This window comes from Pseudomonas sp. XS1P51 (assembly GCF_054897845.1).
On sequence record NZ_CM142707.1, the window covers coordinates 4,501,672 to 4,732,357 of the forward strand.

General features: G+C 59.9%; 183 protein-coding genes, 2 tRNA genes, 4 pseudogenes and 1 riboswitch (2 of these 190 running past the window's edge). Of the genes and pseudogenes, 80 read left to right on the plus strand and 109 right to left on the minus strand.

The window, feature by feature from the left end:
- Positions 1 to 903, minus strand: partial view of an L-pipecolate oxidase gene (amaA, locus tag ACYZUD_RS21000; RefSeq protein ID WP_462019962.1) — the 5' portion only. The gene continues 381 nt to the left of window position 1, outside the view; only the first 903 of its 1,284 coding nucleotides appear in the window; the start codon lies at positions 901 to 903; its stop codon lies beyond the left edge, outside the window.
- Between the two features lie 153 nt (positions 904 to 1,056).
- Positions 1,057 to 2,547 carry an L-piperidine-6-carboxylate dehydrogenase gene (gene amaB / locus ACYZUD_RS21005; RefSeq protein ID WP_462019963.1) on the minus strand — a complete coding sequence of 497 codons (1,491 nt, stop codon included), beginning with the start codon at positions 2,545 to 2,547 and terminating at the stop codon, positions 1,057 to 1,059.
- 175 nt (positions 2,548 to 2,722) lie between these two features.
- Between amaB and ACYZUD_RS21010 the strand changes: the two genes are divergently transcribed.
- The 3 genes from ACYZUD_RS21010 to nadE all read left to right on the plus strand — a co-directional run bounded on the left by ACYZUD_RS21010 (position 2,723) and on the right by nadE (position 5,926).
- The gene (locus tag ACYZUD_RS21010; protein ID WP_462019964.1) at positions 2,723 to 3,631 is read left to right on the plus strand and encodes a LysR family transcriptional regulator; all 909 of its coding nucleotides are present in this window, start codon (positions 2,723 to 2,725) and stop codon (positions 3,629 to 3,631) included.
- Positions 3,632 to 3,858: 227 nt separating this feature from the next.
- Entirely contained in the window at positions 3,859 to 5,094 is a 1,236-nt protein-coding gene (pncB, locus tag ACYZUD_RS21015; protein ID WP_462019965.1) for a nicotinate phosphoribosyltransferase, read from the plus strand.
- Positions 5,095 to 5,098: 4 nt separating this feature from the next.
- Positions 5,099 to 5,926 (plus strand): ammonia-dependent NAD(+) synthetase, encoded by an 828-nt coding sequence (gene nadE, locus ACYZUD_RS21020; RefSeq protein WP_462019966.1) that lies wholly within the window; start codon positions 5,099 to 5,101, stop codon positions 5,924 to 5,926.
- 194 nt (positions 5,927 to 6,120) lie between these two features.
- Here nadE and azu read toward each other — a convergent pair whose 3' ends face one another.
- Positions 6,121 to 6,567: an azurin gene (gene azu, locus ACYZUD_RS21025; protein WP_462019967.1), complete on the minus strand. Its 447-nt coding sequence runs from the start codon at positions 6,565 to 6,567 to the stop codon at positions 6,121 to 6,123.
- 343 nt (positions 6,568 to 6,910) lie between these two features.
- On the opposite strand from azu, the gene ACYZUD_RS21030 reads away from it, so the two are divergent.
- Both ACYZUD_RS21030 and ACYZUD_RS21035 read left to right on the plus strand, forming a co-directional pair.
- Positions 6,911 to 7,498, plus strand: coding sequence for an LOG family protein (locus ACYZUD_RS21030; RefSeq protein ID WP_462019968.1), 588 nt, complete (start codon positions 6,911 to 6,913; stop codon positions 7,496 to 7,498).
- A 68-nt stretch (positions 7,499 to 7,566) separates the two neighbouring features.
- Positions 7,567 to 7,758: a hypothetical protein gene (locus ACYZUD_RS21035; RefSeq protein WP_462019969.1), complete on the plus strand. Its 192-nt coding sequence runs from the start codon at positions 7,567 to 7,569 to the stop codon at positions 7,756 to 7,758.
- 73 nt (positions 7,759 to 7,831) lie between these two features.
- Here ACYZUD_RS21035 and ACYZUD_RS21040 read toward each other — a convergent pair whose 3' ends face one another.
- The 12 genes from ACYZUD_RS21040 to rnr form a co-directional block, all read right to left on the minus strand.
- Positions 7,832 to 8,209, minus strand: a complete 378-nt coding sequence (locus tag ACYZUD_RS21040; protein WP_462019970.1) for an NUDIX hydrolase — start codon at positions 8,207 to 8,209, stop codon at positions 7,832 to 7,834.
- A 144-nt stretch (positions 8,210 to 8,353) separates the two neighbouring features.
- Entirely contained in the window at positions 8,354 to 9,244 is an 891-nt protein-coding gene (locus ACYZUD_RS21045) for a transglutaminase family protein (RefSeq protein WP_462019971.1), read from the minus strand.
- Complete coding sequence (locus ACYZUD_RS21050; RefSeq protein WP_462019972.1) at positions 9,244 to 11,730, minus strand: circularly permuted type 2 ATP-grasp protein; 2,487 nt, start codon at positions 11,728 to 11,730, stop codon at positions 9,244 to 9,246. Before ACYZUD_RS21050 ends, ACYZUD_RS21045 begins: the two co-directional genes overlap by 1 nt.
- 88 nt (positions 11,731 to 11,818) lie before the next feature.
- Positions 11,819 to 15,094, minus strand: coding sequence for a transglutaminase family protein (locus ACYZUD_RS21055; protein ID WP_462019973.1), 3,276 nt, complete (start codon positions 15,092 to 15,094; stop codon positions 11,819 to 11,821).
- Positions 15,095 to 15,397: 303 nt separating this feature from the next.
- Complete coding sequence (locus ACYZUD_RS21060; RefSeq protein WP_462019974.1) at positions 15,398 to 17,701, minus strand: YgiQ family radical SAM protein; 2,304 nt, start codon at positions 17,699 to 17,701, stop codon at positions 15,398 to 15,400.
- A gap of 187 nt (positions 17,702 to 17,888) precedes the next feature.
- On the minus strand, positions 17,889 to 19,286 hold the full coding sequence (gene dnaB, locus ACYZUD_RS21065; protein ID WP_019691515.1) for a replicative DNA helicase: 1,398 nt from the start codon (positions 19,284 to 19,286) through the stop codon (positions 17,889 to 17,891).
- Between the two features lie 123 nt (positions 19,287 to 19,409).
- On the minus strand, positions 19,410 to 19,856 hold the full coding sequence (rplI, locus tag ACYZUD_RS21070) for a 50S ribosomal protein L9 (protein ID WP_462019975.1): 447 nt from the start codon (positions 19,854 to 19,856) through the stop codon (positions 19,410 to 19,412).
- 19 nt (positions 19,857 to 19,875) lie between these two features.
- Positions 19,876 to 20,769, minus strand: a complete 894-nt coding sequence (locus ACYZUD_RS21075; RefSeq protein ID WP_462019976.1) for a hypothetical protein — start codon at positions 20,767 to 20,769, stop codon at positions 19,876 to 19,878.
- Between the two features lie 36 nt (positions 20,770 to 20,805).
- Positions 20,806 to 21,036 (minus strand): 30S ribosomal protein S18, encoded by a 231-nt coding sequence (rpsR, locus tag ACYZUD_RS21080; protein WP_002551829.1) that lies wholly within the window; start codon positions 21,034 to 21,036, stop codon positions 20,806 to 20,808.
- 28 nt (positions 21,037 to 21,064) lie between these two features.
- A complete protein-coding gene (gene rpsF / locus ACYZUD_RS21085) occupies positions 21,065 to 21,487 on the minus strand; it encodes a 30S ribosomal protein S6 (protein ID WP_054595362.1) in 423 nt (140 codons plus the stop codon).
- Between the two features lie 306 nt (positions 21,488 to 21,793).
- The gene (gene rlmB, locus ACYZUD_RS21090; RefSeq protein WP_462019977.1) at positions 21,794 to 22,555 is read right to left on the minus strand and encodes a 23S rRNA (guanosine(2251)-2'-O)-methyltransferase RlmB; all 762 of its coding nucleotides are present in this window, start codon (positions 22,553 to 22,555) and stop codon (positions 21,794 to 21,796) included.
- Positions 22,552 to 25,191 carry a ribonuclease R gene (gene rnr, locus ACYZUD_RS21095; RefSeq protein WP_462019978.1) on the minus strand — a complete coding sequence of 880 codons (2,640 nt, stop codon included), beginning with the start codon at positions 25,189 to 25,191 and terminating at the stop codon, positions 22,552 to 22,554. The genes rlmB and rnr overlap by 4 nt, the downstream gene beginning before the upstream one ends.
- A 226-nt stretch (positions 25,192 to 25,417) precedes the next feature.
- Between rnr and ACYZUD_RS21100 the strand changes: the two genes are divergently transcribed.
- From ACYZUD_RS21100 to ACYZUD_RS21115, 4 genes are all read left to right on the plus strand, one after another.
- Positions 25,418 to 25,504, plus strand: a tRNA-Leu gene (locus ACYZUD_RS21100).
- A gap of 166 nt (positions 25,505 to 25,670) precedes the next feature.
- Positions 25,671 to 25,757 (plus strand) — tRNA-Leu (locus tag ACYZUD_RS21105).
- 219 nt (positions 25,758 to 25,976) lie between these two features.
- Entirely contained in the window at positions 25,977 to 26,987 is a 1,011-nt protein-coding gene (locus tag ACYZUD_RS21110) for an iron ABC transporter substrate-binding protein (protein WP_462019979.1), read from the plus strand.
- Complete coding sequence (locus ACYZUD_RS21115) at positions 26,987 to 28,552, plus strand: ABC transporter permease (RefSeq protein WP_462019980.1); 1,566 nt, start codon at positions 26,987 to 26,989, stop codon at positions 28,550 to 28,552. Before ACYZUD_RS21110 ends, ACYZUD_RS21115 begins: the two co-directional genes overlap by 1 nt.
- A gap of 100 nt (positions 28,553 to 28,652) precedes the next feature.
- Here the strand turns inward: ACYZUD_RS21115 and ACYZUD_RS21120 are convergent.
- The 13 genes and pseudogenes from ACYZUD_RS21120 to ACYZUD_RS21180 form a co-directional block, all read right to left on the minus strand.
- Positions 28,653 to 29,168, minus strand: a pseudogene (locus ACYZUD_RS21120) (methyl-accepting chemotaxis protein); the annotation flags it as partial.
- A gap of 390 nt (positions 29,169 to 29,558) precedes the next feature.
- Positions 29,559 to 30,674 (minus strand): annotated as a pseudogene (locus tag ACYZUD_RS21125) (methyl-accepting chemotaxis protein); the annotation flags it as partial.
- Positions 30,675 to 30,726: 52 nt separating this feature from the next.
- Positions 30,727 to 32,019 (minus strand): adenylosuccinate synthase, encoded by a 1,293-nt coding sequence (locus ACYZUD_RS21130; RefSeq protein ID WP_010464193.1) that lies wholly within the window; start codon positions 32,017 to 32,019, stop codon positions 30,727 to 30,729.
- Positions 32,020 to 32,073: 54 nt separating this feature from the next.
- Positions 32,074 to 33,261 (minus strand): ATP phosphoribosyltransferase regulatory subunit, encoded by a 1,188-nt coding sequence (locus tag ACYZUD_RS21135; RefSeq protein WP_462019981.1) that lies wholly within the window; start codon positions 33,259 to 33,261, stop codon positions 32,074 to 32,076.
- A gap of 314 nt (positions 33,262 to 33,575) precedes the next feature.
- Positions 33,576 to 34,445: a protease modulator HflC gene (hflC, locus tag ACYZUD_RS21140; protein WP_157713931.1), complete on the minus strand. Its 870-nt coding sequence runs from the start codon at positions 34,443 to 34,445 to the stop codon at positions 33,576 to 33,578.
- Positions 34,445 to 35,617, minus strand: coding sequence for an FtsH protease activity modulator HflK (hflK, locus tag ACYZUD_RS21145; protein WP_462019982.1), 1,173 nt, complete (start codon positions 35,615 to 35,617; stop codon positions 34,445 to 34,447). The genes hflC and hflK overlap by 1 nt, the downstream gene beginning before the upstream one ends.
- Before the next feature lie 96 nt (positions 35,618 to 35,713).
- Positions 35,714 to 37,015 (minus strand): ribosome rescue GTPase HflX, encoded by a 1,302-nt coding sequence (hflX, locus tag ACYZUD_RS21150; RefSeq protein WP_462019983.1) that lies wholly within the window; start codon positions 37,013 to 37,015, stop codon positions 35,714 to 35,716.
- A gap of 12 nt (positions 37,016 to 37,027) precedes the next feature.
- Positions 37,028 to 37,288: an RNA chaperone Hfq gene (gene hfq / locus ACYZUD_RS21155; RefSeq protein ID WP_007902656.1), complete on the minus strand. Its 261-nt coding sequence runs from the start codon at positions 37,286 to 37,288 to the stop codon at positions 37,028 to 37,030.
- 95 nt (positions 37,289 to 37,383) lie between these two features.
- Positions 37,384 to 38,355 carry a tRNA (adenosine(37)-N6)-dimethylallyltransferase MiaA gene (gene miaA / locus ACYZUD_RS21160; protein ID WP_462019984.1) on the minus strand — a complete coding sequence of 324 codons (972 nt, stop codon included), beginning with the start codon at positions 38,353 to 38,355 and terminating at the stop codon, positions 37,384 to 37,386.
- Complete coding sequence (gene mutL / locus ACYZUD_RS21165; RefSeq protein ID WP_462019985.1) at positions 38,355 to 40,265, minus strand: DNA mismatch repair endonuclease MutL; 1,911 nt, start codon at positions 40,263 to 40,265, stop codon at positions 38,355 to 38,357. Before mutL ends, miaA begins: the two co-directional genes overlap by 1 nt.
- On the minus strand, positions 40,262 to 41,689 hold the full coding sequence (locus tag ACYZUD_RS21170; protein ID WP_462019986.1) for an N-acetylmuramoyl-L-alanine amidase: 1,428 nt from the start codon (positions 41,687 to 41,689) through the stop codon (positions 40,262 to 40,264). The genes mutL and ACYZUD_RS21170 overlap by 4 nt, the downstream gene beginning before the upstream one ends.
- Positions 41,690 to 42,160: a tRNA (adenosine(37)-N6)-threonylcarbamoyltransferase complex ATPase subunit type 1 TsaE gene (gene tsaE / locus ACYZUD_RS21175; protein ID WP_462019987.1), complete on the minus strand. Its 471-nt coding sequence runs from the start codon at positions 42,158 to 42,160 to the stop codon at positions 41,690 to 41,692.
- On the minus strand, positions 42,148 to 43,647 hold the full coding sequence (locus ACYZUD_RS21180; RefSeq protein WP_462019988.1) for an NAD(P)H-hydrate dehydratase: 1,500 nt from the start codon (positions 43,645 to 43,647) through the stop codon (positions 42,148 to 42,150). Before ACYZUD_RS21180 ends, tsaE begins: the two co-directional genes overlap by 13 nt.
- Positions 43,648 to 43,710: 63 nt before the next feature.
- On the opposite strand from ACYZUD_RS21180, the gene queG reads away from it, so the two are divergent.
- Complete coding sequence (queG, locus tag ACYZUD_RS21185) at positions 43,711 to 44,781, plus strand: tRNA epoxyqueuosine(34) reductase QueG (RefSeq protein ID WP_462019989.1); 1,071 nt, start codon at positions 43,711 to 43,713, stop codon at positions 44,779 to 44,781.
- Positions 44,782 to 44,819: 38 nt separating this feature from the next.
- Here the strand turns inward: queG and ACYZUD_RS21190 are convergent, their stop codons facing one another.
- The 5 genes from ACYZUD_RS21190 to orn all read right to left on the minus strand — a co-directional run bounded on the left by ACYZUD_RS21190 (position 44,820) and on the right by orn (position 56,333).
- Entirely contained in the window at positions 44,820 to 49,601 is a 4,782-nt protein-coding gene (locus ACYZUD_RS21190) for an RHS repeat domain-containing protein (RefSeq protein ID WP_462019990.1), read from the minus strand.
- Between the two features lie 94 nt (positions 49,602 to 49,695).
- A complete protein-coding gene (locus tag ACYZUD_RS21195) occupies positions 49,696 to 50,694 on the minus strand; it encodes a hypothetical protein (protein WP_462019991.1) in 999 nt (332 codons plus the stop codon).
- Positions 50,695 to 50,849: 155 nt separating this feature from the next.
- The gene (locus tag ACYZUD_RS21200) at positions 50,850 to 54,782 is read right to left on the minus strand and encodes a dermonecrotic toxin domain-containing protein (protein WP_462019992.1); all 3,933 of its coding nucleotides are present in this window, start codon (positions 54,780 to 54,782) and stop codon (positions 50,850 to 50,852) included.
- Between the two features lie 214 nt (positions 54,783 to 54,996).
- A complete protein-coding gene (locus ACYZUD_RS21205) occupies positions 54,997 to 55,608 on the minus strand; it encodes a trimeric intracellular cation channel family protein (protein ID WP_462019993.1) in 612 nt (203 codons plus the stop codon).
- A 182-nt stretch (positions 55,609 to 55,790) separates the two neighbouring features.
- Positions 55,791 to 56,333 (minus strand): oligoribonuclease, encoded by a 543-nt coding sequence (orn, locus tag ACYZUD_RS21210; protein WP_008035288.1) that lies wholly within the window; start codon positions 56,331 to 56,333, stop codon positions 55,791 to 55,793.
- Between the two features lie 107 nt (positions 56,334 to 56,440).
- On the opposite strand from orn, the gene rsgA reads away from it, so the two are divergent.
- The 4 genes from rsgA (at position 56,441) to ACYZUD_RS21230 (ending at position 59,539) form a co-directional block, all read left to right on the plus strand.
- Complete coding sequence (gene rsgA, locus ACYZUD_RS21215) at positions 56,441 to 57,472, plus strand: small ribosomal subunit biogenesis GTPase RsgA (protein WP_046028394.1); 1,032 nt, start codon at positions 56,441 to 56,443, stop codon at positions 57,470 to 57,472.
- A gap of 211 nt (positions 57,473 to 57,683) precedes the next feature.
- On the plus strand, positions 57,684 to 58,091 hold the full coding sequence (locus ACYZUD_RS21220; protein WP_462019994.1) for a TIR domain-containing protein: 408 nt from the start codon (positions 57,684 to 57,686) through the stop codon (positions 58,089 to 58,091).
- A 3-nt stretch (positions 58,092 to 58,094) separates the two neighbouring features.
- Positions 58,095 to 59,054 carry a caspase family protein gene (locus ACYZUD_RS21225; protein WP_462003745.1) on the plus strand — a complete coding sequence of 320 codons (960 nt, stop codon included), beginning with the start codon at positions 58,095 to 58,097 and terminating at the stop codon, positions 59,052 to 59,054.
- On the plus strand, positions 59,054 to 59,539 hold the full coding sequence (locus tag ACYZUD_RS21230) for a toll/interleukin-1 receptor domain-containing protein (RefSeq protein ID WP_462019995.1): 486 nt from the start codon (positions 59,054 to 59,056) through the stop codon (positions 59,537 to 59,539). Before ACYZUD_RS21225 ends, ACYZUD_RS21230 begins: the two co-directional genes overlap by 1 nt.
- 118 nt (positions 59,540 to 59,657) lie before the next feature.
- On the opposite strand, the gene ACYZUD_RS21235 is transcribed toward ACYZUD_RS21230, so the two are convergent.
- The 5 genes from ACYZUD_RS21235 to motA form a co-directional block, all read right to left on the minus strand.
- A complete protein-coding gene (locus ACYZUD_RS21235) occupies positions 59,658 to 59,981 on the minus strand; it encodes a hypothetical protein (RefSeq protein ID WP_462019996.1) in 324 nt (107 codons plus the stop codon).
- Entirely contained in the window at positions 59,978 to 60,523 is a 546-nt protein-coding gene (locus ACYZUD_RS21240) for a BRO family protein (protein WP_462019997.1), read from the minus strand. Before ACYZUD_RS21240 ends, ACYZUD_RS21235 begins: the two co-directional genes overlap by 4 nt.
- Positions 60,524 to 60,666: 143 nt before the next feature.
- Positions 60,667 to 60,936: a hypothetical protein gene (locus ACYZUD_RS21245; RefSeq protein ID WP_462019998.1), complete on the minus strand. Its 270-nt coding sequence runs from the start codon at positions 60,934 to 60,936 to the stop codon at positions 60,667 to 60,669.
- Positions 60,937 to 61,403: 467 nt separating this feature from the next.
- Positions 61,404 to 62,429 carry a flagellar motor protein MotB gene (motB, locus tag ACYZUD_RS21250; protein WP_462019999.1) on the minus strand — a complete coding sequence of 342 codons (1,026 nt, stop codon included), beginning with the start codon at positions 62,427 to 62,429 and terminating at the stop codon, positions 61,404 to 61,406.
- Between the two features lie 3 nt (positions 62,430 to 62,432).
- Positions 62,433 to 63,284, minus strand: a complete 852-nt coding sequence (motA, locus tag ACYZUD_RS21255) for a flagellar motor stator protein MotA (protein ID WP_462020000.1) — start codon at positions 63,282 to 63,284, stop codon at positions 62,433 to 62,435.
- Positions 63,285 to 63,450: 166 nt separating this feature from the next.
- Here motA and ACYZUD_RS21260 point away from each other — a divergent pair, with 166 nt between their 5' ends.
- The 3 genes from ACYZUD_RS21260 to asd are packed head-to-tail and all read left to right on the plus strand — an operon-like array spanning position 63,451 to position 66,726.
- Complete coding sequence (locus tag ACYZUD_RS21260; protein ID WP_462020001.1) at positions 63,451 to 64,989, plus strand: HDOD domain-containing protein; 1,539 nt, start codon at positions 63,451 to 63,453, stop codon at positions 64,987 to 64,989.
- Positions 64,990 to 65,031: 42 nt separating this feature from the next.
- Positions 65,032 to 65,847 (plus strand): rhodanese-like domain-containing protein, encoded by an 816-nt coding sequence (locus tag ACYZUD_RS21265; protein ID WP_462020002.1) that lies wholly within the window; start codon positions 65,032 to 65,034, stop codon positions 65,845 to 65,847.
- Between the two features lie 18 nt (positions 65,848 to 65,865).
- A complete protein-coding gene (gene asd / locus ACYZUD_RS21270) occupies positions 65,866 to 66,726 on the plus strand; it encodes an archaetidylserine decarboxylase (RefSeq protein ID WP_027922000.1) in 861 nt (286 codons plus the stop codon).
- A 57-nt stretch (positions 66,727 to 66,783) separates the two neighbouring features.
- Here asd and ACYZUD_RS21275 read toward each other — a convergent pair whose 3' ends face one another.
- Together ACYZUD_RS21275 and serB are read right to left on the minus strand one after the other, a co-directional pair.
- A complete protein-coding gene (locus ACYZUD_RS21275) occupies positions 66,784 to 67,185 on the minus strand; it encodes a lectin OAA family protein (protein ID WP_042932429.1) in 402 nt (133 codons plus the stop codon).
- Positions 67,186 to 67,473: 288 nt separating this feature from the next.
- Positions 67,474 to 68,688 (minus strand): phosphoserine phosphatase SerB, encoded by a 1,215-nt coding sequence (gene serB / locus ACYZUD_RS21280; RefSeq protein ID WP_462020003.1) that lies wholly within the window; start codon positions 68,686 to 68,688, stop codon positions 67,474 to 67,476.
- Positions 68,689 to 68,823: 135 nt separating this feature from the next.
- On the opposite strand from serB, the gene ACYZUD_RS21285 reads away from it, so the two are divergent.
- Entirely contained in the window at positions 68,824 to 70,350 is a 1,527-nt protein-coding gene (locus tag ACYZUD_RS21285) for an AhpA/YtjB family protein (protein WP_462020004.1), read from the plus strand.
- Positions 70,351 to 70,585: 235 nt separating this feature from the next.
- On the opposite strand, the gene ACYZUD_RS21290 is transcribed toward ACYZUD_RS21285, so the two are convergent.
- From ACYZUD_RS21290 to ACYZUD_RS21330, 9 genes are all read right to left on the minus strand, one after another.
- Entirely contained in the window at positions 70,586 to 71,299 is a 714-nt protein-coding gene (locus tag ACYZUD_RS21290) for a PqiC family protein (RefSeq protein WP_462020005.1), read from the minus strand.
- A gap of 176 nt (positions 71,300 to 71,475) precedes the next feature.
- Complete coding sequence (gene parC, locus ACYZUD_RS21295) at positions 71,476 to 73,743, minus strand: DNA topoisomerase IV subunit A (RefSeq protein ID WP_462020006.1); 2,268 nt, start codon at positions 73,741 to 73,743, stop codon at positions 71,476 to 71,478.
- Positions 73,744 to 73,750: 7 nt separating this feature from the next.
- On the minus strand, positions 73,751 to 74,275 hold the full coding sequence (locus ACYZUD_RS21300; protein WP_462020007.1) for a retropepsin-like aspartic protease family protein: 525 nt from the start codon (positions 74,273 to 74,275) through the stop codon (positions 73,751 to 73,753).
- The gene (locus ACYZUD_RS21305; protein ID WP_462020008.1) at positions 74,272 to 75,261 is read right to left on the minus strand and encodes an esterase-like activity of phytase family protein; all 990 of its coding nucleotides are present in this window, start codon (positions 75,259 to 75,261) and stop codon (positions 74,272 to 74,274) included. Before ACYZUD_RS21305 ends, ACYZUD_RS21300 begins: the two co-directional genes overlap by 4 nt.
- Complete coding sequence (gene parE / locus ACYZUD_RS21310) at positions 75,261 to 77,165, minus strand: DNA topoisomerase IV subunit B (RefSeq protein WP_462020009.1); 1,905 nt, start codon at positions 77,163 to 77,165, stop codon at positions 75,261 to 75,263. Before parE ends, ACYZUD_RS21305 begins: the two co-directional genes overlap by 1 nt.
- 54 nt (positions 77,166 to 77,219) lie before the next feature.
- Positions 77,220 to 77,828, minus strand: a complete 609-nt coding sequence (locus tag ACYZUD_RS21315; protein ID WP_462020010.1) for a YqiA/YcfP family alpha/beta fold hydrolase — start codon at positions 77,826 to 77,828, stop codon at positions 77,220 to 77,222.
- Between the two features lie 164 nt (positions 77,829 to 77,992).
- A complete protein-coding gene (gene cpdA, locus ACYZUD_RS21320) occupies positions 77,993 to 78,808 on the minus strand; it encodes a 3',5'-cyclic-AMP phosphodiesterase (protein ID WP_462020011.1) in 816 nt (271 codons plus the stop codon).
- Positions 78,809 to 78,913: 105 nt separating this feature from the next.
- Positions 78,914 to 79,366 (minus strand): DUF1249 domain-containing protein, encoded by a 453-nt coding sequence (locus tag ACYZUD_RS21325; protein WP_462020012.1) that lies wholly within the window; start codon positions 79,364 to 79,366, stop codon positions 78,914 to 78,916.
- Entirely contained in the window at positions 79,357 to 79,974 is a 618-nt protein-coding gene (locus ACYZUD_RS21330; RefSeq protein ID WP_462020013.1) for an NUDIX domain-containing protein, read from the minus strand. Before ACYZUD_RS21330 ends, ACYZUD_RS21325 begins: the two co-directional genes overlap by 10 nt.
- Positions 79,975 to 80,189: 215 nt before the next feature.
- On the opposite strand from ACYZUD_RS21330, the gene ACYZUD_RS21335 reads away from it, so the two are divergent.
- Entirely contained in the window at positions 80,190 to 80,936 is a 747-nt protein-coding gene (locus tag ACYZUD_RS21335; RefSeq protein ID WP_462020014.1) for a DUF3298 domain-containing protein, read from the plus strand.
- On the opposite strand, the gene cytX is transcribed toward ACYZUD_RS21335, so the two are convergent.
- Entirely contained in the window at positions 80,905 to 82,197 is a 1,293-nt protein-coding gene (cytX, locus tag ACYZUD_RS21340) for a putative hydroxymethylpyrimidine transporter CytX (RefSeq protein ID WP_462020015.1), read from the minus strand. The genes ACYZUD_RS21335 and cytX overlap by 32 nt on opposite strands.
- Positions 82,198 to 82,349: 152 nt before the next feature.
- Positions 82,350 to 84,239: a phosphomethylpyrimidine synthase ThiC gene (gene thiC, locus ACYZUD_RS21345; protein ID WP_462020016.1), complete on the minus strand. Its 1,890-nt coding sequence runs from the start codon at positions 84,237 to 84,239 to the stop codon at positions 82,350 to 82,352.
- Between the two features lie 164 nt (positions 84,240 to 84,403).
- A riboswitch (TPP riboswitch) is annotated at positions 84,404 to 84,509 on the minus strand.
- A gap of 192 nt (positions 84,510 to 84,701) precedes the next feature.
- Here thiC and ACYZUD_RS21350 point away from each other — a divergent pair.
- Positions 84,702 to 86,141 carry a TolC family outer membrane protein gene (locus ACYZUD_RS21350; protein WP_462020017.1) on the plus strand — a complete coding sequence of 480 codons (1,440 nt, stop codon included), beginning with the start codon at positions 84,702 to 84,704 and terminating at the stop codon, positions 86,139 to 86,141.
- A gap of 99 nt (positions 86,142 to 86,240) precedes the next feature.
- On the opposite strand, the gene waaA is transcribed toward ACYZUD_RS21350, so the two are convergent.
- Positions 86,241 to 87,518 carry a lipid IV(A) 3-deoxy-D-manno-octulosonic acid transferase gene (gene waaA / locus ACYZUD_RS21355; protein WP_462020018.1) on the minus strand — a complete coding sequence of 426 codons (1,278 nt, stop codon included), beginning with the start codon at positions 87,516 to 87,518 and terminating at the stop codon, positions 86,241 to 86,243.
- An 11-nt stretch (positions 87,519 to 87,529) separates the two neighbouring features.
- Entirely contained in the window at positions 87,530 to 88,432 is a 903-nt protein-coding gene (locus ACYZUD_RS21360; protein WP_462020019.1) for a LysR family transcriptional regulator, read from the minus strand.
- Between the two features lie 102 nt (positions 88,433 to 88,534).
- Between ACYZUD_RS21360 and ACYZUD_RS21365 the strand changes: the two genes are divergently transcribed.
- The 4 genes from ACYZUD_RS21365 to ACYZUD_RS21380 all read left to right on the plus strand — a co-directional run bounded on the left by ACYZUD_RS21365 (position 88,535) and on the right by ACYZUD_RS21380 (position 92,001).
- Positions 88,535 to 88,867: a DMT family transporter gene (locus ACYZUD_RS21365; protein ID WP_008004867.1), complete on the plus strand. Its 333-nt coding sequence runs from the start codon at positions 88,535 to 88,537 to the stop codon at positions 88,865 to 88,867.
- Between the two features lie 148 nt (positions 88,868 to 89,015).
- Positions 89,016 to 90,191, plus strand: a complete 1,176-nt coding sequence (locus ACYZUD_RS21370) for an NAD(P)/FAD-dependent oxidoreductase (protein ID WP_462020020.1) — start codon at positions 89,016 to 89,018, stop codon at positions 90,189 to 90,191.
- Positions 90,188 to 91,000 carry an aldo/keto reductase gene (locus ACYZUD_RS21375; RefSeq protein WP_462020021.1) on the plus strand — a complete coding sequence of 271 codons (813 nt, stop codon included), beginning with the start codon at positions 90,188 to 90,190 and terminating at the stop codon, positions 90,998 to 91,000. Before ACYZUD_RS21370 ends, ACYZUD_RS21375 begins: the two co-directional genes overlap by 4 nt.
- 32 nt (positions 91,001 to 91,032) lie before the next feature.
- Complete coding sequence (locus tag ACYZUD_RS21380) at positions 91,033 to 92,001, plus strand: metal ABC transporter ATPase (RefSeq protein ID WP_462020022.1); 969 nt, start codon at positions 91,033 to 91,035, stop codon at positions 91,999 to 92,001.
- A gap of 101 nt (positions 92,002 to 92,102) precedes the next feature.
- Here the strand turns inward: ACYZUD_RS21380 and hldE are convergent, their stop codons facing one another.
- The 4 genes from hldE to msbA form a co-directional block, all read right to left on the minus strand.
- Positions 92,103 to 93,527 carry a bifunctional D-glycero-beta-D-manno-heptose-7-phosphate kinase/D-glycero-beta-D-manno-heptose 1-phosphate adenylyltransferase HldE gene (gene hldE / locus ACYZUD_RS21385; protein WP_462020023.1) on the minus strand — a complete coding sequence of 475 codons (1,425 nt, stop codon included), beginning with the start codon at positions 93,525 to 93,527 and terminating at the stop codon, positions 92,103 to 92,105.
- 102 nt (positions 93,528 to 93,629) lie between these two features.
- Positions 93,630 to 94,235, minus strand: a complete 606-nt coding sequence (gene cysC, locus ACYZUD_RS21390; RefSeq protein WP_462020024.1) for an adenylyl-sulfate kinase — start codon at positions 94,233 to 94,235, stop codon at positions 93,630 to 93,632.
- Positions 94,228 to 94,932: a sulfotransferase family 2 domain-containing protein gene (locus tag ACYZUD_RS21395; protein ID WP_462020025.1), complete on the minus strand. Its 705-nt coding sequence runs from the start codon at positions 94,930 to 94,932 to the stop codon at positions 94,228 to 94,230. The genes cysC and ACYZUD_RS21395 overlap by 8 nt, the downstream gene beginning before the upstream one ends.
- A gap of 158 nt (positions 94,933 to 95,090) precedes the next feature.
- Positions 95,091 to 96,893 (minus strand): lipid A export permease/ATP-binding protein MsbA, encoded by a 1,803-nt coding sequence (msbA, locus tag ACYZUD_RS21400; RefSeq protein ID WP_462020026.1) that lies wholly within the window; start codon positions 96,891 to 96,893, stop codon positions 95,091 to 95,093.
- Between the two features lie 156 nt (positions 96,894 to 97,049).
- On the opposite strand from msbA, the gene ACYZUD_RS21405 reads away from it, so the two are divergent.
- A complete protein-coding gene (locus ACYZUD_RS21405; protein WP_462020027.1) occupies positions 97,050 to 98,912 on the plus strand; it encodes an O-antigen ligase family protein in 1,863 nt (620 codons plus the stop codon).
- 42 nt (positions 98,913 to 98,954) lie between these two features.
- On the opposite strand, the gene ACYZUD_RS21410 is transcribed toward ACYZUD_RS21405, so the two are convergent.
- The 17 genes from ACYZUD_RS21410 to glnE form a co-directional block, all read right to left on the minus strand.
- Entirely contained in the window at positions 98,955 to 99,578 is a 624-nt protein-coding gene (locus ACYZUD_RS21410; RefSeq protein ID WP_462020028.1) for a CatB-related O-acetyltransferase, read from the minus strand.
- Positions 99,579 to 99,581: 3 nt separating this feature from the next.
- On the minus strand, positions 99,582 to 100,466 hold the full coding sequence (locus ACYZUD_RS21415) for a glycosyltransferase (RefSeq protein ID WP_462020029.1): 885 nt from the start codon (positions 100,464 to 100,466) through the stop codon (positions 99,582 to 99,584).
- Positions 100,463 to 101,617 (minus strand): glycosyltransferase family 4 protein, encoded by a 1,155-nt coding sequence (locus tag ACYZUD_RS21420; protein WP_462020030.1) that lies wholly within the window; start codon positions 101,615 to 101,617, stop codon positions 100,463 to 100,465. The genes ACYZUD_RS21415 and ACYZUD_RS21420 overlap by 4 nt, the downstream gene beginning before the upstream one ends.
- Positions 101,614 to 102,498 (minus strand): DUF6625 family protein, encoded by an 885-nt coding sequence (locus tag ACYZUD_RS21425; RefSeq protein ID WP_462020031.1) that lies wholly within the window; start codon positions 102,496 to 102,498, stop codon positions 101,614 to 101,616. Before ACYZUD_RS21425 ends, ACYZUD_RS21420 begins: the two co-directional genes overlap by 4 nt.
- 52 nt (positions 102,499 to 102,550) lie before the next feature.
- Positions 102,551 to 103,984 carry a PIG-L deacetylase family protein gene (locus ACYZUD_RS21430; RefSeq protein WP_462020032.1) on the minus strand — a complete coding sequence of 478 codons (1,434 nt, stop codon included), beginning with the start codon at positions 103,982 to 103,984 and terminating at the stop codon, positions 102,551 to 102,553.
- An 8-nt stretch (positions 103,985 to 103,992) separates the two neighbouring features.
- A complete protein-coding gene (locus tag ACYZUD_RS21435; RefSeq protein ID WP_462020033.1) occupies positions 103,993 to 104,889 on the minus strand; it encodes an antimicrobial resistance protein Mig-14 in 897 nt (298 codons plus the stop codon).
- A complete protein-coding gene (locus ACYZUD_RS21440) occupies positions 104,889 to 106,019 on the minus strand; it encodes a glycosyltransferase (RefSeq protein WP_462020034.1) in 1,131 nt (376 codons plus the stop codon). The genes ACYZUD_RS21435 and ACYZUD_RS21440 overlap by 1 nt, the downstream gene beginning before the upstream one ends.
- A complete protein-coding gene (locus tag ACYZUD_RS21445) occupies positions 106,003 to 107,760 on the minus strand; it encodes a carbamoyltransferase family protein (RefSeq protein WP_462020035.1) in 1,758 nt (585 codons plus the stop codon). Before ACYZUD_RS21445 ends, ACYZUD_RS21440 begins: the two co-directional genes overlap by 17 nt.
- 173 nt (positions 107,761 to 107,933) lie before the next feature.
- Positions 107,934 to 108,269: a YceK/YidQ family lipoprotein gene (locus ACYZUD_RS21450; protein ID WP_462020036.1), complete on the minus strand. Its 336-nt coding sequence runs from the start codon at positions 108,267 to 108,269 to the stop codon at positions 107,934 to 107,936.
- Positions 108,270 to 108,496: 227 nt separating this feature from the next.
- Positions 108,497 to 109,948, minus strand: a complete 1,452-nt coding sequence (locus tag ACYZUD_RS21455; protein ID WP_462020037.1) for a lipopolysaccharide kinase InaA family protein — start codon at positions 109,946 to 109,948, stop codon at positions 108,497 to 108,499.
- Positions 109,948 to 110,700: a lipopolysaccharide kinase InaA family protein gene (locus ACYZUD_RS21460; protein WP_462020038.1), complete on the minus strand. Its 753-nt coding sequence runs from the start codon at positions 110,698 to 110,700 to the stop codon at positions 109,948 to 109,950. Before ACYZUD_RS21460 ends, ACYZUD_RS21455 begins: the two co-directional genes overlap by 1 nt.
- Positions 110,697 to 111,431 (minus strand): lipopolysaccharide kinase InaA family protein, encoded by a 735-nt coding sequence (locus tag ACYZUD_RS21465; RefSeq protein WP_462020039.1) that lies wholly within the window; start codon positions 111,429 to 111,431, stop codon positions 110,697 to 110,699. Before ACYZUD_RS21465 ends, ACYZUD_RS21460 begins: the two co-directional genes overlap by 4 nt.
- Positions 111,431 to 112,237 carry a lipopolysaccharide core heptose(I) kinase RfaP gene (gene rfaP / locus ACYZUD_RS21470; protein WP_462020040.1) on the minus strand — a complete coding sequence of 269 codons (807 nt, stop codon included), beginning with the start codon at positions 112,235 to 112,237 and terminating at the stop codon, positions 111,431 to 111,433. The genes ACYZUD_RS21465 and rfaP overlap by 1 nt, the downstream gene beginning before the upstream one ends.
- On the minus strand, positions 112,237 to 113,358 hold the full coding sequence (locus ACYZUD_RS21475) for a glycosyltransferase family 4 protein (RefSeq protein WP_462020041.1): 1,122 nt from the start codon (positions 113,356 to 113,358) through the stop codon (positions 112,237 to 112,239). The genes rfaP and ACYZUD_RS21475 overlap by 1 nt, the downstream gene beginning before the upstream one ends.
- The gene (rfaC, locus tag ACYZUD_RS21480; RefSeq protein WP_462020042.1) at positions 113,358 to 114,419 is read right to left on the minus strand and encodes a lipopolysaccharide heptosyltransferase RfaC; all 1,062 of its coding nucleotides are present in this window, start codon (positions 114,417 to 114,419) and stop codon (positions 113,358 to 113,360) included. The genes ACYZUD_RS21475 and rfaC overlap by 1 nt, the downstream gene beginning before the upstream one ends.
- A 1-nt stretch (position 114,420) precedes the next feature.
- On the minus strand, positions 114,421 to 115,455 hold the full coding sequence (gene waaF / locus ACYZUD_RS21485) for a lipopolysaccharide heptosyltransferase II (RefSeq protein ID WP_462020043.1): 1,035 nt from the start codon (positions 115,453 to 115,455) through the stop codon (positions 114,421 to 114,423).
- Positions 115,456 to 115,762: 307 nt separating this feature from the next.
- The gene (gene glnE, locus ACYZUD_RS21490; RefSeq protein WP_462020044.1) at positions 115,763 to 118,699 is read right to left on the minus strand and encodes a bifunctional [glutamate--ammonia ligase]-adenylyl-L-tyrosine phosphorylase/[glutamate--ammonia-ligase] adenylyltransferase; all 2,937 of its coding nucleotides are present in this window, start codon (positions 118,697 to 118,699) and stop codon (positions 115,763 to 115,765) included.
- A 384-nt stretch (positions 118,700 to 119,083) separates the two neighbouring features.
- Between glnE and aceE the strand changes: the two genes are divergently transcribed.
- From aceE to msrA, 5 genes are all read left to right on the plus strand, one after another.
- Entirely contained in the window at positions 119,084 to 121,729 is a 2,646-nt protein-coding gene (gene aceE / locus ACYZUD_RS21495; RefSeq protein ID WP_462020045.1) for a pyruvate dehydrogenase (acetyl-transferring), homodimeric type, read from the plus strand.
- An 11-nt stretch (positions 121,730 to 121,740) separates the two neighbouring features.
- Positions 121,741 to 123,702 carry a dihydrolipoyllysine-residue acetyltransferase gene (gene aceF, locus ACYZUD_RS21500; protein ID WP_462020046.1) on the plus strand — a complete coding sequence of 654 codons (1,962 nt, stop codon included), beginning with the start codon at positions 121,741 to 121,743 and terminating at the stop codon, positions 123,700 to 123,702.
- A gap of 269 nt (positions 123,703 to 123,971) precedes the next feature.
- Positions 123,972 to 125,366 carry an alkaline phosphatase D family protein gene (locus ACYZUD_RS21505; protein ID WP_462020047.1) on the plus strand — a complete coding sequence of 465 codons (1,395 nt, stop codon included), beginning with the start codon at positions 123,972 to 123,974 and terminating at the stop codon, positions 125,364 to 125,366.
- 266 nt (positions 125,367 to 125,632) lie between these two features.
- Positions 125,633 to 128,326, plus strand: a complete 2,694-nt coding sequence (locus ACYZUD_RS21510) for a putative bifunctional diguanylate cyclase/phosphodiesterase (protein WP_462020048.1) — start codon at positions 125,633 to 125,635, stop codon at positions 128,324 to 128,326.
- Positions 128,327 to 128,511: 185 nt separating this feature from the next.
- A complete protein-coding gene (msrA, locus tag ACYZUD_RS21515; RefSeq protein ID WP_462025084.1) occupies positions 128,512 to 129,159 on the plus strand; it encodes a peptide-methionine (S)-S-oxide reductase MsrA in 648 nt (215 codons plus the stop codon).
- Positions 129,160 to 129,284: 125 nt separating this feature from the next.
- Here msrA and ACYZUD_RS21520 read toward each other — a convergent pair whose 3' ends face one another.
- From ACYZUD_RS21520 to putP, 7 genes are all read right to left on the minus strand, one after another.
- Positions 129,285 to 130,121, minus strand: a complete 837-nt coding sequence (locus tag ACYZUD_RS21520) for a 23S rRNA (adenine(2030)-N(6))-methyltransferase RlmJ (protein WP_462020049.1) — start codon at positions 130,119 to 130,121, stop codon at positions 129,285 to 129,287.
- A 205-nt stretch (positions 130,122 to 130,326) separates the two neighbouring features.
- Positions 130,327 to 130,677, minus strand: coding sequence for a hypothetical protein (locus tag ACYZUD_RS21525; RefSeq protein WP_462020050.1), 351 nt, complete (start codon positions 130,675 to 130,677; stop codon positions 130,327 to 130,329).
- Positions 130,678 to 131,037: 360 nt separating this feature from the next.
- Positions 131,038 to 131,388, minus strand: a complete 351-nt coding sequence (locus tag ACYZUD_RS21530; RefSeq protein ID WP_462020051.1) for a hypothetical protein — start codon at positions 131,386 to 131,388, stop codon at positions 131,038 to 131,040.
- A complete protein-coding gene (locus ACYZUD_RS21535) occupies positions 131,388 to 136,169 on the minus strand; it encodes an RHS repeat-associated core domain-containing protein (RefSeq protein ID WP_462020052.1) in 4,782 nt (1,593 codons plus the stop codon). The genes ACYZUD_RS21530 and ACYZUD_RS21535 overlap by 1 nt, the downstream gene beginning before the upstream one ends.
- Complete coding sequence (locus ACYZUD_RS21540) at positions 136,169 to 136,906, minus strand: DUF4123 domain-containing protein (RefSeq protein ID WP_462020053.1); 738 nt, start codon at positions 136,904 to 136,906, stop codon at positions 136,169 to 136,171. The genes ACYZUD_RS21535 and ACYZUD_RS21540 overlap by 1 nt, the downstream gene beginning before the upstream one ends.
- Complete coding sequence (locus ACYZUD_RS21545) at positions 136,896 to 138,809, minus strand: type VI secretion system Vgr family protein (RefSeq protein WP_462020054.1); 1,914 nt, start codon at positions 138,807 to 138,809, stop codon at positions 136,896 to 136,898. Before ACYZUD_RS21545 ends, ACYZUD_RS21540 begins: the two co-directional genes overlap by 11 nt.
- 366 nt (positions 138,810 to 139,175) lie before the next feature.
- Positions 139,176 to 140,660 (minus strand): sodium/proline symporter PutP, encoded by a 1,485-nt coding sequence (putP, locus tag ACYZUD_RS21550; protein WP_462020055.1) that lies wholly within the window; start codon positions 140,658 to 140,660, stop codon positions 139,176 to 139,178.
- Positions 140,661 to 141,124: 464 nt separating this feature from the next.
- Between putP and putA the strand changes: the two genes are divergently transcribed.
- On the plus strand, positions 141,125 to 145,078 hold the full coding sequence (gene putA, locus ACYZUD_RS21555) for a trifunctional transcriptional regulator/proline dehydrogenase/L-glutamate gamma-semialdehyde dehydrogenase (RefSeq protein WP_462020056.1): 3,954 nt from the start codon (positions 141,125 to 141,127) through the stop codon (positions 145,076 to 145,078).
- Between the two features lie 259 nt (positions 145,079 to 145,337).
- Positions 145,338 to 147,140, plus strand: coding sequence for an acyl-CoA dehydrogenase (locus ACYZUD_RS21560; RefSeq protein ID WP_462020057.1), 1,803 nt, complete (start codon positions 145,338 to 145,340; stop codon positions 147,138 to 147,140).
- 130 nt (positions 147,141 to 147,270) lie between these two features.
- On the opposite strand, the gene ACYZUD_RS21565 is transcribed toward ACYZUD_RS21560, so the two are convergent.
- From ACYZUD_RS21565 to ACYZUD_RS21580, 4 genes and pseudogenes are all read right to left on the minus strand, one after another.
- Positions 147,271 to 148,116, minus strand: coding sequence for a methyl-accepting chemotaxis protein (locus ACYZUD_RS21565; RefSeq protein WP_462025085.1), 846 nt, complete (start codon positions 148,114 to 148,116; stop codon positions 147,271 to 147,273).
- A gap of 21 nt (positions 148,117 to 148,137) precedes the next feature.
- Positions 148,138 to 149,208: pseudogene (locus ACYZUD_RS21570) on the minus strand (HAMP domain-containing protein); the annotation flags it as partial.
- 100 nt (positions 149,209 to 149,308) lie between these two features.
- Complete coding sequence (locus ACYZUD_RS21575; protein ID WP_462020058.1) at positions 149,309 to 149,611, minus strand: cell division protein ZapA; 303 nt, start codon at positions 149,609 to 149,611, stop codon at positions 149,309 to 149,311.
- Positions 149,608 to 149,838 (minus strand): hypothetical protein, encoded by a 231-nt coding sequence (locus ACYZUD_RS21580; RefSeq protein ID WP_008149645.1) that lies wholly within the window; start codon positions 149,836 to 149,838, stop codon positions 149,608 to 149,610. The genes ACYZUD_RS21575 and ACYZUD_RS21580 overlap by 4 nt, the downstream gene beginning before the upstream one ends.
- 275 nt (positions 149,839 to 150,113) lie before the next feature.
- Here ACYZUD_RS21580 and ACYZUD_RS21585 point away from each other — a divergent pair, with 275 nt between their 5' ends.
- The 5 genes from ACYZUD_RS21585 to trxC all read left to right on the plus strand — a co-directional run bounded on the left by ACYZUD_RS21585 (position 150,114) and on the right by trxC (position 159,118).
- Entirely contained in the window at positions 150,114 to 151,739 is a 1,626-nt protein-coding gene (locus tag ACYZUD_RS21585; RefSeq protein ID WP_462020059.1) for a methyl-accepting chemotaxis protein, read from the plus strand.
- A 207-nt stretch (positions 151,740 to 151,946) separates the two neighbouring features.
- Positions 151,947 to 153,689 carry a potassium/proton antiporter gene (locus ACYZUD_RS21590; protein WP_462020060.1) on the plus strand — a complete coding sequence of 581 codons (1,743 nt, stop codon included), beginning with the start codon at positions 151,947 to 151,949 and terminating at the stop codon, positions 153,687 to 153,689.
- A gap of 34 nt (positions 153,690 to 153,723) precedes the next feature.
- Positions 153,724 to 157,074: a mechanosensitive channel MscK gene (gene mscK, locus ACYZUD_RS21595; RefSeq protein WP_462020061.1), complete on the plus strand. Its 3,351-nt coding sequence runs from the start codon at positions 153,724 to 153,726 to the stop codon at positions 157,072 to 157,074.
- A 48-nt stretch (positions 157,075 to 157,122) separates the two neighbouring features.
- Positions 157,123 to 158,586: a protein adenylyltransferase SelO gene (gene selO, locus ACYZUD_RS21600; RefSeq protein ID WP_462020062.1), complete on the plus strand. Its 1,464-nt coding sequence runs from the start codon at positions 157,123 to 157,125 to the stop codon at positions 158,584 to 158,586.
- 97 nt (positions 158,587 to 158,683) lie between these two features.
- Positions 158,684 to 159,118, plus strand: coding sequence for a thioredoxin TrxC (gene trxC, locus ACYZUD_RS21605; RefSeq protein WP_462020063.1), 435 nt, complete (start codon positions 158,684 to 158,686; stop codon positions 159,116 to 159,118).
- A gap of 98 nt (positions 159,119 to 159,216) precedes the next feature.
- Here the strand turns inward: trxC and ACYZUD_RS21610 are convergent, their stop codons facing one another.
- Positions 159,217 to 159,987, minus strand: coding sequence for a ParA family protein (locus ACYZUD_RS21610; protein ID WP_462020064.1), 771 nt, complete (start codon positions 159,985 to 159,987; stop codon positions 159,217 to 159,219).
- 355 nt (positions 159,988 to 160,342) lie between these two features.
- Here ACYZUD_RS21610 and ACYZUD_RS21615 point away from each other — a divergent pair, with 355 nt between their 5' ends.
- From ACYZUD_RS21615 to ACYZUD_RS21710, 20 genes are all read left to right on the plus strand, one after another.
- A complete protein-coding gene (locus ACYZUD_RS21615) occupies positions 160,343 to 161,068 on the plus strand; it encodes a beta-ketoacyl synthase chain length factor (RefSeq protein ID WP_462020065.1) in 726 nt (241 codons plus the stop codon).
- Positions 161,044 to 161,856, plus strand: coding sequence for a lysophospholipid acyltransferase family protein (locus tag ACYZUD_RS21620; protein ID WP_462020066.1), 813 nt, complete (start codon positions 161,044 to 161,046; stop codon positions 161,854 to 161,856). The genes ACYZUD_RS21615 and ACYZUD_RS21620 overlap by 25 nt, the downstream gene beginning before the upstream one ends.
- Positions 161,834 to 162,109: a phosphopantetheine-binding protein gene (locus tag ACYZUD_RS21625; protein WP_462020067.1), complete on the plus strand. Its 276-nt coding sequence runs from the start codon at positions 161,834 to 161,836 to the stop codon at positions 162,107 to 162,109. The genes ACYZUD_RS21620 and ACYZUD_RS21625 overlap by 23 nt, the downstream gene beginning before the upstream one ends.
- A 9-nt stretch (positions 162,110 to 162,118) precedes the next feature.
- The gene (locus ACYZUD_RS21630) at positions 162,119 to 162,373 is read left to right on the plus strand and encodes an acyl carrier protein (protein ID WP_007992314.1); all 255 of its coding nucleotides are present in this window, start codon (positions 162,119 to 162,121) and stop codon (positions 162,371 to 162,373) included.
- On the plus strand, positions 162,370 to 162,915 hold the full coding sequence (locus ACYZUD_RS21635; RefSeq protein WP_462020068.1) for a COG4648 family protein: 546 nt from the start codon (positions 162,370 to 162,372) through the stop codon (positions 162,913 to 162,915). The genes ACYZUD_RS21630 and ACYZUD_RS21635 overlap by 4 nt, the downstream gene beginning before the upstream one ends.
- On the plus strand, positions 162,912 to 164,591 hold the full coding sequence (locus tag ACYZUD_RS21640) for an AMP-binding protein (RefSeq protein ID WP_462020069.1): 1,680 nt from the start codon (positions 162,912 to 162,914) through the stop codon (positions 164,589 to 164,591). Before ACYZUD_RS21635 ends, ACYZUD_RS21640 begins: the two co-directional genes overlap by 4 nt.
- Before the next feature lie 149 nt (positions 164,592 to 164,740).
- Positions 164,741 to 165,475 carry a glycosyltransferase family 2 protein gene (locus tag ACYZUD_RS21645; protein ID WP_462020070.1) on the plus strand — a complete coding sequence of 245 codons (735 nt, stop codon included), beginning with the start codon at positions 164,741 to 164,743 and terminating at the stop codon, positions 165,473 to 165,475.
- The gene (locus ACYZUD_RS21650) at positions 165,472 to 166,419 is read left to right on the plus strand and encodes an LpxL/LpxP family acyltransferase (RefSeq protein ID WP_462020071.1); all 948 of its coding nucleotides are present in this window, start codon (positions 165,472 to 165,474) and stop codon (positions 166,417 to 166,419) included. Before ACYZUD_RS21645 ends, ACYZUD_RS21650 begins: the two co-directional genes overlap by 4 nt.
- Positions 166,400 to 167,944 (plus strand): HAL/PAL/TAL family ammonia-lyase, encoded by a 1,545-nt coding sequence (locus ACYZUD_RS21655; protein WP_462020072.1) that lies wholly within the window; start codon positions 166,400 to 166,402, stop codon positions 167,942 to 167,944. Before ACYZUD_RS21650 ends, ACYZUD_RS21655 begins: the two co-directional genes overlap by 20 nt.
- A complete protein-coding gene (locus ACYZUD_RS21660) occupies positions 167,937 to 168,362 on the plus strand; it encodes an acyl-CoA thioesterase (RefSeq protein WP_462020073.1) in 426 nt (141 codons plus the stop codon). The genes ACYZUD_RS21655 and ACYZUD_RS21660 overlap by 8 nt, the downstream gene beginning before the upstream one ends.
- Positions 168,363 to 168,517: 155 nt before the next feature.
- Complete coding sequence (locus ACYZUD_RS21665; RefSeq protein WP_462025086.1) at positions 168,518 to 169,087, plus strand: outer membrane lipoprotein carrier protein LolA; 570 nt, start codon at positions 168,518 to 168,520, stop codon at positions 169,085 to 169,087.
- Entirely contained in the window at positions 169,071 to 171,410 is a 2,340-nt protein-coding gene (locus tag ACYZUD_RS21670; RefSeq protein ID WP_462020074.1) for an MMPL family transporter, read from the plus strand. Before ACYZUD_RS21665 ends, ACYZUD_RS21670 begins: the two co-directional genes overlap by 17 nt.
- On the plus strand, positions 171,407 to 172,567 hold the full coding sequence (locus ACYZUD_RS21675; RefSeq protein ID WP_462020075.1) for a cation:proton antiporter: 1,161 nt from the start codon (positions 171,407 to 171,409) through the stop codon (positions 172,565 to 172,567). The genes ACYZUD_RS21670 and ACYZUD_RS21675 overlap by 4 nt, the downstream gene beginning before the upstream one ends.
- Entirely contained in the window at positions 172,554 to 173,801 is a 1,248-nt protein-coding gene (locus ACYZUD_RS21680; RefSeq protein WP_462020076.1) for an NAD(P)/FAD-dependent oxidoreductase, read from the plus strand. The genes ACYZUD_RS21675 and ACYZUD_RS21680 overlap by 14 nt, the downstream gene beginning before the upstream one ends.
- Positions 173,798 to 174,523, plus strand: coding sequence for a class I SAM-dependent methyltransferase (locus ACYZUD_RS21685; protein ID WP_462020077.1), 726 nt, complete (start codon positions 173,798 to 173,800; stop codon positions 174,521 to 174,523). Before ACYZUD_RS21680 ends, ACYZUD_RS21685 begins: the two co-directional genes overlap by 4 nt.
- Entirely contained in the window at positions 174,523 to 175,140 is a 618-nt protein-coding gene (locus ACYZUD_RS21690; protein WP_462020078.1) for a hypothetical protein, read from the plus strand. The genes ACYZUD_RS21685 and ACYZUD_RS21690 overlap by 1 nt, the downstream gene beginning before the upstream one ends.
- Complete coding sequence (locus tag ACYZUD_RS21695; protein ID WP_462020079.1) at positions 175,137 to 176,333, plus strand: beta-ketoacyl-[acyl-carrier-protein] synthase family protein; 1,197 nt, start codon at positions 175,137 to 175,139, stop codon at positions 176,331 to 176,333. Before ACYZUD_RS21690 ends, ACYZUD_RS21695 begins: the two co-directional genes overlap by 4 nt.
- Complete coding sequence (locus ACYZUD_RS21700) at positions 176,330 to 176,791, plus strand: ApeP family dehydratase (RefSeq protein WP_462020080.1); 462 nt, start codon at positions 176,330 to 176,332, stop codon at positions 176,789 to 176,791. Before ACYZUD_RS21695 ends, ACYZUD_RS21700 begins: the two co-directional genes overlap by 4 nt.
- Positions 176,788 to 177,516 carry a 3-oxoacyl-ACP reductase FabG gene (gene fabG / locus ACYZUD_RS21705; protein WP_462020081.1) on the plus strand — a complete coding sequence of 243 codons (729 nt, stop codon included), beginning with the start codon at positions 176,788 to 176,790 and terminating at the stop codon, positions 177,514 to 177,516. Before ACYZUD_RS21700 ends, fabG begins: the two co-directional genes overlap by 4 nt.
- Positions 177,516 to 178,742, plus strand: coding sequence for a beta-ketoacyl-ACP synthase (locus tag ACYZUD_RS21710; protein WP_462020082.1), 1,227 nt, complete (start codon positions 177,516 to 177,518; stop codon positions 178,740 to 178,742). The genes fabG and ACYZUD_RS21710 overlap by 1 nt, the downstream gene beginning before the upstream one ends.
- Positions 178,743 to 178,848: 106 nt before the next feature.
- On the opposite strand, the gene ACYZUD_RS21715 is transcribed toward ACYZUD_RS21710, so the two are convergent.
- Both ACYZUD_RS21715 and ACYZUD_RS21720 read right to left on the minus strand, forming a co-directional pair.
- Complete coding sequence (locus tag ACYZUD_RS21715) at positions 178,849 to 179,121, minus strand: DUF6124 family protein (protein ID WP_462020083.1); 273 nt, start codon at positions 179,119 to 179,121, stop codon at positions 178,849 to 178,851.
- 513 nt (positions 179,122 to 179,634) lie between these two features.
- Positions 179,635 to 180,537 (minus strand): LysR family transcriptional regulator, encoded by a 903-nt coding sequence (locus ACYZUD_RS21720; RefSeq protein WP_462020084.1) that lies wholly within the window; start codon positions 180,535 to 180,537, stop codon positions 179,635 to 179,637.
- Positions 180,538 to 180,656: 119 nt separating this feature from the next.
- On the opposite strand from ACYZUD_RS21720, the gene ACYZUD_RS21725 reads away from it, so the two are divergent.
- Positions 180,657 to 181,931 carry an MFS transporter gene (locus ACYZUD_RS21725; RefSeq protein ID WP_462020085.1) on the plus strand — a complete coding sequence of 425 codons (1,275 nt, stop codon included), beginning with the start codon at positions 180,657 to 180,659 and terminating at the stop codon, positions 181,929 to 181,931.
- A gap of 172 nt (positions 181,932 to 182,103) precedes the next feature.
- Here ACYZUD_RS21725 and hemE read toward each other — a convergent pair whose 3' ends face one another.
- The 11 genes from hemE to ACYZUD_RS21780 form a co-directional block, all read right to left on the minus strand.
- Positions 182,104 to 183,171 carry a uroporphyrinogen decarboxylase gene (gene hemE / locus ACYZUD_RS21730; RefSeq protein WP_462020086.1) on the minus strand — a complete coding sequence of 356 codons (1,068 nt, stop codon included), beginning with the start codon at positions 183,169 to 183,171 and terminating at the stop codon, positions 182,104 to 182,106.
- A gap of 273 nt (positions 183,172 to 183,444) precedes the next feature.
- Positions 183,445 to 184,863 (minus strand): FAD-dependent oxidoreductase, encoded by a 1,419-nt coding sequence (locus ACYZUD_RS21735; RefSeq protein ID WP_462020087.1) that lies wholly within the window; start codon positions 184,861 to 184,863, stop codon positions 183,445 to 183,447.
- A gap of 33 nt (positions 184,864 to 184,896) precedes the next feature.
- Positions 184,897 to 189,342, minus strand: a complete 4,446-nt coding sequence (gene gltB / locus ACYZUD_RS21740) for a glutamate synthase large subunit (protein ID WP_462025087.1) — start codon at positions 189,340 to 189,342, stop codon at positions 184,897 to 184,899.
- Positions 189,343 to 189,692: 350 nt separating this feature from the next.
- On the minus strand, positions 189,693 to 191,279 hold the full coding sequence (locus ACYZUD_RS21745) for an AAA family ATPase (protein WP_462020088.1): 1,587 nt from the start codon (positions 191,277 to 191,279) through the stop codon (positions 189,693 to 189,695).
- 10 nt (positions 191,280 to 191,289) lie between these two features.
- Positions 191,290 to 192,390 carry a 3-dehydroquinate synthase gene (gene aroB, locus ACYZUD_RS21750; RefSeq protein WP_462020089.1) on the minus strand — a complete coding sequence of 367 codons (1,101 nt, stop codon included), beginning with the start codon at positions 192,388 to 192,390 and terminating at the stop codon, positions 191,290 to 191,292.
- Positions 192,391 to 192,541: 151 nt separating this feature from the next.
- On the minus strand, positions 192,542 to 193,060 hold the full coding sequence (gene aroK / locus ACYZUD_RS21755) for a shikimate kinase AroK (RefSeq protein WP_010464421.1): 519 nt from the start codon (positions 193,058 to 193,060) through the stop codon (positions 192,542 to 192,544).
- A gap of 4 nt (positions 193,061 to 193,064) precedes the next feature.
- A complete protein-coding gene (pilQ, locus tag ACYZUD_RS21760; RefSeq protein ID WP_462020090.1) occupies positions 193,065 to 195,152 on the minus strand; it encodes a type IV pilus secretin PilQ in 2,088 nt (695 codons plus the stop codon).
- Positions 195,153 to 195,165: 13 nt separating this feature from the next.
- Positions 195,166 to 195,693 (minus strand): pilus assembly protein PilP, encoded by a 528-nt coding sequence (locus ACYZUD_RS21765; protein WP_462020091.1) that lies wholly within the window; start codon positions 195,691 to 195,693, stop codon positions 195,166 to 195,168.
- Positions 195,690 to 196,313: a type 4a pilus biogenesis protein PilO gene (gene pilO / locus ACYZUD_RS21770; RefSeq protein WP_462020092.1), complete on the minus strand. Its 624-nt coding sequence runs from the start codon at positions 196,311 to 196,313 to the stop codon at positions 195,690 to 195,692. The genes ACYZUD_RS21765 and pilO overlap by 4 nt, the downstream gene beginning before the upstream one ends.
- Entirely contained in the window at positions 196,310 to 196,876 is a 567-nt protein-coding gene (locus ACYZUD_RS21775) for a PilN domain-containing protein (RefSeq protein WP_462020093.1), read from the minus strand. The genes pilO and ACYZUD_RS21775 overlap by 4 nt, the downstream gene beginning before the upstream one ends.
- Entirely contained in the window at positions 196,876 to 197,940 is a 1,065-nt protein-coding gene (locus tag ACYZUD_RS21780) for a pilus assembly protein PilM (RefSeq protein ID WP_462020094.1), read from the minus strand. The genes ACYZUD_RS21775 and ACYZUD_RS21780 overlap by 1 nt, the downstream gene beginning before the upstream one ends.
- A gap of 219 nt (positions 197,941 to 198,159) precedes the next feature.
- Here ACYZUD_RS21780 and ACYZUD_RS21785 point away from each other — a divergent pair, with 219 nt between their 5' ends.
- Positions 198,160 to 200,595 carry a penicillin-binding protein 1A gene (locus ACYZUD_RS21785; RefSeq protein WP_462025088.1) on the plus strand — a complete coding sequence of 812 codons (2,436 nt, stop codon included), beginning with the start codon at positions 198,160 to 198,162 and terminating at the stop codon, positions 200,593 to 200,595.
- A 238-nt stretch (positions 200,596 to 200,833) separates the two neighbouring features.
- On the opposite strand, the gene ACYZUD_RS21790 is transcribed toward ACYZUD_RS21785, so the two are convergent.
- The 3 genes from ACYZUD_RS21790 to rpmE all read right to left on the minus strand — a co-directional run bounded on the left by ACYZUD_RS21790 (position 200,834) and on the right by rpmE (position 203,330).
- Complete coding sequence (locus ACYZUD_RS21790) at positions 200,834 to 202,102, minus strand: malic enzyme-like NAD(P)-binding protein (protein WP_090176589.1); 1,269 nt, start codon at positions 202,100 to 202,102, stop codon at positions 200,834 to 200,836.
- A gap of 179 nt (positions 202,103 to 202,281) precedes the next feature.
- Positions 202,282 to 203,085, minus strand: a complete 804-nt coding sequence (locus tag ACYZUD_RS21795; protein ID WP_462020095.1) for a thermonuclease family protein — start codon at positions 203,083 to 203,085, stop codon at positions 202,282 to 202,284.
- 14 nt (positions 203,086 to 203,099) lie between these two features.
- Positions 203,100 to 203,330 (minus strand): 50S ribosomal protein L31, encoded by a 231-nt coding sequence (gene rpmE, locus ACYZUD_RS21800; protein ID WP_007899231.1) that lies wholly within the window; start codon positions 203,328 to 203,330, stop codon positions 203,100 to 203,102.
- A gap of 233 nt (positions 203,331 to 203,563) precedes the next feature.
- On the opposite strand from rpmE, the gene ACYZUD_RS21805 reads away from it, so the two are divergent.
- From ACYZUD_RS21805 to ACYZUD_RS21850, 10 genes are all read left to right on the plus strand, one after another.
- Complete coding sequence (locus tag ACYZUD_RS21805; RefSeq protein WP_462020096.1) at positions 203,564 to 205,783, plus strand: primosomal protein N'; 2,220 nt, start codon at positions 203,564 to 203,566, stop codon at positions 205,781 to 205,783.
- Positions 205,784 to 205,994: 211 nt separating this feature from the next.
- Entirely contained in the window at positions 205,995 to 207,731 is a 1,737-nt protein-coding gene (gene argS, locus ACYZUD_RS21810) for an arginine--tRNA ligase (RefSeq protein ID WP_462020097.1), read from the plus strand.
- Between the two features lies 1 nt (position 207,732).
- Positions 207,733 to 208,431, plus strand: a complete 699-nt coding sequence (locus tag ACYZUD_RS21815; RefSeq protein WP_462020098.1) for an SPOR domain-containing protein — start codon at positions 207,733 to 207,735, stop codon at positions 208,429 to 208,431.
- A 229-nt stretch (positions 208,432 to 208,660) separates the two neighbouring features.
- Positions 208,661 to 209,191: an ATP-dependent protease subunit HslV gene (hslV, locus tag ACYZUD_RS21820; RefSeq protein WP_007899242.1), complete on the plus strand. Its 531-nt coding sequence runs from the start codon at positions 208,661 to 208,663 to the stop codon at positions 209,189 to 209,191.
- Between the two features lie 55 nt (positions 209,192 to 209,246).
- Positions 209,247 to 210,587, plus strand: coding sequence for an ATP-dependent protease ATPase subunit HslU (gene hslU / locus ACYZUD_RS21825; RefSeq protein WP_462020099.1), 1,341 nt, complete (start codon positions 209,247 to 209,249; stop codon positions 210,585 to 210,587).
- 128 nt (positions 210,588 to 210,715) lie between these two features.
- Positions 210,716 to 211,093: a gamma-butyrobetaine hydroxylase family protein gene (locus tag ACYZUD_RS21830; RefSeq protein ID WP_008025216.1), complete on the plus strand. Its 378-nt coding sequence runs from the start codon at positions 210,716 to 210,718 to the stop codon at positions 211,091 to 211,093.
- A gap of 257 nt (positions 211,094 to 211,350) precedes the next feature.
- Positions 211,351 to 213,030, plus strand: a complete 1,680-nt coding sequence (gene phaC / locus ACYZUD_RS21835) for a class II poly(R)-hydroxyalkanoic acid synthase (protein WP_462020100.1) — start codon at positions 211,351 to 211,353, stop codon at positions 213,028 to 213,030.
- A gap of 156 nt (positions 213,031 to 213,186) precedes the next feature.
- Positions 213,187 to 214,041 carry a poly(3-hydroxyalkanoate) depolymerase gene (phaZ, locus tag ACYZUD_RS21840; RefSeq protein ID WP_462020101.1) on the plus strand — a complete coding sequence of 285 codons (855 nt, stop codon included), beginning with the start codon at positions 213,187 to 213,189 and terminating at the stop codon, positions 214,039 to 214,041.
- A 114-nt stretch (positions 214,042 to 214,155) separates the two neighbouring features.
- On the plus strand, positions 214,156 to 215,838 hold the full coding sequence (gene phaC, locus ACYZUD_RS21845) for a class II poly(R)-hydroxyalkanoic acid synthase (protein WP_462020102.1): 1,683 nt from the start codon (positions 214,156 to 214,158) through the stop codon (positions 215,836 to 215,838).
- Between the two features lie 58 nt (positions 215,839 to 215,896).
- Positions 215,897 to 216,517 carry a TetR/AcrR family transcriptional regulator gene (locus ACYZUD_RS21850; protein ID WP_462020103.1) on the plus strand — a complete coding sequence of 207 codons (621 nt, stop codon included), beginning with the start codon at positions 215,897 to 215,899 and terminating at the stop codon, positions 216,515 to 216,517.
- A gap of 214 nt (positions 216,518 to 216,731) precedes the next feature.
- On the opposite strand, the gene ACYZUD_RS21855 is transcribed toward ACYZUD_RS21850, so the two are convergent.
- From ACYZUD_RS21855 to ACYZUD_RS21865, 3 genes are all read right to left on the minus strand, one after another.
- On the minus strand, positions 216,732 to 217,607 hold the full coding sequence (locus ACYZUD_RS21855; RefSeq protein ID WP_462020104.1) for a phasin family protein: 876 nt from the start codon (positions 217,605 to 217,607) through the stop codon (positions 216,732 to 216,734).
- Between the two features lie 10 nt (positions 217,608 to 217,617).
- Positions 217,618 to 218,040 carry a phasin family protein gene (locus ACYZUD_RS21860; protein ID WP_462020105.1) on the minus strand — a complete coding sequence of 141 codons (423 nt, stop codon included), beginning with the start codon at positions 218,038 to 218,040 and terminating at the stop codon, positions 217,618 to 217,620.
- A gap of 223 nt (positions 218,041 to 218,263) precedes the next feature.
- Positions 218,264 to 218,539 carry a polyhydroxyalkanoic acid system family protein gene (locus ACYZUD_RS21865; RefSeq protein WP_462020106.1) on the minus strand — a complete coding sequence of 92 codons (276 nt, stop codon included), beginning with the start codon at positions 218,537 to 218,539 and terminating at the stop codon, positions 218,264 to 218,266.
- 155 nt (positions 218,540 to 218,694) lie between these two features.
- Between ACYZUD_RS21865 and ubiE the strand changes: the two genes are divergently transcribed.
- The 11 genes and pseudogenes from ubiE (at position 218,695) to ACYZUD_RS21920 (ending at position 226,897) form a co-directional block, all read left to right on the plus strand.
- Positions 218,695 to 219,465 (plus strand): bifunctional demethylmenaquinone methyltransferase/2-methoxy-6-polyprenyl-1,4-benzoquinol methylase UbiE, encoded by a 771-nt coding sequence (gene ubiE / locus ACYZUD_RS21870; RefSeq protein ID WP_007948968.1) that lies wholly within the window; start codon positions 218,695 to 218,697, stop codon positions 219,463 to 219,465.
- Positions 219,465 to 220,088, plus strand: coding sequence for a ubiquinone biosynthesis accessory factor UbiJ (locus ACYZUD_RS21875; protein ID WP_462020107.1), 624 nt, complete (start codon positions 219,465 to 219,467; stop codon positions 220,086 to 220,088). The genes ubiE and ACYZUD_RS21875 overlap by 1 nt, the downstream gene beginning before the upstream one ends.
- Positions 220,085 to 221,689 carry a ubiquinone biosynthesis regulatory protein kinase UbiB gene (gene ubiB, locus ACYZUD_RS21880; protein ID WP_462020108.1) on the plus strand — a complete coding sequence of 535 codons (1,605 nt, stop codon included), beginning with the start codon at positions 220,085 to 220,087 and terminating at the stop codon, positions 221,687 to 221,689. Before ACYZUD_RS21875 ends, ubiB begins: the two co-directional genes overlap by 4 nt.
- Before the next feature lie 81 nt (positions 221,690 to 221,770).
- A complete protein-coding gene (hisI, locus tag ACYZUD_RS21885; protein WP_462020109.1) occupies positions 221,771 to 222,172 on the plus strand; it encodes a phosphoribosyl-AMP cyclohydrolase in 402 nt (133 codons plus the stop codon).
- Positions 222,165 to 222,497, plus strand: a complete 333-nt coding sequence (locus ACYZUD_RS21890; protein ID WP_003220849.1) for a phosphoribosyl-ATP diphosphatase — start codon at positions 222,165 to 222,167, stop codon at positions 222,495 to 222,497. The genes hisI and ACYZUD_RS21890 overlap by 8 nt, the downstream gene beginning before the upstream one ends.
- Before the next feature lie 25 nt (positions 222,498 to 222,522).
- Positions 222,523 to 222,801 carry a twin-arginine translocase TatA/TatE family subunit gene (locus tag ACYZUD_RS21895; RefSeq protein ID WP_462020110.1) on the plus strand — a complete coding sequence of 93 codons (279 nt, stop codon included), beginning with the start codon at positions 222,523 to 222,525 and terminating at the stop codon, positions 222,799 to 222,801.
- A gap of 10 nt (positions 222,802 to 222,811) precedes the next feature.
- Positions 222,812 to 223,264, plus strand: a complete 453-nt coding sequence (tatB, locus tag ACYZUD_RS21900; RefSeq protein WP_462020111.1) for a Sec-independent protein translocase protein TatB — start codon at positions 222,812 to 222,814, stop codon at positions 223,262 to 223,264.
- The gene (gene tatC / locus ACYZUD_RS21905) at positions 223,261 to 224,055 is read left to right on the plus strand and encodes a twin-arginine translocase subunit TatC (RefSeq protein ID WP_462020112.1); all 795 of its coding nucleotides are present in this window, start codon (positions 223,261 to 223,263) and stop codon (positions 224,053 to 224,055) included. Before tatB ends, tatC begins: the two co-directional genes overlap by 4 nt.
- Positions 224,052 to 224,759, plus strand: coding sequence for a 16S rRNA (uracil(1498)-N(3))-methyltransferase (locus tag ACYZUD_RS21910; protein ID WP_462020113.1), 708 nt, complete (start codon positions 224,052 to 224,054; stop codon positions 224,757 to 224,759). The genes tatC and ACYZUD_RS21910 overlap by 4 nt, the downstream gene beginning before the upstream one ends.
- A gap of 221 nt (positions 224,760 to 224,980) precedes the next feature.
- Positions 224,981 to 225,991, plus strand: a pseudogene (locus tag ACYZUD_RS21915) (methyl-accepting chemotaxis protein); the annotation flags it as partial.
- 201 nt (positions 225,992 to 226,192) lie between these two features.
- Positions 226,193 to 226,897 (plus strand): methyl-accepting chemotaxis protein, encoded by a 705-nt coding sequence (locus ACYZUD_RS21920; RefSeq protein WP_462025089.1) that lies wholly within the window; start codon positions 226,193 to 226,195, stop codon positions 226,895 to 226,897.
- A 157-nt stretch (positions 226,898 to 227,054) separates the two neighbouring features.
- On the opposite strand, the gene ACYZUD_RS21925 is transcribed toward ACYZUD_RS21920, so the two are convergent.
- The 4 genes from ACYZUD_RS21925 to mdoH form a co-directional block, all read right to left on the minus strand.
- Positions 227,055 to 227,789: an amino acid ABC transporter ATP-binding protein gene (locus ACYZUD_RS21925; protein WP_046045596.1), complete on the minus strand. Its 735-nt coding sequence runs from the start codon at positions 227,787 to 227,789 to the stop codon at positions 227,055 to 227,057.
- Positions 227,782 to 228,741, minus strand: a complete 960-nt coding sequence (locus tag ACYZUD_RS21930; RefSeq protein ID WP_462020114.1) for an amino acid ABC transporter permease — start codon at positions 228,739 to 228,741, stop codon at positions 227,782 to 227,784. The genes ACYZUD_RS21925 and ACYZUD_RS21930 overlap by 8 nt, the downstream gene beginning before the upstream one ends.
- A gap of 135 nt (positions 228,742 to 228,876) precedes the next feature.
- Complete coding sequence (locus ACYZUD_RS21935) at positions 228,877 to 229,674, minus strand: transporter substrate-binding domain-containing protein (protein WP_462020115.1); 798 nt, start codon at positions 229,672 to 229,674, stop codon at positions 228,877 to 228,879.
- Positions 229,675 to 229,989: 315 nt separating this feature from the next.
- Positions 229,990 to 230,686 carry the end of a glucans biosynthesis glucosyltransferase MdoH gene (mdoH, locus tag ACYZUD_RS21940; protein ID WP_462020116.1) on the minus strand. The gene runs 1,874 nt beyond the window's last position, so 697 of the gene's 2,571 nt are visible here — the last part of the coding sequence; its start codon lies beyond the right edge, outside the window; its stop codon occupies positions 229,990 to 229,992.

Here is a 230,686-nt window from a genome sequence, read left to right on the forward strand (position 1 = left end):
GAGACTGCCGAGCAGCAGACGACCGTCTTTATCTCGACGAATGCTGCTGAGTACCTGACGGGTGTCCCAGGAGCCCTGGCCGCCGGGCAGGATTTGCTGCGCGGCGTCTTCGGTCAGCGGGACCGACGCGACTTGATAGTAGTAACCGGGGAAGAAGTTGCGCCGCAACTCCGTCCAATCACCTTCGGTATAAGCATTGGAGGCGATGACCACTTGTTCGGCCAGCACCGAACCCTGGGCGGTCTGCACCGACCAGCGCTGACCCTGACGTTCGAGTCGAGTCACCGGGGAATGATCGAACAACTGACCGCCGAGGCCGATGGCCGCTTTGGCCAGCCCCGTGGTGTAGGCCATCGGGTTGATCGTGCCAGCACGCCGGTCAAGCAACGCCGCGGCAATTTTCCTGGTGCCCGTTGCTTGTTCGCAGGCCTGACCAGTCAGCAGTTCCACCGGCGCGCCGCGACGCTTCCATTGTTCTTCACGACTGCGCAAATCGGCTTCGCCACGGGCGTTGTGCGCCATGTGCAGCGTGCCTTCGCGGCGCAACTGGCAATCAATGTTGTATTTGTCGACCAGGCTGAACACCAGGGCCGGCGCCGCGCCCAGCATGCGGTTGAGTTGACTGCCAACCGCTTCGCCAAAACCGGCTTCGATGTCGTCCGGTGGAATCCACATCCCGGCGTTGACCAGCCCGACGTTGCGTCCCGAACCACCATGACCGGCACGATGCGCTTCCAGCACACAGACCGTTTTGCCCTGTTCCAGCAGATGCACCGCCGCCGACAGACCGGTGAAACCGGCGCCGATGACGCAGACATCCACCGCTACCTCGCCTTTGAGCGCCGCGTTATCGGGCCTTTGCGGCGTCAGTTTTTCCCACAGACACTCTTCGCGTAACGGCATTGCCAGACTCCAACAGAAACCTAACCAACACACAGTTCAATTGTAGGAGCGAGCCTGCTCACGATGAACGTTAACGATAACGCGGGTTCGCTGCTTGAACGCGTTGTCCTGACGTTTTTCGCGAGCAAGCTCGCTCCTACAGGGGATCACCGTTTAGTCGAACGTAATACCCTGCGCCAACGGCAACTCCAGCGAATAGTTCACGGTGTTGGTCTGGCGGCGCATGTACCCGCGCCATGCATCGGAACCCGATTCACGACCACCGCCGGTCTCTTTCTCGCCGCCGAACGCGCCACCGATTTCCGCGCCGCTCGGGCCGATGTTGACGTTGGCGATGCCGCAGTCGCTGCCAACCGCCGACATGAACTGCTCGGCTTCACGCACGTCGGTGGTGAAGATGCACGAGGACAGGCCTTGAGGCACCGAGTTGTTCAGGCGCAGGGCTTCGTCGAAATCCTTGTAACCGACCACGTAAAGAATCGGCGCGAACGTTTCGTTGCAGACCACATCGCTCTGCTCCGGCATTTCAACGATGGCCGGTGAGACGTAGTAAGCGTTCGGGTATTTGTCTTCCAGCTGACGCTTGCCGCCGAATACCCGGCCGCCTTCGCTCAAGGCTTGCTCCAGAGCGTCCTGCATGTTTTCGAAGCTGTGTTTGTCGATCAGCGGGCCGATCAGGTTGCCCTCAAGCGGGTTGCCGATGCGGACCTTGGAGTAGGCAGCCTTGAGGCGGGTGACGATTTCGTCCTTCACCGACTCATGGGCAATCAGACGGCGCAGGGTGGTGCAACGCTGACCGGCGGTGCCGACGGCGCTGAACAGGATCGCCCGTACGGCCATGTCCAGGTCGGCGCTTGGGCCGAGGATCATCGCGTTGTTGCCGCCCAGTTCCAGTATGCTGCGAGCGAAACGTGCGGCGATTTTCGGCGCCACTTCGCGACCCATGCGGGTGCTGCCGGTGGCGCTGATCAACGCGACACGCGGGTCATCGACCAACGCTTCGCCGGCATCGCGACCACCAATGATCACCTGGCTCAGGTGCGGTGGAGCGTCGCTGAAGTTCTTCAGTACGCGATCGAACAGCGCCTGGCAGGCCAGTGCGGTCAGCGGGGTTTTTTCCGACGGTTTCCAGATCACCGGGTTACCGCAGACCAGCGCCAGCGCGGTGTTCCAGGCCCAGACAGCGACCGGGAAGTTGAAGGCGCTGATGACGCCGACGACGCCCAGCGGGTGCCAGGTTTCGCGCATGTGGTGACCAGGACGCTCGGAGGCGATGGTCAAACCGTACAGCTGACGGGACAGACCGACGGCGAAGTCGCAGATGTCGATCATTTCCTGAACTTCACCCAGGCCTTCCTGAGTAATCTTGCCGGCTTCCCAGGAAACCAGCTCACCGAGGTCGGCCTTGTATTCACGCAGGATGTCGCCCAGTTGGCGTACCAGTTCGCCACGACGCGGTGCCGGAACCTTGCGCCACAATTCGAACGCATGATCCGCACGACTGATGTGCTGCTCGACTTCAGCAGCGCCTTCCCAGTTCACGGCAGCGATCCGGCTGCCGTCGATCGGCGAATGCACCGGCACTTTGCCGTTCTGGTACAGGGCCGGGTTCACACCAAGACGATCAAGCAATGCGGCAACCATGGGTCACTCCTCAAGCAAAAAACGGAAAACGTGCAGCCGGATTATTTCGACTGATCAGACCTGTAGTTGTAGCGCCCCCGAGACGAGCCAACAAACGACCTTTAAGAGAGATATCATTCCGTTTATTCATGCTTCGCATCGCTGGCAACAAAGTAAAGAAGAAAAAGGACCACCCATGCTTAATAAACGCTACTTGCCGTCGATCACAGCGCTGCAGTGTTTCGAGGCCGTGACCCGGCATTTGAGTTTCACCCGGGCCGCCGAAGAGCTGAACCTGACCCAGAGCGCCGTCAGTAAACAGGTCGCGCAACTCGAGGAGTTGTTGCAGCACTTGCTGTTCCGCCGGGTGCGCCGACGCCTGCAAATGACCCCGGCTGGCGATTTGTACCTGGTGGAAGTACGAAAAATCCTCACGCAGGTCGAGATGTCGACCCATTACCTGCGTTCCTACGGCGGTGAAACTGAAGTCTTGCGCGTCTCGACGCCTCCGACCTTCGGTGCTCGCTGGCTGGTGCCTCGCTTGAAAGGCTGGCGCCTGCGCCATCCGTCGATCCATCTGGACCTGTGCAGCGAACAGGAAGCCGACGACCTGTTGCAGGGCCGCAGCGACCTGGCGTTCTATTTCGGCCAGGGCTCAAGGCCCGGCACTGAATGCCTGAAGCTGTTCGGCGAGGAACTGGTGCCGGTCTGCGCACCGGGTAGCCTGCCGCAGACGCCATTCACCGATCCGACGCAACTCACCGACCTGGTCCTGCTGCAAAACGCCTCCCGTCCCCAGGCCTGGCATGACTGGTTTGACAGTCAGGGCTATCACACCGAGCACAGCTACCACGGCCCGCGCTTCGAAACCTTTTATATGTGCATCCGCGCAGCGCAAGTCGGCTGCGGCGTAGCGCTGTTGCCACGCTTTCTGGTGGAAGAGGAATTGGCCGACGGCAAACTGGTCATACCCTGGCAGCACGCGATGCCCAGTAGCGATGCCTACTACCTGGCGTACCCGGAGCATTCCGCCGAAGTACCCAAGGTGCGGGATTTTGTGAAGTGGATGCTAGAGCAGATTGATACCCCCACATCCACCAACTAACCCCTGTAGGAGCTGTCGAGTGAAACGAGGCTGCGATCTTTTGATCTTGTTTTTAAAAAGCAAAATCAAAAGATCACAGCCTCGTTTCACTCGACAGCTCCTACAAGTAGATTCGCCGGTGCAAAAAACGCTGGCATTTCTCACCACTGATATGCGCCACTAGCCCCATTCATTGAACAGCTGAAACGTCGCTGCCAAGGGCCGCGACCAGCCTGGAGAACCCCGTTATGAGCGAGAGTGTGTTTGCCGATCGCATCGTGCAGAACCTGCTCGACACCGACTTCTACAAACTGACGATGATGCAGGCGGTGCTGCACAACTACCCGAACGTGGAAGTCGAATGGGAGTTTCGTTGCCGTAACAGTGAGGATCTGCGCCCGTATCTGGCGGAAATCCGCTTCCAGATCGAACGTCTGGCCGAGCTGAGCCTGAGCGCCGACCAGCTGAGTTTCATGGAGCGCATCAGTTTCATGAAGCCGGACTTCCTGCGTTTTCTCGGGTTGTTCCGCTTCAACCTGCGCTACGTTCACACCGGTATTGAAAACGGCGAATTGTTCATCCGCCTGCGCGGGCCGTGGCTGCATGTCATTTTGTTCGAAGTGCCGTTGCTGTCCATCGTCAGCGAAGTGCGCAATCGCTATCGCTACCGGGAAGTCGTCCTGGAACAGGCCCGCGAGCAGCTCTATCGCAAGTTCGACTGGCTGACCGCCAACGCCGGCAGCGACGAATTGTCCGAATTGCAGGTAGCCGATTTCGGCACTCGCCGTCGCTTTTCATACCGGGTGCAGGAAGAAGTGGTGAACGTGCTCAAGCACGACTTCCCCGGACGTTTCGTCGGCACCAGCAACGTGCATTTGTCTCGGGAACTGGACATGAAACCGTTGGGCACCATGGCCCACGAATGGATCATGGCCCATCAGCAACTCGGCCCGCGACTCATCGACAGCCAGATTGCCGCCCTCGATTGCTGGGTCCGCGAGTACCGTGGCTTGCTGGGGATCGCCCTGACGGACTGCATCACTACCGATGCCTTCCTCAGCGATTTCGATCTGTATTTCGCCAAGCTCTTCGACGGCTTGCGTCATGATTCCGGTGATCCCGTGTTGTGGGCAGAAAAGGCCATCGCTCACTATCACAAGCTTGGCATCGACCCGATGAGCAAGACCCTGGTGTTTTCCGACAGCCTGACGCTGCCCAAATCCCTGGAGATTTTTCGCGCGCTGCGTGGTCGGATCAATGTCAGCTTCGGCATCGGCACCAACCTGACATGCGATATTCCGGGTGTCGAACCGATGAGCATCGTGCTTAAAATGACGGCCTGCAACGGTCAGCCGGTGGCAAAGATCTCCGATGAGCCTGGCAAGACTCACTGCAAAGACCCGAATTTCGTCGCTTATTTGCGACACGTTTTCAAAGTACCTGCCTCCCTTTCCAGCACATCTGGCATTTCAAGCAAGGAGTGAATTCATGCAAGCCGTACAGCGTGAGATTGCTGAGCAGCTCAAGGTTCAACCACCATTCGCCAACGACGATGCCCTCGAGGCGGAAGTGGCCCGGCGGATCGTCTTCATTCAGGATTGCCTGGTCAATTCCGGACTCAAGACCCTGGTGCTGGGCATCAGCGGCGGCGTCGATTCCCTGACCGCCGGCCTGTTGGCCCAGCGCGCCATGCGCGAACTGCGCACACGTACCGGCGACGATAGTTACAAGTTCGTCGCCGTGCGCCTGCCGTACGAAACTCAGTTCGATGAACACGACGCCCAGGCCTCGGTTGACTTCATCGCCCCGGACGAGCGTCACACGGTCAACATCGGCCCGGCGGTCAAATCCCTGGCCAATGAAGTCGCGGCTTTCGAAGGCAAGCACGCGGTCTCGGTGGATTTCGTGCTCGGCAACACCAAGGCGCGGATGCGCATGGTCGCGCAGTACACCATCGCTGGCGCGGCGCATGGGCTGGTGATCGGCACCGATCATGCGGCGGAAGCGGTCATGGGCTTTTTCACCAAGTTCGGTGACGGTGCCTGCGACCTCGCTCCGTTGAGCGGTCTGGTGAAAAACCAGGTCCGAGCCATCGCCCGCAGCTTCGGCGCACCGGAATCATTGGTGGAAAAAATCCCGACGGCCGACCTTGAAGACCTGTCGCCCGGCAAGCCGGACGAAGCGTCCCACGGCGTGACCTACGCCGAGATCGACGCGTTCCTGCACGGCGAGCCGGTGCGTGATGAGGCCTTCAAGATCATCTGCGAGACGTACAAAAAGACTCATCACAAGCGCGTGATGCCGTTCGCGCCTTGAATCGCCCCCTATAGAAACGTGTAGGAGCTGTCGAGTGAAACGAGGCTGCGATCTTTTGATCTTGCTTTCAGGATTAAAATCAAAAGATCGCAGCCTCGTTTCACTCGACAGCTCCTACAAGGATTCGGGCTGGCCTACGAACGAGCACAAAAAAAGCGTCCCAAGTGGACGCTTTTTTTGTGCGCTCGATTCGATTACTTCAGGGTAACCGTGCCTTTCATCATCGAGATGTGGCCCGGGAACGAGCAGAAGAAGCCGTACGCTTCGCCAGCGGCCAGCTTCGACACGTCGAAGGTCACCGAGTCTTTTTCGCCAGCACCGATGATTTTGGTGTGAGCGATGATGCGCGCGTCACCTGCCGGCAGATAGTCCTTGTCGATACCCGCGGCCAGGCCAGCGGTGGCGATCGGCTGCATGTCAGCCTCTTTGCTCAGCACCCAGTTATGGCCCATGACGTTTTTTGGCAGGCTGCCGGAGTGGGTCAGCTCAACGGTGAACGTCTTGCAGCTTTTGTCGATTTCGATGGCCTTGGTGTTGAAGGACATCTGATCGGTGGAGTCGATCGTGGTTTTGCACTCGGCAGCCATCAATTGGCTGCTGGCCAGTGTCAGCAGGGATACCGCAACAAGTTTGGCAAACATGGTGAATCTCCAAGGCAGGGTTAATAAAAGTGCGAATGGACAGAAGACTGCCTGAAATCTTCGCAAGTTCCTATGACCTGAATCAAAAATTGTATACAACTTTCGAGCTATGACACCTATCGAAACAATCTACCAGCCAGACGTCTAGGGCGGCCCTATCATCTGGTCGTCATCCCTCATCTGGAGCGTCTGTCATGTCCTTCAACAGTCTTTTGCGCAGCTTGCTCGCCGCCTATGCCTGCGGCGCCAGCGGCACTTACGAAACACCTGAACGCGAAGTTTAGACCTTGGAGCGCCGCTTGCCTGCCTTTACTCTGTGGCCATCCCGTCCATGGAGTAAGGCATGTCTTTAGCATCCGTTTGTGTATTTTGCGGTGCCAGCACCGGCACCAACCCGGCTTATCGTGAAGCGGCTATCGCCCTGGGGCGAGCGTTGGCCGAGCGTAAGCTGACCCTGGTCTATGGCGGCGGCGCTGTCGGCCTGATGGGGATCGTCGCCGATGCCGCACTGGCGGCCGGTGGCGAAGTGATCGGGATCATCCCGCAAAGCCTCAAAGACAAGGAAATCGGCCACAGCGGCCTGACCCGCCTGGAAGTCGTCGACGGCATGCATGCGCGCAAGGCACGGATGGCCGAGCTCAGCGATGCATTCATCGCGCTGCCCGGCGGCCTGGGGACACTGGAAGAACTGTTCGAAGTCTGGACCTGGGGCCAGCTCGGCTACCACGGCAAACCGCTGGGACTGCTGGAAGTGAACGGTTTCTACAGCAAATTGACCGGTTTTCTTGATCATATCGTCGGCGAAGGCTTCGTTCGCGAAGCGCACCGTGACATGCTGCAAGTGAGCGAATCGCCGCAAACCCTGCTCGATGCTCTGGACGCCTGGCGGCCGACAGTGGTGCCGAAGTGGACAGAGCAAAAACCCAGCTAACGGCTCGGCACCGATACAGGGCAGAATATGCGCCGCTCAACCTCACCTTCGACCCCAGAGGATCGCCCATGGCTAAACCTAATTATTCCTTCGCCAAACGTCAGAGAGACTTGGCCAAGGAGCAGAAGAAAGAGGAAAAGCTTCAGCGCAAGAAAGCTACAGCTGAAGAAGAAGCAGCAGCACTGAACCCGGATGCAGAAGGCGAAGTGGCGGCAGAAGCTGATGTTGAAGCACCGAAAGATCAGGCGCCCGACGCCTGAGACCCTCAGGGCCCAATGATCTGATCAGGCCCACCGGATCTGTGTCCAGGGTCAGCAGCGATGTTGCTGACCCTCACAGGCCCAACGCTTTGCCAATCGAATCGCGATAACCCTGGGGCAAGTTGGCCGGCAAACGCTGCGGATCAAACAGCCCGATCTCCTTGTGCTCATGACTGATCGTCGGCACGAAACCGCCCAGCAACTGGCAGCGGTAGGTCGAGATGAACACGTATTTGCCGGGGATCACCTCGAACAGATAGGAGTCCAGCGGCTCTCCCACAACGACCTCAACATCCAGTTCCTCTGCGATTTCCCGTGCCAGACAGACGGGTGCTGTCTCGCCCAACTCGATTCGTCCGCCCGGTAGCTCCCATTCGTCACGCTCATTGAGCATCAGCACGATCAGGCCATCGGGGGATTGCAGCACGCCTTTGATTGAAACCGGGAACATCAGAAATCCTCGTTCGATAGCTCAACACTGCCCCCTGTAGGAGCGAGCTTGCTCGCGATGTCGTTAACGATAACGCTGCAAGCCTGCCCCCCCCGGCGCTCTCAGGTTCATCGCGAGCAAGCTCGCGCCTACAGGGGTCCTTCGTTACTCCAGTGGCATCACGGTGACACTGACTTCCGGGTCATGGTTGCCGCCCCCAAGAATCACCCCGCGCAACGGCGAAACATCGGAAAAGTCCCGGCCCCAGGCCAGGGTGATGTGTTCCAGTGCCGGTTGTACGTTGTTGGTCGGGTCGAAATCCACCCAGCCCAGTACCGGGCAGAACACCGAGATCCAGGCATGGGACGCGTCGGCGCCGATCAGTCGCGGCTGGCCCGGTGGTGGCTGGGTCAGCAGATAGCCGCTGATATACCGCGCCGCCAATCCACGGGATCGCACGCAGGCGAGCATCAGGTGAGCGAAGTCCTGGCAAACCCCGCGTCGGCGCTCCAGCACTTCCACCAGTGGCGTCGCCACCTGGGTTGCTTCGGCATCGAAGGTGAATTCGTTGAAGATTTTTTCCATCAATGCCTGGACGCCCAAAAGCAATGGTCGACCCGCCGGAAAGCAGCTTTCTGAAAACTCGACAAAGTTGCGTTTCAAATGCACGTAGGGCGATTCGAACCGGTAACGGCAAGCTTCCAACAATTCAGGAGAAAGCGGCTGACTGCTGTAAGTCAGCGCGTTGCGGGTCTCTTCCCAGGCCGGGGACTGATTGAAGTCGAGCGTTGGCCGGGCCAGCACTTCGACGGTGAGCCGGGCGTTGACCAGCAGTTCATCGTGCGGCCGCTCGAATGCCAACCGGGTCAGCGGATTGCCGAACACGTCCAGCTCATCCCGGCGTGAAGTCGGCTCCGGACTGATCTGTAATTGCTGCTCGGTACAGCGCTGCCAAGGACACGCCCGCGGCCACAGGTGCGCCAGTTGCTGGGCCAGGGACACCGGGCTGTCGTAGTGATAATGGGTGTCGTGAAAAATCTGGTAGTGGGCGCTCATCAGACGGACACCGTGCGCTGGCTGACATCATCGACATGGGCAAAATGGCGCAAGGCCAGGCGATCCGACACTTGTCCGCTGGCATCGGCGATCTCTTGCAGCAGATCGGCCAGCCCCTCGACAGCAGCACGAACACTGGCTTCACCGAACAGCGGGTTTTCCAGGCAGCCCAGATCGAAGCGCGCCAGGCGCTCCACCAGTTGCGGCAGACCGGCTTCGCGGGGCGCGCCAAAATCATCGTTCAAGCGTTTAAGGGTACGGGTCACCAGCTTCAACTGGAACAGCACGGCGTGGGGGTTCTGCTCGTCGAGCAGCAAAAGGTCCAGCACCGGAATCAATTGCGCCACCGCCAGATAACGCGAACGGTAGGTGATGCTGCTGTTGCCCAGTTCCAGTAGCCATTCCAGCCCGGCCTGATCGAACGCCCCGGCGCCGCGCAGAAACGCCGCCAGACTGCCGCTGAGAAACTGCAGGCGCTCGATCCGCCGACCGATCATCAGGAAGCGCCAGCCCTCGTCCCGGGTCATGTCGTCCAGGGCAAAGCCGGATAACGCCGCCAGGGACATCACCAGCCGATTGAGGAAATCCAGCAGCTCGCCGAAGTCCGGCTCCTCGGTTTCCAGTTCCATGGCTTCGCGTTGCAGCTCCACCAGCGCCTGCCAGTTTTCCCGCGAAAGCTTGCCGCGCACTTGCGAAGCCGCCCACTGCAGGCGCTGCAGGTTGGAGCGCAAGCTGAACGGCCAGTCATCGCCGAGCAACGCCGCCAGCAACCGCTCCGGCAACTCGCCTTCATCGGGCAACAACATCAGCCGCTCGCCGAGATCGACCGCCGCTTCCAGGGCTTGTGGGTCATCGCCATCGACGTACCGCGCCAACATGATCCGCAGCAACCGCGCGCTGTCATCGCAGCGTTCGCAATAGCGGCCGAACCAGAACAGGTTTTCCACCACCCGCGACGGCAGATAGGGATCACGCCGCACCAGATCGTGAACGCCAATATTGCGCTGGGCCTTCCATTGTTCGCCGCTCGGCGGACGATCCCCCAGCACCCAGGTGTCCTTGCTCGCGCCGCCGCGCTGCATCGATACCACTTCAGCGTCAGCTTCGGCGGCAACCCGGGTCAGGCCGCCGGGCAGGACGCGATAACCGTCCCGACTCGCCACCGCATACACGCGCATGCCGATGGCTCGGGGTTGCAGTTGACCGTCCTCGGCCTGCCAGATTGGCGCCTGGGACAGTTGCGCAAGTTCTTGCGCCACATAGGCATAAGGCCGCGCCTGCATGCGCTCAGCCAGGGCCTGACGCTGTTTTTCACTCAAATCCCGACCAAATACCGGAGCAAAGCTCTGGGACGGGAACGCCGGTTTGATCAGTAACTCCGGCAGTTTTTCCAGGGCCTGGGCCAGTACCGGCGCTTCACCGCACCACCAGGTGGCGATGGAGGGCAGGATCAGTTCCTCGCCAAACAGGAACTGATTGATCCTGGGCAGAAAGCCCAGCAATCCCGGCGACTCCAGCACACCGCTGCCGAGGGCGTTGGCCACCAGCACTCGCCCTTGGCGTACCGCTTCCAGCAACCCCGGCACGCCAAGGGCCGAGTCGGTGCGCAGCTCAAGCGGATCGCAGAAATCATCGTCGAGCCGCCGCATGATCGCGTGGACCCTACGCAGGCCGCTCAAGGTTTTCAGGTAGACCGTGGCATCGCGCACCGTCAGGTCGCCACCCTCCACCAGCGGATAACCGAGCTGCCGCGCCAGATACAGGTGTTCGAAGTAGCTTTCGTTGAAACGTCCCGGCGTCAGCAACACCACCAACGGCACATCGTTGTCGCTCGGTGCCTGACGGGCCAGGGTTTCCTGAAGCGTGCGAAAGAACCCGGCCAGATGCTGCACTTTCAGATCGCGGTACAACTCGGGAAAGGCCCGGGACACGATAGTGCGGTTTTCCAGGGCGTATCCAGCACCGGACGGCGCTTGAGTCCGATCCGCCGTCACCCACCAGCGACCATCGGGCGTGCGCGCCAGATCCACGGCGTACAGATGCAGAAAGGCCCCGTCGGGCGGCGTGATGCCCTGACAGGGCCAGAGGAAATTGTTGTGACCGAACACCAGCTCGGCAGGCAACAGGCCTTCGGCGATCAACCGTTGCGGCCCGTAAAGATCCGCCAGCACGGCGTTGAGCAATCGAGCCCGCTGGGCGATGCCCGCCGACAACTGCGCCCACTCATCGGCGGCAATCACATGCGGAAGCAGATCGAGTTCCCACGGCCGATCGGCACCCTTGGGATCGGCGTAGACGTTATAGGTCACACCGTTTTCCTGGATCTGCCGGGTCAGCAGCGCCTGACGCTGCACCAACTGCGCTGGCGTGCTGCGTTGCAATTGGTCGAACAGCCGACGCCAGTGCGGGCGCACGGCGCCGCTGTCGTCGAGCAGTTCGTGATAAGTGCCCGCCGTCAGCGGGTAGCGGTCAAGCAGGTCAGGCATGGAAAGCTCGGCAGACAACAAAGAACGGTCAGACTAACGCAGGCTCATGACGCCCGGATATACGAAAAATCCGAGCGTCGTGTACGGTTTAGAAACGTCGTAAATCGAGAGTCATCGGCAGCTCGTCATTAATTTCCAGAATCGGTATAGGAAGTTTCCCAGGGCTGTGTCCGATGCGGAAGAATCGCGCCATCCGCCGGCTCTCGGCCTCATTGGCGTTCACCGGCAGGCTGTCGTAGTTGCGCCCGCCGGGATGGGCGACGTGGTACTGACAGCCACCCAGCGAGCGCTGCATCCAGGTGTCGAGCAGGTCGAACACCAGCGGCGCGTGGACGGGGATGGTCGGCTGCAGGCAGTTGGCCGGTTGCCAGGCGCGGAAACGCACGCCGGCGACGAACTCGCCAACCCGCCCGGTCGGCTGCAACGGCACCGGAATGCCATTGCAGGTCAACAGATAGCGTTGCGGCGGCAGGCCGGTGAGCTTGACCTGCAAACGCTCCAGGGACGAATCCACATAACGCACCGTGCCGCCGACCGCACCCTCCTCGCCCAGCACATGCCATGGCTCAAGCGCCTGACGCACTTCCAGTTCGATACCGCTGACCGCGTAATCGCCAACCTTGGGAAAACGGAACTCCAGATGCGCCGCGAACCACTCGGCCCGCACCGGATAACCGGCAGCGTTGAGATCGACGATGACGTCGGCAAAATCTTGCTCGATAAAGTGTGGCAACAGGAACCGGTCGTGCAGCTCAGTGCCCCAGCGCGCCAGTTTCGGCGGCGCATAAGGCTCGCGCCAGAACCGCGCAACCAGTGCCCGCAGCAACAACTGCTGAGCCAGGCTCATGCGCGCATGGGGCGGCATTTCGAAGGCGCGCAACTCAAGTAATCCCAGACGACCGGTGGCGCCGTCCGGCGAATAGAGTTTGTCGATGCAGAACTCGGCGCGATGGGTGTTGCCGGTGACGTCGATCAGCAAGTTGCGCAGCAGACGATCCACCAGCCACGGCGCGCATTCCTCGCCCGGTTCAGGCATTTGGGCGAAGGCAATTTCCAACTCGTACAAGGCATCGTTGCGCGCTTCATCCACTCGCGGCGCCTGAGACGTCGGGCCGATGAATAGTCCGGAAAACAGGTAGGACAACGACGGGTGGTTATGCCAGTAGCTGATCAGACTGCGCAGCAAATCGGGACGGCGCAGAAAAGGTGAGTCAGCCGGGGTCGCGCCCCCCAGTACGAAATGGTTACCGCCGCCGGTGCCGGTGTGCCGGCCGTCGATCATGAATTTCTCGGTGGTCAGGCGGGTCTGACGGGCTTCTTCGTACAGGAATTCGGTGCGTTCGACCAACTCATCCCAAGTGGCGGACGGCTGCACGTTGACCTCGATCACGCCCGGATCCGGGGTGATGCGGAAGTTGCTCAGGCGTGGATCACTCGGCGGTTCGTAGCCTTCCAGTAACACCGGGCAATGCAGTTCTTCTGCGGTGGCTTCGATGGCAGCGACCAGTTCCAGATAGTCCTCGACCCGCTCCAGCGGTGGCATGAACAGGTACAACCGCCCTTCCCGCGCTTCAGCGCAAAACGCGGTGCGAGTGAGCCAGTCGGCGGATTCGTCGATCTTCGGCTCTCGATCAACCGCCTCGGCAGGTGCACGCGGGCTATTCAACTGCGTGGTGTCTGGAAGCGGCGGGAAGTCCTGGTTCGGATCGTTGGGATGGATGAACGGATATTCCGCCGCCTTCACCCAAGGCTGCGAGCCGAGCGGCAAGCGATAACCCAGCGGCGAATCCCCCGGCACTAACCGGCAGTGTTCATCGCGTAGATACCAGCGACCGCTTTGCCACTGATCTCCCTTGGCGGTGCGCGCGAGCGGCAGCACCTGACCGATGACCTTGTCCAGGCCCTGGCTGAAGACTTTGCGCAGTCGCGCACGCTCCAGCGGCTCCTCCAGACGTGAGTCTTCGGCGCTGACGTTCTGCGGCAAAGCGCCTTCGCGCCAGAGGTAATAGAAATTATCTTCGTAGGCTGGAAACACAAACCGTGTCGGAATTTTCAGGCGTTCGGCGACACTCGCCAGAAAACGCCCAGCCAGTTCGCCATCGGCACCGTAGTCTTCGTGCTCATCGGCGATCAGCGCGCTGTTGTGCCAGATCGGCACGCCGTCGCGGCGCCAGTAACAGTTGAGCGACCAGCGTGGCAGTTGTTCACCGGGGTACCACTTGCCCTGACCGAAATGCACCAGGCCTTTGGGCGCGTAGTGCTTGCGCATGCGCTGGAACAGCTCGGCAGATAAGCGCCGTTTGTCCGGCCCCAGTGCTGCAGTGTTCCACTCGGCGCCGTCCGGGTCATCGATAGAGACGAACGTTGGCTCGCCGCCCATGGTCAGGCGTACGTCACCCTCCAGCAAGTCGGCATCGATCTGCCGACCCAAGGCCTGGATCGCCAGCCACTGATCTTCGGTGTAGGGCTTTGTAACCCGAGGAGCCTCCCAAATTCGCTCCACGGACATTTCGTGGGTGAATTCGCATTCGCACGGTTCCACCAAGCCACTGATCGGTGCCGCAGAGCCCGGATCGGGACTACACGCCAACGGAATGTGTCCTTCACCGGCAAACAGCCCTGAGGTCGCGTCCAGGCCGATCCAGCCGGCACCGGGCAAATAGACCTCGCACCAGGCGTGCAGGTCGGTGAAGTCCACCTCGGTGCCCGATGGACCGTCGAGGCTTTTCACGTCGGCGGTGAGCTGAATCAGATAGCCGGAGACGAAACGCGCCGCCAGACCGAGGTTGCGCAGCAGTTGCACCAGCAACCATGCCGAATCGCGACAGGAACCGGAAGCATGTTCGAGGGTGTGCTCCGGCGTCTGCACGCCGGGTTCCATGCGAATCAGGTAGCCGATGTCGTCGCTCAGGCGCTGATTCAGTGCAACGAGGAAATCCACGCTGGGCAAAGGCGTGCGGTCGATGCCGTCCAGATAGGCCTTGAATTTCGGCGTCAGGGGCAAGGTTTCCAGGTACGGCGCCAGTTCCTTGCGCTCGTCCGCGGCGTAGATGAAAGGAATCTTTTCCGCGTAGGGCTCAAGGAAGAAGTCGAACGGATTGAACACCGCCATTTCCGCCAGCAGGTCGACTTCGATCCGCAGCTCATCGGTTTTCTCCGGGAACACCAACCGCGCCAGGTAGTTGCCCTGAGGGTCCTGCTGCCAGTTGATAAAGTGCTGCTCGGGCGAGACTTTCAGCGCATAGGACAGTATCCGCGTGCGACTGTGGGCGGCCGGGCGCAGGCGAACGATCTGCGGACCGAGCTCGACGGCGCGGTCGTAGCGGTAATGCGTGACATGGTGCAATGCGACATGGATCGACACGGCGTGCCTCCTGCGAGCCTTAAGCGTATTGGAAAGCGCGCAAGACTTATGCCATCCAGCGGCGCTGGCGCTTTCTCCGGTTGCTTGAGGCAGTACAGCACCAAAATCGGGCGATGCGGGAAATTGGTTTGGAAGAGTTGCACGCAAATGTGGCGAAGATCAAAAGATCGCAGCCTTCGGCAGCTCCTACAAGGTGTACGCCATACCAATGTAGGAGCTGCCGAAGGCTGCGATCTTTTGCTTTGAGGCACAACGCAAAAACGCCAACCCGAAGGTTGGCGTTCTGTTGTCAACGGTCAGCGTTTAGCGCGGCACAACCGGCTTGCGCGCAGGCTTCGGTCCTTTGCCTTTGGCCGCGTCCTTGCGCTCCTTGGCCGCCTGCTGATTGCGGGCGAACGCCGCAGCCTTGGCCTGTTCACGCTTGTCCCACGGGTTGCCGCCATCGCTGCCACGCGGTGGCAGGCCAGTGTGCTGGGTCAGGATCTTGGTAGTCTTTTCCTGAGCCACTTTATGGCTGCCGGCCGGCGTCGAGTTCTTGCGACGGGCGCTCTGGTAGCTATCGGTCGCGGGCTGATGCAGCGGGATCAACTGGTTCTTGCCCGGCCCGATCAGGTCGGCGCGGCCCATGCGGGTCAGCGCTTCACGCAACATTGGCCAGCCTTTCGGATCGTGATAACGCAAGAACGCCTTGTGCAGACGACGCTGCTCTTCGCTCTTGACGATGGTCACGGTGTCGCTCTTGTAAGTCACCTTACGCAGCGGGTTCTTGCCCGAGTGGTACATCGCGGTGGCGGTGGCCATCGGCGACGGGTAGAACGCCTGCACCTGGTCGGCGCGGAAGCCGTTGCCCTTGAGCCACAGGGCCAGGTTCATCATGTCTTCGTCGGTGGTGCCCGGGTGGGCGGCGATGAAGTACGGAATCAGGTACTGCTCTTTCCCGGCTTCCTTGGAGTACTTCTCGAACATGCGCTTGAACTTGTCATAGCTGCCGATGCCCGGTTTCATCATCTGATTGAGCGGACCTTCCTCGGTGTGTTCCGGGGCGATCTTCAGGTAACCACCCACGTGGTGGGTCACCAGCTCTTTGACGTATTCCGGCGATTCGACCGCGAGGTCATAGCGCAGGCCGGAAGCGATCAGGATCTTCTTCACACCCGGCAAGGCACGGGCGCTGCGGTACAGCTGGATCAGCGACGAGTGGTCGGTGTTCAGGTTCGGGCAGATGCCGGGGAACACGCACGATGGCTTGCGGCACGCGGATTCGATTTCCGGGCTCTTGCAGGCGATGCGGTACATGTTCGCGGTCGGGCCGCCGAGGTCGGAAATGACGCCGGTGAAGCCTGGCACCTTGTCGCGGATCTCTTCGATTTCGCGAATGATCGACTCTTCTGAACGGTTCTGGATGATCCGGCCTTCGTGCTCGGTGATCGAGCAGAAGGTGCAGCCACCGAAGCAGCCACGCATGATGTTCACCGAGAAACGGATCATGTCGTAGGCGGGGATCTTTTCCTTGCCGTACGCCGGGTGCGGAATGCGCGCATAGGGCATGCCGAACACGTAGTCCATTTCTTCAGTAGTCATCGGAATCGGCGGTGGGTTGAACCAGACGTCGACTTCACCGTGCTTCTGTACCAGCGCACGGGCGTTGCCCGGGTTGGTTTCCAGGTGAAGCACGCGGTTGGCGTGAGCATAAAGCACTGCGTCGCCACGGACTTTCTCGACCGATGGCAAACGGATTACCGTCTTGTCGCGCGTCATTTTCGGGCTCGCCAGGATCTGCACGACCTTGGCTTCGCTCGGGTCTTCAACCGGCCCCTTTTCCTGCTCGATGGCGCAGGCCTGGGTGTCCTGGGTGTTGACATACGGGTTGATGATCTTGTCGATCTTGCCCGGACGGTCGATACGCGTGGAGTCCACTTCGTACCAGTCTTTCGGCGTATCACGACGGATGAACGCGGTGCCGCGCACGTCGGTGATGTCTTCGATCTTGTGACCGTAGGACAGACGCTGGGCAACTTCGACGATCGCACGCTCGGCGTTGCCGTAGAGCAGGATGTCAGCGCAGGCGTCGATCAGGATCGAGTTGCGCACCCGGTCCTGCCAGTAATCGTAGTGGGCGATGCGGCGCAGGGAGGCTTCGATGCCACCGAGCACGATCGGCACGTTCTTGTAGGCTTCCTTGCAGCGCTGGCTGTAAACCAGGCTCGCGCGGTCCGGCCGTTTGCCCGCCATGCCACCGGGGGTGTAGGCGTCGTCGGAGCGGATTTTCTTGTCGGCGGTGTAGCGGTTGATCATCGAGTCCATGTTGCCGGCCGCGACGCCGAAGAACAGGTTCGGCTCGCCGAGCTTCATGAAGTCGTCTTTGGACTGCCAGTTGGGCTGGGCGATGATCCCGACGCGGAAGCCCTGGGACTCCAGCAGCCGGCCGATGATCGCCATGCCGAACGACGGATGGTCAACGTACGCATCACCGGTGACGATGATGATGTCGCAGGAATCCCAGCCAAGCTGATCCATCTCCTCCCTGCTCATCGGCAGGAATGGCGCGGGACCGAAACATTCGGCCCAGTACTTGGGATAGTCAAATAACGGCTTGGCTGCTTGCATGACGATGACCGGTGTTGAGATGAAAAATCGCGGGCGCGGAATATAGCACAAAAAATAACCAATTCCGACGGCTATGGTAGGAAATTGGTGGTGCCCCTTTCGCGAGCAGGCTCGCTCCCACAGAGGACCGCATTCCAAGGTGGGAGCGAGCCTGCTCGCGATGAGGTCGCTTCAGACGCTAAATAACTTACTCGTCGTCGTCGAAGTTGTAACTGCCCGGCGCCAGGTTTTCGAAGCGGGTGTATTTGCCGATGAAGGCCAGGCGGATAAAGCCGATCGGGCCGTTCCGCTGCTTGCCGATGATGATTTCGGCGATGCCTTTGTGCTCGGTTTCCGGGTGATACACCTCGTCCCGGTAAACGAACATGATCACGTCAGCATCCTGCTCGATCGCTCCGGATTCCCGCAAGTCGGAGTTCACCGGGCGCTTGTTCGGCCGTTGCTCCAGGGAACGGTTGAGCTGGGACAGTGCCACCACCGGGCAGTTGAATTCCTTGGCCAGGGCTTTCAGGGACCGGGAGATTTCGGAAATCTCGTTGGTCCGGTTGTCACCGCTGGAGCCCGGGATCTGCATGAGCTGCAAGTAGTCGATCATGATCAGACCGATCTCGCCGTGCTCACGCACCAGACGACGGGTCCGAGCGCGCATTTCCGACGGGCTGATACCGGCGGTGTCGTCGATGAACAGCTTGCGATCGTTGAGCAGGTTGACCGCCGAGGTCAGGCGTGGCCAATCGTCATCTTCCAGGCGACCGGCCCGGACTTTGGTCTGGTCGATCCGGCCCAGGGACGACAGCATACGCATGATCAGCGACTCGCCTGGCATCTCCAGCGAGTAAACCAGTACGGCTTTCTCGCTGCGCAATACGGCGTTTTCCACCAGGTTCATCGCAAAGGTGGTTTTACCCATGGACGGACGGCCGGCGACGATGATCAGGTCGGACGGCTGCAGGCCGCTGGTCTTCTCGTCGAGGTCGGTGTAGCCGGTGGACAGGCCGGTGATGGCGTTGTCGGTGTTGAACAAGGTGTCGATGCGATCGATGGCCTTGGTCAACAGGTCGTTGACGCTGACCGGGCCACCGGTTTTCGGGCGGGCTTCGGCGATCTGGAAGATCTGCCGTTCAGCTTCGTCGAGGATCTCGGCGGCGGTGCGGCCTTCGGGGTTGAAGGCACTGTCGGCGATTTCGGTGCTGATGCCGATCAACTGGCGCAGGGTTGCCCGCTCGCGAACGATCTGGGCATAGGCCTTGATGTTGGCGACGGACGGCGTGTTTTTTGCCAGCTCACCGAGGTAACCGAGGCCACCGACTTGCGAGGTCTGACCTTCCTTGTCCAACTGCTCGGCCAGGGTCACGACGTCGATCGGGGAGTTCTGGTCGGCGAGCTTGGCAATCGCGCGGAAGATCAGACGGTGGTCATGCCGATAGAAATCGCCGTCGGAGACTTGATCGAGCACGCGTTCCCAGGCGTTGTTGTCCAGCATCAGACCACCGAGCACGGCCTGTTCGGCCTCGATGGAATGCGGCGGCACCTTCAGGGCTGCGGTTTGCAGATCGTATTGCTCGGGAGCGGAGATATCGTTCATGGCCACTTGAGTTTGGGTTATGAAAAGCAGGGATTACAGAAAGACAAAGGGCACGACCTGTAAACAGGATCGTGCCCGATGTTAACCGCCTGACGGGCAAGCCGCCAGCCGATCAAGTGCTGCTTAAGCTGCTACCACGACAACGCGTACGGTGGCTTCAACTTCGGCGTGCAGGTGCACGGCTACGTCGAATTCGCCTACGTTGCGGATGGTGCCGTTCGGCAGACGAACTTCGCTTTTTGCAACTTCAACGCCAGAGGCGGTCAGTGCATCAGCGATGTCGTGGGTGCCGATCGAACCGAACAGCTTGCCTTCGTCACCGGCGGTGGCAGTGATAGTCACTTCCAGCTCAGCCAGTTGGGCGGCACGGCTTTCAGCCGACGATTTACGGTCTGCTGCGGCTTTTTCCAGCTCAGCGCGACGCTCTTCGAACGCAGCCAGGTTGGCAGCGGTCGCAGCGGTAGCTTTGCCGTAAGGCAGCAGGTAGTTACGACCGTAACCAGCCTTAACGTTCACTTTGTCACCCAGGTTGCCCAGGTTGGTGACTTTTTCCAGAAGGATCAGTTGCATGTGAAAATCCTCTTAACTTTTAACCTTCACCGTTCGCGCTATCGACGTCTTTCGGCGTCGAACGACCGCGAAAATCAATCAGGCTGTCGACGATGGCCAAGACCACCAGCAACGGATAGATCAGCTGCATGAACAGCAACAGCGTGACGTACAACCCCACCAGCCAGAACCTGGCCAGTCGCTTTTGCGCCACCAGCCCGTGAATCAGGGCCAGCCCGGCGAATACCAGCGGTACGCTGCACAACGGCGTCAACATGGCCATCTGCGGACCGATATTCGGTCCCAGAAGCATGAACGCCAGCAGCAACATCGCCGGCAAAAGCGGGAATCGGATGGCGCGAAACTCGCGACCAAAACCACCCGGGTTGTACAACAACGCCTGCCAGTAGCGCCCGACAATCAGGCTCAGCACACTGACGATTTGCAACAAGGCCGCAATCAGGCCGGTCAGGACCGGTGCAATCAGGGACGCAAAATGCGCTTGTTCGTCTACCGACAACTTCTGGTAGACATCACCGAGTAGCGACGGCATGACTTTTATCAAAGCCTGCGCCAGCATCTCGATCTGGGGACCAAAAGCTGTCCCCAACACCACTGAAAACACCACTCCCATCGCTATGCTGACCAGCAGCACGCGGTTCCAGGATTCGCTTGCGCGCAAAACCAACGCAAGGCTCCAAGACCCCAGCAGCACCAGAAGTGCCCGTGGGTCGTCGGAGTAAAGCCACCAGACCAACGCCGGCAGCAATCCCAGAGCAAGAACGCCCAGGGCGTCCTTCAATCCGCGCCGCAGGAGCACAAGGCATCCAGCGGCAGCACCCAACCAATACAACAGCGGCAATGTTACGCATCCAGCCACTACCAGAGTGGCCTGCATACGGCCGCGCATGATGAACTCAGCTAAGGCGCGCATGCATTCAATCCTTTGCTACGTGTCGACTGCCCGGTCTCAGCGGCCGTGGCTGTCGGTGTAGGCCAGCAGGGCCAGGAAGCGGGCGCGCTTGATAGCGGTGGCCAGCTGACGCTGATAACGTGCTTTGGTACCGGTGATACGGCTTGGAACGATTTTGCCGGTCTCGGATACGTAAGCTTTCAGAGTGTTGAGATCTTTGTAATCGATCTCTTTCACGTCTTCAGCGGTGAAGCGGCAGAATTTACGACGACGGAAGAAACGTGCCATGTAATAGGCTCCTCAAAAGGTCCGTGGATTACTCGTCAGCGTTATCGCTGTTGTCGCTGTCATCACTGTCAACGCTTTCAGCGCCTTCGTGCTCAGGACGGTCGCGACGCTCACGGCGCTCACTGCGGTTTTCTTCAGCCTTGAGCATCTCGGATTGGCCGGTAACGGCTTCTTCGCGACGGATGACCAGGTTACGGATCACTGCATCGTTGTAGCGGAAGTTGTCTTCCAGCTCGGCCAGGGCCTTGCCAGTGCACTCAACGTTCAGCATCACGTAGTGAGCCTTGTGAACATTGTTGATTGCGTAGGCCAGTTGACGACGGCCCCAATCTTCCAGACGGTGGATTTTGCCGCCGTCTTCTTCGATCAGCTTGGTGTAACGCTCAACCATGCCGCCGACTTGCTCGCTTTGATCCGGGTGGACCAAAAAGATGATTTCGTAATGACGCATGAATGCTCCTTACGGGTTGTAGCCTGCCGCTCAAAAGCGGTCAGACAAGGAGTGAATGACACTTATGGACTTGCTTGCGATAGACACATGCGTGCCTGCCGTCACAGCAAGGGGCGCAATTGTAGAGAAGGGATAGAAGAGGTGCAAGGCAATTGGTGATTATTTGAACAATCACCCGAACTCAAATCCGAACACCCTGTAGGAGCTGTCGAGTGAAACGAGGCTGCGATCTTTTGATTTTGCTTTTAAGGAACAAGATCAAAAGATCGCAGCCTCGTTTCACTCGACAGCTCCTACAGGGGAGTGTCAGGACTTTTTGGTGGCGGCTTTGACGCCACGCTGACGCAACGCCTCAAACAGGCAAACGCCAGTCGCTACGGACACGTTGAGACTGCTGACACTGCCAGCCATCGGCAGGCGCACCAGGTAGTCGCAAAGGTCGCGGGTCAGACGGCGCATCCCGCTGCCCTCAGCCCCCATGATCAGGATGGTCGGACCGGTCAGGTCTTGCTGATACAGATCCTGCTCAGCCTCGCCCGCCGTACCGACGACCCACAAGCCACGCTGCTTGAGTTTTTCCAGGGTGCGCGCCAGGTTGGTTACAGCAACCAACGGAATCACTTCCGCCGCGCCACAGGCGACTTTTCGTACCGTCGGAGTCAGGGTGGCTGACTTGTCCTTCGGAACGATCACCGCCAATGCGCCGGCCGCATCGGCCGAACGCAGGCAAGCGCCGAGGTTATGCGGATCGGTCACACCGTCGAGCACCAACAGCAGCGGCGCGCCTTCGGTGCGGTCGAGCAGTTCGTCGAGCATCGCCTCGCCCCAGACCTGGCTCGGACTCACTTCCGCCACCACACCCTGGTGCACGCCTTCGACCCAGGCATCCAATTCACGACGCTCGGCGTTGCCGACGGCCACGCGATTTTCGTTCGCCAGCTGGATCAGCGTCTGAACCCGCGGATCGCTACGGCCTTCGGCCAGCCAGATCTGCTTGACGCGTTTCGGGTGGTGACGCAGCAATGCTTCTACAGCGTGCACGCCATAGATTTTTTCCAACTGACTCATGACTTGGCCTTAGGTTTACGCGCCCCGCCGCTTCTGGCGGCTGGAGCGGAACCCGCTTTTGGCGGGCCTTTACGATGCTTGCTCGGTTTGGCTGGCTTGCCGCCGGGAGCCTTTTCAGGCGCCGACCGTCCGGTCTTTCCCCCAGACGCCGCTTTACCACCGCTTTTCGCTTCAGACAGCAACGCCTGTTTCAGTTCGCGGCTTTTGCGCAGCTCGGCATTTTTTGCCGCCGCATCGCTCGGGCGATAGGCTTCGACAGCCTTTTCCTTGGCAGGACGACGACCGGTTTTTGCCGGCGCCGGTTCTGCAGCTGTTTTTGTAGAAGGGGCGGCAGGTGCAGCTGTTTCAGTCCCGCGCTTTTTGCGACCGATTGGCGCACTGATGGTTTTTTCAGCCATCTCGAAGTCGATCTTGCGTTCGTCGAGGTCGACGCGCATCACGCGCACTTCAACGGTGTCGCCAAGACGGAAGCTGCGACCGGTACGCTCACCGGCCAGGCGGTGGTGCACAGGATCGAAGTGGTAATAATCGCCCGGCAGCGCAGTGACGTGCACCAAGCCTTCGACGTAAATATCGGTCAGCTCGACGAACAGGCCAAAACCGGTCACGGCGGTGATCACACCCGGGAACGACTCGCCCACACGATCTTTCATGAACTCGCACTTGAGCCAGTTCACTACGTCGCGGGTCGCTTCGTCGGCACGGCGCTCGCTCATCGAGCATTGCTCGCCGAGCTGCTCCAGGATCGCTTCGTCGTACGGATAGATACGCGCTTTCGGAATGGTCATCGCGCCGGCACGGCGAACGTGCGGGGTGTCCATTTTCGAATGGATGACGCTGCGAATCGCCCGGTGCGTGAGCAGATCCGGGTAGCGACGGATCGGCGAAGTGAAGTGGGTATAGGCTTCGTAATTCAGGCCGAAGTGGCCCTGGTTATCAGCGCTATACACCGCCTGACTCAACGAACGCAGCATGACGGTCTGGATCAGATGGAAATCCGGACGGTCCTTGATGCTGGCCAGCAATGCCTGGTAGTCCTTCGGCGACGGGCCGTCCTTGCCTTTGTGCAGGGACAGGCCGAGTTCACCCAGGAAGGCGCGCAGTTTTTCCAGACGCTCCGGCGGCGGACCATCGTGAACGCGATACAGCGCAGGGATTTCGTGCTTTTTCAGGAACTCGGCTGTGGCAACGTTGGCCGCCAGCATGCATTCCTCGATCAGCTTGTGGGCGTCGTTGCGAACAGTCGGACGGATTTCGGCAATCTTGCGCTCGGTACCGAAGATGATCCGGGTTTCCTGCGTTTCGAAATCGATCGCGCCACGCACGTGACGAGCGGCCAGCAAAACCTTGTACAGCGCGTAGAGCTGCTTGAGGTGCGGCAGAACGTCGGTGTATTCGCCACGAAGCTGACGCGCTTCGGTCGCTTTTGGCGTCTCCAGCATAGCGGCGACCTTGTTGTAGGTCAGGCGGGCGTGGGAGTGAATCACCGCTTCGTAGAAGCAGTAGTCGGTCATTTCGCCGGATTTGGAGATGGTCATCTCGCAAACCATGGCCAGGCGATCGACGTGCGGATTCAGCGAGCACAGGCCGTTGGACAACTGCTCAGGCAGCATTGGCACTACGCGCTCGGGGAAGTACACCGAGTTGCCGCGAACCTGGGACTCGTTATCCAGCGCCGAGCCGATCTTCACGTAGCTGGAGACGTCGGCAATTGCCACGTACAACTTCCAGCCGCCGGAGAACAGGCGCAGTTTGCCCGGTTTGGCTTCGCAGTAGACCGCGTCATCGAAGTCGCGCGCATCTTCACCGTCGATGGTCACGAACGGCAGATGACGCAGGTCGATGCGCTTCTCTTTGTCTTTCTCTTCGACTTCAGGCTTGAGCTTGGCAGCTTCTTTGAGCACCGCTTCAGGCCAGACGTGAGGAATGTCGTAGGTGCGCAGGGCGACATCGATTTCCATGCCCGGCGCCATGTAGTTGCCCACTACTTCAACTACGTCGCCTTGCGGCTGGAAGCGTGGCGTCGGCCAGTGAGTGATCTTCACTTCGACGAACTGACCGATCTGGGCATTGGCGTTGCGGCCCGGAGTGACCAGCACTTCTTGCTGGATCTTCGGATTATCGGCAACCACGAAGCCGATACCGCCCTCTTCGAAGTAGCGACCGACGATGGTCTCGTGAGCACGGGATACCACTTCGACGATCATGCCTTCGCGGCGACCGCGACGATCCAGGCCGGAAACACGCGCCAGGGCACGGTCGCCGTCGAACACCAGGCGCATTTGCGCCGGGCTCATGAACAGGTCGTCACTGCCGTCGTCCGGGACCAGGAAGCCGAAGCCGTCACGGTGACCGCTGATGCGGCCCAGGATCAGGTCGAGCTTGTCCACCGGCGCATACGTGCCGCGACGGGTATAGATGAGTTGAGCATCGCGCTCCATGGCGCGCAGGCGGCGGCGCAGGGCTTCGATCTGGTCTTCTGTGGTCAGACCAAACTCTTCGACCAGCTGCTCGCGGTTAGCAGGCGAACCCCGATCAGCAAGGTGCTGAAGGATCAGTTCGCGGCTAGGAATAGGGTTTTCATATTTTTCCGCTTCACGAGCGGCCTCGGGATCGAGGGACTGCCAATCGGCCATTAGAGAGTTTTCACCTTGTCTATATGCGGGTTAGTTTGGCATAGGCGTAATGAAACGGGAAATTTCAGGCTATGACAGCCCATCTAAAGCCCTTTATCGACACCGCAAAGCTTACTTGAATGCCACTGGTAATATTTTTCAGGTTTTTTTAATGCCAGGGGTTTACAGTTAAAAAGACGCTCCGTATAGTGCGCGCCATCGACGACGCACTAGCGCTGTCGATACTGCCCAGATGGTGAAATTGGTAGACACGCCAGCTTCAGGTGCTGGTGACCGCAAGGTCGTGGAAGTTCGAGTCTTCTTCTGGGCACCAATTTCGAGCTTGAGATTAGATCAATTTCAAGGCTCACACAAAAACCCGCGAAAGCGGGTTTTTGCATTCTAAGCATCTGATTTATTAAAACTAAATCAGGGGTTTACAGATCAAAATGCTCTCCGTATAGTGCGCCACATCAACAGCGGCAACGCTTGCGATGAATGCCCAGATGGTGAAATTGGTAGACACGCCAGCTTCAGGTGCTGGTGACCGCAAGGTCGTGGAAGTTCGAGTCTTCTTCTGGGCACCAATTCAAATTCAAGGTCACGATCTTGAATTTCACAGAAACCCGCGAAAGCGGGTTTTTGCGTTTCTGGCTTTCAAAAATTTCATCAACGGCCTGTAGGGATCAGCGTTGGTCCCAGACCGCTATAGCAAAACCTCGCCAGCCCCGCAAGGCGCACTTGAGAAACAATATCGTTTATCATTGTTGCAAGATTTTGCAATGCGACAGTGAGGAACCCTGCGAATGATGTTTCGAAATACCCTGCGCCGAGGCCTGACCTTCACCCTCCTCGGCCTGGCACTCGCCACCCCCCTCACCCAGGCCGCCGATCCGGTTTCCCTGACACTCTACAACGGTCAACACAAGGAAGTCGGCGACGCCGTCGCCAAAGCCTTCGAAGCCAAGACCGGCATTCACGTCAATGTACGCAAAGGCAGCAGCAACCAGCTCGCCAGCCAGATCGTCGAAGAGGGTGATCGCTCCCCCGCCGACGTGATCTACACCGAAGAGTCGCCACCACTGAACAAACTCGGCGAACAAGGCCTGCTGGCCCGGACCGATGCCGACACCCTGGCCGTCCTGCCAAAAGACTACGTTGCCGGCAATGGCACCTGGATCGGCATCACCGCGCGAGTCCGCGTTGTTGCTTTCAACCCCAAGCTGATCGATGAAAAAGACCTGCCCAAGTCGGTGATGGAATTCTCCGATCCGAAATGGCAAGGCAAGGTCGGCTTCGTGCCTACCAGCGGTGCATTCCAGGAACAGGCCGTGGCAATCATCAAGGTACACGGCATGGATGCCGCCGAAGAATGGCTGACCGGTTTGCGTGCGTTTGGCAAGACCTACAGCAACAACATGGTCGCGCTGAAGGCGGTGGAAAACGGCGAAGTCGCCACCGTGCTGGTGAACAACTACTACTGGTTCGCCCTGCAGCGCGAGAAAGGCCAGCTCGATTCGAAACTGCATTACTTCACCGGCGGCGACGTCGGTGGCTTGATCACCGTTTCCAGTGCTGCCGTTCTGAAATCCAGCAAGCATCCAAAAGAAGCCCAGCAATTCCTCGCCTACATGGCCAGCGAAGAAGGTCAGCGCGTGATCACCCAGACCACCGCTGAATATCCGCTGCACAAAGGTATGGAGTCCGATCGCGGCCTCAAGCCGTTCAGCGAACTGCAAGCCCCGAAAGTCACGCCAGCCGACCTCGGCAATGCCGAAGAAGCCCTGGACCTGGAACGTGACGTTGGCCTGAACTGATGAGCGCATCGTTATCCGCCACCGCCTCGCTCGGGAGGTATGTGCCACGGCGCAAGCGGCCGTCGATCTGGCTGCTGCTGCCGGTTTTGCTGTTGGTAGTACTCAGCGTGTTGCCGCTGGCGTATGTCGGGCTTAAAACCTGGCAGGCCGGCTGGGCCGAAGCATTGCATTTGTTGTGGCGGCCGTATGTGTTCGGCCTGCTGCGCAACACGCTGGCACTGATGATCGGCGTGACGCTGGCCTGTAGCGTGATCGGCCTGTCGCTGGCCTGGCTGCTGGAGCGCAGCAATCTGCCAGGGCGGCGGTTGTGGGGCGTGATTCTTTGTTTGCCGTTCGCCGTACCAGCGTTTGTCAGCAGTTTCACCTGGGTATCCCTGAGCGCTCATTTTGAAGGCCTGGGCGGGGCGATTCTGGTGATGACCCTGTCCAAATATCCGCTGATATTTCTGCCGGTGGCGGCAACCCTGCGCAATCTCGATCCGTCTCTGGAGGAGTCAGCACGCACGCTGGGGCAGAATCGCTGGGGCGTGTTCTTCCGGATCACCTTGCCGCTGCTCTGGCCATCTCTGCTCGCCGGTTCGCTGCTGATCGCCCTGCACATGCTGGTGGAATTCGGCGCCTTGTCGATCATTGGCCTGCAAACGTTCACCACCGCGATCTATCAGCAGTTCGAGCTGGAATTCAGCAACACCAACGCAGCGATGCTCTCGGCGGTGCTGCTTGCACTGTGCCTGGTGCTGCTATGGCTGGAGTTGCGAGTGCGCGGCAAGGGCAGACACGTACGCACCGGCCAGGGTGCGGCGCGACGTGCGGAGCAGGTTCGTCTGGGGCCATGGGCGGCTGCCGGCCAGCTCTACTGCCTGGCGCTGGCGATCATCGGCAGCGGGATTCCGCTGGGCATGCTGGCGTACTGGCTGGCCGTCGGTTCGTCGGCAGCGTTTCCGGTGGCGGCGATCAGCGAAGCATTGCTGTCGTCCCTGGCACTGTCACTGGGTGGCGCAGCGTTATGCCTGGTGCTGGCAGTCCCGGTGGGCTTGCTGGTGGTTCGCTACAAAGGCCGACTGGCAATCTGGGCCGAGCGCTTGCCGTATCTGCTGCATGCACTGCCTGGGCTGGTGATTGCACTGACGCTGGTGTATTTCGCACTGCATTATGTACCGGCGCTGTACCAGACTTCCGTGCTGCTGCTGATCGCTTATGCGTTGCTGTTTTTGCCGCTGGCTCAGGCGCCGATTCGTACAGCGCTGAACAAGGCTGCGCCGCAACTGGAAGAGGCGGCTCGCACGCTGGGCGCATCGTCGTTCAGTGCGTTTTGCCGGGTGACGCTGCCGATCATTTTCCCGGCATTGGGCGCGGCGTTTGCGCTAGTGTTTCTGGATGCGATGAAGGAGCTGACAGCGACGCTGCTGCTGAGTCCGACCGGGCTCAATACGCTGGCAACGGAGGTCTGGGCGCATACCGCGAATGTGGAGTTTGCGGCGGCGGCGCCTTATGCGGCGTTGTTGATTTTGGTGTCGGGGTTGCCGGTGTACTTGCTGACAACCCGGATGTATTTGAGCCGCTGATAACGCAAAAAGATCGCAGCCTGCGGCAGCTCCTACAGGGAAACGCATATTCCTGTGTAGGAGCTGCCGCAAGCTGCGATCTTTTGATCTGCAGGATTTATCAGGCCCTGAACTGCCCCAGGCTTGCCTTCAACTGCGCCGCCAAGCCATCCAGCACCTTGCCGCTGGCCGTGGTTTCCACCACTGCCTGAGCGGCCTTCTCAGCCTGCGCATGGATGGTCTCAACCCGCCCACGCACAGCCTGCGCGCCTTGCGCCTGATGCGCCGCTGCCTGGGTCGCCAGGCCAATCGCGGTATGCACCTGCTCGACCGACGCCTGTACCGACTGCTGCAACCGCGCACTGTCACGCAATACCAGCAAGCCTTCGCTCGCCTGACGCCCGGCCTGACCAATCGCCGCCACCGCCTCACGCGCCCCTTGCTGCAAGGCAACGATGTGCGCCTGGATGTCGCCGGTGGAACTCTGAGTCTTGCTCGCCAGCGCCCGCACTTCGTCAGCCACCACGGCAAAACCACGACCGGTCTCACCGGCACGCGCCGCTTCGATGGCCGCGTTCAGCGCCAACAGGTTGGTTTGCTCGGCGATCCCGTGAATCACCGTCAGCACCACCTCGATCTGCTCACTCTGCTGCGCCAGTCGCTCAATAACCTTCGCCCCGGTATCAACCTGTCCGGCCAACGCCTCGATCAGGCTGCCGACCTTCGCTGAGGTCCGGGTGTTTTCATCGGTGGCCGAACGAATATCCACCACCTGCCGCAACGCCGCTTGCATGGCGTGACTTTCAGACTGGGCTTCATCCGCCATCTGCGACAACGCACGCAGGCTCTCGGCCACTTCATCGCGCTGCATACCCGCCGCTGCATCTGCGCCGGCATTGCGCAGGGTCATGGCGCCGATTTCAACGCCAGTACGCTGGGCCACATCGCCCGCTTCACGCACGATTGGCTGCAACTTATCCACAAAGCGATTGACCGCCGAGGCCATGTCGCCGATTTCGTCCTTGCTGTTGATCTGCACGCGCTTGGTCAAATCGCCCTCACCCGCCGCCAGGTCATCCATCGCTGCGATCAGCATTTTCAGGCGATTGACTACTCGACGGCCCAGCACCACGGCAAGCAACAGCAGCACGCCGCAACCGACCACGGCCAGGCCCATGCCGATGCGCCAGCGCAAGGTCCCCGCGGCTTCCTGCACAGTGCTGGTGGTGTTGGCTTTCATTTCAGATGCCGTGGACTGAGCGGACGTCAGACGCGCTCGCATCGCGGTGGCGCTGTCAGCCGCCGCGCCCTTGAGGCTATCGCCCACCAGTTGATCGCTGCTGTCGATCAACGCCGAGAAGCGCTTGTCCAGCGCCGCCAGATCGGTTTCCACCGAAGCGGTCGAGACCCCCATCAAGACCTTGCCGATTTCCACGCCATTGGGGTTGATCGAGGCTTCGAGGTAGTAGACCGATGGATCGTTCTTCGCCGCATCCAGCACCTTGTCCAGCGCACGCTCGCCCTGGCCTTTTTCCAGCAGGGCTTTGTTGATCGGGTTTTCGCGGTTGAGGTAGCGCGTCAGGTGCTGCCCCGTCGCATCGTCATAGACCACGAACAGCACATTGGGATTGCGCTGGGCCCGGCGGGCGAATTCGGACAGGGTTGGAACGTCGCTGTCCCACATGGCGCGGGGTGCGACGGAAGCCAGAAGCTGCGCCATATCATTGGCGGAATCCTTCAGGTCCTTCTCCAGCGTCGCACGCAGTTGTGCCTGTTCGTCCTTCAATCGCGAGGACAAACCGGCCGCGAGGCGCTGTCGAGTGCTGGTGGAGAGGTTGTCGAGACTCGACGTGACTTCACGCCCCGCCTGTTCAAGCTCGCCAGAGAGTTTTTGACTGTCAGCCCCCAGGCGCACACCCAGATCGGCTTCCAGTGCAGTCACTGTGCTCCGAGTCAGGGCGACAGCGACCAGCACCTGCACCAAAAGGGCGATACCAAGAGTAACGAACACGGGCCGCAATAGACGGCTTTGTAACAACGAGAGAACGGCCGACACAGGATAATCCCTCTGCTTTGACGCCATTAAATTGATGGCACGCCAGAAGAGATAATCACAGCAAAGGTCATGCCGTCCAACAGGCATAAACGACAAAGGGTCCAATTAAGGACCCTTTGTGTTTTACATCAACGACTTATTAAGCGAACGGGTGACGCAGAACGATGGTTTCGTTGCGGTCCGGGCCTGTCGAAATAATGTCGATCGGCGCACCGACCAACTCTTCGACGCGCTTGATGTAGTTGCGAGCGGCTTGAGGCAGCTCCTCCAGGGTCTTGGCACCGACGGTGGATTCGGTCCAGCCTGGCATCTCTTCGTACACCGGCTCCAGGCCGATGTAGCTGTCGGCGTCAGTCGGTGCGTCGATCACTGCACCATCCTGGTTCTTGTAGCCAACACAGATGTTGATGGTTTCCAGACCGTCCAGCACGTCCAGCTTGGTCAGGCACAGGCCCGAGATGCTGTTGACGTCGATGGCGCGACGCAGGATGACGGCGTCGAACCAGCCACAACGACGGGCACGACCGGTGGTCGCACCGAACTCGTGGCCACGCTTGGCCAGGAACGCGCCAACGTCGTCGAACAGCTCAGTCGGGAACGGACCCGAACCAACGCGAGTGGTGTAGGCCTTGGTGATGCCGAGGATGTAATCCAGGTACATCGGACCAAAACCCGAACCGGTGGCGATGCCGCCCGCAGTGGTGTTGGAGCTGGTGACGTACGGGTAGGTACCGTGGTCGATGTCCAGCAGGGAGCCTTGGGCGCCTTCGAACATGATGTCTTTGCCAGCGCGACGCAGCTCGTGCAGCTCAGCGGTGACGTCGAGCATCATCGGCTTCAGCAGCTCGGCGTATTCCATGCACTCGTCGAGTGTCTTCTGGAAGTCGATGGCTGGTTCTTTGTAGTAATTGACCAGGACGAAGTTGTGGTAATCCAGCAACTCGCCCAGCTTGGCGGCGAAACGCTCGCGGTGGAACAGGTCACCGATACGCAGACCGCGACGTGCAACCTTGTCTTCGTAAGCCGGGCCGATGCCGCGACCGGTGGTGCCGATCTTCAGCTCGCCACGGGCCTTTTCACGAGCCTGGTCCAGCGCTACGTGGTAGGACAGGATCAGCGGGCAGGACGGGCTGATACGCAGACGCTCGCGCACCGGTACGCCTTTCTCTTCCAGCTTGATGATTTCCCGCAGCAGAGCGTCGGGTGCAACCACCACGCCGTTACCGATCAGGCACTGCACGCCTTCGCGCAGCACGCCCGACGGGATCAGGTGCAAGACGGTTTTTTCGCCATCGATCACCAGGGTGTGACCAGCGTTGTGGCCACCCTGGTAGCGCACTACGGCGGCAGCATGTTCGGTCAGCAGATCAACGATCTTGCCTTTGCCCTCATCACCCCATTGGGTGCCCAGGACTACGACATTCTTACCCATAACACTTGTCCTCATTCGCGCAAACTTGGTGCCGGCGGCGGCCGGCAGGAAAACTCAAGAAGCCAGTGGCGATACTTGCCAAAGCCCGTTCTGCTGAATCAATTGCCGGTCGCAGTCCGCTTCACGGGCGGCGGCCAAAGGTTGCCCAGGCAAAGCCTGAACGACACGCTGACCCTCACTGCGCAACTGGCAAACCTGCTGCCAGAGTGCCGCATCCGTACTGTCAGGCATCCAGATACCGCCAGACGGTAACTCGATCTCAGCACGCCCCAGGGTCACCAGGGTTTTCAAATCGGTAGAGAAGCCGGTTGCCGGACGAGCGCGACCGAAGTCGGCGCCGATGTCGTCGTAACGACCGCCCTGAGCAATGGACTGGCCAACACCCGGTACGAACACCGCGAACACCACACCGGTGTGGTAGTGGTAGCCGCGCAACTCGCCCAGATCGAAGTAAAGCGGTAATTCCGGGAAACGCGTGGACAGACGCTCGGCAATTGCCAGCAAGTCATCCAGCGCCGCCAGAACAGGTGCCGGCGCATTGGCCAGACGCTCGCGGGCAGCGCTCAACACTTCACGGCCGCCACACAGGTCAACCAACGCCCGCAGCATGCCCGACAGATCGGCAGGCAAATCTTCGGTCAAGGTAATGACCTCGTCGATGGCCTTACGTTGCAACGCATCGAACAACTGTTGCTCGACTTCACCGGACAAACCGGCGGCGCGGGCCAGGCCGCGGTAGATGCCGACGTGACCGAGATCCATGTGCACATCCGGCACATCGGCCAGTTGCAGCATGGCCAGCATCAGGCTGATGACTTCCACGTCGCTGCTCGGACTGGCATCGCCGTACAACTCGGCGCCCAGCTGAATCGGGCTACGCGAGGACGACAAGGCACGTGGCTGAGCATGCAGCACACTACCGGCATAGCACAGACGGCTCGGGCCTTCGCGACGCAGGGTGTGCGCATCGATGCGCGCCACTTGCGGCGTGATGTCGGCACGGAAACCCATCTGCCGACCCGATTGCGGGTCGATGACCTTGAAGGTACGCAGATCGAGGTCCTGGCCCGCGCCGGTCAGCAGGGATTCCAGGTACTCGATATGGGGAGTCACGACAAACTCGTAACCCCAGCTCTGGAACAGATCCAACACCTGACGACGCGCGACTTCAATGCGCGCCGCTTCTGGTGGCAGTACTTCTTCGATGCCATCTGGCAGCAGCCAGCGGTCTACCGTTGCCATTACGCCATTCCCCTATGATCCGGGCGGCAAGCCTGTGGGCGAGCCTTGAGTGAAGCAGAAAATGATCGGCGCATGTGCAAACCACGCGCATGAACAACGTGGCGAAAAGCCTGAATCGGCTTCGCCAACCACTTTCCTCGAAAAACCTGTCGAGTCATTCAACTCGGTCGCCTGCATAAAAACAGCAATCAAACGTGCAGACGCAAAAAAGCCGGGAATTTCCCGGCTGCCGCATCATACACACGTTTTCCCAAAGGATCACCCCGCCCGAGGCTTTAGCCGCCAGGCGGGGGATGATTCAGGTCAACGTCGTATCAAGGCTTGGCTTTTTCCAGGTAACGGAAGAAGTCGCTGCTTGGGTCCAGGACCATGACGTCGGATTTGTTCGCGAAGCTTTCACGGTAGGCACGCAGGCTACGATAGAAACCGTAGAACTCCTGATCCTGACCGTAGGCCTTGGAGTAGATCGCAGCGGCCTGGGCATCACCATCACCGCGAACCTCTTCGGATTCACGATAGGCTTCAGCCAGCAGCACGCGGCGTTGACGATCGGCGTCGGCACGGATGCCTTCGGCCAGCTCGTTACCCTTGGCGCGGTGCTCGCGAGCTTCACGCTCACGCTCGGAACTCATGCGCTCGAACACGCTGCGGTTCACTTCTTTCGGCAGATCGATGGCCTTGACCCGAACATCGACAACTTCGATGCCCAGCTCTTTTTCCGCCATTTTGTTCAGCGACGCGGTGATATCGGTCATCAGCGCATCGCGCTCACCGGACACCACTTCGTGCAGCGTGCGCTTACCGAACTGGTCACGCAGGCCCGATTCCAGACGACGGGAAAGACGCTCGTCAGCAATCTGCTTGAGGCCGGAAGTCGCGGTGTAGAAGCGTTCTGCATCTTTCACGCGCCACTTGGCGTAGGCATCGACCATGACGGCTTTCTTTTCCAGCGTCAGGAAGCGTTGTGTCGGTGCATCCAGCGTCATCAGGCGCGCGTCGAATTTGCGCACCTGGTTAACGTAAGGCACTTTCACATGCAGGCCTGGCTGAACATCGGTCTGAACCACGCGACCGAACTGCAGCAGCACCGCACGCTCGGTCTGAGCGACGATGTAGAAGCAGTTCCAGGCTGCGATCGCCACGACAACGCCGACAATAAGGGCGATCAGCGATTTATTGCTCATCAGCGACTCTCCCTGGTACGAGATGGCTGTTGCTGCAGATCAGCTGCCGCACGCGCATTCGCTTCATTGCTGGTGGCTGCCGCGCCGGTCACCTGAGTGCTGGTGCTGCGACCACTTTCGACCATTTTGTCCAGCGGCAAGTAGAGCAGATTGCTCTGGCCATTCTTGTTGCCGGTCACGAGAACCTTGCTGGTATTGCTGAAGACTTCCTGCATGGTGTCCAGGTACAGACGCTCGCGGGTAACTTCAGGTGCCTTGCGATACTCGCTCACCAGCTTGGTGAAGCGATCGGCCTCACCCTTGGCGCGCGAGACGGTTTCGTCACGGTAACCATTGGCATCTTCGATGATGCGCTGGGCCTGACCACGGGCTTCCGGCACGACGCCGTTGGCGTAGGTTTCAGCCTGGTTGCGCGAACGCTGCTCGTCTTCACGGGCGCGGATCACGTCATCGAAGGCTTCCTGCACCTCACGCGGTGCCGCTGCACTCTGTACGTTGACCTGAGTAACGGTGATACCGGTGCGATAGGTGTCCATGAAGCGTTGCAGACGCTCCTTGATTTCGCTGGCCATCAATTCACGACCTTCGGTCAGCACCTGGTCCATCGCGGTGGAACCCACCACATGGCGCAAGGCACTTTCGGTCGCGTGCTGCAGGCTGATTTCCGGCTGATCGACGCTCAGCACGAAGTCCTGCAGGTTGCTGATCTTGTACTGCACGGTCAGCGGCACTTCGACGATGTTCTCGTCTTCAGTCAGCATTTGACCCTGCTTGGTATAGGCACGCTCACGCGTGACGTTTTCCAGGTACTTGCGATCGATCGGCGGGAAATAGATGTTCAAACCCGGGCCGACGGTTTCGTAGTACTTGCCGAAGCGCAGCACCACGGCTTGCTCCTGCTCGTCGACGACATAGACCGCGCTGTACAGCCACACGGCCGCCAACACGACCAGGCCGATGCCGAGCAGGCCGCCGAAGCCGCCACTCTTGCCCGAACCACCGCCGTCATCACCACGTTTCTTACCACCACCGAACAACCCGTTCAGGCTTTCCTGCAGCTTTCGGAAGGCCTCGTCGAGATCCGGTGGTCCCTTGCGGTCGCCGTTATTGCGGCGCTTGCCACCCCAAGGATCCTGATTATTCGAGTTGCCACCCGGCTCATTCCAAGCCATAGCGCTCTCCATCTGATAAAGCAAAGACGCACCCACGGCGCGCCGACCAATGCTACAGAATGCCTGTCACCGCGGCACAACCGCTTTCTCAGGCTTTTATTGCAAAGTGTGTTGCTCGATGAATTCAGTCGGCTGCAAACCTTCGCGGCTCACCAATCGATTCAACTCGATCCGTGGCAAGCGAACGGCCAGCAAGCTGATGCCTTCTTCGTCGTGTTCTTCTTTCTGTACCGCACCGACTTCGAAAAACTGCGCACGCAGTCGAGCAAAACGTTGCGGCAAGCGCAAGGTGCCAACAAACAAATCATCGCCGAGCAGTTCGGCCACGGCCTGCTTGAGCAGGTCCAGACCGGTCCCATCCTTGGCCGACAACCAGACCCGCAGCGGCTTGCCATCGGCATCGCGCTGGATCTGCGGCTCTACACCCTCGAGCAAATCGAGTTTGTTGTATACCTCAAGGATCGGCAAGTCTTGAGCCCCGATCTCCCCAAGCACCACCATGACCTGTTCAATCTGGGCCATGCGCTCGGGTTCGTGGGCGTCGATCACGTGCAGCAGGAGGTCGGAGTTGCTCGACTCTTCGAGCGTAGCCCGAAATGCCTCGACCAGTTTGTGCGGCAGGTGGCGAATGAAGCCCACGGTGTCGGCCAGCACGATCGGCCCGAGGTCATCGAGTTCGAGTCGGCGCAAGGTCGGGTCGAGGGTGGCGAACAGTTGGTCAGCCGCGAAGACATCGGAATCGGTCACCGAGTTGAACAGCGTCGATTTGCCGGCGTTGGTATAACCCACCAGTGAAACCGTCGGTATGTCAGCTCGTTTGCGCCCGCGTCGGGATTGCTCGCGTTGGCTGCGGACCTTTTCCAGGCGCCCCTTGATCTGCCGCAGGCGAACCCGCAACAGGCGCCGGTCGGTTTCCAGCTGGGTTTCACCCGGACCACGCAGACCGATGCCGCCCTTCTGCCGCTCAAGGTGAGTCCAGCCACGAACCAGCCGCGTACTCATGTGTTCAAGCTGGGCCAGTTCGACCTGGAGCTTGCCTTCATGGGTGCGGGCGCGTTGGGCGAAGATATCGAGAATCAGACCCGTGCGGTCGATCACACGACACTCGAAAACACGTTCGAGGTTACGTTCCTGACTGGGCGTGAGGATGTGATTGAAAATCACCAGATCTACCTGTTCGGCTTTGACCAGGTCGCGTAACTCTTCGACCTTGCCGCTGCCAATCAGGTATTTGGCGGTTGGCCGATGACGCGGCACGTTGAAAAACGCGACGGTCTCGGCGCCAGCCGAAATTGCCAACTCCTGAAACTCCTGCGGATCTTCGCGCGCCTCAGGGTCCTGACCATCCAAGTGAACGAGAATTGCCCGCTCACCACCACCGTGGCGCTCAAAGAACAAAGGAGACTCCTATCAGGCGTTACCTGGCTCAGCGTCACCTGCTTCGGATTCGGTTGCGCTAGGCAGACGAATTGGACGAACCGGCACCACTGTAGAGATAGCGTGTTTGTAAACCATCTGGCTGACGGTGTTTTTCAGCAGGATAACGAACTGGTCGAAAGACTCGATCGTGCCTTGCAGTTTGATCCCGTTGACCAGGTAGATGGAAACCCCCACTTTCTCTTTACGTAAAGTATTCAAGTAAGGGTCTTGTAGCGAATGCCCTTTTGACATGTGCCGCACTCCTTTAAGGATTCAATATAAAAAATTAGGTAAACAGATGGCTTGTGGCCGTCACACCCCCAAGGATAGACGGCAATTGCAAGGACTCAGCTCAATATGGAGATGGTCCCGAGGTATTTCAAGGCGCGCGGCAGATTGTCGCAATCCAGGCTGTCCAACCAGTGTAAATCAGCCCAACTGCGCAGCCAGGTGAACTGGCGCTTTGCCAATTGGCGCGTGGCAATGATTCCACGCTCCTGCATCTCGGCTTGCGTCAGCTTGCCATCCAGGTAGTCCCAGACTTGTCGGTAGCCTACCGCGCGTATAGACGGCAACCCGGAATGCAGGTCACTTCGCTTACGCAGGGCTACGACCTCGTCAATGAATCCCTGTTCCAACATCAACGTGAATCTTTGTTTAATTCGTTCATGCAGTACCTGGCGATTTGCCGGAGCAATGGCCAAGTTCGCGACAGTATAGGGCAATTGTTGCAGTCCCGAAGCGGCTGCTTCAGTACTTTGCGCACTTTGTCGCAAGCGTAGCGCAGTCATGCTCTGACCGCTGACGCGATAAACTTCCAGTGCTCGACTGAGCCGCTGGGGATCGTTCGGATGAATACGCGCCGCAGATTCCGGGTCGATGATCGCCAATTGTTCGTGCAGGGCTTGCCAGCCAAGGCGTGCAGCTTCTTCTTCGATCTGCGCGCGGACTTCCGGATCAGCGGCCGGCATGTCCGCCAGGCCTTCGACCAAAGCCTTGTAATAGAGCATTGTGCCGCCCACCAGCAGCGGAATTTTTCCGCGCGCGGTGATGTCAGCCATGGCTTCGAGGGCGTCACGGCGGAAATCTGCGGCGGAATAGCTCTCTGCCGGGTCGAGAATATCGATCAGACGGTGTGGGAATTCGGCCAGAATCTCTTTCGAAGGCTTGGCAGTGCCGATGTCCATGCCACGGTAGACCAGCGCCGAATCGACGCTGATCAGCTCGCAAGGCAAAACTTTGGTGAGTTCGATAGCCAGGTCGGTCTTGCCGGCGGCGGTCGGCCCCATCAGGAAAATCGCGGGTGGGATCGGGCTCATCAACGACCGCGCAAGAACAGTTTGTCCAGATCGTCCAGGCCCAACTGGGTCCAGGTCGGTCGGCCATGGTTGCATTGACCGCTGCGCTCGGTGTTTTCCATATCGCGCAGCAGACCGTTCATTTCCGGCAGCGCCAGACGCCGATTCGCACGAATCGCGCCGTGGCAGGCCATGGTACCGAGCAGTTCGTTCAGGTGCGCCTGAATGCGGTCGCTGGTGCCGTATTCCATCAGGTCTGCCAACACGTCGCTGACCAGACGATTGGCTTCAGCCTGCTTGAGCAAGGCCGGAATTTGCCGGATGGCCAGGGTTTCCGGGCCGAGGCGCTGCAATTCAAAGCCCAGGCGCTGGAACCACGCGACGTTTTCCTCGGCACAATCGGCTTCGCGTTGACTGACCGCCAGGGATTCCGGCACCAACAGCGGCTGGCCGCTCAGGCCTTCGCTGGCCATGGCGATCTTCAGGCGTTCGTACATGATCCGCTCGTGAGCGGCATGCATGTCGACCAGCACCAGGCCCTGGGCGTTTTCCGAAAGGATGTAGATACCCTTGAGCTGCGCCAACGCATAGCCCAACGGCGGGATGTCGTCCTGCCCGGCCGGCAGCGCGACCGCATTGGCTTCTGGCAATGGCGCAAAGAACTCACGGTAGGCCGCCTGGGCTTCCGCCACAGGCACACCCGACTGAGGTCGCGGCGTGTATTGATACTGATAACCGGCACCCGCGCCCGAACCAGCCGGAGTATTGAACGACGGCTGTGCCTGGGGCTGCTCCAGCAGCGCATTGGCCGCCAGGCGCATTTCGCCCTGCGGACCGAACTCGCCCGCCTCGATACCGGTCGGTCGAACGATGGCCGTCGCCACAGGCGCGGCCAGATGGTCTTCCGGCCGCACATCGCCCAAGGCGCGGTGCAAGGTGCCGTAGAGGAAGTCGTGCACCATGCGCCCGTCACGGAAGCGCACTTCGTGTTTGGTCGGGTGCACGTTGACGTCGACGCCGGCCGGATCGACTTCGAAAAACAGCACGAACGTCGGGTGCCGGCCGTTGAACAGCACGTCGCGATAAGCCTGGCGCACCGCGTGAGCCACCAGTTTGTCGCGCACGGCACGCCCGTTCACAAAGAAATACTGCAAGTCCGCCTGGCTGCGATTGAAGGTCGGCAAACCGACCCAGCCCCACAGATGCAGGCCATTGCGCTCGATTTCGATCGGCAGCGCCTGCTCCAGAAACCCCGCACCGCAGATCGCCGCCACACGCCGGGCGCGGGCCGCATCATCGTGGGCCTCATGCAGGCTGAGGATGGTCTTGCCGTTGTGGCGCAGGTGGAACGCCACATCGAAACGCGCCAGGGCCAGACGCTTGATCACTTCTTGCAGGTGATCGAATTCGGTTTTTTCGGTTTTGAGAAACTTGCGCCGTGCCGGGGTGTTGAAAAACAGGTCACGGACTTCCACCGAGGTGCCCACCGGATGGGCCGCCGGCTGCACCCGCGGCGCCATGTCCCGGCCTTCCGTTTCGACCTGCCAGGCCTGATCGGCATCACGGGTGCGGGAAGTCAGGGTCAGGCGTGCCACGGAGCTGATCGACGCCAGTGCCTCACCGCGAAAGCCAAGGCTCATCACCTGTTCGAGGTCTTCCAGGTTGCGGATCTTGCTGGTGGCGTGACGGGCCAGGGCCAGCGGCAGGTCATCGGCAGAGATGCCGCTGCCATCGTCGCGCACGCGCAACAGTTTGACGCCGCCCTGCTCCACATCGACATCGATGCGTTTGGCGCCGGAGTCGAGGCTGTTTTCCAGCAGCTCCTTGATCACCGAAGCCGGGCGCTCGACCACCTCACCAGCGGCAATCTGGTTCGCCAGTCGCGGGCTGAGCAGTTCGATGCGAGCAGTATGGGTCAGCACCTGGTTCATTCTTTGGACGCCAGTTCATTACCGGGAATGGTCAGGGTCTGACCGATTTTCAGCTCGTCGCTCTTCAGGTTATTGGCGCTGCGCAACGTGGCCGGGGACACCTGATAACGCACGGCGATCATCGCCAGGGTTTCGCCCGGGCTCACCCGGTGGTCCCGAGGGCCTTGAGCGATCTTGCCGGAATCACGCAGCCAGGCAACGTAAGTGCCCGGCGGTGGATTCTGCTGGAAGAACTGGCGCACGCCGCTGCTGATCGAACGCGCCAGCGCCTGCTGGTGGCTGGATGCGGCGAGTTTCGAGGCTTCGTTGGCGTTGGAGATAAACCCGGTTTCCACCAGGATCGACGGGATGTCCGGCGACTTCAGCACCATGAACCCGGCCTGCTCCACCCGTTGTTTGTGCAGTGGCGTGACGCGACCGATGTTGCTCAGTACCTTCTGGCCAACGTTCAGGCTGGAAGTCAGGGAAGCGGTCATCGACAGGTCGAGCAGCACGCCCGCGAGCATGCGGTCCTTGTCGTCGAGGCTGACGTTGCCGGCACCACCGATCAAGTCGGAACGGTTTTCGCTGTCGGCCAGCCAACGGGCTGTCTCCGAAGTAGCGCCGCGATCAGACAGGGCGAACACCGATGCACCGAAAGCAGCGGCCGAAGGCGCGGCGTCGGCGTGGATCGAGACGAACAGGTCGGCGCCCTTCTTGCGGGCGATTTCGGTACGACCGCGCAATGGAATGAAGTAATCGCCGGTGCGGGTCAGTTCGGCGCGGAAGCCCTTCATGCCGTTGACCTGGCGCTGCAATTCACGGGCGATGGCCAGCACCACGTCTTTTTCACGCTGACCGCGAGAGCCCGAAGCACCCGGGTCTTCGCCACCGTGGCCGGCATCGATCACGACAATAATGTCGCGTTTGCCGGCCGGGGCAGGCGGCAGCTTGACGGCAGGCTCAACCGGGGTGACCGGCACCGGGGCCACTGTCGCGACGTTGGTCGGCGGCGGGATCGGCGCGGCGTCGGCGGCGTTATCGAACAAGTCGACCACCAGGCGATTGCCGTACTGGGCGTTCGGCGCCAGGGTAAAACTTTTTGGTGTAACGGCTTTTTTCAGGTCGATGACCACCCGCAGGTCGGTCGGCGTGCGCTGGGCCGAGCGCATTGCAGTGATCGGAGTGTTCGAGGTATTGACGTTCAACGGCGCCCCGAGGGATGCGCCGTTAATGTCGATTACCAGCCGATCCGGGGCGGTCAGGGTAAAGACGCTGTGCTGGACGGGACCTGTCAGGTCGAACACCAGTCGTGTGTTGTCCGGAGCCCGCCACAGGCGAACGCTGTTGACCTTTGTCTCGGCCACAGCGTCGACGGTCACCGCCAAAAACAACAACCCTACGGCAGCAACCAACGCGCGAAAGCGCATACCTAACCCCATCATTTATTTGGATTCCAATGCCAAAGCGGCACACCACGACTCGCCACGCGAGCCCTGGGACAAAATTTTCAGCGAACGTCCGCTGTCTTGCGGGCTAATGGTAATGGTCAGGTCCGGCTTTGGCAAAAAGCCTGCACCCTTGTCGGGCCATTCGATCAGGCACAAAGCGTCGTCTTCGAAGTAGTCGCGGATGCCGAGGTACTCCAGCTCTTCCGGATCGACCAGCCGATACAGGTCGAAATGGAAGGCGCGAATGTCACCGATCTCGTAGGGTTCGACCAGGGTAAAGGTCGGACTTTTTACCGCACCAACATGCCCCAAACCTCGGATGATGCCCCGGGACAGCGTGGTTTTCCCCGCGCCAAGATCGCCCTCGAGAAAAATCAGACCGTGCCCTTTAGTGGTTTGGGCAATGCGTGCGCCAAACGCGGTCATCGCCTTTTCATCAGCCAGGTACAGGGTTACTTCAGACACGGTGTTTGCTCCTCCAACAACTGACGAATGGCTGGAATCAGATCACTGGCCGCCAGCCCACGGCCCGATTTACCTTCGTGTGCGCCGGCATTGGCGTGCAACCAGACTCCGAGGCAGGCCGCATCGAACGCGTCCATGCCCTGGGCCAGCAACGCACCGACCAGACCAGCCAACACATCGCCCAAACCAGCGGTGGCCATGGCCGGATGACCCTGATGACACACCGCCAGACGCCCATCGGGGCTGGCAATCAGGCTGCCGGCGCCTTTCAGAATCACTACAGCTGTATATTTTTTGCTCAACGCATGAGCGGCAGCCGGGCGATCGGCCTGAACCTCAGCCGTTGATATCCCCAGCAAACGCGCCGCCTCACCGGGATGCGGCGTGATCACACAGTCTTTGGGCAAGCTCGCCTGCTTTGAGGCCAGCATATTCAACGCATCGGCATCCCAGACTTGAGGCAGTGGCGCATTGGCAGCCGCCGACAACAGGCTGCGCCCCCAGGCAGCCTGACCCAAGCCTGGACCAACAACCAGCACGGAAACCTTTTGAAGCAATCCCATCAACTGATTGGCCGACGAAGTGCCCAGCACCATGGCTTCGGGAATTCTGGCCAGAGCGGCGGGCACATGTTCGCTGCGAGTGGCCACGGACACCATGCCCGCGCCACTGCGCAGGGCACTTTGCGCGCTCAGAAGGATTGCCCCGCCGAAACCGCGATCACCACCGATCAGCAAGACGTGGCCGAATTTGCCTTTGTGGGACGTTGGAGAGCGACCCGCCAGACGCGGCAGGTTACCGGCCGCCAGACGACGCGCACTGACGGAGATCCCGTTATACGACTCGGGGGAGGCTTGCAGGTCATTGAAGACCAGCTCGCCGACCACGTCCGCTGCGTCGCCCGTGAACAGACCCAGTTTCAAGCCAATGAAGGTCACGGTCAGGTCTGCCCGAACGGCCGCGCCGAGCACACGCCCCGTATCAGCACAAAGACCCGAAGGAATATCCACCGCCGCAACCGGCAGGCCACTGGCATTGATCGCCGCGATGACGCTGGCGTAGGGCTCTCGCACTTCTCCCGTCAGGCCGGTGCCGAGCAAGGCGTCCAACACGACACCACGCAACTCGGACTGCGCGCTCCAGGCTTGAACGGCAACGCCTGCGGAGACCGCCTCGGCATGGGCCAATCCTGCATCGCCTTGCAAGCGCTGAGGGTCACCGGCCGCCAGGACCCGCACATGCCAGCCGGCACGCCGGGCCAACACCGCGACTAAATAGCCGTCCCCGGCGTTGTTGCCGTGACCGGCCACCACGGTCAGTTCGTTTGCCATCGGCCACTGGCGGACCAGCGCGCGCCAGGTCGCCCGAGCCGCACGCTGCATCAATTCGAAGCCCGGTGTGCCGGCCGCGATCAGGCTCGCATCGAGCGCCCGGACCTGCGCGGCGCTGTACAGCGCGTCGGGTAAATCATCTTTAGTGTGCGGCATGCGTCTTCAGGCTCCGATGTCTGGCAGAATTATACGCACCTCAGCTCCGGTTTCTCTCGCCTCATGCCCGCTATTACCACAGACCTGCCCGCCCTCGCCCAATCCATCAAGGACTGGGGCCGCGAGCTGGGCTTTCAGCAAGTCGGCATCAGCGGCCTCGACCTGGCCGAGCATGAGCAGCACCTGGAGCGCTGGCTGGAAGCCGGCTACCACGGCGAAATGGACTACATGGGCGCCCACGGCAGCAAACGCTCCCATCCGGAAGAGTTGGTGCCGGGCACCCTTCGGGTCGTTTCCTTGCGCATGGATTACCTGCCGGGCGACACCGAAATGGCCAAACGCCTGGCCCAACCGGAAAAAGCCTACGTTTCGCGTTATGCCTTGGGCCGCGATTACCACAAATTGATCCGTAAACGCGTGCAACAACTGGCAGAAAAAATTCAGGCCGTCATCGGGCCGTTCGGCTACCGCGCGTTCGTCGACAGCGCCCCGGTGCTGGAAAAGGCCATTGCGGAAAAGGCTGGCCTTGGATGGATCGGCAAAAATACCCTGGTCTTGAATCGCAAGGCCGGCAGTTACTTCTTTCTCAGTGAGCTTTTTGTTGATCTGCCGCTGCCGGTCGACCCGCCACACAGCACCGAACACTGCGGCCGTTGCACCGCGTGCCTCGACATCTGCCCGACCAACGCTTTCGTCGGCCCCTATGTACTGGACGCCCGACGCTGCATCTCCTACTTGACCATCGAACTGAAAAGCGCGATTCCCGAAGAGTTGCGACCATTGATTGGCAATCGGGTGTTCGGCTGCGATGACTGCCAGATCGTCTGCCCGTGGAACCGCTTCGCCCGTCCATCCGGGGAAAGCGACTTCAAGCCGCGGCACAATCTGGACAACGCGGAGTTGGCAGAGCTGTTCATGTGGGATGAAGATAAATTTTTGAGCAGCACCGAAGGCTCGCCCTTGCGGCGCGCCGGCTATGAGCGCTGGTTGAGGAATCTGGCGGTGGGATTGGGCAATGCGCCTTCAACGATTCCGGTGCTGGAAGCGTTGAAGGCGCGACGGGAGTATCCGTCAGAGTTGGTGAGGGAGCATGTGGAGTGGGCGTTGCTTCAGCATGCTCAGCGCAATGCCTGATATCGCAATCCACTCACGAAGCTATCCCTCTATAGGTGTCAACCACCTCTTACCGTATGACCAAACTTAAACATTGTCGCCGTTCGAGTGTCATTGTTCACATAAAAAAACAGACGCATACCCTGGTTAAGCCTGATCTCGGTATAGCCGGTGTCATTGAAGTATCTCGGTTCGAGAAGCTGCCTGGGGTTGGGGGATTTGAACGGCACCATTTCGTTATAGTAGGTTTTTCCGCCTAACTGCTCAGCTGCCTGGCTCGGCGTCAGCCCCTCATCCTTGATAGCGTTCTTGAACCGAAAATACTTTGCCTTGCTCACATCATCCAGCGAATCAAAACCAGGAACGCCGCGCTGCGAGTTGTAAAACTTCACAGTCCATCTTGCAGACGATGCCTCTGCGGACCGGGTGGATGAGCCGGCCATAGCCGTTGTGCGGGATGATCCCGCCCTTGTTGCTCCGCCGCTCATCCCTCTGGCCATCGCCCTGCCTGCCTCTCGGGAATCGCCGCTCAAACCCGACCGAAACGCTCCTGCGACCTTGCTTGCACCCTGAGCTGCTGCCCCCGCGCCGGCCGCAAAAGAGGCCAACCCCAACCCCATGCTCACATAGCCGAGGACGTCACCCAGCTCCGATTGCGGCATAACTTCGTGGGCAACCTCACTTGCTATCCCGGTAATCCCGGATGCCAACGCCAACGTCAGGCTGGCAATCGCCAGCGGGGTGGTTGCGCCAAAGGTCAGGATACTCGCCGCAATACTGAACAACGAAAGACCAACGCCCAAAGCCGTCTGCCAGGAAACATGCCCGGTCGGATCAACCCGATTGATCGGATCGCCCAGGCAGTAAGCGTAAGGATTCAACCCGCCGGCACCAAATGGGCTCAGGCTGTCCGGACTGAGAAAGCGCATCAACGTCGGACTGTACGCCCGGTAGCCATTGCCGAGCAGATACAGGCCGGTCAACGGATCAAGCTGCTCACCGCTAAAACCTGTCAGGCTGAACATCCCGCCCTCGGCAGGACAATAGCCGTAGGGGCTATAGGCAATATCGCTTCGCTGCGTATCCGACACGATGGTCAATACACTCTGCTGCTGGTCAGTACCGAACAGCTTTACTGCGGCGCCCGCTTGATGCTCACCCAACAACATGCCGGACTGGCGCCAGCAAGTGCGCCGGTCGTCACCACGAACCTCATTGATGACTCGTCCGTCCTGGTAAAAGCGCCGGGCAAGCGCTGCTGCCGGTTGCGACAGTTCAATCAGCCGATCACGTGCATCGTAGCGATAACCACGGATCACAGTCCCCGCCGCGGAGGCGATTTGCGTCAACCGCCCTAACGGGTCATAGCTGAGCGTACGTGCCTGATCGTCCTGGATCATCTGCCCGTTGGCGTCGTAGTGCAGAGTGACCGGAGGCGGATAATCGGCGCGAGAGTGCCGGACCTCGATCAATTGAGTGGGGTCATTGGCGCTGTAGATAAAAGTCGTGGTGTTGCTGGCGCCGGGAAATTCGGTTTGCAGACTGACAATGTTGTCCAGCGCGTCGAATACGTAGGTTTGCTCGATGATTTCTTTGCCATAGGGATCGCGTGGCCGCTGGGTACCCTGACAGGTGTAGCCGGTCAACCGGCCGCGCGGATCGTAACTGAAGCGCTCGTCCCGAATGACCTCGTCACCACTGCTGAGCACCTTCTGGGCCAGCTTGCCGGACAGGGTGTAACTTGAGGCCAGGATTTGAGTGGCGGCCTTTCCGATCTGAAAACTGCGCGATGTCTCTCGTCCCAGATCGTCGTAGGTCAGGCGGGTAATGACGGACTGCCTGGCCTGCTTGTCCTGCGACTTGACCTGCTCCAACAGGCCCAATGCGTTGTAGACGAAGTCCGCCTTGAGCGCGCCTTGCTCGAATGATGTTGGACGTCCCCATTCGTCATAGTCCGTTTTGTGTTCATTCCCGAGAACATCAACACAGGTCAGCGGCCGGCCACTGAATGAGTACGTATAAGATGCCGTCTGCTCCAGGGTTTCGCCGACGGTGATTTCATTCTTGAGGCGTCCGGAAGGGTAATACTCAAAACGGGTTTCATGCCCTTGCTCTACGCAGCTCGTCGGTTGTCCATGCACAGCGCTGTAGGTGAAAGTGGCGAGTAGCCCGGTCGCCGTGCGCTGCATCAATCGCCCACCGAAGTCTCGATCGTAAACAAACTCGATTTTTTCCCCGCGGGTACTTTTCTGCCAGGCCGGCTGCCCGAATCCCGCCTCGTAGCCGGCAATGACCTTGCGCCCACCCACGGTGCTTTCGCTCAAGCGGCCCAATCCATCGAAGGCCTGCCGGCCAAGGCTTTGGCCCGAAACTTTCACCTCGGTAGGTAACGGTTCATGACTATGAGGCGCGTATTCGGCCTCTACGGCGCTACCGTCTGGCAAGACGCTGCGACACAGCCGATTGAACACGTCGTACTCATACTCTGTCTTGTTGCCGACAGGGTCAGTCTGACTGATTGCCCGGCCAAGGCCGTCATATTCATGAACGATTTTGCCCAGGCTTTCTTCGTTGACGTTGAACGACTGTATTCGGTCCGGTTTACCGAAATCATTAAGACTCGTGATCGTCTTACCCATGCCTTCAAGCCACAGGGTCTCGGTCCGAGCCACCGGGTCGATCTCGCGGTGCTCCTTGCGTCCATCGCCATGGAGTGTGGTTTTGACCTGGCCCCAGTCATCGTAGATAAATCCGGTTTTTACGGGCCGGATAACTCCTCCCCACCAATCAGAGTGCGTTTGCTCTACCAATCGGCCGAGCGCATCGTGGCGCGCTGCATAGATAACGCGCCATTGCGTCCTCGCCGCTTCGTCCGGGTTATCGCAATCCTGCTCCTCGATGGCGACCACGCGGCCAAGGCCGTCATAGGCGACTTTCTGCTGAACGCCGACCACATCTGTCGTGAGCATCGTCGCAGGTGCCTTACTACTGGCCACCTGATAGACCGTGCGACGAGTGGCGGCGCTGGCCGTGCCAGGCGAAAAGGTTTGGCTCAGGGGCCGCCCAATGGCATCGAACTCGAAGGCCACGGCACCGATGTCTTCACTTTGCTCGCCCAGACTCATTCCGTTGAGCGCCGACAGCGTTCGAGCCGCTGTTTTGACAGTGCCATCGAAGCCCTGGACGGTGGTCCGGACCTCCAACCGATTGCTTTGGAGCACATACGAAAACGCGGTAACCGTCGCCATGGCGTTCTGCGTAACGGTTTGTTTTTGCAGCAAGCCATGGCGCAACGGGTCATCGGGTTGGTTGAAATAAACCCGCTCGGTTTTCGAGCGCAGGATTTCACCACTTGCGGCCAAGTCATAAAAACTTTCCTCGACTGGCAACACGGCAGGCAACAGCGAACCTTGTAACCCGGGCTGTAAGGCATGGCGATAGCGCGTCAAGGTAGAGGCCGCAGCACGTGCACCCGATGCAGGGATGATGGTTCTCTGCTTCTCGAACCGGATAAATCCCAGTGGGTCAGCAGGACATCCATCTGCTCCGGTGGCGGGATAAAACTCGGACAGGGTCGTCACGCCATCCGACCCGACATGTTTGAGCAGATTGCCTGCCGCATCGAATTCGGTGCGAGTGACTTCCTCACGTGACTTTCCGGTTTTACGGTTTTCGTAGCGCAGAGTCTGGACTTTTGGCAGGCGAAATTGCGCAGGCTGATCGAGAAAATTCTTTCGCGGCTCGATGTGATATTCCGTCGACCGGTTGGTGATCATCCGGTTACAGGCTGTCACCTGCGATACCAGCAAATGGTATTTGTTGTAGGTGCGCACAGTAGAACTGTGGACCCTGTCGCCGGACATCAGCATTTCGGTCGAAGAGTATTCATAATCCGACGAACTCTGATAGAGCGTGTCACCCTCCGGCGACCACCTGATGTCATCCTCGTCGAAGCCCAGAAAATTCTTCTGAGAAAACTCATAACTCTTTGTAATCGCAGGCTGGTTCTGCCGTGGGAATACCGTATGGGATATCACATAGGGCATGGAGCGAATGGGTGAACCGGGCGGAAATTGATGCCCGATATCCTGATAGCCGATGATTTCACGAGCGCCCAACGGCGAATCAACCTGCGTCAGGCAACGGATACTGCCAACAGGCTCATAGGTCAGATACCACGACCCGCCCACAGGCAAATCAATGGATGTCACAGCATCGTTTGCCAGCGACAGCACAAAACTGGCCTCACACTCGGTACCGGGGTATTGCGTCAGCGTAACCTTCCCTTCGGTGCGGGAAACTTTCAACAAGGTACGCTGTGAATCCCTCACGGCCACCAGCACTGGCTGCTCGTTGATGGCGGTGTAATCGAGCATGATCGCGGCGCCATTGGCAGCAACGATCCTCATCGGCACCGCCACATCACGGGCATCGAAAACCTTCAACTCTTCACGAAGACCACTTTTATGAACGACGTCAAAACGCCCTTGCGCAGGCCTGTTGACCTTGATCGTTTCAAGTTTCAACTCATCGAAAACCAGGCGGGTTGCAGTCTGCTTCGCTTTAAAACTTCCCCCACCGGACAGCGTGAGCAGCTCATTGGTCACGTCATAGCGGGTCATTGCCATTGACCAGCCTGCTCCGAAACCGGTATCAGCACTATTGAGTGGATTGAACGACAAGTTTATGGGCAAAGAGGGACCGTTCAAATCCCCGGACTTTATTTCACCCAAGGTCAACGAACAGGTGTAAATACCCGTACGAGGGTCGACCCCACCGGCAAGAAACTCATCAAAATTAAACGCATTGGAGTAGACACTCGAAACTTCAGTGACCGCCATTGTTAGACACCCCTAATTCCATAGATATTGAATCATCTCGCGAGCATTCAAGCCACGTCATAAACCAGAACCAAAAGTCTTGGCCCAATCAATTTCAGCCTCTTCGCAAAATAAATTCATCATTTGAAATATCGATTTCCAGCGACAGGTCGTGTGTATTGCCGAACTCATCGATTGCAGTGAAAAAATAAGGCGAAACCCTCACATCCTCACTGCGAACATATTTTGGGGGAGTTCCCTTTATGACTGTGAGTTCTCCAGAACGCTGATTAACTTCAAGTCTGTGCCACCCGGAAACATAAACATCTACTTCTGTTGCCCGAGAAGGAACAATCACACCCATGAAGGATCTTGGTGCGTCCCTGCCCAGAATCAGCCCTGTATCACAGAATGTAACAGGGAAAGTACCACTGGATCCGTATTGATCACTTTTCCAGTCGAGCAGCTTTACCTGCCTACCCCCGGGATATAGCCCCAAGTCATATCGAAACAACAGATCACTATTAAACGATCCGCGAATTTCATGGGACTCCCACGTGAATTGTTCCCTGCTGTAATCAGTGCTTTTTTCAGCCTGTATCACGACACTTTTATTAATCTTCCTACCGTCCGGATTGATGGTGTTGTTACTTCTGTAAACCTTGCCTTGCACGGTCACTTCAGCCGCGATTTGTGCTTGTCCTTCGACCGAGGACGATACCCAGCGCTCGACTGGCGTTCCGTTGCTGCCACCCCCTGTGCCACCCGACGGAATACCTCCGGGCATTTCATGGGCGTACCTGTTTTCGAAATGACTGGCGTTCCAGCCAGCCACGGGGTTGCCTTCATACAAGGCATGCCCCAACGGTTCGCTGTTGTGATAGTGAATCAGCCTTGCGCTGATCAGATCAGGGTAGAAATCAAGTTGCACGGTATCGCCGTCTTCATCTACTGCTTCGACGAATATCCAGACACGCACTTGCATCCTGCCATTGGCATAGACTCTTTTTGACTCTATACCGGAAGCCTCAAAGCGAACTTCCAGCCTGGACACTCTCGAGATAGTTGTTTTATTACGCCCAACAGCGGCTGTCAGATCTTGTAAATCACTCATAAAGCATTCCTTGCTACACATTAAGATCGACCTGCTGGCCGGATTCAAGACTGTCCTCCACACCAAAGTGTGCGGAGAACAACCTCACACCCAATCAATAACAAGAAAAAATCAGCGCTTCAACTCAGTAATTACCACAAGTCTAAACATCTAAATCAAAACTCTTCCTCCGACAACCCATCACCCTCCACCCCACTATCTTCCGGTTCACTACCCACCTGCGAATCGCTGTCCTCTTCCAGCACATCATCAAATTGAATCATCATTTTTCTATCAAGCCCTGCACTCTCAAAATACGCGTAAATCCGCAGTCGACTGATATCGCTCAATGGGTTATTTAGAAAGTTGTAATTAACCTCTCGCGCGTCGGAAACCTCAAACAACTCATCCGGCAACATAGTTATTTCATTGAATCTAAGATCAGCAAAAGCCAGGTTTTCAAGCCCGAACAAGCCGATTGGAACTTCGATCAAACCGGTATGTTTCAAATAGAGGCTGTCCAGCTTTTTCATGTAGCGAATATCCGGTGTCATCCCCAACGGATTATTGTCGAGGTGCAACAGCGTCAAGCCTTCCATATGCGCCAAGCCTTCAACGGTTGCCTGCGTAAGCAGAACCTCACATCCATCGAGGGTCAAAGTAATGAGTTCCCTCATCTGATAGATCTCGACGGGAAAAGCTTCCAGCGCGAAACCCGACAAGGTCAGGTAACGAACTTCGGGAAAACTGGCCAGAAAGGCATGACCTTTCAGATGCAGGGAACCGTTACTCAGCGACAATTCGCGAACATGACTGAAGTCCGCCGACAACTCAGGTAACTCACCCAGTATGTCCAGATCGAACTCGAACGTTGTCGGGGTGTAGCGATTAGTCGTCGTGAGCCTGCGACTCCAATTGGCCTGCAACTCCTGCGCGAACAATTTTCTGCCTTGGCGCTGAATGGAAATCTCGTCATCGGTGAGTGCCGCGCCTGTGGCCGGATGACGGGACGGCACATCAACACGCCAAATCTCCAGATCATTGACCAGCGAGAGGTATTCGTTTTCCAGACGGGCGACGGCCAGCAAGGGGTCCCCGATCAATCGCTCACTGCGCAAGGTCGCCATATCTTCTTCAGAAAGCGTCGGATAAAGCGCTTGAAGCCGCTGCTCGACGGAACGCGTCTGCTCCGGGACGAAATCGCCACCGCCCAATAGATATCCGGAACGTCCTGCAGCAAGCCCCATGGGTGAGCGGATACCGGGCTCCAAAGGTGGCTGGCCGAACAACGCCCTGAGCTGCGAACGAGGCAACAGCGCTTGTTGCTTGACCGCCTGCTTGAGCCCGGCACCCTGCCCTGCATGAGGCAACCCCAATGCCTGGCGCTGGGCATCTGGAAGAGCATGCTGGACAGCGCTATACAGATCGTCGAGCCCATGCAGCTCCTCACCGGAGCCATCGTATGCCCGGTATTGGCCGCGTTGCCTGACGAGGACTTTTCTGATGGGAGCGTCGGGGCGACCGATGCTGTCCAGCAACTCGCCATCAAATTGACCGTCGCGCACTTCGATACGAATCCCGGGCGACCAGCCGTTCAGCGTTTCGAGCATGTGCAGCGCCAACGTGTCGATGTCCGGATTGGATATCGCCTCCAGGTAAAGCCCCTCGCAAGCCCTGCTGAGGCGGACCTCTCGTAAATAGAACAGTGCTTCGTGCGCCATCTGTCTGGTCATCCCGGGCTTGTTTTGCATGTGCAGGCGATCGGAGGTGCTTGCGTTGCGCCATAGCTCTTGAGCGATCGTTTTAGGCAGATCAGGGAAAATCCGGCGCATCTGCCGCGTGTTTTTATCACGGCTCAGCTCAAACATGTCTTCACGAGCCTTGAACAAGGCGGCGCGATGTTCCTGTGCCCAACCGGCGATCCTGCTGCGCAACCGGACCGCTCGAACGTCGATGCCTGGCAATGAATCGCCAAATGCCGTGCTTTCACCCAGAAGTTTTTTGAGCGCTGCATCCTCAAGCGAATCAATGACGCTTTGAACCAGATTGCCGCTGCGCCACAAGCCCTCGTGCACGCTCACACCCTGAGCCTGCAGCAGTTGCGCCTGCATCTGCGGATCAGCCTTCGCATAGACCGCTGGATCGGTGCTTCGCATCTGCGCGATGAACGTTTGGATCTGCTGATCGACCCTGAATCGCCTGATGGTGTCTTCGAGCAACGCCGGCGGGCGTCGGGCGTTAACGTGCAGGTCGCGCAGTACCGCCTCGTCGGTGCCGCTCACCGCCAGGATGCGTGCTGCCGTGACATCGGAGAACTCGGCAACCGAATGCCCCAGACGGCGAAACAGCCGTGCGCCCTGCCATTCCATGGGGCGTTCGACCTCGTGGGCCCACGCACCTGCACCGTTGTGAGTGAGCTGTGGCTTGTAGGCATCAGGCCTGTTCGGGTGGCGGATACGATAAACATCCACCCCTGCTGCGGGCTCTACTTCATAAACTTTTCCATCCAATGGCAGCAGCGACGCGCCCTGATGTCGGTGTAAACCCAGTCCGTCAGGCCGAGAATCGGCAGGCAATCTGACTCTGCGCTCGTAAACTCTCAGATCGGGGTTCCACAGGCGTTTCTCGCCAGCGCCGACATCGACGATTTTCAGGGTCTCGACAAAGGCGGAGGGCTTGACAGAGAGCAGCTTGCCAACGGCCAGGCCTCCGACTGCAAATGCTCCCAGCTGCGCAATATTTTCAGCAATTGATAGCAGGTGAGCCGATGCCTCGATCAACTGCCCTTCGGACCAATCCAGGATTCCGGTAAAGGTGTCGTCAAGCAATTGATAGACGGTATAGGCCAGCATGATCTCGCCCAGAAACGGCACAAATGGAATCGCCGCCAGAGCCGCCACCTCCAGCACAACGGTGGCGACTTTCTGCAGACTGTCCCACTGCTCCCAACGGGATTGGCGGTCCTCGTCCGCGGTAGGCACTGCCATGACACGCGCATCATTGAGGATTTTGTCGAGTCTGGACTGATACGACCATGTCCACAGATCACCTCGAAAGCTCTGCACTTGCAGCCCGAGACTGGGGCGTGCAACCGGTGCTTCGCGCCAGGATGGACGCGGATCGCCGGGCTGATGGGGGTGCCATTTCACCGTGTTCAGCACATTGTGCAGCGTGGCGAAAAAAGCGCCTCGTTGCTCGTGAGCAACGAACTGCGCAAAAAAGCGCTGATAACCGGTAGAACGAAGCTGACGAGCCAGCTCGGCGGCAAATTCGGTCGTGGAGGAATACGCTTTAAGCGGGTGCTCAGGGTCTTCGGGGACATAGGCTATTAACGGTTCAACGTCGCCAGAACGCTCCAGATCCGCTGAAAGCAACACGATACCGGTCAACCTCGCGCCCATGATGCTCAACTGGTAATAGCGCAGCACTTTTCCGGCAAACATCGGTGCCTGCGTGGCGGTGAGCAGCCCCAGCAGCATCGTCTGGGCATCTTCCCTAATGTCTCCCTTCATTCGCGCAAGGAGTGTCGCAATCCTGAATCGATCCTGCTGACTGGCAATGACCTTGTGCGCCAACATCGCCTTGGCCGCTGCGTCTTTTGGCAGTAGCAGCGCTTCAAGTCGCTGCTTGTAACGACCACCGATATCAAGTCGACGACACAGCGAGGCAAATGCCGCGACACTCAGTCGATGTGATATAGAAAGAATATCGAACTGCCCGGAGACTGTCAGGCCGGTGATAAAACATGAAGCACTATCAAAGTAACGTTCAGCTGTCTCCTTTCGTTCAAAGTTATGCAGGGCGGCATCAAGAAGAGAAATCGTTTTAACGTCATAACCGACAAGCAGTCCTTTGGGGATATAGAGCCGCAGGTATGTTTTCCTGACATCCAGCTCAAGCCCGAACTGATCTTTCAAGGCTTGGTGCAGCAACGGTTCGGCAAATTTTTGAACGTCCGCGAGTTCCTCAAACAGGCGGTCCACACGGGTTTGCGACACCCAGCCACGTTGAACAGCCTGCTTCAAGACCTCGTGACTGGCGGTGGACGCCGAGCGATACCAATCAGGAATAAACGCACGGACGTTATTTAACGCCAGACGTCTATCCACGGGAGCACGGGACAACCAATCCGGAATCGAACTTTTTATCATGTTTTGATGTGGAGATGGACGCGTGCTTTCAGTAAATAACCCAGACATATAAATGACCTATAAGCGGTAATGAAACCACAGCTTATTGAATTATTTACTTAACATGAGCTACATATATACCGCACCTTTATAAGCCATCGCACCAGCATTTAACTTGCGCCATAAGCGAAACTTACTGCTCATCGTTATAAACGAACTTTGGCATTTCCCAATGAAAACGGATCGCCAGCAACCGCAGCAGGAAGCCGCCAAACAGGGTGATCAAAATCGCCTGTTCGCTGGGTAGTTGCAGATAAAGGCAGAGCATGTAACACCACGCCGCAGCGAACGAAACACTGGCATAGAGCTCGCGACGGAATATCAGCGGGATGTCGTTGCAGAAGATATCGCGCAGGATGCCGCCGAACACCCCGGTGATCACGCCGCTGACCGAGGCCACCAGCATGCCGTGGCCCATTTCCAGCGCGGTCATGCAGCCGATCAGGGTAAACGCCACCAGACCCACCGCGTCGAGCACCAGAAACAATGAGCGCAGGTGGCGCATCCAGCGTGCCGCGAACACGGTGAACATCGCCGCAATCGACGTCAGCACCAGGTATTCCGGGTGTTTGACCCACGTCAGTGGGTAGTGGCCGAGCAACACGTCGCGCACCGAGCCGCCGCCCAATGCGGTGATGCAGGCAATCAGCACCACGCCAAACCAGTCCATGCCACGACGGCCGGCAGACAGGGCACCGGTCATGGCTTCGGCGGTAATGGCGATGAGGTAGAGCATCAGCAACATGGTGGCGGTCCTTGCAGGAAGGCGCGCAGTCTAGCCATTTCGGTGCGGCACCAAAAGAGGGCAGGCGCAACGCAATCCCCTGTAGGAGCTGCCGCAGGCTGCGATTTTTTGATTTTGCTTTAGAAACAAGATCAAAAGATCGCAGCCTGCGGCAGCTCCTACATAGGGACCGAGGCGCGCAATCAGAACTTGATGAAATGCTTGCGGTAGTGCTGCAGCTCGGCGATGGATTCGCGGATGTCGTCCAGCGCCAGGTGGGTGCTGCCCTTTTTGAAGCTGTCGCGCACGTCCGGCGCCCAGCGTGCGGCCAACTCTTTCAGAGTCGAGACGTCGAGGTTGCGGTAGTGGAAGAAGCTTTCCAGGGATTTCATGTGGGTATAGAGGAAGCGACGGTCCTGGCAGATGCTGTTGCCACAGATCGGCGACTTGCCCTTCGGCACCCATTTTTCCAGGAAAGCGATGGTCTCGGCTTCGGCTTCGGCCATGCTGATGCGACTGTCGCGAACGCGCTGGGTCAGCCCGGAACCACCGTGTTGACGGGTATTCCACTCATCCATGCCGGCAAGGATTTCGTCGCTGTGGTGGATGGCGATCACCGGACCTTCGGCCAAGGTGTTCAGATCACTGTCGGTGACAATGGTCGCCATCTCGATGATGACGTCGGTATCAGGGTTCAGACCGGTCATTTCCAGGTCGATCCAGATCAGATTCTGCGGGTTTTGCATGTGTCGGCTCCTAGGCAATGCTGCGCAGTTTAGCCTAGGGAAGTGACCGGGCGTGCTAAACTCGCGGCCGTTTTACCTAATCGCTGCATTCTTGATACGGAACACCCATGGCCAAACGCCAACTCAATCGTCGTCAAAACTGGCGCATCGAAAAGATTCAGGGCGAACGCGCTGCCCGCGCCGCCAAACGCGAGTCCTCGGCTGTCGAGGCACTTGAGGGTGGCGATCTGGGTCCGGAACAAACGGGCCTGGTGATCGCGCACTTCGGGGTGCAGGTCGAAGTCGAAGCCCTCGATGGCGAGTTGGCCGGCCAGGTGTTCCGCTGCCACTTGCGCGCCAACCTGCCTGCGCTGGTCACCGGCGATCAAGTGGTCTGGCGTGCCGGCAACCAGGGCATCGGCGTCATCGTGGCGCAACTGCCGCGCAAAACCGAACTCTGCCGCCCGGACAGCCGTGGCCAGCTCAAGCCGGTGGCGGCCAACGTCGACATGATCGTCATTGTCTTCGCGCCACTGCCCGAGCCCCACGCCAACCTGATCGACCGCTATCTGGTCGCCGCTGAGCACGCCGGGATTCGTCCGCTGTTGCTGCTCAACAAATTCGACCTGATCGACGAGCAGAACGCCCCGGCGCTGAATGCCTTGCTGGCGGTTTACCGCACACTGGGTTACCCGGTGCTGGAAGTTTCGGCGCACCACGGCAATGGCATGGAGCAATTGCAGGAACAACTGGACGGGCGCATCAGCGTGTTCGTCGGCCAGTCCGGTGTCGGCAAGTCGTCGTTGGTCAACAGCCTGCTGCCAGAAGTCGAAGCCCGTGTCGGCCCGCTGTCCGAGTTGTCCGGCCAGGGCACTCACACCACCACGACCGCACGACTGTTCCACTTCCCCGGTGGCGGTGAGTTGATCGACTCCCCGGGTATCCGTGAATTCGGCCTGGGCCACGTCAGCCGCGCCGACGTCGAAGCCGGCTTCATCGAGTTCAACGACTTGATCGGCACCTGCCGCTTCCGCGACTGCAAGCACGACCGCGAACCGGGTTGCGCCCTGCTCAAGGCCCTGGAAGAGGGCCGCGTGCAACAGCAACGGATGAACAGCTACCGCTCGATCATCGCCAGCCTGCCGGAAACCAGCTATTAAACAGACGTGCCAGCCGCCCCGACATTGATGGGACGGCTGGCCGCTGTAACAATCTACAAAACAACCCACCAATTTAAACATCAGACATCTCTGTAAGGCGCCCGCACGCCTGCTTGAAGGGCATTTCTCTTTAACCGTGAAGCCCTTGTTTCAGCCCTTCAACTGCATACATTCAAGCCCTCTTCGCACATTGCGATACCGAGGGACATCCATGCAAACCTATCATTTGTTCATCAGCCACTCGTGGAACTACTCAGACGCCCACGACAATCTGGTCCGCCTGCTCAACGCGAAGCCCGACTTCACGTTCAAGAATTTTTCGGTGCCACCGGACAACCCGATCATCGGCGCGAAAACGGATATACAACTTGTAGAAGCCATCGAAAACAAGATTCGGCTCTGCTCGGCAGTGCTGATCATGGCGGGGATGTATTCGACCTACAGCAAGTGGATCAACAAGGAAATCGAGATCGCCAAGTGCATGAACAAGGTGATTATTGCGGTCAAGCCGTTTGGTGCGGAGCGGATTTCCACGGTGGTACGCCGGGCGGCGCACGCGGAGTGTGCGTGGAACACCAACAGCATCATCAGCGCCATTCGCACTCACGCGACGGGTTGAACCATGCGCAAGGGACTGTTCATCGGTATTAATAACTACAGCCATGTTTCGCAATTGAGTGGTTGCAACAACGACGCGATGGCCATGGCTTCGGTGCTGAAAACCGACGCCAATGGCGATCCGAATTTCAAGAACCTGGTCCTGACCTCCGCCGAAGATTATCTGAGCCGCGAAAAGCTCGAAGGGCATATCCAGGACTTATTTTCAGGCGATTGCAGCGTTGCTCTGCTGTACTTCGCTGGTCACGGCAACTTCGACGTCGATACGGACGAAGGCATGCTGATCCCTCAGGACTACAAATCCGCCAAGGATGGAATTCGCATCAGCGACATCCTGAATTGGGCGACCAAAGCCGTGAAGATCAAAAACAAGGTGATCATTCTTGACTGCTGCCAGGCGGGCTCGGCGGGCGAAGTGCGGGCGCTACGCAGCGAAAGCAGCATGGTGTGCGAGGGCATGACCATCCTCACCGCGTGCAAAAAGGAAGAGCCGGCGATGGAAGGCGCCAACCACGGCGTCTTCACTGGGCTGTTGCTGCAAGCTTTGCACGGCGGCGCCGCGAACATATTGGGAAAGATTACCCCCGGCAGCCTCTATTCATTTGTCGACAACGCTCTCGACGCGTGGGAACAGCGCCCGGTGTTCAAGACCAATGTGTCGCAGTTCATTTCATTGCGAGAAGTCTCGCCGCTGATCCCTAAAGAGATTCTGCGCAAACTGCCCGACTGGTTCGCCGAAGCCGAATCAATGTTCGCGCTCGACCCCAGCTACGAACCTACCGAAGCCACGTTCGACCCGGAGCACGGCGAAGTCTTCTCCCAACTGCAAAAGTGCAACCGCCACAGCCTGATCGAACCGGTGGACGCCGAACACATGTACTACGCCGCCATCAACTCGACCGGTTGCCGCCTCACAGCACTCGGCGCCTATTACCGCGAGCTCGCCCTCAAAGGACATTTCTGATGCCCGTATTCATCAGCTACCGCCATAGCGATCGGCCCCACGCCATCGCCATCAACACCCGTCTGATTCAGGCCAACATCAAGACTTACTTCGATGTGCTGGACCCGGAATCACAGACCACTGACGACATCACCGGGGTCATCACCCGCAACATCACCGCGTGCACGCACTTGCTCGCCGTGATTTCGGAGAACACCGCACAGTCCTGGTGGGTGCCGTTCGAAATCGGAGAAGCGACCATCAGCAATCGCCGCATCTGCTCGTACCAGGTTGGCCCCAGCGCTTTACCGTTGTACCTCGACAAATGGCCGAAACTGAGCGGCGATATGGACATCAATTTTTTCATTGATGCTTATCGTGAGGAGGTGATAACCAAACGCTCGATGGGGCTGGAATCAATCAGTGAGTCGGTTCGTGGCATCTACAAAGGAAATGCAGACCTGTTCCACGACCAACTCAAGAACCGCATCCGGCGCGGTTTCTGACAGGCGCAAAAAAGCCGCGATGATCGCGGCTTTTTTGTATTTCAATGCTGACCAATCAATGGACGCCGATGGAATCGATTCACGACTGCCAACTCAGTAAGCCTGGTGAGATTTAAGTTCAAACATCAGCTGAATCATCAGCAGGCAGCTTGGTCGCCTGTTTGGCAATATTCTTCTCTTCAGATTTCACGCGACGCTCAAGTTTACGTATGTCCTCTTCAGCAGGAAGCTCCTCGGGCTTGATGCCGCGCTGTTCCAACATATCTCGGACGCTCAAGTTATTCTGGACATGCTCCTTGGCAATGGCTGGTTCGCCTTGCAAATCCACCTGTAGCACATTGTGATTAGTTATTTCATTAGCCAGATTTTTGGCAGCAATAGTCAGCGTCGGTAAAAAATCAGCCAGAGGACGGCTCTTAACGACACCATACCTGTCCTTCATCGCCTGAGTAGTCTTGCCACCGAACAGAGCTGCATCACCTCGAGGCGAATACGGGCAAATCCTTCATCATCCACACCGCGCTCGTAAATGTTCTGCGATAGCTCTTTCTCCGATTCACGCAAACGATCTCGGGCATCGAAGCGGGCTTGCAAGCGCATCCGGTCCTCGATCAACTCCTGCTTGCGCGTTTGCAGCGCGAAGTAGCTCTGAGCAAAAGCGATTGCTTGTTTACGCGGGTCACCATTCTGGGCAATCAAGTAGCAGGCATAACGAGTGAGCATGAAGTCTTCGACTGGACGCTGACCACCTTTGCCGACCTCGATCATTTTCGTGACGTCACGAAAATGATCGGTCGGCTCCACTCCCGTGGCTCCACATGAAGCTATGGCACGTCTGATGGCGGTAAGAAAATTGTCCCAGCGCGCGTAACCCAAGGGTTCTTGCAACTCGCGAGCGAACCAGAATTCAATGCCCTCATCAGGCACCCGATGTACCAGTACGTCGAAACGCTGTTGCAGCAGTGGCAGTGATTGATTGTCCATAGCGAATTCCGGGTCAGTCAGAGGGCGTCGATCTTGAAAGCCTTGCAACAATAAATATCCGACTGATAGTGAAGGGCAGATGCCCGACCGTATAGCCCCAAATGTGTGACAAAAAAGCCGCGACTATCGCGGCTTTTTCATTTTCAGCGTACGGCTTTCTCCAACTTCCACCCCAGCACATCCAAGGCATCACAGCCGTCCTGGATCAACATGTGTGCAGCATTGGCGAAATGCTCCAGGTCGTGACCTTCGGCTTCTTTGACGCACAGGCAGGTGACGCTGTTGAGCAGATTACGCGCGGCTTTGAGTCGGTGGACGGCGGTTTCAAGAAAATCGGAAGCGCGGGCTTCGGTGTCGATGTACAGCGTCGGGCCGACGCTGAAGTTGCCTTGGAGCGGGTGGTATCTGGACATGGTATGAATTCCTTCTGAAAGATGAAACTCCCACCCTTTTCGCGGCTAATCGAATGGAGTGGCAGCTGTACGTGGGTTAGCCGACCGGTCAGAGGAACCCGGCACACCCGAAGGTGTCCCACGCACAGCCACCATAGACAGATATGTCAGGCAGCAAATAGCGCCGCGATTATACGGGCGCTCGTGCATTCCTCTCAAACGACCGGCTAAGGTCCGTCACCGATTCGTCGGCGACGGACAAACTATAGGCGAGCCTTAAGCGAAGAAAAACCCGGTTTATACGTCTCGGAGACTTCCTACACCTTTCTCGGACATGCCTTCATTTCTTGGTTTTTACCGTGATCAGGCAGATGTAAATTCATTCTTGCAGCTCCCACAGGGTCCGTGCCCACGCTGAAAATGAAGTGGCTTCCAAACCAGTGAAAACTGCAAAAAAAAGCCGACATCGCTGTCGGCTTTTTTGTGGGTCACTGCTTGGGTAGTTCAGCCGGTTTAGGCGCCGGGTTATCAAAGAGATTCAAACGCTCCCGAAGCTCATGCGCCGGCAACGGCTCTTTATCCGCCGGCAACGCATTCGGATCGGCGGGCACTTCACCCGGGCCGCCCTGCCCTTGCGTCGGCGCCGGCTCCGGAGCCGGTTCCGCACCTTGCGAACCTTCGATGGCACGCTGGGCTTTCTTAGTCAGCACCACGATGTCGATACGACGGTTGACCGGATTGAACGGATTATCGCGGTCGAACAAGGCTGACGAGGCATAACCGACTACTCGCGCTACCTGTGCATCCGGATAGCTGCCGGCGATCAGCGCACGGCGCGCGGCGTTGGCACGGTTGGCCGAAAGCTCCCAGTTACCGAAATCACCGGTGCCCGAGTACGGCTTGGCATCCGTGTGACCGCTGATGCTGATCTTGTTCGGCACAGCTTTGATGGTGTCGGCCATGGCCAGCAGAATGTCTTCGAAATACGGCTTCAGGCGCGCACTGCCGGAGTCGAACATCGGCCGGTTTTCGGCATCGACGATCTGGATGCGCAAACCATTGGGTGTGATTTCGAACAGGATCTGATCTTTGAATTTCTGCAGTTGCGGGTTCTCTTCAACCTTGTTCTGCAGTTCTTGCAGCAACAGTTCGAGGCGTTCCTTCTCCACCGTCTCGGCCATGCCTTCGACCTGCTCGGTGTCGACGATGACTTTGTCTGGCTGCGGTTCGGACTTCACCTCCGGGTTGATGGTGTTCTCCGGCGACAGGGTCGGCGTGCCGCCCAAATCGATGATGAATGGCGTACCGCTTTCGGTGAAGCCGATCGGGTCCTTGAAGTATCCGGCGATGGCGAGCTTCTGTTCCGGGGTGGCGGTGGACAGCAGCCACAGCACCAGGAAGAACGCCATCATCGCCGTCGCGAAGTCCGCGAAGGCGATTTTCCAGGAGCCTCCGTGATGCCCGCCCGCGTACTTCTTGACGCGCTTGATGATTATCGGCTGGTTATTTTCCATGACTTAACGACCGCGAACCGCTTGTTCCAGCTCAGCGAAGCTAGGACGGTGGGCCGGGTACAGAACCTTGCGGCCGAACTCCACCGCCAGCGATGGCGGCATGCCGGAAGCGGAAGCAACCAGCGAGGCCTTGATGGCTTCGTAGACGTTAAGTTCTTCCTTGGCATCGTGGGCCAGGGAGTGGGCCAGCGGACCGAAGAAACCGTAAGCCGCGAGAATACCGAAGAAGGTACCGACCAGTGCCGCACCTACGTGCAGGCCGATGGACTTCTGGTCACCCTCACCCAGGGAGGCCATGGTCACCACGATACCCAATACCGCCGCGACGATACCGAAACCAGGCATGGCATCAGCGACGCCATTCACGGCGTGGGAGGGGTGGTCCAGGTCTTCCTTGAGGCTGGTCAGTTCCATGTCGAACAGGCCTTCAAGTTCATGGGGAGCCATGTTGCCGGAGGACATGATGCGCAGGTAATCACAGATGAACGCGGTCATGCGTTCGTCTTTGAGCACAGCCGGGTACTTGGCGAAGATCGGGCTCGCAGCGGCGTCTTCGATGTCGCCTTCGATCGCCATCATGCCTTCACGGCGGCTCTTGTTGAGAATCTCGTAAATCAGGCCCAGCACTTCAAGATAGAACGTGTGGTTAAAACGCGAACTGAACATGCTCAAGGATTTCTTGAGCACGTGCATCGTCATGTAACCAGGGTTGGCCTGCAGGAATGCACCGAGCGCCGCGCCACCGATAATCAACACTTCGAAGGGCTGGACCAGGGCGGCAATCTTGCCGTGGGAGAGCACGTATCCGCCGAGCACGCTCGCGAATACGACGATGATGCCGATTAATTTAGCCATAGGTAGGAGAGCACTTACTGAGTCGGGTTCAAGGTCATATTCGGAAGTTAAAAAATCTCTTCTTCTACTTATCGGCAAAACTGCGCCAGACTATAGCCAGTTCAGGCGAAAAGCCAATTTGGCCCGCTCCGGGCATAGGTAATGCAGACGGTGATCGCGTCCAACCATGGCTAACGAAACGAACGTTCCAACTCCAAAACCGACCACTCTCGAAGGCTGGGTCAAGCTTCTCGATGGCGTGCGCCTGCCGGTTCCTCAGGGCAGTCATGACCGCGTCTGCAAGGCCATTCGCGATAGCCGCAGCTCACTGCGCGACATCGCCGAACTGATGCAGGACAGCCCGGCCCTAGCCTTGAGCGTGATTCGCGAAGCCAACCGCCACACCCACGGCAGCATGGCCGAGCCTGCGGAAAACCTTGAGGTAGCGATCAATCGACTCGGCCTGAAGCGCACCGAAGAACTGCTCGCCCGGCTGCCCGCCGAGCCGCCATCCGACATCCCGATCGCCCTGCGTCAGCTGCAACTGATCAGTCAGCACGCCACCCAACAGGCCAACGGTTTTTTCGCCAGTCGCCTGGCGCGGCTGTGGCAGGACATCCACTGGGGCAGCCTGCTGTTTCTTTCGCCGCTGTGGCCCATGGCATTGACCCATCCGCAACTGCTCGAAGAATGGGAGCTGCGGGTCATCCATAAAGGCGAGTCGGCGCGCAAGGTCGAAAAGCAATTGTTCGGCGTGCGCCTGCTGGACATCTGCCGAGCCCTGGTGGACGTCTGGCACCTGCCGATCTGGGTGCAGCAGGGTTATCGGCTGCTGCTCAACGAGCAACGGGAGCTGGTGAAAGTCCTGCGCATCGCCCGCGACAGCGATCATCCGCTGCGTCAGCAGAACCGTCTCGATGACGATCCGACCCTGCGCCGCTGGCTCAATCAACCGGCCAACACGGTGCTGCTGGCCAACGGTCTGGCGCTGTCGGCGCAACAGGCCTGGGACAGCCCTCACAGTCAGCGCTGGCAATACCTGACCAGTCTTTACCTGCAAATGCCGATGGACGACGTGCAGCAGCAATTGCACCAACAGGCCGTCAACAGCGCCCACCATCACGCCATACCGGACCTCTGGCACCCCGCCGTTTCACTGCTCTGGCCGTGGGGCATGAACCGCGTCCACGCGGGTTTGCTGCCGGCACCGGCGCCGACCGCCGAAGACCTGGCGAAATGGCGCCGGCAGTGCGCCGAGTTACTGGTGGAGCCGAGTCGCTTCACCAATGCCATGCACTTGACCACCTCTGCCCGGGACGCGTTGGTCGCGTGCGGCATGCGTCGAGTAATGATCCTGATGGCCGATCGTACCCACGCCAATCTGCGTGTGCACCAGACCACCGGGCTGCCCAAAGAGGCGGCTGGCCTGAATGTCCTGGTAAGCCAGAGCACCGTGCTGCAACGCCTGCTTTCGCAGCAGGCGCAGGTGCGCCTGACGCCGGCCAACAACGCGCAATTTTCCGCCCTGTTACCCGCCGGCCTGCGCTCACAGTTCGGTGGCGAACACCTGCTGCTGCGCTCACTGGTCAACAACGGCCGGGTGATCATGATCGTGGTGGCGGATCAGGGCGGCGGGCCGTTCTCTGAAATCACCGTGCAAGCCTTCGGCAAAACCGCGCAGTGCATCGAGAAAGCCCTGCACAGCTTTAGCCTGCGCGGCCAATGACGCTGCGCTACAATCGTCCCTTTTGTGCTCTGGAGACCTCACATGTCTGACTTCTCTGGCTTGCCGCTGGTGATTGAACCGAGCGACTTGCTCCCTCGCCTCGACGCCCGCGATCTGATTCTGGTGGACCTGACCAGCAGCGCCCGCTACGCCGAAGGGCATATCCCCGGCGCACGTTTTGTCGATCCGAAACGCACGCAACTCGGGCAGCCACCTGCGCCGGGGCTGATGCCGCCGCAAGCGGCACTCGAAGCGTTGTTCGGCGAACTGGGGCACAACCTCGATGCAGTCTACGTCGTCTATGACGACGAAGGTGGCGGTTGGGCCGGGCGCTTTATCTGGCTGCTGGATGTCATCGGCCACAGCAACTACCACTATGTCGACGGCGGTCTGACGGCCTGGCTGGCAGAAGGCTTGCCGATGTCGATCCAGATCCCGCCTCCGGTCGGCGGCCCGGTTGCGCTGACCCTGCACGACGAACCCACCGCCACCCGCGAGTACCTGCAAAGCCGTCTCGGCGCCGCCGACCTGGCGATCTGGGACGCGCGCGGGCCGCTGGAGTACTCCGGTGAGAAAGTGCTGGCAGCCAAGGGCGGGCACATTCCCGGCGCGGTCAATTTCGAATGGACCGCGGGCATGGATCAGGCGCGCAACCTGCGCATCCGCACCGACATGCCGCAGATCCTGGAACAACTCGGAATCAGCAAAGACAAAGAAGTGATTACCCACTGCCAGACTCACCATCGCTCTGGCTTCACCTATCTGGTGGCCAAGTCTCTCGGTTATCCGCGGGTCAAAGGCTACGCCGGCTCTTGGGGCGAATGGGGCAACCATCCCGATACGCCCGTAGAGATTTAAGGTTTTTAAGGACAGTTAATGAATAAGCGTTTGTTTATCCTCAGCCAATACCTGCTGCCCCATCACTTGCTCTCGCGACTGGCCGGCTGTATCGCCGAATGCCGCGTGCGCTGGTTCAAGAATGCCTTCACGGCCTGGTTCGCCAAGCGTTATCAGGTGGATATGTCCCAGGCGCTGGTCGAAGACCTGACCGCCTACGAGCACTTCAATGCGTTCTTCACTCGCGCCTTGAAAGACGGCGCTCGTCCGCTGGACGAAACACCAGGCGCGATCCTCAGCCCGGCCGACGGCGCCGTCAGCCAGCTCGGCCCGATCGAACACGGCCGCGTGTTCCAGGCCAAGGGCCACAGTTTCAGCGTGCTGGAATTGCTCGGCGGTGATGCGGCCAACGCCGCGCCATTCATGGGCGGTGACTTCGCAACGATCTACCTGTCGCCGAAGGACTACCATCGCGTGCACATGCCGCTGGCCGGCACCCTGCGCGAGATGGTCTACATTCCGGGTCGGATTTTCTCGGTCAACCAGACCACCGCTGAAAACGTTCCGGAGCTGTTTGCCCGCAACGAGCGTGTGGCGTGCATTTTCGACACCGAGCGCGGGCCGATGGCCGTGGTGCTGGTGGGCGCAATGATCGTGGCATCGATCGAAACCGTCTGGGCCGGGCTGGTGACACCACCGAAGCGCGAGCTGAAAACCTTCCGCTACGACGAAGCTGCGCGCGCGCCGATCCATCTGGAAAAAGGTGCGGAACTGGGTCGCTTCAAGCTGGGTTCGACCGCTGTCGTGCTGTTCGGGCCGGATCAAGTGAAGTGGGCTGAAGAACTGGCGGCGGGTTCGCCGGTGCAGATGGGTCAGGGCATGGGCCTGCCGAAAGCCTGATCCACTGATCCGAACCCCACGAACGTCTTCGTGGGGTCGGACATTTCGGTGGTGCCGTTACTCTATCTGTCCACGGAAGCCGATCGGCCCTTCGTTGGCGTAGGTATTGGTACCACTGAGGTTTTTACCTCCATCGCTGGAGGTGACGCTCAACGCCACAACGTTCTGATTATCCCGACCTCCGATGACCCATTTGCCACCCGGATGCCAGGGGGCATCGTTACCGCCCCACTGATTTTCAACGTTGTACTGGTTCTGGCCCGTGCGCTGAGCCTTGAAGCCAATGGGACCTTCGCCAGCGTAGGTCATGGTGCCGGTGAAGCTCTTCCCGCCATCGCCCGATTTGATCTCGATCGCGACGACGTTCTGGTTGTCCCGTGCACCTAACGTCCAGTCTCCGCCCGGATGCCAGGGTGCCGAACTACCGCCCCATTGATTTGCCACTACATATCTAGACATAAACTTCATCTCCTTGAAGTTACAAGAGACCTGCCCGGCGTAGGCAGCAGGCCGTACGACTGTGCGTATCCAGTCGCACGACAGTGAGATTAGTAGTACGCCCGAACCTCACCCATCTGACAGACAAACGGTAGATTTCCGTAGGAGCTGCCGAAGGCTGGGGGAATCTGTAAGACCGCGGCGTGGCCATCGCGAGCAGGCTCGCTCCCACATTTGATCTCTGCTTTACGCAAAACCAGTGTGGGAGCGAGCCTGCTCGCGAAGAGGCCCTATCAGTCAATACAAGACTCAGAGCTGCCCGTCACGATCCCGGAAGCCCAGCAGATACAGCACGCCATCCAGCCCCAGCGTGGAAATCGCCTGCTTCGCCGACTGCTTGACCAGCGGCTTGGCACGGAACGCCACGCCCAATCCGGCAATCGCCAGCATCGGCAAATCATTGGCGCCGTCGCCGACAGCGATGGTCTGCTCCAGACGCAAACCTTCCTTGTGCGCCAGCTCCTTCAGCAGATCCGCCTTGCGCTGCGCATCGACAATCGGCTCGACCGCCACGCCGGTGACCTTGCCGTCGACCACTTCCAGTTCGTTGGCGAATACGTAGTCAATGCCAAGTTTGGCCTGCAATTGCTTGGCAAAGTAAGTGAAGCCGCCCGACAGAATGGCCGTCTTGTAGCCCAGACGCTTGAGTTCGGCGAACAGGGTTTCGGCGCCTTCGGTCAGCCGCAGTGATGCGCCGATGGAGTCCAGGACGCTGACGTCCAGCCCTTTGAGCAAGGCCAGGCGTTCCTTGAAGCTGGCACGGAAATCCAGCTCGCCGGCCATTGCCCGCTCGGTGATCGCAGAAACCTGGTCGCCCACCCCAGCCGCCTTGGCCAGTTCGTCGATGACTTCGGCTTCGATCAGCGTCGAATCCATGTCGAACACCGCCAGACGACGGTTGCGGCGGAACAGGGAATCTTCCTGGAAGGCGATGTCGACGTTCAGCTCCTGTGCCACGCTGAGGAATTCGGCCCGCAGCGCTTGCGGATCAGCCGCTTCGCCACGCACGGAAAACTCGATGCAGCCCTTGCCCTTGTCAGCCGGGGTGTCCAGCGGCATGCGCCCGGACAGACGATCAATGTGATCGATGTTCAGACCGTATTTGGCGGTGATCGAGCTCACAGCCTGCAATTGCCCGGCAGTCACTTTGCGCGTCAACAGGGTCACGATGTGGCGTTTTTTGCCCTGGTTGCCGACCCACTGCTGGTAATCCTCTTCGGATACCGGCGTGAAACGCACCTGCTGATCGAGCTTGTAAGCCGTGAACAGGATGTCCTTGAGCACCGACTTGCCTTGCTCGGTGTCAGGAATTTCAACCAGGATGCCGAACGACAGGGTGTCGTGGATCACCGCCTGACCGATGTCGAGAATGTTCACACCACCCTGGGCCAGAACGCCGGTAATGGCCGCAGTCAGACCCGGACGGTCGACTCCCGTGATGTTTATCAGGACGATTTCGCGCAAGGCGCACCCCCGCAGGTGGAAAAAAACCGCATTCTACCCACTTTCAGTGACCATCGGGCACCGTGAGCGCTTTGCCGGTCTAGGGCCTGTCGCTATACTGCGCGTCAACTTCACGGACAAAAGAGCCGAGCTCAAGTGAACCGGCCCACGCCAGTAAAAACCGATAACTTCTTTCTGCTGATCTTCCGTGCACTGCGCCACCGCCGTGTACCGATTGCATTGCGCATTGCCAGCCATAACGTGATCCTGGTCGCTCTGGCCCTGGTGATCTATGCCTGTGTGATGGGTTTGCAGTTCAAGCAGGCCATGCACGAGCAGGCGGATGCGCTGGGCGAAAGCCTGACCACGCAGACCGCCACGTCGGCCACGGAGTTGTTGGTGTCCAACGACATCCTCAGCCTCAACGTACTGCTCAACAACCTGACCAAAAACAAGCTGGTGGCCCACGCTGCCATCTACAGCGTGGACAACCGCATCCTCGCCGAAGCCGGTCAGCGCCCCAAGCACAGCCTGCTGGGCGAAGCCGAAGGCATGTACCAGAGCAAGATCACCTTCCAGGACGTGACCGCCGGGCAGCTGCGCATCAGCCTGGATATGGATCAGTTCCAGCAGCCGATGACCATCAGCCTGCAAAGCATGGGCATTTTGAGTGCGATTCTGCTGGCCCTGTCCCTGGCCTTGAGCCTGCGACTGGGTCGCCACATCTCCACGCCGCTGATGCAATTGCGGGTGTGGCTGCGCAATATCGACGAATACACCCCGGCCACCGATCGTCAGGACGAGATCGGCGACCTGGCTCGCCAGTTGCACGCCAACTTCGCGCCGGAGCCGGCCGAACCTGAGCCCGCACCCGAACCTGAATACGACGAAAGCGATTACGAAGACGCCGACGAGCCATCCTTCGAAGTGCGCAATCTGCGAGACCCGAGCTTCGATGAAACCAAGCCTGTCGCGGGACTCAAACCTGCGCCACGGCATATCGTCAGCACCGTTGAAGACGATGATGACGATGATGCGTTTGCCGATTTGCGTGACGAATCGGCTTCGAGCGCACCGAAACCGGTAGCAATACCGCAGGTCTCGAACGTGCCGCAACACAGCGCCGTACTGGCCGTGCAACTGGGCGCCCAGGATCAGCTGCGTCGCCTGCCCCGTGCGCGCCTGGAAGAACTGCTCAAGCGCTATCGCGATTGCCTTGATCAGGCCGCCTCGCTCTACCAGAGCGAACTGCACACCCTGAACGATGGCAGCACGCTGATGCTGTTCCATACCGAAGACAGTGGCGACGACTACCTGACCAATGCCATCTGCTGCGGTGAACTGCTGCGGGCTCTGGGTCATCAGTTGCAGATCGAAGTGGCCGACAGCGGCATCACCCTGCAATTGCAGCTGGGCCTGACCCTGGGTGATGAGCTGTTCGGCCTGAGCCAGATCGATCTGCTCCTGACCGAAACCGCTCAAGACGCCCTGGCCCTGTCGCAACACAGCCGCAACCTGCTGCTGGTGGAGCGCAAGATCAGTGACGACGCGCTGATCCGTCAGCGTGCGCGAATCCGGCCGATCGCCAGCCCTGAAGGCGCGTGCTGCGTAGAGCGACTGATGGAGCCTTATCCGTCGATGCTTGAGCGGCAACTGGCGCGGATGCATGAGCGCCGGGCGTAACAGCCCGCCCTGATGTGAAGAAGCCCGCAGACAAGTGATTGTCTGCGGGCTTTTTTGTTGCCTGCTCTGGCCTCATCGCGAGCAGGCTCGCTCCCACAGGTGATCTCAGCTACGCACAATCCACTGTGGGAGCGAGCCTGCTCGCGATAGGGCCATCAGCATCACTAGCGCTCTCCAACCTGCAGAAACAACAAAGCCCGCATCACTGCGGGCTTTGTGTTGAATCAATCCAGGCTTAGAACCTGAACACTTCCATATCGGTCCGGATTGGCGACGCCATCGGAATCTTCGGCTGTTTCTCTTGCTCTGCCGCCGGTGCCGCAGGCTTGGCAGCCGGCTTTTTTGGGGCTTCGGCAATCGGTGGCTGATTGGCCAGCGGCTTGAGCGCCGTCGACAATTGCTCGGCCAGACGCTGCAGCAACACACCCTGAGCCTGAACCTGAGCCGCCGTACCGCCGGCGTGCTGTTCCTGCAGATGAATGATGCGGTTATCGCGAACCTGACCACGACGGTCGATCAAGCGCCATTGTGCATCGAGGATCGCCGGTTGCGATTCACCCGAGTCCAGGCGTGTGATGGTCAGCAGAACCTGAACATCCGGCGTGAAACCCAGTGTTGCAGGCGCCAGCACCACGCGCTGGCTGTCCAGATGACCCGCTACCTGACGCAGCAACAGCTGATCGATGTCGGAAGACAGGCTGCCCGCCCAACGACCATCGACCGACGCTTGCAGGCTGCCATCCGGCTGACGCTGCAGCAGCGTTTCGCGCTGCAGGTAGTCGGCAACCGTTACCGGGCCCAGCAATACAGCCATGCCGGCGCTTTGCGCAGGCTGAGCCGGACTTCCGCTGTCCAGCTGATACAGCGACACCGGTTGGTGAACGCTGCAACCCGCCAGGCCAAGAACGCCAGCGAGCATCAAAATAAAAGGAAGGCGCAGAGCAGTCATCGTCCCATCCAGGTGGTTGCCACAAGGCTAGCCACAGTGAAAATACTCAAAAAATATGAAGAACACTCGGCCACGCCGGCGCTTGAAAGGCCATATCATCCGTGAATATGCGTTCCGACTCCAGCGGCAAAGCGTCGATCTACGCGTTAAATCGTAGATCGAGCGCTCTAGGACGCTTAATTGAGGTTTTCGACGAGCAGCGCATCCACCCGTTGGAAGCCACGAGGCAGCTTGTTACCCCGACGCCCACGCTCACCCTTGTAGTGTTCGAGGTCGTCTGCTTTCAGTGACAAAGTACGTTTTCCGGCCTGCAACACCAATGTGGCGCCTTCCGGCAGAACGGCGATGTCCGTGACATATTCTTCGCGACTGGCAACACGCTCACCGGAGATTCCGATGATCTTATTGCCTTTACCTTTACCTAATTGTGGCAGATCGCTGATTTTGAAGATCAGCAGGCGACCTTCGGTGGTCACCGAGGCCAGCCAGTTCTGTTCACGATCGGCCACCGGACGCGGCAGAATCACCTTGGCGTTGTTCGGCAGGCTCAACAGTGCCTTGCCCGCCTTGTTCTTGGCTTGCAGGTCTTCACCCTTGACCACGAACCCGTAACCGGCGTCGGACGCGATCACGTACAGCGAATCGTCTTCCGGCATCAGCACGCATTCGAAGCTCGCCCCTGGCGGCGGCGTCAGACGACCGGTCAACGGTTCGCCCTGGCCACGGGCCGATGGCAGCGTATGCGCGGCCACCGAATAGCTGCGACCGGTGGAGTCGATAAACACCGCAAACTGGTTGGAACGACCGGCCGCCAGAGCCTTGAAGCCATCCCCGGCCTTGTAGGAAAGCCCGGTGGCATCAATCTCGTGCCCCTTGGCAGAGCGAACCCAACCTTTTTCCGACAGCACCACCGTGACTTTCTCGTTCGGCAGCAGGTCGTGCTCGGTCAGGGCCTTGGCCTCGGTGCGCTCGACGATTGGCGAGCGACGGTCGTCGCCATAGGTTTCGGCGTCCTTGATCAGCTCGGTGCGTACCAGTTTCTTCAGTTTGGCTTCGCTGCCCAGCAGGGCTTGCAGCTTGGCCTGTTCCTTGAGCAATTCATCCTGCTCGGCACGCAACTTCATTTCTTCCAGTCGCGCCAACTGACGCAAACGGGTGTCGAGAATGTAGTCGGCCTGGATTTCGCTGAGGGCAAAACGCTCGATCAGCGCGGCTTTCGGGTGCTCCTCGGTACGGATGATGTGGATCACTTCATCCAGGTTGAGGTAAGCGATCAACAAACCATCCAACAGGTGCAGGCGACGCTCGACCTTGTCCAGACGGAATTGCAGACGACGACGCACGGTGTTGACGCGGAACTCCAGCCACTCGACCAGCAAGGCCCGCAGGTTTTTCAACTGCGGCTTGCCGTCCAGGCCGATGATGTTGATGTTGACCCGGTAGCTCGACTCCAGCTCGGTGCTGGCGAACAGGTGTTGCATCAGCGCGTCGTGGTCAAAGTTCTTGCGTGCGCCCGGAATAATCACGATCCGGCACGGGTTTTCGTGGTCGGACTCGTCTCGCAGGTCAGCGATCTGCGGAGCCTTGGACGGCTTGGCCTGCATCATGGCCGCGATCTGCTCCAGCACCTTGGCGCCCGAGACTTGATGCGGCAGCGCGGTGACGATGATGTCGCCGTCTTCGATGTGGTACACGGCACGCATGCGCACCGAACCGCGACCGGTTTCGTAGATTTTCAGCAGATCGGCGCGCGGTGTGATGATTTCCGCTTCGGTCGGGTAATCCGGGCCCTGGATGTGTTCGCAGAGCTGTTCGACCGTGGCTTTGGGCTCATCGAGCAAACGCACGCACGCTGTCGCGACTTCGCGCAAGTTATGCGGCGGTACGTCGGTGGCCATGCCCACGGCGATGCCGGTGGTGCCGTTGAGCAGGATGTTCGGCAACCGCGCCGGCAACACCAGCGGCTCGTCGAGCGTGCCGTCGAAGTTCGGGCCCCAGTCCGCGGTGCCCTGGCCCAGTTCGCTGAGCAGCACTTCGGAATAACGCGACAACCGCGCTTCGGTGTAACGCATGGCGGCGAAGGATTTTGGATCGTCCGGCGCACCCCAGTTGCCCTGGCCGTCGACCAGCGTGTAGCGGTAACTGAACGGCTGGGCCATCAGGACCATGGCTTCATAGCAGGCCGAGTCGCCGTGGGGGTGGAATTTACCCAACACGTCACCGACGGTACGCGCCGATTTCTTGTGCTTGGAATCGGCGTCCAGCCCCAACTCGCTCATCGCATAGATGATGCGCCGCTGTACCGGTTTCAGGCCGTCGCCGATATGCGGCAAGGCACGGTCCATGATCACGTACATGGAGTAGTTGAGGTAGGCATTTTCGGTGAAGTCAGCCAGTGACCGGCGCTCTACACCGTCCAGGCTGAGATCAAGGGAGTCGCTCATGCGGGCCTCATCGGTTCGTTGTCTGGCGCAGCAGCATGGTGCCACCGCGCTGGGTAAATTCAAGTTTGTTCAGTGCGCTCATACCGAGCAGCACTTGATTGCCATCCAGGCCTGGCACGACGATAGCGCGCACATCACGCAACACAATGTCGCCCAGTTGCAACCGGTCGACGCGGGTTCGGTAACCCTCGGTGCGACCGTTGGCCGTGCTCAGGGTCACCCCGAAGCCTTTTTCCAGTTTCAGCCGTTCGGCCATTTCTGCCGGGATCGCCACATCGGTCGCCCCGGTATCCAGCATGAAATTCACCGGCTGGCCGTTGATCTGACCGCTGGCGACGAAGTGTCCCTGACTGTTACCCACCAGTTTCACTTCGATAAACCCGTCGCCCTGTTCCGAGCTGATCACCACGTTGGGATTCTCCTGCCGCTCCTCCCACTGGCCGAAAAACCGCGTCGCCAGAAACAGCGCGGCGCACCAGGCCAGCACCATCAACACCCGACCGGCGCGTTTGCCCGGTGGCTGCTGGCTCATGGTTTGGCACTCCAGCCACCTTCCGGCGCGGCAAAGTGGTAGACCATCGGACGGCTTTCGCCGTCGGCGCGGGAACGGTTATTGTTGTCGATACCGATCCAGGCACCCTCCGCGTCCACTACCAGGGCCTCGGTCAGACCATATGGATCCTTATAAAGACGCTGCGGCTGCAACGCTTCTTCGGCAAATGACCAGCATCGCTCGACCTTGGCCGTCACCGTGTCCCGCCGGCAAATCTCGAAGGCGTTGCGCTCAAGGGTAAACAGTTTGCCGTTGAACCAGGACAGGTCGGCAAAATCCCGGGAGGCCGCCCTGGCGTTGGGAAATTGCGTTGGCTGCATTTCCAGCCCGGCCTCGCTCAGCAGCACGCAACCGCCCTCGCAATCCCAGACCGTTTGCTGGCGCTTGATCAGCAGCAAGCCACGGCGCTCGCGCTCGGCGGCCAGCCACAACGTGTCGCCGGCCGGATTGATCGCCAGGCCTTCGAAGAGCGAGTTGAAGTGCAACAGCAGGCCGCTGGCCCGCGCTTCGCGAACCAGCAGCGGCGAGATTTTCAGCCAGGACGTCGGCCCGACTGGCGGCACTTGCAGCACGGCAGCATGGGCTTCGCTCACCAGATAACGATTGCCCGCGCTATCGCAAGTGATGCCTTCGAAATCCAGATCCCCGCCACGCACGAACGACGCCACCCAGGTCCGCGAACGCAAGCCCCAGGGCAAACCGCTGTCCGGCACCGGAGGTACACCGATGCGCACGGTCTCGGCCTGCCAGACGGTGTCGCGGGTATCGAGGCGGTAGATCTGATCATCGTCGCGATCGGAAACGGTCCACAGGTCCTTACCGCACAGGGCCAGCCCTGACAGGTTACCGCCGCGCATGCCGTCAACGGGATGCTCGGATAGCAGGCGCAACTCCGGCACCGGTTCGGCAAACGCCGTCACCGAGGTCAGGAATAACGCACACGCCAGGGCAAAGCCAACCCGCATCAGCCAAGAACCTCGGCCAGGTTGCCTTTGGATTCCAGCCAGGATTTGCGATCACCGGCGCGTTTCTTCGCCAGCAGCATGTCCATCATTTCCGAGGTCGCTTCGAAATCATCCAGCGTCAGCTGCACCAGGCGCCGCGTGTTCGGGTCCATGGTGGTTTCGCGCAGCTGTGGCGGGTTCATTTCACCCAGACCTTTGAATCGGGTGACCTGTGGCTTGCCGCGTTTCTTCTCGGCCACCAGACGATCGAGGATGCCGTCGCGCTCGGCCTCGTCCAGGGCGTAGTAAATCTCTTTGCCCAAGTCGATGCGGTACAGCGGCGGCATCGCGACGTAGACGTGACCGGCATCCACCAACGGGCGGAAATGCTGGACGAACAACGCGCAGAGCAACGTGGCAATGTGCAGACCGTCGGAGTCGGCGTCGGCGAGAATGCAGATCTTGCCATAACGCAGCTGGCTCATGTCCGCGGCGCCCGGATCGACACCGATGGCCACGGCAATGTTGTGCACTTCCTGGCTGGCCAGTACTTCGCTGCCGTCGACTTCCCAGGTGTTCAGGATCTTGCCGCGCAACGGCAGGATCGCTTGAAACTCTTTATCCCGCGCCTGCTTGGCCGAACCGCCGGCGGAATCACCTTCCACCAGGAACAGCTCGGAGCGCATCGGGTCCTGCCCGGCGCAGTCGGCAAGCTTGCCCGGTAGTGCCGGGCCCGCAGTGATGCGTTTGCGCTCGACCTTCTTGCTGGCCTTCAGACGACGGCCGGCGTTGTTGATCGCCAGCTCTGCCAGCAGCATGCCGGTTTCCGGGTGGGCGTTGAGCCACAGGCTGAACGCGTCCTTGACCACACCGGAAACGAATGCCGCCGCTTCACGGGACGACAGACGCTCTTTGGTCTGGCCGGAGAATTGCGGCTCTTGCATCTTCATCGACAGAACGAAAGCAATGCGCTCCCAGACGTCTTCCGGCGCCAGCTTCACGCCGCGCGGCAGCAGGCTGCGGAATTCGCAGAACTCGCGCATGGCATCGAGCAAGCCCTGACGCAACCCGTTGACGTGAGTACCGCCCTGCGCCGTCGGGATCAGGTTGACGTAACTTTCCTGAACGCTGTCGCCGCCTTCCGGCAACCACAGCAGCGCCCAATCCACCGCCTCTTTGTTACCGGCCAGGCTGCCGCAGAACGGCTCGTCCGGCAGGCGTTCGAATTCGCTGACCGCGTCCACCAGGTAGGAGCGCAAACCGTCTTCGTAATGCCATTCGACTTTCTCGCCGGTGGCCTTGTCTTCAAAACTGACCAGCAGCCCCGGGCACAGAACGGCCTTGGCCTTGAGCACGTGCTTGAGACGGCTGATGGAGAATTTCGGCGAATCGAAGTATTTCGGGTCCGGCGCGAAGAACACGCTGGTGCCAGTATTGCGCTTGCCGACGGTGCCAATGACTTCCAGCTCGGTTTTCTTGTAACCGTCAGCGAAGGTCATCTGGTATTCGTTGCCGTCACGCTTTACGCGTACGCGAACTTCGTTCGACAGGGCGTTGACCACGGAAATACCCACCCCGTGCAGACCGCCGGAGAACTGGTAGTTCTTGTTGGAAAACTTGCCGCCCGCATGGAGCTTGGTGAGGATCAGCTCGACGCCCGACACACCTTCTTCGGGGTGAATGTCCACCGGCATGCCTCGGCCATCATCGCTGACTTCCAGCGAGTGATCGGCGTGCAGGATGACCTGCACCGAGGTCGCGTGCCCGGCCAAGGCTTCGTCGACGCTGTTGTCGATGACTTCCTGGGCGAGGTGGTTCGGCCGACTGGTGTCGGTGTACATGCCGGGGCGTTTGCGCACCGGGTCGAGGCCCGAGAGGACTTCGATGGCGTCTGCGTTATAAGAGCTAGCGCTGGGAGTGGCCATGGGGTCTCGTCGTCCGCCTTTATAAAGAGTGTTCTGTGACAAAGAGGCGACGACTCACAGTGCTGTGAAATCAATCGCCTGATACAAATCTGCGCCGATGCCGGCAAAACTCAGCATTGCCGGCAATTGCTCGGCAAAACCCTGGAAACCATGGTCGCCGCCGGCCTGGATGCGCAACGCACAGGCCCGGTAATACTGCTGGGCGAGGCGATAGTCCAGCGTTTCGTCGCCGGTCTGCAACCACACTTGATACCGCTGTGGGTCCTGGGGCGCCGGCACTTCCAGCTCGGCCAGGGCCGTCACGTGGTCGTGGGTCAATTCCCAGGCCTCATCGGTATACAGGTTTTTCTGCGTTCCCAGGAACCCGTCGAACATCCGGTGCGGACTGACGGCAGGGTTGATCAACAGGGCCTTGAGGCCATGGCGCTCGGCCAGGTGAGTCGCATAGTAGCCGCCGAGCGAGCTGCCGACCAGCAGTGGCCGGTCAAGCTCTGAAATTGCCTGCTCCAGCTGACCGATGGCCTCGCGTGGATGGTGGTGCAAGGCGGGAACGCGCAACTGATCGCTCAAACCCAGACGCTCCATCACCTGCATCAACTGCGTGGCCTTTTTTGACGCCGGCGCGCTGTTGAAACCGTGGATATAAAGGATCGAACCGGACATTTGAGCTCCCTGTGCGTCGGGTAAAGAGGCGGAGTTTACTGTAGGAGCTGTCGAGTGCAACGAGGCTGCGATCTTTTGGCTTCTAAAAAACAACGTCAAAAGATCGCAGTCTCGTTGCACTCGACAGCTCCTACCAGTTCCTACCCGCTCCAACAGGGGGGGTGTCAGTAGCCGCTGGAGCCGTAATCGACCTGGAAGTCGAACCCGGTCACGCGTTCCACACCGGTTTCGAGCCGACCATCGGGCAACAACCGCAACCAGCGATACCCCGGCGCCTGCTCCCCCACCTTGAAATCGTCACTGCCCGGCTCGAACTGAATGCAGGTCGAAGGCGAAGCAATCAACCGCACACCCTTACGACTCTGATCAATCTCTTGATGCACATGCCCCCATAAAACCGCACGCACCTGCGGAAACCGGTCCAGCACGGCAAACAAGGCTTCTGGATTGCGCAAACCGATCGGCTCCATCCACGGGCAACCGATCGACACCGGATGGTGATGAAAGCACACCAGATGATGCCGTTCCGGCGCCTCGCTCAACGAGCGGGCGAGCAATTGCAACTGCTCGTCCTGCAAATACCCCGGCACCGAACCCGGCACGGCCGAATCAAGCAACGTGACGCGCCAGTTGCCGACGTCCACCACCGGTTCCAGCAACGCGCTCTGCACCGCCGCCTCGGCCATGATCTGCGGTTCATCGTGATTGCCGGGAATCCAGCGAGCCGGCGCATCGAGCTGTCGCGTCAGGTCGCGAAACAATTGATAAGACGCAAGCGTCCCGTCCTGGGAAATATCACCACTGGCAACAATCAGATCGATCTGCGGCTGTTGCAGCTTTACCAGCTCGATGACCTTTTGCAGGCTGTCGCGCGTATTCATGCCCAGCAACGTCCCGTCCGCTTCGGCAAACAGATGACTGTCGGACAGTTGCACCAGCAACGCCGAATCGGCGGTGGTCAATGTGGATACGCTCGGCAAGGCGTTCTCCCAAGGCTGAATCACGGGATGGGTGGAATGCCGCAATTATGCTGGGGGACGATCAAAAGGGGAAACCTGCGAACCTGACGCAGTTCACAACTACCGCTACCGCACAACCGCATACTCGTGTCCGCAGGCCAGGCAATGGCTCAGCCATTCGCCCAGAAACATATTCAGCTGGGCTTTTTCGTCCGGCTGATGCATGGCCGCGTTCGGGTAAGGATAGATGCCGCGAAAGCGTCGTGCATGTTCGGCGCTGACCACTTCGGCCATGCAGGCGTCGTGATAGACCTGTACTTCCAGTTGCGGCACCGGCAGCCACGGCAGGCTGTGTTCCTGGCGCACTTGCAGGGTCGTGGTGTACGGACAGACTTGCAGCACTTCCAGGGCCAGCACGCCAAGCATTTGCTCGCCATGGGTCACGGCAATACGCCGCGCTGCCGGCTCGTTGCGCATGTCCGGCAGCAGTCGCATCAGGCGCGCGTAGTTGGCCTCGCAGGAGGCTTGCAGCCCCACGAGGTCCACCCGGTAGCGATCGCGCAGCTTGTTTACGACCATAACCCCCTCACTTCAACGCGATTCAAAGCCAGCCACTGCAAGGCAATGATGCTTGGCGCGTTGGCAATACGTCCGTCGCGTACGGCCTGCAGGGCATCTTCGAACGCCCAGACCGTGACGCGGATATCTTCTGCTTCTTCCTCCAGCCCATGCAGGCCGCCGACCCCGGTTGTCTCGCAACGCCCCAGGTACAAATGCACGAATTCATTGCTGCCGCCCGGCGATGGAAAATATTTGGTGATCGGCCAGAGCGCCCCGAATACAAGCCCAGCTTCCTCCTGCGCTTCGCGGTGAGCAACTTCTTCCGGTACTTCATCCTTGTCGATCAGACCAGCGACCAGTTCGACCAGCCACGGGTTGTCTGTCTTGCCCATGGCGCCGACGCGAAACTGCTCGATCAGCACCACTTCGTCGCGCTGCGGATCGTAAGGCAGCACGCACACTGCATCGTGGCGAACAAACACTTCACGGTTGATCTCGCGGCTCATGCCGCCTGCGAATAATTCGTGGCGCAAGTGCACGCGATCAAGCTTGTAGAAGCCCTCGTAGCACTTTTCGCGCCGAACGATCTCAACGGCGGTCGGAATGGCGTTGGCAAAATCAGTCATGACAATCCTCGTTTTCTACAAATCCGTTACGAGGCTCCAACCTCGACTTCGCGCCATCCTAACGCGCCCGTGACCTTTGAGGCAGCCCCTTTCCCGCCAGCGGGATGGACGGTGAGGGCGAAACCAACTCTAATTAGCTTAGTGGCGAACTGATTACCCCGCCGACAGTCGAAGCGGGTAACTTTTCGCCTTTCCCTGTTTTATGAAGGACGCCCATGTCGCTTTTTAAAATCGCCTCTGTGACTGCAATCGCCCTGACTCTGGGCGCGTGCCAGAGTCTGTTCCAGCCCAACTACCGGGCGCCGCTGGAAACTACCCGCGACGCGTCCGAACAGCTGAAGCCGGGATGCACGACGCCTGATTGCCCGTTGGTGAACATCGATACCCTGCGCTTCCCGGCCGAACCGCAACTGGACGGCATCATCGAAAAACGCCTGCTGCAAATGACCCGCACCTCGCCCGACGCCCCGGTGGCGCCGACGCTGGCAGCGTATCGCGATGAGTTTTTGCGCACCGCCGGCCCGCGCTACAGCAGTTACCTGCAAGCCAAAGTACGTGAGCAGCATGACGGCTTGGTGATCGTTGAATTTTCCAGCTACCTGGACACCGGTGGCGCGCATGGCACGCCGGGTCGCAGCTTTATCAACTATTCGCGCCAGCAGCATAAAGTGCTGACGCTGTCGGACATGTTGGTGCCGGGGCAGGAAGAGGCGTTCTGGAAAGCGGCGCAGGTGGCGCACAACAGCTGGCTGATCAGCACCAAACTTGATCAGGAAGCGGAGTTCGTGCAGCGCTGGCCGTTCCAGAAAACCCAGAACGTGGCGCTGACCTACGGCGGGGTGATCCTCAAGTACGAAGTGAGCACCATCGCGCCTTACGCGCTGGGTCATGTCGAACTGAAGATCTCCTACCCACGCCTGAACGGCATTCTCAAGCCCGAGCTGTTTCCTGGCCGTAACTGAAGGCCCGGCCCAGCACCAGCTGAAGCAGCCCTGCCAGCACCAGCGCCGGCAGGGTTGCGCCGACATCCGGATACAAGTTGGCCAGCAAATGATAAGTGCTCACCCCGCCCAGCCAGGCGAGCAGTGCCGGCCAGCGCAACGCGGCTGACACCACCTGAGCACTGCGTTTGCGCAGAATGAAGTGATCCACCAGCACCACGCCGAACAGCGGCGCAAATACCGAACCGATCAACAGCAGGAAATTCTGGTACTGGGCCAATGGCGCCAGGCACGCGATCAGCGTGCAGATCACGCCGATGGCCAGCGCCAGATGCTCAACCTTCAAGCGCAACAGAATCCCGCTGGACACCGCAGCCGAGTGAATGTCGGCGAAGGCGTTTTCCGATTCATCGAGCAGAATCAGCAGCAGCGGAATCCCCAGGCCGGCACCGGCCAGCGCCAACAACAAGGCGTTCACTTCACCGCTCGGCGCAAACGCCAGGGTGTAGGCCACACCCAGGCTCATCAACCAGAAGTTACCGATAAAGAAGCCAATCGCGGTACCGCCGAACACGTTTTTCGCACGCTTGCCGAAACGTGAGTAGTCGGCAATCAGCGGCAACCACGACAACGGCATGGCGATCGCAATGTCGAAGCCCACGGCGAACGGCATCGAACCATCACCGGCCTGTGCCCACAACGCCGCCAGATCGGCTTTGGCGAACAGGTTCCAGGTCAGCCAGATGCACGCGGCCAGCAGCAGCCAGATGCCCCACTTGCGCAGGATCTGCCGCACGAACGTCAGCGGACCGCTCACGGCCAGCAAGGTCGCCAAGCCACCGAAGAACACGGTCCAGAGCAGCGGATTCGACAGCAGGCTGCCTTCGCTGAAGGCACGGGCGCCCAACAGGCTGGCGGCATCACGCATGACGATGATTTCGAACGAGCCCCAACCGATCAGTTGCAGCAGGTTCAGCACGGCCGGAAGGCTCGCGCCACGTTTGCCGAGGCTGAGCTTGAGCGCGGCCATCGACGACAGGCCGGTGTCGCTGCCGATTACGCCAACAGCGGCCAGCAGCAGAACGCCGACCAGGGTGCCGAGGAAGATCGCCAGCAACGAGCCGGACAGCCCCAGACCTGGCGCGAGCAGAGCGCCGGTCTGCAGAACCATCAGGCCGATGCCGAGGGAGAACCACAGGGAAAACAGATCGCGACCGCCGAAGACACGTTTGTCGGTCGGCACCGCGATGTCGGGTGAGTAAGTGCTGGGTTGAATGCTCAAGGGTGTTATCTCAGAGGGACATTTGTTGTTTTTTTGATCGTTATCGCGAGCAGGCTCGCTCCCACATTGGATTTGAGTCGTTCACAAATCCCCTGTGGGAGCGAGCCTGCTCGCGAAGAGGCCTTTTCAGGCCCCACCGTTTTCAGGTCAGATCAAACCTTCTTGTACAGCTGGCTGCCTTCCTGCTTGAACCGCTCAGCCTGTTCCGCCAATCCCTGGGCGACTTCGGCATCGACGGTTTCGATCCGCTGGTTGGCCGCGTACTCACGGACTTCCTGGGTGATTTTCATCGAGCAGAATTTCGGCCCGCACATGGAACAGAAATGCGCGACCTTGGCCGAATCTTTCGGCAACGTCTCATCGTGATACGAACGAGCAGTGTCCGGATCAAGGCCCAGGTTGAACTGATCTTCCCAACGAAATTCAAACCGCGCCTTGCTCAAGGCATTGTCGCGGATCTGCGCGCCCGGATGCCCTTTGGCCAGATCGGCGGCATGGGCGGCGATCTTGTAGGTGATGATCCCGGTCTTCACGTCATCCTTGTTCGGCAGGCCCAAGTGTTCCTTCGGCGTCACGTAGCAGAGCATGGCGCAACCGAACCAGCCGATCATCGCCGCACCGATACCGGAGGTGATGTGGTCGTAACCCGGTGCGATGTCGGTGGTCAGCGGACCGAGGGTGTAGAACGGCGCCTCGTCACAGCATTCCAGCTGCTTGTCCATGTTCTCTTTGATCAACTGCATCGGCACATGGCCCGGGCCTTCGATCATGCACTGCACGTCGTGTTTCCAGGCAATCTTGGTCAGCTCGCCGAGGGTTTCCAGCTCACCGAATTGCGCGGCGTCGTTGGCGTCGGCAATCGAACCCGGACGCAAGCCATCGCCCAGCGAGAAGCTGACGTCGTAGGCCTTCATGATTTCGCAGATGTCTTCGAAATGGGTGTAGAGGAAGTTTTCCTTGTGGTGCGCCAGGCACCACTTGGCCATGATCGAACCGCCACGGGACACGATGCCGGTCACGCGTTTGGCGGTCAGCGGCACGTAGCGCAGCAGCACGCCGGCGTGGATGGTGAAGTAGTCGACGCCCTGCTCGGCCTGCTCGATCAGCGTGTCGCGGAACAGCTCCCAGGTCAGGTCTTCAGCGGCACCGCCAACTTTTTCCAGAGCCTGATAGATCGGCACGGTACCGATCGGCACCGGCGAGTTGCGGATGATCCACTCGCGGGTTTCGTGAATGTGCTTGCCGGTGGACAGGTCCATGACCGTATCCGAACCCCAGCGAATGCCCCAGGTCAGTTTCGCCACTTCTTCTTCGATGGACGAACCCAAAGCACTGTTGCCGATGTTGCCGTTGATCTTCACCAGGAAGTTACGGCCGATGATCATCGGTTCCAGTTCGGTGTGGTTGATGTTGGCCGGGATGATCGCGCGACCGCGGGCGATTTCTTCACGGACGAATTCGGGGGTGATGATTTTCGGCACGCTGGCGCCGAAGCTGTGACCGGCGTGCTGCTGGTCCAGCAGGCCTGCCGCGCGAGCCACTTCAAGCTTCATGTTTTCGCGGATGGCGACGTATTCCATCTCCGCGGTGATGATGCCTTTGCGGGCGTAGTGCATCTGGCTGACGTTGGCACCGGCCTTGGCGCGGCGCGGATTGTTCACGTGAGCGAAACGCAGCTTGGTCAGCTCGGCATCGGCGAGACGTTCCTGGCCGAAGTTCGAACTCAAACCAGGCAGGCGTTCGGTATCGCCACGGGCTTCGATCCACGGCGAACGCACGTCAGCGAGACCTTTGCGCACATCGATGATGACGTTAGGGTCGGTGTACGGGCCCGAGGTGTCGTACACAACCACCGGCGCATTGATCTCGCCGCCGAAGTCGGTCGGGGTCACATCCAGGCTGATTTCGCGCATCGGCACGAGGATGTCCGGGCGAGAGCCCTGGACATAGATTTTTTGCGAGCGGGTAAACGGCTGAACCGATTGTTGATCGACTTGGGCCGAATCACTCAGGTTCGTTATGTTTTTTGGTTTTATCGTCATCACGGGCTCTCCGAACACATCCAGGCAGTGGATTTTTTGTCGGAGCGAACCTGTAATCGAATGGGTGCACGGGCGCTGGGAAAACCAGCAGTGCTGTGCTCAGTGCTCGAGGGGTGTTCGATTGTCGAACAACATCCCGGACGAAGCACAAGAGGACTCGCCGGGTGACGAGAAATCTTGTTCCCTACGCAGGCGCTAACCTGATCAGGTTCAACGGGATCCGAAATTATTCGATCTCAGCCTCATAGCAAGGCACCCCGACAAGAACCCGGCCAGTCTAGACACAACTGACAAAGAACGCCAACACCGTGCTAAACACCATGATGAATGGCGCAATTACAGGATTGTTGCCGAACGTGTGCGCAACTACACTCGCTTCGGCCATACCGCGCATTGACGCTGGATGGGCCGCGCCGTACCTTTGGCGCTCAAATTATCAGCGTAATTTTTAGGGATGGCCTCATGCTGCGCAAACTCTCACTGGCCCTTGCCGTGTCTTGTGCGTCCAATGGAATGGCCTGGGCAGCAGAAGCGCCCTTATCGACCAAAACCGACCTGGTCAGTGTCTACCAGGAAGCGGTGGACAACAACGCCGACCTGGCCGCCGCCCGCGCCCAGTACGGCGCGCAGAAAGAAGTGGTGCCCCAGGCCCGTGCCGGCCTGCTGCCGAACATCTCCGGCGGTGCCGAAGTGGCCAACGTGCGTACCGATCTCGATCAACCGGCGGCCGTTGCCAACCGCAGCGCCAATTCCTATCAGGCGACCCTGGCCCAACCACTGTTCCGTGCCGATCGCTGGTTCCAGTACCAGGCCGCCAAGAACGTCAATGAACAGGCTGCGCTGCAACTCTCGGCGACCGAACAGAACCTGATCCTGCAAACCGCCGAAAACTACTTCAACGTGCTGCGCAGCCAGGACAACCTGGCCTCGACCAAGGCCGAAGAAGCGGCCTTCAAACGCCAGCTCGATCAGTCCAACGAGCGTTTCGATGTCGGCCTGTCGGACAAGACCGACGTGCTGCAATCCCAGGCCAGCTACGACACCGCGCGGGCCAACCGGATCGTCGCGCAACGACAGGTAGATGATGCGTTTGAAGCGTTGATCACCCTGACCAACCGTCAATACAACTCGATTCAGGGCATCGTTCACACCTTGCCGATCCTGCCGCCGGCACCGAACGACGCCAAGGCCTGGGTCGATACTGCCGCCAAACAGAACCTGAATTTGCTGGCCAGCAATTACGCCGTCAGCGCCGCCGAAGAAACCCTCAAGCAGCGCAAGGCCGGTCACGCACCGACCCTGGATGCCGTGGCGAAATACGAGAAGGGCGACAACGACGCCCTGGGTTTCAGCAACCCGAACGCCTTCGGCCAGCCTTACGGCGGTAACGTCGAACAGCGCACGCTGGCCCTGCAATTGAGCATCCCGATCTACAGCGGCGGCCTGACCAGTTCACAGGTTCGCGAGTCTTACTCGCGCCTGGACCAGACCGAACAACAGCGCGAAGCCCTGCGTCGGCAAGTGGTGGAAAACACTCGCAACCTGCATCGCGCGGTGAACACCGATGTGGAACAGGTGCAGGCGCGCAAACAGTCGATCATCTCTAACCAGAGCGCGGTGGAAGCGACCGAGATCGGCTATCAGGTGGGTACGCGAAACATCGTCGATGTGCTCGATGCCCAGCGTCAGCTGTACACCTCGGTGCGCAATTACAACAACACCCGTTACGACTACATCCTCGACAACCTGCGCCTGAAGCAGGCCGCCGGCACGTTGAACCCGGGGGATTTGCAGGACCTCAAGCGCTATCTCAAGGCAGACTACAACCCGGACAAGGACTTCCTGCCACCGGATCTGGCCAAGGCTGCGGCGGATCAGCTGAAGGCGAAACCGGGTCAGTAAAAAGCAAAAGATCGCAGCCTACGGCAGCTCCTACTTTGGAATGCATTCCCCTGTAGGAGCTGCCGTAGGCTGCGATCTTTTTGTTTCAGGCCACTCGGTCTAGCGGTCGATCAACCGCCCCAACCCATCCAGCAACCGCTGCAACGCGCCCTGATTGGTGCGCATCACTTTCAACCCCGCTTCCGCCATCCGCTGCGCATCACGCGGCAACTCGAACAACCGTTGCACCGCCAGCGCCAACCCTTCGGCATCTTCCACTTCCTGCAACGCCCCTGCACTGCGCAACTGCGCGGCGATTTCGAGGAAGTTGAACAGGTGCGGACCGCTGAGCACCGGTTTGGCCAGCGCCGCGGGTTCCAGCAGGTTATGCCCGCCATTGGGTACCAGACTGCCGCCGACGAACGCGCTGTCGGCCAAGGCATAGAGAAACAGCAACTCGCCCATGGTATCGCCCAGCAATACCGAGGTATCAGCGGTGACCGGCTCGCCGGTGGAACGACGCACCGTGGCGAAGCCCTGCTGCCGGCACAACTCGAACACTGCGTTGAAGCGCTCCGGATGGCGCGGTACCAGAATCAGCAGTGCATCCGGATGACTGGCGAGCAATTGACGATGAGCCGCCAGCACCACTTCGTCTTCACCTTCGTGAGTGCTCGCGGCGATCCACACCGGACGCTCCTGCGCCTGCCATTGCGCACGCAACTCAGCGGCACGCTGCAGCAGTTGCGGGTCGATGGTCAGGTCGAACTTGATCGAGCCGGTCACTTCAACGGTTTCCGCACGCGCGCCCAAGTCACGGAAACGCTGGGCCTCGGCTTCGGTCTGCACCGCGAACAGGCTCATCTCGGCTAGCATCGGCTGGGTCAGTTTTCTGAAACGGCCGTAACCCCTGGCCGAACGTTCGGACAGTCGTGCATTGGCCAGCGCCACGGGAATCCCGCGCTTGGCGCATTGGTGAATGTGGTTGGGCCAAAGTTCGGTTTCCATGATGACCGCCAGTTTCGGCTGGACCCGATCAAGCAGTCGCTTTGCTGCGCACGGCAAGTCGTATGGCAGATAGCAGTGCTGGATGCGCGGCTCATTGGCAAACAATGCCTGGATACGCTCGGACCCGGTCGGGGTCATGCAGGTCACGGTGATCGGCAGCGTTGGATAACGTTGCAGCAAGGCGCGAATCATCGGCGCCGCGGCAATGCTTTCGCCCACGGACACGGCGTGCACCCAAAGGCCACCCGGTTTCATCGCCGGCAAGCCCAAGGAGAAACGCTCGCCGATGCGCTTGGCATACGCCGGCGCCTTGCGCGAACGCAACCAAAGCCGAATCGCTACCAATGGCAGCCCCAGGTAAAACAGCGCGGTGTAGAGAGCTCTATTCATGGCGGCGGAGTTTATCGGCTTTTCTCGCCGATCGCCTGCAAGTGCACGGCAAAACGTTCCGCCAACCAACGGGCCGCCGGGCCGAGCGGCTCATCGCGGCGCCAGACCAGCTCCACCACCAGCGCCGGCGGGGTCCATTCGCTGACCAGTTCGACCATCAAGTCCTGGTACGCCGGGTACTGCACCACGTGTCGCGGCAGCCAGGCCCAGCCAAGGCCGCGCACCAGCCACTCCGCCATCACATAGAAACTGTCGGCCCGCCAGACCTGCGGGCTGGCCGGCTCGCTGCCGGGGTAGACGCTGGACTGCGTGGACATCAGCAGCTGCCGATGCTGCGCCATTTGCTGGCAATCAATCTGTTTCTGCTTGGCCAATGGATGTCCCATACCGCACACGGTCACCATTTCAACGCTGCCTAGCACCCGTCGCTCAAGCGCTTCGGGGATCTGGTCGTGATAAAACAGCAAGCCCAGATCGGCCCGACGCTCCACCAGTTTACGTGCGACATCGCCTTGGGCGGCGCTGGTCAGCTGTACTTCGAGGCTGGGAAATTTTTCTGCCAGCGCTTCAAAGCTTTCGATGATCGGCTGATAGGGCATCGCCTCATCCTGAGCCACCCGCAAACGAGCCTCCTGGCCGCGCATCATCGCCAGTGCCCGGCCATTAAGGCGCTCGCACTGGCGCAACACTTCCCGCGCCTCCTCCAGCAACGCATTACCGGCCTCGGTGAGTTTTGGCTGGCGGCCGCTGCTGCGGTCGAACAGGCTCACACCCAAGTCCTCTTCCAGCAGCGCAATCGAACTGCTGACCGCCGACTGCGCCTTGCGCTGATCCCGCGCCACGGCGGAAAACGATCGTTGCTCCGCTACGCTGACAAACAGCCGCAGCTGTTCCAGATTCCATTGCATGTTCATGGTCAACCCATCTTCAGAACAGATAGGTAATGACTTTACCGCATCTGAAGAATCTCTAGAATGCCGACCTCAGAAAGCAACACTTCACACGAGGATGCACCTATGACCGCTTACTACTACCTGGCCATTGCCATCTGCGCCGAAGTGATCGCCACTGTGTCGATGAAAGCGGTCAAAGGCTTCAGCACCCCACTGCCGCTGTTGTTGGTCATCGTCGGTTACGGCATTGCCTTCTGGATGTTGACGCTGGTGGTGCGCAGCGTCCCGGTCGGCGTGGCTTATGCGGTATGGGCCGGCATGGGCATCGTGATGGTCAGCGTCGCGGCGCTGTTTATCTACGGGCAGAAACTGGATGTGCCAGCGATGCTGGGGATGGCGCTTATCGTATTGGGCGTCGTAGTGATCCAGCTCTTTTCCAAAACCGCGGGGCATTGACGAAAAAGATCGCAGCCTTCGGCAGCTCCTACACAGGTGTACACATATCCCTGTAGGAGCTGCCGAAGGCTGCGATCTTTTTTCACGTCTTAGCTCCAATCCGTGAGTCTGTATACTGCGCCCTCGTCTTGAACACTGAGGTCGCTGCATGCCATCCGTTATTTCCACCGACGTTCTGATTGTCGGCGCTGGTGTCGCCGGCCTCTGGCTGAATGCGCGCCTGCGTCGCCAGGGTTTTTCGACCGTGCTGGTGGAAAGCGCCAGCCTCGGTGGCGGACAGAGTGTGAAGTCCCAGGGGATCATCCACGGCGGCGCCAAATACGCGCTGCATGGCGCCCTGACCGGCGCTTCGGAAGCCATCGCCGACATGCCACGCCGCTGGCGTGAGGCACTGGCCGGCGACGGCGAACTGGACCTGAGCGGCGTGCGTCTGCTGTCCGAGGCCCACTATCTCTGGTCCCCCGGCACTCTCGCCGGCAACCTCACCAGTTTCTTCGCCAGCAAGGCTGTGCGCGGCCGCGTCGATCAGGTCAAGGGCGAGCAACTGCCGCCGGCCCTGCAAGACAAGCGCTTCAAGGGCAAGGTCTATCGCCTGGCGGAACTGGTGATCGACGTGCCGAGCCTGATCCAGCGCCTGGCCGATCTGGCGGGTGATGGCTTACTCGCCGGGCAGCAGATCGAACCGTTGCTGGAGGGTGGAATACTGGTCGGCCTGAAAGTTGACGAGCGCGAGATTCGTGCCCAGCGCATCGTCCTCAGCGCCGGTGCCGGTACGGCGGCGTTGCTCGAAACACTGGGGCTGAGCCAGCCCGCCATGCAACGCCGACCGTTGCACATGATCATCGCCAAGGGCCCTGGCCTGAAACCGCTGTACGCCCATTGCCTGGGTGGCGGCACCAAGCCACGCATCACCGTGACCACCCATCCGGCCGCCGATGGCCAATGGGTCTGGTACCTGGGCGGCGATATTGCCGAAGCCGACGGCGTCGCCCGCGAACCCGCCGAGCAAATCGCCACCGCGCAAAAAGAACTCGGCCAGTTGCTGCCATGGATCGACCTGAGTACGGCGCAATGGGCGACCTTGCGCGTGGACCGTGCCGAGCCGCTGCAAACGGGGCTGACTCGCCCGGACAATGCGTTTGTCGCCGAAGAAGGCCGGTTGCTGGTCGGTTGGCCGACCAAACTGGCGCTGGCGCCGGACTTTGCGGATCGCGTCATCATGTCCTTGCAACGTGACGGCATCCAGCCGAGCCAGACCGCGCCACTGCCCGAATTGCCAAAACCGCCGATGGGCCTTCCAGCCTGGGAGCAACTGCTGCCATGAGCCAACCGACCCTGCACGACCTGCATCGCCCGTTGGGCAGCACCGGCCTGATGGTTTCGCCCCTGGGCCTGGGCACGGTGAAACTCGGCCGCGATCAAGGCGTGAAATACCCCAACGGTTTCCAGATCCCTGGCGATGACGAAGCGCGCATGCTGCTCAAACTCGCGCGCGACCTGGGCATCAACCTGATCGACACCGCGCCAGCCTATGGCCACAGCGAAGAGCGCCTTGGCCCGTTGCTACGGGGCCAGCGTCAGGACTGGGTGATCGTCAGCAAGGTTGGTGAAGAGTTTGCCGATGGTCAGTCCCACCACGATTTCAGCGCCGCGCATACCCGGCTCTCGGTGGAACGCAGCCTGCAACGCCTGGAAACGGACTTTATCGACCTGGTGCTGGTGCACTCGGACGGCAACGACCTGGCGATCCTCAATGACTGCGAAGTCTATGCGGCCCTCGCCGAACTGAAGAGCGAAGGCAAAATTCGCGGTTTCGGTTTCTCCGGCAAAACCGTCGAAGGCGGCTTGAAGGCTCTGGAGCAAGGTGATTGCGCCATGGTCACCTACAATCTGAACGAACAGAACGAGAGGCCGGTCATTGACTATGCTGCTGCACACGGCAAAGCCATTCTGGTCAAAAAAGCCCTCGCCAGTGGTCATGTCTGCCTGAGCCCCGGCGTGGACCCGGTGCGCGCCAGCTTCGAATTGTTGTTTGAACATCCGGGTGTGGCCAGTGCTATTGTCGGGACCATTAATCCGCTGCACCTCGCCCACAACGTCGCGACCGCTGCCCAGGTCCTACGTAGAAACTGATGCCGCCCACGCGGCCTTAAGCAGGAGCCGACATGCCGCGTACGCTCATAAGAAAGAACCCGAGCAACTTCAAGACCCTGCCGTTATTCGTCGAAGCGACTCCCGAAGGCTTGAGCTATCAGAGCGTCGGGATGCCGCTCAACTTTTCCCAGACCCTGCAACGTCGTCGCCCGGTGGCGGTGGCCGACGCCGAGCGGTTCGCGCTGGAGCTGGCGAACCTCGGGGTTTCGGTGCGCCTGACGCTGCATTGGCAGAATCGCGATTACTGGGTGTTGGTGCGTCAGCGGCGGCAGGATCGCGGCGATGTGGTGCTCAAGCTGATCTCCGGTTACGTGCCGGCCCATGAACTGAATCTGCCGCTGCACACGGCGATCCAGGAGATTGCCGAAGAGTGCCTGCTGGAAACACCGGAAGGCTGGCTGAGCGGGCGCTTCAACGACACCTGGCTGCCGGCGCCCTACTCGTCCGCCCTGCACTATCGCGAGGCGTTGCCGTTTCGCCTGACGCCGCTTTCCGGGTCAGCGCGGCCGGTGCGTTGCGCCAACATGCAGCTGATCGAACGCCCACGGGCTTACGTGCACCTGCCAACCGCGTCGCTGCAATTGATCTATGACTTGCGCCTGGACGTGCCCAAGGAAGCCAAATCCCTGAGCCTGTTTCATGTCGATGAGCGTTTGGAAGGCGATCAACTGGTGGCCCGGCTTGATCGCAAGCGCCCTGATTTGTATTTGATGCCGCTGCAGGACGGCCAGCCGATGGCCGAGCTCTATACCTTGAAAAAGGATCAACTATACCCGGCGAGCACTCGCGGGTTGTACCTGGCGGAGAGTTTTGCCCAGCAGGAAGGCTGGCTGGTGAGGGATGAACGGATTCGCTGGAAGGATTGGGTGCGCCAGCAAGGGTTGAGCCCGCCGGGGAAAGATTCGGGTTTGGCACGGTTACGCGGGAAGGCGAAGTTGCTGCTGAAGAAAATTGTGCCGCGCAAGAAAGTCAGCTCTTAAAAGCAAAAGATCGCAGCCTCGTTTCACTCGACAGCTCCTACAGGGAATCGCATTCAATGTAGGCGCTGTCGAGTGAAACGAGGCTGCGATCTTTTATGGCTTCACTCGGACTTGCGGATCTTCTCGACAATCGCTGTGGTCGAGCTGTTTTCCACCAGCCCCAACACTTTCACGGTCCCGCCATAAGCGGTAACGATGTCGGCGCCGACCACCTGTTCGATCCCGTAGTCACCGCCCTTGACCAGCACGTCCGGCTTGACCTCGCGCAGCAGGTTTTCCGGGGTGCCTTCAGGGAAGCTGATGACCCAGTCCACCGCGCCCAGGCCCGCCAGTACCGCCATGCGACGGTCGACACTGTTGATCGGACGACCCGGTCCTTTCAAACGGCTCACCGAGGCATCGTCATTGACTGCAACGATCAGACGATCACCCTGGGCGCGCGCCTGCTCGAGGTAAGTCACGTGGCCGGCGTGCAGGATGTCGAAGCAGCCGTTGGTGAAGACGATCTTCTCTCTATGCGCACGCGCATCGTCGACCGCCAGCAGCAACTGCTCAAGACCCAACACACCACGCTCGGAACCTTCTTCACGCTGGATGGCGCGACGCAATTCCGGGGCGCTGATAGCCGCGGTACCGAGTTTGCCGACGACGATGCCCGCCGCCAGGTTGGCCAAGGCCACCGCATGGGGCAGTTCTTCGCCAGCGGCAATCGCGGCCGCCAGGGTAGAAATCACCGTGTCGCCGGCACCGGTCACGTCGAACACTTCACGGGCGCGGGCCGGCAAGTGCAACGCCGGATGATCCGGGCGCAGCAAGGTCATGCCGTGTTCGCCACGGGTCACCAGCAACGCGCCGAGGTCGAGGTCGTGCATCAACTGCGCGCCCTTGCTCACAAGTTCGTGCTCATCAGCGCAACCGCCGACGATGGTTTCGAATTCGCTGAGGTTCGGCGTGATCAGGCTCGCCCCGCGATAAATCGAGAAATCCTTGCCCTTGGGATCGGCCAGCACCGGAATGCCACGGGCACGGGCGGCCTGGATCAGCACCTGATGGTTTTTCAGCGCGCCTTTGCCATAGTCGGACAGCACCAGCACCTTGATGCCTTCGAGCAGTTCATCGACCTGCTCGCCCAACGCCAGGGCGTCGGTGGCGAAAGGTTCTTCGAAGTCGATACGCAGCAGTTGCTGGTGACGGCTCATGACCCGCAGCTTGACGATGGTCGGCTGGTGCGCGATGCGCTGGAACAACGCCCGTACGCCAGCGCCCTTGAGGCTATTGGCCAGGCTGTCGGCAGCTTCATCGTCACCGGTCACGCCGACCAGCGAGGCCGGTGCGCCGAGGGCAGCAATGTTCAACGCAACGTTGGCAGCACCGCCCGGGCGGTCCTCGATTTGCTCGACCTTGACTACCGGCACCGGCGCCTCAGGGGAAATCCGTGAGGTACCACCATGCCAGTAACGGTCGAGCATGACATCGCCGACCACCAAGACAGGGGCTTGATCGAATCGCGGCATGGACAACTTCATGGAGCAACCCACATACAAAATGAACAGGGGCGCGATATTAACACAGGGTTGGCGAAGGCTTGCGCGACGGCTGCAATGGGATGATTCAACGGGGCTTTCTGCTCATTTATTGATCAAAAAACCCGACAATCGACGGCATGCGTCCACCAGTTCAAGCGCTTCGGTGTCGATGACACACTCTGCCGTCAGCGGCGCCTCGTAGGGACTGTCGATGCCTGTGAAGTCCTTTATTCGCCCTTGCCTAGCCGCTTGATACAAACCTTTGGGGTCGCGTTGCGCGCACACCGCGAACGACGTACTCACGTAGACCTCAATGAAATCGCCTTCGGCAAACAACCGGCGCGCGGCATCACGCTCGGCGCGAAACGGCGAAATCGCCGCCACAATGACGATCAGCCCGGCGTCGACCATCAACCGCGCCACCTCGGCCATACGGCGGATGTTTTCCCGGCGGGATTCAGCGCCCATCCCCAGATCCCGACACAAGCCCCCACGCACGTTGTCGCCATCAAGCAGAAAGGTGTGCAGCCCTGACTTGTTGAGTTGCAGTTCAAGGGCGTTGGCCAGTGTCGACTTGCCCGCCCCGGACAACCCCGTCAGCCAAAGACAGCGCGGGCGCTGGGATTTGATCGAGGCCCGCTGCGCACTCGACAGGGCCAAATCGTAGGGGCGGATCTGCGGACTCGGCATCGACAGGGCCTCATTCATAACCAAGCATCTCGTAATCGCGCTGGTACACCCGCCGCACCAGCCGCCTCGTGCGCACTGAACAGAAGTCACGGGCAAGCAAGGGACGCCGCTGCTGTGAGCTGTTGACGTGGGGCAACACCGCAACGTGGCCCAAGTGCTCGCACACCCGCTGAAAATCCTGTGCCAGGTGCTCCTGATAACCGATGAAGTCCAGGGCCAGATGCCCCAGGGAATCGGTCAGAAAGTCCGTTTGCGCGGCGAAGTGCATTTGCCTCTGGATTGTCTCCGGGTGAAGCCAACGACCCACAAAATCATCAAAGTCGCGATAGTGGCTGACCAGCTTCTGCGCCTCCTGATCGCGCCGACCCAATGCATTACCGCGCAGGAAAGCGTAAGCCGAGTAGGCCCTTTCCAGTGGATCGCGCACGAAGGCGAACTTGAAGCTGGCGGCAAACTGCTCTGGAAATTGCTGCTCGTACCAATACAAGGGCAAGTGTCCCGGACGCCAGTTGTCGAACATCGCCGCACAGATGCTGCTTCCGGCGCACTTGGGAACATGGATGAACAGACAGGAACGCTGCTCGAAAGGCTTGGGGAAACTCACATTGGCCGACATCGACCTGTTCACCACCTGACGGTCTACCACCGACAGGCGCCCAAGCAGAAAAGCCCGCTGCGACTTGGGCAACAGCTTCCAGAGATAGCGTTGAAACATGGCAATACCCGCGCGAAAGGGATGGCCCTCTCGATTGAAGTCAAAGTTCGTTCAGGAACCTTAACAAGCGCGGTGTGGAATTTTATTCAGGTTTGGTCAAGAAGGGTAAGGATCTGGATACAATTCACCGGGCGCATTGCACGCCCGGTGAACAAGGGTCAGGCGATGTCTTCAGCCGGGGCGTCCAGGCCCATGGCGTTCAGGCGGGCGTAGTAGCCGTTCTGCGCCAGAAGGTCGGCATGCGTGCCGCGCTCGACGATCCGGCCCTGATCCATGACCAGAATCAGGTCGGCCTTCTCGATGGTCGACAAGCGGTGAGCAATCACCAGCGTTGTCCGGCCTTTCATCACCTGATCCAGAGCGGCCTGGATGTGCCGCTCCGACTCGGTGTCGAGGGCCGAGGTGGCTTCGTCGAGAATCAGCAAAGGCGCATTCTTCAACAAGGCCCGGGCAATCGCCAGACGCTGGCGTTGACCACCGGACAGCAATACGCCGTTCTCGCCGACCTGGGTGTCCAGGCCTTCGGGCAATTGCGCAATGAAGTCCATCGCGTAGGCATCTTTCGCCGCTTTTTCGATGTCTTCACGAGGCGCGCCGGCCAGATCGCCGTACGCGATGTTGTTGGCCACGGTATCGCTGAACAGCGTCACGTGCTGGGTCACCTGGGCGATGTGCTTGCGCAGGTTGAGCAATTTGTACTGCTCCACTTCAACGCCATCGATCAGGATTTCGCCTTTGTCGTGGTGATAGAAGCGCGGAATCAGGTTGGCCAGGGTCGACTTGCCACTGCCCGAACGCCCCACCAGCGCCACCATTTGCCCGGGCTCGACCGAGAAACTGATGTCATCGAGTACCTGACGATCGGTACCAGGGTAGGTGAAGCTCAGATGCCGCACATCCAGGCGGCCGCTGACGACATCGCGCTCGACGGTGCCGGTATCAACTTCCGGTTCGACGTCCAGTTGCTCGAAGATACTCTCGGCACCGGCGACCCCTTTCTGGATGGTCGAGCTGACTTCGGACAATTGACGAATCGGCTTGGGCAGCAGGCCCGCCAGGGTGATGTAGGCAACCATGTCACCGGCGGATGCATCACCGCGCAGGAACAGCACCAGGAACATCAGCACGGCCATGGCGCTGTAGATCACCAGTTGCAGCAGCGGCGTGTAGATGGCGCCGGTACGGGTCATGCGCAATTGTTTGTCGGTGTTGCCCTGGCTGGCATTAAAGAAGCGCTTCTCTTCGTAGACTTCGCCGCCGAAGCTGCGTACCACGCGATAACCCTGGATGGTTTCCGACGCCACGTGCGTCACGTCGCCCATGGCGGCCTGGATTTTCTTGCTCTGCTTGCGGAATTTCTTGCTCGCGGTACGCACCATCACCGCGATCAGCGGCAGGATCGCGACCATGACCAGGGTCAGGCGCCAGTTCATGAACAGCAGCGAGGCAAACAGGAAAATCACCGTCATGCCTTCACGGATTACGACCTTGATCGCATCTGTGGCCGCCCCGGTGACCATGGTTACGTTAAAGGTGATTCGGGAAATCAGGTGACCCGAGTTATGCTTGTCGAAATACCGGTTGGGCAAAACCAGCAGGTTATTGAACAACTGTACCCGCAGGTCATGGACCAGCCCGAGAGAAACCTTGGCCAGAAAGTAGTTGCCCAGATAAGATCCCAACCCCTGCCACGCGGCGATCAGAATGATCAGCAACGGCACGGCTTGCAGCAGTTGCAGGTCGCGCAGGTAAGGCACGCTGGGAAACAGCACCGCTTCAGGATTGGACAGGCCGTCGACAAAGTACTTGAGGATGTAGCCGAGCATTGGCTGCGTCGAGGCAAAAATCAGAAAACCGACAATGCTGATCAGGAACAGGCTGATGTACGGCCGGACATAACCGAGCAGACGGAAGTAGATTTTCAAGCTCGAGGGGCTTGCGGAGAGACTGGAGTCGGTCATATCACGCGAATGTCGATAAAAAGGACGCTGACTTTAGCACAGCTTCCTCAGGGTTCTGGCAATCGCATAAAGGCTGTTATTGTTAAACGGCATAATCAGTATCATATAGCCATCACGCCGAAATGGCCGATCAACTTCAGGATTGAATCTCTCAGCATGCAAGTCAGCGGTCTCACCAATACGTCTAATCGAGTCTTCGATTTCATTTGCCTGTGGATGCTTCCACTCGGCTATTTCTTTCTCCTGTGTGCGCTGTTCTTCCTGCCGGAGCGCAGCCTGCATCACAAGCTTTACTACGGCTTGTTCAGCATTCCATCGCTGATAGCTCTTTGCCTGCGACCACGAGAACTCAAAGAATTGCTACGCGAGCCGATCTTTATCGCGATGCTGTTGTTCGCCGGCTGGGCGTTGTTGAGTCTGTGCTGGGGCCCGGGTGATGAAAGTATCGCCGGCCAGCTCAAGCCACCGCTTCACACGCTGATGCTGTTCGCCGGGTGCTACCTGCTGGTGCGCTACCGCAGCGAGATCGTCCAGCCCCTGCTGTTCAGCGCTGCATTAGTCGGGTTGATCGCGTCGATCTATAACCTGTACATGTTTGCCCGCATCTATGAACCGGACATGCGCCTGGTGGGTGGCGGGGCCTTCGACAATCCACTGTTGAGTTCGCACTTGTTCGGTTTTTTCTGTGCCTATTGGCTCAGTTTGAGCATGACCTGCAAGCGCCCGCAGATACTCTGGCTCAGTATTCCGGCGATGGCTGTCATGTTCATAGCGGTACTCGCCACCGGCTCCAGGACACCGCTGGTTGCGCTGACACTGGCTGCGCTGTGGTTGAGCTTCATTTGCTGGAACCGCCGTTCCGTCGTATTGCTGGGCATCCTGCTTGCCGGCGGGGGAGCGGTCATTGCGCTTTTCTCGAAAATGATCATCGCGCGAGGCGATTCCTCTCGCTTCGAGATCTGGCAGATAGTCCTGCAAAAAATCGCCGAGCACCCCTGGATCGGCCATGGATACGACGCCACTCTGTCCGTCGATGCAGGCCTCGGTTTCCTGCTGCAAGAACCCCATAGTTTCGCCTTGGGCGTTCTCTACTATGTCGGTATTTTCGGCTTTATCCCGTGGCTGTTCTTCCAGGCCTGGGGCCTGCTGAGCAGCTGGCGCCATCGACTGCAACCGCTGTTCATCATCGCTTCGACCTGGCTGGTATTCGGCATCGGAGCGGGGCTGACCGAAGGCGGCGGGATCATCTCGCGCCCCAAGGAACACTGGTTTCTGCTGTGGATTCCCCTGGCACTGATCGCTGCGCTGAGCATTAACCAGCGCGCCGGGCGCCTGCTGGCCATGTCGATCAAGACACTGACGCAGACTGCCCTGCAAACGTTGACAGCCAATGCCCAGGTGATTGAGGAAGATGGTCTGGGGCCGAAAGTCCTGCGCCTGGTCGATGGCAGCTTCCTCAAGCTGTTCCGCCGTCGTCGCTGGTACACCTCGGGCAGCTTCAACCCTTATTCCGAACGCTTTGCCGTCAACAGCGAGCGCCTGCGCAACATGGGCATCCCGACACCGCATATCCTCGACCTGTACCGCCTTAAGGACGGCAGCAGCGCCGTGCACTACTCGCCTCTGCCGGGCAACACCCTGCGCCAGGTCCTGCAAGGGATCACGGCGCCGGACGTGCGTAAGGCGCTGGTGGAACGCTTCGGCAAGTTCATGGCGCAACTGCACGAGCAAGGGGTGTATTTCCGCTCCCTGCATCTGGGCAACGTGCTGGTGCTGGAGGACGGCGAGTTCGGCCTGATCGACGTAGCGGACATGCGCATCTACCCGTCGTCACTGAGCCTGTCCCTGCGTCAGCGCAATCTGCGCCATATGCAGCGCTACACCGTCGATCGCCGCTGGCTGTTCGAAGATCATTTCCAGGCGCTGCTGCAAGGCTACGCCGTGATGGCGTCGAAATCCGCTGTGGATAACTTGAACAGGCAAGTATTGGCTGCCAGCCAACCTGCCCGAGTTCACTGATGACCGAAACCTGCGCACGCATCGTTCAACGACGTTGAACGATCACTCAGGCTGCCGCTGACGGGCATAGGTAAGGAAGCCGTCGATGTCATCGCTGCAGAGTTTGTCGGCCAGACCGTGCAACTCCGCCTCCGGCCAGTTCCACCAGGCGCTCTGAAGGAGCAGCAAACGCTGCTCCTCAGGGAAACGCCAGCGCAGGAAGCGCGCAGGATTGCCACCGACCACGGCGTAAGGTTCGACATCGCGAGTTACCAGCGCCCCTGCCGCGACGATTGCACCATCCCCTACGGTCACACCCGAGAGTATCGTGCTGTTGGAACACAGCCACACATCGTTGCCGATGTTCACATCACCGTGAGTGCCGCTATAACCGCTGATGTGCGAGGCCTGTGCAACCATCGCCGGAAACGGAAACGTGGTGACCCAATCGGCACGATGGTGCCCACCGAGAAAAATCTGCACGCCCTCAGCGATCGAGCAATACGCGCCAATACTCAGCGTCGAGCCTTCCTTCCAGTCATGGACCTGCGGCAATCCATAGCTGCCACGACCGAAGGCGTAGTCCGGGTATTGCAGCTTGAAACGCGCCATCCCCCGCTCGATCTTCGGCAGCTTTCGAATCGCCCGCTTCGCGCGTTTTTCCCGATAGCGTTGAATCCAGCCCATGGCTCAGTCTTTTTCCAAAGGTGAGAAATACAACCGACCCAAGCCCCGCCAGGTCTTCCTGTTCCACGCCTTGAACGGAATCTGCGCCAGCAGCTCTCGCGCCAGCTTGCGGTCACGATTGGCAGTTTTGAGGAACATCGAACTGAGGAACTTGTAGCGCACCTCCTCGTACAGCGGATGATCGCTGAACAACGCGTAGGAGCGCAGGATGTTATCGACCATGAAGCGGTGATTCTTGTAGGAGTTGGTGGCGTGCTTGCGATAGCGCGCCATCAGCACATTCAGGCCATCGATGAAGTAACCGGCACGGGTCACCTTCAGTTCGATCAGCAGGTCTTCCAGACGAATGTTCGGATCGAACCCGCCGACCTTATCCAGCGCTTCGCGGCGGATCATCAGGGTCGGTGCCGGCGGATAGGGCTTGCGCTCCAGGAACATGTCATCGAAGTCCAGGCGACGGAACGGCACATCGCGGCGCTGACGCGTCTCCGGGTACAGGTTACCGTCGGCGTCGATCAACTCGATATTGCCGGCGCAGATGCCGACCTCGGGCTTGCCATCCATATACGCCACCTGCGTGGCGATTCGCTCAGGCAGCATGATGTCGTCGGAACCGAACGGTACGATCAAACTGCCCTTTGAACGAGCGATGGCGCCGTTGAGGGTATTGGTCAGCCCTTGATTCTGCTGAACACGGAAATCGAAACCGTGTTGCGCCTGCAAGGCGTTGATCCGCTCGACGCTGTCATCGCTGGAGCCATCATCGACCACCAGCAACTCGATGTTCGAATAGGTCTGATTGAGGACACTGAGAATGCTTTCCTCAATGTAGCGACCGTGGTTATACGACGCGATGATGACGGTGACGAGTGGTTGTGCGTCGCTCATGATATTTCCTTGCGGGCCTTGCTCAAGCCGGAATCGATCAGGTTCAGGTATTCCTGACGGAACACCTCGATGTCGTGTTGTTCCTGGAGATAACGGTAGGCCTGTTCACCCTTGGCCTTGAGCTCATCGTCTGACAGGCTGAGGTAATTATCCAGCGCCGCGACCAGGGTCGGTACATCGGCCGGCGTAATTGCCAGCCCTCCCGCGCCCTGAATCAGCGGCAACATGGCGGGCACGTTCGAGGCAATCACCGGCAGGTGGCCACTCATGCCTTCGAGCAGCGCCAGACCCAGGCCTTCGGCCAGGGACGGCATGGTCCAGATGTCGAACGCGCGAACGTACTGCAAGGCGTTCTCCTTGAACCCCAGCAAATGCGCACGACCGCTCAGCCCCAGGCGCTCGATCTCGGTGGCCAGGTTGGACTCTTCGCGCCCGGCACCGATGATCGCCAATTGGGTATTGGGGTACTTGTCCTTGAGCGCAGCAAACGCCTGCAACAGATAGGTGTGCCCCTTGATCGGCACCAACCGGCCCAGCGCACCGATCAATCGCACCTGCGGGTCAATGCCTAAAAGCTCGCGGGCATGCTCGCGACTGTGCTGCAAGCCTTCAGCCTGCTCGATGTCGATAGCGTTGGTAATGGCGTAGGTATTCTGGTCGGTGAAGCCGCAATCACAATCAAGCAGGTACTGTTTGACCGCTGGCGACACACCGACAAATCGCCAGTGACGATCGATCAGGCGCTGAGTCTGGCGGCGTCGGTAAAACCGGTCGTACTCGCCAAAACCATGGGAGATGCCAATGCACAATGGCACCTTCAACCATCGGTTGAGCGCCAGCATCATGTTCACCGGTTTGAAGCGATTGCAGATCACCACATCGAATTTCTCTTTGCGGCAGAACTGATAAAGCCGCCACATGGCGCGCAGGCGCATACCCTTGAGAGACTTGTCGGAAAATTCGAAATACACCGAACGGTCGGCACGGCTCACGGCCTCCCCCGGGCCTGGCTTGCCGCGCAGGAATGCAGCGGTCACTTCATAGCGATCACGCGGCAGGGCCTTGACGATCTGCTCCGCCAGGTCGGCAAAGTCATGGGCTTTGACATTGTAGTCAGGCTGCAATTGCAGAACCTTTGACCGTTGACTCATAACTCTCCCCGGTGAAAACCAGTCGCATCGATGACCCAGGCGGGCTCAGCGGCGATGCGCCTGACCTCGGCTGGATCGGGTTGAGGCAACCGTAACCATTCGTTGCGTTTCCAGCAGACGAAATGGAAATACGGAAACCGGCGATCGCCATCGCGATCATTGCTCAAATTGCCATCGCGCCAATTCCAGTGGCGCGGAAAATCAGCGGTGCCGTCATGCCACTTGATGCAGCCACCCGGCGTGCTGAACGCCTCAGCGAATTCGCTGCGCCGCCGCCACGGGTTGAGCTTGCCCACCAGCGTGAACAAAGGCTCGGGGAAATTCTTGCGCCAGAGGAAGATTCGGCTGAATGCCCCCTCGTCCAGCGCGTGATGCTTCTGATCGGTAAACCGTGTTTGCCAATCCTTCATCTGCATGAACAACTCACGCTTGCGCGCACTATTGCGTAACAGGCAAAGATGCCCTGCTACCCGCCGCTCGTGCGTGGAGAACAGGTCATAGGCGGCGAGCCGATCGGGCGTGAAGTAACTTCGCAGGTCACCATACACCAGGTCAATATCGCCGAATCCCCAGAAGTCATAGCCGTGCAGGCGGTCGGCATGAATATGCCCCAAGGCCGGCTTGATGTCACAGAGCTTGTAAGCGGCCTGCGGCGCGAAGTCGATATTCAACCGCTGGGATACCAGCCCACAGTAATCGCTGAACATCATCGGCTCGACGGTGACGTTGGCCGGTAGCCCCTCGGGAATCCCGCAGTCACTGAACAGCAGCCAGTCGATGTCCGGATTGCGACGGCAGCTCTCGAGAAAAAACGGCATCCAGAACGGCCAACAACCGAAATACGGAATGAGAAACAAAATACGGGGGCATGGATTGATCACGGGAAACTCACTGTAAATGCTGGAACACCGCCATGCTAGGCCGCGTATTACTTCAGTTCTGCTTCACAGGTGTTTCACCGTGCTTCAAAAGCCAGAACAACTCTTGGCGTCTGACCGCCTTGCGAAAGAACTCGTTCTCTCCGTAGATTGGCAGCACTCTACTGGCCAAGAGCCACTGTATCAACCGCCGCAATCGGCGCTTGAACGGCATCGGCGGTTGCAAGTCGTGCATCATTCCCAGTGCCATGGCTTTATCGCGCTGAAGCTCTGGCGACATCAGCAGGCAGCAAGGCTGCATCGGCACAGACGAATCGAAGGCCGGCGGCAGTGCAATGCCATGGCCCGCGTCGCCCATTGGCCAGCGATCATTGTCGTGCAAATGGTTGGCATAACCGAGCAATGTGGTCGGCTGCCACTCCAGGCCTCGCAGCGCTTCAAGGACCGCCTGCTGGGCGCAAATGTGGTCTGGATGAGGATCGAGAGTCGGGTGCGGCAACACGATGACTTCAGGGCGCGCCCGCAGCAGCAATTCGCGCAGATCGGCCAAGAGATTGTTCCAAGTCGGCGCACCGTCGGCGTCGCCCGGCAGGGCCAAGGGATTCAACTGGCGGAACACGCGGGTGTCTTCCAGATCAGCCTCCCGCGAACCCATCCACCGGGCCGGTGCTGCCTGCATCGCCGCCAGTTGCAGGCAGAAATAGCCCAACTGCACGCAATGGGCTTCGGGCACCCCGGCCCAGCGTGGCACGGCGATACTGTCCCAGGCCCGCAGCCGCCCCTTGAGGCGCGCCGCTTCGACCTTGTTCAGACCCAACTGTTGATAATGTTCAGCTTCGATTTCACCGGCAGTGAGGGTGACGATCCAGGCTTCGTCGGCCTGACTGTACAAACCGTAGGCTGCCAGTTCGGCGTCGTCGGCGTGGGGAGCGATGACCATCACCCGCTGACGTCGATAATCCGGTTGCTCGAACGCCCAGAGCACGGGCTCACCGAGCAATCGACAAAAACGTCCGCGCAGACGCAACTGACCTTTTGACAGCGCCTGCGCCTGACCACTGAGGTTGAGGTAACGCAGACCGTTTACACCGCGCTCGAAGGTTTGCCGGTCGGGATTATCGCCCCCCGACAATTCGACAGCCGGGTCGATAAAGCGTCCAAGCCAGGTGCTTTTTATCCGTAGCGCCAAGACCAGGGTCGCGTCATCGACCAGCATGACGCCGTCATCCAGCCGCAGACGCTCACCCTCCAGATGCACCTTGGGCTGCTGGGTAAACGGCGGGAAGCTGTACTCGTAATCGTCTTTGGGCGAATAAAACAGATGGTCGGCAAACCACGCCTCGTGGGCAATCCAGCCCAGGACCGCCAGCACCAGCGGCAGCCACCAGGCCACCAGCACGCCGATGGCAATCAACAGCACCAGCGCAATCAACAGGCCGATGCGCTTGTTGCGCCGATGACGCTTGAGCAATTGCTGTTTGCGACTCATGGGTGGGCTCATACGGTGAAGACTGGCACAGGATTGCACCAGCGATCCTTGTATTCACGGTCGGCGCGACCGAAGGAAAAACGCAGGGGTTTGTCCAGGGCACGGGCATGCTCCCAGGCGCTTTGTGTGTTCAGAAAACTCAGCACGCTACCGGGGCTGAATTCCCGGGTTTCGGGATCGACGCCACCGTTGATGTACTCGACACTGATCCACTGCGGCGCTTCGACGCGGTACACCAATTGAATCGCTATCGGTGCATCGTTCAGGAAAATCACCGAACCGATCAGCAAGTCACGCAGCAACTCGATGACCTCAGCCATGCGCTCCGCGCCTGTAGCAGGAAAGCCCCAGCGGCGCTGGAACAGATCGCAGTAAATGACCGCCAGTTCGTTGCTGGAAAACTCGGCGACCGGCCGCACGACGCCGCCCGCCTCTTCCAGTAAACGCAGTTCGCGGCGCTGGTTGTAGCGAAACTTCTTCGACAGTTCTTCGGGCGTACGGGCCATGGCCAGTTGTTCGGCCTGCAACTTGATACCAGTGAAGCGGCCTTCATTCAGCGCGGACAAATAACGTGCGCGATGACGCAGGGGCGCCTGGGCATCGGCCGCGGCCGGCAGGATGAATTCGGCATTACCGAGGTCGAACAAGCCCTTTTTACCACGGCGTTTGAGCACGTCTTTGGACAATGCAAGGTCGCGTCCCCAGGTCGGGATCGCGGCTTTGACTTCACCGTTTTGCTCCCACGCCAGGTAACGCACCGGGATGTCGGCCAACTGCGCCAGTCGCTCGACCACCATGGGATGAGTCGCGACGCTGCCGCCGTAACGTTGCCAGGCCTCGGCATATACCGAGGCATCGACCACCGCCCAGCCACGCTCGCGCCAGCCTTGAAATCGGTTGAGCATCAACCCCTCGGCGCCAATTCGGTAATGTGGGGCAAACGCCAGAAGGCATCGCGCACCGCGCGGTCGGAGAAGCGCTCACGCAAGCGGTCAAGCATCAGCTCGGCACACTGGTGACGTTGCTGCTCGTCCATCGCGGCCAGGTGTTGCAGCCCTTGAGCCAAATGCTCGGCATCGCCCAACGGGAACAGAATACCTACGCCTTCGACCACTTCCTTCGCCCCGCCACACGCCGTAGCGAGCAACGGCAAACCGGCGGCCATGGCCTCCAGCAGCACCATGCCGAATGGTTCGTGATCGGAACTCAGGGCAAACACATCGAAAGCACGGAAGTAATTACGCGCCTCGGGCACTTGACCAAGGAACAGCACGCGGTCGCCAACGCCCAGTTCACGGGCCTGGGCCTTGAGGTCCTGCTCCAGCCGACCGGCTCCCAGAATGACAAGCTGGCTGTTAGCCGGTAATCCCGGCAAGGCAGCAGCAAAACCGCGCAGCAACGTGGCCTGATCCTTGTCCGGGTGCAACCGTCCGACGTTACCGACAATCCAGGCATCCATCGACAGGCCGAGCGTTTCCCGGGCCTCGCGAGCCGACACCTGGGTGGCCAGCAAATCTTCAACATTGATGCGGTTGTAGAGTGTCTGAATCCGTGCGGCCGGCCACTTCGGCAGGCAAGCGCGCATTTCATCGCGCACCGCATCGGAGACACCGATCAGGCTCAGGCGCTTACGGAAAACATGGGCGAAGAATTTGCGCGTGCCGCGCTTGTAATCGCCAAAGGCGTGATGCACGCCAATCACCGGCAACGATGTACCAAGCAAGGCGATGTAAATCGGCTTGAACCGGTGAGCAATACAGAAACTGAAATTGCGCGAAGCGGCGATCTTGCGCAGATCGCCGATGGCGCCCAACTTCAGGCCACGAACGGCCTCGGAACTGTATTCCATGAACAGCACTTCATCAGAAGCGCAGCCGGCGGCGACTTCAGCATCGGCAACCCCGGTCAGAAAAACCGTGGTCACTCGATAACCGGTCCCCGCGAACAGGCTGGCGTACTGCCGGGCGCAGTCCAGAAACGGCCCGTAATAGCTGTGGCAGAACTGCAGCACATGACGTTCAGCCGAGCGTGTCATATGCGTCCGCGCCCTCTTTGACCACCAGGATGTCTTCCATGATCAGGTACTGCAGATCGGAGCCGAAGAACATGTTCAGCGCGTCCGTCGGCGAGCAGATCATCGGTTCGCCACGGCGGTTGAGCGAGGTGTTCAACGACACACCGTTGCCGGTCAGTACTTCCAGCGCCTTCATCATGTCGTAGTAGCGCGGGTTGTATTCGCGCTTGAGCACCTGGGCCCGGGACGTGCCGTCTTCGTGGACGACTTCCGGCACGCGGGTCTTCCACTCTTCCGCCACTTCGAAGGTGAAGGTCATGAACGGCGCCGGGTGATCGATCTTGATCATCTGCGGCGCAACGGTGTCGAGCATCGACGGGCAGAAAGGCCTCCAGCGCTCGCGGAACTTGATCTGGTGGTTGATGCGGTCAGCCACGCCAGTCGCGCTCGGGCAGCCGATGATCGAACGACCGCCCAGGGCACGCGGACCAAACTCCATGCGCCCCTGGAACCAGGCCACCGGGTTGCCATCGACCATGATTTTGGCGATGTTTTCCGGCATGTTATCGAGCTTGCGCCATACCGGCTTGCTCGGGTGACGGGCGCACGCCGCCAGCACGTCTTCGTTGGTGTACGACGGGCCGAGGTAGACGTGTTCCATCTTCTCGACCGGCACGCCACGCGCGTGGGACACGTAAGCCGCTGCACCGACCGCGGTGCCGGCATCGCCGGACGCAGGCTGGACAAACAGCTCCTTGACGTCGTCGCGGGCAATGATTTTCTGGTTGAGCTTGACGTTCAACGCACAGCCGCCGGCGAAGGCCAGCTTGCCGGTTTCCTTGAGCACGTCGCCCAGGTAGTAGTCGATCATCTGCAACGAGATTTTTTCGAACAGCGCTTGCATGCTCGCCGCGTAATGGATGTACGGCTCGTCGGCGATGTCGCCTTCACGCTTCGGACCCAGCCACTCGATCAGCTTCGGCGAGAAGTAGAAACCTTTGCCCTTCTCTTTATAGCGACGCAGGCCGATGACGTTAGCGTAGTCGGTGTTGATCACCAACTCGCCGTTCTCGAACGAAGCCAGGCGGGAGAAATCGTATTTGCTGGCATCGCCGTATGGCGCCATGCCCATGACCTTGAACTCACCGTCGAGCATCTCGAAACCGAGGAACTCGGTGATCGCGCCGTACAGGCCGCCGAGGGAGTCCGGATCGAAGAATTCCTTGATCTTGTGGATCTTGCCATTCTCGCCATAACCGAAGAAGGTCGTGGCGTACTCACCCTTGCCGTCGATCCCGAGGATCGCGGTTTTCTCTTTGAAACCGGAGCAGTGGTAAGCACTGGAGGCGTGGGCCAGGTGATGCTCGACCGGCTCGATCTTGATTTTCTTCGGATCGAAGCCCAGTTGCTCGAGGCACCAGACAATCTTGTTGCGATAGCGCTTGTAGCGACGGTTACCCATCAGGATCGCGTCGAGGGCGCGGTCCGGGGCGTACCAGTAACGCTTGGCATAGTGCCAGCGAGCCTTGCCGAACAGGCTGATCGGGGCGAACGGGATCGCGACCACGTCAACGTCGGAAGGCTTGATGCCCGCCTGCTCAAGGCAGAACTTCGCCGATTCGTAAGGCATGCGGTTCTTTGCATGTTTATCGCGCACAAAGCGCTCTTCTTCAGCCGCCGCGACCAGCTTGCCGTCGATGTACAAAGCTGCGGAAGGATCATGGCTAAGGGCGCCGGACAGGCCAAGAATCGTCAATGCCACAGGGGTCTAGCCTCTTTAGTCTGCATGCAGGCGCAAGGCGCCTCAAAAATTAATGTGCCCTCGCAAGGGGCGAGAGACAGCTAAAGGGCGGGATTATAGCTTAAACATGGCCGGAATGACCCAGCGGTTATTACCCCCGTGAAGATGATCCGGGCGAAAGCCTGTGGCAGTGCTTATCCACGGCCTGCTCTCCAGTAAATACTGAGGTTTCCGTCAGTGGCCTGGCGGTAAATCGTATAGGGCAAGGAAACGGTGTCGAAGACACCTGACAGGGTCAGGTCCAGCAGTACGAACGGCACGAGGAAGCCAGTGGGATCAGGCGGGGCATTCAATACGCAGAAGTCGTACGCCAGGCCGCTGTAAATGCGAGGAATGGACTGACAGTAGGTTTTTTGCTTGCGCAGGCCACGAGCCGCGTCTTCGTCATCCTGCAACACCGTCGAAACGGTCCCGCAACCCGATAAAGCCAGTGATAAAGCCCCCAACGACAATGCCATTTTTATAGTCAAAACCTGCCCTCCGAGAATGTCAGGCAAGCTAGCATCGTGGCCATCCGGGGCACAGTTCATGGAATCTTCAGATCACGTAGGACATTTCATTAGAACTTGTCCCTAATCTCGGGTGACTGATCTGGCCTCATCGCGAGCAGGCCCGCTCCCACATTTGATTTGCCATGAACACAAAATTTGTGCTCGACACAGATCTAATGTGGGAGCGAGCCTGCTCGCGATGGGATTCAGGCAGCGCCCGAGATGTCCTTGGGAACACGCTTATCGATGACCTGATAAAGCGCACTGCCCTCTGGCCAATTACGCATAAACCGCGCGCGATCTCGGGCATACGCCGGGGCGAAGCTGTTGACAGAACCGTGCTGACACATCGAATCCAGATCGATCAGCGCCCAGCGATCCTGCTGCCAGAACAGGTTATGTCCCTTGAAATCCCCGTGACTGATCCGCTCGCGAATCAGCTCGGCAAACAGATGATCCAGCGCCACCAGCTCAGCCTCAGGCGCCTCGCCGCTCTCAACGTACGGCGCAAAGCGCTCGATGATATCCGGCCCCGACAGATGTTCGGTGATCAGATAGGCCCGGCTGCGCAACCAGAAAAAGCGCTTTTCCAGCAACGCCAACGGCTTGGGCGTGGCAATTCCGAGGAACGCCAGCCGATTGCCTTCGCGCCAGGAATGCCAGGCACGGCTCGGACGCCAGAAGCGTTTGAGCCAGTGGGTAAACCCTTTGATGTTGTAACGCTTGATCACCAGCGTCCGACCGTCGACCGAGACTTTCCCCACGCTCGCCGCGCCGCCGGTCTTGTACAGATGCCCCTGATCGAGCAACGCATCGGCCTGTTCCAGCACCGGCAGCATCGCCGCCTCTTCCTCCCGGCGAATCGCCCGCAAGGCGAACGCCCCGCGCTGGACGCTGAACAGCGTGCATTCACGACCGACCTTGATCAGGAAATCCTTGAGGCGCCAACTGCGGACCTTATTGATCTGCTTCTGCAACGCCTCCATGGGCAAGGCATGTTCACCGTTGCTCAGCAGGTAGTACACCAACAGCTCTTCGGTGAACGGTTCCAGCGACTTGGGCAACTGGGCAAAAAACACCCCGAGGTTTTCCAGGACTTTCTGGCGCGACAGCGGTTGGCCAGGCGTTTCGGCGCAGATTCCGGCGCCATCGATCAAATACAGCCGACCGCCCTGGCGCAGCAGGTTGTCCAGGTGCAGGTCTTCCTGCCACAAACCCTTGCGGTGCAGCTGACCAATCGCACCCAGCGCATCGGCCAGTACCGCCGATTGCTCATCGGCCAGCATCGGCAAGTGTTCGACCTGTTTCCAGGCATTTCCCAGGCTTTCGGCGCCTTCAAGGAAATCGAACAGCAACCAGCCGCCCTCGCCGTCTTTCAGGCCGTCGGCCAACAGTTGCGGCGTGGTCAGGCCCTGCGCGGCAAGCAAACGCACGCCTTGCAGTTCACGCTGAAAATGCCGCGCCGCCTTGCCGCCGACCAACAACTTGGCCAACACCGGTCGCCCGCGCCAGACACCGGCACCGACATAACGCTGCCCAGGCAACACGCGCAATAGACTCAGCAGCTGCAAATCGGCAGGTCCGGCGGCATCGGCCAATGAAATGCTCAGCGGCAGGCTCGGGCTGCGGCCCGCGTTTTTCAGTTCGGACAGCTGCATCAGCGCGCCCCCTTGTGACTGCGTCGTGCGGTCAACCGCACCAGCCAGCTGTCGATCAGCGAACTGTCCAGCGGTTGATCCAGATAGGCGGCCAACAACTCGCGCAGTTGCGCTTCGCTCCACTCTGGCGCCCGACGCGTCAATGGTTCCAGATCCTTGACTCGGTCACGCTGACCAAACATCAACGGCCGGGTCTTTTCCAGATCGATCAGTTGGGCCTGGTAACCGTCGCCGGTCGCCTGGAGAAAAATGTGTTTGGGGTAAAAACACCCGTGAACCTGACGCGCGCCGTGCAGGCGTCGAGCCAGTTGCCCACAGGCCTTCAGAACCGCCGAGTGCTGCGCCGCGCCCAGCTCCGACCAGCGTTGCAACAGCGAATCCAGATCATCCCAGCCATCCAGGGCACGGGTCAGCAAAATCGCACGGACTTCGCCGTCGACCTTGCGTTCGCCAAAGAACGCCGCCTTCAGTGCCGGAATACCGAGCCTTTCATAACGACTGATATTGCGAAACTCGCGGGCAAAACTCGGCTCGCCAAAGGGCGCATGCAAGGTGCGCATCTGATAGTTGCTCTGGCGCTTGAGGTAGAAGGCATGACCGTCCAGATCCAGCCGAAACACGCTGCTCCAGCCACCGCGCGCGGTATTGGGTTCGTCCACCGCGTCGAGTTGCCGGGCCCAGAGTGCATCGAAGGTGCCGAGGCCATGACGTTCAAGTAACGCACGGTCTTCAGCGGCCAGAAAATCAGTCATTCGCGTCCCTCGAAAAATCTCACCACGTGCCGGATCCGTTTTTTGTCAGCGGCATTGAGCCGGGTCCGTTGGCGGTATTGCAGGTAAAAGCGCAGGCGCTGGGTGGCCGACAGGTGATACTTGGCCACCTTGTCAAGACACGCCAGGTCCTTGGTGATGCGGTATTTGAGCCAGAAGCCGCGCCAGAAATCACCGTTGGGGCAGTCGATCAAGAACAGCCGGGCCTCATCGTCAATCAACAGGTTGCGCCACTTCAAATCGTTATGGGTGAAGCGGTGGTCGTGCATGGTCCGGGTGTAGCCGGCCAACTGTCGGCTGACATGATCGACCCAGGCGCGGTCCGCCAGTTTCGGATCATGCCGGTCAGCCAGGGCGGACAGGTCTTCGGTATGGGGCAGCTCACGAGTGATCAGCGCCCCGCGATCGTACGCCGCGCCACGCCGTTCCAGACCCCAGGCGACCACTTCGGCGGTGGGAATGCCCCACTTGGCGAAGCGCTTGAGATTCTGCCATTCGGCCTTCACTCGGGGCTTGCCCAGGTAGCGACGCAGGCCTTTACCGGCGCCGACATAGCGTTTGACGTAATAGTTGACGCCATTGCGCTGGACGCGAATGACCTCGGACAATGGATCGCGGGTCAACCGCTCGCCCTCAAGCGCAAACACGGCCTCAAGGCTGCCGAAATCCTCTGCCAGATCGCTGTAAGCAGGTTCCAGTCTCCAACCCGGCATCAGAGCGCATCCCCGTATCGCTGTTTACGGTCGTAGAGTTTGTTGGCCTTGCCTTCGAGCCAGCCGAGCAGTGCCGCTTCTTCAGCCAGAATCTGACGCAGCGGCTGCTGGAAGTAGCCTTTGAGGAAGCGCAGTTTGTCGCGCTTGGTCAGGCCGATGTCCAGTGCCGAAAAATACAGTGCCGCCAGATCCTTGTTGCGCCAGCGCTGAGTGATCGCCGGGCGGGTCTGGGCGCGGTGCAGATCGATCACCGAGAGCTTGAAGTCATCGGCCGTCACCGGTTTGTCGGTGTGCAGCAGGAAGTGACAGATGTAGCAGTCGCGGTGGTTGACCCCGGCGCGGTGCATCATGCCGGTCATGCGCGCAACTTCGGCAATCAGCGCACGCTTGAGTTTCGGCTCGGGCGGTTGCTTGACCCAATTGATGCTGAAATCTTCGAGGCTGACCGTGGGCGCCAGCTCTTCGGTGACGATGAAGGAGTGTTGATCTGCCGGGTTGCTGCCCTTTTCGCCATAAGCGACGGCCGTCATGGTCGGCACACCGACTTCTTGCAGGCGCTGAATGGCCTTCCATTCCTGACCGGCTCCGAGTACCGGCAGCTTGGCGGTCAGCAGGTTCTTGAAGATTTCGCCCCAACCGATGCCACGGTGGATCTTCACGAAGAACCCGTTGCCGTTCACCTCGGTACGCAGGGTCCGGCGCGCTTCAAGTTCGCGGTACACCTCGCCCTCGAGCCCCTCGACTTCGGCGAACGGGTCACGTCCGGCCCAGAGGCTCTTGAACGGTTCAGCCAGCATCAACTTCATTAAGCGTGCTCCGCCAGAATCACATCGGCCGCGTGCTGCGGCATGCTATAGAGGTCGGCCGTCTCGGCGAAGGCCAGACCGTTGCGGCACCAGGCCGCCCGTGCTTGAGCGTCGTTCAACATCCCGGTCAGGTATTGCGTCAATTGCGCCTGATCGAAAGGTTCGTCCAGCACCAGGCCGGCGTCGGCCTCGGCGATGTAATGGGCGTAGCCACAGACCGCGCTCACCAGCACCGGCAACCCGGCCACCAGGGCTTCGAGCAACACGGTCCCGGTGTTTTCGTTATACGCCGGGTGGATCAACAGATCGGCACCGAGCAGGAAACGCGGGATATCGCTGCGGCCCTTGAGGAACGTCACATTGTCGCCGAGCCCCAACGTGGCGCTCTGCATCTGGAATAATTTGGGGTCATCCTGGCCAATTACAAACAGCCGGGTGCGTTTCTTCAGATCGGCGGGCAATGCGGCCAGCGCCTTGAGGCTGCGATCCACGCCCTTGGTCTTGAACCCGGAACCGATCTGCACCAGCAGCAGTTCATCGTCCTTCAGATTGAATTCCGCGCGGAACCCGGCGCGAATATCGTCCGCATTTGCCGGCCGGCGACGGTCCTGGGCAATGCCCGGTGGCAGCAAATGGAAGCGTTCCAGCGGCGTGTCGTAATGCTTGATGAACAGCGGCTGCTGGACTTCGGAAATCATCAGCACTTCGGTCTTGGCATCCTTGGCGAACACGGCGCGCTCGTATTCGGCGAAATGCCGGTAACGGCCCCAGCGACGGTACAGCGAGTTGCGCAGGTTTTGCGCCTTGTCTTCGAAGCAACCGTCGGCGGCGTAGTAAACGTCCAGGCCCGGCATCTTGTTGAAACCGATCAGACGATCCACCGGCCGCTTGGCCAGGTCCGCTTCCATCCACTCGCTGAGTTTTTCATTGCGCCGATGGTTGAAGAACGCCTTGACCGGTGCCACCAGCACCTCGAAGCCCGGTGGAATGTCGCCTTCCCAGATCAGCGTGTAGACGCGAATCTGGTGGCCGCGCTGCTGACATTCCAGGGCGATTCGCATGAAATCGCGCTGCAAGCCCCCGAATGGAAAGTACTTGTACAAGACAAATGCCAATTGCATCAGCGCAGCTCCTCAGCCAGTAACAACGTGCTCAGTCGGATCGCGACACGCTCGGGATTCAGACGCGTGAAGCACAGGGGCCACTCGCGTTTCAGGTCGAACCGACGGGCATCTTCGGCCGTCGGTTGATACGTGCATTTCTTTTGCAGGCACGGCGCGCAGGGGAAGTCGCTGGCCAGATGAATCTGCGACTTGCCATAGGCGCCGGTCAGGCCCGGGTTGGTCGGGCCGAACAGCGACAACGTCGGCACATCCAGCGCCGCAGCCAGATGACCGAGACCGGTGTCCACCGCCACGCAGGCTTGCGCCCCGGCCAGTACTTTACCGACACCCGCCAGGTTCAGCTTGGGCAACACTTCGACGTGCCTCATATCCTTGGCAATGCGCTCGGCCCGGGCCTTCTCGGTCGGATTGCCCCACGGCAATTTCACTGCGACGCCGAGGTAACCCACTCGCTCGGCCAACTCACGCCAATAGGCTTCAGGCCAGTGCTTGGTGTCCCAGGTGGTGCCGTGCAGGAACAGCACATAAGGATTCTTGCGCGGCAACTCCACCAGACGTTCGACGTTCAGGCCATAGTCGCCCAGCCCTTTGGGAAGGTCGTAACCCAACGCGATGGCGAACAACTGACGTACTCGCTCCACCGCGTGTTGGCCACGGGCAACAGCCAGGCGCCGATCATAGAAACGTGCAGCGATCGGCTCCCTTGCCGAACTTTTATCGAGGCCAGCCACCGGCGCTTTGGCATAACGGGTCAGCAGCGCACTTTTCAGAAGGCCCTGAGCGTCAATCACCAGATCGTATTTAGTCGCGCGAACGCTTTGCTTGAAGCGCTTCCACTCGCCACTCTTGATGGTTTGCCAGATGTTCTTGCGCCAGCGACGGATCGCCACCGGAATCACCTTGCCCACCGCCGGGTGCCAGGTCGGGATTTCGGCGAAGCCTTCTTCCACCACCCAGTCGAACTTGATGCCGGGGATCGCCCGGGCCGCGTCGGTCAGCGCCGGCAACGCGTGAATCACGTCGCCCAGCGAAGAAGTCTTGATCAACAGTACCCGCAAGCTATTTGACCTCGACCACAGTGCCCTGCAACCGCTGCAAGGCTTCGTTCACCGCTTGCGGCATGAGCTGGCGCAGGCAGTTGTAATGACCGAAGCGACACGTGCGATCGAAGCACGGACTGCATTCGATGCCCAGGCGCACGATCTCGACGTGTTCGGCCAGCGGTGGTGTGAAGCCCGGCGACGTCGAGCCGTAAACCGCCACCAATGGACGATTCAGCGCTGCGGCGACATGCATGAGGCCGGAGTCGTTGGACACCACCGAGTCGGCGCAGGACAGCAGGTCGATGGCTTCGGCCAGTGAAGTGCCACCGCTGAGGTTCACCGATTCTTCACGCAACCCGGGAATCAACCGCGCCCGGATGTCTTCGCCGACGGCGTGATCGTTTTTCGAACCGAACAACCAGACTTGCCAGCCCTCGCGAATTTTCGCTTCGGCGACCTTGGCGTAGTGCTCGGACGGCCAGCGCTTGGATTCGCCGAACTCGGCGCCGGGGCACAGCGCCAACACCGGACGGTCGAGGGCCAGACCGAACTTGGCGAGTGCCGCCTCGCGGGTGACCGGGTCGATCTGCAATGTCGGACGTGGATAAGGTTTCGGCAGTTCAACGCCAGGCTCGTAAGCCAGGGCCATGAAGCGCTCGATCATCAGCGGGTAACGTTCTTTATCCAGCGTGCGCACGTCATTGAGCAGGCCGTAGCGGAACTCGCCACGCCAGCCAGTGCGTTTCGGGATGCCGGCGAAGAACGGCACCAGCGCCGATTTCAGGGAATTGGGCAACAGAATCGCCTGGTCGTACTGGCCGGCCAGGGATTTGCCGATGCACCGACGGGTCGCGAGTTCCAGAACACCGTGGCCGAGTGGAAAACTCAAGGCCTGGCGCACTTCGGGCATGCGCTCAAGAATCGGCCGACTCCACTCCGGGGCCAGCACGTCGATTTCGCATTGCGGGTGGCGTTGTTTCAGGCACTGAAACAGTGTCTGCGCCATCACCATGTCACCGACCCAACTGGGCCCAACGATCAGAATATTCATGTGGTTTCCAAAAACGAACCGGGGAGGCATACGCCTCCCCGCCTCGAGAATCACTGTGGGAGCAGGACTGCTTGCGATGGGTCATCACCTTCAACATGACTGTCGACTGTCACTCCACTATCGCGAGCAAGCTCGCCCCCACATTGGGTATTGGTGCACATCCAGTGCGGTGCAGCTTAGCGGCCTAAATCTACAAAACACAGCAATGCCACTGTAGGAGCTAGCTTGCTCGCGATGAACCGGAGAACGCCGCGGGGTGTCAGGTTTGCCGCGTTATCGTTGACGACCATCGCGAGCAAGCTTGCTCCTACAGCCCCAACTCTTTCCAGATCCGCAACACCTGCCGTCGTTCGTCCACGAACTGGTCGCCCGGTATCACCCCGGGGTCCTTCTGCAAGGCCTGCCGGTGAGCGGCGGAGCGGTAGGCTTTATAGGCCTCGCGCAACAGAGCGGCGTCTTCGGCGGGCATCAGCCTTTCGTGTTCCAGTTCTTCCAGAATGCGGATATTGTCGGTCCAGCGTAGCAATGGCGGGTGCGTTTCGGACCACGCCAGGGCCGCGTATTGCACCATAAATTCAATATCGACGATACCTCCGGCGTCCTGCTTGAGATCGAACGGCGCCGTGGCCTCGAAGGCATTTGCCCCGGTGCCCGCCGCGGTGCTCTTGCTGCCCAGATTATCGCGCATCTTGGCGCGCATCTCGCTGACCTCCTGGCGCAGAGTCGCCGGGTCTCGTGGCTTGCCCAATACCGCCGCGCGAACTTTCTCGAACGCCTGGCCGACATCCTGACTGCCCACCAGCACCCGCGCCCGCACCAGCGCCTGATGTTCCCAGGTCCAGGCTTCGTTTTCCTGATAACGGGCAAACGCCCCGAGCGAACTGACCAACAGCCCCGACGCACCGGACGGTCGCAGGCGCATGTCCACCTCATAGAGCTGACCGGAGTTGGTCTGGGCCGTGAGCAAGTGAATGATCCGCTGCCCCAGCCGGGTGAAGAATTGTGCACCGTCAATCGGCTTCGGCCCGTCGGTTTCCGCCTGCGGATCGCCGTCGTGGATGAATACCAGATCAAGGTCCGAACCATGCCCCAGTTCCAGACCACCGACTTTCCCGTAACCGACAATGATGAAGCCCGGATCGCACAACGTGCCGTCGGTGCGCAACGGCGTGCCGTACTTGGCCACGGTCTGGCGCCAGGCCAGGGCCAATACTTGCTCGAGGATCGCCTCGGCGAGCCAGGTCAGGTAATCGCTGACTTTCATCAACGGCAGACTGCCGGCGATTTCCGAGGCGGCGACGCGCAAGCGGTGCGCCAGTTTGAAGTGCCGCAAGGCTTCCATTTGTTGTTCGAGGTCGTCCTCGGGAATCCGCGTCAGGCGCTCGCGCAACTCGGCGGCCAGCTCCGGCGCCAAGGGCGGCTTGAACAATCGGCCTTCGTTGAGCAATTCGTCGAGCAGCAGCGGGAAGCGGGTGATCTGTTCGGCGATCCACGGGCTCGCAGCGCACAAGGTCAACAAGCGTCGCAGTGCACCCGGGTTCTCGGTCAGCAACACCAGATAGGCGGAACGACGGGCCACCGCCTCAACCAACGGCAACACCCGCTCCAGTACCAGATCGGGATTGGCATGCTCCACCGCCTGGGCCAGCAATCGCGGGATAAAGGCATCGAGGCGTTCGCGCCCAAGACGTTGCATGGCGCGCAATTGCGGGCTGCTGCGCAGACCGGTCAACGCTTTCAGCGCCTTGGTCGCATCGGCGAAACCGCCGTCTTCCAACTGGCGGCAAGCGGCCTCTTCATCCTGAGCTTCTTCCCACAGCGGCAGCCATTCACCGCCGACCACCACTTCGCTCTCAGTGCCTTCCTCTTCGTCGGGATCGGCGATCACCTGACCGAAGTGCCACGCCACGCGACCACGCCAATACATGAGCCGTTCATGGAAAGCCGCCCAATCGGCGAAGCCCAACATAAAGGCAATGCGCGCCTGATCCTGAGCGCCGTCCGGCAGCATCTGGGTCTGACGGTCAGCAATCGCCTGAATAGCGTGTTCGGTATAACGCAGGAATTCGTAGCCTTCGCGCAACTCGCTGACCACCGCCGGCGGCAGGTAACCCTGACCTTCCAGCGTACTCAGTACTTTCAACAGGGGACGTTGCTGCAGGCTCAGGTCGCGACCACCGTGAATCAGCTGGAACGCCTGGGCGATAAACTCCACTTCACGAATGCCGCCCGAACCGAGCTTGATGTTATCGGCCATGCCCTTGCGCCGCACTTCCTGCTGGATCAGCTGCTTCATGGTGCGCAGCGCTTCGATGGCCGAGAAGTCCAGGTAGCGTCGGTAAACGAACGGCCGCAGCATCTCTTGCAGTTGCGCGCCGGCCACTTGATCGCCGGCCACTACCCGCGACTTGATCATCGCATAGCGTTCCCAGTCGCGGCCCTGATCCTGGTAATACTGTTCCAGTGCGTTGAAGCTCAGCACCAATGCGCCGGCCGAACCGTAAGGTCGCAGGCGCATGTCGACGCGGAACACGAAACCGTCGACGGTCATCGGGTCCAGCGCCTTGATCAGGCGCTGACCCAGGCGAATGAAAAATTCCTGGTTATCCAGAGAGCGTTTCACGCCGACGGTTTCGCCGCCCTCGGGGTAGGCGAAGATCAGGTCGATGTCCGACGACAGGTTGAGCTCCACCGCGCCCAGCTTGCCCATTCCGAGAATGACCATCTGCTGCGGCTCGCCGCTGCGCCGACCGGTCGGTACGCCAAACTGCTGGCAATGCCGCGCGTACAACCACTGATAGGCCTGATCGATGCTGGCATCGGCCATGTCCGAGAGGTCGCGGCAGGTCTGGACCAGATCGGCCTGGCGGGTCAGGTCGCGCCAGATGATCCGCACCTGGTGGCGCGCACGCTGGCGGCGCAGGGCCCGGCCTAGCTCGTCGTCGCTTTCAGCCGTGCTCACTGCCGCCGCGATCTGCCCGCACAACTCACCGGGCGCAAAGCTGCGATCCAGTTCGCCGGACTGCACCAGCGTCAGCAACATCAAAGGGGCACGCACGCTCTGTTCAATCACAAAATCGCTGGCAGCGGTGACACGGGCGAATTGCGCCCAGCGTTCAGGCGTCCAGCTAGACAAACCATGGTCATCATCGAGTGCGGCGACGGCCGTGCGGAACGACTGCTCGGCGCGGGTGACAAACGGCAGGAGAATGCCGGGCAGTTCGGCAAGCGAAGGGAGGCTCATGGTCTATCCTTGATCGGCGTGTAGAGGGCTGCATGTAGTGATTCGCCAAAATGCACTACGTGATCGACTGTCGAACAAAAGTTAGAAATAGCTGAAATTTGTTTATTGTTGGCAGCCATCATCAAGCTTTCACCTTTTTCGGTTGGCAAAAGACCAACCTTAACGATTATTCTCACAACGCAGCCGGAGGCCACAAGCCGCTCATCTGTAGTTTTACTACTCGTCTATACATTCGAAAGGCTGAAATGCCCGATGATTTGTAGTAAAACTACACGCCGCCGGAACATACCTCTCGGCAATCCAAGAATTTATATCGTCTGCCCACAAGGCCAGTCGCAAACTCAGGCAACCGATTCTGGAAGCCTTTCCGCCCTGGAGCAAGCCATGCAAGACCTCGATCCCGTCGAAACCCAGGAATGGCTGGACGCCCTGGAATCGGTTCTCGACAAAGAAGGCGAAGACCGTGCTCACTATCTGATGACCCGTATGGGCGAACTCGCAACCCGCAGCGGTTCGCAATTGCCTTACGCCATCACCACGCCATACCGCAACACCATTCCCGTTACCCACGAAGCACGCATGCCTGGCGACCTGTTCATGGAACGCCGCATTCGCTCGTTGGTACGCTGGAACGCGATGGCCATGGTGATGCGTACGAACCTGAAAGATTCTGACCTGGGCGGTCACATCTCCAGCTTCGCTTCCAGCGCAACCCTGTACGACATCGGCTTCAACTATTTCTTCCAGGCCCCGACCGACGAACACGGCGGCGACCTGATCTACTTCCAGGGTCACACCTCGCCAGGCGTTTACGCCCGTGCGTTCATGGAAGGCCGCATCACCGAAGACCAAATGAACAACTTCCGCCAGGAAGTCGACGGTCAGGGCTTGTCGTCCTACCCGCACCCGTGGCTGATGCCTGACTTCTGGCAGTTCCCGACCGTATCCATGGGTCTGGGCCCGATCCAGGCGATCTACCAGGCACGCTTCATGAAGTACCTGGAAGCCCGTGGCTTCATTCCTGAAGGCAAGCAAAAAGTCTGGTGCTTCCTGGGCGACGGCGAGTGCGACGAGCCGGAATCCCTGGGCGCGATCTCGCTGGCCGGCCGCGAGAAGCTCGACAACCTGATCTTCGTCATCAACTGCAACCTGCAGCGCCTCGACGGCCCGGTTCGCGGCAACGGCAAGATCATCCAGGAACTCGAAGGCGTGTTCCGCGGTGCTCAGTGGAACGTGACCAAAGTCATCTGGGGCCGTTTCTGGGACCCACTGCTGGCCAAAGACGTCGACGGTATCCTGCAACGCCGCATGGACGAAGTCATCGACGGCGAGTACCAGAACTACAAAGCCAAAGACGGCGCGTTCGTGCGTGAACACTTCTTCAACTCGCCAGAACTCAAGGCGATGGTCGAAGACCTGTCCGACGACGAGATCTGGAAACTCAACCGTGGCGGCCACGACCCGTACAAGGTCTACGCGGCGTACCACGAAGCGGTCAACCACACAGAACAACCGACCGTCATCCTGGCCAAGACCATCAAGGGTTATGGCACCGGTGCCGGCGAAGCGAAAAACACTGCGCACAACACCAAGAAAGTCGATGTCGACAGCCTGAAGTTGTTCCGCGATCGCTTCGACATTCCGGTCAAGGACGAAGAGCTGGAAAACCTGCCGTTCTTCAAACCAGAGCCAAACAGCGCCGAAGCCCGTTATCTGAGCGAGCGTCGCACTGCACTGGGCGGCTTCGTGCCACAGCGCCGGGCGCAGAGTTTCAACATTCCGACCCCGTCACTCGATACCCTCAAGGCAATCCTGGACGGTTCGGGTGACCGTGAAATTTCCACCACCATGGCGTTCGTGCGGATCCTCGCGCAACTGGTCAAGGACAAGGAAATCGGTCCGCGCATCGTCCCGATCATCCCGGACGAAGCCCGTACCTTCGGTATGGAAGGCATGTTCCGCCAGTTGGGTATCTACTCGTCCGTCGGCCAGCTCTACGAGCCAGTCGATAAAGACCAGGTGATGTTCTACCGCGAAGACAAGAAGGGCCAGATCCTCGAAGAAGGTATCAACGAAGCGGGCGCCATGAGTTCCTTCATCGCTGCCGGTACTTCGTACTCCAGCCACAACCAGCCAATGCTGCCGTTCTACATCTTCTATTCGATGTTCGGCTTCCAGCGTATCGGCGACCTCGCCTGGGCCGCTGGCGACAGCCGTACCCGTGGCTTCCTGATCGGCGGCACCGCCGGCCGGACCACGCTGAACGGTGAAGGCCTGCAACACGAAGACGGTCACAGCCACATCCTGGCGGGCACCATCCCGAACTGCCGCACCTTTGATCCAACCTACGGCTACGAGCTGGCGGTGATCATCCAGGACGGCATGAAGAAGATGACCGAAGAGCAACAGGACATCTTCTACTACATCACCGTGATGAACGAATCCTACCAGCAGCCAGCCATGCCGGCCGGTGTCGAGGAAGGCATCGTCAAGGGCATGTACCTGCTCGAAGAAGACAACCGCGAAGCGGCGCACCATGTTCAGCTGATGGGCTCCGGCACCATCCTGCGTGAAGTCCGTGAAGCGGCGAAGATCCTGCGTGAACAGTTCAACGTCGGCGCTGACGTATGGAGCGTTACCAGCTTCAACGAACTGCGTCGCGATGGCCTGGCCGTCGAGCGCAGCAACCGTCTGCACCCGGGCCAGAAGCCTAAACTGAGCTATGTCGAAGAGTGCCTGAACGGCCGTAAAGGTCCGGTCATCGCGTCTACCGACTACATGAAGCTGTTCGCTGAGCAAATTCGTCAGTGGGTCCCGTCCAAGGAATTCAAAGTCCTGGGCACCGACGGTTTCGGCCGCAGTGACAGCCGCAAGAAGCTGCGTCACTTCTTCGAAGTCGACCGTCATTTCGTGGTGTTGGCAGCCCTGGAAGCCTTGGCTGACCGTGGTGATATCGAACCTAAAGTGGTGTCTGAAGCCATCGCCAAGTTCGGTATCAACCCGGAAAAACGCAACCCACTGGACTGCTGAGGAGACACTCTGTGAGCGAACTCATTCGCGTACCTGACATCGGCAGCGGTGAAGGTGAAGTAATCGAACTATTTGTGAAGGTCGGCGACCGTATCGAAGCCGACCAGAGCATCCTGACGCTTGAGTCGGACAAGGCGAGCATGGAAATTCCTGCTCCCAAGGCCGGTATCGTCAAAAGCCTGAAAGTAAAAATCGGCGATCGCCTGAAAGAAGGCGACGAGCTGCTGGAACTGGAAGTCGAAGGTGCCGCTGCGCCGGCCCCTGCGGCTGCCGCTGCGCCGGCTGCCAAGGCTGAAGCGAAACCGGCTGCTGCTCCTGCAGCCGCCGCTCCGGCTCCGGCTACCGCACCGACTGCTGCCACCACCCAGCAAGTGCACGTGCCGGACATCGGCTCGTCGGGCAAGGCCCAGATCATCGAGATCCAGGTCAAGGTCGGCGACACCGTCGAGGCTGATCAGTCGCTGATCACCCTGGAGTCCGACAAGGCCAGCATGGAAATCCCTTCGCCCGCCGCTGGCGTGGTCGAAAGCATCAGCGTCAAGCTCAACGACGAAGTTGGTACCGGCGACCTGATTCTGGCCCTGAAAGTGGCAGGTGCTGCGGCGCCGGCTGCTGCCGCGCCAGCCCAGGCTGCTGCACCTGCTGCCGCTGCTCCTGCGCCAGCCGCTGCGCCGGCTGCACCGGTTGCCGACAGCGTTCAGGACATTCACGTCCCGGACATCGGTTCGGCAGGCAAGGCCAAGATCATCGAAGTCCTGGTCAAGGCCGGCGACACCGTTGAAGCCGACCAGTCGCTGATCACCCTCGAATCCGACAAGGCGAGCATGGAAATCCCATCGCCTGCCGCTGGCGTGGTGGAAAGCGTCTCCATCAAGCTGGATGACGAAGTCGGTACCGGCGACCTGATCCTGAAGCTGAAAGTCAAAGGCGTTGCGCCGGCTGCTGCTCCGGCTCCAGCCGCTGCGGCATCTGCTGCGGCCAAGGCTGAAGCCGCTCCTGCGGCCGCCGCTGCGGCACCTGCCGCACCGGCAGCTGCGCCAGCCAAACCGGGCGCCAAGGTTCACGCTGGCCCGGCTGTGCGCCAACTGGCCCGTGAATTCGGCGTCGAGCTGAGCGCGGTCGGCGCAAGCGGCCCGCACGGTCGCATCCTGAAGGAAGACGTGCAGGTTTACGTCAAAGCCATGATGCAGAAGGCCAAGGAAGCACCGGCAGCCGCTGCTGGCGCAACCGGCGGCGCGGGCATTCCGCCGATTCCGGTCGTGGACTTCAGCCGCTTCGGTGAAACCGAAGAAGTGCCGATGACTCGCCTGATGCAAATCGGCGCGTCGAGCCTGCACCGCAGCTGGCTGAACATTCCGCACGTGACTCAGTTCGATTCGGCTGATATCACCGAACTGGAAGCGTTCCGCATCGCTCAGAAAGCCGTTGCAGAGAAGGCCGGCGTCAAGCTGACCATCCTGCCGCTGCTGCTCAAATCCTGCGCGCACCTGCTCAAGGAACTGCCGGACTTCAACAGTTCGCTGGCACCAAGCGGCAAGGCGATCATCCGCAAGAAGTACGTGAACATCGGCTTCGCCGTCGACACCCCTGAAGGCCTGCTGGTACCGGTCATCAAGAACGTCGACCAGAAGAGCCTGTTGCAACTGGCTGCCGAAGCCGCTGCGCTGGCTGCCAAGGCCCGCGACAAAAAGCTCACGGCAGACGACATGCAAGGCGCCTGCTTCACCATTTCCAGCCTCGGCCACATTGGCGGCACCGGCTTCACGCCGATCGTCAACGCGCCGGAAGTGGCGATCCTCGGTGTTTCCAAGGCAACCATCCAGCCAGTCTGGGACGGCAAAGCCTTCCAGCCGAAACTGATGCTGCCACTGTCGCTGTCCTACGATCACCGTGTGATCAACGGCGCCGCGGCTGCACGCTTCACCCAGCGTCTGAGCAGCCTGCTGGCGGACATCCGCACCATCCTGCTGTAACACCGGCCGGCCCTCCTTCATCGGAGGGCAAGTCGCGTTCCACGTTTTCCGAGCGCCACGCTCGTACCTCAACCCCGCCAATTTGGCGGGGCTTTTTTTGCCCTGAAGAAAGCAACTTCCTACATTCGTGGCTTACCCCGCCCACAACTCAAGTCCACTTCGGCTCGATATTTTTCGCGATCTAATAACTAGGCTTAGTTCAGCAACCCTCAATAGAGTCGTTAACAACACCTCTTGCTTAGTTACTATGACTTCGAATGGATTCGAATATGTTAAAACCGACTGTCGGCCCTATCATTGGCCACACTACAACTAATCACACCCGAATATTCTTGCGCGGCGAACGACAAAAAAATGCCTCGGCATTTGCCGGCATTCGTTATCGGCGGATCGGCGAAGAGCGCTGGTCCAAGGGCGTTTTTACAAAACTGGAGAGTGCGCGCGACATGTCCGATGTCATTGCACTCAACGACCTTGCCACCGATACCGAGTACGAATATCAGGCTGGCTGGTTCAGCCCCATGAGCCCGGTGCACACCGTCGAGACGGTCCAGGAGCTACCGCTGCAATGGCCACGGGACATCTACCGCTTGCGCACCCAGTCCAGCAAGACCATGGCGCCACGGGCGTACATCGTCGGTTCTTGCCGTTACCTGCGCATGACCGCCGGCGTGCCATCCGCCCCGCAACTGGGCGACCGGATCTTCGCCTCGATCACATACTTGGCGCAGCGTGCCGAACCACCCATCAGTGCCCTGTTGATGACCGGCGACCAAATCTATGTCGATGACCTGAACATCATTGCACCCGACCGGGAATACAAGGAAATACTCCACAAGTACCGCACGGCCTTTTCCCAACCCTATATCGCAAAGTTAATGTCCGGCGTTCCGACTTACATGATTCTCGACGATCATGAAATCGAAGATAACTGGCCCGCCAATAAAAACAAAAACGATGAACATCTATACAACAATGCCATCGCCGCTTATGAGTTATATCAAGCCAGTCATAGCCCGGCTCATGAACTGCTTGAAAATGGAGAAATCAATCAACGCCTGGACCGTTATTGGTATCAATTCACCGACGGCGATATCGAGTGGTTTATCACCGACAGCCGAACCCGACGCAATCTGTCGGCCAGCGACCGGCGCATCCTCGACGAAGAACAAGAACAGGCCCTGCGTACATGGCTGATTCACAGCACGGCCCGGGTCAAATTCGTGGTCACCAGCGTGATGTTCTATCCCGACCGCAAACGCCAGGGTGATGACACCTGGAAAGCCTTTCCCGAGCAACGGCTACGGTTGCTGGAGACTGTTCGTACACACCACATCAAGAACGTCTTCTTCGTGTCCGGCGATGTCCACGGTTCCCTGACCAGTCGACTGACCCACAGCGAAGACCCGGACTTCGAGGTTCATACCATCGTGTCGTCGCCGCTGTGCAACAGCAAACTACTGCCCTATGCCAAGGCCTCCACGTTCATCCTCGATCAACCGCTGGCCCGGACCGCCGCTGGTGACTATCGGCATGAACTGACCGGCAAGGTGATCAGCCAGGACAATTTCGCTCACCTGATCGTCGACACCGAACAGATTCGCGTCAGGTATCACGATCGGGACGGTAATCTGCTGCAATCGACAGACATTAAATTACGTTAGGCCAAAAAAGATCGCAGCCTTCGGCAGCTCCGGCAAAGAACGGCGTAACCCCTGTAGGAGCTGCCGAAGGCTGCGATTTTTTCAGCCTGCACCACCACTTTTATCCATGAACTGGAGAAATCTTCGCTCCAACCAACATATTCTTATAGCACTTGGCCTTCATGTCTCTTGTCAGTCGGTGTCGCAATGATGCAACCTTGCCGCAGGCAACAGTAAAGAGGGCGAGAGCCCGGCGCGATCAGCACATTCGAAGCGAGTTTCCCTCCATGAAAAGCCAACCCGATGCCGCCAGCCGTATGGTGGCCGAGGTAGTGACGCAGTTGCCTGTGCCCTCGCGGCTCGGCATGCTGCGTTTCGAACGGCTGAATGAACCGAGCTGGGCGCTGCTGTTTCTCGACCCCAATTGCGAACGACAGTTTGGTCAGCCGGCCGTGGAGCTTTGTGCCCTGGTCGACTCACCCTACGCCAGCCTGATGGAACCCGAAGCGCGCTATCAACTGCACGACGCGATCCAGCAGCAACTCCGCGACAGCCCGCATTACCTGATCCGCTACAACCTGCACACCGCCAAGGGCTCCTTGAGCCTGCTCGAACTGGGCGAAGCCTACCGACAACACAATCGACACCTGCTGCGCGGCTACCTGATGGTCGTGGACGGATTGTTCGAGGGTGAACCGCTGCTCCCGGTGCAGGACCTGGAAACCCAGAACTCACGCCTGCAGATCGCCCTGGAACTCAATCAGCGCGCCCAGCTGGAACAACTCCAGCACCTGGATCGAGTGCGTGCCCAGCAAGACCTGATCCTGCTGCTGACCCGCCAGCGCTACAGCACCAACAATTCCCTGCAAGAAGCCGCCGAGCTGATCACCCGCAGTGCCTGTGACATCTACGAAATCGACTGCGCCAGCCTGTGGAACCTCGAAGGTTCACTGCTGGTGCCGATCTCGGCGTATCACCGCGCCTCCGGGGATTACCAATTGCCGGAACCGATCGACGTCAGTGGTTTCCCTGATTACCTCGAGGCCTTGCACAGCAGCCGCGCCATCGACGCGCACAACGCAATGCACGACCCGCGCACCCGGGACATGGCCGAGAGCCTGCGTCCGCGCGATGTGAACGCCATGCTCGACGCCAGCATCCGCGTCGACGGGCAAGTGGTCGGCGTGCTCTGCCTGGAGCAGACCGGGGCGACCCGTGCCTGGCAGTCGGACGAAATCGCCTTTGCCGGCGAGTTGGCGGATCAGTTCGCCCAGGTCATCAACAACCACAACCGTCGCACCGCCACCAGCGCCCTGCACCTGTTCCAGCGTGCGGTGGAGCAAAGCGCCAACGCCTTTTTGCTGGTCAATTGCGATGGCGTGGTGGAATACGTCAACCCGAGCTTCACCGCGATCACCCAGTACACCACCGAAGAAGTCCACGGCCAGCGGCTGTCGGAACTGCCGGCCCTGGAGAATCTCAGCGAACTGCTGTTCGACGCGCCCTCGGCCCTGGCCAAAAGCAACAGTTGGCAGGGTGAGTTCAAGAGCCGACGCAAAAACCTCGAACCCTACTGGGGCCAGTTGTCGATTTCCAAGGTCTACGGCGACAACCGCGAGCTGACTCATTACATCGGCATCTACGAAGACATCACCCAGACCAAACTCGCCCAGCAGCGCATCGAGCGCCTGGCGTATACCGACAACCTGACCAACCTTGGCAACCGGCCCGCCTTCATCCGCAACCTCGATGAACGCTTCGCCCGAGACAGCGATACCCCGATCAGCCTGCTGCTGGTGGACATCGACAACTTCAAGCGGATCAACGACAGCCTCGGTCACCAGACCGGCGACAAACTGCTGATCAGCCTGGCCCGACGCCTGCGCAACAGCCTGAGCCCGAGCGGCAGCCTGGCGCGCTTCGCCAGTAACGAGTTCGCCGTGTTGCTGGACAACACTGACCTCGCTGTCGGTCAACAAGTCGCCAACCAATTGCTGGCGACCCTCGACAAACCGATGTTCGTCGACAACCAGTTGATCAGCGTCACCGGCTCCGTGGGCCTCGCCTGCGCGCCGCTGCACGGCCGTGATCCACAAACCCTGATGCGTAATGCCGGCCTTGCGCTGCACAAGGCCAAGGCCAACGGCAAACACCAGGTTCAGGTGTTCACCGAAGCGCTGAACGCCGAGGCCAGCTACAAGCTGTTCGTCGAGAACAACCTGCGCCGCGCCCTGACCCAGAACGAGCTGGACGTGTTCTATCAGCCCAAGCTCTGCCTGCGCAGCGGTCGCCTTCTGGGGATGGAAGCCTTGCTGCGCTGGAACCATCCGGAAAAAGGCATGATCCGCCCGGACCAGTTCATCAGCGTCGCCGAAGAAACCGGGCTGATCATTCCGATTGGCAAATGGATCGCCCGTCAGGCCTGCCGCATGAGCAAAGACCTCAGCGCCGCTGGCCTGGGCAATCTGCAGGTGGCGATCAACCTGTCGCCCAAACAGTTCTCCGACCCGGACCTGGTGTCGTCGATTGCCAACATCCTCAAGGAAGAAGCGCTGCCGGCGAACCTGCTGGAGCTTGAATTAACGGAAGGTCTGCTGCTGGAAGCCACCGAAGACACCCACTTGCAACTCGACCAGCTCAAGCGCCTGGGCCTGACCCTGGCCATGGACGACTTCGGCACCGGTTACTCGTCGCTGAGTTACTTGAAGAAATTCCCGATCGACATCATCAAGATCGATCGAAGCTTCATCCACGAAATCCCGGACAACCAGGACGACATGGAAATCACCTCCGCAGTGATCGCCATGGCCCACAACCTGAAACTCAAGGTCGTGGCTGAAGGCATCGAGACGGCCGAACAATTGGCCTTCCTGCGCCGTCACCGCTGCGACGTCGGCCAGGGCTACCTGTTCGACCGACCGATCCCGGGTTCCGAGCTGATCGAAAAGCTCAGACGCTACCCGCGCGGCCCGATCGCCTGACAGCACATCACAATCCCTGTGGGAGCGAGCCTGCTCGCGATAGCGGTGTATCAGACGGCATCCACGTCACTGATAGACCGCTATCGCGAGCAGGCTCGCTCCCACAGGGGTAGTGCGTAACTGACTGGCATTAGGCACACTTGCGGTCTGTCTATTACATTCCAACCTGACTGAGGGGACTGATGATGGTCTTGCGCTCGGAAATTCTGGTGAACAAAAACGTGCTCCCGACTAAAGAACAAGCTCTGCCTGGCCGTGAAACCCCAATGACCGTGCCGGAAAAACACTTCGTCCACGACGCCCCGCTGCTGGGCCCGTTCGTCACTGATGTGGATTTCGCGATCTTCGGCCTTGGCTGCTTCTGGGGCGCGGAACGCAAGTTCTGGCAGCGTGAAGGCGTGGTCAGCACGGCGGTGGGTTACGCTGGCGGTTTCACCCCGAACCCGACTTACGAAGAAGTCTGCTCGGGCCTGACCGGTCACAGCGAAGTGGTACTGGTGGTCTACGAGCCGGCAAAAGTCAGCTACGAAGAGCTGCTGAAGATGTTCTGGGAATTGCACAACCCGACCCAGGGCATGCGCCAGGGCAACGACATCGGCACGCAGTATCGTTCGGTGATCTACGCCACCAACCCGACTCAGCTGGCGTCCGCCAAGCACAGCGAGCAGGTGTTCCAGGCCGAACTGACCAAGGCCGGCAAAGGCACCATCACCACCGAAATCGAAGAAGCGCCGACGTTCTACTTCGCCGAGGCGTATCACCAGCAGTACCTGGCCAAGAACCCTGAAGGGTATTGCGGGATTGGCGGTACGGGCGTGACCTGCCCGATCTAAACCCAAAAAAACAAAAGATCGCAGCCTCGTTTCACTCGACAGCTCCTACAGAGAAACGCATTCCCCTGTAGGAGCTGTCGAGTGAAACGAGGCTGCGATCTTTTGATCTTGCTTGTCGGTTCGCCTTATTCGGCAATCAACCAATCCATCTGCCACCCACCCTGGGTCTGCCCAAGCTTCTTGGACAACCACGGCAGCAGCTCACGCAATTCCTCTTCCAGCCCCCACGGCGGATTCGCAATCGCCAACCCCGAGCCATTCAGACTGTTCGGCGTATCCAACGGATGCACCAGCAACTCCACCCGCAACAACTTCGGCGCGCCCGTACCCGCCAGATCCTGATAAAAACGCCGCAGCATGCGCTGATCCTTCACCGGGTACCAGATCGCCGCCACGGTTTGGCGCATCCGGCCAATCGCCTCTTTCAGCGACGCCGCACAGCGCTGCATCTCATCGAGCTGCTCGAACGGCGGATCAATCAACATCACCGCCCGCTTCTCCTGCACCGGCAACATCGCCCGCGGCACATGCCAGCCTTCACCGAGATGCACCTTCACCCGACGGTCGCCCGCCATATTGTCCTTGAGCAACACACCGTCTTCCGGGTGCTTCTCGTTGAGCATCACCCGGTCCTGCGGCCGGGTCAGACGCCGCGCCAACTCCGGCGACCCCGGGTAATAACGCAACTGGCCATCCGGGTTCATGTCGTGCAGCACCTTCATGTAATCGGCGGTCAGCGCCGGCAGATCCGGCTGATCCCACAAACGCGCAATACCTTCCAGGTACTCACCGGTACGGCTGGCCTGATCGCCTTGAAGGTCATACAGACCAATGCCGGCGTGGGTGTCGAGATAGGCAAACGGCTGCTCCTTGCGCGACATCAGGGCGATGAGGCGGGTCAAGGTCAGGTGTTTGAACACATCGGCGTGATTGCCGGCATGGAAGGCGTGACGATAATTCATGATTGCTCCTGCGAAGGCCGGGAAGTTTACCTTGTACCGAGGCGAACGTCAGGGCCTCGCAGCCGAGCGGGCAGTCTGCGCCTTCTGACACAGGAGCGAGGGAACGATCACCCCGCCCCCCGTAGGAGCTGCCGAAGGCTGCGATCTTTTGATCTTGCTCTTGTGGCAAGGAAGCTTGCTCCCTCACCACAAAAGCCACTCGACGTTATTCCGAAGGCCGAGCCCGCAACCGCCGCCCCACCACATCCAGCACATCCAGCACATCCAGCACATCCAGCACATCACACCCATCCCGCAACGGAATGGCACACAGCAAAGCAAAGTCGCTGAGAATGAAGGATTCGCACTCGATCGAACCTCGCATGGACAGATTCTCCAGCACTTGGGTGACGGTGCGGATTCGGTAGCTGGCGGCGTCATACAAGACATCGAGTGGTGCGTGGGTATCGACAAACAGGGTGGGCATGTCGTTGCAATTGCTGGTGAGCACCATGAAGCGGTTTTCGGGGTGGGGGATTGGTTTTTCGTAGGGTGGGTCGGGGTGAAGACTTTTCATAACTGAAACCTCTGGTAGTAAAGGGCGCTACCATCGGCCTTCCTACAGGCTTGGGTGGCAGCTATACGCGGGGTAGGAATATCGAGACCAGAGAACTCGACCACGCCGAAGCGTGCCCGCGCACAGCCGCCGCAACTGATGTTACGGACGCACGTTGACGGCCGCAAATACAGGTGTCGACGCCAAAGCGTCCTCTCTAGTCTTGAAGGGTTCCTACACCCCGCCACTGAATTTTCAGTGACCACCAGAGACTATCTATGGAACACGTTTCGCACCAGTTCATGAAAACCGATAGAACTTGAAGGAAACTTCCGACGATATTTCCCAGAAATTCGTAGTTCACATGAAGAAATTCAACATTCAGCCTTCGTTCTGCTGATAGCGCCGCAAACAAACGAGAAGAACCTTCATGAATTTTCTTTGATCAGCGACTTCATCATCAAAATATGTCGTCATTTTTTCAAACACACGATCAAACGAATCATTGATATCGAGAAAATGAGCAACCGTACTAATTAGCGACTCCCTCTCTTTCTCTCTATAAGCAAAGAACTCAGGCTTTAGCAAAATATCAAATAGCTCAGAAAGCTCTTTCTCGTCATTAACATTTTTGGAAACTATAATTTTTTCTCTAGACTCGTCATCCGTATTTTCGATATCAAACACGAAAAGCAAATTACGTATATCTACAATATGGTAATTATTTTTCATTAATCAAAGTCCGTATAAGCAGTTTTGGGCCGACCGAATTTATCCAATATGACTACTGCCTTGGTTTGCTCACCATACTCTAAACTTCCACGCTTATACCCTTCACCAACCTTTTTACCCATATCGAACGGCCTTTGTGAAGTCTGGAGATCGGTTTGCCGGAAAATCAATTGCGCTCTATGAATAGCATTTAGCTGATCTCGGTGACTTAGAAAATGAGTCGCCGCCGAAGGAATTTTCGGCTGTCCTATTTTCTTTCCACTAGTGTAGGTCTCTACTATTCCAGTTGTGGGATTTTTAGCCGAGGCGACTCGCTCCAACTGTGATTGCAAAGTAGTTTGCGCGCCGTGCTTTTCTAAGAAATGACCACCAGGTGTTGCCTTTTCAATCCTCTCCAACTCGCGGAAAGCATTCGCTTCCGCCAGCTCATCAATCCTCTCCCGCCGCTGCTCAGCCGTCATCTTCGGCAGTTGCGGCTCACCCTCATCAACCTTTACGCCAGAAACATCATCCGGCGCCTTACACCCAGGCTTATCCGACTGCGGGCAATTCCCGCTCAACCCTAACGGATCAACCCACCCCGTCGGATTCAGCGCATACCGATACTGATTCAGCCCACCCGCCAACTTCACCGGGTCCGGCGTCAGATACCGCCCAACCTCCGGATCATAGTACCGATGCCGGTTGTAGTGCAGACCGCTCTCAACATCAAAGTACTGCCCTTGAAAACGCAGTGGCTGGTTGAGTTGCTCTCCCCCGCCAAACGCCAGATGCGTGATTTTCCCGTAGGCGTCGTACTTCGCCGACCACACAATCTCGCCACCAAAATCCGTCAGTTCCTGCGGCGTACCAAGGTGGTCGAGTTGGTAGTAGAACGGGCAAGCCTGGCGCGGGCCTTTACCGTCGAGCATGGCCAACGGGCGGAAAGTACCGGGTTCGTAGACATAGCTGCAGTAATGCTCGCGACTGCTTTCGGCGACGAGGTGGTCGCCCTGCCAGAAGAACTCGGTGGTGTTGCCGTCGACGGTTTTGGCGATGCGGCGGCCGAAGGCGTCGTAGTGGTAGCTCGCGTAACGTCCATCCGGCATCGTGACGCCGACCAATCGGTGCTGGCAGTCGTAGCGGTATTCGGTGACGAGTTTTTGCGCGGTGCCGCGGCGTTCGCGGATCAGGTTGCCGAAGGCGTCGTAGTCGTAATGCCGATCACCCTGCATCAACAAACGATTACCAAAAACCTTCACCGCGCCGGGGCGGTCCTGCATCAGCAGATTGCCCGCCGGGTCGTGGGCGAAGGTTTCCGGTGGGTCGTCGCGGGTGTGACGGACGCGGGTCAGGCGGTTGAGCGGGTCGTAGTAATAGCTGCGTTGGCCGTGGCGGCTGTCGGCGATGGTCGCCAGGTTGCCGTTGACCGCGTAGGTGTAGTGGCGCAGGTACAGCGGCTGGATTGTTCGGTTGACCGCGTGGGCCTGCAACCGGCCTTGTTCGTCGTAGTGATACTGACTGGTGAGTTGACCTTGCTGGCGTTGCTGCTCACGACCGAATTCGAACTGGTGAGTGCTGAGCCGGGCGCCGTTGAGGTCGATGGCCGTCAGCGCACCACCCTTGGCGTAGTGATAATCGAGCTTGCTGCCGTCCGGCAGACGCAGCCGGTTGAGCTGGCCGCAAGCATCGTAGCCATAGCGTAGCGTGCCCCAGCCCTGATGCTCGGTGATCAGGCGATCTTGTTGGTCGTACTCGAATTCCAGCGGATGGTCGTGACCGTCGTCGACGCTGATCAGTCGGCCGAGGCTGTCGTAGCAATACTCGACGCTGACGCCATCGGGCAGGGTCTTGAGCAGCAAGCGCCCTGCCGAGTCCCGTTCATAAGCGGTAACCAGTTGCGAGCCGTCATCGCCGAACTCGGTTTTTTCCAGCAGATGGCCGTTGAGGTCGTAGGCGTACGCCGTACGGCGGCCATCAAATCCGGTCTCCTGTCGGATCAAGCCGTTGGGCGTGTAGTCCAGGAGGTATTTTTCGCCGGATTCGTTTTCGATTTCCGTGAGTAGCAGCTGTGCGTTGTCGTAGCGATACCGCAGCTGCGTGCCGTCGGCATTGATGCGGCGGCTGACCAGGTGCAGATCGTCGACATACTCGTAGCGAGTGACGCGGCCCAGTTCGTCGCGTTCGGCGGTGATCTTGCCGTAGGCGTTGTAGCTGAAGCCGCGAGTGGCGCCTGTAGGAAACGTTGTCTGAATCAGTCGGCCAACGGCATCCCATTGGTGGTGGGTGACGGCACCGTGTTCGTCCTGACGGGTAAGCTGCCGACCCAAAACATCGTAGGAAAACCGTCGCTGAGCGCCATCTGGCAAGGTCTCTTCGAGCAGTTGTCCTAGTGCGTTCCAGACGAAAACATGTCGGCTGGTATCCGGATAACGGATCGACAGCAACTGCCCTTTTTCATCGTAGTGATAGTGGGTGACATGGCCGTCAGGATCGGTCGCTTCGGTGACGTCCCCCTGCGCATTGCGCTGATACGTCCACACGGCTTTACCGCGATACCGCGCGTGCAGGAAACCGTTGCGATACTCGTAGGACGTCGGTTCGTCTTCCGGTGGAATCAGCGCGATCAGCCGTCCGACTTCGTCGTAGTGGTATTCGGTGACAGCGCCGAGCGGACCCTGCTCGGCAACCAACCGACCTTTATCGTCGTAGGTCTTGAGGTGTTCGGCGCCATCCAGCCCGACCTTGCGCACCAGTCGCGCCCGATCGTCGTGCTCGTAAACCTCTTCGCTGCCGTCAATGTTCTGGACGGTGACGCTGCCCGCGTCATCCCAGACATACCGCGCATCCATCTGCGAAAACGACGCCCAGTGACGGACACATCGCGCCGTTTTGCCGGACCTTTCCCACTCCCAGAAGAAACTCGCCCCACCGGCCAGTTGCCGCTGGAGAATGACGTGCTGGTCGTCGTAGTCGTAGCGCTCGCTTTCGCCAGCAGCATTGGTGGCTTCGATCAGTTGATCGCGCTCGTTGTGGCGATAGCTGACCAGTGTTTGCTCGGTCTGCCAGGCGTCGTCGAGGCTTTGGGCCGGGATGAAGATCTGATAGTCAACAGCGACCAAATGGCTACGGTCGTAACGTAAAAGCAAGGCACGGCCGGCGCCATTGTCGAGGCGTTTGATGCGGTCCTGACGGTCGTGTGTGATGCGCAGTCGGTTGTCGTAAGCATCGCTGATCGTTGTCAGCCGACCGTTGATGAAGTGGTAGAAACGTGTGTCCTCGCCGGCCTGGGCGAGGATCAGCTCCTCGGGCTCATCACCCAGATAAATCGCCGCGCGCGAGAGGCTGTTATGAATCGCCGGGCGTTCAACATTCGGCAACGGGAAAGTGGTACGGCGGTTTTCCTGATCGATCCAGATGACGTTCTCGCCATCGATCTCCAGCCGATGGGCGAGGCTGTGGCTCCAGCCGTAACCGAGGCCGCAATCGATCTCGACGGCGCTGGTGCGATAGAGCCGGGTGAAGTCGAACGGCAGGATTCCGTCCAGCGAACCGTCGGTGAGGGTCAGCAGTTCTTCGCCGGTGACCATCGACACCGGACACTTGTTGGTGGCGGTTTTATCGGCCGAGTCGGCGCTGTCGCCGTTGGGGTTTGTAGCCTGCTTCGAGGCGTCGTCGTGGTGTTCGTTTTGCTTGATGGTGGTGTTGCGCCTGGCGTCCCAACGCAGTTGCACCCTACCTTTTTTCAGACCCGCCGCCACGCCTCTTGCTGCGACCTTTTTGTAGCGGTCAACGTAAGTCATGAAGCTGTTGATGAGGGTGAAGATGGCTTTGACGAAACCCTGTACGGCGCTAACGATCCGGGCGCCGTAACTGGCGAGACGCATGCTCAGATAGGCAATACCCGCACCTGCACCGGCGAAGGTCAGAACGACACCAATCAGAATATCGATGAGCAACTGCACCACCACCGTCGACACCGCTTCGGCAGTTTTGCCGGCGATCTCGCTGGGTGGCAGCATCTCCAACCAGAGGCTGGCAGTGCGCAGCAACAGACACAGCGCCGCTTCGTCACTGGCCAGCAGCTGGATCTTGGCCATTTCCTGGGGCGCGGTTTTCGCGAGTTTGACTAACTCATCGGCGCTGCTGCCGAGGCGCTCAACGAACTTGCCGGGGTTCTGAAGAATGTCCGAGAGCAGGCTGATGCTGTCCCACACACCAATGATCGCGGCCCAACTTCCCGCGAGCATTCCATTACCCGCCGCTGCAAAACTCGACTGCGACCACTGCGGTTTGAACCCTTTCCACTCGTTGCACAGCCAGTCTTCCAGTTGTTTAGTCAGGCCGTCATAAGACGAGAAAAGGTCATCAACTTGCTTCGGGGTGACTTCACTCTGGACATGAACGCGATAGAACTTGCCAGGCGTGCCTTCAAACTGTCCTTTGCCGTGTTTATCGAGCGTTACAGGCGTCGACTTGCCGCCATCCACGGCAATCACATCGACCTGAATATTCCCCAACGGAATGTCATAAACCGATTCGAACTTGCTTTCGATCTCCAGAATCCCGCTCAGCGGACACTGCGCAACGCTAGAGAAAAAGTCGTCATCACGACGGCTCACCGACGTGGTGGTGTTACCCAGTTTGATCTGCCGTTCCATGTCCAGCAGCGAAGGCATGTCCGTTGCCCGGCTGACCTTGTCCGCGTTCCGACTTAAAAATCCTCGAAGTTGCTCGCGATACAAATCCAGCGTGTTTTTAAAACCGTCGAGCTCCTGCTCAATCCGTACGATCTGATCCATCAGTCCAGCTCCGTTATCAGGTATTCCACCAAGGCTGATTTCGGTGCTGGCGGCAGGCCTGGCGCCTCTAGAAAGATCGCAACCTTGTGCCGCAAAACGCTTTCGGAAAACGCCTCATAAAGATCAGGTCGATCCTCGCTCAGCCACTTGAGCAAGTTGTTTATCCGCGTGGTGTTTGATTGTTCCCCAAGCTGTTCCAGCAACGTTTCAGAGACTTTCCACCATGGAAAAACCCTGGAGGTTTTCAGCGCAGCTCCACCGATCTCAAGGGCTTGGCCATTGATCAGGCACCGCCCTACTACAGGCAGCAATTGAGCAACGTCGACCTCGGCAGACTGAAGAATCGGCAACAAATAACGCCCATCCCAAAAACGGAAAAACACTGCGTTGCCATTGGGTAAAAGAACTTGCGTGAGGCTGCGCAAATGCTCGATCAGCACGTCCTGAGTCGAAGAAGAAACCGCCAGCCAACCCCAGTCCTGAGACTCGGTGGTAGCGACCCACTCCAGAAACTCACTGCCGGCAACGACGATTCCGACATAGGGCATGACCGGTTCCCACTCGGCGTAAGCGGTATCTGCCCAGACAGGACTCGGTGCATGTACCGGACTGGAACACTGCCAGGCTTTAAACGGCTCAGCGGAACTGGCATTGCCGAAAACCGCGAACAACTGCTCGGAAGATTCAAGCGGTTGACGCTCCAGCCAAGTGTGGGGGGACAGGCGCTCAGGCTGCACAGACACCCTCCTTGCAGCGCTCGCATTCTTCGCAGAATGGCGCGTCGCTTTTCAGGCTCAGAATCTGTGCTGTGCTAAGTGCCAAAAGTGTTCGTTGAGAGGTCGGAGCACCCATTGCCGGCATCGCTGCACCGCCAAGCTGAATCGGTACGCTGCTGAAGATCCCGGCAGGACCGATATTGATCCAGTGCCCGCCCGCTTGAAGGGTGGCGCTGGCACCGCCGTCGATGACGACTTGCTGGCCCGCGCCGACATGGAATTGCCCGCTCGCCTTGAGGGTCTGGCTGTTGACGCTGATATATCGGTCACCGTGGACGTGCAGGTTATCGCTTGCACCAATGTCCACGCTGCGCTGGTTTCCGACCTGGACATGCAAATCCTGCAACACGTGCTGAGTCCAGTTTCGCTGGGCACGCAGGTAAATTTCCTCGGCGCCTTTGCGATCCTCGATGCGCAATTCGTTGTAACCACCGCCACCGGGACTACTCTGGCTGCGGAAAATACTGCGGGTTTTGTCCGCTGGAAGATCGAGGGGCACCGGCGTCGCGGCGTTGGGCAGGCAACCCATGATCAGCGGTTTGTCGGCGTCGGCATCGAGAAACCCCACCAACACTTCCATGCCGACTCGTGGGATCAACACGCTGCCGTAGCGGTCATGCGCCCAACCGGTGGCGACTCGCAGCCAGCAACTGGAATGCTCGTTGAGCTTGCCGTCGCGATCCCAGGCGAGTTGTACCTTGACCCGGCCGTATTCGTCGCAGTGGATTTCGCTGTCGGCCGGGCCAGTCACTACCGCTGCCTGATAACCGGAAACGTGGGTTTTTTCGATCAAAGGCGCACGAAACGAAACGTCCCACGGCGTTGCCAGAAAGCTATTACGATAACCTTGGAACTTATCCGAGCTATCGGCGGCTGACTCTTCCAGGACTTGCGGTTGTCGACCGCGGTGTTCGATTTCGGTAATCAGCCACAGGTCATTCCATTCCTGACGCGGGTGCCCCGCGAGCTGCAGGAAGTGCCCGCAGACCAACGAGGATTGATCGCTGCGCCCTTCGGCCTGTCGGTAATCGGCGTTGTGGCGTTCAAGCGTTCGTTGAGCAAGATCCTTACCGTGTTCGCGATCAGTGAACTGGCCAGGAAAGTGATAGTCCTCCAGCACCGGCAGCTGTTGGCTGTCGAGGCGACTCTCAAGTTGCAGACGAGGTTTGTGGAAGTCGTAATCACGGCGAGTGACCACAGTCGTGCGGGTTTCCAGGCGTACGTTGAAGCGTTTGATGGCCGGTGCATCCGCCACCATTCCACTACCGGGGAAATAAGGTGTCGACTCGGACAAACGAGGAAATACCGTCTGGTCATCACCAAACACCAGCAAATGCCCGTCGGGACTGTGTTGGAAGTGGTAATGAATGCCGAGCTCGGCACATAGCCGCTGGATGAATGCCAGATCACTTTCGGCGTATTGCACGCAGTACTCGCGCTCGGGGTACTCGCTGCCGAGCTGAAACTCGAAAGCATCACGCTGGATGCCGTGATCCTTGAGGATCTGCTCAATGATCCTGGGTACGCTTTTATGCTGGAAAATCCGCTGATTGATGCGCTGGTCCAGGTAGGCCAGACGCGGCACCAGACTGACCTGATAACGCGTCAGACGCTTCCCGGAGTCGCCTTGGCCGACGCGATAAATCTGACCGTGAATACCGGAACCTTGCGCATCGAAACCCAGAAATGCCTGACGATGCAGCAAGCTTTCGAGCTCGATGTCCGGCCGTTCGCTGACCAGTTCCAGGTCAAAACGGTAGGGTTGACTGATGGCTTCCTTGCCCGTGAACTCAAGCACCTTGAGCTCATTCTGGTCGCCGTCGATCGTCAACGTGAAACGTGGTTGATTGGCAGGAGCGAACATCCGATGTGTCTCTGCAGAATGAAGGCGGGCGATTCTGCATGAGCGATAACCGGTGTTACTGGAGGGACAGGAAAATCAGATTTGCCCTACTTTTTTAGAGATCTATCCTTCAAAAGTCAGTGTGTTTGGCTACAGACATCCCCTTCAAAACCACCACCAATTCCTGTGGGAGCGAGCCTGCTCGCGATGACGTCAGCAGATTCAACCTGAATGTTGACTGTCAGATAGCTATCGCGAGCAGGCTCGCTCCCACAAGGATCTCCAGCACTACCTCCCATCCGGGAAACCAAAAAAAAAGGCCCGCCTCCAGAAGGAAGCGGGCCGTTTTCATGTTCGGTGAAAGGTCAGAGCCTCAGCTCATCCCGATCACTTGTTCAGGCGGAAATCTGCCTCGGCAGCGGCGAAGCGCTGCAGCATACCGGTGCTCGGTGTGCCCAGCTTGCTGACAATGTAGATGGCCAGGCTGGCGAAGATGAAACCAGGGATGATTTCGTACAGGCCCAGCAGTTCGAAGTGTTTCCACACGATTACGGTGATCGCGCCGACCAGGATGCCAGCCAGTGCGCCGTTGCGGGTCATGTCTTTCCAGATCACGGAGATCAGGACCACCGGACCGAACGCGGCACCGAAACCGGCCCAGGCGTAGCTGACCAGACCCAGTACACGGTTTTCCGGGTTAGCGGCCAATGCGATGGCGATCAGGGCAACCAGCAGCACCATGGCACGGCCTACCCAGACCAGCTCAACCTGGGAAGCGGTTTTACGCAGGAAGGTTTTGTAGAAGTCTTCAGTCAGGGCGCTCGAGCACACCAGCAGTTGGCAGCTCAGGGTACTCATGACAGCCGCCAGAATGGCCGACAGCAGTACACCGGCAATCCATGGGTTGAAGAGGATTTTGGCCAGTTCGATGAACACGCGTTCGTGGTTCTCGGTGACTGGTGCGGCCACATCAGGGTGCGCCGAGAAGTAAGCGATACCGAAGAAGCCTACCGCCACAGTGCCGCCCAGGCACAGGATCATCCAGGTCATGGAGATGCGACGGGCGTTAGCGATCGACTTAACCGAATCCGCCGCCATGAAACGCGCCAGGATGTGCGGCTGGCCGAAGTAACCCAGGCCCCAGCCCATCAGCGAGATGATGCCGATGAAGGTGGTGTTTTTCAGCATGTCGAAGTTGCTGGCGTCTTGCGCTTCGATGGCCAGGAACGTGGTGTCAACGCCACCGGTGGCCAGCAGTACGATGATCGGCGTCAGCAACAGGGCGAAGATCATCAGCGTGGCTTGTACGGTGTCAGTCCAGCTCACTGCCAGGAAACCACCGACGAAGGTGTAGGCAATCGTCGCCGCAGCACCGGCCCACAGCGCTGTCTCGTAGGACATGCCGAAGGTGCTTTCAAACAGACGGGCGCCGGCCACGATGCCGGATGCGCAATAGATGGTGAAGAACACCAGGATCACGACCGCAGAGATGATCCGCAACAGGCCGCTTTTGTCTTCGAAACGGCTGGAGAAGTAATCCGGCAGGGTCAGCGCATCGCCGTTGTGCTCGGTCTGCACTCGCAGACGGCCGGCGACGAACAGCCAGTTCAGGTAGGCACCGACGATCAGGCCGATGGCGATCCAGCTTTCGGAAAGACCGGACATGTAGATGGCGCCCGGCAAGCCCATCAACAACCAGCCGCTCATGTCGGAAGCACCGGCAGAAAGTGCAGTCACGACGCTGCCCAGGCTACGACCGCCCAGAATGTAGTCAGAAAGGTTGTTGGTGGAGCGATAGGCCATGAAGCCGATCAGCACCATTGCTGCGATGTAGATCACGAACGTGATCAGGGTTGGATTGCTTACGCTCATTAAGTGACGCCCTGGCTTTGTTTTTATGTAGCGGCGGAGTGTGGAAACGCCGACAAACGACAACGTTTGTTCAGACGACTTCGAGGCCCGCGCATTTAGGACTGATGTTTCCCCAGGAAAGCCATCAGCCGGATGCACCTGTCTTTTGGATGGGTTGCACCTTGGGCGCGAATCCTATTAAACAACCTAAATAAGGTGCAACCAGTTTCTTGGGAATAAGTTGCACCTAGTCGGATTTTCCTCAAAAAGGCTGTTTTTTGCTCCCTTTTAGAGCAGTCAGAGCGTTTTGCTAGAAGTAAAAGCACCAAGCAGGAGCGGTACGTTCGTACCGGAATTTAATTCCTGACGAGCTGCTTATTATTCCGATAAAAAAAGGGTTGCACCCGGTTGCACCTCGAAGGATGCGCAGCTAATCTTGCGGCCAGCTGATGCCACGCGGTCGTGGCAAACATGAGGATAAAAATATGGCTACCACCACCCTTGGGGTCAAACTTGACGACCCGACCCGCGAGCGCCTCAAGGCCGCCGCGACCTCGATTGATCGCACGCCGCACTGGCTGATCAAGCAGGCAATTTTCAATTACCTGGAAAAACTCGAGGGTGGTGCAACCCTGACCGAGCTGAGCGGTTTGATCAGCAAAGACGCTGACGACGCTGGCGAAGTCCATGCAGACCACGCGCACCAGTGTTTCCTGGAGTTCGCCGAAAGCATCCTGCCGCAGTCGGTCCTGCGCGCTTCGATCACCGCGGCCTATCGTCGTCCGGAACCTGAAGTGGTACCGATGCTGATCGAACAGGCACGCCTGCCGGTCGCCATGGCCGAAGCCACCAACAAGCTGGCTGCCTCGATTGCCGAGAAACTGCGCAATCAGAAGAGCGCCGGCGGCCGTGCCGGGATTGTTCAGGGCTTGTTGCAGGAGTTTTCCCTGTCGTCCCAGGAAGGCGTGGCGCTGATGTGCCTGGCCGAAGCGCTGCTGCGCATCCCGGACAAGGGCACGCGTGACGCATTGATCCGCGACAAAATCAGCACTGGCAACTGGCACCCGCACTTGGGCAACAGCCCGTCGCTGTTCGTCAACGCCGCCACTTGGGGTTTGCTGCTGACCGGCAAACTGGTCGCTACGCACAATGAAGCCGGCCTGACGTCGTCCCTGAGCCGCATCATCGGCAAGAGCGGCGAGCCGATGATCCGCAAGGGCGTCGACATGGCCATGCGCCTGATGGGCGAGCAGTTCGTTACCGGCGAAACCATTGCCGAAGCCCTGGCCAACGCCAGCAAATTCGAAGCCAAAGGCTTCCGTTATTCCTACGACATGCTGGGTGAAGCCGCACTCACCGAGCACGACGCCCAGAAGTACCTGGCCTCGTACGAACAAGCCATCCACTCGATCGGCAAAGCGTCCCACGGTCGTGGGATTTATGAAGGCCCGGGCATTTCCATCAAGCTGTCGGCACTGCACCCGCGTTACAGCCGCGCCCAGTACGAGCGCGTGATGGACGAGCTGTACCCGCGCCTGCTGTCGCTGACCCTGCTGGCCAAGCAATACGACATCGGCCTGAACATCGATGCCGAAGAAGCCGACCGCCTCGAACTGTCGCTGGATCTGCTGGAGCGCCTGTGCTTCGAGCCGCAACTGACCGGCTGGAACGGCATCGGCTTCGTGATCCAGGCCTATCAGAAGCGTTGCCCGTACGTGATCGACTACGTGATCGACCTGGCTCGCCGCAGCCGTCATCGCCTGATGATCCGCCTGGTGAAAGGCGCGTACTGGGACAGCGAAATCAAGCGCGCTCAGGTCGAAGGCCTGGAAGGCTATCCGGTCTATACCCGCAAGGTGTACACCGACGTTTCCTACATTGCCTGCGCCCGCAAACTGCTGTCGGTGCCGGAAGTCATCTACCCGCAGTTCGCCACGCACAACGCCCACACCCTGTCGGCCATTTACCACATCGCCGGTCAGAACTATTACCCCGGCCAGTACGAATTCCAGTGCCTGCACGGCATGGGCGAACCGCTGTACGAACAGGTTGTAGGCAAAGTTTCCGAAGGCAAGTTGAACCGTCCGTGCCGCGTGTACGCACCGGTCGGTACTCACGAAACGCTGCTGGCGTACCTGGTGCGTCGTCTGCTGGAAAACGGCGCGAACACTTCGTTCGTCAACCGCATCGCCGACCAGTCCATTTCGATCCAGGAGCTGGTGGCCGATCCAGTGGCCAGCATCGAGCAGATGGCGACGCTGGAGGGCGGCTTCGGCCTGCCGCACCCGCGTATCCCGCTGCCGCGTGATCTTTATGGTGCCGAGCGCGCCAACTCCAGCGGCATCGACATGGCCAACGAACATCGTCTGGCGTCGCTGTCCTGCGCCCTGCTGGCCACCGCTCATAACAACTGGAAAGCCGCGCCGATGCTCGGTTGCGCGTCCAGCACTGAAACCCCTGCGCCGGTTCTGAACCCGTCCGATCTGCGTGACGTGGTCGGCCATGTGCAGGAAGCCACCGTCGAAGACGTCGACAACGCGATCCAGTGTGCCTTGAACGCTGCACCGATCTGGCAGGCCACCCCGCCCGCCGAACGTGCCGCGATTCTGGAGCGTGCCGCCGACTTGATGGAAGGCGAGATCCAGCCGCTGATGGGCCTGTTGGCTCGCGAAGCCGGCAAGACTTTCGCCAACGCCATCGCCGAAGTGCGTGAAGCCGTGGACTTCCTGCGTTACTACGCAGTGCAGGCGCGCAACGACTTCACTAACGACGCCCACCGCCCATTGGGTCCGGTGGTGTGCATCAGCCCGTGGAACTTCCCGCTGGCGATTTTCAGTGGCCAGGTCGCTGCTGCGCTGGCCGCCGGCAACCCGGTACTGGCCAAGCCTGCCGAACAAACCCCGCTGGTCGCCGCTCAAGCCGTGCGCCTGTTGCTCGAAGCCGGGATTCCGGAAGGCGTGCTGCAACTGCTGCCGGGCCGTGGCGAAACCGTCGGTGCCCGCCTGGTGGGTGACGATCGGGTCAAAGGCGTGATGTTCACCGGCTCCACCGAAGTCGCGCGTTTGCTGCAACGCAACGTCGCCGGTCGCCTGGATGCGCAGGGTCGTCCGATTCCGCTGATCGCCGAAACCGGCGGCCAGAACGCAATGATCGTCGACTCCTCGGCACTGACCGAACAAGTCGTGATCGACGTGGTATCGTCGGCGTTCGACAGCGCCGGTCAACGTTGCTCGGCGCTACGTGTGCTGTGCTTGCAGGAAGATTCCGCCGACCGCGTCATCGAAATGCTCAAGGGCGCCATGGCTGAATGCCGTCTCGGTAACCCGGAGCGCCTGTCCGTGGACATCGGCCCGGTGATCGACGCCGAAGCCAAGGCAGGCATCGAGAAACACATCCAGGCCATGCGCGACAAAGGTCGCAGCGTGTACCAGGTAGCCATCGCGAATACCGAAGAAGTCAAACGCGGCACCTTCGTGATGCCAACCCTGATCGAACTGGAAAGCTTCGACGAACTGCAACGGGAGATCTTCGGCCCGGTGCTGCACGTGGTTCGCTACAAGCGCAAAGACATCGATCAGTTGATTGGTCAGATCAACGCTTCCGGCTACGGCCTGACCCTGGGCGTACACACTCGCATCGACGAGACCATCGCCAAGGTGATCGACAACGTCAACGCCGGTAACGTCTACGTGAACCGCAACATCGTGGGTGCCGTGGTCGGCGTGCAACCGTTCGGCGGCGAAGGCCTGTCGGGCACCGGTCCAAAGGCGGGTGGTCCGTTGTACCTGTACCGTCTGCTGTCGACGCGTCCTACTGACGCGATCGAACAATCCTTCGCTCGCGGCGACGCAATCGCTGCACCGGACGTTCGTTTGCGTGATGCCATGAGCAAACCGCTGACCGCCCTGCAAGCCTGGGCTGACAGCAACAAGTTCAGCGACCTGAGCGCCCTGTGCGTGCAGTTCGCGGCGCAATCGCAGAGCGGGATCACCCGTGTACTGGCGGGCCCGACCGGCGAGCGCAACAGCTACGCCATCCTGCCGCGCGAACACGTGCTGTGCCTGGCGGAAGTCGAAGGCGACCTGCTGACGCAACTGGCTGCGGTATTGGCGGTGGGTGGTTCGGCGGTGTGGCCAGAAGCTGACTTGACCAAGGCATTGTTCGCACGTCTGCCGAAGGAAATTCAGTCGAAGATCAAACTGGTTGCCGACTGGACCAAGGACGAAGTGGTGTTTGATGCGGTTCTGCATCATGGCCATTCCGATCAACTGCGTGCGGTTTGCCAGCAAGTGGCCAAGCGTGCCGGGGCGATTGTTGGGGTTCATGGTTTGTCCCAGGGTGAAACCAACATTGCGTTGGAGCGTCTGGTGATTGAGCGTGCGTTGAGCGTTAACACTGCGGCGGCGGGTGGTAATGCCAGCCTGATGACTATCGGCTAAACCGTAACCAGACCGGGCGCCCGCAATAGGCGCCCGGATGCAAAACCCCCTGTGGGAGCGAGCCTGCTCGCGATAGCGGTGTGTCATCCGACACATGTATTGGATGACACACCGCTAGCGCGAGCAGGCTCGCTCCCACATTTGTTTTGTGGCGCCTGCTAAGTCGCTTCTCTGCTCCACCATCACGCTCATCAATCATCCTGTTCAGCCTCTATTCCCACGCCTAGACTCGGCCTATTCCAAAAAAAGGTAGGCCGCCATGTCCGAGACGTTGCTCAGTTCCCGCAATCTGGCTTTCGAGCTGTATGAAGTCCTCGACGCCGAAGGCCTGACCCAGCGTGAGCGTTTCGCCGAGCACAATCGCGAGACCTTCGATGCCGCCATCGGCACCGCTCGCAGCATCGCCGAGAAGTTCTTCGCCCCGCACAACCGCAAGGGTGACGAGAACGAGCCGCGCTATGAAGACGGTCAGGCGATTCTGATTCCGGAAGTGAAACCGGCGGTGGATGCGTTCCTCGAAGCTGGATTCCTCAACGCCGCGCGCAGTTTCGACGCTGGCGGCATGCAACTTCCTACGTTGTTGTCCCAGGCCTGCTTCGCCCACTTTCAATCGGCCAACGCGGCGTCGACCTCGTACCCGTTCCTGACCATGGGCGCGGCCAACCTGATTGAAAGTTTCGGCACTGACGAGCAGAAACAGCGTTTCCTGCAACCGATGATCGATGGCCGCTTCTTCGGCACCATGGCCCTGACCGAGCCGCATGCCGGCTCGTCGCTGTCGGATATTCGTACCCGCGCCGAGCCTGCGCCCGACGGCACTTATCGCCTGAAGGGCAACAAGATCTTCATCTCCGGCGGCGATCACCCGCTGTCGGAAAACATCGTGCACATGGTACTGGCCAAGCTGCCGGACGCGCCGGCCGGGGTAAAGGGGATTTCGCTGTTTATCGTGCCCAAGTTTCTGGTTAACGATGACGGCAGCCTCGGCCAGCGTAACGACGTCTTGCTGGCCGGCCTGTTCCACAAGATGGGCTGGCGCGGGACGACCTCCACGGCACTGAATTTCGGCGATAACGGTGAGTGCGTCGGCTATCTGGTGGGCAAGCCGCACCACGGCTTGAGCTACATGTTCCAGATGATGAACGAGGCGCGGATCGGCGTCGGCATGGGTGCGGTGATGCTCGGCTATGCCGGTTATCTGTATTCCCTGGAGTACGCCCGCGAACGTCCGCAAGGGCGCGTGCCGGACAACAAGGACCCGAGCACCGCACCGGTGGCGATCATTCAGCACGCCGACGTCAAACGCATGCTGTTGACCCAGAAGGCTTACGTCGAAGGTTCGTTCGACCTTGGGCTGTACGCGGCGCGACTGTTCGACGACACCACCACGCTTGAGACTGAAGCCGAACGCAAACAAGCCCATGAACTGCTGGATTTGCTGACGCCGATCGTCAAATCCTGGCCGTCGGAGTTTTGCCTGAAGGCCAACGAACTGGCGATCCAGATTCTCGGTGGCCACGGTTACACCCGTGAATACCCGGTGGAGCAGTATTACCGCGACAACCGCCTGAACCCGATTCATGAAGGCACTCATGGCATTCAGTCACTGGACTTGCTGGGGCGCAAACTGGCGCAGAACGGTGGCGCGGGGCTCAAGCAATTGATCCGTTTGATTGCCGACACCGCCGAGCGCGCCCAGGCGCATGAATCGCTGACCGCTCTGCGTGAGCCGTTGGAAAAACTGGTGGCGCACCTGCAAAGCGTGACCATCGGTCTGCTGACGGATTTGGGGCAAGGCAAGGTCAACAGCAGCCTGGCGAACTCGGCGCTGTACCTGAAAGTGTTCGGGCACACGGTGATTGGCTGGCGCTGGCTGGAACAGGCGATTCGTGCCGAGGAAGGGTTGGCCAAAGGGAATGCGGCGGATGTGAGCTTCTATAAGGGCAAGCTGCAGGCGGCGCGGTATTTCCTGACGTGGGAAGTGCCGGGTTGCCACCATGAATTGGCGATTCTTGAGGCGCGGGATGATGTGTGCCTGAGCATGCAGGATGAGTGGTTTTGATCTGACATAGATTCGTGTAACGGCTAAAAAAAGATCGCAGCCTCGTTTCACTCGACAGCTCCTACAGGTTTACGCGGATCCCTTGTAGGAGCTGTCGAGTGAAACGAGGCTGCGATCTTTTGATCTTGATCTAGCTCAGTTTAAAACTACCCATCTGCCGCGCCAAATCATCCGCCAACCGCTGCAATGTCTGACAATCCTCACGGCAAGCTCTTACTTCGCCGGCGGTAGCCCGGGCCAAATCGGAAATCCCCTGCACGTTTCGGTTGATCTCCTCCGTCACCGCCGACTGCTCTTCCGTCGCCGTCGCCACCTGATGGTTCATGTCGCTGATGCGCTCGACCTGTCCGGTAATCGCCGTCAACGACGCCCCGGTCCGCTGGCTCGACTCAACCCCGGTGCCGGTCGCCGCTTGCCCGGTGTGCATCGACGACACCGCATTCTCTGCGCCTTGCTTGAGGCTGCCAATCATCTGCTGAATTTCATCGGTGGACGACTGAGTCCGCCGCGCCAACGTCCGCACTTCATCCGCCACCACCGCAAACCCGCGCCCCATGTCCCCGGCCCGCGCCGCTTCGATGGCTGCATTCAAAGCCAAAAGGTTGGTCTGCTCGGAAATCCCGCGAATCACCGCCAGCACCTGATCGATGGACGCCACCTGATGGGCCAACTCGCCCACCGCGCTGGCGGCGAGGCCTATTTCGTCGGACATGCTTTCTATATGACGGATCGATCCACCAACGACTTCCCGCGCCAGCATCGCCTCATCCCGGGCGTTTTGCGAAGCGACCGCCGCGTTGCCAGCGTTCTGGGCGATTTCCTGCACAGTCAGGCCCATTTCGTGGACGGCGGTGGCGACCATGTCGGTCATTTCCTGCTGACGGCCGGAACGTTCGGCGGTGTTGTCGACCACTCGCGCCACCTGACCGACTGCCGTGCGCAAGCGCTCGCTGGTGGTCAGCACTTCGCCGATCATGTCGCGCTGACTTTCCAGGAAACGATTGAAGCCCCGAGCCAAGTCGCCCAGTTCGTCGGCGCGGCTGGAATCTAACCTGTGGGTCAAATCTCCACCACCGCTACCGATTGCTACCAGCGCCGCTGTTACCTGACGGATCGGTCGCACCAATCCACGGGCCAGCAACACCACCAGCAACAGGCACACCAGTGCCACCGCCAGACCGATGCCGCTGCTCATCCACATGGCGCGACGGGCTTCGGCGTAGATCTGCGACTGTGGCACTTCGGCCACCAGGGTCCAGCCCAGATCACGCAGCGGCAGGCTCAAGGCCAGGAAGTCTTCACCCTCGCGTACAAAGCTGCTGCTGGCGGCAGCTTTGTACCCCATGACTGTTTGCGCCGCCGAGTTGCCGATCTGCTCGGCGAGTGTGCGTTTACCACTGAATTGCGCCTCGGGATGCACCTGGATCAAGCCGTCGGAACGCACGAGGTAGACCTTGCCGCGCTCACCGAAATTGAAGTTGTGGATCAGCTCCGACAGCTCTTTCATGCTCAGGCCAAGCCCGGCAACGCCCACGACTTTGCCGGCCTGCTCGACCTTGAGGTCGATGAACAGCGCCAATTCTCCGGTCGCGGTGTCATTGTCGATATTGAGGGTGCGCGGCTGATTGCTATCGAGGAACGAGTAGAACCAGGCATCTTTGGGGTTGGAACGGCTGAGGGTCCGGTCCAGGCCTTTTTCGGTGAAATAGTGGTTGGAAGCAGTGCCGACGATCAGCGCGGTAAAGGCTTTGTGCTCAGCACGGATGCCTTCCAGATACTGCACGAACGTGGCGGTCTGGGCACTGTTTTCACCCCCGGCCAGCCAGTCGCGCACCATGCTGTTGCTGGCGATGTCCTTGGCGGCGGTGAGGGGTTGAACGAGGATGCGCTCGATGTCGTTGCGCATCGCTTCGATGCTCGACGGCAGCGCTTGTTCGACCAGATAGCGCTGGGCGAGACGGTTGACCACAAGGGTATAAATGCCAACCACGATCAGGATACTGACCAGGAGGGCGGTGCCCATACTCAGGATCAACTGCCATTGAATACTGCGTCGCCAGAACTGCATGGAGCACCCCCAAAGAATAAGAGGCTGAAACACTGCAACAGCCGTGCCGATTGTATACAACTAAATCGACAATTTATTCTTTGGTTGTGCGCAAAACCGATCAGACCTGATTGATCGTCTTGGAGATCACTTCAACCGTGGCGCTGACTTGCTCTTGGTAACGGTCGAGTTCCTGCTTGTGCTGCTTTTGCATTTCGATCTGCTGCGAGCACAGATTCATCGCGGCCAGCACCAGCAAGCGGTCACCGATCAGCGTCGGGTACTTCCTTTTGGTGTCAGCCAAAGCGGCTTTCAACATCATTGCGGCGTCCAGCAGGGTCTGCTCTTCCCCGGCCGGCGCCTTGATCGAATAGTCCTCCCCCAGAATCGAGACGACTTTTACCCCTGCGGCGCCGTGATTCATGCGCTGACCGGGCCTGCGCTGACGCGCTCAACCAGGGCCTGGATGCGTGCGGCGGTAGCGCCTTGTTTCTCTTCCTGTTCCATCAGGCTCAGTTGCAGGCTTTCGTTTTCATCCTTGGCTTGAGCCAATTCTGCACTCAGGGTCTGGTTGGTACCGAGCAGGGTCTGGTTCTGTTGCACCAGGTCGCTGACCAGCTGTTCCAATTGGCTTAGGGATGCTTCCAACATTTTGATTTTCCAGGCATTTTCAAAGGGCGCGTACGATAAAGAAAAGTCACCGGGGATGCCAGGGTTATCCGGGCGCAAGGCCTTGATTTTGCTGGCGGGCGACCTTCCTCGCGAGTTTTAAAGACTGCGATTGGCGGATCTGGTTCCTGCACTTCGTCGCCGGGGCCTGACTGCGACAAAAACGCGCAGGGACTCAAGACTTTAGTCGTATGACCGATAAGTCACCCATACGTCAGCCTCAGCGCCAAACGGGTGCGCTCTTTTCGGTGAACACCATGTCCCTTCGTAATATGAATATCGCTCCGCGGGCGTTCCTCGGTTTTGCTCTGATTGGCGGTCTGATGCTGGTGCTGGGGGTATTTGCCTTGAACCAGATGAGCAAAATTCGCGGCGCTGGCCAGGACATCGCCTCCATGAGCGTGCCAAGCATCAAAAGCCTCGACGAATTCACTCAGCTGACCCTGCGTCTGCGGGTGTTGTCCTATCGTTTGCTGGTGAACCGCGAACCCGACGTTCAGCAAAAAACCATGGAGCTGTTCGACCTGCGCAATCAGCAGATCCGTGACGCGCAGAAAATCTACGAACCGCTGATCGATGACCCGGAAGAACGCGCCGCTTATGATCAATACGTGCAGTTATTGGGGCAATATCGCCAACTCGAAGAGCGGATGAAGACGCTCTCGCGCAACAATCAGGTCGATGACCTGCGCAAGATGCTTAACACCGAGTTGCTCTCCAACTCGGAAGCGGTCAACGCGGCCCTGGCGAAGTTGCTTGAGATCAACACCCATCAGATCGAAGTCACTGACCGCAATGCGGGCGACCAGTATTCGACGTCCCTCAACCTGGTGATTACGCTGCTGGTCATCGCCAGCGCCATGACCGTGCTGTTCGCCTGGCTGCTGACCAACAGCATTACCAAACCGATCGCCAACGCCTTGAACGCTGCCGAAGAAATTGCCGAAGGCAACCTGACCCGCCCGATCACTGTCGACGGTGAAGACGAAGCCGGTCGCCTGTTGGCGGCGATGGCGAAGATGCAAGACAAACTGCGCGACACCCTGCAACGGATTTCCGGTTCCGCCACGCAACTGGCATCCGCCGCTGAAGAACTCAACAGCGTCACCGACGAAAGTGCCCGTGGACTGACTCAGCAGAACAACGAAATCGAACAGGCCGCCACCGCGGTCAACGAAATGACCAGCGCCGTGGAAGAAGTCGCGCGCAACGCGGTGAGCACGTCCGAAGCCTCGAAAAACGCCACCACCTCCGCGGGCGATGGCCGTGATCTGGTGCAGGAAACCGTCAGCGCCATCGAACGCATGAGCGCCGATGTGCAGAGCACCGCCACGTTGATCGGCGACCTGGCTAACGAGTCCCGTGATATCGGCAAGGTGCTGGACGTGATCCGCGGCCTGGCTGACCAGACCAACCTGCTGGCGTTGAACGCAGCGATCGAAGCCGCCCGCGCCGGTGAAGCCGGTCGTGGGTTTGCCGTCGTGGCGGATGAAGTTCGCGCCTTGGCTCATCGCACTCAGCAGTCGACCAGCGAAATCGAACGCATGATTGGCAGCATTCAGAGCGGCACCGAACACGCGGTGGACTCGATGCGCAACAGCACCGAACGCGCCGAATCGACCCTGAACATTGCTCGCGGCGCCGGCCTGTCGCTGGACACCATCAACAGCGCCATCGTCGAAATCAACGAGCGTAACCTGGTCATCGCCAGCGCCGCCGAAGAGCAAGCGCAGGTGGCCCGTGAAGTGGACCGCAATCTGGTGAACATTCGTGATTTGTCGGTGCAATCGGCCACCGGCGCCAATCAGACGAGCGCAGCGAGCAATGAGCTGTCGCGGTTGGCGCTGGACCTGAACAACATGGTTGGACGGTTTAGCCTCTAAACGAAGGTCGCGTCACGGACGAAAAGATCGCAGCCTGCGGCAGCTCCTACACGGTGTACGCCGATCCAGTGTAGGAGCTGCCGCAGGCTGCGATCTTTTGATCTGCAAACCTTTTTGACAGCATCACATTTCAACAGGTTAGAATCGCTGGCACGCAGACTGCATGGTCAGTTTGTGCCCGCCTTTCAGCTTTCTGGAGTACTGCCTTTGAATGCGACGACCATCAACAGCCTGTTCTTGATCGGCGCGTTGCTGGTAGGTGCAAGCATTCTGGTGAGCTCACTGTCGTCCCGCCTCGGTATCCCGATTCTGGTGATCATCCTGGCCGTGGGCATGGCGGCCGGCGTCGATGGCGGCGGCATTATTTTCGATAACTACCCAACGGCTTATCTGGTCGGCAACCTCGCATTGGCGGTCATCCTGCTCGACGGTGGCTTGCGCACCCGGGTGTCCAGTTTCCGCGTAGCGTTATGGCCGGCGCTGTCGCTGGCCACGGTCGGGGTGCTGATCACCACCGGGCTGACCGGCATGGCCGCCGCCTGGCTGTTTGACCTGAACCTGATCCAGGGCCTGTTGATCGGCGCCATCGTCGGCTCTACCGACGCCGCGGCGGTCTTCTCGCTGTTAGGTGGCAAAGGCCTGAACGAACGGGTCACGGCCAGCCTCGAGATCGAGTCCGGCAGCAACGACCCGATGGCGGTGTTCCTCACCGTGACCCTGATCGACATGCTCGCCAGCGGCCAGACCGGCCTGCACTGGAGCCTGCTCACCCATCTGCTGCGCGAGTTCGGCATCGGTGGCGTCATCGGTCTCGGCGGCGGCTGGCTCATGCTGCAATTGGTCAACCGCATCAATCTGGCCACGGGCCTCTATCCGATTCTGGTGATTGCCGGCGGCCTCGTTGTTTTCGCCCTGACCAACGCCCTGCACGGCAGCGGCTTCCTCGCGGTGTACCTGTGCGGTCTGGTGATCGGCAACCGCCCGGTGCGCAGCCGCCACGGCATTCTGCACATGCTCGACGGCATGGCCTGGCTGGCCCAGATCGGCATGTTCCTGGTACTGGGGCTGCTGGTGACGCCACACGACTTGCTGCCCATCGCCCTGCCCGCCCTGGGTCTGGCGCTGTGGATGATTCTGTTTGCCCGGCCGCTGTCGGTGGTGGTCGGCCTGCTGCCGTTCAAGGCGTTCCATGGGCGAGAAAAGGCGTTCATTTCCTGGGTCGGATTACGCGGCGCGGTCCCGATCATTCTGGCGGTGTTCCCGCTGATGGCCGGCCTGCCCAACGCCCAGCTCTACTTCAACCTCGCCTTCTTTATCGTACTGGTGTCGCTGCTGGTGCAGGGCACGAGCCTGCCGTGGGTCGCCAAATTTCTGAAGGTGACGGTTCCGCCCGAGCCGGCGCCCATTTCCCGGGCCGCCCTGGAAGTCCACGTCACCAGCGAGTGGGAGCTGTTCGTTTATCGCCTCGGTGCCGAAAAATGGTGCATCGGATCGCCCCTTCGGGAGCTGAAAATGCCCGAAGGCACCCGGATCGCAGCGCTGTTTCGTGGCCAGCAACTGCTCCATCCGTCGGGTAGTACGGTGCTCGAAGTCGATGATTTGCTCTGCGTAATCGGCCATGAACACAACCTTGCGGCCCTCGGAAAACTGTTCAGCCAGGCACCGCAACGGGGCCTCGATTTGCGCTTTTTCGGCGACTTCGTACTCGAAGGAGACGCCCAGCTGGCCGCGGTTGCTGCCCTGTACGGGTTGAAAGTCGAAGGCATCGATCCGGACATGACCCTGGCCCATTTCATTGCCCACAAAGTGGGTGGTGCCCCAGTCGTCGGCGACCAGGTGGAGTGGAACAACACCATCTGGACCGTCGCGGTCATGGAAGGGAACAAGATCGGCAAAGTGGGCGTCAGATTCCCCGAAGGAAGTCGCCCCGGCCCGGGACTCTTCCTCTAAACTCCATACTTCGTCTCGTTTTCGATCGGTCTCTATGTCAACCCTGCGCACCTTTTTCATCATGGCCCTGCTGGGCTTGAGTCTGTCTGTCGGCACGTTGCAAGCCGCCGAACCACCCTCCGCCGAAGCCGTGCAGGCGAGCCTGGACAAAATCGCCGACCGTAAACTGCCGGAAGCCGATCAGAAAGCCCTGCAATCCATCCTGCAGAGCACGCTGACACAGCTCAACAACCAGCGTGAGTACGAGCAGAAGCTGACCGATCTCAAGCAGCAGCTGGCGACCGCGCCGAAGCAGAACATCGAGAACCAGCGCGAACTGACCCGCCTCAAGGCCACCAACGTGGTGCCGGTGGCGCAACGCTATGCCAAAGAGACCATTCAGCAACTTGAGCAAATGCTGACCGAGCGCTCGACCCAGCAAAGCGATCTGCAAAAAGCCCTGGCCGACGCCAACAGTCTGGTCATTACTGCCCAGACCCGCCCTGAACGCGCCCAGGCCGAAATTTCCACCAGCCAGACGCGCATCCAGCAGATCAACAACATCCTCAAGGCCGGCAAGGACAACGGCAAGACCTTGAGCGGCGAGCAGCGCGACCAGCTCAATGCCGAGCTCGCGGCGTTGAACGCCCTGATTCCGCTGCGTCGCCAGGAACTGGCCGGCAACAGCCAGTTACAGGACCTGGGCAACAGCCAGCATGACTTGCTCTCGGAAAAATCCGATCGTCTGGAGCGGGAAATCCAGGAGCTGCAAAACCTGATCAACCAGAAGCGCCTGGCTCAGTCTCAGGAGACCGTGACGCAGCAGTCCATCGAGGCGCAGAAGGCCGGCGGCAGCACCCTGCTGGCCACCGAAAGCGCGGCCAATCTGAAGCTTTCCGACTACCTGCTCAAAAGCACTGACCGCCTCAACATCGTCACCCAGCAAAACCTGCAGACCAAGCAACAGCTGGACAGCGTGACCCAAAGCGATTCGGCCCTGGACGAGCAAATCAACGTGCTCAAGGGCAGCCTGCTGCTCTCCAAGATTCTCTACAAACAGAAACAGGCCTTGCCGCGTCTCAAGCTCGACCGCGACCTGGCCGATCAGATCGCCGACATTCGCCTGTATCAGTTCGAAGTCAGTCAGCAACGGGAACTGCTGAGCAACCCGGCGGCCTACGTCGACAACCTGCTGACGACCCAACCGCCGGAGCAAGTCACCCCGCAGCTGCGCAAGAGCCTGCTGGAACTGGCCACGACCCGCGCCGACCTGCTGGAGCGGCTGAACCGCGAACTGAGCGCGGTGCTCAACGAATCCATCACGTTGCAACTCAATCAGAAGCAATTGCTCAGCACTGCGCAAAGCCTGCGAGCAACCCTCGATGAGCAGATGTTCTGGATTCCGAGCAACAAGCCGCTGGATCTGGAATGGATACACAGCGTGCCGGAACGCCTGCAACGTCAGGTCACTACATTGCCGTGGGCCTCGAGCCTGAGCGAATTGACCGACGGCCTGACCCAGCGGCCGCTACTGTTCCTGCCATTGGCGCTGCTGATCGGCGCCCTGCTGTGGCGGCGCAAAAGCCTGTATGCCCGGCTGAGCAAGGTTCACCAGGACATCGGCCACTTCAAGCGCGACAGTCAGTGGCATACGCCTCAAGCAATCCTGATCAATATCCTGCTGGCGATGCCGGTTTCCCTGGGCCTGGCCTTGTGCGGCCTGGCGTTGCAAATCGACGCCCGCGGACAGAACGCCAACATGGGCGCGGCACTGCTGCAAATGGCCCAGGCCTGGCTGGTGTTCTACACCGCCTACCGGATCCTCGCGCCGGGTGGCGTGGCCGAACTGCATTTCCGCTGGGAAAAACCTCAGGTCGAATTCCTTCAGGGATGGGTCCGTCGTCTCGGGTTGGTGGTGATGGCGTTGGTCGCGGTGGTGGCCGTGGCCGAACTGCAACCGGCGGCACTGGCCGATGATGTTTTGGGCATGCCGGTCGTACTGATCTGCTACGCCTTGATGGCCTGGCTGCTCAGCCGATTGCTGGTCAGCAGCCCGACTCACCAAAATGCTTCGCTGTTCCGCAAAGCGGTCGGAGTCATGTTCACCGTCCTGCCCGTCGCGTTGTTCGTCGCCGTATGCTTCGGTTACTACTACACCGCACTGAAACTCAGCGACCGGTTAATCAACACCCTTTACCTGCTGATGTTCTGGCTGGTGATCGAAGCCACCTTCGTACGCGGCCTCAGCGTTGCGGCCCGACGCCTGGCCTACCAGCGCGCCCTGGCCAAACGTCAGGCTGCGAAAGAGGCCGGCGACGGCGAAGCCGTGATCGAAGAACCGACCCTGGACATCGAGAAAGTCAACGAACAGTCTCTGCGACTGATCCGTCTGGCACTGCTGGGCGGTTTCATCGCCGCGTTGTACTGGGTCTGGTCCGACCTGATCACGGTGTTCTCGTACCTGGACAACGTCACTCTCTACGAATACACCAGCGGCACCGGCGCCAACATGAGCATGGTGCCGATCAGCATTGGCGACATGCTCGGCGCGCTGATCATCATCGGCATCACCTTCGCCCTTGCGCGCAACTTGCCGGGCCTCCTTGAAGTGTTGGTGTTGTCGAAGTTGGACCTGGCTCAGGGCAGCGCCTACGCCACCACCACGTTGCTGTCCTACGTAATCGCCGGCATCGGTTTCGTCTCGACCCTGTCGACACTCGGTGTGAGCTGGGACAAGTTGCAATGGCTGGTGGCAGCGCTCTCGGTCGGCCTCGGTTTCGGTATGCAGGAGATCTTCGCCAACTTCATCTCCGGGATCATGATCCTGTTCGAACGCCCGGTGCGGATCGGCGACACGATCACCATCGGCAACCTGTCGGGCACGGTCAGCAAGATCCGTATCCGCGCCACGACCATCACCGATTTCGACCGCAAGGACATCATCGTCCCGAACAAGACGTTCATCACCGGGCAACTGATCAACTGGTCCCTGACCGACACCATCACCCGGGTGACCCTCAAGCTTGGTGTCGATTACGGTTCGGATCTGGACCTGGTCAAGGAATTGCTGCTCAAGGCCGCGCGCGATAACCCGCGCGTGTTGAAAGACCCGGAACCTCACGTGTACTTCCTGAACTTCGGCGAAAGCACCCTCGATCACGAATTGCGCATGCACGTGCGCGACCTCGGTGACCGCAACCCGGTGCTCGACGAGGTCAACCGCTTCATCAACCGCGAGTTCAAGAAGCAGCACATCAACATCTCGTTCCGGCAGATGGAGGTTTACCTGAAAAACCTTCACGGCCAGGAGTACAAGATGGTGCCGATCGAGCCGGAGACCAAAACCATCGTGCCCAAGGCGGATGGTGAAGCACCTCAAGAGCCACCGGCCGCCAAGCTCGACTAACCGCCTTATCCCTAGCAGAATGCTCGGACATTCTGCTGGAGATGGCCCTTGAAAGCCCTCGACGAACTGACCTTCGATAATCGCTTCGACCGCCTGGGCGATACGTTTTCCGCCCACGTACTGCCCGAGCCCATCGACAACCCGCGCCTGGTGGTGGCCAGCCCTGCGGCCATGGCGCTGCTTGATCTCGACCCGGCCGTGGCCGAAACCCAGGAGTTCGCCGAGCTATTCAGCGGGCATAAACTCTGGGCTGACGCAGTCCCTCGGGCGATGGTCTATTCCGGTCATCAGTTCGGCTCCTACAACCCACAACTGGGTGATGGTCGCGGCCTGTTGCTGGGCGAGGTTTACAACGAAGCCGGCGAACATTGGGACCTGCACCTCAAGGGCGCCGGCCAAACGCCTTTTTCGCGAATGGGCGATGGACGGGCGGTGCTGCGCTCCTCGATCCGCGAGTTTCTCGCCTCCGAAGCGTTGAATGCCCTGAACATCCCGACCACCCGCGCACTGTGCGTGATCGGCTCCGACACCCCCGTCTGGCGCGAGAAACAGGAACGCGCGGCCATGGTCCTGCGCCTGGCACCAAGCCATGTGCGCTTCGGGCACTTCGAATACTTCTACTACACCAAACGTCCCGAGAAGCAGAAAGAGCTCGGCGAGCACGTGCTGGCCATGCACTTCCCACAATGCCTGGAACAACCGGAACCGTACCTGGCGATGTTCCGCGAAATCGTCGAGCGCAACGCCGAGCTGATCGCGAAGTGGCAGGCCTACGGCTTCTGCCACGGGGTGATGAACACCGACAACATGTCGATCCTCGGCATCACCTTCGACTTCGGCCCGTTCGCCTTCCTCGACGACTTCGACGCCAACTTCATCTGTAACCACTCCGATGATCAGGGCCGCTATTCCTTCAGCAACCAGGTGCCGATCGGTCAGTGGAACCTCAGCGCCCTGGCCCAGGCCCTGACGCCTGTCATCAGCGTCGAGGCCCTGCGCGAAACCCTCGGTTTATACCTGCCGCTGTTCCAGGTCCACTACCTGGACCTGATGCGCCGCCGCCTCGGTTTCACCACCGCCGAAGACGACGACCAGAAACTGCTGGAACACCTGCTACAGCTGATGCAAAACAGTGGCGTCGATTACAGCCTGTTCTTCCGCCGCCTCGGGGACGAGTCACCCGAACTGGCGGTCGCCCATTTGCGTGATGACTTCGTCGACATCAAGGGGTTCGATGCCTGGGGTGAGCTCTATGTCGCCCGGGTTGCTCGTGACGGCGAGGTTGATCAGCAACAGCGCCGTAAACGGATGCATGCGGTCAATCCGCTGTACATCCTGCGCAACTACCTGGCACAGAAAGCCATCGATGCGGCGGAGAGTGGCGACTATTCAGAAGTTCGTCGATTGCATGCGGTGCTGAGCAAGCCGTTCGAGGAACAACCGGGGATGGAGAGCTATGCCGAGCGGCCGCCGGAGTGGGGCAAGCATCTGGAGATCAGTTGTTCGTCGTGAGGCCAACAAAGGTCCTGTCTACACCTTTCTATCTTGATAAACAGGTCCTTCGCCTCAAGATCCACCGCATTGACTGCCACCTTTCGAAGAGCCGACCATGACTGACCCACTCCTCATCCCCTGCCCCCACTGCAACGGCCTCAACCGCATCCCCGCCGAGCGTCTCAACGACCATCCCAAATGCGGCCGCTGCAAAGCCGAGGTCCTGCTGAGCAAGCCATTTGAGTTGAAGCAAAATGATTACGCCAGCCAGATCAAGGGCGATCTGCCGTTGCTGGTGGACGTGTGGGCGGACTGGTGCGGGCCGTGCAAGTCGTTTGCGCCAGTGTTCGAGCAAGCGGCGGTGCAATTGGCGGGCAAGTGCCGGCTGGCCAAGCTCGACAGCGAGGCCAATCAGCAGTTGTCGGCGCAGTTGGGGATTCGTTCGATTCCGAGTCTGATTCTGTTCAAGAACGGCCGGGAAGTAGCACGCCAAAGCGGGGCCTTCCCGTTACCGCAGTTGTTGAGTTGGTTGCGCAGCCAAGGGATTTGATAACGGCCTAAAAGATCGCAGCCTGCGGCAGCTCCTACATTGACCGGTCGAACACAAATCCCCTGTAGGAGCTGCCGCAGGCTGCGATCTTTTGATTTTCAGGTGTTTTCCAGCAGGGCGTGCAGCTCAACGAATTGCTGGGTCAACTTGTGCCGTGGGTCCAGGTGGATCAGCGGCGTGTTGGCCTGGTGGGATTCGCGCATGCGCACCGAACTGCCCAGGTACACCGGCAGCACCGGCAACCCTTCGGCGATCAGTTCATCGAGGATTTGCTGGGGCAGGCTGGCACGAGCCTGGAACTGGTTGACGACGATGCCTTCGACTTCCAGCCCTTCGTTGTGGTCATCCTTCAACTCTTCGATTTCCGCCAGCAGGCCGTACAGTGCCTGACGCGAGAAACTGTCGCAATCGAAGGGAATCAGCACACGATCGGCGGCAATCAAGGCCGAAACCGCATAAAAGTTCAGCGCTGGCGGCGTGTCGAGGTAGATCCGGTCGTAATCACCGTCCAGTTCCTCGAGCAATTTGCGCAGCTTGTTGATCTTGTGTTTGGCCTCAAGCTTGGGCTGCAAGTCAGCCAGCTCGGCAGTGGCAGTGATGACGTGGAGGTTGTCGAACGGGGTTTCGTAGATATCGACCTGGTTTTTCTTGGAGAACGGCCCGGAAGACAGGGTCTGCTTGAAGAAATCGGCGATTCCCATCGGGATGTCATCACCGGTTAGCCCCGTCAGGTACTGAGTGGAGTTGGCCTGGGCATCGAGATCCACCAACAGGGTGCGATAGCCCTCGCTGGCGCTGACCGCCGCCAGATTGCAGGCAATGCTGGATTTGCCTACGCCGCCTTTTTGATTGAATACCACGCGCCGCATGTCAAAACCTCCGTGTATCAAAGAATGACCGAGTGTAGTAGTCCACGGTGTTGCTTAGCTACCTTGCTGGCATAGGGACTACACAGTCACAGGAAATCTCACGATGAAAATGACCCAAACTCGTCTGATCAACGCCGACAGAGCCGACAGACATGACCCTCTCGATGTGGATAATGGCCATTCGACAGCTTTTCGCGAACCAACCGGTACATTTTCATTGCGCAAAATGTAACCAGCATTTGCTACCCGCCCGCCGCACCGGGATAATGCGCGCCACTCGGCGTTAAGCGCCACGTAAGGTCTGTCGCTGCTTTTGCGACTTACCGCGTCAAGAAAGCCCGCAGGGGCGGGATGAATGTCTGTGATCAACTTCAACATCGCCCAATGGCGCGCATGGGCCCCTGGGCTCGAAAGCGTGGACGACTGGCTGGCCTGGAGCCGACAGCCGGTCGTGCTTGCGAGCAGCGATGCCGCCCCTGACGTGTCTTTTTTGCCGGCCATGCAGCGCCGCCGACTCAGCCGTCTGGCGCGAATGGCGTTCAGTGTCGGCTGGCCATTGGCCGATGGTCACCAGGACCTACCGTTGGTCTTTATTTCCCGTCACGGCGAAACCCCGCGCACCTTCGACATTCTCAGCGATCTGGCTGCCGATCAGCCGCTGTCGCCGACCCAGTTCAGCCTGTCCGTGCACAACGCGGTCATCGGGCTGTGGTCGATCATGCGTGGCGAAACCAGTGAGATGACGGCCCTCGCCGCAGCCGGCGACGGCCTTGAAAACGGCATGCTCGAGGTTGCGGCACTGCTTGCCGAAGGTGCGCCGGCAGTCCTGCTGGTGGTCACCGAAGAGCAACCGCCCGAGGCCTATTCCACCTGGATCGATGACGTGCCGTTCCCTTATGCGGTCGGTCTGCTGATCACCCCCGGCACCGACTGGCAGCTGTCCCTGAACAGCACCCCGGATGAGTTGTCCAAAGCCCACTGGCCCCATGCCTTGAATCTCTTGCGTACGCTGCTCGGCCAGCAGACTTCCTGCCAACATGCCTGGAAAAATCGTGTATGGACCTGGCAACGCAACCTGTAACCGAAAAAAACCGCGACGCCTATTACTGGCGTCTGCTGGCGACCGCCGCAAGCTTCACCCTGTTCGGGTTGGGCGGGCTGTGCCTGCGCCTGGCGATTTTCCCGCTGCTGAGCTGCCTTCCCGGCAACGCGCAGACCCACCGGTTACGTGCACGGCAAACCGTCAGTCGCTGTTTCTGGTTTTTTGTCCGGTTCATGGCCCGCACCGGCGTGCTGACCTACGACATTCAGGGCGCAGAAAACCTCGGGCGCCCGGGGCAAATGATCATCGCCAATCACCCGTCGCTGATCGATGTCGTGTTTCTCATCGGCCTGGTGCCCCATGCCAATTGCGTGGTCAAGAAAAGCCTCTGGGAGAACCCCTTTACCCGCGGTCCGCTACGCCGCACCGAATACATCAGCAACGATGGCAGCATGGACATGCTCGACGCCGCTGCCGACGCGCTGAAAAGCGGCCAGACCCTGATCATCTTTCCCGAAGGTACCCGCACCGATCCGGACCAGGCGCCGGCCTTTCATCGGGGTGCGGCAGCGATCGCACTTCGCGGTGCGAAAATCCTCACCCCGGTGATCATCAAGGTCAGCCCGACCACATTGACCAAGGCCGAACCCTGGTATCGGATCCCCAAACGCCGCGTGCACTTCAGTTTCCGTGTCGGGGCCGATATAGACCCACAGGCTTTCGCCGCGCTAGGCCCCGCTCCTCAGGCCTCGCGCAAGCTCAACGACTATTTGCACACTTACTTTATTAAGGAGCTCGCCGAATATGAGCGATCTGCACACCGTTAGCCTAAAGCAGGAAATAAAACTGCTGATCATCGACGCCCTGGGCCTGGAAGACATCAGCGTCGACGACATCGGCGATGACCAGACGCTATTCGGCGAGGGCCTGGGCCTGGACTCGGTTGACGCCCTGGAACTCGGCCTGGCGATCCAGAAAAAGTACGGTATCAAAATCGACGCCGACGCCAAGGACACCCGCAATCACTTCAGCAACGTGGCGAGCCTTGCGGCGTTCGTCACTGCAAAACAGGCAGCTTGAGACCGGACCATGCAAACTCGTGATGACATTTTCAACACCCTGCGCGATGCCTTGGTCGAACTCTTCGAGCTGGACCCGGAGCGTGTGAGCCTCGAATCCAACCTGTATCAGGACCTGGAAATCGACAGCATTGACGCGGTCGACCTGATCGATCACATCAAGCGCCAGACCGGCAAGAAAATCGCCGCCGAAGAATTCAAATCGGTGCGCACCGTCAGCGACGTGGTCGAGGCGGTCTACCGTCTGGTTCAACCGGCCGCATGAGTCGACTGATCGGCCTTGGCCTGCTGCTGGCGGGCCTGCTGTACCCCTTCGCGGTGTATTTCGGCATGGGACATTTCGCCCCGTGGCAGTTCGGTCTGCTGCTGGGCAGCCTGTGGCTGGCCAGGGCACTGTTCGGCGCGCGGCGGCCGGGCAGCCTGTGGATGGCGATCACCGCGATTGCTTTCTGCCTATTGCTGGCGTTGTTCGACAGCCCGCTGTTGCTGCGCTGGTACCCGGTACTGATCAGCGCGTTCATGCTCGGGCTGTTTGGCCTGAGCCTGAAATATGGCCCGCCGATGATCGAACGCCTGGCGCGTTTGCGTGAACCGCAACTGCCGGCCAAAGCGATTGTTTATACCCGTCAGGTGACGATCGCCTGGAGTGTGTTTTTCCTCTGTAACGGTTTGCTCGCGGCCGGCCTGACGCTCTGGGCGCCGCTGAGCTGGTGGATGTTGTACACCGGCCTGATTTCCTACGGATTGATGGGCCTGCTGTTTGCCATTGAATGGCTCATACGACAACGGGTAAGAGGCCACCCATGAATTGGATAAAACTTGAGCAACTGGTGCTCAAGGCTCAGCCGGAACGTACTGTGACGGCCGAACCGGCGCTGAATCATGCACAGCTGTGCGCGCAGGCCCTGAGCCTGGCCGCCGGCCTGCAAGCCCAGGGTGCACGACGCATTGCCGTGCATCTTGAAGACGCCGCCGACCTGGCGATTGCGCTGCTTGGCGCCTGGCGTGCTGGGGTCAGCGTGCTGCTGCCTGCCGACTTGCAAGCCCAGACACGCCAGCGCTGGTCGAGTGAAGTCGATGTGTGGCTGACCGATCAGGCCGATGACGCGCACCTGAGCGATTACCGGCATTCGCCACTGAGTGCCGCTGCGTTGGATCTGGATCGCTGTCAGCTGAGCCTGTGCACCTCCGGCTCGAGTGGCGAACCCAAGCGCATCGACAAAACCCTGCGTCAACTGGCCAATGAAGTCGAAGCGCTGGAGCATCTGTGGGGCGCTGATCTGGGTAAAGCCTGCATCATCGGCAGTGTCGCCACCCAGCACATCTACGGTCTGCTGTTTCGGGTGCTGTGGCCGCTGTGCGCCGGGCGATCGTTCATGCGCAAGCAACTGGCCTTCCCGGAAGATTTACAGCGCGCCAGCCGCGAACACCCGGCCTTCGCCTGGGTCGCCAGTCCCGCGTTGCTCAAGCGCATGGGCGACAACCTCGACTGGCCGGCCTTGAGCGCGGTGCGTCGAGTGTTTTCTTCTGGCGGCGCGTTGCCGGCCGAGGCCGCGCAAAGCCTTCAGCAACGCCTGCAGCAATGGCCGACGGAAATCTTCGGCAGTTCGGAAACCGGCGGCATCGCCTGGCGTCAGGGCCAAGCGCTGTGGCAGCCCTTTGCCGATGTTGCGCTGAGCCAGGACAGTGACGGCGCGTTGCTCATCGCCTCATCGTACTTGCCGCCCGGCCATCTCGAACACACCGCGGATGCCGCCCGGATCGCTGCCGACGGCCGCTTCGAATTGCTGGGACGGCTGGACCGGATCGTCAAACTGGAAGAAAAACGCATCTCGCTACCGATGCTGGAAAAGGCGTTGATGGACCACGACTGGGTCGCCGAAGCGCGCCTTGGCGTGGTTCAGGAAAACCGCGCTTCGCTGGGTGCGCTGCTGGTGCTGAGCGAACAGGGTCTGCATGCCTTGCGCAATCAGGGACGACGCACCCTCACTCAGGAGTTGCGTCAGCACCTGAGCCAGCATTGCGAAGCCTTGGCCTTGCCACGACGCTGGCGCCTGCTGCGACAACTGCCGCTGAACGCCCAGGGCAAACTGCCTCAGGCCGACGTGGAAGCCTTGCTGTTGGCGCCGCGCCCAAAGGCGCCGGAAGTGCTGGAGCAGGTCGAAGTCGATGGCGAGTGGAGCCTGCAACTGGCGGTGCCGCCGGACCTGGCCTACTTCAGCGGCCACTTCCCCCAGGCGCCGGTTTTACCTGGTGTGGTGCAAGTGGAATGGGCACTGACGCTGGGCCAGCAATTGATGGACCTGCCGGCCACATTCGCCGGCATGGAAGTGCTGAAATTCCAGCAATTGGTGCGCCCGGGCGATGAAGTCCAGTTGCACCTGCGCTTCGACCCGGTACGCAGCAAGTTGTATTTCGCCTATCGCAATGAGACCGCCACCTGTTCCAGCGGGCGGATTTTGCTGGAGGCGGCGCATGCATAACGTTGGTGAGTGCCGCGCACTCAATCGCGAGCAGGCTCGCTCCCACATTGGTTCTGTGCTCGACACAGATTGTGCGTCTGGCCGCGATTTAGTGTGGGAGCGAGCCTGCTCGCGATGCCGGCGCCTCGGTCTTTCAGGCGAAACCCAAGATGCATAGCCCCTGCGCCGTGATCCCCGTCTACAACCACGAAACAGCCATCACCACGGTAGTCGATGCGCTCGTTGCCTGCGGCCTGCCGTGCATTCTGGTGGACGATGCCAGCGATCAGTCCTGCGCAAAGGTGCTCGATCAACTGGCCCAGCGCGAGATGGTTTACCTGATCCGCCTGGCCGCCAACCAGGGCAAGGGCGCTGCGGTCATGACCGGTTTGCGCGAAGCCTCGCGCCTGGGCTTCAGCCACGCCTTGCAAGTGGACGCCGATGGCCAGCACGATCTGCAAGACGTCGCGACGTTCATTGAACAGTCACGCGCGCACCCCGACGCCGTGATCTGCGGTTATCCGCGATACGACGCCAGCGTGCCGAAAGGTCGTTTGTACGCCCGCTACCTGACGCACGTGATGGTCTGGATCAACACCCTGTCGTTGCAGATTCGCGATTCCATGTGCGGCTTCCGCGTCTACCCGCTGCCACCGACCCTGGCACTGATCGAGTCGGCGAAGATCGGCAAGCGCATGGACTTCGACTCGGACATTCTGGTGCGACTGGCCTGGCGCAATCAGCCGATGCAGTGGCTGCAAACCAGGGTTCACTACCCGCTGGACGGCGTCTCGCATTTCCGTATGTTCCACGACAATGTGCTGATCTCGAGCATGCACACGCGGTTGTTCTTCGGCATGTTGCTGCGGGCCCCGGTGATCCTCTGGCGACGGTGGCGAGCATGAGCATCAACGCAGATAAAGAACACTGGGCCGACCGCCAGGAGCGCGGCAGCTTCTGGCTGATGAAGATCACTGCATTCGGCGCCAAAGTGCTCGGACGCAGGCTGCTGAGCCCGCTGTTGTACGGCATCGTTCTGTACTTTTTCCTGTTCGGTCGCAGCGCCCGCCACAGCGCCTGGCAATACCAGCAACGCCTCGCCGACTGGAGCGGCCGCAACGAATTGCGCACGACCCATTGGCGAGTGTTCGGTCAGTTCATGGCCTTCGCCGACTCGATGCTCGACAAGCTCGACGTGTGGAACGGCAAGCTGAGCATCGACCAGATCGAAATAATCGACCCGGCGCTGCTGCGTCATCAGCTGCGCGGCACCCGCGGGCAGATGCTGGTGGGCGCGCATTTGGGCAACCTCGAAGTCTGCCGTGCGTTGGCGGAAATCGGCGAGAAAGTCACGATGAACGTGCTGGTGCACACCAAGCACGCCGAGCAGTTCAACCGTTTGCTGGGCGAGGCCGGGGCAACCAATCTGCGACTGATTCAAGTCAGCGAGCTGGACCCGATCATCATGCTGCAACTCCATGAACGCCTTGAGCGCGGCGAGTGGCTGGCCATTGCCGGCGACCGCGTGCCGCTGCACGGCGGGCGCAGTGTGACGGTGGACTTCCTCGGCCATCAGGCCGCATTCCCGCAAGGCCCGTGGTTGCTGGCCGGTCTGCTGAAATGCCCGGTCAATTTGTTGCTGTGCCTGAAGAAGCCAACAGGCGACTATCGACTGACCCTCGAGCCGTTCGCCGAAACCATCGTGTGGAAACGCAGCGACCGCGAGCAGGTCATTCATCAGTGGGCTTCCCGCTACGCCGAGCGCTTGGGTCACTATTGCCTGCAAGCGCCCCAACAATGGTTCAACTTTTACCCTTTCTGGAAGACCGATGACGACGCCAACGCTTGAGCCGGTAACCTTCGGCGAACTCCCTTTGCGCATCGAAGATGTGCTGGCCCTGGCCAACCGCCAGGTGCCGACGCAGCTGCAGGGCGACCCCGCGTACCGCGAGCGCATTGCCAAAGGCGCGCGATTCCTCGACTCTCTGCTGGACAAGGAAGGCGTGATCTACGGCGTGACCACTGGCTACGGCGACTCCTGCGTGGTTGCGGTGCCACTGCATCACGTCGAGGCGCTGCCCCGTCATCTGTATACGTTCCACGGCTGCGGCCTGGGCAAACTGCTCGACGCCCAAGCCACGCGTGCGGTGCTGGCGGCGCGGTTGCAGTCGCTGTGCCACGGCGTATCCGGGGTGCGCGTGGAGCTGCTGGAGCGCCTGCAAGCCTTCCTTGAACACGACATTCTGCCGCTGATCCCGGAAGAAGGTTCGGTGGGCGCCAGCGGTGATCTCACACCACTGTCCTACGTCGCTGCGACCTTGTCCGGCGAGCGCGAAGTGATGTTCCGTGGCGAACGCCGACACGCTGCCGATGTGCACCGCGAACTGGGTTGGGAACCGCTGGTGCTGCGTCCGAAAGAAGCCCTGGCGTTGATGAACGGCACCGCCGTGATGACCGGCCTTGCTTGCCTGGCCTACGCCCGCGCCGATTACCTGTTGCAACTGGCCACGCGCATCACCGCGCTGAACGTGGTCGCATTGCAAGGCAACCCGGAGCACTTCGACGAGCGCCTGTTCGCCGCCAAACCCCATCCAGGGCAAATGCAAGTGGCCGCATGGCTGCGCAAGGATCTGGCGATCGACGCGCCGACCGCGCCGCTGCATCGGCTGCAAGACCGCTATTCCCTGCGTTGCGCGCCGCACGTGCTCGGCGTTCTGGCCGACAGCCTGAACTGGCTGCGCTCGTTCATCGAGATCGAACTCAACAGCGCCAACGACAACCCGATCATCGACGCCGAAGCCGAGCGCGTACTGCACGGCGGCCACTTCTACGGCGGCCATATCGCCTTCGCCATGGACAGCCTGAAGAACCTGGTGGCCAACGTCGCCGACTTGCTCGACCGTCAACTCGCACTGCTGGTGGACGAGCGTTACAACCACGGCCTGCCGAGCAACCTGTCTGGCGCCACCGCCGACCGCGCGATGCTCAACCACGGCTTCAAGGCGGTGCAGATCGGCACCAGCGCCTGGACCGCCGAAGCGCTGAAAAACACCATGCCGGCCAGCGTCTTCTCGCGCTCCACCGAATGCCACAACCAGGACAAAGTGAGCATGGGCACCATCGCCGCCCGCGACGCCATCCGCGTGCTGGAGCTGACCGAACAGGTCGCCGCCGCCACCCTGCTGGCCGCCAACCAGGGCGTCTGGCTGCGCAGCAAGGCCGAGGACGCGCGCCCATTGCCGCCGGCCCTGGCCGCCATGCATGAAGAGTTGGGCAAGGACTTCCCGCCGGTCATCGAAGACCGTGCCCTGGAAGGCGAATTGCGCCTGTGCCTGCAACGTATTGCCGATCAACACTGGAGGCTGCATGCGTAGCAAGGGAGTGCTTCACACCGATACGGAAATCCTCGTGCCGTTCTTTGACGTCGACACCATGAACGTCGTCTGGCACGGCCACTACGTCAAATACCTGGAAGTCGCTCGCTGCGCACTGCTGGACAAGATCGGCCACAACTACACCGCCATGGTCGAGTCGGGTTACGCCTGGCCGGTGATCGACCTGCAATTACGCTACGTGCGCGGCGCGGTGTTCGGTCAGAAGCTGAACGTGCGCGCCAATCTGGTGGAGTGGGAGAACCGTCTGAAGATCAACTACCTGATCAGCGACCTGGAAACCGGAGAACGCTTGACCCGCGCCAGTTCCGTACAGGTCGCCGTCGACATGACCAGCCGGGAAATGCAATTGGCCTCGCCGAAGGTCTTCACCGAAGCGGTTGAAAGGATGCTCGCATGACCCTGCTGAAAACCCTCTGTAGCAGCTGGCGAAGCCTGCGTTCGATTGCGCAGCAATCGCCCAGCGTTTCTCCTGATGCACCACAAGCGCAGGTTTTACGACGGCTTCGCCGCCGAACGCAGCCTCGCGGGCTCGGCAGCTGCTACCTGTTCGTGATGGTGCTGGGTTTTTCTTCGTTGGCGCAGGCTTTCGACTTGCAACAGCTCAGCGATCAACTGGCCAAACCCGACGTCATCCACGGTAACTTCATTCAGGAAAAGCACCTGCGCGCCCTGCCCCAGCCGCTGACCAGCAAGGGCACTTTCGTCCTCGCGAAAAATCACGGCCTGCTCTGGCTGCTGAAAACCCCGCTGCAACAGGATTACCGCATCACCACCAAAGGCATTGCCCGGCGTGACGCCAGCGGTTGGCAAATGTTGCCGAGCAAGAGCGCCGGTGCCGAGCAGAACCGCTTGTTCCTCGCGGTGCTGCAAGGTGACAGCAGCGGGCTGCAACGGGATTTCGAGCTATCCCTGAGCGGCGACGCACAGAACTGGAAGCTGATCCTGACCCCGCGCTCGATGTTGCTCAAACAGGTGTTCAACCAGATCAACATCACTGGCGGTGAACTGGTGCACAGCATCGAACTGCTCGAAACCCAGGGCGACAGTACCCTGTTGCGCATGCAGGACAGCACTGGCGCCCAACCCTTGAGCGATGCGGAGCAACATGACTTTGCCGAGTGAACGGATGCTCCCACGGCTGTTTCTGATCCTGCTGCTGGCGGTGCTCGCGCTCGCCGGTTGGCAATGGCGCGACGGTGCACCGCTGTCGGCCAACCTGATGGAACTGGTGCCGGGCACGGCGCCGGACGCGCTGGAACTTCGCGCCGAACAACGCATGCAAGAGCCGCTGAACCGCGAAATGCTGGTGCTGGTCGGCCACAAGGATCGCCCGCAAGCCATCGCCATGGCCCAGAAGCTGGGCGAGCAATGGCAAGCCAGCGGCCTGTTTGAAAAGGTCCAGTGGAACCTGCAAGCCGACTTGCCGGCGCTACGCAAACAATTGCTGCAAGGCCGATTGGCGATGCTCTCGGCGGCGGATCGGCAGCAGCTGATCGAGCATCCCGACACGTTTATCCAGCAACGGGTGCAAGCCCTGTTCGACCCCTTCACCGGCTTCAGCCTGGTGCCGAGCCAGGATGACTGGCTGGGCCTGACCGGACGCATCCAGAACAGCCAGCCACAACACGGCTCGGTGCAACTGGACATCGGCAGCGGTGCGCTGGTCGCCGATGCCGACGGCAAGAGCTGGGTGTTGCTGCGGGCGCGCACCACCGGCAATGCCTTCGACATGAACCTGCCGCTGCAAGTGGCCGATCTGCTCAAGCACAGCCGCGAAGAGGCCGGCAAGACCGACGTGCAACTGCTTGCCGCCAGCGGTTTGCTCTACGCAGCCGCCGGTCAACAACAGGCCACCCGGGAAATGACCTGGGTCGGTGGCGGTGCCACCGTCGGGATTCTGTTGCTGTTGCTGCTGGCCTTTCGGCGTTGGCGGGTATTGCTGGCGTTCGTCCCGGTGTTGGTGGGCATGCTCTTCGGCGCGGTCGCCTGCGTGGCGATGTTCGGCCATATGCACGTGATGACCCTGGTGCTCGGCTCCAGCCTGATCGGCGTGGCGGTCGATTACCCGCTGCACTACCTGTCCAAGAGCTGGAGCCTGAAGCCTTGGCACAGTTGGCCCGCCCTGCGCCTGACCTTGCCCGGCCTGACGCTGAGCCTGATCACCAGTTGCATCGGCTACCTGGCCCTGGCCTGGACACCGTTCCCGGCGCTGACCCAGATTGCCGTGTTCTCCGCCGCCGGTCTGCTCGGCGCATACCTGTCGGCGGTGTGCCTGCTGCCGGCGCTGCTCAAGGGGGCGAACCTGCGCCCAGCGCAGTGGCCGCTTCGGGTGTCCGAATTTTTGCTGGATCGTCGTGAGGCGCTGCTCAAAATCGCGCGCACGCCGGTGTTGCTGGCACTGCTGATCGCCTTCTGCGTGGGGGGGCTGTTGCAACTCGACAGCAAAAACGATATACGCCAGTGGGTCGGTGCACCACAGCAATTGACCGACGAGGCCCAGACCATTGCGCGCATCACCGGCTATCAACCCACCAGCCAGTTCTTCCTGGTGCGCGGAGCCAATCAGCAAGAGCTGCTCGAACGCCAAGCGGCGTTGAGCGAGCGGCTGGATCAGTTGGTCAATCTGGGAAAACTCCAGGGCTATCTGTCACTGAATCAACTGGTCAGCCAACCGAGCGAGCAACGGCAGGTGCGCGAGGCGTTGAACAAGCTGCCGCAGTTCTGGCAACCATTGCTTGACCTCGGCGTGCCGATCAAAGCACTGCAAGCCGAACTGGCAACGTTGCAGGCACTGCCTGCCGAAGACATCGACGCTGCATTGGTCGGTCCCTTGGCGGAACCCTATCGCACGCTGTGGCTGGGCCCGACCGATGACGGCGTGGCGGCGATGGTCAGCCTGCAAGGTATGAACACCCCGTCCCTGCTACGGGTGCAGGCGGCGGATTTGCAGGGTGTGGAACTGGTGGACCGTCTGGGTGAGTTGAACACAGTCTTCGCCGACACCCAGATCAGTGCCGCTGAACTGAAACTCGCCTCTTGTGTGCTGATCGTGCTGGTGTTGATTCTGCCGTTCGGCCTCGGCGGCGCGCTGCGGATTGTCGCCCTGCCGCTGCTGGCCGCGCTGTGCAGCCTGGCCAGCCTCGGGTGGCTGGGGCAGCCGCTGACGCTGTTCAGCCTGTTCGGCCTGCTGCTGGTGACGGCCATCAGCGTCGACTACGCGATCCTCATGCGCGAGCAGGTCGGCGGCGCCGCCGTGAGCCTGCTGGGCACCTTGCTGGCGGCGCTGACCACCTGGCTGTCGTTCGGTCTGCTGGCGGTGTCCAGCACGCCGGCGGTGAGCAATTTCGGTCTGTCGGTGAGCCTGGGCCTGGCCTTCAGCTTCCTGCTGGCGCCGTGGGCCGGACGACAAGTCCACCCGGCCACGGTCGCGGAGCCCGCAGCATGATGGTCGCTCTGTTCTGGGCAATGGCCCTGGCGCTGTTTGCCGTGGCCACTCGCGTCGGTCGCCACTTCAGCTTGATCCCGATCGTCAGCCAGTTGTTGCTGGCAACCATCGGTTTGCCACTGCTGATGTACTTCTGGATCGAACCCCAGTGGCAATTGAGCGGCGCTGCGCTGGTCGCACCGATCTGGCTGAAAAACCTCTACAGCCTGAGTTTCGCGCTGTTGTTGGGCTACATCCTCAGCGATGTGATCGACCTGCAACTGGATCGCCAGAGCCTGAAAATAGCCCTGCCGAGTTTCTGCATTCCGTTTGCCTGCGGGCTCGCGACAGCGGTCTGGCTACTGCCGCCGCAGCCGTGGATCAGTTCTCTGGCGGTGGGCCTGTTGTTCGCCATTACCGCGATTCCGGTGTTGTATCTGTACCTGCGGCATATCGGTTACCCGCCCGCCGCCACCCGGAGACTGGTGCAGACCGCGATCCTCATCGACCTCACCTGCTGGACCCTTTTCGCCATCGCCCAGGGCAGCCTGCACCTGAGCAGCCTGCTGTTGCCGCTGGCCGGCGCCTGCGTGCCATTGCTGCTGCGGGTATCCGGTTTGCGCCGACCACGGGTCTACAGCGGATGTTTCTTCGCCCTGCTGGTGGTGGCCGAACACTACAAGCTCAATGCGCTGATTTTCGGCATTGGTTACCTGCTCTGCATGGCCGTGCTCAAAGTGCCGTTGGTGCTGCCGTTGCCGGCGGCCTGGATGAATCGCATGCAGACGTACATTGCGATCCCGCTGATCCTCACGTTCGGCATCGTGCAGATCAACGTCCACAGCGCCATGGACAGCCTGAGCTGGGCGCAACTGAGCGCCCTGCTGCTGTTCCCGATTGCCAGTAAACTGCTGGGCAACTGGCTGGGTCTCGGCTGGGCCGGCGCCTCGTTTGCCGGCGCCAGTCGATGGCGCGAAAGTGTTCTGCTGAATATTCGCGGCTTGAGTGAGATCGTCTTTCTCAACCTGCTGCTGCAACAACAGCTCATCAGCCCGCCGTTGTACTTTGCGCTAATGCTGATGGGCCTGATCGCGACACTGCTGCCGGCATTGGTCGGCATGCACCGAATCCCCTTGAAAGCTGCCGTCCCGGCAAGGAGCCCCCATGCCAACCGTTGAAATGGAACGTCGTCAGGTAGTGATCATCGGTGCCGGTCCTTCGGGCGCCATCGCCGCCGCGCTGCTCAAGCGCAAGGGTCACGATGTACTGGTGATCGAGCGCCAGTATTTCCCACGGTTCTCCATCGGCGAAAGTCTGTTGTCGCACTGCCTGGATTTCGTCGAAGAAGCGGGCATGCTCGATGCCGTCAACGCCGCCGGTTTCCAGCTGAAAAACGGTGCAGCGTTTGCCTGGGGCGAGCGCTATAGCGCTTTCGATTTCGGCGACACGTTCAGCCACGGCAAGCCGACCACCTTCCAGGTCCAGCGCGCCGACTTCGACAAGCTGCTGGCCGATCAGGCCGCACTGCAGGGCGTCGAAATCCGCTACGGCGAAGCGATCGTCAGCGTCGATTTCAGCCTGCCGAAACCGCAGCTCGATGTGCTTCGCGAAGACGGCAGCCAGTACCGCGTCGAAGCCGGCTTCGTGCTTGATGCAAGCGGTTACGGTCGTGTCCTGCCGCGCTTGCTCGACCTTGAAGCACCGTCGAATTTTCCGGTGCGCCAAGCGGTGTTCACTCACATCGAAGACCATATCGACAGCCCGACATTCGAACGGGAAAAGATCCTCATCACCACCCACCCGACCCAGCGCGATGTCTGGTTCTGGACCATCCCGTTCAGCAACGGCCGTTGCTCGGTGGGCGTGGTCGCGGCAGCCGAACACTACGAAGGCCGCATGGAGAATCTGGACGAGTGCCTGCGTGGGTTTATCGCTGAAACCCCAAGCCTGGCCGGCGTGCTGAATAACGCGGTGTGGGATACGCCGGCGCGCACCATCGGCGGCTACTCGGCCAACGTCAAAACCCTTCACGGGCCGGGCTTTGCGCTGCTGGGCAACGCGGCGGAATTCCTCGACCCGGTGTTCTCCTCCGGCGTGACCATCGCCATGCGCTCGGCCAGCATGGCCGCCAGTGTTCTGCACCGGCAGCTGCAAGGCGAAAGCGTCGATTGGCAGACAGAGTTCGCCGAGCCGCTCAAACGCGGGGTCGACACCTTCCGTTGCTACGTCGAAGGCTGGTACGCCGGGACTTTCCAGGACGTGATTTATCATGAGGGCGGCTCCCCGGATATTCGCCGCATGATCTGCTCGATCCTGGCCGGTTATGCCTGGGACGAACGCAACCCGTTCGTCAGCGAAGCCAAACGCCGGCTGCGCACGCTCTCGGAAATCTGCGCGAGTGATGCGCCTTGAGCTACCTGAGCGAGAACTACGTCGAAGAAACCCGGTTTGGTTTCTGGTTCCTGCGCAGCCATACCTGGCAGCACCACGTGTTGCGCGTCGCCATCAACGATTTGCGCGGCCTGTTCAGCGAAACGCTGCCAGAGCACTCGGTGCTGCTGGATGCCGGTTGCGGTCAAGGCAAGTCGTTTCAGTACCTGCGCCAGACCTTTGCGCCCCAGCGCCTGATCGGCGTAGACGCCGACCCGCACAGCCTCGACCTGAGCAGCGAAGAAGCGGCCCGTCAGGGCATGGACGTGGAACTGATCGGCAGCGACTGCGCGAGCATCAACGTGCCGGACGCCAGCGTCGACCTGCTGTTCTGCCACCAGACCTTTCATCATCTGGTGGAGCAGGACAAAGCGCTTGCCGAGTTCTATCGCGTGCTCAAGCCGGGCGGTTATCTGCTGTTCGCCGAATCCACCGAGGCTTACATTGATACCTGGGTGATTCGCTGGCTGTTCCGCCATCCGATGCACGTGCAGAAGAGCGCCGCCGAGTATCTGGACATGATTCGTCGACAGGGTTTCGAATTCGGTCCGCAAAACGTGTCTTATCCGTACTTGTGGTGGAGTCGCGCCAAGGATTTCGGCCTGCTTGAACGCTGGGGTCTGCGCCAGCCAAAACCCGTTGGCCAACGGGAAGAAACCCTGGTCAATGTGGTTGCGCGCAAGCCGCTTGAAGGTGCTGTGTGATGTTCATTGTCAGTCGCTCAAAGTGCGCAACCTGTGGGAGCGAGCCTGCTCGCGATAGCGGTGTGTCAGTAAACATAAATGTCGAATGCATTGCCGTCATCGCGAGCAGGCTCTCTCCCACAGGGATAGCCAACAGTCTGCGATTTCTGCTACTCGGCGCTGTCCTGTTGCTGAGCGCCTGTGCCAGCCGGGCACCGCTGCCCGAGCAAACCCCGAGCCTGTCGTTGCCGCTGCAGTTGCACATCCAGCGCCTGACGGCTGACCAGCGCCAGGACTGGGTGCTGGTGATCCAGCGCGAAGGCCCTGGCATTCGCTGGTCGATGATGGACTTGCTGGGCATTCCCCAGGCCCGTCAAAAACTGATCGATGGCGAGTGGCGGGCCGATGGTCTTCTGCCGCCCAACCCGGAGGCCCGGGAGCTGTTTGCCGCGTTGCTGTTTGCGCTGACGCCCAAAGATGAACTGTCGGGCAACTACCCGACCGCCTGGCAACATGGCGCGCAACGATCCCTGCCATCGCGCTGGGAAGTCCGTTACTCACAACCCATGAGCTTTGAATTGAACCTGCCCAAAGGTCCGACGTATCAAGTCTCGCCCCTCACCGGTGAGACGCCATGACCGCCTACCTCAACGCCCTCGGGGTGATTTGCGCCCTGGGCCGCGACAAACACGAAGTCGCGCGCAATCTGTTTGCCGGCGATTGCTCCGGCATGCGCAGCGAGACCGGCTGGGTGCCGGAGCGGTCCTTGCCGGTGGCGGCGGTTCGCGGCGAACTGACGCCGATTCCAGCGGAACTGGCGAAGCAAAGCAGCCGAAACAATCAATTGCTGCTGGAAGCCGCGCTGCAAATCCGCAACGACATCGACCAAGCGATCCAGACCTACGGCCGCGACCGTATCGGCGTGATCCTGGGCACCAGCACTTCTGGCATCGACGAAGCCAGTAAGGGCCTGGCCCATTACATCCGTGAGCAGCAGTTCCCGGCCGATTACGACTATCAACAACAGGAACTCGGCGCGCCGGCGAATTTCCTCGCCGACTGGCTGCAATTGAGCGGCCCGGCCTATGTGATTTCCACGGCCTGCACCTCCAGCGCCCGCGCACTGATGAGCGCCCAGCGCCTGTTGGATCTGAGCCTGTGCGACGCGGTGTTGTGCGGCGGGGTCGACAGCCTGTGCAAACTGACCCTCAATGGGTTCTCGGCGCTGGAAGCGGTATCCGAGCAACGCTGCAATCCGTTCTCGGTGAACCGTAACGGCATCAACATCGGCGAAGCGGCCGTGCTGTTCTTGATGAGCAAAAGTACCCGCGACAGCCAGCCGATTGCCCTGCTGGGCAGCGGCGCCAGTTCCGATGCGCACCACATTTCCGCACCGGAGCCGACCGGCCGAGGGGCCTTGCAAGCGATGCGCAAAGCCTTGAGTCGCGCGGGCCTGCAACCTGAGCAAATCGATTACCTGAACCTGCACGGCACGGCCACCCAACACAACGACGCCATGGAAAGCCTGGCGGTGACGGCGCTGTTCCCGGCCGGTGTACCCTGCTCCTCGACCAAACCGATGACCGGCCACACCCTCGGCGCTGCCGGCGCCCTGGAAGCTGCGTTCTGCTGGTTGAGCCTGAGTGCCGGCAATCACCAACACGCTCTGCCGCCGCACATCTGGGACGGCCAGTCCGATCCGGAGCTGCCGGCCCTGAATTGGGTGACCCCGGCCGATCGCCTGGCGTCCATTGCACCTCGCTACCTGATGAGCAATTCCTTTGCCTTCGGTGGCAATAACGTCAGCCTGATTATCGGAGACGCCCCATGATTGACTGGCCGCTCGCCGAACTGCTGCCTCACGCCGGCGACATGATCCTCATCGATCAGATCCTGGCGTTCGATGACGAGCAGATTCACACCCGTCTTACCGTCAAGCCCGGCGGCCTGTTCAATCGTCCCGACGGCAGCCTGCCGGCCTGGGTCGGCATCGAACTGATGGCCCAGAGTGTGGCCGCCTACGCCGGTTGCCATGCGCGCCAGCGGGGCGATGCAGTGGCGCTGGGTTTCCTGCTCGGCACCCGTAAATTCGAATGCAACGTCGAACATTTCCCCGCTGGCACCGAGCTGACCATCCACGGGATTCGCTCGCTGGAAGACGACAACGGCATGGGCGTGTTCGAATGTCACATCAATGCCTCCGGCATTCACGCCACCGCTCGCCTGAACGTGTTCCGTCCGCCTCAGGCGGCTCAATATCTTCATGAAACCCCAGGAGTCCAGTCATGACTGAACCCGTACTGGTCACCGGTTCCAGCCGTGGCATCGGCCGCGCTATCGCGTTGCGTCTGGCCCAGGCCGGGCATGACATCGTGCTGCATTGCCGCAGCGGCGTGGCAGACGCCATCGCGGTGAAGGCCGAAGTCGAGGCCCTGGGGCGCAACGCACGCGTCCTGCAATTCGACGTGTCCGACCGCGCCCACTGCAAAACGGTTCTCGAAGCCGACGTGGAAACCCACGGCGCCTATTACGGCGTGGTGCTGAATGCCGGCCTGACACGCGACGGTGCTTTTCCGGCCCTGAGCGAGGATGATTGGGATGTGGTGATGCGCACCAACCTCGATGGTTTCTATAACGTGCTGCACCCGGTGATGATGCCGATGATCCGTCGTCGCGCCGCCGGGCGGATTGTCTGCATCACCTCGGTGTCGGGGTTGATCGGCAATCGCGGGCAGGTCAACTACAGCGCTTCCAAGGCCGGCTTGATCGGTGCGGCGAAGGCGTTGGCGATCGAACTGGGCAAGCGCAAAATCACCGTCAACTGTGTCGCACCCGGCCTGATCGACACCGCGATGCTCGATGAAAACGTGCCGGTGGAAGAACTGATAAAAATGATCCCCGCACAACGCATGGGCACCCCGGAAGAGGTGGCCGGCGCGGTGAATTTCCTGATGTCGGCGGAAGCGTCGTACATCACCCGGCAGGTTCTGGCCGTCAACGGAGGCCTGTGTTGATGAAGCGCGTCGTCGTCACCGGCATGGCCGGCATCACCTCACTGGGCAGCGATTGGGACACCATCGCCGCCAACTTCGCGGCCAACCGCAGCGGCATCCGGCGGATGGACGAGTGGGATCGCTTCACCGAACTCAACACGCGCCTGGCCGGCCCCATCGATGACTTCAAGGTGCCGGGCCACTGGACCCGCAAGCAACTGCGCAGCATGGGCCGTGTATCGCGCCTGGCCGTCGGCGCGGCAGAACAGGCATTGGCCGATGCCGGGCTGCTGGGTGACGAATCGATCAAGGACGGGCGCATGGGCGTCTCCTGTGGCTCGTCCACCGGCAGCACCGACGAGATCAAGGCGTTCGGCAACATGCTGCTCAACTCGGTGGCCGAAGGCCTCAACGCCAACTCCTACGTGCGCATGATGCCGCACACCACGGCGGCGAACATCAGCATCTTCTTCGGCCTCACCGGCCGGCTGATCCCGACGTCCAGCGCCTGCACCAGCGGCAGCCAGGGCATCGGCTATGCCTATGAGTCGATCAAGTTCGGTCGCCTGCCATTGATGCTCGCCGGCGGCGCCGAAGAGCTGTGCCCGACCGAAGCCATGGTGTTCGACGCGCTCTACGCCACCAGCCTGAAAAACGACGCGCCGCAGACTTCCCCACGCCCCTACGACAGCGGCCGCGATGGTCTGGTAATCGGTGAAGGCGGCGGCATCCTGGTGCTCGAAGAACTCGAACACGCCTTGGCTCGTGGTGCGCACATCCATGCCGAACTGGTCGGTTTCGGCAGCAATGCCGACGGCCAGCACGCCACCCGTCCAGAACAGGCCACCATGCGCCGGGCCATGGAGCTGGCTCTGGAAGACGCCGGGTTGCAACCATCGGACATTGGCTATGTGAATGGTCACGGCACCGCGACTGAACAAGGCGACATTGCCGAAACACTGGCAACGAGCGCGTTGTTCGGCGAGCACATGCCGATCAGCTCGCAGAAGAGTTTCCTTGGCCACACCCTGGGAGCCTGCGGTGCGCTGGAGTCCTGGTTCAGCATCGAAATGATGAACCGCGACCTGTATGTACACACCTTGAACCTCGACGAGGTCGATCCGCACTGCGGCAAGCTGGATTACCTGCGCGGTGAGTTCCGGCAGATGAGCAATCAGTACGTGATGAATAACAACTTTGCGTTTGGTGGGGTTAATACGTCGCTGATCTTTAGGCGTTGGTCGTAAGACATATCATGATCAAAAGATCGCAGCCTTCGGCAGCTCCTACAGGTGTACACCGTCTTCTGTAGGAGCTGCCGAAGGCTGCGATCTTTTCTAACGTGCGCTGCGGTTAGGAGGGTGGATCGAGGTTGTCCAGCACGCGATTCACCGCCAATTCTCCCAACATGATCGACTGCTGAATCCCCAGCAGGGTGTTGCTTTGCGATCCTTCCAGATACCTCGCGAAATCGCTCGCCATGACGTTGGCTGATGCCAGGGATTCACAGGCGTATTCCAGCAGGGTGTGGTTGTCGATATCGGGGTTGATGAGGAAGATTTTGCTTGGTTGGCGTGGAGCGTAAGCGTACGGATCGGTGTCCGGTGGGTTTGTTGTATTAGTCATATTTCGGCTTCCTTGTAAGAGGAGCCACCGAGTTGCTACTAATCAAAAGGGTGGCAGCTGTGCGCAGGTTAGTAGACCGGGGAAGCGCGAAGCCGGCGCGCCCGAAGGCGCCCTGCGCACTGCTGCCATCAAGCGCAGGTATCGAAGTACCTGACTGTATGGAACGCAAATACGCTTCGCAAAACCACGGGCTACTAAACCCGATCACTGGAAATCAGTGATGCGAACCAAAGTACCGATGGCCCCCAAAGCGCACAAGCCGGCGGATTCTGGAATAGTTGTAGGCAATGCCGCAAGGCGCTGTAGCCTGCTCAAGGCAGTTCGGAAATGTCCTACGCCATTCAGCGAAGCGTCCGCTCGCTATGGCGTCGGTAGCTGCTCCTTTTTTGGTGAGCTTGCGGACGCTTTCGCGAGCAGGCTCGCTCCCACAGGGATCTGCCGCGTGAACACGATTTTTGTTCCACCACTCGTCCACTGTGGGAGCGAGCCTGCTCGCGATTGACTGCGCAGCAGTCACGGCTCCAAAGGCTCAACCTTACGCGTCAGCAACTCCACAAACGCCTTGGCCATCGGCGACTTCTGATCCTTGCGCTGCACCAGCCACACGGCCGAAATCGCCTCAGGATCGAGCAGAGGCCGATAGACCACCCCATCAATGCGCATCCGCTGATAAGACGCCGGCAGCACCGACACTCCCAGCCCCGCTGCCACCAACCCGATAATCGTCATCGCTTCGCCCGCCTCCTGCGCAAAGTGCGGACTGAAACCGGCATCCCGGGCCAGGCTGAGCAATTGTGCATACAGACCACTGCCATAACTGCGCGGGAAAAACACAAACGGTTCGAGCGCCAATGCCGACAGGAACAAACCCTCTTCACTGTCCTTGACCAACGGATGCTTGGAGCTGAGCACCGCCACCAGCGGTTCACGCATCAGTTCGACCACACTGAGCGAGTCGGGTAATCCCAACGGCCGCATGATCCCGACTTCAATCGACTCATCCACCAGCGCATCGGCCACCTGGGTGCTGCTCATTTCCCGCAGGTTCAAGTGCACTGCCGGGAATCGCTGACGAAACGAAAAAATCGCCTGTGGAATGGTGGAGTTGAACGGTGCCGACGAAGTGAAGCCAATCTTCAGCTCGCCCAATTCCCCCAACTGCGCACGCCGCGCCACATCCGCCGCTTTATCAACCTGCGCCAGCACCAACCGAGCCTCTTCCAGAAACAATCGGCCGGCCTCACTCAGCTCGACCCGACGATTGGTCCGTTCGAACAACCGCGCGCCCACCTCCTGCTCCAACGCCTGAATCTGCTGGCTCAGCGGCGGTTGGGAGATGCCGAGCACCTGAGCGGCGCGGCCGAAGTGCAGTTCTTCGGCGACGGCGATGAAGTAGCGCAGGTGACGCAATTCCATGAAAACTCCATTAGGTCGTAAAACCTCTCAAACAGGTCGAACAATATATTGGATTGAATCATTAGGCAGCTATATGCTTTTTCCATTGCCTGACCGGCTGCGCCCTCCGAGGTCCGAAAGTGAAAACTGCTGTCGCCCCACTCGCCCATGAAGTTCCGCCCGCTGCGCTGGACGACGTCGTGGCCGAATTGAAAGAGATCTACATCGAAAAAGGCACGCCGGCGTTCATGCGCACGGTACTGGCGCTGTTCTCCGGCGGTTTCGCCACCTTCGCCCTGCTCTACTGCGTGCAGCCGATGATGCCGCTGTTGTCCCACGAGTTTTCCATCAATGCGGCCCAGAGCAGCCTGATCCTCTCGGTAGCCACCGGCATGCTCGCCATCGGCCTGCTGATCACCGGACCGATTTCCGATCGCATCGGGCGCAAACCGGTGATGGTCGCCGCGTTGTTCGCCGCCGCGCTCTGCACCATCGCCAGTTCGATGATGCCGAGCTGGCAGGGCGTCCTGGTGATGCGGGCACTGGTAGGGCTGTCGTTGAGTGGCCTGGCGGCAGTCGCCATGACCTACTTGAGCGAAGAGATCCACCCGCAGCACATCGGCCTCGCCATGGGCCTGTACATCGGCGGCAACGCGATTGGCGGGATGTGCGGACGCTTGATTACCGGTGTATTGATCGACTTCGTCAGCTGGCACACGGCGATGCTGGTGATCGGCGGTCTGGCCCTGATCGCGGCAGCGGTGTTCTGGAAAATCCTCCCCGAATCGCGCAACTTCCGCCCTCGCTCGCTGCATCCGCGCAGCCTGCTGGACGGTTTCACCATGCACTTTCGCGACGCCGGCCTGCCGCTGTTGTTCCTTGAAGCTTTTGTGCTGATGGGCGCGTTCGTCACCCTGTTCAACTACATCGGCTATCGCTTGCTGGCCGAGCCGTACCACATGGATCAGGCCTTCGTCGGGCTGCTCTCGGTGGTGTACCTGTCGGGCATCTACAGCTCGGCGAAAGTCGGTGCCCTGGCCGACAAACTCGGCCGCCGCAAAATGCTCTGGGCCACCATCGTGCTGATGATCGCCGGTCTCGCATTGACCATGCTCACGCCGTTGCCGCTGGTGATCATCGGCATGCTGATTTTCACCTTCGGCTTCTTCGGCGCCCACTCGGTGGCCAGCAGCTGGATCGGCCGCCGCGCCCTCAGGGCCAAGGGCCAGGCGTCGTCGCTGTACTTGTTCAGCTACTACGCCGGGTCGAGCATTGCCGGTACGGCGGGCGGGGTGTTCTGGCACCTGGGTGGGTGGAGCGGGATCGGATTGTTCATTGGCGGGTTACTGGTGGTGGCGCTGCTGGTGGCGTTGAAGCTGGCGAAGTTGCCGCCGCTGACCGGCGTAAAAGCCTGACGCGGAATCCTGTGGGAGCGAGCCTGCTCGCGAAAGCGGTCTGTCAGCCAACATCTTTGTTGGATGTGCCGGCCTCTTCGCGAGCAGGCTCGCTCCCACATTGACCGAGTACGGCTCGATATCGCCAAACAAAAACGCCCGGCAAATGCCGGGCGTTTTTTATTGGCGACGTTTACTCGTGGTACTGCGCCGACAACTCATGCACCGCACGCAAGAACGCACCCGCATGCTCCGGATCGACTTCCGGGGTGATGCCATGGCCAAGGTTGAACACATGGCCGCTGCCTTTGCCGTAGCTGGCCAGGATCCGGCCGACTTCGGTGCGAATGGCTTCCGGTTTGGCGTAGAGCACGGTCGGGTCCATGTTGCCTTGCAGGGCGACTTTACTGCCGACACGCTGGCGGGCTTCGCCGATATCGCACGTCCAGTCCAGGCCTAGTGCGTCAGCGCCAGCATCGGCGATGCTTTCCAGCCACAGGCCGCCGTTTTTGGTGAACAGGATGACCGGCACTTTGCGGCCTTCGTGTTCGCGGATCAGGCCGCTGACGATTTTGCGCATGTAAGCCAGGGAGAATTCCTGATACGCCGCCGCCGACAGGTTGCCGCCCCAGGTGTCGAAGATCTGCACTGCTTGTGCACCGGCCATGATCTGGCCGTTGAGGTAGCTGGTAACCGACTGCGCGAGCTTGTCCAGCAGCAGGTGCATGGCTTGCGGGTTGTCGTAGAGCATGGCTTTGGTCTTGCGGAAGTCTTTCGACGAGCCGCCTTCGACCATGTAGGTGGCCAGGGTCCATGGGCTGCCGGAAAAACCGATCAGCGGCACGCGGCCATTTAGTTCGCGGCGGATGGTGCTGACCGCGTCCATGACGTAGCCGAGGTCTTTCTGTGGATCTGGGATCGGCAGGGCTTCGATGTCCGCCAGGGTGCTGACGACTTTCTTGAAGCGCGGACCTTCACCGGTTTCAAAGTACAGGCCTTGGCCCATGGCATCGGGGATGGTCAGGATGTCGGAGAAGAGGATCGCCGCGTCCAGTTGCGGATAGCGGTCGAGCGGCTGCATGGTGACTTCGCACGCGAACTCCGGGTTCATGCACAGGCTCATGAAGTCGCCGGCCTTGGCACGGCTGGCGCGGTATTCCGGCAGGTAGCGACCGGCCTGACGCATCATCCAGACAGGCGTGACGTCTACGGGTTGCTTGAGCAGGGCGCGAAGGAAACGGTCGTTCTTCAGGGCAGTCATGTCGGCATCCGGAAAAAAAGTGCGGGCATTTTCTCAGAGCGCGACGCAAAAGGCACGGCAAGAGCCGCGCCTTTTGTCTATCGGGTCAATTTGTCGCGGTTGAATGCGGTCTTCGCAACACCAAAAACCAATGTGGGAGCGAGCCTGCTCGCGATGAGGGCTTCACATTCAACATCTCTATTGACTGATCTACCGCTATCGCGAGCAGGCTCGCTCCCACAATTGATCCCATTCCAAATCAAGAACCAGCAGTTCTCAATTCAGATAGCCTGGTTAGACGCCCAGGTAATCCAGGATCCCTTCAGCGGCATTGCGGCCTTCGAAGATCGCCGTCACCACCAGGTCGGAACCACGAACCATATCGCCACCGGCGAAGATTTTCGGGTTGCTGGTCTGGTGCTTGTACTGGCCTTGTTCCGGGGCTACGACGCGGCCCTGGCTGTCGGTCTGGATGCTGAACTGCTCGAACCACGAAGCCGGGCTTGGACGGAAACCGAAAGCGATGACCACGGCATCGGCCGGGATGATCTCTTCGGAACCCGGGATCGGCTCAGGGCTGCGACGGCCGCGGGCGTCCGGTTCGCCAAGACGGGTCTCGACTACCTTCACACCTTCGACGCGGTCTTCACCGACGATGGCGATCGGCTGGCGGTTGTAGAGGAATTTCACGCCTTCTTCCTTGGCGTTCTTCACCTCTTTGCGCGAGCCCGGCATGTTCGCTTCGTCACGACGATACGCACAGGTCACCGACTTGGCGCCCTGACGAATCGACGTACGGTTGCAGTCCATCGCCGTGTCGCCGCCACCCAGCACCACCACCTTCTTGCCTTTCATGTCGACGAAATCTTCCGGCGACTTTTCAAAGCCCAGATTGCGATTGACGTTGGCAATCAGGAAGTCCAGCGCGTCATAGACGCCCGGCAGGTCCTCACCGGCAAAGCCGCCCTTCATGTAGGTGTAGGTGCCCATGCCCATGAACACGGCATCGTATTCTTCGAGCAGTTGCGAGAGGGTCACGTCCTTGCCCACTTCGGTGTTCAGGCGGAACTCGATGCCCATGCCGGTGAAGACTTCGCGGCGATTGCTCAGCACGGTCTTTTCCAGCTTGAACTCGGGGATGCCGAAGGTCAGCAGACCGCCGATTTCCGGATTCCTGTCGAACACCACCGGGGTCACGCCGCCGCGTACCAGCACGTCGGCACAGCCAAGGCCGGCAGGGCCCGCGCCGATCACCGCGACACGCTTGCCGGTCGGCTTGACCTTGGACATGTCCGGGCGCCAGCCCATGGCGAACGCGGTGTCGGTGATGTACTTCTCGACCGAACCGATGGTCACCGCGCCGAAGCCGTCGTTGAGGGTGCAAGCACCCTCGCACAGACGATCTTGCGGACACACCCGGCCGCAGACTTCCGGCAGGGTGTTGGTCTGGTGCGACAGCTCGGCGGCCTGGAGGATGTTGCCCTCGGCCACCAGCTTCAGCCAGTTCGGAATGAAGTTGTGCACCGGGCACTTCCATTCGCAATACGGGTTACCGCAACCCAGGCAGCGGTGGGCCTGATCGGCCGACTGCTGGGGTTTGAAGGGTTCGTAGATTTCCACGAACTCTTTCTTGCGTTGACGCAACAGTTTCTTCTTCGGATCCTTGCGCCCGACATCGATGAACTGGAAGTCGTTATTCAGACGTTCAGCCATTGTTAAAACCTCATCAAACTCTTCAGGCGCATATCACTGCGGGTTGGCACGGGTGCTGGAAAGCAACGATTTCAGGTTGGCAGCCTTGGGCTTGACCAGCCAGAAACGACGCAGATAGTCATCGAGGTTTTCAGCGAGGTTACGACCCCACTCGCTGTCGGTTTCCGCGACGTATTCGTCCAGCACGCGCTGCAGGTGGCTGCGATAGGCTTCCATCGCCTCACCGCTGATCCGCTGGATTTCCACCAGTTCGTGGTTGACCCGGTCAACGAAGGTGTTGTCCTGGTCGAGCACGTAGGCGAAACCGCCGGTCATGCCTGAGCCAAAGTTGTAACCGGTCTTGCCCAGCACGCAGACGAAACCGCCGGTCATGTACTCGCAGCAGTGATCGCCAGTGCCTTCAACCACGGTGTGAGCACCGGAGTTACGCACTGCGAAACGCTCGCCCGCCGTGCCGGCGGCGAACAGCTTGCCGCCGGTGGCGCCGTACAGGCAGGTGTTGCCGATGATGGCACTGTCCTGAGTCTTGTAGACGCTGCCCTTCGGCGGAACGATGACCAGCTTGCCGCCGGTCATGCCTTTGCCGACGTAGTCGTTGGCGTCGCCTTCGAGGTACATGTTCAGGCCGCCGGCGTTCCACACACCGAAGCTCTGACCGGCCGTCCCTTTGAAGCGGAAGGTGATCGGCGCGTTCGCCATGCCCTGGTTGCCGTGCTTGCGCGCGATTTCACCGGAGATCCGTGCGCCGATGGAACGGTCGCAGTTGCAGATATCCAGGGCGAAATCGGCGCCGCTCATGTCGTTGATGGCCGAGGTGGCCATGCCGATCATTTTCTCGGCCAGCAGGCCTTTGTCGAACGGCGGGTTACGGTCAACCTGGCAGAACTGAGGCTTGTCTGCCGGGATGTGATCGCTGCCCAACAACGGAGTCAGGTCCAGGTGATTCTGCTTGGCGGTCTGGCCTTCGAGGATTTCCAGCAGATCGGTACGGCCGATCAGCTCTTCGAGGGAACGCACGCCCAGCTTGGCCAGCCACTCACGGGTTTCTTCAGCGACGTAGGTGAAGAAATTCACCACCATGTCGACGGTACCGATGTAGTGATCCTTGCGCAGCTTCTCGTTCTGAGTCGCGACGCCGGTGGCGCAGTTGTTCAGGTGGCAGATGCGCAGGTATTTGCAACCCAGCGCGATCATTGGCGCGGTGCCGAAGCCGAAGCTTTCAGCGCCGAGGATGGCAGCCTTGATCACGTCGAGGCCGGTTTTCAGGCCGCCGTCGGTCTGCACCCGGACTTTGCCGCGCAGGTCGTTGCCGCGCAGGGTCTGGTGGGTTTCGGCCAGGCCGAGTTCCCACGGAGCGCCCGCGTATTTGATCGAGGTCAGCGGCGATGCGCCGGTGCCGCCATCGTAGCCGGAGATGGTGATCAAGTCCGCATAGGCCTTGGCCACACCAGCAGCGATAGTGCCGACGCCCGCTTCTGCTACCAGTTTTACCGAGACCAGGGCCTTCGGGTTCACCTGTTTCAGGTCGAAAATCAGCTGCGACAAGTCTTCGATGGAATAGATATCGTGGTGCGGCGGAGGCGAAATCAGGGTCACGCCCGGCACTGCGTAACGCAGCTTGGCAATCAGACCGTTGACCTTGCCGCCTGGCAGTTGACCACCTTCGCCGGGCTTGGCGCCCTGAGCGACCTTGATCTGCAGCACTTCAGCGTTGACCAGGTATTCCGGGGTCACCCCGAAACGGCCAGTCGCAACCTGCTTGATTTTCGAGCTCTTGATCGTGCCGTAACGCGCCGGGTCTTCGCCGCCTTCGCCGGAGTTGGAACGCGCACCGAGGCGGTTCATGGCTTCAGCCAGGGCTTCGTGGGCTTCCGGCGACAGCGCGCCAAGGGAGATGCCGGCGGAGTCGAAGCGCTTGAGCACCGATTCCAGCGGTTCGATCTCGCTGATGTCCAGCGGCGTGTCCAAAGTCTTCACTTTGAACAAGTCGCGGATCATCGACACCGGGCGGTTGTCCACCAGCGCCGTGTATTCCTTGAACTTGCTGTAGTCGCCCTGCTGCACAGCGGCTTGCAGGGTGTTGACCACGTCCGGGTTGTACGCGTGATATTCGCCACCATGGACGAACTTCAGCAAACCGCCCTGCTGAATCGGCTTGCGCGGGCTCCAGGCTTCGGCAGCCAGGGCTTTCTGCTCGGCTTCGATATCGACGAAACGCGCACCCTTGATGCGGCTCGGCACGCCACGGAAGCTCAGGTCGCAGACTTCTTCGGACAGGCCGATGGCTTCGAACAGCTGCGCACCACGGTACGAAGCGATGGTCGAGATGCCCATCTTCGACAGGATTTTCAGCAGGCCTTTGGTGATGCCTTTGCGGTAGTTCTTGAACACCTCATAGAGGTCGCCCAGTACTTCACCGGTGCGGATCAGGTCACCCAGCACTTCGTAGGCTAGGAACGGATAGACCGCCGAGGCGCCGAAACCGATCAACACCGCGAAGTGATGCGGGTCGCGAGCGGTAGCGGTTTCCACGAGGATGTTGGAATCGCAACGCAGGCCTTTTTCGGTCAGGCGGTGGTGCACCGCACCGGTGGCCAGGGAAGCGTGGATCGGCAACTTGCCCGGGGCGATGTGACGGTCACTCAGCACGATCTGCGTGCGACCGGCGCGAACGGCTTCTTCAGCCTGATCGGCGACGTTACGCACCGCGGCTTCGAGGCCGACGCTTTCGTCGTAGTTGAGGTCGATGATCTGGCGTTCGAAGCCCGGACGATCGAGGTTCATCAGCGAGCGCCACTTGGCCGGGGAAATGACCGGCGAGCTGAGGATCACGCGCGAGGCGTGTTCCGGCGACTCCTGGAAGATGTTGCGCTCGGCACCGAGGCAGATCTCCAGCGACATGACGATGGCTTCACGCAGCGGGTCGATCGGCGGGTTGGTGACCTGCGCGAACTGCTGGCGGAAATAGTCGTACGGCGTGCGCACGCGCTGGGACAGCACGGCCATCGGCGTATCGTCGCCCATCGAACCTACGGCCTCATAGCCTTGCTCGCCGAGCGGACGCAGCACTTGGTCGCGTTCTTCGAACGTGACCTGGTACATCTTCATGTACTGCTTGAGCTGGTCGACGTCGTAGAACGCTGAACCGTGGTCGTTGTCTTCCATGGTCGCCTGGATGCGCAGGGCATTCTTGCGCAGCCATTGCTTGTACGGATGACGGGACTTCAAGCGGTTGTCGATGGCATCGGTGTCGAGGATCTGACCGGTTTCGGTGTCCACGGCAAAGATCTGGCCCGGGCCAACGCGGCCCTTGGCGATCACGTCTTCAGGCTGGTAGTTCCAGACACCGATTTCCGAGGCCAGGGTGATGAACCCGTTTTTGGTGGTGACCCAACGTGCCGGGCGCAGACCGTTACGGTCGAGCAGGCACACCGCGTAACGACCGTCGGTCATTACCACGCCGGCCGGGCCATCCCACGGTTCCATGTGCATCGAGTTGTATTCGTAGAACGCGCGCAGATCCGGGTCCATGGTTTCGACGTTCTGCCACGCAGGCGGAATGATCATCCGCACGCCACGGAACAGGTCGATACCACCGGTGACCATCAGCTCGAGCATGTTGTCCATGCTGGAGGAGTCGGAGCCGACACGGTTGACCAGCGGGCCGAGTTCTTCCAGATCCATCAGATCGTTGGTGAACTTGGTGCGACGGGCCTGGGCCCAGTTGCGGTTGCCGGTGATGGTGTTGATCTCGCCGTTGTGGGCGAGGAAGCGGAACGGCTGAGCCAGCGGCCATTTCGGCAGGGTGTTGGTGGAGAAGCGCTGGTGGAACACGCAAATCGAGGTTTGCAGGCGCTGGTCGCTGAGGTCTGGATAGAAGGCGGTCAAATCCGCCGGCATCATCAGGCCTTTATAAATGATGGTCTTGTGGGAAAAGCTGCAGATGTAGTGATCGACGTCGGCGGCGTTGGCCACGGACGAGCGACGACGGGCGCTGAACAGCTTGATCGCCATGTCCTGATCGCTCAGGCCTTCACCGCCGATGTAGACCTGTTCGATCTGCGGCAGGCGCTCAAGGGCCAGGCGGCCGAGGACGCTGGTGTCGATAGGCACTTTGCGCCAGCCGACGAGTTGCAGGCCTTCGGCCAGGATCTCGCGGTTCAGGTTTTCGCGAGCAGCTTCGGCTTTGACCGGATCCTGGTTGAAGAAGACCATGCCCACCGCATATTGCTTGGGCAATTCGACGCCGAAGGTTTCCTGGGCGATCGCACGCAGGAACACATCCGGCTTTTGAATCAGCAGACCGCAACCGTCACCGGTCTTGCCGTCGGCGTTGATCCCACCGCGGTGGGTCATGCAGGTCAGGGCCTCGATGGCCGTTTGCAAAAGGGTATGACTGGGCTCGCCCTGCATATGGGCTATCAGGCCGAAACCGCAGTTATCCTTGAATTCATCTGGTTGGTACAGACCTGCTTTCATAGACACTTTCTCACCAGGCTGCTTCTTATCGAAGCAAATTTCTTTTCAATTCAACCACTTGCCATCCACGCCGAACGTACGCCAGCTTTGCGGGGGCAAAAGGGAGGTCATTGTACACACCGACACAGAGGCTCACAAATTTGACGACGAAATGTCGCAAATCTATGTCGCATTTGTGAAAGGTTTAAAGCGATCTGCTGTGCTAGTCAAAACTTTTTTAATTTTGACCGCTACGACTCAAAGACTACTGTGACGCAGACACCACAAGGCACGCGGCCTTGAGAGGCGGCATGCGCTTGCAGAAATTTTGAGGTGCCGGGAGAGGCGGCCTGGGTAAGGCCGCCGAATCTTCAGCGAGTTGTTGCCAGTTCCTGTTGGACGCTGGCGACAGTGCGAGGCCAAGGTTTACCAGCCTGAACCTTCGCTGGCAAGGCCTTGATGGCGGTAACGGCTGCATCGCGGTTGGCGAAACTACCGTAAGTGATGACGTAAAGCGGCTTGCCGTTGAGGACTTTCTTGAAATAACGGTACTCGCCGCCCTGCTCCTTCACGAAGGATTGCGCGGTTGCTTCGGAGCTGGTGCCGAGGATCTGCACTACGTAATTGCTCGTAGGTTGCCCGGCGTACCAGGTGCCACCAGCGGCCTTGGCCACGGTGGTTGGTTTCTCGGCAGGTTTGGCAGCAACGGCTGACTTGGCTGGCGCTGGAGCCGGCTTCACGGCAGGTACCGGGGCTGGTTTGGCGGTAGCGATCTGGGTCGGCGCAGGCGTCGGCTTGGCGGCTGGCGTCGGCGCAGGACCGGCCGGGATGCCCGCTGGCGGAGCAGTGGTGGTCACAGTCGGCGGCGTATCGCTGGAACCCTCGACCGGCACGCCATCGTCGCCTTCGGTGATACCACCGGCAGCTTCGGCCAACGGCCCGCGCATGACCGGCTGCGAATTACCGACCAGTGGCAATGGCATCGGTTGCGAGTTACCGGCGAATTCGACGGCAGGCGCACCGCCGCTGTTAGGTTGTGGCGTGCCCTGGCCGAGCGGCAGTTGTGCCTGTTCGTTGGCAGGTACCCCCGTGGTCGGTGCTTTGCTACGACCCGGCATCAACCAGGCGGCGGCTACCGCGACCACGACGACGGCGGATATCGCCAATACGTGTTTCTTCGGCATGTTGAACCCCATACTTGGACGCTTGACCGCTGAGCGGCTGGCAATCATGGCTTCGATCATTGCATCGCGGGCAACCTGGTTGATGTTGCCAGGCCAACCGTCGGAGCTTTCGTGAATATCAGAGATCTGATCCGCAGTGAAAAGTTCGATACCCCGGCCAGCGCCTTCGAGCCGCTGGTCCAGATATTCGCGGGTTTCTTCTTCGGTGTAAGGCTGCAACTCGATGACATGGAAACGCTCTTCCTCAAGGCTCAGCGCCTCAAGTTGAGCAATCAGCGACGACTCACCGAACAGGAACACATGCGGACGACCTTCCGGTGCGCCGGCGGCCAAGGCCAGCAAGGCTTCCAGGGCCGATTCGTCGAGTTGCTCGGCATCATCCACCAGCAAATAGACTTCCTGCCCCGTGAGAGCAAGCTGAACGACCTGAGCCAGAATCGCGCCGACCTCGGCCTGCGCGACGTTCAGCGCCTGAGCCACCTGGCGCAGTACGCCAGTTGCATCACCGGCGCCACGGGCGGAAACCACCACGCTCTGAACAGATTGTTTGTTGGTGCTGGCCACCAGGGCCTGACGCAACAGGGTCTTGCCACTGCCTTGCGGGCCGGTGACCACCAGCAGCAACTGGCTGTAGCGTGCCAGGTGATGCAGTTGTCCCAGCACCGGTTTGCGCTGGGCCGGGAAGAATTTGAAGCCAGGCACCCGTGGAGCAAAAGGGTCATGACTCAACTGGTAATGGCCGAGGAAAGCCTCGTCGGCATGCAAACTAGTCATCGGGATCTTATTAACCTTTAAGCTGAGCCAGGGCGCGGTAATCCGCTCCCAGCGTGGCCTGTAAAACCTCTTTCGGATAATCGTCGGTCACCACCGCTTCGCCTATGTGGCGCAGCAGCACCAGGCGCAAACGACCGTCGATCACTTTCTTGTCAATTGCCATGTGTTCGAGAAAATCAGCTTCCGTCATTTCTTCAGGCGGGATAACCGGCAGGCCGGCGCGCTGGAACAGGCGAATGCCGCGATCGCGCTCTTGCTCGCTGATCCAGCCCAGGCGTGCGGACATTTCCAAAGCCATTACGGTGCCAGCAGCCACCGCCTCACCATGGAGCCAGACACCATAGCCCATATGGGTTTCGATGGCGTGGCCGAAGGTGTGACCCAGGTTCAGCGTGGCACGCACACCCGTCTCTTTCTCGTCAGCACCGACCACCGCAGCCTTGGCCGCGCAAGAACGCTCGATGGCGTAGGTCAGGGCGACCTGGTCCAGGGCGCGCAGGCGATCGACGTTTTCTTCGAGCCAGGTCAGGAACGGCTCGTCGCAGATCAACCCGTACTTGATGACTTCCGCCAGCCCCGCGGACAGTTCGCGGGCCGGCAGGGTATTGAGGGTGGCGGTATCGATCAGCACCACGTTTGGCTGATAGAAGGCGCCGACCATGTTCTTGCCCAGGGGGTGATTGATCCCGGTCTTGCCGCCCACCGAGGAGTCGACTTGCGACAGCAGCGTGGTCGGGACCTGGATGAAATCGACGCCACGCTGGTAGCAGGCGGCAGCAAAACCGGCCATGTCACCGATCACACCGCCACCGAGGGCGATGACCGTGGTGCGACGGTCGTGCCGTGCGGTCAGCAGACCGTCGAAAATCAGTTGCAGGGTTTCCCAGGTCTTGAAGGCTTCGCCGTCGGGAAGTACCACGCAAACCACCGAAAACTGCGCAAGGCTGCGGGTCAGACGTTCAAGATAGAGCGGCGCAACGGTTTCGTTGGAGATGATCGCCACTTGCCGCCCGCGGATATGCGGGGCCAGCAGCTCAGGCTGATCCAACAAACCTTCGCCAATATGAATCGGGTAGCTGCGCTCGCCTAGATCGACCTTGAGTGTCTGCATGTGTCCCCACAGTGAAGATGGAATCAGGCGTCCTGCCTTGAGTTATCGAGTGTCCAGGGCATCTGTTGGTGTGACGCCGTTCGGTAGCTATCCGCCACAACCTTGCGCGGCCATGACGGGGTCCCGAGGATAGCGCATTTCGCGCCTCGCTTTAACGGGGAGGTAGCTGCTGCAAGCGTTCGAGAATATCGAGCACCACCATTCGCGGCGGCCGCTCATCGGTTTCCACCACCAGGTCGGCGATTTCCCGATAAAGCGGATCGCGAATCGCCAGCAGATCCCTAAGGGTCTTCGCCGGATCAGCAGTGCGCAACAGTGGCCGATTGCGGTCGCGTGAGGTGCGGCCGACCTGTTGCTCGACGGAGGCATGCAGATAAACCACCCGACCACCGGCGTGCAGCGCCCGACGATTGGCTTCGCGCATGACCGCGCCACCACCGGTCGCCAGCACCACGCCATCGCATCCGCACAGCTCGGCAATCATCGCCTGCTCGCGGTCACGAAAGCCCGGTTCGCCTTCCTTATCGAAAATCCACGGGATATTGGCGCCCGTGCGCAATTCAATTTCCTTATCGGAATCTTTGAACGGCAGGCGCAGCTCTTTGGCCAGCAACCGGCCGATGGTGCTTTTTCCAGCCCCCATCGGTCCAACAAGAATCAAATTTCGCACAGAATCAATGACTCACAGCAATCGCCTGATTGTTCATGATACGCGGAGTGAGAAACACCAGCAGCTCGGATTTTTTCTCCGAAACCACATCACGCCGGAAAAGGCGGCCAAGATACGGCACATCACCGAGAAATGGCACCTTATCTACAACCTTGCTCTGAGTATTTGAGAAAACCCCACCGATCACGATGGTCTCGCCGTCATTGACCAGAACCTTGGCGTTGACCTCGTTTTTCTTGATGGGCGGCACGTCCTGGACCTTGTTCAGGTAGTCCGGCTCATCCTTGGTGACCTTGACCTCCATGATGATCCGGTTGTCGGGAGTGATCTGTGGCGTCACTTCCAGCGACAGTGAGGCCTCTTTGAATGACACCGAGGTGGCGCCGCTGGAGCTGGCTTCCTGATAGGGAATCTCCGTGCCCTTGAGGATTTTCGCGGTTTCCTTATCGGACGTGACGACCTTAGGCTGTGAGACGATTTCCCCGTTGCCGGTTTTCTCCATGGCCGTCAGCTCAAGATCCAGCAGCACATTGTCGGTGATGAAGGCGATGCCGAGCCCCGAGGTGTTGGCGGCGGTGCCGAGGTCGACAAACGGCGAGTTGGTGCTGGTGCTGCCGGGCGTACCGATAGTCGACGAAGCGTCAGCGCCGTTGCTGACGCCGGACGTGTTCCAGTTGCCCTTGTTCTGTAGTGAACCGCCCCAGCGAACACCCAGGCTTTTGTCATAGTCGACGTTGGCTTCGACGATTCGCGCCTCGATCATCACCTGTCGCACCGGGATATCCAGTTGCGCAACGATACGGCGAAGCTCGTCGAGGCGATCCTGGGTCTGATAGGCAATGATGTTGTTGGTTCGTTCATCGACCGTGATTGAGCCACGTTCGTCGACTTTCGCCTCGGCACTGGTCACCGACTGGAACAGCTTGGCGATATCCGCAGCCTTGGCGTAATTGACCTGCAGCAGCTCACGGCGCAGGGGCGCCAGATCGGCGATCTGCTTCTGCGACTCGAGTTCCTGGCGCTCGCGAGCGGCAATTTCATCGGCCGGCGCCACCAGCAGGACGTTGCCGATCTTGCGCTTGTCCAGGCCTTTGGTTTTCAGCACAAGGTCCAGCGCTTGATCCCAAGGTACATTTTGCAGGCGCAGGGTGATGCCGCCCTGCACTGTGTCGCTGGCCACCAGATTGAGGTTGGTGAAATCGGCGATCAGTTGCAGCACGGAGCGCACATCGATGTCCTGGAAGTTCAACGAGAGCTTTTCCCCACTGTAGGCAAAGTGTTCAGCGTTACGCTTCTGCAGGTCGTCCCCGGTCATCGACCGGATGCTGACGGTCAGCTTGTTGTCAGTCTGGTAGGTCGAATAGTCGAAGGCGCCACTGGGCTCGATGCTGATCGTCGCCCGGTCACCTGTAGTGCTGGCGTTGACGAATTGCACCGGCGTTGCGAAATCCTTGACGTCCAGGCGCACCCGCAACGGTTCGGGCAATTGGGTTCTGGCGAAACCAAGGATGATCTTGCCGTCGCGCTCCTGAATGTCCGGTGCAATGGACGGATCTGACAGGTCGATGACCACATTGCCTTCACCCTGGGTGCCGCGCTGGAAATCCACGCCACGGATGGCCTTGCCCGCCGGTGCATGAGCCTTGGCGGGCACCGGAGTTGCAGTGGCGGCGCGCGGCGGATCAGCGGCTGGCCTGGACGGCGCTTTATTGGCCCCCTGCCCGACAACCACGAGCAGGTTGTTGCCTTCGACTCGTGCGTTGTACGGGGTCAATTGGGTCAGATTAATGATCAACCGCGTGCGGTCCTTGGCCTCAACCACCGTGGCGCTGCGGGCATTACCGCTGCCCAGGTCACGCGTCTTGCTCGCCAGCTGACTGACCACACCAGGCAGATCCAGCGCAATCCGTGCAGGCGATTCCGTCGTGTAACCGTGGGGCGCCGGGGGCGGCCCATCGAATGACAACTTCAACTCGACGCGGTCCCCCGGCAGCGCGGCGACATCCAGCGCTTTGAGGTTGGCCGCTTGTACCATCGGCGACAGCAACGCTATCCATAGCGAAATACCGAAGGTTGAGAAAATCCTGTTCATTTTTCGAGTTCCACTATGAGTGCTCTTTCAAAGGGATAGTCCGCGGCCGTTCCAGCCAGGCACCTTCGCCGTCGGGAACGATTTCGACCACATCGACTTGCGAGCCGCTGATCGCGACGATCCGTCCATCGTTACGCCCCAGGTAATCACCGACTTTCAGCCGATGCACACCGCCCGCCCCCCGCAGCAGCGCAAAGGAGCCGGTCGCGTTGGAGATCGTGCCAACCATTTCAAACTGCTCGATGTTGAAACCTTCGAGGTACTGCTTGACCCGATCGGGGTCAGGTTTGACGTTGCGAGCGCCGTGCTTCTGGCCGGCCAGATCGACTTTGATCTGTCGGGAAAACGGACTTCGCAGGTTGGCGGCGTTGTAGGTGAATGTTGGGTAAGACCGGAATGTCGGCGTTGGTTCAATCTTGCCTGGCGCACGCAAACGCATTTGGTTCATGTACGCGTCCAGGTCGCTGACGTCATTGTCGCCGCCACAGCCGGCCAGGCCGACCAGCAAGGCGACCATCGAAAAACAACGAATCGGGCTCATTTTTGCAGTCCCTTGTCGTTGTAGCGGTAGGTCTTGGCCAGGATGCTCATGCGCAACTTCGGCCCCCCCTCGGGGTTGGCTGGCGCAAGGTCGAAGTCATGCAGGGTGACGATCCGCGGCAGCCCGGCCACGCCACTGACGAACGTGGCCAGGTCGTGATAGGCCCCGGTGACGGTGATCTGGATCGGCAGTTCGATGTAGAACTGCTGGGCGACCTCCGGCAACAGCTTGATCTCTTCGAACTCCAGGCCACTGCCAAGCCCCGTGCGAGTGATGTCCTCCAGCAGGCCGGGCACTTCGGTATCACTGGGCAGTTGCCGCAACAGCACGCCGAAGGAATTCTCCATTTCCTTCATCTGCTGGGTATACAGCTCCAGGTTCGCCGCCATGTGGGCTTTGGTGGCAAATTGCTCCTTGAGGGTCGACTCTTCCTCGCGCTTGAGTTCGAGGTGGTCCTCAAGGTCACTGATGGAAAAACTGTAACCCAGCGCCAGCACCAGAATCATGAGCAGGATACCCACCAGCGCCTTGATGGCTGCTGGCCAGGAACCCATGTTGTTGGTGTCCAGGTCGTTGATGTCGATCTTGCGCAGGCCCTCAAACCATTCAGACGGAGTCATTGGCCGCCCTCCGCAGCGGCAGGCTGAGTCTGACGAACGGTTAATTGAAAGACATTGGCCTGATCCAGCTGACCGGCGGTGGTCGCCTTGACCTCCGTCAGGGTCGGCGCATCGAACCAGTCCGACGCATCCAGGTTTCGCATCAGGTCCGAAACACGATTGTTGGACTCTGCCGCGCCGGTGATGGACAAAGACTTGCCAGCCATTTTCACCTCGGTGAAATACACCCCGTCCGGCAATGTACGCGCCAACTGATCGAAGATCCGCCCGCTGATCGGACGGTTACCCTGCAAGTCCTGAATGATGCGCATGCGCTCGACCAGTTGCTGGCGACGAGCCTTCAGTTCGCTGATCTGTTTGATCCGCTCGTCGACCACGGCGATCTGTTTGCCGATGTAATCATTACGCGCGACTTGCCGATCGATGGTGCCGTTGATGGCTTGATGCGCGATCAACACCGCCCCTACGGCGCCGACCAGCACGCCGGCCAGCGCCAGCAAAAAGCGTTTGCGGCGTTCTTCACGCAGCTCCTCGCGCCAAGGTAAAAGATTGATCCGCGCCATCAGTCGAAACTCCTGAGGGCCAGCCCGCAGGCGATCATCAGTGCCGGTGCATCACTGGCCAGGGCACCGGCGTTGACCTTGCTGCTCAGGGTCATGTCGGAGAACGGGTTGGCCACCTGCGTCGGCGTCCCCAATTGCTGTTCGATCAACCGATCCAGTCCCGGGACCGACGCGGTACCGCCGGCCAACAGGATGTGATCCACCGGGTTGTGCTGACCGGAGGCGAAGAAAAACTGCAATGAACGCGATACCTGCTGCACCAGCGCATCGCGAAACGGCTGCAACACCTCGCTGACGTAATCGTCCGGCAGACCGCCCTGCTTCTTCGCCAGCCCCGCCTGTTCGAGGGTCAGGCCATAACGCCGCTGGATTTCTTCGGTCAGCTGACGGCCGCCGAACAACTGTTCTCGGGTGTAGATGATCCGCCCGTTGTGCAGCACGCTGAGCGTGGTCATGGTCGCACCGATGTCGACCACCGCCACCGTGGGACGCCCCTGAAAGTTGGCCAGTTGACCCGCCAGCAAGCCGTAACACCGCTCCAGCGCATAGGCCTCGACATCGACCACGCGAGCGGTCAGGCCAGCCAGCGCGAGGGCCGCTTCACGGACTTCGACGTTTTCCTTGCGGCAAGCCGCCAGCAGCACATTGACCCGCTCGGGGTTGCGCGCCGACGCGCCCTGGACTTCGAAGTCAATGGCCACTTCGTCCAGTGGATAAGGGATGTATTGATCGGCCTCGATCTTCAGCTGGTTTTCCATCTCGTCGTCGGAAAGGCCGGCGTCCATCTCGATGGTCTTGGTGATCACCGCCGAACCGGCCACGGCCACGGCGACGTTCTTGAGGCTGGTTCTGGCCTTGATCAGCACGCGCGCGAGTGCCTGACCCACGCCTTCGAGTTCAGCGATATTTTTCTCGACCACAGCGCTGGCGGGCAGCGGCTCTACAGCGTAGGCCTCGACCCGGTAGCGGTCGCCTTGACGGCTTAGCTCCAGAAGCTTTACCGACGTGGAACTGATGTCGATTCCCAGAAGCGTATTGGCCTTTTTATTGAAGAGTCCTAGCACTACCAATTCCCTATGACTATCCGTGAGTTACGGACTCTGTAATATCCATTGCGTTCAAACCGCCCGTCCTGCCGGCAGCGCCAATGACGCTCTCGACGGAAAAATGCTTATAATGCCCAGCGTTTTTTTCCGATTTTTACTTCAAGCGCGGGTCGTTCTCCTTTTAACCTGAACCCTGATGCCTCATTCATTCTTTGCCCTGGATATCCCAAAGCCTTGATTCGTCTGCTGAAATTTTTCGGTTGGTCCATCGTCGCCGTTTTCTGCGGACTGCTCCTTGGTCTGAGTGGCGCGTTTCTCTACCTTAGTCCTGGATTACCGTCCGTAGAGGCGCTGAGAAGCATCCAGTTGCAGATTCCTTTACGGGTCTACAGCAGCGACAACAAGTTGATCGCAGAATTTGGCGAAATGCGCCGCACACCGATCCGTTTCGCCGACATTCCCCCCAATTTCATTAATGCGTTACTAAGTGCTGAAGACGACAATTTCGCCAACCACTATGGCGTCGATCCCAGCAGCCTGATGCGTGCCGCCACACAATTGGTAAAAAGCGGACACATTCAGTCGGGCGGTAGCACCATCACCATGCAGGTGGCGAAGAACTTCTTCCTGACCAGCGAACGCAGCTTCTCGCGCAAGACCACCGAAATCCTCCTGGCCCTGCAGATCGAACGGCAGCTGACCAAGGACGAGATCCTCGAGCTGTACGTCAACAAGATCTACCTGGGTAACCGCGCCTATGGCATCGAGGCGGCGGCGCAGGTCTATTACGGCAAGTCGATTCGCGACGTCAGCCTGGCGCAGATGGCCATGATCGCCGGCCTGCCCAAAGCCCCGTCACGCTTCAACCCGCTGGCCAACCCTGCCCGCAGCAAGGAACGCCGCGACTGGATCCTGGGGCGCATGTACAAGCTCGGGAAAATCACCGAAGCCGACTACACCACCGCGATCAATGAGCCACTCAACGCCAGTTATCACGTGCCGACGCCGGAAGTGAACGCGCCGTACATCGCTGAAATGGCCCGCGCCGAAATGGTCGGCCGCTATGGCAGCGACGCGTATACCGAGGGTTTCCGTGTCACGACAACCGTGCCGAGCAACCTGCAGGAAATGGCCAACACTGCGGTCCACGAAGGCTTGATGGTCTACGATCAGCGCCATGGTTATCGCGGTCCCGAGTCGCGCCTGCCGGGCAAGACCCGTGAGGCCTGGGCAATCGAACTGACCAAGCAGCGCACCATCAGCAGCCTCGAGCCGGCCATCGTCACCCAGGTCGACAAGAACGGCCTGCAAGTCATGACCCGCACCGGTGACGAACACATCGGCTGGGACAGCATGAAATGGGCGCGACCGTTCCTGAACACCAACAGCATGGGCGCCAATCCCAAGCAGCCGTCGGATGTTGCCCAGGTCGGTGACCTGATTCGTGTCCAGCGCCAACCGGACAATTCGCTGAAGTTCAGCCAGATCCCGCAGGCACAAGGCGCACTGGTTTCCCTTGATCCGCAGAACGGCGCCATTCGCTCGCTGGTCGGTGGTTTCGCCTTCGAGCAAAGCAACTACAACCGCGCCCTGCAGGCCAAGCGTCAACCGGGTTCGAGCTTCAAGCCGTTCGTCTACAGCGCTGCGCTGGATAACGGCTACACCGCCGCCAGCCTGGTGAACGACGCACCGATCGTGTTCGTCGACGAGTACCTGGACAAGGTCTGGCGTCCGAAGAACGACACCAACACGTTCCTCGGCCCGATCCGCCTGCGTGAAGGGTTGTACAAGTCGCGCAACCTGGTATCGATCCGGTTGGTGCAGGCGCTGGGCGTCGATCGCACCATCGACTACATCAGCAAATTCGGCTTCAACAAGCAGGACCTCCCACGCAACCTGTCCCTGGCCCTGGGCACCGCGACCCTGACGCCCATGGAAATCGCCACCGGCTGGAGCACCTTCGCCAACGGCGGCTACAAGGTCAGCCCGTACATCATCGACAAGATCGAAAGCCGTAACGGCGACACGCTGTTCGTTGCCAACCCGCCGAGCGTACCGAAAGGCGATGTCGTCACGGATGGCATTGCCGCCCCGACCGCCGAAGCCTTTACGGTCAACGCGACGCCGGGTGAAGCTCCGGGCCTGCCTGTACCTCAAGCGCCGGCAGTGGCCGAACGCATCGTCGATGGTCGCACCACTTACATCCTCAACAGCATGCTTGAGGATGTGATCAAACTGGGCACCGGTCGCCGCGCACTGGCTCTGGGGCGCCCCGACATTGCAGGCAAAACCGGTACGACCAACGAATCCAAGGACGCCTGGTTCTCGGGCTACAACGCCGATTACGTGACCACCGTCTGGACCGGTTTCGACCAGCCGGAAAGCCTGGGCAAACGCGAGTTCGGCGGTACGGTCGCCCTGCCGATCTGGATGAGCTACATGGGCGCCGCCCTCAAAGACAAGCCGCCCCACACTCAACCGGAACCGGAAGGCATCCTCAGCCTGCGGGTTGACCCGGTGAGCGGTCGTGCCGCCACCCCAGGCACCCCTGGCGCCTACTTCGAGCTGTTCAAGGCCGAAGACACACCGCCATCGATCAACGAGCTGGGCAACGGCAATGCGCCGGGCAGCCCGCTGCCAGCGGATGAAGCGGCGCCGATCGATTTGTTCTGATCGCACAGCCATATCAAAAGGCCCCGCCTTCGAGAGAAGCGCGGGGCTTTTTATTGGCTGCCTGTCAGACCGCCTTCGCGAGCAGGCTCGCTCCCACAGTGGATTTGTGTACAACGCAGAACCTTGTGGGAGCGAGCCTGCTCGCGAAAAGGACCTGACAAACAACACAAAAACAAACAGGCAATAAAAAACCCCGACTCGTTAGAGCCAGGGCTTTGTGTTGAAGCGCTACAACGGCTTAGCCGTTGAACACGTCATCCACGCTTTTCAGCGGGTAGTTCTTCGGATACGGCAGGGTCGCCACACCGGTCTCGATCGCAGCCTTGGCCACGGCATCGGAGATCACGGTGATCAGACGGGCATCCATTGGCTTCGGAATGATGTACTCACGACCGAACTCCAGTTTGATACCGCCATAGGCGTCGCATACTTCCTGAGGTACCGGCAGCTTGGCCAGTTCGCGCAGGGCGTTGGCGGCAGCCACTTTCATCTCTTCGTTGATGCGCTTGGCGCGAACGTCCAGGGCACCGCGGAAGATGAACGGGAAGCCCAGGACGTTGTTGACCTGGTTCGGGTAGTCCGAACGGCCGGTCGCCATGATCACGTCGTCACGGGTGGCGTGAGCCAGCTCCGGAGCGATTTCCGGATCAGGGTTCGAGCACGCGAACACGATCGGGTTGGCCGCCATGGACTTCAGGCCTTCAGCGCTCAGCAGGTTCGGGCCGGACAGGCCAACGAACACGTCTGCACCGGCCAGGGCGTCAGCCAGGGTGCGCTTGTCGGTCGCGTGAGCGAAGACAGCCTTGTACTGGTTCAGGTCGTCACGGCCGGAGTGGATCACGCCGGTACGGTCAACCATGAAGATGTTTTCGATGTTGGCGCCCATGCTCACTAGCAATTTCATGCAGGAGATGGCGGCAGCACCGGCGCCCAGGCAGACGATCTTGGCGTCAGCCAGGGTTTTGCCCGCGATTTCCAGGGCGTTGATCATGCCGGCCGCGGTAACGATCGCAGTACCGTGCTGGTCATCGTGGAACACCGGAATGTCGCACTGCTCGATCAGAGCGCGTTCGATCTCAAAGCACTCAGGTGCCTTGATGTCTTCCAGGTTGATGCCGCCGAAAGTGATGGAGATGCGTTTGACGGTGTCGATGAAGGCTTGCGGGCTTTCGGAGTCGACTTCGATGTCGAAAACGTCGATGCCGGCGAAGCGCTTGAACAGCACGCCTTTACCTTCCATGACTGGCTTGGAAGCCAATGGGCCGAGGTTACCCAGGCCCAGAATCGCGGTGCCATCGGAAATGACTGCAACCAGGTTGCCTTTACCGGTGTATTTGTAGGCCAGTTCAGGATCGCGGGCGATTTCGCGTACTGGTTCGGCTACGCCGGGGCTGTAGGCCAGCGACAGGTCGCGGGCGGTAGCGGTGGCCTTGGTGAGCTCGACACTCAGCTTCCCTGGACGAGGATGGGCGTGATATTCGAGAGCGGCAGTTTTCAAATCAGACATGTGGGCATTCCGCTTTTACTGTTGGACAGACGGACCGCCGAGGATACGCGTGTCGCAAAGTCCCTACAAGACTGACCAGTCACCCCTGTCAAGCGCCCCGCCCTACGACTTTGGGCCAAGAGCCGCAGAACACACGGGACAGACTGTTCACAATCGATATAAAAAATGTCTACAATTTTTTATCGGGATGCCGCCTGAAGCATCGCTGGATCGGTCAATGGCAACAGCCAGCGCGCTTGGCCCTTTTTAAGTCCACCACGGCGCGAACGATCGACCACCCAGCCACGAGCCTCGATCTGCTTGCCCTTCAGCCGTTCAAGCGCCGCGGCATCGAACTGCCCCAGCACATTGGGTGCAACGCGCAATACAACCGAATCCTGCAACTCGATCCAAACCCCGCCGCGATTGCGCTGAACCTTGCTCACACGCCCGCTGAGCACGGCAAAACCGGAAGCGTTGATCTGCTCCGCTTTCAGTACAGGCGAGTGCCGCCAAACGCCGAGCCCGGCCTGACGGGCACTGCGTTCCGCCGCTTGCTGACAGCCGACCAGATCGACATTCGGCGCGACCGCGACCTGGAAACCGAGGCCTTCGGCGAGCATTTGCGCTTCAAGGTTGGCACCATCTGCGCTGTAGACATGAGCCAGCGTGCGACCGTAATGATCTTTGCTCTCTTTACCAGGCAACAATCCAACCCGCCCGCCACTGGCAGCCACCAGAGCTTCCAGGCGTTTGCGCGCGACCACGGCAAACGGCTCGTCGGACCGACCCTGCTTACCCAGCTCCGGTGTGTTCAAGCCGATCATGCGCACGCTGCGACCATCGCTCAGGCGCAGCGTGTCGCCATCCACCACCCGCTGCACCGCGACTGACGCCAGCCCGCTCGGCGCCGGGCAGAAGGCCTGGGCGCCAGAGAGCCAAATCGCGGACACAAAAAAGGCGCCCGCAAGGGACGCCTTTTTCAACAGCCAGGAAAAGCCCATCGGGCTTTTCAGCCTTACTCTGCAGCAGCAGGAGCTTTCTTGCCGAAAGCACCGAAACGGTCTGCGAAGCGCTGTACACGGCCGCCAGTATCCAGAGTCTTCTGCTTACCGGTGTAGAACGGGTGGCACTCATTGCATACGTCGATCGCCAGAGGCTTGGCCAGGTTCGAACGAGTTTCGAACTTGTTGCCACAGCTGCAGGTAACTGCGGTGATTTCGTATGTTGGATGGATATCGGCTTTCATGGTGATTCCTCAGGCTAGCGTGCCGCCACTCAACACCATTGTTGAATACCGCACGTAATTAGGCCGCGGATTCTACCAGACCTTTACGATCACGCAAGCTGTCCCTTACACCGACCGTCTGCTAGGCTCCCGGCCCAAGCGCCGTCCCTGTGGGAGCGAGACCGGCTTGCCGGTCTCGCTCCCACAGGTCATGGCCCTGCTGTTTATTTTTCGCTGATCGAGATCCCCCCCGCGTGCCCAACGCCATTCTGCGCCTCGCCCTGCCCTCGCCCCTGCGCCGCCTGTTCGATTACCGTGCCCCGGCCGGCGTCCTGCGCGCCCAGTTGCACCCCGGCATGCGCCTGCGGGTGCCGTTCGGCCGGCGGGAGATGATCGGGATTCTGGTGGAGGTCACCGACACCAGCGAAGTCCCGGTAGAAAAACTCAAACCGGCCCTGGCCCTGCTCGACGCCACGCCGCCGCTGCCCCCCGCGCTGTTCAAGCTGTGCCTATGGACTTCGCAGTATTACCAGCACAGCCTCGGCGATACCTTGAGCTGGGCGCTGCCGGTATTGCTGCGCCAGGGCGAACTGGCCGAAGCGCGCCAGGAACGCTTCTGGTCCGCCGCGCCCGGCGCCAGCCTTGATGACCCGCGCATCGCCCGTGCCCCGCGTCAGCGCGAAGCCCTGGCGACGCTGGCCCAACATCCCCACGGCGTCGCCCATCAGTTGCTGAGCAAACTGATGCTGAGCAAAGACAGCCTTGATCTGTTGCTGGCCAAAGACCTGGTGCAGGTCGAAATCCGCAAGCACGCCCCCGGCGCTCGCCACGAACACTGGCTGGCGCAGCCAGAGTTGCCGCTCAACCCGGAACAGCGTGCTGCTTATGAAGCTATTCGCGCCGGCTTCGACAGTTATCACGCCTTTCTGCTGGCCGGCGTCACCGGCAGCGGCAAGACCGAAGTCTACTTGCAACTGATCCGCGAAACCCTCGAGGCCGGCAAGCAAGCGCTGGTGCTGATCCCGGAGATCAACCTCGGCCCGCAAACCCTGGCGCGCTTCGAGCAGCGCTTCAATGCACGCATCGCGTTGATCCACTCGGCGGTCAACGATCGCGAACGCCTTGAAGCGTGGCTCGCCGCCCGGGACGGCGAAGCCGACATCATTATCGGCACCCGCTCGGCACTGTTCACGCCGATGAAGAACCCCGGCCTGATCATCATCGACGAAGAACACGACGGTTCCTATAAACAGCAGGAGGGCCTGCGCTATCACGCCCGGGACCTGGCATTGGTCCGCGCCCGGCAGGAAAACATTCCGATCGTGCTCGGCTCCGCCACGCCGTCGCTGGAAAGCCTGCACAACGCCTACACCGGTCGTTACGGACTCCTGCGCCTGAATGAACGCGCCGGTGGCGCCAAACAACCGCGCTTCCTGCGTCTGGATGTAAAAAGTCGCCCGCTCGACAGCGGTATTTCCGGGCCGATGCAACAAGCCATCGGCCAGACCCTGGCCGCCGGCCAGCAGGTGTTGGTTTTTCTCAATCGCCGGGGTTTCGCCCCGACGCTGTTGTGCCACGACTGCGGCTGGATGTCCGAATGCCAGCGCTGCGATGCGCGCATGACCGTGCACCAGCGCTCCGGCGAACTGCGCTGCCACCATTGCGGCTACGTCGAACGCGTGCCCCGGCACTGCCCGAAGTGCGGCAAGGTCGACTTGCGGCCCGTGGGCGCCGGCACCGAGCGTGCTGAAGAGCGGCTGGGGATTCTGTTTCCGGACGTCCCGGTGCTGCGGGTCGACCGCGACAGCACTTCGCGCAAAGATGCGATGAATCAGCTGTTCGCGACCATCCAGAAAGGCCAGCCGTGCATTCTGGTGGGCACCCAGATGCTTGCCAAAGGGCACCACTTTCCACGGGTGACGCTGGTGTCGATTCTCGATGCCGACGGCGGACTGTTCTCCGGCGACTTCCGCGCCAGCGAACGCATGGCGCAGTTGATTGTTCAGGTGGCAGGCCGTGCGGGGCGGGCTGAAGAGCCGGGCAAGGTGATTATCCAGACCCACTTGGCCGACCATCCGCTATTGGTGCAACTGACCGAGCAGGGTTATTTCGCGTTTGCCGAGCAGGCACTGAGCGAACGCCGCTCTGCCGGTTTGCCGCCGTTTGCGCATTTGGCACTGCTGCGGGCCGAAGCGCACAAACCCGGGCAGGCCGAAGGTTTCCTCGATGAAGCGTGCAGCGAGGCAGAGCGATTGCTGGCCGAGCAGAATCTGACCGGGATCGAGCTGCTTGGGCCGGTGCCGGCGCCAATGGAGCGTCGGGCCGGACGTTATCGGGCGCAGTTGTTGCTGCAAGCGACGGCGCGGGCGCCATTGCATCGGTTGCTCAGCAGTTGGTTGCTGGTGCTGGAGCAGATGCCGAGTGGACGGGCGGTACGTTGGTCGCTGGATGTCGATCCCGTCGATTTGTATTAATTCAGGCTACCGCCATCGCGAGCAGGCTCGCTCCCACAGTTGAACGCATTCCCCTGTGGGAGCGAGCCTGCTCGCGATGAGGCCCGATTTGTCACCACATATCCACAACCTGCCCGCTATAGTTGGCAAGCCCGCCTTCGCAACGGATAATGCCCAGTTTTTCCACCAGCGCATCGAAGCGCCGCCGCGCTTGCGGTCGAAAGAGAAGACCATGAAAGACACCATTCGCCAGCTGATCCAACAAGCCATCACCCAACTCGTCAACGAAGGTGTGTTGCCTGAAGGCCTGTCGCCGGCGATCCAGGTGGAAAACTCCCGTGACAAGACTCACGGCGACTTCGCCAGCAACATTGCAATGATGCTGGCCAAGCCGGCCGGCATGAAACCGCGCGATCTGGCCGAGAAAATCATCGCCGCGCTGCCGGCCGACGAAAATGTCACCAAGACCGAAATCGCCGGCCCTGGCTTCCTGAATTTCTTCCAGAACACCCAGGCCCTGGCCACTCGCCTGGACTTCGCCCTGGCCGACGAGCACATCGGCGTGCGCAAGGCCGGTCCGGTACAGCGCACCGTGGTCGACCTGTCGGCCCCGAACCTGGCCAAAGAGATGCACGTCGGCCACTTGCGCTCGACCATCATCGGCGACGGCGTGGCACGGGTGCTGGAGTTCCTCGGCGACACCGTGATCCGTCAGAACCACGTCGGCGACTGGGGCACCCAGTTCGGCATGCTGATGGCCTATCTGCAAGAAAACCCGATCACCAGCGACGAGCTGTCAGACCTGGAAAACTTCTACCGCGCCGCCAAGCAACGCTTCGACGAATCCGAAGAGTTCGCCGACCGCGCCCGTGGCCTGGTGGTCAAGCTGCAGGCCGGCGATGCGGACTGCCTGGCGCTGTGGACCAAGTTCAAGGACATCTCGCTGTCCCACTGCCAGAAAATCTACGAACTGCTGAACGTCAAACTGACCATGGCCGACGTGATGGGCGAAAGCGCCTACAACGACGACCTGATCAACGTGGTCAACGACCTCAAGGCCGCCGGCCTGCTGGTCGAGAGCAACGGCGCCCAGTGCGTGTTCCTCGACGAGTTCAAGAACGCCGACGGCGACCCGCTGCCGGTGATCATCGTCAAGGCCGACGGCGGCTACCTCTACGCCACCACCGACCTGGCGGCGGTGCGCTACCGCAGTGGTGTGTTGAAGGCCGATCGCGCGCTGTACTTCGTCGACCAGCGTCAGGCCCTGCACTTCCAGCAAGTGTTCGCGGTGGCCCGCAAGGCCGGCTTCGTGACGCACCCGATGGAAATGGAACACATGGGCTTCGGCACCATGAACGGAGCCGATGGCCGTCCGTTCAAGACCCGTGATGGCGGCACCGTGAAGCTGATCGACCTGCTGACCGAAGCCCAGGAACGCGCCTACACCCTGGTGAAGGACAAGAACCCGGAGCTGGCCGAAGCCGAGCTGCGCAATATCGCCAAGGTCGTGGGCATCGGCGCCGTGAAATACGCCGATCTGTCGAAGCACCGCACCAGCGACTACAGCTTCAACTTCGACCTGATGCTGAACTTCGAAGGCAACACGGCGCCGTACCTGCTGTACGCCTACACCCGCGTGGCCGGTGTGTTCCGCAAACTCGGCAAGGACTTCAGCGAAGTCGAAGGCCAGATCGTCCTCGAAGCGGCGCACGAACACGAACTGGCGGCGAAACTCGCGCAGTTCGGCGAAGTGCTGAACAACGTCAGCGACAAGGGCACGCCGCACATCCTGTGCACCTACCTGTACGATGTTGCCGGCCTGTTCTCCAGCTTCTACGAGAACTGCCCGATCCTCAGCGCCGACACGCCGGCGCAAATGCAAAGCCGTCTGCGCCTCGCCGCGCTGACCGGTCGCACTCTCAAGCAAGGCCTGGAACTCTTGGGTCTGGAAACTCTGGAGCGTATGTAAGTTGGCTGCCAAGAAAAAACCTGCACCCAAGCGTGGCGCCAGCCGTTACCAAGCTCCTGCAAAGCAACCGATCCCGGGCTGGCTGTGGATGGCGATCGGCCTGACGGTCGGCGCGTTCATTGTGTTCCTGATGAAACTGGAACCGGGCAAGGGCAGCGATAGCGTCAAGCGCGAGAAAATCGAGCAGCAGAAAGCCACCAAGATCGCCGAGGCCAACAAGACCCCGCCGAGCCCGACGCAACCGGTGAAGCCGAAGTACGACTTCTACACGCTACTGCCGGAATCGGAAGTGATCGTGCCGCCGGATGCCGTGCCGGAGAAAACCCCGCCGACGCCGGCCGTACCAACCACGCCGGTAACGCCTGCGGAAGCGGCGAAGATCGATACCGCGCGGGCTCAAGCGGCCTTGGCCGGCATCACCCCGCCACCGCCACCGCCCGTGGCCAAGGCCGCACCAGTGACCAAGTTCTTCCTGCAGGCCGGTTCGTTCCGCAAGGAGGCTGACGCGGACAAGGTTCGTGCGCAGATCATCCTGCTGGGTCAGGCCGTGGCGGTTGAATCCGGCACCGTGAAGGACGAAACCTGGTATCGGGTACTGGTCGGACCGTTCAGCAACCGCGAACAACTGACTACGGCCCAGAAGCAACTGGCGGGCGCGGGCTTCAGCAATCTGCTGTTACAACAACGCCAAAACCGCTGATCCATCATCGGCACCGCGTCATCGTTCATCGCGAGCAGGCTCGCTCCCACAGAATATGCACCAACCCTGTGGGAGCGAGCCTGCTCGCGATGACGTCCTTCTGAACACCCCACCTCTAATTCGGTGTACACCGCTCGTCCCCTCTCCCGCCCCGCAGTTGAAAAACGCTCCACCACCCCCATATGAGTTGGCATAAGGCATTTTCGCCCCGCTGCGTGGAGACTCTCCCTTGACCACCATCGTTTCAGTTCGCCGCCACGGCAAAGTCGTCATGGGCGGCGACGGCCAGGTTTCTCTCGGCAACACCGTGATGAAAGGCAACGCGAAGAAAGTTCGCCGCCTGTACCACGGCCAGGTGATCGCCGGTTTTGCCGGGGCCACCGCTGACGCCTTCACCCTCTTTGAGCGTTTCGAAGGCCAGCTCGAGAAACATCAGGGTCATTTGGTTCGTGCCGCCGTCGAACTCGCCAAAGAATGGCGCACCGACCGCTCCCTCAGCCGCCTCGAAGCCATGCTCGCGGTCGCCAACAAAGACGCCTCCCTGATCATTACCGGTAACGGTGACGTGGTCGAACCCGAAGAAGGCCTGATCGCCATGGGTTCCGGTGGCGGTTACGCCCAGGCCGCGGCCAGCGCCCTGCTGAAGAAAACCGATCTGTCGGCCCGGGAAATCGTCGAAACCGCGCTCGGCATCGCCGGCGACATCTGCGTATTCACTAACCACACCTTTACCATTGAGGAGCAGGACCTCGCCGAGTAAGCCTGTTCCGGCCTTAGCGCCACGGCTCACTTTTGCTTGAGGACCGCCAATTACTATGTCCATGACTCCCCGTGAAATCGTCCACGAACTCAATCGCCATATCATCGGCCAGGACGATGCCAAGCGCGCCGTCGCCATCGCGCTGCGTAACCGCTGGCGCCGGATGCAACTGCCGGAAGAGCTGCGCGTTGAAGTAACGCCAAAGAACATCCTGATGATCGGCCCGACCGGTGTCGGTAAAACCGAGATCGCCCGTCGCCTGGCCAAACTGGCCAACGCGCCGTTCATCAAAGTCGAAGCCACCAAGTTCACCGAAGTCGGCTATGTCGGCCGCGACGTTGAATCGATCATTCGTGACCTGGCCGACGCCGCGATCAAGCTGCTGCGCGAACAGGAAATGACCAAGGTTCGCCACCGCGCCGAAGACGCCGCCGAAGAGCGCATCCTCGACGCCCTGCTGCCACCGGCACGCATGGGTTTCAACAACGAAGACGCGGCACCGTCGGCCGATTCCAACACCCGTCAGCTGTTCCGCAAACGCCTGCGCGAAGGTCAGCTGGATGACAAGGAGATCGAAATCGAAGTCGCCGAAGTGTCCGGCGTCGATATCTCCGCGCCACCGGGCATGGAAGAAATGACCAACCAGCTGCAAAGCCTGTTCGCCAACATGGGCAAGGGCAAACGCAAGAGCCGCAAGCTCAAGGTCAAGGAAGCGCTGAAACTGGTGCGTGACGAAGAAGCCGGTCGCCTGGTCAACGAAGAAGAGTTGAAAGCCAAGGCGCTGGAAGCCGTTGAGCAGCACGGCATCGTGTTCATCGACGAAATCGACAAGGTCGCCAAGCGCGGTAATTCCGGTGGTGTCGACGTGTCTCGCGAAGGCGTGCAGCGCGACTTGCTGCCGCTGATCGAAGGCTGCACCGTCAACACCAAACTGGGCATGGTCAAGACCGACCACATCCTGTTCATCGCCTCCGGTGCGTTCCACTTGAGCAAGCCGAGCGATCTGGTGCCGGAGCTGCAAGGTCGTCTGCCGATTCGTGTCGAGCTGAAGGCGCTGACGCCTGAGGACTTCGAACGCATCCTCAGCGAGCCGCATGCGTCGCTTACCGAACAGTATTGCGCCCTGCTGAAAACCGAAGGCCTGGTCATTGAGTTCCAGGCGGACGGCATCAAGCGTATCGCCGAGATCGCCTGGCAGGTCAACGAGAAGACCGAGAACATCGGTGCCCGTCGCCTGCACACCTTGCTCGAGCGCCTGCTCGAAGAGGTGTCGTTCAGCGCCGGCGATCTGGCCAGCGCCCACGACGGCAAGGTGATCCTGATCGACGCTGATTACGTCAACAGTCACCTGGGTGAATTGGCGCAGAACGAAGACCTGTCCCGTTATATCCTGTAGGTCACCTACTCTCCCGTAGGAGCTGCCGCAGGCTGCGATCTTTTGATCTTGACCCTTAAAAATCAAGATCAAAAGATCGCAGCCTGCGGCAGCTCCTACAGGGTGCGTCACCAGACGGACGACCAGTCATGACCCAACTCCCCACCGATATCAAACTGCACAAAGCCTCCAAAACCCTGTCGCTGAAATACGCGTCCGGCGAGGAACATCACCTGCCCGCCGAGTTCCTGCGCGTGCACTCTCCTTCCGCCGAGGTCCAGGGCCACGGCAAACCTATCCTGCAATTTGGCAAGATCGGCGTAGGCCTGACCAAGGTAGAACCGGCCGGTCAGTACGCACTGAAATTGACCTTCGATGACGGCCACGACAGCGGGCTGTTCACCTGGGAATATCTGTACCAGTTGGGAGTGCGTCAGGAGGATCTCTGGAACGATTATCTTGCCGAACTCAAAGCTGCCGGAAAAACCCGCGATCCGAACGAGTCTGTCGTCAAGCTGATGCTCTAGTCCGAGCCTCTTGCTCTTTAGAGGGCATTTTCTAATTTCATCTGATTGAATGCTTGGCCGCGAGGCCAGTCATTGGCCTGCTTGCGAAAAAAATTAAACTCGGGTAACCAATGGAGCTGGCAAGTTCCCTGCAGTGTCTCTGAACTAAAAAGCAGCGATGCAGAATTAACGGTCACCCGAGCAGTAGTACCTGGCATTTGCTGTGTGACTACACAGCTGGACTCAGGTGCTCGTCTCAGGACAATGGAGCGTCGTAGATGAGTAACAAAAATAACGATGACTTGAAGTATCAAGCCTCGGAAAACACCCTGGGGCTGAATCCTGTCGTTGGGCTGCGTGGAAAGGATCTACTGGCTTCTGCTCGCATGGTGCTCAGGCAGGCCATCAAACAACCGGTGCACAGCGCCCGGCATGTCGCCCATTTCGGCCTCGAACTCAAGAACGTGCTGTTCGGCAAATCCGAGCTTCAACCGACAAGCGATGACCGTCGCTTCGCCGATCCGGCCTGGAGCCAGAACCCGCTCTACAAACGTTATTTGCAAACTTACCTGGCGTGGCGCAAGGAACTCCACGACTGGATCGATGACAGCAACCTCTCGCCCAAGGATGTCGCCCGCGGGCACTTCGTGATCAACCTGATGACCGAAGCCATGGCCCCGACCAACAGTGCGGCCAACCCGGCAGCGGTCAAACGCTTCTTCGAAACCGGCGGCAAAAGCCTGCTCGACGGCCTCTCGCATCTGGCCAAGGATCTGGTACACAACGGCGGCATGCCGAGCCAGGTCAACATGGGTGCATTCGAAGTCGGCAAGAGCCTGGGCGTGACCGAAGGCGCCGTGGTTTTCCGCAATGATGTACTGGAGCTGATCCAGTACCGGCCGACCACCGAACAGGTGCACGAACGCCCACTGCTGGTGGTGCCGCCGCAGATCAACAAGTTCTATGTATTTGACCTGAGCCCGGACAAGAGCCTGGCGCGCTTCTGCCTGCGCAATCACGTGCAGACCTTCATCGTCAGCTGGCGCAACCCGACCAAGGAACAACGCGAGTGGGGTTTGTCGACCTACATCGAGGCGCTCAAGGAAGCGGTCGACGTGGTCACCGCCATCACCGGCAGCAAAGACGTGAACATGCTCGGCGCCTGCTCCGGCGGCATCACCTGCACCGCGCTGTTGGGCCACTACGCCGCGATCGGTGAGAAGAAGGTCAACGCCCTCACGCTGCTGGTCAGCGTGCTGGACACCACCCTGGACAGCGACGTGGCTCTGTTCGTCGACGAACAAACCCTCGAAGCCGCCAAGCGCCATTCCTACCAGGCCGGCGTACTGGAAGGCCGCGACATGGCGAAAGTCTTCGCCTGGATGCGCCCCAACGACCTGATCTGGAACTACTGGGTCAATAACTACCTGCTGGGCAATGAGCCGCCGGTTTTCGACATCCTGTTCTGGAACAACGACACCACACGGTTGCCCGCTGCGTTCCACGGCGACCTGATCGAAATGTTCAAGAACAACCCGTTGATCCGCGCCGACGCACTGGAAGTGTGCGGCACGCCGATCGATCTGAAGCAGGTCACCGCCGACATCTTTTCCCTGGCCGGCACCAACGACCACATCACCCCGTGGAAGTCCTGCTACAAGTCGGCTCAACTGTTTGGCGGCAAGGTCGAATTCGTGCTGTCCAGCAGCGGGCATATCCAGAGCATTCTGAACCCGCCGGGCAATCCGAAATCGCGCTACATGACCAGCACCGAAATGCCGCTCAAGGCCGAGGACTGGCAAGAAAACTCAACCAAGCACACTGACTCCTGGTGGCTGCACTGGCAGGCCTGGCAGGCCGAGCGTTCGGGCAAATTGAAGAAGTCCTCGAGCAGTCTGGGCAACAAGGCCTATCCCGCAGGCGAAGCGGCGCCAGGCACTTACGTACACGAGCGGTAACTGACACACCTCGCTCTGCTTGTAGGAGCGAGCTTGCTCGCGATGGACGTTAACGATAACGCGTGCTGCTTGGTTAACGCGTTGTCCTCACGTTTTTCGCGAGCAAGCTCGCTCCTACAGGGGATCGGGGATGAATTAACCCACAGGGCCTGAAGCATGCCGCAACCGTTCATATTCCGTACCGTCGACCTGGATGGCCAGACCCTCCGCACGGCGGTACGCCCCGGCAAGCCTCACTTGACGCCCTTGCTGATTTTCAACGGCATCGGCGCCAACCTGGAGCTGGTGTTTCCGTTCGTCGCGGCGCTGGATCCGGACCTGGAAGTCATTGCTTTTGACGTGCCCGGGGTCGGCGGTTCGTCGACGCCAAACCGACCGTATCGCTTTCCGGGCCTGGCGAAACTCACGGCGCGGATGCTCGACTATCTCGACTACGGTCAGGTCAATGTGATCGGCGTGTCCTGGGGTGGCGCCCTCGCCCAGCAGTTCGCTTACGACTATCCCGAGCGCTGCAAGAAACTCGTGCTGGCGGCCACGGCGGCCGGTGCGGTGATGGTGCCGGGCAAACCTAAAGTGCTGTGGATGATGGCCAGCCCGCGACGCTACATCCAACCGTCTCATGTGATCCGCATTGCACCGATGATCTACGGCGGTTCGTTCCGCCGCGATCCGACCCTGGCGGCCAGCCATGCGGCGAAGGTGCGTTCGGCGGGCAAGCTCGGTTACTACTGGCAACTGTTCGCCGGCCTCGGCTGGACCAGCATTCACTGGCTGCACAAGCTCCACCAGCCGACGCTGGTGCTGGCGGGCGACGACGATCCGCTGATCCCGCTGATCAACATGCGCGTGCTGGCCTGGCGAATTCCCAATGCTCAATTGCACATTATCGATGACGGGCACCTGTTCCTGATTACCCGGGCAGAGGCGGTGGCACCGATCATCATGAAATTCCTCGAGGAGGAGCGACAACGCGCCGTGATGCATCCGCATCCGGCGCCATTGGGCGGTTAACCGGCCCATTGTCGGTCGGCAGGACGCCGCGCCGCGCAACAACCCGTTACAGCGTCTATGGTGTTCTGGTTCGATGTATTTGTTTTTGGCCTGAAGACGAAGGAGTGTTGAGTCATGCGCGAAAAACCAGCGAGGGATTTTTTACCCACTCCCGCCGCGTTCATCAACGCACAGAGTGCGATTACCGGCCTGCGTGGCCGGGATCTGTTTTCGACCCTGCGCAGCGTTGCCGCCCATGGCTTGCGTAACCCTGTGCACACCGCCCGACACGCCTTGAAACTCGGCGGTCAACTCGGCCGCGTACTGCTGGGCGAAACCCTGCACCCGACCAATCCGCAGGACAATCGCTTTGCCGATCCGGCGTGGAGTCTCAACCCTTTTTATCGCCGTAGCCTGCAGGGCTACCTGAGTTGGCAGAAGCAGGTCAAAAGCTGGATCGACGAGAGCAACATGAGCCCGGACGATCGCGCCCGCGCTCACTTTGCGTTCGCCTTGCTCAACGACGCCGTGGCACCGTCCAACAGCCTGCTCAATCCACTGGCCATCAAGGAGATCTTCAACTCCGGCGGCAACAGCCTGGTGCGGGGCATCAGCCACCTGGTCGATGACTTCCTGCACAACGACGGCCTGCCCAGACAGGTCACCAGGCAAGCTTTCGAGGTTGGCAAAACGGTCGCCACCACCACCGGTTCCGTGGTGTTTCGCAATGAACTGCTGGAGCTGATCCAGTACAAGCCGATGAGCGAAAAGCAGTATTCCAAACCGCTGCTGGTGGTACCGCCACAGATCAACAAGTACTACATTTTCGACCTGAGCCCGCACAACAGCTTCGTCCAGTTCGCCCTGAAGAACAGCCTGCAAACCTTCATGATCAGTTGGCGCAATCCGGATGTGCGTCATCGCGAATGGGGCCTGTCGACGTACGTTGAAGCCGTGGAAGAAGCGATGAATGTCTGCCGGGCGATCACCGGCGCTCGCGAGGTCAATCTGATGGGCGCCTGCGCCGGCGGGCTGACCATTGCCGCGTTGCAAGGTCATTTGCAAGCCAAGCGGCAACTGCGGCGAGTGTCCAGCGCGACGTACCTGGTGAGCCTGCTCGACAGTCAGATGGACTCGCCGGCAACCTTGTTCGCCGACGAACAGACCCTCGAGGCGGCCAAGCGCCGCTCCTATCAGAAGGGCGTGCTGGACGGCCGCGACATGGCCAAGGTCTTCGCCTGGATGCGCCCCAACGATTTGATCTGGAGCTACTTCGTCAACAACTACCTGCTGGGCAAGGAGCCGCCGGCGTTCGACATCCTCTACTGGAACAACGACAACACACGTCTGCCGGCCGCTTTCCATGGCGACCTGCTGGACTTTTTCAAGCACAACCCGCTGAGTCATCCGGGCGGACTGGAAGTGTGCGGCACGCCGATCGACCTGCAAAAAGTCACGGTCGACAGCTTTAGCGTGGCCGGTATCAACGATCACATCACGCCGTGGGACGCGGTGTATCGCTCGACGCTGCTGTTGGGTGGCGAGCGACGCTTCGTGCTGTCCAACAGCGGTCATGTGCAGAGCATTCTCAACCCGCCGAGCAACCCGAAAGCCAACTTCGTCGAGAGCGTAAAACTGAGCAGTGACCCACGGGCCTGGTATTACGACGCCAAGCAGGTCGACGGCAGTTGGTGGACCCAATGGCTGGGGTGGATTCAGGAACGCTCGGGCGCGCAAAAAGAAACCCACATGCCCCTCGGCAACCAGAACTATCCCCCGATGGAGGCGGCGCCCGGTACTTACGTGCGCGTGCGCTGACGCTCAACGAACCACGGCCGGGCCGGCCGTGGCATGACCCGACCATTAAGAAGACTGGATGAAAACCCGCGACCGGATCCTCGAATGTGCCCTGCAGTTGTTCAATCAGAAGGGCGAACCGAATGTCTCCACCATGGAAGTTGCCAACGAAATGGGCATCAGCCCGGGCAACCTCTATTACCACTTCCACGGCAAGGAACCGCTGATTCTCGGGTTGTTCGAGCGCTTCCAGGCCGAACTGGCGCCCCTGCTCGATCCGCCCTCCGATGTGGAACTGGCACCGGAAGATTACTGGTTGTTCCTGCACCTGATCGTCGAGCGCCTGGCGCACTATCGGTTTCTGTTCCAGGACTTGTCGAATCTGGCCGGGCGCCTGCCGAAACTGGCCAAGGGTATTCGCAACCTGCTCAATGCGCTGAAACGCACACTGGCTTCATTGCTGGCGCGACTGAAGGCTCAGGGGCAGTTGGTCAGCGACACCCAGGCGTTGGGGCAACTGGTGGAGCAGATCACCATGACGCTGCTGTTCTCGCTGGACTATCAGAGGATTCTTGATCGCGAAGGTGAAGTGCGACTGGTGGTGTACCAGATCATGATGCTGGTGGCGCCGCACCTGTTGCCGCCGATCAAGGTTGCGACCGAACACCTGGCCCTTCAATACCTCGAAGAACACGACTGACAGTTCCACTGGATAAACAAATTTCACTGTGGGAGCGAGCCTGCTCGCGAAGAGGTCCCCACAGTCACATTGATGTCTACTGAGATACCGCTTTCGTCGGAACGCCGCCCGGAGCCGGTTAGCTCCCACAATGGTTCTGCGGTGTTTATAAATCAGTGTACAAACAAAAACGCCCGACCTTTGCAGGCCGGGCGTTTTCTTGAGTCCTGAAAAATCAGGACTGACTGGTTGGCGTCGATGGAGCTGGCGCGACAGTCGGGGTAACAGCAGGGGTCGGTGCAGCTGCGGAATTGGATGTGCTGACCGGGGTTGCCGGTTTGGCGGCAGCCACTGCTGGTTTTGGTGCGACGGCTTTAGGCGCGGCCGGTTTTTTCACTGCTGGCTTCTTTGCGGCGGCAGGTTTTGCCGCTGGCTTGGCTGCAGGTTTAGCTGCTGCGCTTTTCGCTGCAGGCTTGGCAGCAGCTTTTGCTGCTGGTTTAGCCGCAGCTTTGGCGGCGGCCGGCTTGGCCGCTGGCTTGGCTGCTGCAGGTTTTGCCGCGGCAGTTTTGGCAGCAGGCTTGGCCGCTGCTTTCGCTGCTGGCTTGGCAGCCGGTTTAGCGGCAGCCTTGGCCAATGGCTTGGCAGCGGACTTGGCCGCAGGTTTGGCTGCTGCGGTTTTCGCCGCAACGGGCGCAACCTTGGCACCGGTCAGGCGCTCGATCTGCTTGGTCAGGGTATCGACCTTGCTGTGCAGCGCCTTGACTTCATTGCGGCTGGGTACGCCCAGGCGTGAAATGGCGCTGTTCAGGCGCTTGTCGAAAGCCCCTTCCAGCTCATCCCACTTGCCCAGCGCACGATCTTTCACGCCACTGATGCGCGACTTGGCCGACGAAGCGGAGTCCTTGGCGGCATCGACTTTTTTGCCGACAGCGCTTTTGGTGAGCTTCTCGGCTTTCTCGCCGTCTTTAACCAATGTATCGAAGAGCTTGCTGCCGTCAGTGTCGATCTTCGAGTACACGCCTAAACCAGCAAGCCAGATTTTGCGGGAGTAGTCTTCGACTTTCCCGATCCACGAGCTGCCTTCTTTTTCAGTATTCTTTTTACCAGCCATCCCGTTCTCCTTAAGATTTACGCGCGACGCGTTCGAGCAATGCCGTCAGCTCATCGAGCTTAGCAGAGAGTGTCTCAACGTCATGTTTAGACGGAATGCCGATACGATTCAAGGTACTTGCGACACGCGAGTCAAAAGCCTTCTCGACCTTGTCGAGTTGAACTTCGACTTTGCCTTTGAAAGTGCTGACTTCACTCTTGGCTTCATCGATCTCGGCATTGGCCGCTTCAAGTTTCTCGGAAACTACTTTTTTTCCTTTCTTTTCAACAGCTTGACCTTCCTTTATCAACTCTTGAAAGTACTCGCTGCCCTCTTGGCCGACCTTGGCGTAGGCACCCAGGCCTGCCAGCCAGATCTTGCGGGCATAAGATTTAACGTCGCTCAGAGCCGTTGTCGAAGCGTCGATTTTTTTCTTCAAAATAACTTTGGCCATGGTGCACCTCACGCGCAGAAGGTTTGAGGAACTGCCCGCAAAGAGTCGGGCTCAGGCACAAAGTAGTGAGAATAATTAGAAACGGCACCCTAACAACTGACATAAATAGGTGGTGCCTGATGGAAGAGATCGCAGCCTCGTTTCACTCGACAGCGCCTACAAAGGACAGCGGTGTACACCTGTAGGAGCTGTCGAGTAAAACGAGGCTGCGATCTCTTTGGTCTCACACCAACGCTTTATCCAAAGCCTTTTCGATTTCCGACTTGATGGTGCCGCTCATGGCGGACATCAACAGGCCAAGTTCGACATCGACCTTGATCGAATCCTCACCTACATGCACCGCGCCTTTCACACCAGAACGCTTGAGGTTCAGGGTGTCGCCGGACCATTGCGGTTCCAGGCCATATTGCTCGGACAGTTTCTGCGCCAACTTGTCGGCCTTCTCGCGGGCCGCTTCCTTACCCAGGCCGTGGGCACGCTCAACACTAATACGGGCCATCGAATGACTCCTGCTTTATGGATACTGTCCTGAAGCATCTTGACCCTTCCTGCGTCAAAACGTCCCGGCGGTTCTACATCTTACCTTCAGCCTTGCCAAGACAAAGCAGGCCACCGGGATTAGAATGTCCCGCATTCTCTTCTGGTGACAGCGATATGACTGATCAGCGCAAAGGCAGCGATGCCGAACCCACCACTCACTTCGGCTTCAAAAACGTTCCGGAAAGCCAGAAAGCGGAAAAAGTCGCTGAGGTTTTCCACTCGGTAGCCGCCAAGTACGACTTGATGAACGACCTCCTGTCCGGCGGCATGCACCGTCTGTGGAAGCGTTTCGCGATCGAACTGTCGGGCGTTCGCACCGGCAACCGCGTGCTGGATATCGCCGGCGGCACGGGCGACCTGACCAAGAAATTCTCTCATCTTGTTGGCCCGACCGGCCAGGTGGTGCTGGCCGATATCAACGAATCCATGCTCAAGGTCGGTCGTGACCGCCTGCTGGACCTGGGTGTGGCCGGCAACGTCGAATTCGTCCAGGCCGACGCTGAAAAGCTGCCGTTCCCGGATAACCATTTCGACTGCGTAACCATCGCCTTCGGCCTGCGCAACGTGACGCATAAAGAAGACGCCCTGCGCTCGATGCTGCGGGTGCTGAAACCGGGCGGCCGCTTGCTGGTGCTGGAGTTCTCCAAACCGACCAACGCGCTGATGTCCAAAGCCTACGACGCTTACTCGTTTGCCTTCATGCCACTGATGGGCAAGTTGATCACCAACGACTCGGAAAGCTATCGCTACCTGGCCGAATCGATCCGCATGCACCCGAATCAGGAAACCCTGAAGTCGATGATGGTCGAGGCCGGTTTCGACCGCGTGACCTACCACAACATGACCGCAGGCATCGTCGCCCTGCACCGCGGCATCAAACCCTGATGTTGCTGGCCGGCCTGCTCGCCAGCGTTGAACTCGGTCTGAACCGGGTGCTGCGTCTCGACAGCACGGCGCTGCCGCGGCTGGCGCATTTGAGTGGCAAGGTGATTGCCGTCGACTGCCGCAGCCCGGCGCTGCAACTGTTTATCCTGCCCAGCGATGAAGGTTTGATGTTGGCATCCCAGTGGGAAACCGGCGCCGACTGCACCTTGCGTGCACCGGCCTCCAGCCTGTTGAAACTGGCGATGAGCAAGGACAAGACCTCGGTCCTGCATGGCCCTGAAGTCGAACTCGACGGTGACAGCGGCGTGCTGCTGGAACTGGCGGCGATCCTTCAGGACCTTGAGCTGGACTGGGAGTACGAACTCTCGCGCTGGCTCGGCCCCGTCGCCACACAACTGGTCGGCGGTCACCTGCGCAGCCGCGCACGCTGGTATCAACAAGGGTTCGCCAACCTGAACCAGAACCTGGGCGAATACCTGGCCGAAGAATCGCGCACCCTCGTCGGTCAGCGCGAAGCCGAAGCCCGTTTCAGTGAACTGGACCAGATCAAACTCGATCTGGAACGTCTCGAGGCGCGCTTCGAGCGCCTTTCCCGATCCCTCGACCCAAGCGATAACGCATGAAGCTGCTTGCCGTCCGCCGTTTGTTGCGCATCCAGCGCGTCGTGATCCGCTACCGCCTCGATGACCTGCTGTTCGCCCTGCCGCTGCCCTGGTTTCTCCTGGCGCTGCGCTACGCCTTGCCGTGGCGCTGGTTCCCGCGCAAGCCGCTGGACCTGAGCCGTGGCGCGCGATTGCGCCTGGCGCTGCAGGACCTGGGGCCGATTTTCATCAAGTTCGGGCAGATCCTGTCCACCCGCCGCGACCTGCTGCCGGAAGACATCGCCGATGAACTGATGAAGTTGCAGGACCGCGTGCCGCCGTTCGACTCGCAAGTGTCGATCAACCTGATCGAAGAGCAGTTGGGCAAAAAGATCAGTGAAGTGTTCAGCCGATTCGACGTCGAACCGCTGGCCTCGGCCTCGGTGGCCCAGGTGCATGCCGCGCAGTTGAAAACCGGTGAAGAAGTCGTCGTCAAGGTGATCCGCCCGGGCCTGAAACCGATCATTGCCCAGGACCTGGCCTGGCTGTTCATCCTCGCCCGCGCCGCCGAAAAACTCTCGGCCGACGCGCGCCTGCTGCACCCGGTAGACGTGGTCCAGGACTACGAAAAAACCATCTACGACGAACTCGATCTGCTGCGCGAAGCGGCCAACGCCAGCCAGTTGAAACGCAACTTCGACGGCTCGCCGCTGCTGTACGTGCCGCAAGTCTATTGGGACTGGTGCCGGCCGAAAGTGCTGGTGATGGAGCGCATCTACGGTATTCAGGTCACCGATCTGACGACCCTGGCCGATCAGCGCACTGACATGAAAATGCTCGCCGAACGTGGTGTGGAAATCTTCTTCACCCAAGTGTTCCGCGACAGCTTCTTCCACGCCGACATGCACCCCGGCAACATCTTCGTCAGCACCGTGAACCCGTGGAGCCCGCAGTACATTGCGATCGACTGCGGCATCGTCGGCAGCCTGACCCCGGAAGACCAGGACTATCTGGCGCGCAACCTGTTCGCGTTTTTCAAGCGCGATTACCGGCGTGTCGCACAGCTGCACATTGACTCGGGCTGGGTGCCGGCAGAAACCAAACTCAACGAATTCGAAGCCGCGATCCGCACCGTGTGCGAGCCGATCTTCGAAAAACCGTTAAAGGATATTTCCTTCGGTCAGGTGCTGATGCGCCTGTTCCAGACCGCGCGACGCTTCAACATGGAAGTGCAGCCACAACTCGTGTTGCTGCAAAAAACCCTGTTGAACATCGAAGGCCTGGGCCGTCAGCTGTACCCGGACCTCGATCTGTGGAACACCGCGCAGCCGTTCCTTGAGCGCTGGATGCGCGAGCGGGTCAGCCCCAAAGCCTTTCTCGGCAACGTGCAGAGCCAGTTCGAACAACTGCCGCACTTGGCCAACATGGCCCGCGACCTACTCGAACGCATGTCCCAGCCTCATGCCAATGACCCGCCGCCACCGTGGCATCGACGCAGGGACGACTGGTTCCTGCGGCTGCTCGGCACTGCCCATCTGGCTGGCGGCGCAATACTGGCCGCGGGCGGCCCGCTGAACGAACTGGCTTACTGGCCGGCCGGAATCATGATGGCTGTCGGTTTGTATCTGGTCGTTCGCCGATAGCCAGTCGGGCCACACGCTGGCACACTGTTTCAACGCCTGGGTTCTACTCATGAAGTGTGGAACCCGCTGTCGGAGTCGAAGATGAAAAACTGGCTGGACGAGATCAAGTGGGACGCCGATGGCCTGGTGCCAGCGATTGCCCAGGATCACAAGACCGGGCGCGTCCTGATGATGGCCTGGATGAACCGTGAAGCGCTGGAACTGACCGCTGCCGAAAACCGCGCCATTTACTGGTCACGTTCCCGTGGCAAGCTGTGGCGCAAGGGCGAAGAGTCCGGCCATGTGCAGACCCTGCATGAGATGCGCCTGGACTGTGACGCCGACGTCATCATCCTGATGGTCGAGCAGATTGGCGATATCGCTTGCCATACCGGCCGCCAGAGCTGCTTCTACCGCGTCTTCGAGAACGGCGACTGGAAAATCGTCGACCCGGTCCTGAAAGACCCGCACGCCATCTATCACGCAGGGCACACCCATGAGTGACACTCTGACCCGTCTGGCCCAGGTGCTGGAAGAGCGCAAAGGCGCCGCCGCCGACAGCTCGTATGTCGCCAGCCTGTACCACAAGGGCTTGAACAAGATTCTGGAAAAAGTCGGCGAAGAGTCGGTCGAAACCATTATTGCCGCCAAGGATGCCGCGATCAGCGGTGACTGCAGCGATGTGATCTACGAGACCGCCGATTTGTGGTTCCACAGCATGGTCATGCTCGCCCAACTGGGGCAGCATCCACAGGCTGTGCTCGATGAACTTGACCGTCGCTTCGGTCTGTCCGGACACGTCGAGAAAGCCTCGCGTCCGTCCGCCTGAACAACTATTAGAGAGGAGCAGCAACATGGGCATTTTTGACTGGAAACACTGGATCGTCATCCTGGTTGTTGTCGTGCTGGTGTTCGGCACCAAGAAACTGAAAAACCTCGGCACTGACGTGGGCGAGTCGATCAAGGGCTTTCGCAAAGCCATGAACGATGAAGACAAGCCAGCTGACCCGACGGTGACCCCGCAACAACCGGTTCCACCTGCTCAACCACAGACCACACAGTCTGTGAACCAGCCGCACACCATCGACGTGCAGGCACAAAAAGTCGAAGAGCCGATCCGCAAAGACGTGTGAGCACTGACTAATGTTTGGTATCAGCTTCTCTGAACTGCTGCTCGTCGGCCTCGTTGCCCTGCTGGTGCTGGGCCCCGAGCGTCTGCCGGGCGCAGCGCGCACCGCCGGCCTGTGGGTCGGGCGTCTGAAGCGCAGCTTCAACGCGATCAAACAGGAAGTTGAACGTGAAATCGGTGCCGACGAGATTCGTCGGCAACTGCACAACGAGCACATTCTGTCGCTGGAGCAGGAGGCGCGGAAGATTTTCACGCCGACTCAGCAAGAGCCGACGCCAGTTGAACCCGTGGCGACGCCGACGATTCATGCGCCGGCTGCCGAAGCTACGCCTGCCGCTGCCCCAACTGACACGGTGAACGCCGTTGAACCGGCGCCGGTAGTCGCTCCCGTAGAACCTGTTGCGCCTGCCGCCGCGCCGACAACGCCGGCCCCTCACGACCCAACATTGCCGCCGCGAGCCCCATGAGCGATCTCCCAGAAAACGACCAGCACATGCCGCTGGTTTCGCACCTCACCGAGTTGCGTACCCGTCTGCTGCGCTGCGTAGCGGCGATCTTCATCATCTTCGCCGGGTTGTTCGCCTTCACCCAGCAGATCTACACCTTCGTCTCCACGCCGTTGCGCCAGTACCTGCCAGCCGGCGCGACGATGATCGCCACCGACGTGTCGTCGCCGTTCCTGACGCCACTGAAGCTGACCATGATGGTTTCGCTGTTCCTGGCGATCCCGGTGATCCTGCACCAGATCTGGGGCTTCATCGCGCCGGGCCTGTACAAGCATGAGAAGCGCATCGCGGTGCCGTTGCTGGTGTCCAGTATCCTGCTGTTCTACACCGGCATGGCGTTCGCCTATTTCCTGGTGTTCCCGCTGATCTTCAAGTTCTTCGCCGCCGCCACCCCGGCCGGCGTGGAGATGATGACCGACATCACCAGCTACCTTGATTTCGTCATGACGCTGTTCTTCGCCTTCGGCGTGGCGTTCGAAATCCCGGTGGCCGTGGTGCTGCTGGTATGGATTGGCGTGGTCAACGTCGCCTATCTGAAGAAAATCCGCCCGTACGTAATCATCGGCTGCTTCGTGGTCGGCATGATCCTGACACCGCCGGACATCTTCTCGCAGACGCTGCTGGCCGTACCGATGTGGCTGCTGTTTGAAATCGGCATCCTGTTCGGCAGCCTGATCAGCAAGCGCGGCGACCATCCGGACGACCAGCCGGTTGACGATCACAACGACCAGCCGCCAGCGACCCAAGCGTGAACCTGCTGCTCCTCGAAGAGGCCGACTTCATTGCGGCCGACCGGGCGATCCTGCGTGATCGCCGGTTGACGCATATGCAGGAAGTTCACCGCTGTGAAGTGGGTGACAACATGCGCGTCGGGCGTATTGGCGGTCTGATGGGTTCGGCCGAAGTGCTGCGCCTGGACGCTGACGAAGCCGAGTTGCGCGTCACACTCGACCAGCCACCACCGGCCAAGCTGCCACTGACCCTGGTACTGGCCCTGCCACGCCCGAAAATGCTCCGTAGGGTGTTTCAGACGGTAGCGGCCATGGGTGTGCCACGGATCGTCCTGGTGAACAGCTACCGCGTCGAGAAGAGCTTCTGGCAAACCCCGTTCCTGGAGCCCGAGGCGATTCGCGAACAACTGATCCTCGGCCTCGAACAGGCCCGGGACAGTGTGCTGCCGGAGATCATCATCGAGAAGCGCTTCAAACCGTTTGTCGAAGATCGCCTGCCCGCCATCACCGAAGACACCCTCGGTCTGGTGGGGCATCCCGGCCATTACCCGCCCTGCCCCCGTGGCCTGGACGAACCGGTGACCCTGGCGATCGGCCCGGAAGGTGGCTGGATCCCTTACGAAATCGACCTGCTGGGCAAGGCCGGCCTGCAACCGGTGCAGCTCGGCGAACGCATCCTGCGGGTCGAAACCGCCGTCACCGCGCTGCTCGCTCGCCTCTTCTAACACCGCATAGCCCCCGTAGGAGCTGCCGAAGGCTGCGATCTTTTGATCTTTAGCGTTTTCAGTTCCGCCACAATCAAGATCAAAAAATCGCAGCCTTCGGCAGCTCCTACGGGACCGTGCTGCGCTGCGTCAGGCAAATCGCATCGCTGTTTCTACAGATTCGGACGAACCTGCCGATATAGCTCCCATAAAGCCAATGAGTGGTCCGAGGGAGTTGCAGCATGTACCGATGGCTAGCCGAGAAACTGGGGAACGTCAGCGTCAATCGCAAACTGAGTGTCGGCTTCGGTCTGGTGCTGCTTCTGACGTTACTGATCACCGTCACCGGCTGGACCGGCCTGAGCGATGTGGTGAGCCGTGGCGACAAGCTCGGGTTCATTGCCAGCCTCAATGATCTGACCAAAGACCTGCGCCTGGCCCGTCTGGACTACGAAATGCGCCGTGGCGAACAAGGCCCTGGCGCGGTCAACGACCTGCTCGGCCAACTCGACACCGGCTTGAAAACCGCGCGCACGCTGATCGAACAGCCCGCCGATACAGCCATGGTCGATCAGCAGCTGGCCGCCATCAGCGAGTACAAACAAGCCTTCGTCGCCATGACCCAGGCCGGCGCCAACCGTGAAGATGCCCGCAGCAAACTCGGCGCCAATGCCGATAACGCCGTGGCGCGGGTGACCGAAGTCGAGAAAACCCTGCTGCAAGGCGACAACATTGCCGATTTCAACAGTGTGGTTGAGGTCAGCAAACTGCTGCAGCAAGCCCGCTATCAGGTTCGCGGCTATACCTACAGTGGCAAGGCCGACGCCGAACAACCGGCGCTGGACGCGATCGCCAATGCCTTGAACAGCCTCGACAGTCTGCCGTCGAAACTACCGCAGCAATACATGGCCAACCTGCAACAGGCCAGCGAATCGCTCAAGGCCTATCGCGTAGCGGTCAGCCAGTTCCGCGACTCCCAGGTGGCAACCGCTGCTGCCCTGAAACGCATGGCCGTCCAAGGCGACATCCTGCTCGACGTCAGCAAGAAGCTCACCGTCTCGCAAACCATCGTGCGCGACACCCACGCCGCCCGCGCCAAGAACATGCTTCTGCTGGCCACCGCCCTGGCGCTTGCCTTTGGCCTCTTCGCGGCCTGGGCCATCACCCGCCAGATCGTGATCCCCCTGAGCCAGACCCTCAAAGTGGCCGAGCACGTCGCTGCCGGTGACCTGACGCACAACCTTGTTTCCGAGCGCCAGGACGAACTCGGCCAGCTACAGCGCGCCATGCAGAGCATGACTCTGGGCCTGCGCGAACTGATCGGTGGCATCAGCGATGGCGTCACGCAAATCGCCAGCGCCGCCGAAGAGTTGTCTGCGGTGACCGAACAGACCAGCGCCGGGGTCAACAGCCAGAAGGTCGAGACCGACCAGGTGGCCACCGCCATGAACGAAATGACCGCCACCGTGCAGGAAGTCGCGCGCAACGCCGAAGAAGCCTCCGAAGCGGCGGTCGCCGCCGACCAGCAGGCCCGCGAAGGTGACAAAGTGGTCAGCGAAGCCATCGCCCAGATCGAGCGCCTGGCCAAGGAAGTCGGCAATTCCACCGAAGCCATGGGTCATCTCAAGCGCGAAAGCGACAAGATCGGCAGCGTGCTCGACGTGATCAAATCCGTGGCCCAGCAAACCAACCTGCTGGCGCTCAACGCGGCGATTGAAGCCGCACGTGCCGGTGAAGCCGGGCGTGGTTTTGCGGTGGTCGCCGACGAAGTCCGCAGCCTGGCCCAGCGCACCCAGAAGTCCACCGAGGAAATCGAAGAGCTGATCGTCGGCCTGCAAAGCGGCACCCAGCAAGTCGCGACCATCATGGACAACAGCCGCAGCCTGACCGACAGCAGCGTCGAACTGACCCGCCGCGCCGGTAGCTCACTGGAAAGCATCACCCGCACCGTGTCGGCGATTCAGTCGATGAACCAGCAGATTGCTGCGGCGGCCGAGCAGCAAAGCGCCGTAGCCGAAGAGATCAACCGTAGTGTGCTGAACGTGCGGGATGTGTCCGAGCAGACCTCGGCAGCCAGCGAAGAAACCGCGGCCTCCAGCGTTGAGCTGGCGCGGTTGGGGACGCATCTGCAGATGCTGGTGGGCAGGTTCAAGGTTTGAGGTGATTCGATGACCTCGGTTCACAAGGGACCGAGGTGATGCGATCGCGAGCAGGCTCGCGCCCACATTGATCGGTGGCGTACACAAAATTTGTGTTTGACGCCTAACCCTTGTGGGAGCGAGCCTGCTCGCGATAGCGGTACGACAGGCGCTTGATTTACAGGACCTGGCGCAAAAACGCCTGCGCCCGCGGATCCTTCGGCGCATCGAAGAATTCCGCTGGCGAGGCATCTTCCAGCAATTTGCCGTGATCAAAGAACAGCACCCGATCCGCCACTTCCCGGGCGAAGCCCATTTCGTGGGTGACACAGACCATGGTCATGCCTTCCACGGCCAGGGTTTTCATCACATCCAGTACTTCGCCGACCATTTCCGGGTCGAGGGCCGAGGTCGGCTCATCGAACAACATGACCTTGGGTTCCATGGCCAATGCCCGGGCGATGGCAACGCGCTGTTGCTGACCACCGGACAGGCGCGACGGAAACTCATTGGCCTTCTGCGCGATACCGACCTTCTCCAGCAACGCCAGCGCCTTGGCTTCGCGCTCTTTCTTGCCGCGCTTGCGCACGACCTTCTGGGCCAGACAGAGGTTTTCCAGCACCGTCATGTGCGGGAACAGGTTGAAATGCTGGAACACCATGCCGACTTCGCGGCGGTAGGCATTCACGTCGGTTTTCGGGTCGGCCAGTTGCAGGCCGTCGATGCTCACCGAACCCGAATCGAACTCTTCCAGGCCGTTGAGGCAGCGCAGGAAGGTCGATTTACCGGAACCTGACGGACCGATGACCACCAGCACTTCGCCCTTGGCCACGTGCGTCGAGACGTTATCTACCGCGCGAACCACATGGCCGCGGGTGTCGAAGACTTTTACCAGATCGCGGACTTCAATCACTTTGCGCGAGCCTCCGCTCAAGCCGGCTGGCGATTTTCGACAGCGGCAGGTTGATCAACAAATACAGACCGGCCACGCAGAACAGGATTTCGAACGGCGAGAACGAGGTGGTGATGACTTCACGACCGCTTTTGAGCAGCTCGGTAATCGCGATCACCGACACCAGCGAGGTGTCCTTGACCAGACTGATGAACTGCCCGGCCAACGGCGGCAGCACGCGTTTCAAGGCTTGCGGCAGCACCACGTGGCGCATCGACTGCCCGGCGCTCAAACCCAGGGACCTCGCGGCTTCGTTCTGGCCACGGGCGATCGACTGCACACCGGAACGGATGATCTCCGCCACGTATGCGCCGGTGAACAGCGACAGCGCGGCGATCCCGGCGAACTCCCGGGACAGGTTCATCACGGTGCCGATGAAGAAGTAGAAAATGAAGATCTGCACCAGCAGCGGCGTACCGCGGACCAGTTCGACGTAGATCGTCGAAAGGTCGCGCAGGGTCGGGTTGTTCGACAGACGGCACAGGCCGGTGGCGAGGCCAATCAGCAGGCCGAGCACGCCAGACACCACGGACAACCACAGGGTGGTCCACAGCCCCCACATCAACGGTCCGGCGGCCCAATGCCGGGTCACGCCGATGACGTCGCCTTCGGCCACGTCATCGCCCTGGGCGACTTGCAGACTGTTGTCGTCGACGGTCAGGTGTTGCTCGTCACCGGCATCGTTGCGCAGGGTGACTTCAGCCTTGTCGTCCTTGCGCACCAGTTCGCTGACGGTGGAGATGTCGGCGGCGCGCTGGGATTCTTCAGCGTGGTAGGCGAAGTACTGCGGCACGCGGTTCCAGCGCCATTCGTAGGACATCAGCGAGGTGGCGTAATACAACGCGCCGGCCAGGCCGATCAGTACCAGCACGGTCAGCACGTGCCAGGGCCATAGGGCTTTTTTCTGTTTCATTTGCTCTGAAGGTTCCGAGTTCTGTGTCGCGAAGGAGGCCGTCTTCGCGAGCAGGCTCGCTCCCACATTGGACCCAGGGCAATTGTGGGAGCGAGCCTGCTCGCGAATGGGCGACGCGGTCTAACTGACCGAGCCTTACTCCATATCCTTCAGCCAAGCGGTGTCTTTAAACCACTTGTCATGAATGCGATCGTAGGTGCCGTCTTCGCGGATCTGGTGCAGGAAGTTGTTGATGAAGTTGATGCTGTCGTAGTCGCCCTTCTTCAGACCGAAGGCCAGCGGCTCGAAAGTGAATGGCTTGTCGAGGAACACCAGTTTTCCGTTACCGACCTTGTTCACCGCGACGACGTTGTAAGGTGCGTCGTAGATGAACGCATCGGCCTTGCCGTTCACGACGTCCAGTACCGCTTCCTGCTCGTTGTCGTAGCCGTGGTACTTGGCTTTGGAGATCAATTTTTTGGCGACCATTTCACCGGTGGTGCCCAGCTTGGAGGTGATGCGGTAGTCGGCGGTGTTCAGGTCTTTATAAGACTTGATGGTGCCTTCCAGCTCCTTGCGAATCAGCAGCGTCTGGCCGACTACGATGAACGGTTCGCTGAAGTTCAGGCGCAGGTTGCGTTCCTGGGTCAGGGTCATGCCGCTACCGATCATGTCGAACTTATCGGTGAGCAGGGCCGGGATGATGCCGTCGTAGCCGGTGGACACCAATTCCAGTTTGACGCCCATGGCCTTGGTCATGGCTTTGAGGATGTCGACTTCGAAACCGATGATCTCGCCGCGTTTGTTGGTCATTTCGAACGGCATGTAGGTCGGGTCCATGCCGACTTTCAGCGTGCCGCGCTTGACCGCGTCATCGATGGCACCGGCCTGCGCCGCGTTGACTGCAACCAGTGCCGTGACGCCGACCAGCAGCATCGAGAGATACTTCTTCATCATCAAGTCCCCAAAACCATTGCGTTATGAGGCGCGCAAACGGCAGGTTTCCCTTGGGAAACCGGCAGATACGAACAGAAAATTGTCCGGGCGCACCAATTCGGGGACGGATGCTAACGCACTCGCTCGTTTGCACAAGGGTTTGCACGGGATTTGTTGTTTCACAGAGCGCAAAAGCAAAAGATCGCAGCCTTCGGCAGCTCCTACGGGTCCGTGTTGATCCGCATTATTGCGATCAACCGAATCAATGTAGGAGCTGCCGAAGGCTGCGATCTTTTTGAAGCTCCCCGTTCTTGAGGAAACGGGGCTTTTTCATTATGCCAACTGAGGCTGGATGCTCAGCGGCTTGAGCGGCAACAGCGGCGCATGGGGATCGGCCTTCACCGATTTACGCCACGCGTCCAGCCACTCGGGGTGACCGTCGTTCCAGATCTGCTCATGCAAGCGACCCAATGCCACCGGATCACTCAGCAGTTGCACGCGCTCATTGTTGTTCAGACCCTCAGGCCCGACTTTCAGCGCATGACGAACCCGCTCGATCCGCAGCCATTCGATCGGCTCTGCGTAACGGTGCCGGGACGTCGCCAGCGAACACGCCAAGGCGTTCTGTTGTGGATCGACCACCGCGCGGATGAAGCCATCGTTCAGTGCATGCCAGCGATTTTCGTGGGTGTATTGGTCAGTCGCCAGCAACGCCTGTGGCGGATTGTATTCCTCAGGGATCAGGAACAGGCTCTCGTCACGGGACTTGAGGCCCAGACCCACACGGCTGGAGATCACCGATACCGGGATCGACAGCATCAACGAACCGACGATCGGCACCAGCCACCAGAGGAAGCTCGGGTTCAGCCAGATCACCAGCAGCGCCCAGAAGAAGCCCAGCAGGGTTTGCGGACCGTGGCGCTTGACCGCTTCGCTCCATGGTGTGGAGTCGTCGTCACGTTGCGGGGAGTTCCAGGTCGCGGCCCAACCGAGGAACGCGGCGAGCACAAAGCGGGTGTGGAAAATCATC

Coding starts and splice junctions, on each gene's coding strand:
- amaB (WP_462019963.1), bottom strand. CDS start 2,547: ATGGTTGCCGCATTGCTTGATCGTCTTGGTGTGAACCCGGCCCTGTAC.
- ACYZUD_RS21010 (WP_462019964.1), top strand. CDS start 2,723: ATGCTTAATAAACGCTACTTGCCGTCGATCACAGCGCTGCAGTGTTTC.
- pncB (WP_462019965.1), top strand. CDS start 3,859: ATGAGCGAGAGTGTGTTTGCCGATCGCATCGTGCAGAACCTGCTCGAC.
- nadE (WP_462019966.1), top strand. CDS start 5,099: ATGCAAGCCGTACAGCGTGAGATTGCTGAGCAGCTCAAGGTTCAACCA.
- azu (WP_462019967.1), bottom strand. CDS start 6,567: ATGTTTGCCAAACTTGTTGCGGTATCCCTGCTGACACTGGCCAGCAGC.
- ACYZUD_RS21030 (WP_462019968.1), top strand. CDS start 6,911: ATGTCTTTAGCATCCGTTTGTGTATTTTGCGGTGCCAGCACCGGCACC.
- ACYZUD_RS21035 (WP_462019969.1), top strand. CDS start 7,567: ATGGCTAAACCTAATTATTCCTTCGCCAAACGTCAGAGAGACTTGGCC.
- ACYZUD_RS21040 (WP_462019970.1), bottom strand. CDS start 8,209: ATGTTCCCGGTTTCAATCAAAGGCGTGCTGCAATCCCCCGATGGCCTG.
- ACYZUD_RS21045 (WP_462019971.1), bottom strand. CDS start 9,244: ATGAGCGCCCACTACCAGATTTTTCACGACACCCATTATCACTACGAC.
- ACYZUD_RS21050 (WP_462019972.1), bottom strand. CDS start 11,730: ATGCCTGACCTGCTTGACCGCTACCCGCTGACGGCGGGCACTTATCAC.
- ACYZUD_RS21060 (WP_462019974.1), bottom strand. CDS start 17,701: ATGCAAGCAGCCAAGCCGTTATTTGACTATCCCAAGTACTGGGCCGAA.
- dnaB (WP_019691515.1), bottom strand. CDS start 19,286: ATGAACGATATCTCCGCTCCCGAGCAATACGATCTGCAAACCGCAGCC.
- rplI (WP_462019975.1), bottom strand. CDS start 19,856: ATGCAACTGATCCTTCTGGAAAAAGTCACCAACCTGGGCAACCTGGGT.
- ACYZUD_RS21075 (WP_462019976.1), bottom strand. CDS start 20,769: ATGCGCGCCTTAGCTGAGTTCATCATGCGCGGCCGTATGCAGGCCACT.
- rpsR (WP_002551829.1), bottom strand. CDS start 21,036: ATGGCACGTTTCTTCCGTCGTCGTAAATTCTGCCGCTTCACCGCTGAA.
- rpsF (WP_054595362.1), bottom strand. CDS start 21,487: ATGCGTCATTACGAAATCATCTTTTTGGTCCACCCGGATCAAAGCGAG.
- rlmB (WP_462019977.1), bottom strand. CDS start 22,555: ATGAGTCAGTTGGAAAAAATCTATGGCGTGCACGCTGTAGAAGCATTG.
- rnr (WP_462019978.1), bottom strand. CDS start 25,191: ATGGCCGATTGGCAGTCCCTCGATCCCGAGGCCGCTCGTGAAGCGGAA.
- ACYZUD_RS21110 (WP_462019979.1), top strand. CDS start 25,977: ATGATGTTTCGAAATACCCTGCGCCGAGGCCTGACCTTCACCCTCCTC.
- ACYZUD_RS21115 (WP_462019980.1), top strand. CDS start 26,987: ATGAGCGCATCGTTATCCGCCACCGCCTCGCTCGGGAGGTATGTGCCA.
- ACYZUD_RS21130 (WP_010464193.1), bottom strand. CDS start 32,019: ATGGGTAAGAATGTCGTAGTCCTGGGCACCCAATGGGGTGATGAGGGC.
- ACYZUD_RS21135 (WP_462019981.1), bottom strand. CDS start 33,261: ATGGCAACGGTAGACCGCTGGCTGCTGCCAGATGGCATCGAAGAAGTA.
- hflC (WP_157713931.1), bottom strand. CDS start 34,445: ATGAGCAATAAATCGCTGATCGCCCTTATTGTCGGCGTTGTCGTGGCG.
- hflK (WP_462019982.1), bottom strand. CDS start 35,617: ATGGCTTGGAATGAGCCGGGTGGCAACTCGAATAATCAGGATCCTTGG.
- hfq (WP_007902656.1), bottom strand. CDS start 37,288: ATGTCAAAAGGGCATTCGCTACAAGACCCTTACTTGAATACTTTACGT.
- miaA (WP_462019984.1), bottom strand. CDS start 38,355: ATGAGCCCGATCCCACCCGCGATTTTCCTGATGGGGCCGACCGCCGCC.
- mutL (WP_462019985.1), bottom strand. CDS start 40,265: ATGAACCAGGTGCTGACCCATACTGCTCGCATCGAACTGCTCAGCCCG.
- ACYZUD_RS21170 (WP_462019986.1), bottom strand. CDS start 41,689: ATGATGGGGTTAGGTATGCGCTTTCGCGCGTTGGTTGCTGCCGTAGGG.
- ACYZUD_RS21180 (WP_462019988.1), bottom strand. CDS start 43,647: ATGCCGCACACTAAAGATGATTTACCCGACGCGCTGTACAGCGCCGCG.
- queG (WP_462019989.1), top strand. CDS start 43,711: ATGCCCGCTATTACCACAGACCTGCCCGCCCTCGCCCAATCCATCAAG.
- ACYZUD_RS21190 (WP_462019990.1), bottom strand. CDS start 49,601: ATGGCGGTCACTGAAGTTTCGAGTGTCTACTCCAATGCGTTTAATTTT.
- ACYZUD_RS21195 (WP_462019991.1), bottom strand. CDS start 50,694: ATGAGTGATTTACAAGATCTGACAGCCGCTGTTGGGCGTAATAAAACA.
- ACYZUD_RS21205 (WP_462019993.1), bottom strand. CDS start 55,608: ATGTTGCTGATGCTCTACCTCATCGCCATTACCGCCGAAGCCATGACC.
- orn (WP_008035288.1), bottom strand. CDS start 56,333: ATGCAAAACCCGCAGAATCTGATCTGGATCGACCTGGAAATGACCGGT.
- rsgA (WP_046028394.1), top strand. CDS start 56,441: ATGGCCAAACGCCAACTCAATCGTCGTCAAAACTGGCGCATCGAAAAG.
- ACYZUD_RS21220 (WP_462019994.1), top strand. CDS start 57,684: ATGCAAACCTATCATTTGTTCATCAGCCACTCGTGGAACTACTCAGAC.
- ACYZUD_RS21225 (WP_462003745.1), top strand. CDS start 58,095: ATGCGCAAGGGACTGTTCATCGGTATTAATAACTACAGCCATGTTTCG.
- ACYZUD_RS21230 (WP_462019995.1), top strand. CDS start 59,054: ATGCCCGTATTCATCAGCTACCGCCATAGCGATCGGCCCCACGCCATC.
- ACYZUD_RS21235 (WP_462019996.1), bottom strand. CDS start 59,981: ATGAAGGACAGGTATGGTGTCGTTAAGAGCCGTCCTCTGGCTGATTTT.
- ACYZUD_RS21240 (WP_462019997.1), bottom strand. CDS start 60,523: ATGGACAATCAATCACTGCCACTGCTGCAACAGCGTTTCGACGTACTG.
- ACYZUD_RS21245 (WP_462019998.1), bottom strand. CDS start 60,936: ATGTCCAGATACCACCCGCTCCAAGGCAACTTCAGCGTCGGCCCGACG.
- motB (WP_462019999.1), bottom strand. CDS start 62,429: ATGGAAAATAACCAGCCGATAATCATCAAGCGCGTCAAGAAGTACGCG.
- motA (WP_462020000.1), bottom strand. CDS start 63,284: ATGGCTAAATTAATCGGCATCATCGTCGTATTCGCGAGCGTGCTCGGC.
- ACYZUD_RS21260 (WP_462020001.1), top strand. CDS start 63,451: ATGGCTAACGAAACGAACGTTCCAACTCCAAAACCGACCACTCTCGAA.
- ACYZUD_RS21265 (WP_462020002.1), top strand. CDS start 65,032: ATGTCTGACTTCTCTGGCTTGCCGCTGGTGATTGAACCGAGCGACTTG.
- asd (WP_027922000.1), top strand. CDS start 65,866: ATGAATAAGCGTTTGTTTATCCTCAGCCAATACCTGCTGCCCCATCAC.
- ACYZUD_RS21275 (WP_042932429.1), bottom strand. CDS start 67,185: ATGTCTAGATATGTAGTGGCAAATCAATGGGGCGGTAGTTCGGCACCC.
- ACYZUD_RS21290 (WP_462020005.1), bottom strand. CDS start 71,299: ATGACTGCTCTGCGCCTTCCTTTTATTTTGATGCTCGCTGGCGTTCTT.
- parC (WP_462020006.1), bottom strand. CDS start 73,743: ATGAGCGACTCCCTTGATCTCAGCCTGGACGGTGTAGAGCGCCGGTCA.
- ACYZUD_RS21300 (WP_462020007.1), bottom strand. CDS start 74,275: ATGAGCCAGCAGCCACCGGGCAAACGCGCCGGTCGGGTGTTGATGGTG.
- ACYZUD_RS21305 (WP_462020008.1), bottom strand. CDS start 75,261: ATGCGGGTTGGCTTTGCCCTGGCGTGTGCGTTATTCCTGACCTCGGTG.
- parE (WP_462020009.1), bottom strand. CDS start 77,165: ATGGCCACTCCCAGCGCTAGCTCTTATAACGCAGACGCCATCGAAGTC.
- ACYZUD_RS21315 (WP_462020010.1), bottom strand. CDS start 77,828: ATGTCCGGTTCGATCCTTTATATCCACGGTTTCAACAGCGCGCCGGCG.
- ACYZUD_RS21325 (WP_462020012.1), bottom strand. CDS start 79,366: ATGGTCGTAAACAAGCTGCGCGATCGCTACCGGGTGGACCTCGTGGGG.
- ACYZUD_RS21330 (WP_462020013.1), bottom strand. CDS start 79,974: ATGACTGATTTTGCCAACGCCATTCCGACCGCCGTTGAGATCGTTCGG.
- ACYZUD_RS21335 (WP_462020014.1), top strand. CDS start 80,190: ATGTCGCTTTTTAAAATCGCCTCTGTGACTGCAATCGCCCTGACTCTG.
- thiC (WP_462020016.1), bottom strand. CDS start 84,239: ATGACGATAAAACCAAAAAACATAACGAACCTGAGTGATTCGGCCCAA.
- ACYZUD_RS21350 (WP_462020017.1), top strand. CDS start 84,702: ATGCTGCGCAAACTCTCACTGGCCCTTGCCGTGTCTTGTGCGTCCAAT.
- waaA (WP_462020018.1), bottom strand. CDS start 87,518: ATGAATAGAGCTCTCTACACCGCGCTGTTTTACCTGGGGCTGCCATTG.
- ACYZUD_RS21360 (WP_462020019.1), bottom strand. CDS start 88,432: ATGAACATGCAATGGAATCTGGAACAGCTGCGGCTGTTTGTCAGCGTA.
- ACYZUD_RS21365 (WP_008004867.1), top strand. CDS start 88,535: ATGACCGCTTACTACTACCTGGCCATTGCCATCTGCGCCGAAGTGATC.
- ACYZUD_RS21370 (WP_462020020.1), top strand. CDS start 89,016: ATGCCATCCGTTATTTCCACCGACGTTCTGATTGTCGGCGCTGGTGTC.
- ACYZUD_RS21375 (WP_462020021.1), top strand. CDS start 90,188: ATGAGCCAACCGACCCTGCACGACCTGCATCGCCCGTTGGGCAGCACC.
- ACYZUD_RS21380 (WP_462020022.1), top strand. CDS start 91,033: ATGCCGCGTACGCTCATAAGAAAGAACCCGAGCAACTTCAAGACCCTG.
- hldE (WP_462020023.1), bottom strand. CDS start 93,527: ATGAAGTTGTCCATGCCGCGATTCGATCAAGCCCCTGTCTTGGTGGTC.
- cysC (WP_462020024.1), bottom strand. CDS start 94,235: ATGAATGAGGCCCTGTCGATGCCGAGTCCGCAGATCCGCCCCTACGAT.
- ACYZUD_RS21395 (WP_462020025.1), bottom strand. CDS start 94,932: ATGTTTCAACGCTATCTCTGGAAGCTGTTGCCCAAGTCGCAGCGGGCT.
- msbA (WP_462020026.1), bottom strand. CDS start 96,893: ATGACCGACTCCAGTCTCTCCGCAAGCCCCTCGAGCTTGAAAATCTAC.
- ACYZUD_RS21405 (WP_462020027.1), top strand. CDS start 97,050: ATGCAAGTCAGCGGTCTCACCAATACGTCTAATCGAGTCTTCGATTTC.
- ACYZUD_RS21410 (WP_462020028.1), bottom strand. CDS start 99,578: ATGGGCTGGATTCAACGCTATCGGGAAAAACGCGCGAAGCGGGCGATT.
- ACYZUD_RS21415 (WP_462020029.1), bottom strand. CDS start 100,466: ATGAGCGACGCACAACCACTCGTCACCGTCATCATCGCGTCGTATAAC.
- ACYZUD_RS21420 (WP_462020030.1), bottom strand. CDS start 101,617: ATGAGTCAACGGTCAAAGGTTCTGCAATTGCAGCCTGACTACAATGTC.
- ACYZUD_RS21430 (WP_462020032.1), bottom strand. CDS start 103,984: ATGAGTCGCAAACAGCAATTGCTCAAGCGTCATCGGCGCAACAAGCGC.
- ACYZUD_RS21435 (WP_462020033.1), bottom strand. CDS start 104,889: ATGCTCAACCGATTTCAAGGCTGGCGCGAGCGTGGCTGGGCGGTGGTC.
- ACYZUD_RS21440 (WP_462020034.1), bottom strand. CDS start 106,019: ATGACACGCTCGGCTGAACGTCATGTGCTGCAGTTCTGCCACAGCTAT.
- ACYZUD_RS21455 (WP_462020037.1), bottom strand. CDS start 109,948: ATGCAGCTGTCCGAACTGAAAAACGCGGGCCGCAGCCCGAGCCTGCCG.
- ACYZUD_RS21460 (WP_462020038.1), bottom strand. CDS start 110,700: ATGACTGATTTTCTGGCCGCTGAAGACCGTGCGTTACTTGAACGTCAT.
- ACYZUD_RS21465 (WP_462020039.1), bottom strand. CDS start 111,431: ATGCCGGGTTGGAGACTGGAACCTGCTTACAGCGATCTGGCAGAGGAT.
- rfaP (WP_462020040.1), bottom strand. CDS start 112,237: ATGAAGTTGATGCTGGCTGAACCGTTCAAGAGCCTCTGGGCCGGACGT.
- ACYZUD_RS21475 (WP_462020041.1), bottom strand. CDS start 113,358: ATGCAATTGGCATTTGTCTTGTACAAGTACTTTCCATTCGGGGGCTTG.
- waaF (WP_462020043.1), bottom strand. CDS start 115,455: ATGAATATTCTGATCGTTGGGCCCAGTTGGGTCGGTGACATGGTGATG.
- glnE (WP_462020044.1), bottom strand. CDS start 118,699: ATGAGCCTCCCTTCGCTTGCCGAACTGCCCGGCATTCTCCTGCCGTTT.
- aceE (WP_462020045.1), top strand. CDS start 119,084: ATGCAAGACCTCGATCCCGTCGAAACCCAGGAATGGCTGGACGCCCTG.
- ACYZUD_RS21505 (WP_462020047.1), top strand. CDS start 123,972: ATGTTAAAACCGACTGTCGGCCCTATCATTGGCCACACTACAACTAAT.
- ACYZUD_RS21510 (WP_462020048.1), top strand. CDS start 125,633: ATGAAAAGCCAACCCGATGCCGCCAGCCGTATGGTGGCCGAGGTAGTG.
- msrA (WP_462025084.1), top strand. CDS start 128,512: ATGGTCTTGCGCTCGGAAATTCTGGTGAACAAAAACGTGCTCCCGACT.
- ACYZUD_RS21520 (WP_462020049.1), bottom strand. CDS start 130,121: ATGAATTATCGTCACGCCTTCCATGCCGGCAATCACGCCGATGTGTTC.
- ACYZUD_RS21525 (WP_462020050.1), bottom strand. CDS start 130,677: ATGAAAAGTCTTCACCCCGACCCACCCTACGAAAAACCAATCCCCCAC.
- ACYZUD_RS21530 (WP_462020051.1), bottom strand. CDS start 131,388: ATGAAAAATAATTACCATATTGTAGATATACGTAATTTGCTTTTCGTG.
- ACYZUD_RS21535 (WP_462020052.1), bottom strand. CDS start 136,169: ATGGATCAGATCGTACGGATTGAGCAGGAGCTCGACGGTTTTAAAAAC.
- ACYZUD_RS21545 (WP_462020054.1), bottom strand. CDS start 138,809: ATGTTCGCTCCTGCCAATCAACCACGTTTCACGTTGACGATCGACGGC.
- putP (WP_462020055.1), bottom strand. CDS start 140,660: ATGAGCGTAAGCAATCCAACCCTGATCACGTTCGTGATCTACATCGCA.
- putA (WP_462020056.1), top strand. CDS start 141,125: ATGGCTACCACCACCCTTGGGGTCAAACTTGACGACCCGACCCGCGAG.
- ACYZUD_RS21560 (WP_462020057.1), top strand. CDS start 145,338: ATGTCCGAGACGTTGCTCAGTTCCCGCAATCTGGCTTTCGAGCTGTAT.
- ACYZUD_RS21565 (WP_462025085.1), bottom strand. CDS start 148,116: ATGATCGGCGAAGTGCTGACCACCAGCGAGCGCTTGCGCACGGCAGTC.
- ACYZUD_RS21575 (WP_462020058.1), bottom strand. CDS start 149,611: ATGAATCACGGCGCCGCAGGGGTAAAAGTCGTCTCGATTCTGGGGGAG.
- ACYZUD_RS21580 (WP_008149645.1), bottom strand. CDS start 149,838: ATGTTGGAAGCATCCCTAAGCCAATTGGAACAGCTGGTCAGCGACCTG.
- ACYZUD_RS21585 (WP_462020059.1), top strand. CDS start 150,114: ATGTCCCTTCGTAATATGAATATCGCTCCGCGGGCGTTCCTCGGTTTT.
- mscK (WP_462020061.1), top strand. CDS start 153,724: ATGTCAACCCTGCGCACCTTTTTCATCATGGCCCTGCTGGGCTTGAGT.
- trxC (WP_462020063.1), top strand. CDS start 158,684: ATGACTGACCCACTCCTCATCCCCTGCCCCCACTGCAACGGCCTCAAC.
- ACYZUD_RS21610 (WP_462020064.1), bottom strand. CDS start 159,987: ATGCGGCGCGTGGTATTCAATCAAAAAGGCGGCGTAGGCAAATCCAGC.
- ACYZUD_RS21615 (WP_462020065.1), top strand. CDS start 160,343: ATGTCTGTGATCAACTTCAACATCGCCCAATGGCGCGCATGGGCCCCT.
- ACYZUD_RS21620 (WP_462020066.1), top strand. CDS start 161,044: ATGGACCTGGCAACGCAACCTGTAACCGAAAAAAACCGCGACGCCTAT.
- ACYZUD_RS21625 (WP_462020067.1), top strand. CDS start 161,834: ATGAGCGATCTGCACACCGTTAGCCTAAAGCAGGAAATAAAACTGCTG.
- ACYZUD_RS21630 (WP_007992314.1), top strand. CDS start 162,119: ATGCAAACTCGTGATGACATTTTCAACACCCTGCGCGATGCCTTGGTC.
- ACYZUD_RS21635 (WP_462020068.1), top strand. CDS start 162,370: ATGAGTCGACTGATCGGCCTTGGCCTGCTGCTGGCGGGCCTGCTGTAC.
- ACYZUD_RS21640 (WP_462020069.1), top strand. CDS start 162,912: ATGAATTGGATAAAACTTGAGCAACTGGTGCTCAAGGCTCAGCCGGAA.
- ACYZUD_RS21645 (WP_462020070.1), top strand. CDS start 164,741: ATGCATAGCCCCTGCGCCGTGATCCCCGTCTACAACCACGAAACAGCC.
- ACYZUD_RS21650 (WP_462020071.1), top strand. CDS start 165,472: ATGAGCATCAACGCAGATAAAGAACACTGGGCCGACCGCCAGGAGCGC.
- ACYZUD_RS21655 (WP_462020072.1), top strand. CDS start 166,400: ATGACGACGCCAACGCTTGAGCCGGTAACCTTCGGCGAACTCCCTTTG.
- ACYZUD_RS21660 (WP_462020073.1), top strand. CDS start 167,937: ATGCGTAGCAAGGGAGTGCTTCACACCGATACGGAAATCCTCGTGCCG.
- ACYZUD_RS21665 (WP_462025086.1), top strand. CDS start 168,518: ATGGTGCTGGGTTTTTCTTCGTTGGCGCAGGCTTTCGACTTGCAACAG.
- ACYZUD_RS21670 (WP_462020074.1), top strand. CDS start 169,071: ATGACTTTGCCGAGTGAACGGATGCTCCCACGGCTGTTTCTGATCCTG.
- ACYZUD_RS21675 (WP_462020075.1), top strand. CDS start 171,407: ATGATGGTCGCTCTGTTCTGGGCAATGGCCCTGGCGCTGTTTGCCGTG.
- ACYZUD_RS21680 (WP_462020076.1), top strand. CDS start 172,554: ATGCCAACCGTTGAAATGGAACGTCGTCAGGTAGTGATCATCGGTGCC.
- ACYZUD_RS21690 (WP_462020078.1), top strand. CDS start 174,523: ATGTTCATTGTCAGTCGCTCAAAGTGCGCAACCTGTGGGAGCGAGCCT.
- ACYZUD_RS21695 (WP_462020079.1), top strand. CDS start 175,137: ATGACCGCCTACCTCAACGCCCTCGGGGTGATTTGCGCCCTGGGCCGC.
- ACYZUD_RS21700 (WP_462020080.1), top strand. CDS start 176,330: ATGATTGACTGGCCGCTCGCCGAACTGCTGCCTCACGCCGGCGACATG.
- fabG (WP_462020081.1), top strand. CDS start 176,788: ATGACTGAACCCGTACTGGTCACCGGTTCCAGCCGTGGCATCGGCCGC.
- ACYZUD_RS21710 (WP_462020082.1), top strand. CDS start 177,516: ATGAAGCGCGTCGTCGTCACCGGCATGGCCGGCATCACCTCACTGGGC.
- ACYZUD_RS21715 (WP_462020083.1), bottom strand. CDS start 179,121: ATGACTAATACAACAAACCCACCGGACACCGATCCGTACGCTTACGCT.
- ACYZUD_RS21720 (WP_462020084.1), bottom strand. CDS start 180,537: ATGGAATTGCGTCACCTGCGCTACTTCATCGCCGTCGCCGAAGAACTG.
- hemE (WP_462020086.1), bottom strand. CDS start 183,171: ATGACTGCCCTGAAGAACGACCGTTTCCTTCGCGCCCTGCTCAAGCAA.
- ACYZUD_RS21735 (WP_462020087.1), bottom strand. CDS start 184,863: ATGGCTGAACGTCTGAATAACGACTTCCAGTTCATCGATGTCGGGCGC.
- gltB (WP_462025087.1), bottom strand. CDS start 189,342: ATGAAAGCAGGTCTGTACCAACCAGATGAATTCAAGGATAACTGCGGT.
- ACYZUD_RS21745 (WP_462020088.1), bottom strand. CDS start 191,279: ATGACTAGTTTGCATGCCGACGAGGCTTTCCTCGGCCATTACCAGTTG.
- aroB (WP_462020089.1), bottom strand. CDS start 192,390: ATGCAGACACTCAAGGTCGATCTAGGCGAGCGCAGCTACCCGATTCAT.
- pilQ (WP_462020090.1), bottom strand. CDS start 195,152: ATGAACAGGATTTTCTCAACCTTCGGTATTTCGCTATGGATAGCGTTG.
- ACYZUD_RS21765 (WP_462020091.1), bottom strand. CDS start 195,693: ATGAGCCCGATTCGTTGTTTTTCGATGGTCGCCTTGCTGGTCGGCCTG.
- pilO (WP_462020092.1), bottom strand. CDS start 196,313: ATGACTCCGTCTGAATGGTTTGAGGGCCTGCGCAAGATCGACATCAAC.
- ACYZUD_RS21775 (WP_462020093.1), bottom strand. CDS start 196,876: ATGGCGCGGATCAATCTTTTACCTTGGCGCGAGGAGCTGCGTGAAGAA.
- ACYZUD_RS21790 (WP_090176589.1), bottom strand. CDS start 202,102: ATGTCTGATTTGAAAACTGCCGCTCTCGAATATCACGCCCATCCTCGT.
- ACYZUD_RS21795 (WP_462020095.1), bottom strand. CDS start 203,085: ATGGGCTTTTCCTGGCTGTTGAAAAAGGCGTCCCTTGCGGGCGCCTTT.
- rpmE (WP_007899231.1), bottom strand. CDS start 203,330: ATGAAAGCCGATATCCATCCAACATACGAAATCACCGCAGTTACCTGC.
- argS (WP_462020097.1), top strand. CDS start 205,995: ATGAAAGACACCATTCGCCAGCTGATCCAACAAGCCATCACCCAACTC.
- hslU (WP_462020099.1), top strand. CDS start 209,247: ATGTCCATGACTCCCCGTGAAATCGTCCACGAACTCAATCGCCATATC.
- ACYZUD_RS21830 (WP_008025216.1), top strand. CDS start 210,716: ATGACCCAACTCCCCACCGATATCAAACTGCACAAAGCCTCCAAAACC.
- phaC (WP_462020100.1), top strand. CDS start 211,351: ATGAGTAACAAAAATAACGATGACTTGAAGTATCAAGCCTCGGAAAAC.
- phaZ (WP_462020101.1), top strand. CDS start 213,187: ATGCCGCAACCGTTCATATTCCGTACCGTCGACCTGGATGGCCAGACC.
- phaC (WP_462020102.1), top strand. CDS start 214,156: ATGCGCGAAAAACCAGCGAGGGATTTTTTACCCACTCCCGCCGCGTTC.
- ACYZUD_RS21850 (WP_462020103.1), top strand. CDS start 215,897: ATGAAAACCCGCGACCGGATCCTCGAATGTGCCCTGCAGTTGTTCAAT.
- ACYZUD_RS21855 (WP_462020104.1), bottom strand. CDS start 217,607: ATGGCTGGTAAAAAGAATACTGAAAAAGAAGGCAGCTCGTGGATCGGG.
- ACYZUD_RS21860 (WP_462020105.1), bottom strand. CDS start 218,040: ATGGCCAAAGTTATTTTGAAGAAAAAAATCGACGCTTCGACAACGGCT.
- ACYZUD_RS21865 (WP_462020106.1), bottom strand. CDS start 218,539: ATGGCCCGTATTAGTGTTGAGCGTGCCCACGGCCTGGGTAAGGAAGCG.
- ubiE (WP_007948968.1), top strand. CDS start 218,695: ATGACTGATCAGCGCAAAGGCAGCGATGCCGAACCCACCACTCACTTC.
- ACYZUD_RS21875 (WP_462020107.1), top strand. CDS start 219,465: ATGTTGCTGGCCGGCCTGCTCGCCAGCGTTGAACTCGGTCTGAACCGG.
- ubiB (WP_462020108.1), top strand. CDS start 220,085: ATGAAGCTGCTTGCCGTCCGCCGTTTGTTGCGCATCCAGCGCGTCGTG.
- hisI (WP_462020109.1), top strand. CDS start 221,771: ATGAAAAACTGGCTGGACGAGATCAAGTGGGACGCCGATGGCCTGGTG.
- ACYZUD_RS21890 (WP_003220849.1), top strand. CDS start 222,165: ATGAGTGACACTCTGACCCGTCTGGCCCAGGTGCTGGAAGAGCGCAAA.
- ACYZUD_RS21895 (WP_462020110.1), top strand. CDS start 222,523: ATGGGCATTTTTGACTGGAAACACTGGATCGTCATCCTGGTTGTTGTC.
- tatB (WP_462020111.1), top strand. CDS start 222,812: ATGTTTGGTATCAGCTTCTCTGAACTGCTGCTCGTCGGCCTCGTTGCC.
- tatC (WP_462020112.1), top strand. CDS start 223,261: ATGAGCGATCTCCCAGAAAACGACCAGCACATGCCGCTGGTTTCGCAC.
- ACYZUD_RS21920 (WP_462025089.1), top strand. CDS start 226,193: ATGACCGCCACCGTGCAGGAAGTCGCGCGCAACGCCGAAGAAGCCTCC.
- ACYZUD_RS21930 (WP_462020114.1), bottom strand. CDS start 228,741: ATGAAACAGAAAAAAGCCCTATGGCCCTGGCACGTGCTGACCGTGCTG.
- ACYZUD_RS21935 (WP_462020115.1), bottom strand. CDS start 229,674: ATGAAGAAGTATCTCTCGATGCTGCTGGTCGGCGTCACGGCACTGGTT.